This window comes from Thioclava sp. NS-SX20 (genome assembly GCF_057380695.1).
Genome location: NZ_JBXXRY010000003.1, coordinates 170,894 through 401,579, shown reverse-complemented (window position 1 = coordinate 401,579; position 230,686 = coordinate 170,894). Strand labels below are relative to the sequence as shown.

198 protein-coding genes and 1 riboswitch (2 of these 199 cut by a window edge) are annotated in these 230,686 nt (G+C 62.4%); of the genes, 111 read left to right on the top strand and 87 right to left on the bottom strand.

Features of this window, described 5'->3' with window-relative positions; all coding sequences use genetic code 11:
• From AC2ISB_RS17465 to AC2ISB_RS17430, 8 genes are all read right to left on the bottom strand, one after another.
• Positions 1 to 37: the start of an amino acid ABC transporter permease gene (locus tag AC2ISB_RS17465; RefSeq protein WP_330646875.1), read on the bottom strand. Its footprint begins 620 nt before the window's first position; only the first 37 of its 657 coding nucleotides appear in the window; it begins with the start codon at positions 35 to 37; its stop codon lies off the left edge, out of view.
• On the bottom strand, positions 34 to 711 hold the full coding sequence (locus tag AC2ISB_RS17460; RefSeq protein WP_330646876.1) for an amino acid ABC transporter permease: 678 nt from the start codon (positions 709 to 711) through the stop codon (positions 34 to 36). Before AC2ISB_RS17460 ends, AC2ISB_RS17465 begins: the two co-directional genes overlap by 4 nt.
• A 63-nt stretch (positions 712 to 774) precedes the next feature.
• The gene (locus tag AC2ISB_RS17455; RefSeq protein WP_330646877.1) at positions 775 to 1,560 is read right to left on the bottom strand and encodes a transporter substrate-binding domain-containing protein; all 786 of its coding nucleotides are present in this window, start codon (positions 1,558 to 1,560) and stop codon (positions 775 to 777) included.
• A gap of 13 nt (positions 1,561 to 1,573) precedes the next feature.
• Positions 1,574 to 2,275 carry a GntR family transcriptional regulator gene (locus AC2ISB_RS17450; protein ID WP_330646878.1) on the bottom strand — a complete coding sequence of 234 codons (702 nt, stop codon included), beginning with the start codon at positions 2,273 to 2,275 and terminating at the stop codon, positions 1,574 to 1,576.
• A gap of 466 nt (positions 2,276 to 2,741) precedes the next feature.
• Positions 2,742 to 3,752 carry a substrate-binding domain-containing protein gene (locus AC2ISB_RS17445; protein ID WP_486577144.1) on the bottom strand — a complete coding sequence of 337 codons (1,011 nt, stop codon included), beginning with the start codon at positions 3,750 to 3,752 and terminating at the stop codon, positions 2,742 to 2,744.
• 66 nt (positions 3,753 to 3,818) lie between these two features.
• On the bottom strand, positions 3,819 to 4,781 hold the full coding sequence (locus tag AC2ISB_RS17440) for an ABC transporter permease (RefSeq protein ID WP_486577143.1): 963 nt from the start codon (positions 4,779 to 4,781) through the stop codon (positions 3,819 to 3,821).
• A gap of 35 nt (positions 4,782 to 4,816) precedes the next feature.
• On the bottom strand, positions 4,817 to 6,310 hold the full coding sequence (locus tag AC2ISB_RS17435; protein WP_486577142.1) for a sugar ABC transporter ATP-binding protein: 1,494 nt from the start codon (positions 6,308 to 6,310) through the stop codon (positions 4,817 to 4,819).
• 871 nt (positions 6,311 to 7,181) lie between these two features.
• Entirely contained in the window at positions 7,182 to 7,973 is a 792-nt protein-coding gene (locus AC2ISB_RS17430; RefSeq protein ID WP_486577141.1) for a sulfotransferase family protein, read from the bottom strand.
• Positions 7,974 to 8,167: 194 nt separating this feature from the next.
• Between AC2ISB_RS17430 and AC2ISB_RS17425 the strand changes: the two genes are divergently transcribed.
• Complete coding sequence (locus AC2ISB_RS17425) at positions 8,168 to 8,863, top strand: YoaK family protein (protein WP_486577139.1); 696 nt, start codon at positions 8,168 to 8,170, stop codon at positions 8,861 to 8,863.
• A 49-nt stretch (positions 8,864 to 8,912) separates the two neighbouring features.
• Here the strand turns inward: AC2ISB_RS17425 and AC2ISB_RS17420 are convergent, their stop codons facing one another.
• From AC2ISB_RS17420 to AC2ISB_RS17340, 17 genes are all read right to left on the bottom strand, one after another.
• Complete coding sequence (locus AC2ISB_RS17420) at positions 8,913 to 9,419, bottom strand: PRC-barrel domain-containing protein (protein WP_330646884.1); 507 nt, start codon at positions 9,417 to 9,419, stop codon at positions 8,913 to 8,915.
• A gap of 214 nt (positions 9,420 to 9,633) precedes the next feature.
• Entirely contained in the window at positions 9,634 to 11,058 is a 1,425-nt protein-coding gene (locus tag AC2ISB_RS17415) for a gamma-aminobutyraldehyde dehydrogenase (protein WP_330646885.1), read from the bottom strand.
• Positions 11,059 to 11,071: 13 nt separating this feature from the next.
• A complete protein-coding gene (locus tag AC2ISB_RS17410) occupies positions 11,072 to 11,881 on the bottom strand; it encodes an ABC transporter permease (RefSeq protein ID WP_486577138.1) in 810 nt (269 codons plus the stop codon).
• Entirely contained in the window at positions 11,871 to 12,824 is a 954-nt protein-coding gene (locus AC2ISB_RS17405) for an ABC transporter permease (RefSeq protein WP_330646887.1), read from the bottom strand. The genes AC2ISB_RS17410 and AC2ISB_RS17405 overlap by 11 nt, the downstream gene beginning before the upstream one ends.
• A complete protein-coding gene (locus AC2ISB_RS17400; protein WP_486577135.1) occupies positions 12,821 to 13,804 on the bottom strand; it encodes an ABC transporter ATP-binding protein in 984 nt (327 codons plus the stop codon). Before AC2ISB_RS17400 ends, AC2ISB_RS17405 begins: the two co-directional genes overlap by 4 nt.
• A gap of 66 nt (positions 13,805 to 13,870) precedes the next feature.
• Complete coding sequence (locus tag AC2ISB_RS17395; protein WP_486577286.1) at positions 13,871 to 15,034, bottom strand: ABC transporter substrate-binding protein; 1,164 nt, start codon at positions 15,032 to 15,034, stop codon at positions 13,871 to 13,873.
• Positions 15,035 to 15,155: 121 nt separating this feature from the next.
• On the bottom strand, positions 15,156 to 16,058 hold the full coding sequence (locus AC2ISB_RS17390) for a LysR family transcriptional regulator (protein ID WP_330646889.1): 903 nt from the start codon (positions 16,056 to 16,058) through the stop codon (positions 15,156 to 15,158).
• A gap of 136 nt (positions 16,059 to 16,194) precedes the next feature.
• Positions 16,195 to 16,515, bottom strand: a complete 321-nt coding sequence (locus tag AC2ISB_RS17385; RefSeq protein ID WP_330646890.1) for a DMT family transporter — start codon at positions 16,513 to 16,515, stop codon at positions 16,195 to 16,197.
• Between the two features lie 9 nt (positions 16,516 to 16,524).
• Entirely contained in the window at positions 16,525 to 17,592 is a 1,068-nt protein-coding gene (locus AC2ISB_RS17380; protein ID WP_330646891.1) for a heme-dependent oxidative N-demethylase family protein, read from the bottom strand.
• Between the two features lie 9 nt (positions 17,593 to 17,601).
• The gene (locus AC2ISB_RS17375) at positions 17,602 to 18,543 is read right to left on the bottom strand and encodes a PDR/VanB family oxidoreductase (RefSeq protein ID WP_486577134.1); all 942 of its coding nucleotides are present in this window, start codon (positions 18,541 to 18,543) and stop codon (positions 17,602 to 17,604) included.
• The gene (locus tag AC2ISB_RS17370) at positions 18,540 to 19,139 is read right to left on the bottom strand and encodes a dimethylamine monooxygenase subunit DmmA family protein (protein WP_330646894.1); all 600 of its coding nucleotides are present in this window, start codon (positions 19,137 to 19,139) and stop codon (positions 18,540 to 18,542) included. Before AC2ISB_RS17370 ends, AC2ISB_RS17375 begins: the two co-directional genes overlap by 4 nt.
• 75 nt (positions 19,140 to 19,214) lie before the next feature.
• Positions 19,215 to 20,348: an aminomethyl transferase family protein gene (locus AC2ISB_RS17365; protein WP_486577133.1), complete on the bottom strand. Its 1,134-nt coding sequence runs from the start codon at positions 20,346 to 20,348 to the stop codon at positions 19,215 to 19,217.
• 66 nt (positions 20,349 to 20,414) lie between these two features.
• The gene (locus AC2ISB_RS17360; protein WP_330646897.1) at positions 20,415 to 20,591 is read right to left on the bottom strand and encodes a hypothetical protein; all 177 of its coding nucleotides are present in this window, start codon (positions 20,589 to 20,591) and stop codon (positions 20,415 to 20,417) included.
• Between the two features lie 24 nt (positions 20,592 to 20,615).
• The gene (locus AC2ISB_RS17355) at positions 20,616 to 21,995 is read right to left on the bottom strand and encodes an ammonium transporter (protein ID WP_486577132.1); all 1,380 of its coding nucleotides are present in this window, start codon (positions 21,993 to 21,995) and stop codon (positions 20,616 to 20,618) included.
• A gap of 323 nt (positions 21,996 to 22,318) precedes the next feature.
• Entirely contained in the window at positions 22,319 to 23,035 is a 717-nt protein-coding gene (locus AC2ISB_RS17350) for a FadR/GntR family transcriptional regulator (protein ID WP_486577131.1), read from the bottom strand.
• Positions 23,036 to 23,126: 91 nt separating this feature from the next.
• Positions 23,127 to 25,496 carry a trimethylamine N-oxide demethylase gene (locus AC2ISB_RS17345; RefSeq protein ID WP_486577130.1) on the bottom strand — a complete coding sequence of 790 codons (2,370 nt, stop codon included), beginning with the start codon at positions 25,494 to 25,496 and terminating at the stop codon, positions 23,127 to 23,129.
• A gap of 33 nt (positions 25,497 to 25,529) precedes the next feature.
• Positions 25,530 to 26,873: an NAD(P)/FAD-dependent oxidoreductase gene (locus AC2ISB_RS17340; RefSeq protein ID WP_330646902.1), complete on the bottom strand. Its 1,344-nt coding sequence runs from the start codon at positions 26,871 to 26,873 to the stop codon at positions 25,530 to 25,532.
• A gap of 170 nt (positions 26,874 to 27,043) precedes the next feature.
• Here AC2ISB_RS17340 and AC2ISB_RS17335 point away from each other — a divergent pair, with 170 nt between their 5' ends.
• On the top strand, positions 27,044 to 28,354 hold the full coding sequence (locus AC2ISB_RS17335; protein WP_486577129.1) for an ABC transporter substrate-binding protein: 1,311 nt from the start codon (positions 27,044 to 27,046) through the stop codon (positions 28,352 to 28,354).
• A gap of 1 nt (position 28,355) precedes the next feature.
• Here AC2ISB_RS17335 and AC2ISB_RS17330 read toward each other — a convergent pair whose 3' ends face one another.
• The 3 genes from AC2ISB_RS17330 to AC2ISB_RS17320 all read right to left on the bottom strand — a co-directional run bounded on the left by AC2ISB_RS17330 (position 28,356) and on the right by AC2ISB_RS17320 (position 30,424).
• Entirely contained in the window at positions 28,356 to 29,105 is a 750-nt protein-coding gene (locus tag AC2ISB_RS17330; RefSeq protein ID WP_486577128.1) for an HpcH/HpaI aldolase family protein, read from the bottom strand.
• 81 nt (positions 29,106 to 29,186) lie between these two features.
• Complete coding sequence (locus AC2ISB_RS17325; RefSeq protein WP_330646905.1) at positions 29,187 to 29,969, bottom strand: fumarylacetoacetate hydrolase family protein; 783 nt, start codon at positions 29,967 to 29,969, stop codon at positions 29,187 to 29,189.
• An 8-nt stretch (positions 29,970 to 29,977) separates the two neighbouring features.
• Positions 29,978 to 30,424, bottom strand: coding sequence for a hypothetical protein (locus AC2ISB_RS17320; RefSeq protein WP_330646906.1), 447 nt, complete (start codon positions 30,422 to 30,424; stop codon positions 29,978 to 29,980).
• A 530-nt stretch (positions 30,425 to 30,954) separates the two neighbouring features.
• Between AC2ISB_RS17320 and AC2ISB_RS17315 the strand changes: the two genes are divergently transcribed.
• The 6 genes from AC2ISB_RS17315 to AC2ISB_RS17290 all read left to right on the top strand — a co-directional run bounded on the left by AC2ISB_RS17315 (position 30,955) and on the right by AC2ISB_RS17290 (position 36,690).
• The gene (locus AC2ISB_RS17315; protein ID WP_486577127.1) at positions 30,955 to 32,226 is read left to right on the top strand and encodes an ABC transporter substrate-binding protein; all 1,272 of its coding nucleotides are present in this window, start codon (positions 30,955 to 30,957) and stop codon (positions 32,224 to 32,226) included.
• Between the two features lie 40 nt (positions 32,227 to 32,266).
• On the top strand, positions 32,267 to 33,025 hold the full coding sequence (locus AC2ISB_RS17310) for an ABC transporter ATP-binding protein (RefSeq protein WP_406721688.1): 759 nt from the start codon (positions 32,267 to 32,269) through the stop codon (positions 33,023 to 33,025).
• Positions 33,009 to 33,719 (top strand): ABC transporter ATP-binding protein, encoded by a 711-nt coding sequence (locus tag AC2ISB_RS17305; RefSeq protein WP_330646909.1) that lies wholly within the window; start codon positions 33,009 to 33,011, stop codon positions 33,717 to 33,719. The genes AC2ISB_RS17310 and AC2ISB_RS17305 overlap by 17 nt, the downstream gene beginning before the upstream one ends.
• Positions 33,719 to 34,585 (top strand): branched-chain amino acid ABC transporter permease, encoded by an 867-nt coding sequence (locus AC2ISB_RS17300; RefSeq protein WP_330646910.1) that lies wholly within the window; start codon positions 33,719 to 33,721, stop codon positions 34,583 to 34,585. The genes AC2ISB_RS17305 and AC2ISB_RS17300 overlap by 1 nt, the downstream gene beginning before the upstream one ends.
• Before the next feature lie 22 nt (positions 34,586 to 34,607).
• A complete protein-coding gene (locus AC2ISB_RS17295) occupies positions 34,608 to 35,603 on the top strand; it encodes a branched-chain amino acid ABC transporter permease (protein WP_341485853.1) in 996 nt (331 codons plus the stop codon).
• 145 nt (positions 35,604 to 35,748) lie between these two features.
• Positions 35,749 to 36,690: a LysR family transcriptional regulator gene (locus tag AC2ISB_RS17290; RefSeq protein WP_486577125.1), complete on the top strand. Its 942-nt coding sequence runs from the start codon at positions 35,749 to 35,751 to the stop codon at positions 36,688 to 36,690.
• Positions 36,691 to 36,705: 15 nt separating this feature from the next.
• Here the strand turns inward: AC2ISB_RS17290 and AC2ISB_RS17285 are convergent, their stop codons facing one another.
• Positions 36,706 to 37,359, bottom strand: a complete 654-nt coding sequence (locus AC2ISB_RS17285) for a TetR/AcrR family transcriptional regulator (protein WP_330646913.1) — start codon at positions 37,357 to 37,359, stop codon at positions 36,706 to 36,708.
• Between the two features lie 308 nt (positions 37,360 to 37,667).
• Here AC2ISB_RS17285 and mhpA point away from each other — a divergent pair, with 308 nt between their 5' ends.
• The 4 genes from mhpA to AC2ISB_RS17265 all read left to right on the top strand — a co-directional run bounded on the left by mhpA (position 37,668) and on the right by AC2ISB_RS17265 (position 41,930).
• Positions 37,668 to 39,314, top strand: a complete 1,647-nt coding sequence (gene mhpA, locus AC2ISB_RS17280; protein ID WP_486577124.1) for a bifunctional 3-(3-hydroxy-phenyl)propionate/3-hydroxycinnamic acid hydroxylase MhpA — start codon at positions 37,668 to 37,670, stop codon at positions 39,312 to 39,314.
• Between the two features lie 153 nt (positions 39,315 to 39,467).
• Entirely contained in the window at positions 39,468 to 40,523 is a 1,056-nt protein-coding gene (locus AC2ISB_RS17275; RefSeq protein WP_330646915.1) for a maleylacetate reductase, read from the top strand.
• Positions 40,524 to 40,741: 218 nt separating this feature from the next.
• Positions 40,742 to 41,584, top strand: a complete 843-nt coding sequence (locus AC2ISB_RS17270; RefSeq protein ID WP_330646916.1) for a dioxygenase family protein — start codon at positions 40,742 to 40,744, stop codon at positions 41,582 to 41,584.
• Positions 41,585 to 41,597: 13 nt separating this feature from the next.
• Positions 41,598 to 41,930 carry a hypothetical protein gene (locus AC2ISB_RS17265; RefSeq protein WP_330646917.1) on the top strand — a complete coding sequence of 111 codons (333 nt, stop codon included), beginning with the start codon at positions 41,598 to 41,600 and terminating at the stop codon, positions 41,928 to 41,930.
• Between the two features lie 202 nt (positions 41,931 to 42,132).
• On the opposite strand, the gene AC2ISB_RS17260 is transcribed toward AC2ISB_RS17265, so the two are convergent.
• The 4 genes from AC2ISB_RS17260 to AC2ISB_RS17245 all read right to left on the bottom strand — a co-directional run bounded on the left by AC2ISB_RS17260 (position 42,133) and on the right by AC2ISB_RS17245 (position 48,137).
• On the bottom strand, positions 42,133 to 43,662 hold the full coding sequence (locus AC2ISB_RS17260) for an MDR family MFS transporter (protein ID WP_330646918.1): 1,530 nt from the start codon (positions 43,660 to 43,662) through the stop codon (positions 42,133 to 42,135).
• Positions 43,663 to 43,904: 242 nt separating this feature from the next.
• Positions 43,905 to 44,939: an HlyD family secretion protein gene (locus tag AC2ISB_RS17255; protein ID WP_330646919.1), complete on the bottom strand. Its 1,035-nt coding sequence runs from the start codon at positions 44,937 to 44,939 to the stop codon at positions 43,905 to 43,907.
• 40 nt (positions 44,940 to 44,979) lie between these two features.
• Positions 44,980 to 46,608 (bottom strand): MFS transporter, encoded by a 1,629-nt coding sequence (locus tag AC2ISB_RS17250; protein ID WP_486577123.1) that lies wholly within the window; start codon positions 46,606 to 46,608, stop codon positions 44,980 to 44,982.
• Positions 46,605 to 48,137, bottom strand: coding sequence for an efflux transporter outer membrane subunit (locus AC2ISB_RS17245; RefSeq protein WP_339109720.1), 1,533 nt, complete (start codon positions 48,135 to 48,137; stop codon positions 46,605 to 46,607). Before AC2ISB_RS17245 ends, AC2ISB_RS17250 begins: the two co-directional genes overlap by 4 nt.
• Before the next feature lie 157 nt (positions 48,138 to 48,294).
• Here AC2ISB_RS17245 and AC2ISB_RS17240 point away from each other — a divergent pair, with 157 nt between their 5' ends.
• From AC2ISB_RS17240 to AC2ISB_RS17180, 13 genes are all read left to right on the top strand, one after another.
• A complete protein-coding gene (locus tag AC2ISB_RS17240; protein ID WP_339109719.1) occupies positions 48,295 to 48,939 on the top strand; it encodes a TetR/AcrR family transcriptional regulator in 645 nt (214 codons plus the stop codon).
• Positions 48,940 to 49,117: 178 nt separating this feature from the next.
• Positions 49,118 to 49,627, top strand: a complete 510-nt coding sequence (locus tag AC2ISB_RS17235; RefSeq protein WP_486577121.1) for a MarR family winged helix-turn-helix transcriptional regulator — start codon at positions 49,118 to 49,120, stop codon at positions 49,625 to 49,627.
• 110 nt (positions 49,628 to 49,737) lie between these two features.
• Positions 49,738 to 50,157 carry a GlcG/HbpS family heme-binding protein gene (locus tag AC2ISB_RS17230; RefSeq protein WP_330646927.1) on the top strand — a complete coding sequence of 140 codons (420 nt, stop codon included), beginning with the start codon at positions 49,738 to 49,740 and terminating at the stop codon, positions 50,155 to 50,157.
• Between the two features lie 106 nt (positions 50,158 to 50,263).
• Entirely contained in the window at positions 50,264 to 50,989 is a 726-nt protein-coding gene (locus tag AC2ISB_RS17225) for an SDR family oxidoreductase (protein ID WP_486577120.1), read from the top strand.
• Between the two features lie 213 nt (positions 50,990 to 51,202).
• Complete coding sequence (locus AC2ISB_RS17220) at positions 51,203 to 52,825, top strand: ABC transporter ATP-binding protein (protein WP_486577119.1); 1,623 nt, start codon at positions 51,203 to 51,205, stop codon at positions 52,823 to 52,825.
• A 219-nt stretch (positions 52,826 to 53,044) separates the two neighbouring features.
• Positions 53,045 to 53,551 carry a MarR family winged helix-turn-helix transcriptional regulator gene (locus AC2ISB_RS17215; protein ID WP_486577118.1) on the top strand — a complete coding sequence of 169 codons (507 nt, stop codon included), beginning with the start codon at positions 53,045 to 53,047 and terminating at the stop codon, positions 53,549 to 53,551.
• The gene (locus AC2ISB_RS17210) at positions 53,544 to 54,242 is read left to right on the top strand and encodes an SDR family NAD(P)-dependent oxidoreductase (RefSeq protein ID WP_486577117.1); all 699 of its coding nucleotides are present in this window, start codon (positions 53,544 to 53,546) and stop codon (positions 54,240 to 54,242) included. Before AC2ISB_RS17215 ends, AC2ISB_RS17210 begins: the two co-directional genes overlap by 8 nt.
• Entirely contained in the window at positions 54,242 to 55,573 is a 1,332-nt protein-coding gene (locus tag AC2ISB_RS17205) for an NAD(P)/FAD-dependent oxidoreductase (protein WP_486577116.1), read from the top strand. Before AC2ISB_RS17210 ends, AC2ISB_RS17205 begins: the two co-directional genes overlap by 1 nt.
• 140 nt (positions 55,574 to 55,713) lie before the next feature.
• On the top strand, positions 55,714 to 57,372 hold the full coding sequence (locus AC2ISB_RS17200; protein ID WP_486577115.1) for a peptide ABC transporter substrate-binding protein: 1,659 nt from the start codon (positions 55,714 to 55,716) through the stop codon (positions 57,370 to 57,372).
• A gap of 99 nt (positions 57,373 to 57,471) precedes the next feature.
• A complete protein-coding gene (locus tag AC2ISB_RS17195) occupies positions 57,472 to 58,422 on the top strand; it encodes an ABC transporter permease (RefSeq protein WP_330646935.1) in 951 nt (316 codons plus the stop codon).
• Between the two features lie 10 nt (positions 58,423 to 58,432).
• Positions 58,433 to 59,311, top strand: a complete 879-nt coding sequence (locus AC2ISB_RS17190; RefSeq protein ID WP_486577114.1) for an ABC transporter permease — start codon at positions 58,433 to 58,435, stop codon at positions 59,309 to 59,311.
• 7 nt (positions 59,312 to 59,318) lie between these two features.
• Positions 59,319 to 60,632, top strand: coding sequence for an NAD(P)/FAD-dependent oxidoreductase (locus tag AC2ISB_RS17185; protein ID WP_486577113.1), 1,314 nt, complete (start codon positions 59,319 to 59,321; stop codon positions 60,630 to 60,632).
• Between the two features lie 36 nt (positions 60,633 to 60,668).
• The gene (locus AC2ISB_RS17180) at positions 60,669 to 62,021 is read left to right on the top strand and encodes an NAD(P)/FAD-dependent oxidoreductase (protein ID WP_330646937.1); all 1,353 of its coding nucleotides are present in this window, start codon (positions 60,669 to 60,671) and stop codon (positions 62,019 to 62,021) included.
• Between the two features lie 27 nt (positions 62,022 to 62,048).
• Here the strand turns inward: AC2ISB_RS17180 and AC2ISB_RS17175 are convergent, their stop codons facing one another.
• On the bottom strand, positions 62,049 to 63,521 hold the full coding sequence (locus tag AC2ISB_RS17175; protein WP_486577112.1) for an alanine/glycine:cation symporter family protein: 1,473 nt from the start codon (positions 63,519 to 63,521) through the stop codon (positions 62,049 to 62,051).
• 414 nt (positions 63,522 to 63,935) lie between these two features.
• Between AC2ISB_RS17175 and AC2ISB_RS17170 the strand changes: the two genes are divergently transcribed.
• The 3 genes from AC2ISB_RS17170 (at position 63,936) to AC2ISB_RS17160 (ending at position 66,318) form a co-directional block, all read left to right on the top strand.
• Positions 63,936 to 64,247, top strand: coding sequence for a hypothetical protein (locus AC2ISB_RS17170; RefSeq protein ID WP_330646939.1), 312 nt, complete (start codon positions 63,936 to 63,938; stop codon positions 64,245 to 64,247).
• A 197-nt stretch (positions 64,248 to 64,444) separates the two neighbouring features.
• Complete coding sequence (locus AC2ISB_RS17165) at positions 64,445 to 65,296, top strand: hypothetical protein (RefSeq protein ID WP_486577110.1); 852 nt, start codon at positions 64,445 to 64,447, stop codon at positions 65,294 to 65,296.
• A gap of 5 nt (positions 65,297 to 65,301) precedes the next feature.
• Positions 65,302 to 66,318 (top strand): endonuclease/exonuclease/phosphatase family protein, encoded by a 1,017-nt coding sequence (locus AC2ISB_RS17160; protein WP_486577109.1) that lies wholly within the window; start codon positions 65,302 to 65,304, stop codon positions 66,316 to 66,318.
• Here AC2ISB_RS17160 and AC2ISB_RS17155 read toward each other — a convergent pair.
• Positions 66,261 to 67,205 (bottom strand): Rossmann-fold NAD(P)-binding domain-containing protein, encoded by a 945-nt coding sequence (locus AC2ISB_RS17155; RefSeq protein ID WP_486577108.1) that lies wholly within the window; start codon positions 67,203 to 67,205, stop codon positions 66,261 to 66,263. The two genes, AC2ISB_RS17160 and AC2ISB_RS17155, sit on opposite strands and share 58 nt — an antisense overlap.
• 259 nt (positions 67,206 to 67,464) lie before the next feature.
• Here AC2ISB_RS17155 and leuB point away from each other — a divergent pair, with 259 nt between their 5' ends.
• Entirely contained in the window at positions 67,465 to 68,571 is a 1,107-nt protein-coding gene (gene leuB / locus AC2ISB_RS17150) for a 3-isopropylmalate dehydrogenase (RefSeq protein ID WP_330646945.1), read from the top strand.
• A gap of 71 nt (positions 68,572 to 68,642) precedes the next feature.
• Here the strand turns inward: leuB and AC2ISB_RS17145 are convergent, their stop codons facing one another.
• The 5 genes from AC2ISB_RS17145 to AC2ISB_RS17125 are packed head-to-tail and all read right to left on the bottom strand — an operon-like array spanning position 68,643 to position 72,851.
• Entirely contained in the window at positions 68,643 to 69,614 is a 972-nt protein-coding gene (locus AC2ISB_RS17145; RefSeq protein WP_486577107.1) for a 5-oxoprolinase subunit C family protein, read from the bottom strand.
• On the bottom strand, positions 69,604 to 70,479 hold the full coding sequence (locus AC2ISB_RS17140; protein WP_486577106.1) for a 5-oxoprolinase subunit B family protein: 876 nt from the start codon (positions 70,477 to 70,479) through the stop codon (positions 69,604 to 69,606). The genes AC2ISB_RS17145 and AC2ISB_RS17140 overlap by 11 nt, the downstream gene beginning before the upstream one ends.
• Entirely contained in the window at positions 70,476 to 71,861 is a 1,386-nt protein-coding gene (locus tag AC2ISB_RS17135) for an acetyl-CoA carboxylase biotin carboxylase subunit (protein ID WP_486577105.1), read from the bottom strand. Before AC2ISB_RS17135 ends, AC2ISB_RS17140 begins: the two co-directional genes overlap by 4 nt.
• A gap of 4 nt (positions 71,862 to 71,865) precedes the next feature.
• Positions 71,866 to 72,102 carry an acetyl-CoA carboxylase gene (locus AC2ISB_RS17130; protein ID WP_330646949.1) on the bottom strand — a complete coding sequence of 79 codons (237 nt, stop codon included), beginning with the start codon at positions 72,100 to 72,102 and terminating at the stop codon, positions 71,866 to 71,868.
• 32 nt (positions 72,103 to 72,134) lie between these two features.
• On the bottom strand, positions 72,135 to 72,851 hold the full coding sequence (locus AC2ISB_RS17125; RefSeq protein WP_330646950.1) for a LamB/YcsF family protein: 717 nt from the start codon (positions 72,849 to 72,851) through the stop codon (positions 72,135 to 72,137).
• Positions 72,852 to 73,338: 487 nt separating this feature from the next.
• Here AC2ISB_RS17125 and AC2ISB_RS17120 point away from each other — a divergent pair, with 487 nt between their 5' ends.
• The gene (locus tag AC2ISB_RS17120; protein ID WP_330646951.1) at positions 73,339 to 74,232 is read left to right on the top strand and encodes a LysR family transcriptional regulator; all 894 of its coding nucleotides are present in this window, start codon (positions 73,339 to 73,341) and stop codon (positions 74,230 to 74,232) included.
• A 26-nt stretch (positions 74,233 to 74,258) separates the two neighbouring features.
• Here AC2ISB_RS17120 and AC2ISB_RS17115 read toward each other — a convergent pair whose 3' ends face one another.
• Positions 74,259 to 75,260: a GntR family transcriptional regulator gene (locus tag AC2ISB_RS17115; RefSeq protein WP_330646952.1), complete on the bottom strand. Its 1,002-nt coding sequence runs from the start codon at positions 75,258 to 75,260 to the stop codon at positions 74,259 to 74,261.
• A 283-nt stretch (positions 75,261 to 75,543) separates the two neighbouring features.
• Between AC2ISB_RS17115 and AC2ISB_RS17110 the strand changes: the two genes are divergently transcribed.
• The 15 genes from AC2ISB_RS17110 to AC2ISB_RS17040 all read left to right on the top strand — a co-directional run bounded on the left by AC2ISB_RS17110 (position 75,544) and on the right by AC2ISB_RS17040 (position 89,785).
• Positions 75,544 to 76,614: an ABC transporter ATP-binding protein gene (locus AC2ISB_RS17110; protein WP_486577104.1), complete on the top strand. Its 1,071-nt coding sequence runs from the start codon at positions 75,544 to 75,546 to the stop codon at positions 76,612 to 76,614.
• Positions 76,611 to 77,525 carry an ABC transporter permease gene (locus AC2ISB_RS17105; protein ID WP_406737084.1) on the top strand — a complete coding sequence of 305 codons (915 nt, stop codon included), beginning with the start codon at positions 76,611 to 76,613 and terminating at the stop codon, positions 77,523 to 77,525. The genes AC2ISB_RS17110 and AC2ISB_RS17105 overlap by 4 nt, the downstream gene beginning before the upstream one ends.
• A gap of 3 nt (positions 77,526 to 77,528) precedes the next feature.
• The gene (locus AC2ISB_RS17100) at positions 77,529 to 78,368 is read left to right on the top strand and encodes an ABC transporter permease (protein WP_486577103.1); all 840 of its coding nucleotides are present in this window, start codon (positions 77,529 to 77,531) and stop codon (positions 78,366 to 78,368) included.
• Positions 78,365 to 79,099 carry an SDR family NAD(P)-dependent oxidoreductase gene (locus AC2ISB_RS17095; RefSeq protein WP_486577102.1) on the top strand — a complete coding sequence of 245 codons (735 nt, stop codon included), beginning with the start codon at positions 78,365 to 78,367 and terminating at the stop codon, positions 79,097 to 79,099. Before AC2ISB_RS17100 ends, AC2ISB_RS17095 begins: the two co-directional genes overlap by 4 nt.
• Entirely contained in the window at positions 79,096 to 79,854 is a 759-nt protein-coding gene (locus AC2ISB_RS17090) for an SDR family NAD(P)-dependent oxidoreductase (protein ID WP_486577101.1), read from the top strand. Before AC2ISB_RS17095 ends, AC2ISB_RS17090 begins: the two co-directional genes overlap by 4 nt.
• Before the next feature lie 67 nt (positions 79,855 to 79,921).
• Positions 79,922 to 81,139 carry an ABC transporter substrate-binding protein gene (locus tag AC2ISB_RS17085; protein ID WP_486577100.1) on the top strand — a complete coding sequence of 406 codons (1,218 nt, stop codon included), beginning with the start codon at positions 79,922 to 79,924 and terminating at the stop codon, positions 81,137 to 81,139.
• 76 nt (positions 81,140 to 81,215) lie between these two features.
• On the top strand, positions 81,216 to 82,274 hold the full coding sequence (locus AC2ISB_RS17080) for an ABC transporter ATP-binding protein (RefSeq protein WP_330646959.1): 1,059 nt from the start codon (positions 81,216 to 81,218) through the stop codon (positions 82,272 to 82,274).
• A 22-nt stretch (positions 82,275 to 82,296) separates the two neighbouring features.
• Positions 82,297 to 83,175 carry a polysaccharide deacetylase family protein gene (locus tag AC2ISB_RS17075; protein WP_330646960.1) on the top strand — a complete coding sequence of 293 codons (879 nt, stop codon included), beginning with the start codon at positions 82,297 to 82,299 and terminating at the stop codon, positions 83,173 to 83,175.
• Positions 83,176 to 83,238: 63 nt separating this feature from the next.
• Positions 83,239 to 83,562 carry a hypothetical protein gene (locus AC2ISB_RS17070; RefSeq protein ID WP_330646961.1) on the top strand — a complete coding sequence of 108 codons (324 nt, stop codon included), beginning with the start codon at positions 83,239 to 83,241 and terminating at the stop codon, positions 83,560 to 83,562.
• The gene (locus AC2ISB_RS17065) at positions 83,559 to 84,557 is read left to right on the top strand and encodes a CobW family GTP-binding protein (protein WP_486577098.1); all 999 of its coding nucleotides are present in this window, start codon (positions 83,559 to 83,561) and stop codon (positions 84,555 to 84,557) included. Before AC2ISB_RS17070 ends, AC2ISB_RS17065 begins: the two co-directional genes overlap by 4 nt.
• A complete protein-coding gene (locus tag AC2ISB_RS17060) occupies positions 84,554 to 85,753 on the top strand; it encodes an ABC transporter substrate-binding protein (RefSeq protein ID WP_339109702.1) in 1,200 nt (399 codons plus the stop codon). The genes AC2ISB_RS17065 and AC2ISB_RS17060 overlap by 4 nt, the downstream gene beginning before the upstream one ends.
• 29 nt (positions 85,754 to 85,782) lie before the next feature.
• Positions 85,783 to 86,766, top strand: a complete 984-nt coding sequence (locus AC2ISB_RS17055) for an asparaginase (RefSeq protein ID WP_486577097.1) — start codon at positions 85,783 to 85,785, stop codon at positions 86,764 to 86,766.
• 95 nt (positions 86,767 to 86,861) lie between these two features.
• On the top strand, positions 86,862 to 88,277 hold the full coding sequence (locus AC2ISB_RS17050) for a KpsE/RkpR family capsule polysaccharide export protein (protein ID WP_486577096.1): 1,416 nt from the start codon (positions 86,862 to 86,864) through the stop codon (positions 88,275 to 88,277).
• 18 nt (positions 88,278 to 88,295) lie between these two features.
• Positions 88,296 to 88,955: an ABC transporter ATP-binding protein gene (locus AC2ISB_RS17045; protein ID WP_330646967.1), complete on the top strand. Its 660-nt coding sequence runs from the start codon at positions 88,296 to 88,298 to the stop codon at positions 88,953 to 88,955.
• Complete coding sequence (locus AC2ISB_RS17040; RefSeq protein ID WP_330646968.1) at positions 88,952 to 89,785, top strand: ABC transporter permease; 834 nt, start codon at positions 88,952 to 88,954, stop codon at positions 89,783 to 89,785. Before AC2ISB_RS17045 ends, AC2ISB_RS17040 begins: the two co-directional genes overlap by 4 nt.
• A 73-nt stretch (positions 89,786 to 89,858) precedes the next feature.
• Here AC2ISB_RS17040 and AC2ISB_RS17035 read toward each other — a convergent pair whose 3' ends face one another.
• Positions 89,859 to 91,880 carry a polysaccharide biosynthesis tyrosine autokinase gene (locus AC2ISB_RS17035; protein WP_486577095.1) on the bottom strand — a complete coding sequence of 674 codons (2,022 nt, stop codon included), beginning with the start codon at positions 91,878 to 91,880 and terminating at the stop codon, positions 89,859 to 89,861.
• A 206-nt stretch (positions 91,881 to 92,086) separates the two neighbouring features.
• Here AC2ISB_RS17035 and AC2ISB_RS17030 point away from each other — a divergent pair, with 206 nt between their 5' ends.
• The gene (locus AC2ISB_RS17030) at positions 92,087 to 92,830 is read left to right on the top strand and encodes a hypothetical protein (protein WP_486577094.1); all 744 of its coding nucleotides are present in this window, start codon (positions 92,087 to 92,089) and stop codon (positions 92,828 to 92,830) included.
• Between the two features lie 3 nt (positions 92,831 to 92,833).
• Positions 92,834 to 94,186 (top strand): oligosaccharide flippase family protein, encoded by a 1,353-nt coding sequence (locus AC2ISB_RS17025; RefSeq protein WP_486577093.1) that lies wholly within the window; start codon positions 92,834 to 92,836, stop codon positions 94,184 to 94,186.
• Positions 94,187 to 94,207: 21 nt separating this feature from the next.
• On the opposite strand, the gene AC2ISB_RS17020 is transcribed toward AC2ISB_RS17025, so the two are convergent.
• From AC2ISB_RS17020 to AC2ISB_RS16990, 7 genes are all read right to left on the bottom strand, one after another.
• Positions 94,208 to 94,990, bottom strand: coding sequence for a glycosyltransferase family 4 protein (locus AC2ISB_RS17020; protein WP_486577092.1), 783 nt, complete (start codon positions 94,988 to 94,990; stop codon positions 94,208 to 94,210).
• Positions 94,980 to 95,333 carry a hypothetical protein gene (locus AC2ISB_RS17015; protein ID WP_486577091.1) on the bottom strand — a complete coding sequence of 118 codons (354 nt, stop codon included), beginning with the start codon at positions 95,331 to 95,333 and terminating at the stop codon, positions 94,980 to 94,982. The genes AC2ISB_RS17020 and AC2ISB_RS17015 overlap by 11 nt, the downstream gene beginning before the upstream one ends.
• Positions 95,330 to 96,496, bottom strand: a complete 1,167-nt coding sequence (locus AC2ISB_RS17010; RefSeq protein WP_486577090.1) for a glycosyltransferase — start codon at positions 96,494 to 96,496, stop codon at positions 95,330 to 95,332. Before AC2ISB_RS17010 ends, AC2ISB_RS17015 begins: the two co-directional genes overlap by 4 nt.
• Positions 96,493 to 97,773 (bottom strand): O-antigen polymerase, encoded by a 1,281-nt coding sequence (locus AC2ISB_RS17005; protein WP_486577089.1) that lies wholly within the window; start codon positions 97,771 to 97,773, stop codon positions 96,493 to 96,495. The genes AC2ISB_RS17010 and AC2ISB_RS17005 overlap by 4 nt, the downstream gene beginning before the upstream one ends.
• Positions 97,770 to 98,975 carry a GumK N-terminal domain-containing glycosyltransferase gene (locus AC2ISB_RS17000; RefSeq protein WP_341485817.1) on the bottom strand — a complete coding sequence of 402 codons (1,206 nt, stop codon included), beginning with the start codon at positions 98,973 to 98,975 and terminating at the stop codon, positions 97,770 to 97,772. The genes AC2ISB_RS17005 and AC2ISB_RS17000 overlap by 4 nt, the downstream gene beginning before the upstream one ends.
• An 11-nt stretch (positions 98,976 to 98,986) precedes the next feature.
• The gene (locus AC2ISB_RS16995; RefSeq protein WP_486577088.1) at positions 98,987 to 99,664 is read right to left on the bottom strand and encodes a sugar transferase; all 678 of its coding nucleotides are present in this window, start codon (positions 99,662 to 99,664) and stop codon (positions 98,987 to 98,989) included.
• Between the two features lie 293 nt (positions 99,665 to 99,957).
• Positions 99,958 to 101,241 (bottom strand): Nramp family divalent metal transporter, encoded by a 1,284-nt coding sequence (locus tag AC2ISB_RS16990; protein WP_486577087.1) that lies wholly within the window; start codon positions 101,239 to 101,241, stop codon positions 99,958 to 99,960.
• 192 nt (positions 101,242 to 101,433) lie between these two features.
• Here AC2ISB_RS16990 and mntR point away from each other — a divergent pair, with 192 nt between their 5' ends.
• The gene (gene mntR / locus AC2ISB_RS16985) at positions 101,434 to 101,877 is read left to right on the top strand and encodes a manganese-binding transcriptional regulator MntR (RefSeq protein WP_330646978.1); all 444 of its coding nucleotides are present in this window, start codon (positions 101,434 to 101,436) and stop codon (positions 101,875 to 101,877) included.
• On the opposite strand, the gene AC2ISB_RS16980 is transcribed toward mntR, so the two are convergent.
• From AC2ISB_RS16980 to AC2ISB_RS16970, 3 genes are read right to left on the bottom strand one after another with little or no spacing between them, the layout of a single operon-like run.
• Complete coding sequence (locus AC2ISB_RS16980; RefSeq protein WP_486577086.1) at positions 101,874 to 102,839, bottom strand: D-2-hydroxyacid dehydrogenase; 966 nt, start codon at positions 102,837 to 102,839, stop codon at positions 101,874 to 101,876. The genes mntR and AC2ISB_RS16980 overlap by 4 nt on opposite strands.
• Positions 102,836 to 105,442, bottom strand: coding sequence for an AAA family ATPase (locus AC2ISB_RS16975; RefSeq protein WP_486577085.1), 2,607 nt, complete (start codon positions 105,440 to 105,442; stop codon positions 102,836 to 102,838). Before AC2ISB_RS16975 ends, AC2ISB_RS16980 begins: the two co-directional genes overlap by 4 nt.
• Positions 105,439 to 106,560 (bottom strand): metallophosphoesterase family protein, encoded by a 1,122-nt coding sequence (locus AC2ISB_RS16970; protein ID WP_486577084.1) that lies wholly within the window; start codon positions 106,558 to 106,560, stop codon positions 105,439 to 105,441. The genes AC2ISB_RS16975 and AC2ISB_RS16970 overlap by 4 nt, the downstream gene beginning before the upstream one ends.
• A 221-nt stretch (positions 106,561 to 106,781) precedes the next feature.
• On the opposite strand from AC2ISB_RS16970, the gene AC2ISB_RS16965 reads away from it, so the two are divergent.
• The 3 genes from AC2ISB_RS16965 to AC2ISB_RS16955 are packed head-to-tail and all read left to right on the top strand — an operon-like array spanning position 106,782 to position 109,323.
• Positions 106,782 to 107,861 carry a methionine ABC transporter ATP-binding protein gene (locus AC2ISB_RS16965; protein WP_486577082.1) on the top strand — a complete coding sequence of 360 codons (1,080 nt, stop codon included), beginning with the start codon at positions 106,782 to 106,784 and terminating at the stop codon, positions 107,859 to 107,861.
• The gene (locus AC2ISB_RS16960; protein ID WP_330646983.1) at positions 107,851 to 108,525 is read left to right on the top strand and encodes a methionine ABC transporter permease; all 675 of its coding nucleotides are present in this window, start codon (positions 107,851 to 107,853) and stop codon (positions 108,523 to 108,525) included. Before AC2ISB_RS16965 ends, AC2ISB_RS16960 begins: the two co-directional genes overlap by 11 nt.
• 21 nt (positions 108,526 to 108,546) lie before the next feature.
• Entirely contained in the window at positions 108,547 to 109,323 is a 777-nt protein-coding gene (locus tag AC2ISB_RS16955; RefSeq protein ID WP_341485810.1) for a MetQ/NlpA family ABC transporter substrate-binding protein, read from the top strand.
• Positions 109,324 to 109,367: 44 nt separating this feature from the next.
• On the opposite strand, the gene AC2ISB_RS16950 is transcribed toward AC2ISB_RS16955, so the two are convergent.
• Positions 109,368 to 109,541 (bottom strand): hypothetical protein, encoded by a 174-nt coding sequence (locus AC2ISB_RS16950; RefSeq protein WP_486577080.1) that lies wholly within the window; start codon positions 109,539 to 109,541, stop codon positions 109,368 to 109,370.
• A gap of 64 nt (positions 109,542 to 109,605) precedes the next feature.
• Entirely contained in the window at positions 109,606 to 110,436 is an 831-nt protein-coding gene (gene yghU, locus AC2ISB_RS16945) for a glutathione-dependent disulfide-bond oxidoreductase (protein ID WP_330647277.1), read from the bottom strand.
• A gap of 221 nt (positions 110,437 to 110,657) precedes the next feature.
• Here yghU and AC2ISB_RS16940 point away from each other — a divergent pair, with 221 nt between their 5' ends.
• The 3 genes from AC2ISB_RS16940 (at position 110,658) to rimK (ending at position 115,276) form a co-directional block, all read left to right on the top strand.
• The gene (locus tag AC2ISB_RS16940) at positions 110,658 to 111,149 is read left to right on the top strand and encodes a putative pterin-binding protein (protein ID WP_486577079.1); all 492 of its coding nucleotides are present in this window, start codon (positions 110,658 to 110,660) and stop codon (positions 111,147 to 111,149) included.
• A 14-nt stretch (positions 111,150 to 111,163) separates the two neighbouring features.
• Positions 111,164 to 113,731 carry an ATP-binding protein gene (locus tag AC2ISB_RS16935; RefSeq protein WP_330646988.1) on the top strand — a complete coding sequence of 856 codons (2,568 nt, stop codon included), beginning with the start codon at positions 111,164 to 111,166 and terminating at the stop codon, positions 113,729 to 113,731.
• A gap of 171 nt (positions 113,732 to 113,902) precedes the next feature.
• Positions 113,903 to 115,276: a 30S ribosomal protein S6--L-glutamate ligase gene (gene rimK, locus AC2ISB_RS16930; RefSeq protein WP_486577078.1), complete on the top strand. Its 1,374-nt coding sequence runs from the start codon at positions 113,903 to 113,905 to the stop codon at positions 115,274 to 115,276.
• A gap of 24 nt (positions 115,277 to 115,300) precedes the next feature.
• Here rimK and AC2ISB_RS16925 read toward each other — a convergent pair whose 3' ends face one another.
• The 3 genes from AC2ISB_RS16925 to AC2ISB_RS16915 all read right to left on the bottom strand — a co-directional run bounded on the left by AC2ISB_RS16925 (position 115,301) and on the right by AC2ISB_RS16915 (position 119,292).
• Complete coding sequence (locus AC2ISB_RS16925) at positions 115,301 to 115,807, bottom strand: cell wall hydrolase (RefSeq protein WP_406737078.1); 507 nt, start codon at positions 115,805 to 115,807, stop codon at positions 115,301 to 115,303.
• Between the two features lie 82 nt (positions 115,808 to 115,889).
• Positions 115,890 to 117,140 carry a D-amino acid dehydrogenase gene (locus tag AC2ISB_RS16920; RefSeq protein ID WP_486577076.1) on the bottom strand — a complete coding sequence of 417 codons (1,251 nt, stop codon included), beginning with the start codon at positions 117,138 to 117,140 and terminating at the stop codon, positions 115,890 to 115,892.
• 133 nt (positions 117,141 to 117,273) lie between these two features.
• Positions 117,274 to 119,292, bottom strand: coding sequence for an FUSC family protein (locus AC2ISB_RS16915; RefSeq protein ID WP_486577074.1), 2,019 nt, complete (start codon positions 119,290 to 119,292; stop codon positions 117,274 to 117,276).
• Between the two features lie 248 nt (positions 119,293 to 119,540).
• Positions 119,541 to 119,738, top strand: a riboswitch (cobalamin riboswitch).
• 101 nt (positions 119,739 to 119,839) lie between these two features.
• Between AC2ISB_RS16915 and AC2ISB_RS16910 the strand changes: the two genes are divergently transcribed.
• The 10 genes from AC2ISB_RS16910 to AC2ISB_RS16865 all read left to right on the top strand — a co-directional run bounded on the left by AC2ISB_RS16910 (position 119,840) and on the right by AC2ISB_RS16865 (position 131,407).
• Positions 119,840 to 120,868 carry an ABC transporter substrate-binding protein gene (locus AC2ISB_RS16910; RefSeq protein ID WP_486577073.1) on the top strand — a complete coding sequence of 343 codons (1,029 nt, stop codon included), beginning with the start codon at positions 119,840 to 119,842 and terminating at the stop codon, positions 120,866 to 120,868.
• Between the two features lie 20 nt (positions 120,869 to 120,888).
• A complete protein-coding gene (locus AC2ISB_RS16905) occupies positions 120,889 to 121,896 on the top strand; it encodes a FecCD family ABC transporter permease (RefSeq protein WP_406721704.1) in 1,008 nt (335 codons plus the stop codon).
• Positions 121,896 to 122,657 carry an ABC transporter ATP-binding protein gene (locus tag AC2ISB_RS16900; protein WP_486577072.1) on the top strand — a complete coding sequence of 254 codons (762 nt, stop codon included), beginning with the start codon at positions 121,896 to 121,898 and terminating at the stop codon, positions 122,655 to 122,657. Before AC2ISB_RS16905 ends, AC2ISB_RS16900 begins: the two co-directional genes overlap by 1 nt.
• Positions 122,658 to 122,667: 10 nt before the next feature.
• Entirely contained in the window at positions 122,668 to 123,102 is a 435-nt protein-coding gene (locus AC2ISB_RS16895) for a pseudoazurin (protein WP_486577071.1), read from the top strand.
• A gap of 471 nt (positions 123,103 to 123,573) precedes the next feature.
• Complete coding sequence (locus AC2ISB_RS16890) at positions 123,574 to 125,016, top strand: cytochrome ubiquinol oxidase subunit I (RefSeq protein WP_341485802.1); 1,443 nt, start codon at positions 123,574 to 123,576, stop codon at positions 125,014 to 125,016.
• 15 nt (positions 125,017 to 125,031) lie between these two features.
• Positions 125,032 to 126,081: a cytochrome d ubiquinol oxidase subunit II gene (locus AC2ISB_RS16885; protein ID WP_330647000.1), complete on the top strand. Its 1,050-nt coding sequence runs from the start codon at positions 125,032 to 125,034 to the stop codon at positions 126,079 to 126,081.
• Between the two features lie 6 nt (positions 126,082 to 126,087).
• Positions 126,088 to 127,863, top strand: a complete 1,776-nt coding sequence (gene cydD / locus AC2ISB_RS16880; protein WP_486577070.1) for a thiol reductant ABC exporter subunit CydD — start codon at positions 126,088 to 126,090, stop codon at positions 127,861 to 127,863.
• Entirely contained in the window at positions 127,856 to 129,529 is a 1,674-nt protein-coding gene (cydC, locus tag AC2ISB_RS16875; RefSeq protein ID WP_486577069.1) for a thiol reductant ABC exporter subunit CydC, read from the top strand. The genes cydD and cydC overlap by 8 nt, the downstream gene beginning before the upstream one ends.
• A gap of 7 nt (positions 129,530 to 129,536) precedes the next feature.
• Positions 129,537 to 130,874: an ATP-binding protein gene (locus AC2ISB_RS16870; protein ID WP_330647003.1), complete on the top strand. Its 1,338-nt coding sequence runs from the start codon at positions 129,537 to 129,539 to the stop codon at positions 130,872 to 130,874.
• The gene (locus tag AC2ISB_RS16865; protein ID WP_330647005.1) at positions 130,871 to 131,407 is read left to right on the top strand and encodes a response regulator transcription factor; all 537 of its coding nucleotides are present in this window, start codon (positions 130,871 to 130,873) and stop codon (positions 131,405 to 131,407) included. Before AC2ISB_RS16870 ends, AC2ISB_RS16865 begins: the two co-directional genes overlap by 4 nt.
• 6 nt (positions 131,408 to 131,413) lie before the next feature.
• On the opposite strand, the gene AC2ISB_RS16860 is transcribed toward AC2ISB_RS16865, so the two are convergent.
• Together AC2ISB_RS16860 and AC2ISB_RS16855 are read right to left on the bottom strand one after the other, a co-directional pair.
• The gene (locus tag AC2ISB_RS16860) at positions 131,414 to 132,505 is read right to left on the bottom strand and encodes an N-acetylglucosamine-6-phosphate deacetylase (protein ID WP_486577067.1); all 1,092 of its coding nucleotides are present in this window, start codon (positions 132,503 to 132,505) and stop codon (positions 131,414 to 131,416) included.
• A gap of 4 nt (positions 132,506 to 132,509) precedes the next feature.
• On the bottom strand, positions 132,510 to 133,466 hold the full coding sequence (locus AC2ISB_RS16855; RefSeq protein ID WP_330647007.1) for an ROK family protein: 957 nt from the start codon (positions 133,464 to 133,466) through the stop codon (positions 132,510 to 132,512).
• Positions 133,467 to 133,741: 275 nt separating this feature from the next.
• Here AC2ISB_RS16855 and minC point away from each other — a divergent pair, with 275 nt between their 5' ends.
• The 5 genes from minC (at position 133,742) to AC2ISB_RS16830 (ending at position 140,077) form a co-directional block, all read left to right on the top strand.
• Positions 133,742 to 134,581 carry a septum site-determining protein MinC gene (minC, locus tag AC2ISB_RS16850; RefSeq protein WP_330647008.1) on the top strand — a complete coding sequence of 280 codons (840 nt, stop codon included), beginning with the start codon at positions 133,742 to 133,744 and terminating at the stop codon, positions 134,579 to 134,581.
• Positions 134,578 to 135,447, top strand: coding sequence for a septum site-determining protein MinD (gene minD / locus AC2ISB_RS16845; RefSeq protein ID WP_330647009.1), 870 nt, complete (start codon positions 134,578 to 134,580; stop codon positions 135,445 to 135,447). Before minC ends, minD begins: the two co-directional genes overlap by 4 nt.
• On the top strand, positions 135,444 to 135,722 hold the full coding sequence (minE, locus tag AC2ISB_RS16840) for a cell division topological specificity factor MinE (protein WP_330647010.1): 279 nt from the start codon (positions 135,444 to 135,446) through the stop codon (positions 135,720 to 135,722). The genes minD and minE overlap by 4 nt, the downstream gene beginning before the upstream one ends.
• A 163-nt stretch (positions 135,723 to 135,885) precedes the next feature.
• The gene (locus tag AC2ISB_RS16835) at positions 135,886 to 139,194 is read left to right on the top strand and encodes a hybrid sensor histidine kinase/response regulator (RefSeq protein WP_486577066.1); all 3,309 of its coding nucleotides are present in this window, start codon (positions 135,886 to 135,888) and stop codon (positions 139,192 to 139,194) included.
• Positions 139,184 to 140,077 carry a response regulator gene (locus AC2ISB_RS16830; RefSeq protein WP_339109672.1) on the top strand — a complete coding sequence of 298 codons (894 nt, stop codon included), beginning with the start codon at positions 139,184 to 139,186 and terminating at the stop codon, positions 140,075 to 140,077. The genes AC2ISB_RS16835 and AC2ISB_RS16830 overlap by 11 nt, the downstream gene beginning before the upstream one ends.
• A 24-nt stretch (positions 140,078 to 140,101) precedes the next feature.
• Here AC2ISB_RS16830 and urtE read toward each other — a convergent pair whose 3' ends face one another.
• The 5 genes from urtE to urtA all read right to left on the bottom strand — a co-directional run bounded on the left by urtE (position 140,102) and on the right by urtA (position 144,807).
• Positions 140,102 to 140,821 (bottom strand): urea ABC transporter ATP-binding subunit UrtE, encoded by a 720-nt coding sequence (urtE, locus tag AC2ISB_RS16825; protein ID WP_339109671.1) that lies wholly within the window; start codon positions 140,819 to 140,821, stop codon positions 140,102 to 140,104.
• A 4-nt stretch (positions 140,822 to 140,825) separates the two neighbouring features.
• Entirely contained in the window at positions 140,826 to 141,596 is a 771-nt protein-coding gene (urtD, locus tag AC2ISB_RS16820; RefSeq protein ID WP_486577064.1) for an urea ABC transporter ATP-binding protein UrtD, read from the bottom strand.
• Positions 141,593 to 142,654 carry an urea ABC transporter permease subunit UrtC gene (gene urtC, locus AC2ISB_RS16815; protein WP_339109669.1) on the bottom strand — a complete coding sequence of 354 codons (1,062 nt, stop codon included), beginning with the start codon at positions 142,652 to 142,654 and terminating at the stop codon, positions 141,593 to 141,595. Before urtC ends, urtD begins: the two co-directional genes overlap by 4 nt.
• 1 nt (position 142,655) lies before the next feature.
• Positions 142,656 to 143,549 (bottom strand): urea ABC transporter permease subunit UrtB, encoded by an 894-nt coding sequence (gene urtB / locus AC2ISB_RS16810; protein WP_486577062.1) that lies wholly within the window; start codon positions 143,547 to 143,549, stop codon positions 142,656 to 142,658.
• A gap of 61 nt (positions 143,550 to 143,610) precedes the next feature.
• Positions 143,611 to 144,807 carry an urea ABC transporter substrate-binding protein gene (gene urtA / locus AC2ISB_RS16805; protein WP_486577061.1) on the bottom strand — a complete coding sequence of 399 codons (1,197 nt, stop codon included), beginning with the start codon at positions 144,805 to 144,807 and terminating at the stop codon, positions 143,611 to 143,613.
• A 222-nt stretch (positions 144,808 to 145,029) separates the two neighbouring features.
• On the opposite strand from urtA, the gene AC2ISB_RS16800 reads away from it, so the two are divergent.
• Positions 145,030 to 145,614: a hypothetical protein gene (locus tag AC2ISB_RS16800; RefSeq protein ID WP_486577060.1), complete on the top strand. Its 585-nt coding sequence runs from the start codon at positions 145,030 to 145,032 to the stop codon at positions 145,612 to 145,614.
• 6 nt (positions 145,615 to 145,620) lie between these two features.
• On the opposite strand, the gene AC2ISB_RS16795 is transcribed toward AC2ISB_RS16800, so the two are convergent.
• Positions 145,621 to 146,658, bottom strand: coding sequence for a LacI family DNA-binding transcriptional regulator (locus AC2ISB_RS16795; protein ID WP_486577059.1), 1,038 nt, complete (start codon positions 146,656 to 146,658; stop codon positions 145,621 to 145,623).
• Positions 146,659 to 146,869: 211 nt separating this feature from the next.
• Between AC2ISB_RS16795 and iolG the strand changes: the two genes are divergently transcribed.
• The 10 genes from iolG to AC2ISB_RS16745 all read left to right on the top strand — a co-directional run bounded on the left by iolG (position 146,870) and on the right by AC2ISB_RS16745 (position 159,231).
• Entirely contained in the window at positions 146,870 to 147,889 is a 1,020-nt protein-coding gene (gene iolG / locus AC2ISB_RS16790) for an inositol 2-dehydrogenase (protein WP_330647023.1), read from the top strand.
• Positions 147,890 to 148,058: 169 nt separating this feature from the next.
• Positions 148,059 to 148,976 carry a sugar ABC transporter substrate-binding protein gene (locus AC2ISB_RS16785; RefSeq protein ID WP_330647025.1) on the top strand — a complete coding sequence of 306 codons (918 nt, stop codon included), beginning with the start codon at positions 148,059 to 148,061 and terminating at the stop codon, positions 148,974 to 148,976.
• 189 nt (positions 148,977 to 149,165) lie between these two features.
• A complete protein-coding gene (locus AC2ISB_RS16780; protein WP_330647026.1) occupies positions 149,166 to 150,272 on the top strand; it encodes an ABC transporter permease in 1,107 nt (368 codons plus the stop codon).
• Between the two features lie 67 nt (positions 150,273 to 150,339).
• On the top strand, positions 150,340 to 151,098 hold the full coding sequence (locus AC2ISB_RS16775; RefSeq protein ID WP_406721705.1) for an ATP-binding cassette domain-containing protein: 759 nt from the start codon (positions 150,340 to 150,342) through the stop codon (positions 151,096 to 151,098).
• Between the two features lie 64 nt (positions 151,099 to 151,162).
• On the top strand, positions 151,163 to 152,275 hold the full coding sequence (locus AC2ISB_RS16770; RefSeq protein ID WP_341485788.1) for a Gfo/Idh/MocA family protein: 1,113 nt from the start codon (positions 151,163 to 151,165) through the stop codon (positions 152,273 to 152,275).
• Between the two features lie 43 nt (positions 152,276 to 152,318).
• The gene (locus AC2ISB_RS16765; protein WP_486577057.1) at positions 152,319 to 154,244 is read left to right on the top strand and encodes a bifunctional 5-dehydro-2-deoxygluconokinase/5-dehydro-2-deoxyphosphogluconate aldolase; all 1,926 of its coding nucleotides are present in this window, start codon (positions 152,319 to 152,321) and stop codon (positions 154,242 to 154,244) included.
• Between the two features lie 134 nt (positions 154,245 to 154,378).
• Positions 154,379 to 156,241, top strand: a complete 1,863-nt coding sequence (gene iolD / locus AC2ISB_RS16760; RefSeq protein ID WP_330647032.1) for a 3D-(3,5/4)-trihydroxycyclohexane-1,2-dione acylhydrolase (decyclizing) — start codon at positions 154,379 to 154,381, stop codon at positions 156,239 to 156,241.
• Between the two features lie 97 nt (positions 156,242 to 156,338).
• Positions 156,339 to 157,274 carry a myo-inosose-2 dehydratase gene (gene iolE, locus AC2ISB_RS16755; protein WP_486577056.1) on the top strand — a complete coding sequence of 312 codons (936 nt, stop codon included), beginning with the start codon at positions 156,339 to 156,341 and terminating at the stop codon, positions 157,272 to 157,274.
• A gap of 33 nt (positions 157,275 to 157,307) precedes the next feature.
• The gene (locus AC2ISB_RS16750) at positions 157,308 to 158,087 is read left to right on the top strand and encodes a TIM barrel protein (protein ID WP_330647034.1); all 780 of its coding nucleotides are present in this window, start codon (positions 157,308 to 157,310) and stop codon (positions 158,085 to 158,087) included.
• A 175-nt stretch (positions 158,088 to 158,262) separates the two neighbouring features.
• Entirely contained in the window at positions 158,263 to 159,231 is a 969-nt protein-coding gene (locus tag AC2ISB_RS16745; protein ID WP_339109661.1) for a GNAT family N-acetyltransferase, read from the top strand.
• Between the two features lie 151 nt (positions 159,232 to 159,382).
• Here the strand turns inward: AC2ISB_RS16745 and AC2ISB_RS16740 are convergent, their stop codons facing one another.
• Entirely contained in the window at positions 159,383 to 160,282 is a 900-nt protein-coding gene (locus AC2ISB_RS16740; RefSeq protein ID WP_486577053.1) for a homocysteine S-methyltransferase family protein, read from the bottom strand.
• A gap of 22 nt (positions 160,283 to 160,304) precedes the next feature.
• Positions 160,305 to 161,519 carry a M20 metallopeptidase family protein gene (locus AC2ISB_RS16735; protein WP_486577052.1) on the bottom strand — a complete coding sequence of 405 codons (1,215 nt, stop codon included), beginning with the start codon at positions 161,517 to 161,519 and terminating at the stop codon, positions 160,305 to 160,307.
• Positions 161,520 to 161,615: 96 nt separating this feature from the next.
• Between AC2ISB_RS16735 and AC2ISB_RS16730 the strand changes: the two genes are divergently transcribed.
• Entirely contained in the window at positions 161,616 to 162,590 is a 975-nt protein-coding gene (locus tag AC2ISB_RS16730) for an NAD(P)-dependent oxidoreductase (protein WP_486577051.1), read from the top strand.
• A 99-nt stretch (positions 162,591 to 162,689) separates the two neighbouring features.
• Here the strand turns inward: AC2ISB_RS16730 and potE are convergent, their stop codons facing one another.
• The 5 genes from potE to AC2ISB_RS16705 all read right to left on the bottom strand — a co-directional run bounded on the left by potE (position 162,690) and on the right by AC2ISB_RS16705 (position 169,591).
• Positions 162,690 to 164,105 (bottom strand): putrescine-ornithine antiporter, encoded by a 1,416-nt coding sequence (gene potE, locus AC2ISB_RS16725; protein ID WP_330647040.1) that lies wholly within the window; start codon positions 164,103 to 164,105, stop codon positions 162,690 to 162,692.
• An 11-nt stretch (positions 164,106 to 164,116) separates the two neighbouring features.
• Positions 164,117 to 166,276, bottom strand: a complete 2,160-nt coding sequence (gene speC / locus AC2ISB_RS16720; protein WP_486577292.1) for an ornithine decarboxylase — start codon at positions 166,274 to 166,276, stop codon at positions 164,117 to 164,119.
• Between the two features lie 437 nt (positions 166,277 to 166,713).
• Complete coding sequence (locus tag AC2ISB_RS16715; protein WP_330647042.1) at positions 166,714 to 167,646, bottom strand: phosphoadenosine phosphosulfate reductase; 933 nt, start codon at positions 167,644 to 167,646, stop codon at positions 166,714 to 166,716.
• Positions 167,643 to 168,596, bottom strand: coding sequence for a formylglycine-generating enzyme family protein (locus AC2ISB_RS16710; RefSeq protein ID WP_486577285.1), 954 nt, complete (start codon positions 168,594 to 168,596; stop codon positions 167,643 to 167,645). Before AC2ISB_RS16710 ends, AC2ISB_RS16715 begins: the two co-directional genes overlap by 4 nt.
• The gene (locus tag AC2ISB_RS16705) at positions 168,593 to 169,591 is read right to left on the bottom strand and encodes a hypothetical protein (RefSeq protein ID WP_486577284.1); all 999 of its coding nucleotides are present in this window, start codon (positions 169,589 to 169,591) and stop codon (positions 168,593 to 168,595) included. Before AC2ISB_RS16705 ends, AC2ISB_RS16710 begins: the two co-directional genes overlap by 4 nt.
• A gap of 138 nt (positions 169,592 to 169,729) precedes the next feature.
• Here AC2ISB_RS16705 and AC2ISB_RS16700 point away from each other — a divergent pair, with 138 nt between their 5' ends.
• The 12 genes from AC2ISB_RS16700 to AC2ISB_RS16645 all read left to right on the top strand — a co-directional run bounded on the left by AC2ISB_RS16700 (position 169,730) and on the right by AC2ISB_RS16645 (position 187,203).
• A complete protein-coding gene (locus AC2ISB_RS16700; RefSeq protein ID WP_486577282.1) occupies positions 169,730 to 171,964 on the top strand; it encodes a hypothetical protein in 2,235 nt (744 codons plus the stop codon).
• A complete protein-coding gene (locus AC2ISB_RS16695; RefSeq protein ID WP_486577281.1) occupies positions 171,961 to 174,072 on the top strand; it encodes a sulfatase-like hydrolase/transferase in 2,112 nt (703 codons plus the stop codon). Before AC2ISB_RS16700 ends, AC2ISB_RS16695 begins: the two co-directional genes overlap by 4 nt.
• Before the next feature lie 94 nt (positions 174,073 to 174,166).
• Entirely contained in the window at positions 174,167 to 175,414 is a 1,248-nt protein-coding gene (locus AC2ISB_RS16690; RefSeq protein WP_486577280.1) for a hydantoinase/carbamoylase family amidase, read from the top strand.
• A 180-nt stretch (positions 175,415 to 175,594) separates the two neighbouring features.
• The gene (locus AC2ISB_RS16685) at positions 175,595 to 176,596 is read left to right on the top strand and encodes a LysR family transcriptional regulator (protein WP_341485775.1); all 1,002 of its coding nucleotides are present in this window, start codon (positions 175,595 to 175,597) and stop codon (positions 176,594 to 176,596) included.
• Between the two features lie 209 nt (positions 176,597 to 176,805).
• Entirely contained in the window at positions 176,806 to 178,374 is a 1,569-nt protein-coding gene (locus AC2ISB_RS16680) for an ABC transporter substrate-binding protein (protein ID WP_486577279.1), read from the top strand.
• 76 nt (positions 178,375 to 178,450) lie between these two features.
• Positions 178,451 to 179,419: an ABC transporter permease gene (locus AC2ISB_RS16675; RefSeq protein WP_330647053.1), complete on the top strand. Its 969-nt coding sequence runs from the start codon at positions 178,451 to 178,453 to the stop codon at positions 179,417 to 179,419.
• Positions 179,420 to 179,429: 10 nt separating this feature from the next.
• Entirely contained in the window at positions 179,430 to 180,269 is an 840-nt protein-coding gene (locus tag AC2ISB_RS16670) for an ABC transporter permease (RefSeq protein WP_486577278.1), read from the top strand.
• Entirely contained in the window at positions 180,269 to 181,894 is a 1,626-nt protein-coding gene (locus tag AC2ISB_RS16665; protein ID WP_486577277.1) for a dipeptide ABC transporter ATP-binding protein, read from the top strand. Before AC2ISB_RS16670 ends, AC2ISB_RS16665 begins: the two co-directional genes overlap by 1 nt.
• A gap of 41 nt (positions 181,895 to 181,935) precedes the next feature.
• On the top strand, positions 181,936 to 183,318 hold the full coding sequence (locus AC2ISB_RS16660) for an aspartate aminotransferase family protein (RefSeq protein ID WP_486577276.1): 1,383 nt from the start codon (positions 181,936 to 181,938) through the stop codon (positions 183,316 to 183,318).
• Positions 183,319 to 183,321: 3 nt separating this feature from the next.
• Positions 183,322 to 184,743: an amidase gene (locus AC2ISB_RS16655; protein ID WP_341485770.1), complete on the top strand. Its 1,422-nt coding sequence runs from the start codon at positions 183,322 to 183,324 to the stop codon at positions 184,741 to 184,743.
• 49 nt (positions 184,744 to 184,792) lie between these two features.
• Positions 184,793 to 185,857 (top strand): phosphotransferase, encoded by a 1,065-nt coding sequence (locus AC2ISB_RS16650; protein ID WP_486577275.1) that lies wholly within the window; start codon positions 184,793 to 184,795, stop codon positions 185,855 to 185,857.
• Positions 185,854 to 187,203 (top strand): aspartate aminotransferase family protein, encoded by a 1,350-nt coding sequence (locus tag AC2ISB_RS16645; RefSeq protein WP_486577274.1) that lies wholly within the window; start codon positions 185,854 to 185,856, stop codon positions 187,201 to 187,203. Before AC2ISB_RS16650 ends, AC2ISB_RS16645 begins: the two co-directional genes overlap by 4 nt.
• On the opposite strand, the gene AC2ISB_RS16640 is transcribed toward AC2ISB_RS16645, so the two are convergent.
• The 7 genes from AC2ISB_RS16640 to cysD all read right to left on the bottom strand — a co-directional run bounded on the left by AC2ISB_RS16640 (position 187,204) and on the right by cysD (position 195,671).
• Positions 187,204 to 188,043, bottom strand: a complete 840-nt coding sequence (locus AC2ISB_RS16640; protein ID WP_486577273.1) for an ATP-binding cassette domain-containing protein — start codon at positions 188,041 to 188,043, stop codon at positions 187,204 to 187,206.
• Entirely contained in the window at positions 188,040 to 188,876 is an 837-nt protein-coding gene (locus tag AC2ISB_RS16635; protein WP_486577271.1) for an ABC transporter ATP-binding protein, read from the bottom strand. Before AC2ISB_RS16635 ends, AC2ISB_RS16640 begins: the two co-directional genes overlap by 4 nt.
• A gap of 1 nt (position 188,877) precedes the next feature.
• Positions 188,878 to 189,759 (bottom strand): ABC transporter permease subunit, encoded by an 882-nt coding sequence (locus AC2ISB_RS16630; RefSeq protein ID WP_486577291.1) that lies wholly within the window; start codon positions 189,757 to 189,759, stop codon positions 188,878 to 188,880.
• Positions 189,760 to 189,773: 14 nt separating this feature from the next.
• The gene (locus tag AC2ISB_RS16625; RefSeq protein ID WP_486577270.1) at positions 189,774 to 190,781 is read right to left on the bottom strand and encodes an ABC transporter permease subunit; all 1,008 of its coding nucleotides are present in this window, start codon (positions 190,779 to 190,781) and stop codon (positions 189,774 to 189,776) included.
• 64 nt (positions 190,782 to 190,845) lie between these two features.
• Positions 190,846 to 192,447: an ABC transporter substrate-binding protein gene (locus AC2ISB_RS16620; RefSeq protein ID WP_486577269.1), complete on the bottom strand. Its 1,602-nt coding sequence runs from the start codon at positions 192,445 to 192,447 to the stop codon at positions 190,846 to 190,848.
• Positions 192,448 to 192,785: 338 nt separating this feature from the next.
• A complete protein-coding gene (gene cysN / locus AC2ISB_RS16615) occupies positions 192,786 to 194,702 on the bottom strand; it encodes a sulfate adenylyltransferase subunit CysN (RefSeq protein ID WP_330647070.1) in 1,917 nt (638 codons plus the stop codon).
• 63 nt (positions 194,703 to 194,765) lie between these two features.
• A complete protein-coding gene (gene cysD, locus AC2ISB_RS16610; protein WP_330647071.1) occupies positions 194,766 to 195,671 on the bottom strand; it encodes a sulfate adenylyltransferase subunit CysD in 906 nt (301 codons plus the stop codon).
• A gap of 104 nt (positions 195,672 to 195,775) precedes the next feature.
• Between cysD and AC2ISB_RS16605 the strand changes: the two genes are divergently transcribed.
• Entirely contained in the window at positions 195,776 to 196,813 is a 1,038-nt protein-coding gene (locus AC2ISB_RS16605) for a helix-turn-helix transcriptional regulator (protein WP_406721693.1), read from the top strand.
• 3 nt (positions 196,814 to 196,816) lie between these two features.
• Here AC2ISB_RS16605 and AC2ISB_RS16600 read toward each other — a convergent pair whose 3' ends face one another.
• On the bottom strand, positions 196,817 to 197,794 hold the full coding sequence (locus AC2ISB_RS16600) for a glycosyltransferase (RefSeq protein WP_339109636.1): 978 nt from the start codon (positions 197,792 to 197,794) through the stop codon (positions 196,817 to 196,819).
• 256 nt (positions 197,795 to 198,050) lie between these two features.
• Between AC2ISB_RS16600 and AC2ISB_RS16595 the strand changes: the two genes are divergently transcribed.
• From AC2ISB_RS16595 to AC2ISB_RS16580, 4 genes are all read left to right on the top strand, one after another.
• On the top strand, positions 198,051 to 200,738 hold the full coding sequence (locus tag AC2ISB_RS16595) for a DUF4214 domain-containing protein (protein WP_486577268.1): 2,688 nt from the start codon (positions 198,051 to 198,053) through the stop codon (positions 200,736 to 200,738).
• Between the two features lie 134 nt (positions 200,739 to 200,872).
• Positions 200,873 to 201,901 carry a GDP-mannose 4,6-dehydratase gene (gmd, locus tag AC2ISB_RS16590; RefSeq protein WP_330647075.1) on the top strand — a complete coding sequence of 343 codons (1,029 nt, stop codon included), beginning with the start codon at positions 200,873 to 200,875 and terminating at the stop codon, positions 201,899 to 201,901.
• 56 nt (positions 201,902 to 201,957) lie between these two features.
• Complete coding sequence (locus AC2ISB_RS16585) at positions 201,958 to 204,543, top strand: glycosyltransferase (protein WP_486577267.1); 2,586 nt, start codon at positions 201,958 to 201,960, stop codon at positions 204,541 to 204,543.
• Positions 204,540 to 205,496: a sulfotransferase family 2 domain-containing protein gene (locus tag AC2ISB_RS16580; RefSeq protein WP_339109633.1), complete on the top strand. Its 957-nt coding sequence runs from the start codon at positions 204,540 to 204,542 to the stop codon at positions 205,494 to 205,496. The genes AC2ISB_RS16585 and AC2ISB_RS16580 overlap by 4 nt, the downstream gene beginning before the upstream one ends.
• A gap of 241 nt (positions 205,497 to 205,737) precedes the next feature.
• Here AC2ISB_RS16580 and AC2ISB_RS16575 read toward each other — a convergent pair whose 3' ends face one another.
• Positions 205,738 to 207,480, bottom strand: coding sequence for a flavin-containing monooxygenase (locus tag AC2ISB_RS16575; protein WP_330647280.1), 1,743 nt, complete (start codon positions 207,478 to 207,480; stop codon positions 205,738 to 205,740).
• Between the two features lie 158 nt (positions 207,481 to 207,638).
• Positions 207,639 to 208,712, bottom strand: a complete 1,074-nt coding sequence (locus AC2ISB_RS16570; protein WP_330647078.1) for a 2,3-butanediol dehydrogenase — start codon at positions 208,710 to 208,712, stop codon at positions 207,639 to 207,641.
• A 255-nt stretch (positions 208,713 to 208,967) separates the two neighbouring features.
• Here AC2ISB_RS16570 and AC2ISB_RS16565 point away from each other — a divergent pair, with 255 nt between their 5' ends.
• Both AC2ISB_RS16565 and AC2ISB_RS16560 read left to right on the top strand, forming a co-directional pair.
• Positions 208,968 to 210,851 carry a sigma-54-dependent Fis family transcriptional regulator gene (locus AC2ISB_RS16565; protein WP_486577266.1) on the top strand — a complete coding sequence of 628 codons (1,884 nt, stop codon included), beginning with the start codon at positions 208,968 to 208,970 and terminating at the stop codon, positions 210,849 to 210,851.
• Positions 210,852 to 210,917: 66 nt separating this feature from the next.
• Positions 210,918 to 211,778, top strand: a complete 861-nt coding sequence (locus AC2ISB_RS16560; RefSeq protein ID WP_486577265.1) for an asparaginase domain-containing protein — start codon at positions 210,918 to 210,920, stop codon at positions 211,776 to 211,778.
• Between the two features lie 45 nt (positions 211,779 to 211,823).
• Here the strand turns inward: AC2ISB_RS16560 and AC2ISB_RS16555 are convergent, their stop codons facing one another.
• Entirely contained in the window at positions 211,824 to 212,279 is a 456-nt protein-coding gene (locus AC2ISB_RS16555) for a hypothetical protein (RefSeq protein ID WP_330647081.1), read from the bottom strand.
• A 484-nt stretch (positions 212,280 to 212,763) separates the two neighbouring features.
• Positions 212,764 to 213,732: an AraC family transcriptional regulator gene (locus tag AC2ISB_RS16550; protein WP_486577264.1), complete on the bottom strand. Its 969-nt coding sequence runs from the start codon at positions 213,730 to 213,732 to the stop codon at positions 212,764 to 212,766.
• A 153-nt stretch (positions 213,733 to 213,885) separates the two neighbouring features.
• Between AC2ISB_RS16550 and AC2ISB_RS16545 the strand changes: the two genes are divergently transcribed.
• The 8 genes from AC2ISB_RS16545 to AC2ISB_RS16510 all read left to right on the top strand — a co-directional run bounded on the left by AC2ISB_RS16545 (position 213,886) and on the right by AC2ISB_RS16510 (position 223,645).
• Positions 213,886 to 215,991 (top strand): TonB-dependent siderophore receptor, encoded by a 2,106-nt coding sequence (locus tag AC2ISB_RS16545; RefSeq protein ID WP_486577263.1) that lies wholly within the window; start codon positions 213,886 to 213,888, stop codon positions 215,989 to 215,991.
• Positions 215,992 to 216,273: 282 nt separating this feature from the next.
• Positions 216,274 to 216,831 (top strand): dTDP-4-dehydrorhamnose 3,5-epimerase, encoded by a 558-nt coding sequence (gene rfbC / locus AC2ISB_RS16540; protein ID WP_486577262.1) that lies wholly within the window; start codon positions 216,274 to 216,276, stop codon positions 216,829 to 216,831.
• Positions 216,832 to 216,835: 4 nt separating this feature from the next.
• The gene (rfbB, locus tag AC2ISB_RS16535) at positions 216,836 to 217,903 is read left to right on the top strand and encodes a dTDP-glucose 4,6-dehydratase (protein WP_486577261.1); all 1,068 of its coding nucleotides are present in this window, start codon (positions 216,836 to 216,838) and stop codon (positions 217,901 to 217,903) included.
• Positions 217,900 to 218,769: a dTDP-4-dehydrorhamnose reductase gene (rfbD, locus tag AC2ISB_RS16530; protein ID WP_486577260.1), complete on the top strand. Its 870-nt coding sequence runs from the start codon at positions 217,900 to 217,902 to the stop codon at positions 218,767 to 218,769. The genes rfbB and rfbD overlap by 4 nt, the downstream gene beginning before the upstream one ends.
• Complete coding sequence (locus tag AC2ISB_RS16525; RefSeq protein WP_486577259.1) at positions 218,750 to 219,499, top strand: sulfotransferase family 2 domain-containing protein; 750 nt, start codon at positions 218,750 to 218,752, stop codon at positions 219,497 to 219,499. Before rfbD ends, AC2ISB_RS16525 begins: the two co-directional genes overlap by 20 nt.
• Positions 219,500 to 219,519: 20 nt before the next feature.
• Positions 219,520 to 220,395 carry a glucose-1-phosphate thymidylyltransferase RfbA gene (gene rfbA, locus AC2ISB_RS16520; protein ID WP_330647088.1) on the top strand — a complete coding sequence of 292 codons (876 nt, stop codon included), beginning with the start codon at positions 219,520 to 219,522 and terminating at the stop codon, positions 220,393 to 220,395.
• A 217-nt stretch (positions 220,396 to 220,612) separates the two neighbouring features.
• Positions 220,613 to 221,569, top strand: a complete 957-nt coding sequence (locus AC2ISB_RS16515) for a Stf0 family sulfotransferase (protein WP_339109624.1) — start codon at positions 220,613 to 220,615, stop codon at positions 221,567 to 221,569.
• A 114-nt stretch (positions 221,570 to 221,683) separates the two neighbouring features.
• Complete coding sequence (locus AC2ISB_RS16510; RefSeq protein WP_486577258.1) at positions 221,684 to 223,645, top strand: acyltransferase family protein; 1,962 nt, start codon at positions 221,684 to 221,686, stop codon at positions 223,643 to 223,645.
• Between the two features lie 221 nt (positions 223,646 to 223,866).
• Here the strand turns inward: AC2ISB_RS16510 and AC2ISB_RS16505 are convergent, their stop codons facing one another.
• Genes AC2ISB_RS16505 through AC2ISB_RS16495 form a run of 3 tightly spaced genes read right to left on the bottom strand, consistent with a single transcriptional unit; the run spans position 223,867 to position 226,417 of the window.
• Entirely contained in the window at positions 223,867 to 224,634 is a 768-nt protein-coding gene (locus tag AC2ISB_RS16505; RefSeq protein WP_330647091.1) for an SDR family oxidoreductase, read from the bottom strand.
• Positions 224,631 to 225,284, bottom strand: a complete 654-nt coding sequence (locus tag AC2ISB_RS16500; protein WP_486577257.1) for an isochorismatase family protein — start codon at positions 225,282 to 225,284, stop codon at positions 224,631 to 224,633. The genes AC2ISB_RS16505 and AC2ISB_RS16500 overlap by 4 nt, the downstream gene beginning before the upstream one ends.
• A gap of 11 nt (positions 225,285 to 225,295) precedes the next feature.
• The gene (locus AC2ISB_RS16495) at positions 225,296 to 226,417 is read right to left on the bottom strand and encodes an isochorismate synthase (RefSeq protein ID WP_486577256.1); all 1,122 of its coding nucleotides are present in this window, start codon (positions 226,415 to 226,417) and stop codon (positions 225,296 to 225,298) included.
• A 686-nt stretch (positions 226,418 to 227,103) separates the two neighbouring features.
• On the opposite strand from AC2ISB_RS16495, the gene AC2ISB_RS16490 reads away from it, so the two are divergent.
• The 3 genes from AC2ISB_RS16490 to AC2ISB_RS16480 all read left to right on the top strand — a co-directional run.
• Entirely contained in the window at positions 227,104 to 229,401 is a 2,298-nt protein-coding gene (locus AC2ISB_RS16490) for a FepA family TonB-dependent siderophore receptor (RefSeq protein ID WP_486577255.1), read from the top strand.
• Positions 229,402 to 229,467: 66 nt separating this feature from the next.
• Positions 229,468 to 230,010 (top strand): TRAP transporter small permease, encoded by a 543-nt coding sequence (locus AC2ISB_RS16485; protein WP_341485747.1) that lies wholly within the window; start codon positions 229,468 to 229,470, stop codon positions 230,008 to 230,010.
• A protein-coding gene (locus AC2ISB_RS16480; RefSeq protein ID WP_330647096.1) for a TRAP transporter large permease crosses the window boundary here: on the top strand, positions 230,004 to 230,686 show its 5' portion. It continues 613 nt past the right edge of the window; the window shows 683 of its 1,296 coding nt (coding positions 1-683); its start codon is at positions 230,004 to 230,006; the stop codon falls past the right edge of the window. The genes AC2ISB_RS16485 and AC2ISB_RS16480 overlap by 7 nt, the downstream gene beginning before the upstream one ends.

Genomic DNA, 230,686 nt, shown 5'->3' with positions numbered 1-230,686 from the left:
GCTGCCAGAAAATATCCGTGAGGGTGAACTGGATCATCGGGCGGCCCTCCGGCGGGTGGCGAAGATGCGATGGCCGATCTGCATCAGGATCAGGCGTAAGGTTATGGCCAGCGCCAGATAGATGGCGGTGGACACGAAATAGGCCTCGAAGGCACGGAAGCTGCGTGATTGGGCGAAATTCGCGGCATAGGTCAGGTCTTCGACAGCAATCTGGCTGACCACGGAAGAGCCCAGCATCACGATCACCACCTGACTTGCCAGTGCGGGCCAGATCTTCTGCAATGCGGGCACCAGAACGATATGGCGGAAGGTCTGGACAGGGCTCATGGCCAGCGAGGCCCCTGCCTCGAACTGCCCCTTGGCCACGCCATTGATCCCGGCACGGATGATTTCGGCGCTATAGGCACCCAGATTGATCACCATCGCCAGCATTGCGGCCACAACCTCGTTCATCTGTATGCCGATCGCAGGCAGGCCGAAGAAGATGAAAAACAGCTGGATCAGGAAGGGTGTGTTGCGGATCAGTTCGACATAGATGGCAACACAGGCCCCAAGGCCGCGCGGCCCCGAGCTGCGGGCCCATGCGCAAAAGATGCCGAGCGCGATGCCGACCGTGCCGCCCACGGCAATCAGCTGGACGGTCATCCAGACGCCCGACACGAAGACCGGCCAATAGGTGGCCAGCCAGTCGAAGTTGAAGTGATAGGTCATGAGGAGGTCCGTCAGCGGAAGGGGGCCTCCGCGCAAGAGGCGCGCGGAGGGGCGGTCTGTGCGTTACAGATCGGCAGGCAGATCCATGCCCAGCCATTTCTCGCTGATCGCGTTCAGCGAGCCGTCTGTCTTGGCGGCGGCGATGATATCATCGACCTTGGCCAGAAGCGCAGGCTCGTTCTTGTTCAGACCGATATAGCAGGGCGAATTCTTGATGAGGAATTTCATCTCGGGCTTTTTCGGTGGATTGCGCTCCAGAATAGCGGCAGCCACGACATTGCCGGTGGCAATCGCGTCGACCTGTCCCGACAGGAAGGCCGAGATTGTGCCGTTATTGTCCTCGTAGCGCTTGATCGTGGCCTCCGGGGGCGCGATCTTCGACAGCTCGAGATCCTCGATGGCACCACGGGTGACGCCGACGACCTTGCCCGAAAGATCATCGGCAGAGGCAATCGCCAGATCGGCAGGGGCAAAGACACCGTTATAGAACGGGGCATAGGCGGTCGAGAAATCGATCACGGCCTCGCGCTCGGCGTTTTTGCCCATGGAGGAGATCACCAGATCGACCTTGCCGGTCTGGAGATAGGGGATACGGTTGGCCGAGGTGACCGGCACCAACTCCAGTTTGACGCCCAGCTTCTGGGCGATCAGCGCGGCCATATCGATATCATAGCCCGCCGGTTTCATATCCAGCCCGACCGACCCGAAGGGCGGGAAATCCTGCGGCACGGCCACGCGCAGCGTTCCGGCTTTTTCAATATCGGCAAGCCCGTCGGCGCTGGCAAGTTGCGGGGCGGTGGCCAGTGTCAGGCAAGCGGTAACGGCCAGTAGGAGGCGTCTGGTAATCATAACTTTGGGTTCCCTATTGGAGGATGCCGATTGGTTGATTGTTCCCATCGTCTCCGGCATCGAGACGTAGGGTAGAGCGGAGCGCCGCCAGCGGCGTGGGCGCGATGTCGATGGCCAGCCCCTTCTCGACATCTTCAAGATGCTCGAAGGACAGACGGGCGGCGTCTTTCATCCGGCCCGCACAAAGGGCGTCATGGATGGCGACATGGTCATCATGGCTGGCCAGTGCATTTTGCGAGGACTGGTAACGCAGCGAGATCAGGATGGTACGGGCCGTCAGGTCACGCATGATTTCGGTCAGCGCCTCGTTGCCGGATTGCGCGATGATGCGGACATGGAAATCGCCCATCAGATAGGTCAGTTGTGCCTTGTCGCCTGCGGCGATGGCTTGGCGTTCCTCGGCGATATGGGCGCGGATGGGAGCCAGTTGTTCGGGGGTGAAGCTGGGGGCCGTGTCGAGATAGCCATATTCCAGACAGCGCCGCGCCGCAAAGACCTGCGCGGCCTCCTCCGCGTCGGGAATATTGACAAACCACCCCTTGCGCGGGCGGGAGGCGATGATGTGGCGCGCTTCCAGACGTTGCAGAGCTTCACGGATTTTGGTGCGCGAAACGGCAAAAGCTTCGGCCAGCTCGTTTTCGGAGAGGCGGCTTCCGGGGGGCAGGCGCCCCTCGATGATAGCGGTCAGGATTGTGGTTTCTATTCCCGTCGGCACGCTGGTCGATCACCTTGTTGTCCAATCTTGTATACCACAGAGGACGACCGGAACCGGGAGGCAACCGAAAGAGGCCCGTAGCCTGTGGTTTTGCAAGGCGGGGCGGGAGACGCCTAAATTATCATCATTATTGCGCCCCATCTGCCGCCCCTAGGAGCGAAAAGGAAAGGCGCTGAGACGCGGGGGAGGGCCGCAGGGCTGATTGGAAAAGCGGCAGGTACGGAGGGCGAATGCGATGGGGGCGTTCTTCGTTCCGAAACAGGGATGGGCGGGAAGCGCGAAGAATCCGGCCTTATGCGGCCATGCCAGAGGCAGTCTTGGCCGCGCATTCTGGGGCATTAAAAAACGACAGAAGGCGCCCCGTCGCGGGAAGGGGCGAGATGCGGCGCACAGGAGCGCCGCATCTTGAGGGATGCGAAGATGCTCCGCCCGTAGGGGCCGGTGCATCCTTGAGGTGCGAAGGGGGTTACTCTGCCAGCACTGTGTCGACATTCTCGCGGGTGACGGGCAGCCAGGGGACATAGTAGTGCTGGCTGGTGCCGTCTTCCCACGCAAGGCTGCCGCCATTGACATCCCACACCTTCGCCGCGGGGGTGTAGGAGGCGCCTGACAGCTTGCGCAGCGCAAGATCCACCGCACCCTGCGCCTGACCATGCGCGTCTTGCAGGATCGACATTGCCTGATCGCCGTTCTTCACCGCCTGAAGCGCATCATGAATCCCGTCGACCCCGGCGACCGGCAGGCTTTGGGGATCAAGGCCATAGCTGCGGATGGCTTCGATCGCCCCGACCGCCATCTCGTCATTTTCGGCCAGCACCCCTTGGATATCATTGCCATGCGATGTCAGCAGGTTTTCCATAAGGGTGATCGCCTCGGCGCGCGACCAATTCGCGGAATTCTGCCCGATGACCGTCACACCGGGGTTTGCGGCCAGAACATTCTGGATCCCCTGAAGGCGCTGGACCTGTGCCGATTGTCCGATCATGCCTTCCAGTATGACCACTTTCGCCTCGGGGCCTGCCCGCGCGATGATCGCCTTCGCGAGCAGCTCTCCCGCCTCGACATCGTTCGAATTGATGTAGGCATCATAAAGGGACGTATTCGACACGACGGTGTTCGAGCCGAAAACAGGAATACCTGCCGCCTTGGCGCGCTCGATCGGATCATTGCCCGCATCGATATCCACCGGAATGAAGATGATGGCATCGTATTTTTCGGTGATCACGGTATCGAAGAGGTTCGATTGTGTCAGCATGTCCTGCCGCCCGTCGAGGATCGTCAGTTCGGCCTGACCTGCCTTGAAGGCGGGATGCGCCTTGGCCGCATCCGCCCAGAGCACGTTATATTCCGTGTTCAGGCTCTGGACGATGGCGGCAATCCGCAGCGGTTTGGTCTGGGCCATGACCCGCCCCCCCATCGCGCCCATCGCCAGTAGCCCGACGCCTGATGCCAGAAGCTGGCGTTTGTTCATTTTCATGGGATTTTCCTCCTCCCTTGCGGCCGTGGCCGCGCTCCTTGGTAAGATGCAAGATCGGGGCCGCGCTCAGCTATGGCGGGACCGTGACCGGTCGATCATGACAGAGAGAACAATGATCGAGCCCTTGATGATTTGCTGGTAGTAGGACGACACCCCCAGCAGATCGAGGCCGTTGCTGATCACCCCGATCATCAGGACACCGATCAATGTATAGCCAATCCGGCCAACCCCTCCGGTCAGGCTGGTGCCGCCGATGACGACGGCTGCGATGGCGTCCAGCTCGTATCCCAGACCGGCTTGGGGCAGGGCCGCCGTCGTGCGCGCGGTCAGCATGACCCCCGCAAGACCGGCAAGCGCGCCCATGATCACATAGACGGAAAATACGATACGCGCCGGATTGATGCCGCTGGTTCGCGCGCTTTTGGGGTTGCCCCCGACCGCATAGATCCGGCGTCCGTAGACCGTATATCGCAGTACGAAAGCCGCGATGGCAAAGACGATCGCGAAAAGGATGACCGGCACCGGAATGCCGGCAACCACGCCTTGCCCCAGCCAGCGGAACTCTCCGCTGAGATTGGCGACGGGGCGTCCGCCACTATAAAGCAGTGTCGCACCACGCGCGACGCTCAGCATCCCGAGTGTCACCACAAAAGCCGGAACCGCGAAACGGGCGATGAGCACGCCATTGAGTGCACCGCAGGCCATGCCGGTCGCGGTGCCCGCGAGAACCGCGAGGACGGGGTTCATGGGGGCGCTTCCTGTCACCAGGCTGGCGGCCACCGCGCCGCTGAGAGCCAAGATCGCCCCGATCGAGAGGTCGATCCCCGCGGTCAGGATGACGAATGTCATACCGACCGCGAGCACCCCGTTGATCGAGACCTGACGCAAGACATTGAAAAGATTGTTTGGCGAAAGGAAGTTTGGCGAAATGATCGCCAAGGTGACGAGCAGTATGATGAACGAGAGTACGATCCCGTAACGGGTCAGAATGCTGCCCAGACTGACGGTCTGCATTGGACTTTGTGACATCCTCATGATCTTCTCCTCCTAGAGATTAGGTCAGCTCACGAGGCCAGATGGACGAGGGTTTCCTGCGTGGCGTCCTGTGCCCGCACCTCTCCGGCGATCCGGCCCTTGCGAAAAACAACGATCCGGTCGGCATTGGCCAGAATCTCGGGAATTTCGGACGAGATCATCAGGACGCATTTTCCCGCCTTCACGAACGCGTCGAGAAACGCATAGATCTCGCGCTTGGCCCCTTCATCCACGCCTCGGGTGGGTTCGTCGCAGATCAGGATACGCGGGTCTGTTTCAAGACAGCGCGCAAGAACCACCTTTTGCTGGTTGCCGCCGCTCAGGAACTGTACGGGGATTTCAGGCGAGGCGGCTTTGATGGAAAAACGCGCCATATGCGCCTTGACGCTCTGCGTCTCGCGCGCCTCATCCATGACCCCGGCTTTCGCATATGCCTCAAGGTTGGCGACGGTGATGTTATGGGCAACCGACGCTGTCAGGGAAAGACCTGTCTGTTTGCGGTCTTCGGTGACAAGCGAGATCCCTGCCGCGATAGACCGCGCGGGCGCGTTTGCGGCAATGGGTATGCCACCGACACAGACCTCGCCCGTGTCACGCGGTTCGGTCCCATAAAGCGCATTGACAAATTCCGACCGTCCCGAGCCAAGCAGGCCATAGATGCCCACGATCTCGCCCGGATGGACCTGAAGGCTGATGTCTTCGAATTTTCCCGCAGAACTCATGTTTTTGGCATCCAGCAGAGCGGGAGAAGTGTCGAAATCGCGCGGGCTACGACGATGCTCCAGCAGGTCGCGCCCGACGATATGGCGTATCAGCGCCTGCCGGTCGATATCGGCTATAGCACCGCTTTCGACAAAAGCCCCATCACGGAAGACGGTGTAATCATCGGAAATCTCGAAGATTTCTGTCAGCCTGTGGGATACGTAGATAATGCCGACGCCGTCTGTCGTCAGCCCTCTGATCGCGTCGAACAGCATCTGGGTTTCGCGCTCGCCAATGGCCGAGGTCGGCTCGTCCATGATCAGGATCTTGCTGCGGCGGCTGATCGCTTTGGCGATTTCGACAAGTTGGGCCTGTGCGACCGACAGATCACGCAGGCGGGCGGTTGGCGGAATGTCGAACCGGAGACGTGTCATCAGCGCCTCTGCATCCTCGATCATGCGCCGATCATCCACCAAGAGACCCGCGCGGCGCGGCTCGCGACCGAGATAGAGGTTCTCGGCGACGGTCATGTCCTGAAAGGGGCTGAGTTCCTGTGTGATGATGGCAATTCCCGCCTCCAGCGCCTCGGAGGGCGCATGGAAATCCACCGGTTTCCCGTCCACATGGATCTGTCCCGTGTCGCGGCGCAACTGCCCCGTCAGGATGTTGAGAAAGGTTGATTTCCCCGCGCCATTGCCGCCGCATAGCGCGTTTACCGTGCCTGCGCGAAGCTGGATCGCCCCGTTGCGCAGCGCGGTGACATGACCAAAACTCTTCGCGACGTCTTGCGCCGAAAGTAGGGCGGCTTGTGAGCCCACCATTGCAATCTCCTCCTCCATTTGCGCCATCTGCTATGCGGCGCTCTCCTCCGACAGGTCGCCTCCTCCAAGGCGTGACAGGTCTGGTCGATCTCCGTGTCCGATACAGACGCGCATCGAGAGGCGTGACGGGCCTTGATGCGGGATCAGGAGCTTGTGCGTGCTCCTCCATCTGTATATTTGTTGCATTTAGATGCGAATATTCGGTTTTATTGCAGGATCGCGTGTCGAAAAGCGGTTTTCGGGCCACTGCCTACCGGATGCGTCGGGGGTGATTGCCCGTTGAGACATCCGCATATCTCCGGCTTGGTTTCCCGCAGTCTGTCCGGTCATGCGAAAGGCTTGTTGTGTGAGCGGCTGGCTGTCACAGGGTTATGATCGGATGCCAGCGCGCAAGGCCTGCGTGACGTTTCCGGTTTGCTGTGCCGTGGTGTGGTGCGCGCCTGCGGGCCTATAAATCGCGCGTTTTCGTTTGAAATATACGGGCCCCGCCGGTTGTCTGCCGAGGCTGCGATTTTCTGGCGGCAGATCCTCTGTCAACCGGCCCGCATGCCTGCGGTCCGTCATGGCCTTGTCGGCTGCCACGATGCGCGGCGCCGGTATATGACTGCTGGTCCGGGGCGTTTCGTGATCTTCAAGACGTCGCATAATCGCTCTCTCCCTAATAGCGATTCCAACCTCATATTTGTGTTTTTAGGAAACAAATGTGAGGTTGGCAAGCGGTTTGCGATTGGCCAGCCGATATTCTGCACCTGCCGCCAAGGCGGTGCTATCAGCTTTGGTGACAGTGTTGGGCATGCTTTGGGGGGATGCTCTGGCGGTCAGACCCTTGGGGCGCGACCTCACTGAACGGGCGAAGGCGTTCTATGAGGCCCTAGCGGTCATGCATCGGATCGGTGTAACCGCTTTCCAGCCATCCCGAGAGGTCCAGCCCTGTGAGGTCCGCCGTGCGGATGATGTCGCGCCGGAACCGTTTGTTGAGCTTGGTGATTGTCGCGGCATCCTGCATGGGCACATGACGCGCATCCACCGGCACGATGTATTTCTTTTGCGCGGGCAGGGTATCACTGTAAGAGGTGTCGATCCCGAGGAAAGCACAGACGCGCCGCAGCGTGTCTTGCTCATCTGTCCAGAGTTGGTCGGTGGTCAGAAACAGCAGTTGCTCGCGCGGAAAAACCGTCAGCAGCCGCCGGATCTGCGGGGCATAACAGGACCGCTCCACATAAGAGAAAACGCGATGCACACCGCCTTTGGCGAACCTGACGCGGCATCGTCCGATCAGCGATACGGCGCGGCTGAAGGAATAGGTTTCCTGAGCGCGGGCGCGCTCCATTTTCCATGCCGAGAGCGCGCGATAGGTGGGGTGGCGCAAAATGAAAATGAGACGGGCCTCGGGATTATAGCGATGGATGCGCTTGATCGCCTCGGGCCAGTAGAGATAGATCGGCGTGGCTTCCCCGAACAGTTTGGGCTGGCGGAGATCGAAATGGGCATGCAGATCGTCATAGGGCGGGGCCTGCCAGTCGATATCCTCACGGTCGAAAAAATGGATCTCTTTCTGTTTGGAAAAGGCCAGATCGGGGTGCTTGAGCAGCTTCGCCCGCAAAGCTGTCGTGCCGCCCTTCTGGGTGCCGGCTATGAAAAAATCCACTTGTCTGTCTGGCATCGCTCGGCTCTTGTCGGTGTCATCAGGCGCGGAATCTGAATATTCGCAGCCTGCGATATATAACAAGTCGTATCCGGTCGATCCGTCGTATAAAGTTGCAAACCGTGGCGGAAAGTCTCGGGCAGGGGGGCCGCCTGCGCCACAGGAGCTGCCCCAAGGCTTTGCGGATGGTCCATGTTTTGAACGGGGGCGCTATGCTCATTCGTGTGGGTGACGAGAGGACCGATACTCTCAATATTGTACTGGCCGGGTTCCTGTCCTCGATCGCGGGCGGATTGAACGCCGTGGGTTTCCTGATCCTGGGCACCTTCACCGCGAATATGACGGGCAATGTCTCGATGATGGCGGATGATCTGGCCGATGGACGGGTGGGGGTCGGGCTTTCACTTGCGGGGCTTGTGATCGCCTTTATCGCGGGTGCCTGCGCGGCGGCGGTGATGGTCAATCTGGGCGAGCGCCGCCGGATGCGCATGGTCTATGCGCTGGCCATCGGTGTGGAAGGGCTTGTGGTGCTGGTATTGGGGGCGGGCCTACTGTGTGGTGGCGCGGGGTCGGCGGCAGCGCTTGTCGGTTTAAGCGTCGTCATGGGGGGGCAGAACGCGGTCACCACGATGATCTCGCGTTCGAAAGTGCGCACCACCCATGTTTCGGGCATGGCAACCGATATCGGCATCGAACTGGCCGCGCTGATTGGGCCAAAGCCGTTACGCGGCGATGCCCTGCCCAAGCTGCACCTGCATAGTGTGACGCTTGCGGCCTTCGCGTCGGGCGGTATTCTCGGGGCGCTGCTGTTCGATCTTTGCGGGGCGTGGCTCTTTGTGCTGGCGGGAGTGTCCTTGATGGGGATCTCGTTGGCCGAGATCTGCTGGGCACGGAAATATGTGCCATAGACAAAGGGGCCGGAAGACCGGCCCCTGTAGAGTTTGATCGCGGCTCTGATTAGTTCCAGAAGCCTTCGTCAACATCTTTCGCGTCTTTCAGCTGATCCTCGGTCTGCGAGGTCACAACCACATATTTACCGTCATCGATCGGGACCAGATGGGTTGCATCAACCGGAATGACCACATGTTTGTCACCGATATCGAGGAAGCCACCGACTTCTGCCACCACACCGACCATCTTGCCCTCGGGCGACAGGACGATGTCCTCGATCTCGCCGATATCGTCAAAACCGTCGCCATTCCAGTCCGAAGACACGGCGTTCCAGTCCATCGTGTCCCAGGTTTTGCCACTGTCTTTGGCGATGGTGTAAATGTCGCCACCGGTGATGTCGCGCGCACGGATCAGATTGGTCGAATCCGACATATCGAGACCATTCGCCGTGGCTTGGGTGGCCATTTTGGCGGGTGCCGCGGTGTCTGCGGTAGCATTCGCATTGGTGTCTTCTGCATAAGCTGCGCCAGTAGCCAGAGCCAGTGCGACGGCGGTGGTGGTCAGAAATTTCATAATGTTTTCCTCCGTTTGTTCACTGCATGCCCAACGGTTAAGCAATAAATCTGTTCCATGGTTTTTGTAAAAAATCTTATGAATTTTCGAAAAGGCGATCATCGGGGCGGATTTTGCGAGAGCAAGTGCGGCGCCGCGGGGTGGAGGAAAGCAGAAGCCCCCCGCCTGTCTTGCGACGGGCGGGGGGCTGGGCCGGATCGCCGGCGAAACGGGTTTAATGGGCGATCATCACATGGCGCACGGTGGAATAGTCTTCCAGAGCATAGGACGACATATCCTTGCCATAGCCCGACTGTTTCATCCCGCCATGCGGCATCTCGTTGGTCAGCATGAAATGGGTGTTCACCCAAGTGCAGCCATATTGCAGGCGGGAGGCCACCTGCATGCCCTTGGAGATATCTTTCGTCCAGACGGAAGAGGCCAGCCCGTAATCGCTGTCATTGGCCCAGCCGACCGCCTCTTCGGGCGCATCGAAGGGCGTGACCGACACGACAGGGCCGAACACCTCGCGGCGCACGATCTCGTCGGTCTGCAAGGCACCTGCGACGACGGTGGGTTTGTAGTAAAACCCCGGACCCTCGGGAATGTCGCCGCCAGCGGTGATCTCGATATGGTTGGCCTCGCGGGCGCGGGCCACGAAGCTGGCGACACGGTCGCGCTGGCGCAGGGAAATCAGCGGGCCGATCTCGTTGCGGCTGTCATCTTCATGGCCGAAGGGGATCTCCGCGACGGTCTGGGTCAGGTCGGCCACGAAACGGTCATAGATCCCGCGCTGGACATAGATGCGGCAGGCGGCGGTGCAATCCTGACCGGCATTATAGAAGCTGAACGCCCGCAGCCCCGCGACCGTCGCCTCGATATCGGCGTCGTCGAAGACAATCACCGGAGCCTTGCCGCCCAGCTCCAGATGGGTGCGTTTGATGGTCTTGTTGGCGGCTTCCAGAATTTTGCGGCCTGTGGCGATATCGCCTGTAATCGAGATCATCGCCACTTTCGGATGGTTGATCAGCGCCGAGCCAACCGTTTCGCCACGCCCGAGAATGATATTCACCACCCCTTCGGGCAGGATGTCCGCGAAGATCCTGGCCATCGCCAAAGCCGTCAGCGGCGTTTGTTCCGAGGGTTTGAACACCACCGTATTGCCCGCGCCGATCGCAGGGGCGATTTTCCACGCCATCATCATCAGCGGATAGTTCCACGGCGCGATCGAGGCCACGATGCCGATGGGATCGCGGCGGATCATGGAGGTGTGCCCTGCAAGATACTCGCCCGCCACAGGCCCCGTCATGCAGCGCACCGCCCCTGCAAAAAAGCGGAAACAGTCGATGATGGCGGGCAGCTCGTCATTCAGTGCCAGCGGGCCGGGCTTGCCGCAATTCAGGGCCTCCAGACCGGCCAGCGTTTCGGCCTCGGCCTCGATGCGTTCGGCAATTTTCAACAGGTAGCCCGAACGTTCTGCCGGTGTGGTGCGCGACCAGCCCGCAAAGGCGGTTTCGGCGGCGCTGACGGCCTCTTCGACCTGTTGCAGCGAGGCTTCCGGCAGGGTGGTGATCACCTCGCCCGTGCGCGGATTGAGGATCTGCTCTTCGGTTTCGGTGCCAGCCACAAGGCGGGCGCCGATCAGCATCTGCTTATCCATGAAAATCTCCCAGTTATTTCTCGGAACCGGCGGTATGTTCGCCGTCTTTTGTCAGGTAGTAGGCGGCAAGGATGGGAAGCACGGTGACCAGCACCACCACCATCGCCACCACATTGGTCACGGGGCGCTGACGCGGTCTTACAAGCTCTTCCAGCATCCAGATCGGCAAGGTTGTCTGGTTGCCCGCGGTGAAGGTGGTCACGATGACCTCGTCGAAACTCAGCGCGAAGGCCAGCATGCCGCCCGCCAGAAGGGCGGTTGCGATATTGGGCAGGATCACCAACCGGAAGGTTTGCGCCCCGTCTGCGCCCAGATCCATCGCCGCATCGATCAGCGCTCCCGACAGCCGCCGGAAACGGGCGACGGCATTGTTATAAACGATCACGATACAGAAGGTCGCATGCCCCAGCACGATGGTCCATGTGCTGAACGGGATATCCAGCAACGAGAAGGCCGAACGCAGCGAGATCCCCGTGATGATCCCCGGCAGGGCGATGGGCAGGATGACCAGAAGCGAGATCGTCTCGCGCCCGAAGAACCGCGATCTGGCAACGGCCGCGGCGGTCAATGTGCCAAGGATCAGTGCCAGAACCGTCGAGATTGCGGCCACCTTGACCGAAAGCCCCATTGCCTCCCACACATCCGCACGTCCCAAGGTTACGCCGATCCATTTGGTGGTAAAGCCGGGCGGGGGCCACTGGAAGCTCTTTTCCTCCGTCGAGAAGGCGTAGAGGAAGATCAGGGCAATCGGGGCCAGCAGGAAGAAGAGGCCCCCGAATGCGGCCAGTTTCAGGCTGGTTGGCGAACGGATCTCAGAGTGCATCGAAAGCTCCCATTTTGCGCGCGCCCCACAGGTAGATTCCCATGATCACGATCGGCACCACAGTGAACGCCGCCGCGAGCGGGATATTTCCGGCGGTGCCCTGCTGGGTATAGACCGCCTGACCGATGAACAGGCGCGAGTTACCGACGATCTGCGGAACGATGTAATCGCCGAGTGTCAGCGAAAAGGTGAAGATGGATCCTGCGACCACCCCCGGCAAAGCCAGCGGAAACAGGACCAGCCGGAAGCTCTGTCTTGGGGTGGCCCCCAGATCTGCTGCCGCTTCGGTCAGGTCTTGCGAGACACGTTCCAAGGCGGCCTGTACCGGAATGATCATATAGGGTAGCCAGATATAGAGAAAGACAAGGAAGGTGCCCAGATAGCTGACCGAGAGCGAGTTGCCCCCGATGACGGGGATCGCCAGCACAGCCTCGAGAAGCCATGTCAGATGCAGTTTGGCAAAGACCCAGTTCAGGATGCCTTCCTTGGCCAGCACCAGTTTCCACGCATAGACTTTAACCAGATAGCTGGACCAGAGCGGCAGCATGACCCCGATGTAAAACAGCGCCTTCCATTTGCCCTTGGCGTAGCGGGCGGCAAAATAGGCGATGGGAAAGGCCAGAACGGCTGCCGCCAGCGTGACGGCGCCGGCCATGCAGACCGTGCGCAGGATGATGTCAAGATTATAGGGGCGCAGAAGCTCGCCATAGGTCTTCAAAGTGAACTCATGCACGATGACGCCGGAAAACTCGTCGATCGCGAAAAAGCTCTGCAGCAGTAAGGCAAGAAGCGCGCCGATATAGACGATGCCCAGCCAGAGCGTGATGGGCAGCACCATCAGAAAGACGAACATTCTCGGATGGCGGATGATCCAGTCGATCAGCCGTGCCAGAAGGCCGGAGCGCGGGCGGAAGATCGCGGCTTGCGACAGGGGCGCGCTCATCCGTCGCGCTCCATGATATGCACCCGCGCAGGGTCCCACGAGATCGCGGTGGTTTCGCCGATCTGCGGCGCATCCTCGCGGGCGGGAACCAGCGCGGTCAGGCTCTGGCCGTTCAGATCCAGCACCAGTTTGGTGACGCGCCCGTGGAAGAACCGCCCGCGCACCGTGGCCGCACGCCCTGCCGGGTCAAGCACGATATCCTCGGGCCGCAACGACGCCCATTGTCCCGTCGGTCCGCCTCCTGCCAGATCGGCCGGAAGCACGTTGGAAGAGCCGACGAAATCCGCCACGAAACGGGTATTGGGGCGGCGGTAGATCTCTTCCGCGCTGCCGACCTGCTGGATTTTGCCATGAGCAAACACGGCCACCCGATCCGCCATCGAGAGCGCCTCGTCCTGATCATGGGTGACGAATACGAAGGTCAGTCCGAGCGCGCGTTGCAATTTGCGAAGCTCTTCCTGCATCTGCTCGCGCAGCTTCAGGTCCAGCGCGCCCAGCGGCTCGTCCAGCAGGACCACACGGGGTTTGTTGACCAAGGCACGGGCCAATGCCACGCGCTGGCGCTGTCCACCAGACAGCGCGCCCGCGCGGCGCTGGCCATAGCCGCCCAGCTCGACCAGCTCCAGCGCCTCCTCGGCGGCACGGTGACGCTCGGCCTTGCCGATCCCTTTGACGCGCAGCCCGAAGGCCACATTGTCGCGCACATTCATATGCGGGAAGAGCGCGTAATTCTGGAAAACGGTATTGACGTTGCGCAGATAGGGCGGCACGCCCTCGGCGCGTTCGCCGAAAATTGCGATATGGCCTGCGGTGGGTTGCTCGAAACCGGCAATCAGCCGCAGGCAGGTGGTCTTGCCAGAGCCGGACGGCCCCAGCATGGCGAAAAATTCTCCGTCGCGGATCGACAGGTCGACCTCGTCCACGGCCTTGACGGGTCCGAAATGGCGTGACACGCCCCGGAAGGTTACAGCATCTGTCATGTTTGGTCTTTCAGGCAGGGATGCCCGAACCCACAGGGGAAAGGGGTTCGGGCAAATCTGATGTGATCAGCGGCCGCCGATCACACCGATATAGTCAGAGACCCAGCGGTAATAGGGCACGCAATTGCCCTGACTTTCACAGCTGGATACCGGCGTTTGCCAGAACCGGATCCGGTCGAAATCGTCCAGACCATTGGCCGAGCAGCCCTCTGCGGTCTGTTTGCCGGAGCCGTCGGTGCAGGCCGATGGCACCGAAGGGACGGCCCCGAACCATACCGACAGATCGGACTGGAGGTTGGAATTGAGCGAATGCTCCATGAAGGCATAGGCGCAATTTGGATGCTTGGCCTCGGAATGCAGCATCAGCGTATCGGCCCAGCCGGTCGCCCCTTCCTCGGGGATCACCGACGCGACCGGCACCCCGTCGGCTTTCAGCAGGTTGACCATAAACGGCCAGGACGATGATGCGACGACCCCCTCGTTCTTGAAATCGTCGATCTGGATGAAGGCATCATGCCAGTAGCGCGACACGAGTTTGCGCTGGCCACGCAGCAGATCAAGGGCTGCGGCATATTGGTCTTCGTTCAGCTCGTAGGGGCTGATGATGCCCAGTTCGGGCTGGTGGGCCATCAGATATAGCGCGGCATCGGCAATATAGATCGGCCCGTCATAGGCCTGCACCCGCCCTGTATTGGCCTTGCCATCGGGCAAGGTCATGGCCTTGAAGACCACCTCCCAGCTTTTGGGCGCGTCGGGGAAGGTCTCGGTATTATACATCAGGACATTCGGCCCCCACATGAAGGGGGTGCCGTAATGTACGCCCTTGACCGTATGCCACGGCGCGTCTTTCAGGCGGTCATCCACGCGCGACCAGCTGGGAATGAGGTCGGTATTGATCGGCTGCACACGTCCGCCCGCAATCAGCCGCAGCGAGGCATCGCCCGACGCGGTCACCAGATCGAAGCCGCCCTCGTTCATCAGGGCCACCATCTCGTCCGAGGTATTGGCCGTCTTGATCTCGACCTTGCAATTCGTGCTCTGTTCGAATTTGGTCACCCAGTCATAGTCCGGATCTGTCTCGCCGCGCTCGATATAGCCCGGCCATGCGACAATCGAGACGGTCCCTTCGCCCGGTCCGAGCGTGGTCAGCATATCCGCCGCCTGTAGCGGAACGGAGCTTGCGGCAAGCAATGCAAGGCCCGAGACACAGGCGCTTAAAATCGGTTTCATCATGGCTTTTCCTGTTGCAGCGGGAGTCACGGCTCCCTTGCACACAACCCTGTGAAACTCCTTTTGCTTTCACAAATTCAATTATCAGGTTTCAGGTATCGGAAATGCCGATACCGAAGAATTACTTCATGTTTTTATGGGCTTGTGCCGTCAGAATAAATTCTCTTGTGACGCGGCTCAGCGGGGCACCTTTGCGCCAGACAGTTCCAACCTGCACAACTGGTAGGCTTCCGGACACATCGCGCGACACGATGCGGTCCCCCTCAAGCGACCAGCGCCGGTAGACCATTTCGGGCAGCAGCGCGATTCCCGCCCCCGTGGCCACAAGCGAGCGGACCGCCTCGACCGAGCGGGTGCGGAAGGCAACCCGCGGGCGGGCCCCGAAGGCCGAAAGCAGCTTCCGCGTGGCCTCTTCGATCTCGTCGATTTTCAGCATGATCATCGGGGCATCGGTGAGATCCTCGATAGAGACCGAGGGGCGCGTGGTCAGCTCGTGGCCGTTGGGCAGCCATAGCTGATAGGGAGATGTGTCGATGATTTCGGTATGCAGCGCCATCCGGTCGCGCATATTGGAAGCCACCATAACCGCCACATCCAGCTCGCCGCCGACCAGAAGATGTTCGAGATAGTCGCCGCTATCTTCAAGGGCGGTCACCTCGACCTGCGGATTAGCGCGGCGGAAGCGGGCCAGAATATCCGACAGCACATAGCCTGCCACCAGCGAGGTCACACCGATATGCAACGTGCCGGTCAGGGCCTCGCTTTCCTGTGTCAGGGCGTGACGGGCATCGGAGACACCGGCCAGGATGCCGGTGGCATGGCGCAGGAACTGGTGCCCTTTATGGGTGATGTCCAGCCCGCGCGGATGGCGGGTGAACAGCGCCACGCCCAGATCGGTTTCCAGTTCGCGGATGGCTTCGGTCACCGCCGATTGCGAGATCGCCAGCGCCTGCGCCGCCCCCGATACGGTGCCGGTTTCGGCCACAGCAATAAAATACCGCAGTTGTTTGAGTGTGAATGCCATCGCCTGCCGCCTGCGCGCAACGCCTCTGCGCTGCGCTATCTGTCCCGATTTGACGCGCCCGCGCAAGGGCCTGTCTGCCGGTCGGCGCTTCGGGGCCTAAGGGAGGGACCAAGGGCAAGGACCGGACACCCGGCGCCTATTTTCCGTCGCAAAGCTTCAGCAGCACGATGCCAAAGAGGATGCTGGCCACGGCGATCAGCCGTGCGGCTGTGGCCTGTTCGCCCAGAAACGCTATCCCCGCCACCACGGCCCCGGCGGTGCCGATACCCGTCCAGACGGCATAGGCCGTGCCCAGAGGCAGGGATTTCATCGCCACCGCCAGCAAGGCGAAACTTGCGATCATGGTGAGGACGGTGATGATGCTGGGAACAAGCAGGGTGAAACCGTCGGATTTTTTCATATAGAACGCCCAGACGGTTTCAAGGATGCCTGCGCAAAACAGAATGAACCAGGCCATTGGGCTCCTTTACGAAGGGGTTGGAGGGACAGGGAGCGTGTCGGGGAAGATCCCCGCCGAGGTCTCGGCCCCGTCATCGAAGCGCGCCAGATAGTCTACGATCAGATCGCGATTCACGGCAAAGCCTTTATACTCGGCCAGCGCCGGATCGAGATCGCGCAGCACGCGGTGCAGGCGGCGGGCCCATTTGGGCTGGGTGCAGATATCTTCGAGGCTCAGCAGATAGCAACGGATCGGGAATACCAGCGCATTCGAGCGCGGCAGGCGGAGGAAGGATTGCAATTCGACCCGCAGGAACTGTTTGCGCCCGACATTCTCGGCGGTGAGTGTGCGTTTCTCCGGTCCCCAATGCGGATAGTTTTCGGGGCTGGTGTCAAGGCGTGGATTGACGGTCATGGTCCAGTTGAGGCGGCGATAGCTCTGGCCCTGCTGCACCGCCAGCAGGAATTTCAGCGCCTTGGTAAACACCCCCATCTCTCCGGCTTTCGGTACGGGGGCGTGCCATTCGAAGAAGTTCATGCCGATATCGAAATCCAGCGACCAATCGGCCTGACTGGTGATCATACCGGCATCCATCCACAGATTGCCCTCGCGTTCATGCAGCAGCGCGAAATCGCCTTGGGCCTGACGGGTAATATATTCCATCGGGCCATAGGGCAGGGTCGCGGCCTCCAGAAAGGTAAAGCGCTGCTCGATGCCGAGAGGGCGGTTGATCCAGTGCCAGCGGTCTCCGTCACGATTGAGCGTGAACAGCTCGGGATAGTCGCGCGCCTTGGCCTGCATGATGCATTCCAGCAGATCCCAACCGGCCAGCTCCATATGTGGCAGCGACTGGCAGCGCAGCGGGTCCTGCGCCAGAGTGATCTCGCGGTCCCGCATCTCGGAGACGTAATGTTCATCGACATCGAAGGCAAACTCGAAGGGCGTGCCGGTCGGGCCGCCCGGATGCTGTTCGATATTGACCGAATACATGTAGCTGTCTTGGTCGAAGGGGAAGGGAAAACGGCGGATGGCCTGTGGCGAGTTGTAGAAGGTGTAATCGCCACGGAAGGTCTCGTCATTGAAGCGCAAAGTCATGGGATGTCCTTACAGATCGAGGGTGAGGTCTTCGCCGAGAAAGCGCGACATGCAGGGCATGATCTTGGTCTGTGCGGCGCGTTCGTCTTCGCTGAGCCAGTGATCATGGTGCAGGATGCGCCCGTGGCACGCGCGCACCGCCGTTTCGCAGCGACCGCAGGCCCCGCCACGGCAGGACCAGTCAATGGGCACATCCGCCGCTTCGATCGCCTCAAGCAGGCTCTGATGCGGCCCGACGGTCAATGTCCTGCCCGAACGCCCCAGCGTGACCGAGAAAGCAGCCCCCGGTGGCGGGGCAGCAAAGGCTTCGGAATGCAGATGCGACTGCGGCCATCCCAGACGTGCCGCCGTGGTCTCCACTGCCGTGATCAACCCCTCCGGCCCACAGCAGAACACATGGGTTCCGGCGGGTTGCCCGTCCAGTAACGTGGCCAGATCCATGCGGTTGCCCTCGTCCGAGAAATGCAGCGAGATGCGGGAGGATCGGGGCAGCAGGCCCAGTGCTGCGGCCTCCTTGCGCGAGGGGGCGGCATAATGCAGCGCCCAATCCAGATTGAGCCGGTCGAGCTGCCGGATCTGCGCCAGAAACGGCGTGATGCCGATGCCTCCCGCGATCAGCAGGTGGCGTTTGGCGCGCGGATCGATGGCAAAGAGGTTTGCGGGCATCGACACCCGAAGGCGGTCTCCCTCGCGCACTTTCTCGTGCAGGAACCGCGAGCCGCCCCGCCCTTGCGGGTCCAGCCGGACCGCGATCTCGTAGCCCGAAGGGTCATGCGGGTCGGAAATCAGCGAATAGGAGTTGCGCCGCAGCACGTCGCCATCGGGCATCTCGACCACGATATGGGCGCCGCCAGAGAAAAGCGGCAGCGGGGTTGCGGCCTCGAAACGGAAGAGTTTGACCTGCGGCGTCAGGGCCTGCACCCGTGTGACGGTCAGCGGTAGGGCGGTCATGGACGGATCTCCTGCGGGTCCGGCCTCTGGCCGGGGGTTTCGGCATCGACACAGACGCCCTGAAACACGCCCAATCGGCGCGAGAAATGGTCGCGTACGAACAGCGCCAGACCGCAATGGGCGCATATGAACGGGTCGGTCAGCACATCTTCGGTGACCCCTTTGCAATGCACGCATTGCACCGCCCGTGCGATATGGCCGCGATGCTCGGTCTGGATCATCTCGGCGGCGATGCCCGCGCCAAGCGCGCGGGCGCTGACCCTGCCGATCAGCCCTTCGCTGCCCGCAAGGCACAGGCGGGTGGCGATGCTTGCCTGTGCCAGAAGCCGGTCCAGCCTTGGCAGGGCGGCGGCCAGATCGGGCGCCTCGCCATAGCTGCGACAGGGCAGGGCGGCAAGTTTCGGGCCATCGGGGCTGTCTTGCGGTATGAAGAGGATATGCGCCTGTTCGAGACAGCCGGGCATATGCTCGGACAGGGCCAGAAGAGCCGCCCCACCCGCGCCATCCGCCACACAAAGAAGCGGAGCACCGCAGGGCGGCTGCAATGTCCCGTAGGTCGGGCGGGTGGCGATGGAGGGGGTGAATACGGTTGCCATGAAAGACCTTCTTCTGGAAGCATGTCACGTCATGCGGCGCTCACGCGCGCGGGGCGGGTCGCGGTGGGGCGGGCCCTAGCCTTTGGCTGTGCGGCGCAGTTTCTGCGGATCGTGGAAAGGCATCTCGGCGGCCACCGCGCGGATGTCGCCGGTCGGGTTCTGCACGACGAGCGGCGTGCCCGGCACGGCGCAGTCCACCGGCATCCGCGCCATGCCCACCGTATGGTTGTTCAGCGGCGAATGCATCGAAATGGTCACAACCCCCACCTTCTTGCCGTCTTTCAGCAAGGGGGCCCCTTCGACCGCGGGCTGCGTGCCTTCGAGCTTCACGCCATAGATCTTGAACCGTTCCTTGCCCTTCAGGCGGTAATGCTCTTCGGCACCGCGAAAGCCGGTCTTGCCCTTGGAGACGGTGAAGTCCAGCCCCAGCTCCCATAGCGTGTCACCGCAGGGGTCCTCTTCAAACGGATACATTTCCGAATTGTCATAGGGAAAGAACAGCAGCTGGCTTTCGGCGCGCAGCAGATCGAGTGTGGTAAAACGCGTCGGGATGATCCCTATTGCGGCCCCTTCGGCCACGATGGTGTCCCAGATCAGACAGGCATCCTGCCTGCGACAGAAAATCTCGTAGCCGCGTTCGCCGGTATAGCCGGTGCGTGACAGCATGACCGGTTTGCCGAACAGTGTGGTCTGGATATGGCTGAAATAGGCCACATCGCGAAGGCCCGGCACATGTGCCTCCAGATAGTCCACCGCCAAGGGCCCCTGCAGCGAGATGTCGTGCAGATCATCGTCAAACAGCACGGCGGCATTGCGCCCATAGGCCGCCATCGTGAGCGCCTCGAAGCCGAGGCCCGAGCCATGCACCACCATGAACGCATGCGGGCCGGTGCGATAGACCACGCAGTCATCAATGAACTTGCCCTGCTCGTTGAGCATGGTCGCATAGGTGGACCGTCCGGGTTTGAGCGCCTCAATCTCGCGGGTGACGGCACGGTTGATGATATGGGAGGCATGCGGCCCGATGACATGGACCTTCTTGAGCCCCGAAACATCCATCACACCGGCTTTGGTGCGGATGGCCATGTACTCCTCGGTCTGGTCCTTGTCATAGGTCCAGGCGGTGCCCATCCCGCTCCAGTCTTCTAGCTGAGAGCCAAGCGCGCGATGACGGTCGGCCAGCGCGGAAAATCTCCACGATGCGGTCATGTGTTCGTCCTGATGTTAGGGAAGATGTGAGGGAAAGGGTCCGGACACGTAGTCCGGACACCATCATCATTTTTTGTGGGTCACGGCCCTGTAGGCATGGCCCTCATGTCGCCAGCCGCCGATGACCGCGATGACCACAAGGATCAGGCAGACGATCAGCCACAGGCCCTCGACACTGCCATATCCGGCATAGATCGCGCCGGTCACTCCGTCCCAGCTGGTGGCGTTGAAAGGTGCTTCCATAGATGTAACTCCTGAGTGGGCAGATTATTCTGCGGGGCTGACAGAGGGATGGATGGCTTCGGGATAGGCGGAGGCTGGCACTTTGACCAAATCGAGCCCAAGCTCCTCGGCCTCGCGCGGCACACGCAGCTCGCCCATCAGTTTCAGGACCAGCGAGACGACATAGCCCGGCACGAAGCCCATCACCGCCATGACGGCTGCCCCGATCAACTGTCCGGTGAAGGAGATCTGGATGACATCCTCGCCGAAAAGGGCCGGATAGCCCGAGGCCGCGATGCCGACGACAATCACGCCCCAAAGCCCGAGGAAGCCGTGCACCGCAACCGCGCCCACCGCATCGTCAATGCCGCGCCGTTCGATGAACGAGGCCACAAAGGGCATGGCGCAGGCACCGATGAAGCCGATTGCAAAGGCCATAGGCGGATACCACAGGTCGATCCCCGCCGCGCAGGAGATGATCCCGCCAAGCGCCCCCGACATCATCCAGAACGGATCACGGGTAATCATCCATGCCCCGATAATACCGCCCGCAAAGCCCATCAGGACGTTGAACGTCATGCCCGAAAGCGTCATCGGCGTGCCGTAGATGCTGGCCTCGATCGTGCCCGACCAGCTCCAGCTTTCGCCCGGAACGATGACGCAGCCCATCAGGAAGCCCCAGAAACCTGCAATGATCAGCATCAGCCCGACCAGCGTCATCGGCATGGAATGCCCCGCGATATGGTTGGCACTGCCATCGGCATTGAACTTGCCGATCCGCGGCCCGAGATTGATCAGCACGCCCAGCGTGAAGAAGCCGGCAATGGCATGGACGACGCCCGAGGCCCCGAAATCATGATAACCGAACTTGGTCACCAGCCAGCCATCGGCATGCCAGCCCCATGCGGCGGTCAAGATCCAGACAAAGGCGCCCAGAACGATCGACAGGATGATGAACCCCGTCAGTTTGATCCGCTCGATCACGCCGCCCGACAGGATCGAGGCGGTGGTGGCGGCAAACAGCACGAAGGCGCCCCAGAACACGCCCGAGGACCGGTCGCTGAGATTGGGGCCCATATATTCGCTCCACGGCAGCGCGATGCCATTGGCATAGGCAAAGCCCGAAGTGCCCATCGGCCCTTCCGATCCGCTCAGACCGGTGGGGAAGGCCCAATAGATCCACCAGCCGACAAAGTAGAAGAACGGGACGATCATCGCGAAGGCGAGAATGTTCTTGATCCCCGCAGAAAGCGCGTTTTTGGACCGCGAGGCCCCCATTTCATAGGCGAGAAAACCGGCATGGATCAGCACCATGAGCGGGATGGTCAGAAAGTAGAAGGTCTCAGAGAAGGTGCCATTGGTGGCGGCGACACTTTCCTTGAGCTGGGCAAGCTGTTCAGACAGGGAAGCGAGCTCTTGTTCCAAGTGAGTCTCCTTGTTGGATGTCCTGAAGGCGCGATTCTTGTGGTTCAGACCAACTGACTTTATTGGTTCTTTTTGTTCGTCTAGCCTCGGTGAGAAATTGCCCTTATTGCAACATTAATTCCCATCAGGAATAAACAGATCCGGTATTTGGCACATATCTAATCGCTCGCCCCCTGCCTCCTGCCTAGTTTCTTGGCGGTTTGTGCCTTAGCGCCGGAAGGACTGGTCGGGCGGGTCGCAGGGGGATTACAAAGAAAATCCCCGTTCAGCGGCGCTGACGGGGAGAAAAGGCGTAAAATTGGTGCTCTGACGAAGGGACCAGTTCAGCTTTCCTGAAGCAGGAGTTTCTGGTCCTCGACCAGTGAAAGCTTCATGAACTCGGTTGCCTCTTCGATATCGCGGGCGGCGATCGCGTTGAAAAGCCCGTTATAGGCGCGCTGGTAGCTGGCCAGCTTTGCGGGGGTGAGATGGCGTTTATACATCGCCGCGCGGAAGGATTGACGCCGCGCATCCAGCACCAGATTGAAACAGGCGACCAGCAGCGGGTTTCCGGTGCCCAAAGCCAGTTGCCGGTGGAACTCTTCTTCCAGCCGGATGAAGGCGGTGGCATCGGTGTTCATGGCTTCCATCTGCGAGACGATCTCTGAAAGCGCCGTTATCTGTTTGGGGGACATGGACAAAATCGCAAGACGCACGATTTCCGGCTCCAGCACGCCCCGCACGGTCAGCAGATGGAGCGGGCCGGTTTCCTCGGCAACCGGCGAATGGGCCTGTAGCGTGCCAGCCGGATCATAGATCACAAAGGACCCCGATCCCTGCCTGCGCCGGATCATCAAGCGGGTCTCCAGATAATCCAGCGCCTCGCGCACGGTATTGCGCGCAACGCCCAGATCCTGCGCCATCTGCCGTTCCGATGGCAGCCGTTCGTCCTTGGCATATTCGCCGGAGACGATGCGGCTGCTCAGGGTATCGATCACATATTGCACGGTCGATCCCGGAAGCGGATGCAAAGCGGATGGAGGTGGTGCAGAGGCTGGCACGAATTGGTTCCTTGAGGCCCGAAGGGACGTCCTGCCTTTTTCATAGGCGGCGGGCGCCTCAAGGTCCAGCATTAAGCGGATGGGCGGTAGCCTAGCTGCGCGGGCGCTCCTTCTTCGGGTCATAATGCGCCACGGGGCTTATTCTGGCCTGCCTGCGCCGCAGATGCCCGTCAAGCTGGCCCACCTCCAAGAGCGTTCCGCTGGCCGAATGGGCCACATCGACCCGTGCCAGCGCAATCGACATATGGCTGCGCGGGGAACGCATGGCCGAGCACACAACGCCAATCTGCGCCCGCCCCAGACGCAGGCAATCGCCATGCGAGACCGCTTCCTCGCCCTCGATCTCCAGCCCGACAAAGACACGGGCGGGATGCTGCTTGCGCCGGATCAGCGCCTCGCGCCCGACAAAATCGGCGGTTTTCGACTTCAGCGGGACGGTGAAGCCGATCCCTGCCTCGAACGGGTCGGTCTGGTCGTCGAAATCATAGCCTGCAAAGATCAGCCCCGCCTCGATGCGCACCAGATCCAGCCCGGCCAGCCCCATCGGGCGCAGTCCGCAAGGCTGGCCCGCCGCCCATACCGCCTCGAAGACCTGTTTGGCGTCACGCGGGTGGCAGAAGATCTCGTAGCCCAGCTCGCCCGTATAGCCCGTGCGCGAGACCACAAGAGGAACGCCGTCCGGACCGCCAAGGCGGCCCACCGTGAAGCGGAACCATTCCAGCGCGGTGAGGGCCGGCTGATGGGGCGCGGTCCAGAGAACGGTTTTCAGGATCTCGCGTGCGGCAGGCCCCTGCACCGCGATGTTATGCTGCTGGTCGGTGGAGCTGCGGATCATCACGTTCAGCCCCAGCCGCGCCGCCTCTTCCCGCATCCATGTCCCGCCCAGATCGCTGCCGCCGATCCAGCGGAAATTCTGCGGTCCCAGCCGGAACAGGGTGCCATCGTCGATCATGCCGCCATGCGGGTAGCACATTGCCGAATAGACCACCTGACCGCTGCCGAGTTTCGACACATCGCGGGTCAGCACCCAGTTCAGCAGGGCCTCGGCATCCGGCCCCGTGACCTCGAATTTGCGCAGGGCGGAAAGGTCCATGATCACGGCTTTCTCGCGGCAGGCCCAATAGCTTTCAACCGGATCGGTCTGGGTAAAGCTGTCGGGCAGCCAGAAGCCACGATAATCGGTGAAATTGCGGGTCAGGGGGGCAAAACTGGCGTGGAACCCGCTTTCGCGCGTCATGATAGGGTCATCCTCCGGGGTGGGGCGCCAGGCTGCCGCGCGGGAGAAGGTCTCCGCTCCGCTATAGCTGCGCATATGGATATCGGTCAAATCCCAGCCATTGGCGGCAGAGGTGTCATCGGGGCAGGCCGAAGAGACACAGACCAGATCGGTCAATGCCCGGAGCAGCACATAATCTCCCGGACGTGACCACGGCTCGTCCGCCACCAGAACACCATGCTGGTCAATGGCGGTGTTGAAGAAGAAATTGGCCGCCATCCAGCCTGCGCGCCCCGCAATGTCGTAAGGGGCCAGCGCGGCATTGAAATTCTCGGAGCAGTTCACATGCCCCGGATATCCCAGATCGTCATAATATTTCGCCGAGCAGGCCAGTGCGAACGCGTCATGACGGCCACAGGTGTCCTGAATGACCTCCACCAGCGGGGTCATGTCCTGATCGAAGTATTTCCCATGCAGGCCCGGCATCGGATAGGCGAGAGCCTGCAGGCTGCGGGTGGTGGTGACATCCAGCGGCAGGGCCTGTCCGCGGTCAAGCTTGCGCGCGTCGAAGCACTGGAAATCGGTGCATTGGCGGCCATCGACATCAATGATCTGGATGTAATCGCCCTTAGCGATCCGGTAGGCGCGCGCCGTGGCCGAGGCGATGCGCAGATCCTGTAGCGGCTCGGCCAGAGGGTCGGGCAGGGCATGGCGCAGCTGTGCCCCGGGATGCGCGCGGTGCAGCAGAAGCCCGATGGGTGTGGCGGTGTTCTGGGTCTCGAAATCCATGACAGGGGCGGGGGCCGCCAGCAGCAGCCATCCCGCAGAACGGGCGGTGAAACGGGCCTGGTCGCCGGCGGGGCTGCTCTGGCCGAAAAGGCCAATCCCCTGTCCTTGAAGGGCAATATTCCGCCGTTCCAGTCCGCGCCTGAGGCGCTCCATGCCGCTCCCTGCGGCGCGCAGAAGCGCCTGTAGGGGGGCAAGCGGGCTATCGGCCCTTGCGCCGATCAGCCCTGCATCGGGGCGCCCGTCCGGATGGGTGACCAGAAGCAGCGCGGCCTGTCCCCCTTCCAGATTGGTGAGCGTGATCTGGTCCCCCTCGGCCAGCCGGACCAGATAGGCCCCGCGCCCCGGGATCGTGTAATGCTCGGTTCCCCGAGGGCGACCAAGGGCCGCCACGCGCCGCGCATGTGTCGGGAGTGGCGCACCGGGCCGGAACAGGGGCAGGTCGGAAAACAGGGTCATGGCGCAGGTCCTGACAAAAAGAGGGGAGCCGGTTCAGTTCTGCAGATAGGCCTGCATGCTGTCATCCAGCGCGTCTTTCCACGGCGTGTGATGCACAGGGGCCATCGTGCCGGTGATGACAGAGCGGTAGCTGTTATTGCGAAAGCCCATGATGTCTTTCTTCTTATGCGCCTTCCATTCGAAGAATGCCTCGCAGGCCCCGTCCACATCGAAGCTGGGATAGTCGGTTTCGGCGATGAGTTCCTTGATATAGTCGCCCTGATAGGTGATGGCGTATTTCACGTCATCCGACGCCTCTTCCGCAGCCTCGCGCGCGGCCACATCGGCCATCATGCTTTGCGTGTCATCGGGTAGGTCGATGCGCCCCAGAATGACATCACGCACAAACCATGCCTGCGCATCGAACATGTTGAAGGTGAACCACTGGTCCTGCATGCCCAGATAGAACAGCTTCGGATTATGCACATAGGCCACGCCTTTATACAGGTCAGCGGTGGCCAGACGGTTGGCGGTTTTCAGGCGCAGATCATCGGGCAGGAAGGGGAAGACATGCCGGTATCCGGTGCATAGGATGATTGCGTCGATGTCTTTGCTGCTGCCGTCCCTGAAATAGGCGGTCTTGCCTTCGACATGCGCAAGCCCCTGTTTCTCTTCCCAGTTTTCCGGCCAGTCAAAGCCCATCGGGGCCGAGCGATAGCAGCTTGTGATGCTGGCGGCCCCATATTTCCAGCATTGCGATCCGATATCCTCGGCAGAATAGGACGCCCCGACCACCAGCACGTTCTGGCCCGCGAATTCACGTGCGTCACGGAAATCATGGGCGTGCAGGATGCGCCCGTGGAATTTGTCGAACCCCGGATATTCCGGCACATTCGGTGACCAGAAGTGACCGGAGGCCACGATCACATGGTCGAATTCCTCCTGATAGACATGATCCTTGACCATGTCATGAATGGTCAGCGTGAAAAGGCCGCTCTGGGGGTCGAAGGAGACCCAGCGGATAACCGAGGAAAACCGGATCCATTTGCGGACATCGGCCTTGAGCACGCGCCCTTCGATATAGTCGAACAGCACGCCGCGAGGCGGATAGGAGGCAATTTGCTTTCCGAAATGTTCTTCGAAAGAATAGTCCGCGAATTCAAGCCCTTCCTTTGGTCCGTTGGACCAGAGATAGCGATACATCGAGCCATGCACGGGTTCGCCATATTCATCGACGCCGGTGCGCCAGCTATAGTTCCACAGCCCGCCCCAGTTGGATTGCTTTTCAAAGCAGACCACCTCGGGGATGGGCGCCCCTTTTTCGGCGGCGGACTGGAAGGCTCTGAGCTGGGCAAGGCCGGAGGGCCCCGCGCCGATGACAGCAACGCGCTTTGACATATCTCTCCTGTGCTCCTCTGGCTGGTTTGGACCAATTATAAATTTGGTTCATTTTGCAATACCAATGAGCAATCCAATTATTTTACTGGTCAACCTTTTTTCTTTACAGGAATATCGGGCGGAGACATTCGCGCGATGAACTGGCATTTAATTATGCAGAGGCTGAATAAATGAGCGGGGCATCATTTGCACAAAGGCTGACAGTCACCGGCACCTTGCCACGATTGCGGTCAAGAAACGGGTCTGCGGTCCGTATCGGGTTCCTGCTGCCCAGAAGCGGGCCGGAAAAGATCTGGGGACAACCGGGTTTGGACGGGGCCTCGCTATGGAGCGACTGGATCAATGAGCGCGGCGGGCTGATGATCGGCGGGCGGCGGCATCCGGTGGAGATCCTGTCGCATGATACCGCTTCGGGGCCGGAGGCCACGTTGCGCGCCGCGCAAGAGATGGTCGAGACGCATGGGGCCTGTCTGGTGCTGACCCTCGGTGGCAACGAGGTCGGCCCCGCCATCGACTATCTCATGTCACGCCGCATCCTGACCACGACCCTGCTGCCGACCGATCTGTCGCCCGACCGTCCCTATCTGATCGCCCCCGCCGAGGTGCATCCGCTGTTCAATGTCACGGGGGTTGCACATCTGGCAACCGAATATCCGGGCGCGAAAATTGCCTTATGCAGCCAGAATGACCTGATGGGACTGCCGTCTCTGGCCTGCTACCGCGCCGCCTGTGCTGTGGCGGGACTGCCGGTCGTGGAAGAGGTGCTTTATGAGGAAGGCGCTGCGGCAGAAGGCATTGTGGCGCGGATGGTCGCCTCGAAGGCGGATATCCTGTGCTGGTGCTCCTCGACCCCGCCGATGGTCAGGGCGTTGACGCTTGCGGCTTTTGCACAGGGGTTCGGCGGTCAGATCCTGTCCTGCACGGGGGACGGTTACCGGCAGCTTGTTGCGGAAACTTCGGCGGATTTCATGGCCCGCTTTACCTTCCAGTTTCCCGATTTCGATGATCCGGCACTGGCGGATCTGGCCTTTTTCTTCCGGCGCCCGCAGCAGTTTTTCGAGAATTACAATAGCCGCTTCCCCGAAAGCTGGAGCGCGGTCAGCTGGGAATATGCCTCGGTGCTGGATCTGTGGCATCAGGCTGTCGAGCGGGTCGAGACGACATCTCCGGTCTCGGTGCTGGCGGCAATGAAACGCGGGCGGCAGATGCCGCATGCGTTCGGTCCGGCGCGCTGGTGGGGGGATGCGGTCTTCGGGATCGATAACGCGCTTGTCGGCAACTGGCCGGTGGTGCGCCTGCAGGACGGGCATGCACGGATCGTGGCGTTCGCGTCGGTGATCGACTGGCTGGATGCGCATGAGACCGTTCTGGCGGACGAGCTGTCGCGCTTTGGCCAGCTTTGGCACCAGAGGATAGCGGTGCGGCCCCCATTGCAGGATCGGGAGGGCCGAGCGGGAGGGTCGTCCCCTCCCGCCGGATAGGTTAGCTGATCGACAGGCCTTTTTTCATGGCCACCAGATCGATGTCTTTCGCCACGAAAACCGCGCCCGCTTCCAGCGCCTGATCATAGACAGCGGGATCGCTGGTCAGGATGCCCGGCGGTTTGCCCGCGGCGCGGATGCGGCGGATGGCTTCCAGCACCACGCGGGTGACTTCGGGATGCGACGGCTCGCCCGGATAGCCCAGCGAAGCGGCCAGATCGGCGGGACCGACGAAAATCGCATCGACGCCGTCAACGGCGGCCATTGCCTCGATTTCGTCCAACGCCGCCTTGCTTTCCACCTGTACGATCAGGCAGATCTCTTCGCGGGCCTTCTTGTGATAGCCCGGCACGGTGGCAAATCGGGTGGCGCGGGTCATGCCCGACACGCCGCGAATGCCGCTGGGCGGATAGGCGACCGCGTCCACCGCTTCCTGCGCCATTGCCGCGCTCTGGACCATCGGCACAAGGATCGTCTGGGCTCCAAGATCCAGCAACTTCTTGATTTCGGCGGCGTTCAGGCAGCTCGGGCGGACGATCGAGCTGGCTTTATACGGCGCGACGGCCTGCAACTGCGACAGCACGGTTGCGGGGTCGATGGGCGAGTGCTCGGTGTCGAACATCAGCCAGTCGAACCCTAGCACGGCCAGCATTTCGGCCACGATCGGATCGCGCAGGCTGCACCAGCAGCCGCGCTGGACTTCAAAGGCTTGCATCGCGGCTTTGAAGAGGTTTTTGGGCATATCGGTCATGATGGGCTTTCTGTGATAGCTTTCCCCGCCCCGCTTGGTAGGGCGGGGCCAGAGAGACTGCGATTGCAGGCGGGGCGTGTGTTATTCGAAGCTGACGCCGATCGCGCCAAGCGGGCCGTAATCGGCAAAGATCACATCGCCCGAAGCAATATCGACGGGGCGGGTGAACGAGCCGCCCAGAACGATATCGCCTTTCTTCAGGCCATCGCCCAGCGGGGCGAGCTTGTTGACCAGCCATGCAATCCCGGCTGCCGGATGGCCCATGATGGCCGCCGACACGCCGCTTTCCTCGATCACGCCGTTTTTCGAAAGCGTCGCCCCGATCCAGCGCACATCCACATCGAACGGGCGGAAGATGCGCCCGCCAAGCACGATCGCGCCAAAAGCGGCGTTATCGGCGATGGTATCGGCAATCGCGCGCGGCACCTGCGTGCGGTAATCGATGATTTCCAGCGCGGGCGTCACGTATTCGGTGGCGCGCATCACGTCATGCATCTGGCACCCTGCGCCTTGCAGGTCTTCGCCCATAACAAAGGCCAGCTCGGTTTCCAGACGCGGCTTGATGAACGTGCCTGCCGGAATGCGCGCCCCGTCCTTGAAAACCGCATCATCCAGCATCACGCCATAATCGGGCTCGGTCATTTTCGAAGCCATCTGCATGGCACGGCTGGTCAGGCCGATCTTGCGTCCGATGATTTTCGCGCCAGCCGCGATGCGGGCATTGGCCCAGCGGCGCTGGATGTCATAGGCGTCTTCCAGCTCCATCTCCGGCCATGTTTTCGACGGCTGGACACAGACTTCGCGGGTTTGCTCGGCCTTCAGGATGGCGTCGGCAGCAGCCTGCCTTTGTTCGTTATTTAGCATGGTAGTCCTCAGTTGGCGGCGACGGTCGCTGCGGCAAGCGAGAGCGCACCTGCGCCCGTGCCCAGCAAGATCACCGCGGTGGTGAACAGGGTCACATTGGCATCACATTCGCCCAGAACGGGCAGCATGAAGGGCGGCACGCCATTGACGTCATCCACAAGCGCCAGCCCCAGCTTCTTGCGCAGCGCCACAGCGGTCCAGAAGCCGCCATAGGCGCAGGCGGCCAGGCCCGCGGAGAGCCAGATCTGCCAGTTCACGCTGGACGCTGTCCAGATCAGACCCAGCGCGATCAGGGCCATATAGACGTAGCTCATCACCTGCCAGACGCAGTGGAACCGGCCATGCGGCGTCCATGAATCGTTGAACCAATGGGTTTTGTTGGAATCGAAGGCGAGCGGAATCGCCGAATAGCCGAGCGTTGCAAGCGTCAGCAGAATCTTTGCCGTAAGCAGCATGGTGTCCTCCCTAAAACTGCGCAAACCGGTCTTCCTCCTACCGGCTTGTGTATCAATAAATGATACAGTGTATGAATAAGTGAGACAGTTGAAACGAGCTGTCAAGCGATTCATTGGCCCCAGATGCAGGATAAATGATCACTGCTCGGCGAGGCGCAGGCTGAGGTAGTGCAGGCCGGAAGGGCTGCGCCCCGAGACTGTCAATGCGGTCGAAGGGGGCGGGTGGTGCCGTTTTAATCCGAAGGAATGAATAATTATTATCTATTTATTACAATGCCTTGAATTCTAAAAATGATGAAAACTGTTGGTTTTGGCGCGGGTCGGCTGCGAAAATTCATTGACACGAATCCAATGTATCTTAATCATGGTATGGTGTATCGCAGAGCAATACACACATAATTACAGGATCCGGTCTTCTGCAAATGAGGAGTGCAGGCGATAGGAATGATCCGCATTCGGCGCTGGGAGGTTGTCGCCGGATGAACAGGTGCATTCCCGTTGCAAACCGGATCTGTTCAGGGAGGAATTCTATGCTCACCAGACGTCGTCTGTTGAAATCTGCTGTCGCGACCGGTCTTGCCGGTGCGGCGGTGACCGGTTTGCCGATGCCTGCATTGGCCAAGACCCGCGCGCTTAAGATCGGATTTGTGACCCCGACCACCGGCCCGCTGGCAATTTTTGCCGAACCGGACCAGTTCGTGCTGGACCAGTATCGCGCCGCGCTCAAAGACGGGCTGGAGGTCAATGGCACGCGCCATCCGGTCGAATTTATCGTCAAGGACAGCCAGTCCAGTTCGAACCGTGCCTCTTCGGTGGCGCAAGAGCTGATCTTCGAAGACGAGGTCGATCTGATCTGTGCGTCGGCCACCCCCGATACCACAAACCCCGTTGCCGATCAGGCCGAGCTGAACGGCGTTCCCTGCATCACCAATGACACGCCCTGGCAGGCGCATTTCTTCGGGCGTGGGGGCGATCCGAAAGTGGGGTTTGACTACACATTCCACTATTTCTGGGGGCTTGAGGATATTATCGCGGTCTTCATGTCGCATTGGGCGGCTGTGGACAGCAACAAGGTCGTGGGGGCGATGTGGCCCAATGATCCCGATGGCAATAGCTGGTCCAACAGCCAGAACGGCTTCCCCGCCGAGATGTCGAAGGCGGGCTACAAGCTGGTGGATACCGGACGTTACCAGAACGGCTCGGACGATTTCAGCGCCCAGATCCAGGCCTTCAAGAAGGCTGGTGTGGAGGTGGTGACGGGGGTGATGATCCCGCCCGATTTCAACACCTTCTGGACGCAGGCCGCCCAGCAGGGCTTTACCCCGAAAGTGGTCGATGTGGCGAAGGCCAGCGAGTTTCCGCAGGCGATGTCGGCGATGGGGCCGCGCGCCGAGGGGCTTTCGGTCGAGGTCACATGGCACAAGAACTTTCCCTTCCGTTCGGCTTTCAGCGGCCAGAGCTGCGAGGCGCTTGCCGCCGCCTATGAGGCCGCGACCGGCAACCCGTGGACGATGCCGCTTGGCACGAAACATTCGCTTTTCGATGTCGCGACCAATGTGCTGAGCCGCACGCAGGATATCGATGATGCGGATAGCATCGTCGAGGCGATCCGCGCCACCGATCTTGAAACCGTTCTGGGACGGGTCAATTTTCAGGACGGTCCGGTGCCCAATATTTCCAAAACCCCGCTGGTTGGCGGGCAATGGAAACTTGGTTCGGGCACGCCGCAACTGGAAATCGTGACCAATTCCAATGCACCGCAGATCCCGCTGACCGCGCAGATGCTGCCGATCAAGGCCTGATGGTCTGGCGGGTTCACCGGACCCGCCCTCCTACCTATTCATGACATTTCAAGAGGAGGAAGCGGTGCAACCACTTCTCAGCTTGTCGGGCGTCGAAAAGAGTTTCGGCGCTCTGAAGGTCGCTGACGCGATCACATTCGATCTGGCACAGGGCGAAGCGCTCGGGATTATCGGCCCCAATGGTGCCGGAAAATCGACATTGTTCAATCTGATCGGCGGTGCGCTGAAGCCGAGCGCGGGCACGATCCGGTTTGACGGGGCCGATGTGACCGGCATGCGGGCGTCGGAACGCTGCCGTCGCGGGGTCGGGCGGAGTTTCCAGATCCCGCATCCTTTCGTCGGCATGAGCGTTTACGAAAACCTGCTGGTGGCCAGCCAGTTCGGTGGCGCGGGCTTCGATGACCCGCGCAGCGCCTGCAAGGAGATCCTTGAGAAAACGGGGTTGATCCACCGCGCCAACAAACCCGCAGGCAGTCTGACGCTGCTGGAACGCAAGCGTCTCGAGATGGCGCGGGCGCTGGCCACCAATCCGAAGCTGCTGCTTTTGGACGAGATCGCGGGCGGGCTGACCGAAGGCGAGTGCCACGATCTGGTGGCCACCATCAAGCAGATCCATGCCGGAGGTGTCTCGATTATCTGGATCGAGCATATCGTCCATGCGCTTCTGGCGGTGGTGGACCGGCTGGTGGTGATCGATTTCGGCAAGATCGTAGCCGAGGGCGAGCCGCGTGCGGTGATGGCCGATCCGTTGGTGCAGGAAATTTACATGGGGATTTCGGTCGATGACGAAGCTGCTTGAGACAGAGGGGCTGACTGCGCATTACGGCGATTTTCAAGCGCTGTTCGGGGTGGATATGACGGTCGAGCATGGCGAGACCGTGGCCATTATCGGCGCCAACGGGGCCGGAAAATCCACCTTTCTGCGCAGTCTGACGGGGTTGCAATCGACCAAGGGCCAGACCATCCGGCTGGACGGGCAGCCGATTGCGGGGCTTGCGCCGGACAAGATCCATAAGGCGGGTCTGGCGATGGTGCCCGAGGGGCGGCGGCTGTTTCCCTCGCTCTCGGTCGAGGAAAACCTGCTGATCGGTGCGGCGGGCAAGCGGAAGGGGCCTTGGGACCTGAAAGCGGTCTATGAGCTTTTCCCCGATCTGGTCGCCAAGAAAAACAACCCCGGAACGGCGCTTTCGGGCGGACAACAGCAGATGGTGGCGATCGGACGGGCGCTGATTTCCAACCCCAAGCTGCTGCTATGTGACGAGATCAGCCTCGGGCTTGCGCCCAAAATCATCAAGGACATCTATCAGGCCGTCCCGCTGATCCGCGCGCGCGGCACGGCCATTCTGGTGGTCGAGCAGGATGTCGGGCAGGCAATGGCGGTCGCGGACCGGATCTATTGCTTCATGGAAGGGCGGGTTTCGCTTTCGGGCAAATCCTCCGAGTTGACGCGCGCACAGATCGCGCAGGCCTATTTTGGAACGGAGATCGCGTGATGGTTTGGATCAACGCACTTATTCAGGGTGTGATGTTGGGCGGCCTCTATGCCCTTTTCGCGGCGGGGCTGTCGCTGATGTTCGGGGTGATGCGCTTTGTCAATATCGCGCATGGTGATTTCATCGTGGTCGGCGCCTATCTGATTTTTACCTTCGTTATCAGCTGGGGGCTCAGTCCGGTTGTGGGTGTGGCGATGGTGGTGCTTATTCTGGGGCTTGCGGGCTATATCAACCAGCGCATCCTGCTGAACCGCGCCTTGGGCAAGGATATCCTGCCGCCGATCCTGATCACCTTCGGGATGTCGATCATTTTGCAGAACGGGCTGCTGGAACTCTATTCCGCCGATAGTCGCAAATTGCCGACCGGCATGTTCGAGACCGCCTCGCTGCAATTGAGCGACCAGATTGCCGTGGGTGTGCTGCCGCTTCTGATGTTCGTGACCGCTATCGCGGTGATCTGGGCCTTGCAGCTTGTGTTTTACAAAACGAGCCTCGGGCGGATGCTGCGCGCCACCTCCGATGATGCCGAAATCGTGCCGCTGATGGGCGGTAACCGCGGGCATACTTTCGCTTTGGCGACCGCGCTGGCCAGCGTTGTGGTGGGCATCGCGGGGATCTGGTTGGCGATGAAAACCAATTTCGATCCTGCCGCCGGACCGGCGCGGCTTCTTTTCGCCTTCGAGGCGGTGATTATTGGCGGGCTGGGCAATCTGTGGGGCACGCTTCTAGGCGGGATCATCCTTGGCGTGGCACAGACGCTGGGCGCGCAGGTCGATGCGGGGTTCCAGATTTTGGCAGGGCATCTGGTTTTCCTGCTGGTCCTGATTTTCCGCCCGACGGGGTTGATGCCGAAGGTGGCGCATTGAAATGAGCATGAAAGAAATGGATATGAGCCCGCAAAAAAGCGGAATGAACTGGGGCGCGCTGGCCACGGCAGGCCTTGTGCTGGCGGTGCTGGGCACTTTGGCTGCGGCTCCTTTCTGGGCCAGCCGCGCCGATCTTCGGTTCCTGATGGAGGTGCTGAGCTATCTGGCGCTGGCGCAGATGTGGAACCTGCTGGCAGGCTATACCGGCCTTGTGTCGGTGGGGCAGCAGGCCTTTGTCGGGTTGGGGGGCTATGTGTTCTTCGCGCTGGCGATCTTTACCGGCATGCCGCTGCCTCTGGCGCTGGTGCTGGCCGGATGCGTGACGGCGCTGGTGGCGCTGCCGACGGGCTGGATCGCCTTCCGGCTGCAAGGGGCCTATTTCGCCATCGGCACCTGGGTGATTGCCGAGGTGTTCCGGCTGGGGGCCGCGCAGGTCTCGGCGCTTGGCGGCGGGTCTGGGATCTCGCTGCCCGTGCAGGTGGTGAAATCGCTTTCTGCCAGCCGCGACGGGCGCGAGATGGTGATGTATTACTTTGCCTTCGCCATCGGTATCGCTTCCGTGGCGCTGGTCTGGATGCTGCTGCGTTCGCGCTGGGGTCTGGCCCTGACGGCCATCCGCGATAGCGAGATCGCCGCCGAAACCGTTGGTGTGGCCACGCGGCGCGTGAAATTCCTGATCTATCTTCTGACGGCAGGGTTCACCGGTCTGACGGGGGCCTTCATCTTCCTGCAGAAGCTGCGCATTACCCCCGATAGCGCTTTTTCGGTCAATGACTGGACGGCTTTCGTGATCTTTATCGTGGTGATCGGCGGGATCGGCACGATCGAGGGCCCGATCCTCGGGGTGATCGTCTTCTTCGCGCTGCGCAGCCTCGCGGCGGACTGGGGCACATGGTATCTGATCGTCATGGGCGTGATCGCGATTGCGGTGATGATGATCGACAAGCGGGGCATCTATGGGGCGCTCAAGGCCCGTCTGGGGCTGACGATCCTGCCGGTCAGCCGCCGTCTCGACTAGGGGCTGCCCCTCCCATGCCCCTCCATGCCCCTGTCGCGTGTCCCAAACGGCGCGGCAGGGGCATGTTGCAGCGAAGGCGCATTGCACAAAGGTATATTATCCGCCTAAACTCGGATGAAAGAGCGGATAACTGATCGGTTGGGCCATGCGGATTGACAGCGAACATCTGGAAATCCTTGCGATGATCGTCGAACAGGGGGGCTTGACCGAAGGGGCGGAGGCGCTTGGCAAATCCCAGCCTTCGGTCTCGCGGTCTATGGCCATTCTGGAAAAACGGCTGGGGCTTTCCCTGTTTGAACATGGCCGCCGCCCGCTGCGTCCGACCGATTTCGGACAGGAGCTGGCCAAGATCGGACGCCGGATCCATAACCTGTCACTGGAGGCCAGCGCGCTGGTCGAGCGGGTGCAAAGCGGCCGCGCGGGATATCTGCGCATGGGGGGCACACCGCTGTTCATGGACGGGGTGATCACTCCGCTACTGGCGGATCTGCAAGAGCAGGTCAGCGGGCTGCAATTCGAACAGGTCTATGGCTATTACGACAGCCTTGCCAGCAAGCTGCGCAACAAGACCATCGATCTGGCGGTACTGCCGCTGCCACAGGGGCAGGTGCCGATTGACATGGTGTTCACCCCGATCCTGTCAGGGCGCAATGTGATTGCCTGCCGCGCAGGTCATCCGCTGACGCGGCGGCGCTTGGTGGAACTGGGCGATATTGCCACCTATTCCTGGGTGGCCCCGCCGCAGGACAGCCCGCTCTTTCGGGATCTGAAACAGGCGATCGAGGCGACCGGAGCCTCCGAACATGCCAAATTCACCTTTTCCGGCGGGACCTTGGCATCGATCACCAGTTTTCTGGCGCGCACGGATTGTCTGACGATGCTGCCATCCTCGGTGGTGCATATGGTGCGCGAGATGCTGGGGATCACCGTGCTGCCGGTCAAGGTCGCCCATCCGGACCGGCAACTGGGCCTGTTACGCCTGAAAAATGCCGAGGCCCCTGCGGCGTTACAGGTGGTGTCGGACCATATCCGTAGCCATTGCGCTGCGCTGCAATCGCGGCTGGATGCCGAGATCGAGGCCCTCTGAGGCGCGGCGGCGCGCCTATGCGGGAAGCCTGTCGGGGACGGGGGGCAGGTCGCGTAGGGCAAGATCTTGCGCCTCTGCCGGTGGCAGTCCTGTCATACAAAGCAGCCGCATGACGATTTCCGGTTTGGCTGTGGCCGGAAGGTCGCCCTTCAGGATCAGAAGCGCCGCGCCCAGCAGGGCGTGGCTGGTCAGCCGCCAGATCAGGCTGGCATCGCTGATCGTAAAGCGGCCCGCCTCCGTCGCCCGTTCCATATCGCGGATCGCAAAGGGCCCCATCGCCCGATACATCGCATCGGCAATCACCTCGGAGCGGTTGAGCAAGGGATGCCAGCGCGCGTCCTGTGTGGCGACCTCCAGCACCGAGCGCACCCCACAGGCATAGACCAGCGCGGAATCGCTGAAGGTATTGGTGACGGATTCGATGCGCATCGCAAGATCCTGCATCAGGAATTCCAGCACCGCGACGGCCAGATCGTCTTTCGATTTGAAATAGTTATAGACAGTGCCCGCCCCCATATCGGCGGCCTCGGCGATTTCCAGCATGGTGGCGGCGTCCACACCCTTTTCGGACATCACCCGACAGGCCGCGTCAATCAGCGCTTTGCGGGTGCGGCGCTGACGGCGGGCGACACGTCCTTCGGCGGGCGGTTCTGTCGGGGTCGAGGGCATTTGGCACCATTCCAGTCATCTACGAATCACATTCGCTTTCTTAGCGTCCCGCCTCCGAAACCGGAAGCAATCTGCCGCCAAGCCACGCCCGCCTGCGGCAGGTGGTTTTGGCGCTCCTTACAGTGCGCCCGAACCTATGTCCCAGAATATCCTTTTTGAACAGCAGGCTAGGGGCGGCTTTTCATCCAGATAAAATGACGAAAATTCAAACTTGACGATCATTCATTTTTCGATCCTAATCAAGCGCAGGGTTATATTGCGGACTTTGCCGGCACGAGGAGAGCAGGGAAGGTCCGAGGGAGGACATCATGAACAACTCAGCCAAGCCTCAGGGCTTTGATACCGATGTGGCCATTGTTGGCGGCGGGCCTGTCGGCCATCTTCTGGCGATTTTGCTGGGTCAGCGCGGCAAGCGCGTGACGCTGGTCGAACGCTGGACCACCTATTACCCGCTGCCGCGGGCGGTGACCTTCGATCACGAGATCGCCCGCATTCTGGCGACACTCGGCATCAATGCCGAAACCGATCCGGCAATCAATTTCCATGACGAGCTGTATTACTGGCGCAATCGCGATGGCGAGGATCTGCAGATCGTTGACTGGCAGAGCAAATCGGCGTCGGGCTGGCGCGTGCGCTACTGGTTCAACCAGCCCTATCTCGAAGAGCGGCTGATGGAGATCGCCAACCAGCTCGAAACGGTCGAGATCATTCGCGGCTGGGAAGCCGCCGAGATGGTGCAAGATGCCGAAAGCGTTACGCTGACGCTGCGCCGCAACCCCGAAGAAGGCGGTCGTCCCGACGAGACCCGCCAGCTGCGCGCGAAATTCGTGGCAGGCACCGACGGGGCCAACAGCTTTGTCCGCGAGACATTGGGGATCGAAAACGAGGATCGGGGCTATTTCTTCGACTGGCTGATCCTCGATATGATCCCCGATTTCGATTACGTGGCCAGCCGCCCGCACGAGCCCGCCCAGTGGCAGCTCTGCGATCCGGTGCGTCCCACCACGATCGTGCCGGGGGGGCCGGGCCCCGTGGCGGGCGGCCCTGACCGCCGCCGCTGGGAGTATATGGTCCTGCCGGGCGAGGATGCGACCGAGCTGCAAAAGCCCGAGAATGCGTGGAAGCTGCTGGAGCCGTGGGGCATCACCCCCGAGAATTCCCAGCTTGAGCGTGCGGCGGTTTACCGTTTTCAGGCGCGGTGGGCGAAGCTGTGGAACAAGGGGCGCTGCCTGATCGGGGGCGATGCCGCCCACCTGATGCCGCCCTTCGCGGGCGAGGGCATGTGTGCGGGGGTCCGTGATGCCTTGGCGATGGCTTGGCGTCTGAACGGTATCCTTGAAGGCAAATATGGCCTTGAGGCGCTGGACAGCTATACCACCGAGCGCGTCGAACATGCCAAGCATTACATCAATTTCAGTCAGGAACTGGGGCAGATCATCTGTATCGCGGACGAGGCCGAAGCCGCCAAGCGCGACAAGGAGATGATCGCGGATCTGGCCGCGCGCAACCATACGCCCGTGCCCACCGATATCTGCCATCTGGGTCACGGGGCATGGTGTCAGGACAGCGCGCATTCGGGCGAGCTGTCGGTGCAGGGCGTGGTCGAGGCCAATGGCAAGGTCGATCTGTTCGATCAGGCCGTGGGGCAGGGCTGGGTGTTGATCGGCTATGATACCGATCCGATGGCGGTGCTGAGCGCTGCACAGAAAGCGCAGCTGGCCTCGCTGGAAGGCTTCGGGGTGCAGATGTCGGCACAGGCCGGTCAGGCCAATGTGCTGGACCGCGAAGGCACCTATAAGGCGTGGATGGAAGAGATCGATGCGCGCTATGTGCTGATCCGTCCGGATTTCTATGTGGCTCTGACGGCCAATAGCCCCGAAGCCCTGCGCGAGCGGTTCGACAAGGTGATGCAGTCGCTCAATGTGCCTGCGGTCGAAGCCGCGCTTTCGGCCTGAACCGGCGCCCCCCGATGGCGATATCGGGGGGCATCGCACGGGGTCATATCTTTCAGATATGAAATCATTCAATATTAGGATGCTACGCGGCTGGTCTGTTTGTAGTCTCCTACTCTGGGAAGCCCGGTCCGCCGGATCGGGACAGGGGGGAAAATGTCACTGAATTTTATCTGTAGTCTCAATCCCGCGCGGGTGGTGTTTGCCTGTGGCGCGCTGGATCGGGTGGCCGAGGAGCTGCGTGCTTTGGGATGTGCGCGGGCCCTGGTGCTTTCGACGCCGTTCCAAGAGCAGGATGCACAGGCCTTGGCGCAATCGCTGGGCGCACAGGCCGTTGGTGTCTTTGCGGGGGCGGCCATGCATACGCCCGTAGAGGTGACCGATCAGGCCATGCAGGTCTATGCCGAAACCGGCGCGGATTGCGTGATCGCGCTCGGGGGCGGGTCGACCATCGGTCTGGGCAAGGCCATCGCGTGGCGCAATGATTGCCCGCAACTGGTGATCGCGACGACCTATGCGGGGTCGGAAGTGACCCCCGTCCTGGGCCAGACCGAGGAGGGTGTCAAAACCACCCTGCGCGATGCCCGTGTCCTGCCCGAGACGGTGATCTATGATCCCAATCTGACATTGGGACTGCCCGTCGCGATGAGCGTGACTTCGGGACTGAACGCTATGGCCCATGCCATCGAAGGGCTCTATGCGCAAAACAAGAACCCCGTGGCGTCGATGATGGCGGTGGACGGGGTGCGGGCGCTCAAACAGGCTCTGCCCGCCATTGTCCGTCGTCCGGAGGATGCGACCGCGCGCGGCGAGGCGCTTTATGGCGCGTGGCTGTGCGGCACGGTGCTGGGATCTGTCGGGATGGCGCTGCATCACAAGCTTTGTCACACTCTGGGCGGCTCTTTCGGCCTGCCCCATGCCGAGACGCATTCGGTGATGATCCCGCATACCGCAGCCTATAATGCGCAGGCGGCGGCGGAGGATCTCAAGCCGCTTGCCGATATGTTCGGGGGTGATCTGGGCAAGGGTCTTTGGGATTTTGCCAAAGAGTTGGGGGCGCCGATGGCGCTGCGTGATCTGGGGCTGGCCGAGGCCGATCTGGACCGTGCGGCGGATCTGGCCGTGAAAAACCCCTATTGGAACCCGCGCCCCGTCGAGCGGCAGGCGATCCGTGCGCTTTTGCAAGCCGCATGGGAAGGCCACAGGCCCTAAGCGGCCCGCCTTGCGCCCGCCAGTTGCCCGCGCGCGATCCGGCCCCTTTCGGGTCGTGTCGCCTGTGGCGGGACAGGCCTGAGGGACAGGGTCCACAGGCGGGGCTGGCGCATTATTTTCATACGGATTTGTCAAGCCCGCGCCCGGCCCGTACCCGCGCTGCCGCGGGGCGGAAACCGGCTCCGGCTTGGCAGGATTCTGACATAAGGAACGTGACTATGACAAAATTTTTCACCGAGGAGGCGTCCGATCAGACGGTCAATGCACGGATGGGCGACACTGTGCCCGCGCGTCTGAAGACAGTCATGGAAGCTTTGGTCCGGCATATGCACGAGTTCGTCAAAGAGGTCGAACTGACGCAGGAAGAATGGGATATCGGGATCGATTTCCTGACCAAGACCGGACAGATCTGCAGCGGCGAACGTCAGGAATTCATCCTGCTGTCGGATGTGCTGGGGGTGTCGATGCTGGTGGATGCCATCAATAACCGCAGGCCCACAGGGGCGACGGAGAACACCGTGTTCGGCCCGTTCCATGTGGCCAATGCGCCGATCCGCGAGATGGGAACCTGTATCAGCCTCGATGGCAAGGGCGATACCTGCCTTTACGAAGGTCGGGTGATCGACCTGCATGGCACGCCGATCGAGGGGGCCTGTGTCGATGTGTGGTCGGACAATGCCGAAGGCTTCTATGATGTGCAGCAGCCCGATCTCCAGCCGAAATGGAACAATCGCGGGCGGTTCATCACCGGCTCGGACGGGGTATACCGTTTCGTCGGGATCAAGCCGGTCAGCTATCCGATCCCCGATGATGGTCCGGTGGGACAGATGCTCGGGCATCTGGGGCGTCACCCCAACCGTCCGGCGCATATGCATTTCATGGTCACCGCACCGGGGCATAAGACTATTGTGACGCATACATTCGTGGGCGATGACGTCTATTTGGGCGATGATGCCGTTTTCGGTGTGAAACAGACGCTGGTCGCCCCGTTTGAACATATCAATGGCGAGACGATGTGGCGTTCCCCCTTCGACTTTGTCATGGTCGCGCAGGCCGAGTAAGCGGAGAAAAACGATGCCCCTGATGTCGATGCAGATCGCACATGATCTCTGGACCGAATGCGGTTCGACCCTCGAAGCGGCGCTGCCCGAAATCCGGCAGATGCTCTGCCGCGAGCTTTCGGTGCCGATGGAGTTTTGCCATCTGACCCTTGTTCCGGTCTATGGGCTGCCCGATCAGGCGCAGGCCTCGGCGGATCTGCGGGTGCTTGAAAAGCCCGAGCGCAGTCTGGAGCAGGTGCGGGCCGCCGCCCTGAAGCTGCAGGATATGCTCAGCGCCGCCGCGCAGGTACGGGTGGCCGTGCGGGTGACGATGATGGACCCCGCGCGGTATTTCGCTTTGCGCTAAAGCGGACCTGTCCGAAAGACAAAGACAGCGCCGCGTAGCCTTCGGGTTGCGCGGCGTTTCCATGTGCGCGGAGCCAGCAGGCCTGCGGGGATTGCGTCCGTTGAGGGGATATCGCGCCGCTTGTGGCGCCGCCTGACGGAGCCGCAAAAACAGCCTGCGCCGCCCCTTGGGCTCTGGGTCGGAAGATGCCCGGCGTGCCGGGTCAGTCGCGCGGCGGCTCTGCGGGACGGGGCTTGAAGGCCGTGCCGCGCAGGGTCAGGGCCACGACCAGTGCCACGCTCATGACAATGCCGCCCATCTCGAACGCTGCGGTGATTGCCTGCCGGAAAGCCTCGTCAATCTCGGGGCGCAATGTGGCGGGCAGGGTATCGACCGCCTCCATGCCGCCATTGATGATGGCCTGCACGTCGATATCGCCCCCCAGGGCGCGCAGGTTCGAGGACAGTCCCATTGCCATCACCCCCCCCGACACGGCGACCCCCAGCGTGCCGCCCATCGAGCGCAGGAAGGCCATTGTCGATGTCGCGACGCCCATGCTGTCTTTCGGAACCGAGTTCTGCACGATGGCCGTGGCATTGGGCATGGCGATGCCCATCCCCGTTCCCAAAAGCGCCAGAGCCAGCCAGAATGCGGGATAGGCGGCCCCTGTCATCGCCAGAACGGCAAGCATGCCAAGCCCTGCGGCTTCGAAGGCGATGCCTGCAACCATGAAGATTTTGGGGCGTCCGAGATCGGAGGACAGCTTGCCGCCGAAGGTCGAGGTCAGCAGCATCGCGATCACCTGCGGCAGCATCATGGCCCCTGCCTGTGCGGGGTTCAGCCCGAGCACGAGTTGGAAATAGAGCGGCAGGAAGACCATTGCGCTCATCATCGCAAACCCCATGCAGGACATGGTGAGAATGCCCGTTGCAAAGGCGCTGATACGGAACAGGCGCAGGTTGATGATGGGTTCGGCCGCGCGCAGTTCGGTCCAGAAGAACAGCGTCAGAGCCAGCAGGGCGATCCCCCCGAGGATCAGGCTTGTCAGCGATCCCCATGCGAAGAGCGAGCCGCCGAGGCTGAACAGCAGCAGCAGCGCCGAGGCGCCGATAATCAGCAGGCCCGCACCGAGGTAGTCGATCTTGTGGCTACGGCGCGGCGGCGAGGGCGGCAGGGCCGTCCATAGGAGCGCCAGCGCCAGAATGCCCAATGGCAGGTTGATATAGAAGACCCAACGCCATGAAAGCAGCGTGGTCAGCACCCCGCCCAGCAGTGGCCCCGTCAGGCTGGCAAAGGCGAAGGCCCCCGAGAACAGCCCCTGATAGCGCACCCGCTCGCGGGGGCTGACCAGATCGCTGATCACGGTTTGGCTGAGCGTCATCACCCCGCCCGCGCCGATCCCCTGCAGGAAGCGGAAGGCGATCAACTGGCCCATGGATTGCGCTACACCGCAGAGCATCGACATGACCAGAAACACAATCACCGCCCCCAGCAGGAAGACGCGCCGCCCGAACATGTCCGAAAGCTTGCCATAGATCGGCGTCGAGACCGTGTTGGTCAGCATGAAGGCGGTGACGACCCAGCTGAGATGGGCCAGACCGCCCAGATCACTGGCCATGCGCGGCAGGGCGGTGTTGACAATGCTCTGGTCCAGAGCGGCCAGCGCCATTGCCACGATCAGCCCCGAGAAAACGCGGCGCAGATGCGGGGGCAGCCAGCCGGTGGAGATATCATTGGAGGTTTGGGACGTCATGAACTCTTGCAGGCCTTGTAATGCGTGACAGGAAGCTGGCTGGCCGGATTCCGTTAGGGCGGGGGTCCGGAACAGGGCCGGAGGCCGCAACGGTCGGGTGGCTGGGCTGGGTAGGCTCCGGCTTTTAACGCCGGTTCGAACAGCCTGTAAAGTGCATGCGCGGCATTTCTCCTCGCCCGATGGGTGCATGCCTGCACAGCCCATGCAAAAGGCAGGCACCGTGATGCCTGCCTGCTGTCGTCTCAGTGCTTGGCGGTATCGACCCTGGTCACGACCGACATCCCCGCGCGCAACTGGTTGATCGCGCTATTGTCCGGATCGATGCTGACCCGAACGATCAGGCGTTGCACGATTTTGGTGAAATTGCCGGTGGCATTATGGGCGGGCAGGCTGGCATAGCTTGCGCCGCTGGCGGGGGCGATAGAGGCGACATGGCCGGTGAAGGTCGTATCGGGCAGGGCATCGATCTCGATATTGACCGGCTGTCCAAGCGTCATATGGTCAAGCTGGGTCTCGCGGTAATTGGCGTCGATATACAGATCCTGCGGCGGCGGCACGACGAGGCAGGCCACAGTTTGCGGCCCCACAAGCGCGCCCATCCGCAGGCTTTGCACGCCGATCATCCCCTCGATCGGCGAGCGGATCACGGTGCGGTCCAGATCCAGCTTGGCCTTGTCAAGCGCGGCCTGCGCGCTGGCTTTCGCGGCGCTGGCCTCGTTCTGTTTGGCTTGCAGCACCTGACTTTGCATCTTCGCCTGTGTCAACGCGGCCTGCGAGCGTGCCAGTTCGGCCTGTGCTGTCGTCACATGGGTGCGTGCCGTCTCGCGCGCCTGCTGGCTGGCGGAGCCGTCCTGTGCCAGATTGGCATAGCGGCTGGCATCCGAACGGGCCAGCTCCAGATTGGCCTGCGCGGCGGTGGTCTGGGCGCTGGCTTCCTCGATGGCGGCTTTTTGCTGGGCGATCTGCGCGGTCAATGCGGCCAGAGCCGCATCGGAGGTATCAAGCTGGGCCTGTGCAGCGGCCACGGCAAATTTGTAATCGCGGTCATCAAGCTTTGCGATCACCTGATCTTTATGCACGGTTTCATGCTCTTGCACGGCGATTTCGGTGACGCGGCCGCTCACTTCGGGAGAGAGGGCGACGATATCGGCATTGATATAGGCATCATCGGTGACCTGCCAACGCGACTGGCTGGCGGGACGGTTGAGAATAATCCAGCCTGCGCCGAGAGCGCATAGAATGCAGGCGACAATCAGGATGTTTTTAGAGCGGAACATTGCAACGGACCTAGTTGGAAGAGGCGGCTTCTATGCCGGTTCAGGACGTGACGGGGGCGGAGGCCGCCGGAGGGGGCGCATCGCGGCGCGGGGCGATAGGAGCGGGGGGCGGGCCTTTGCTGAGATCTGGGGCCGGAATATGCTTGAGCAGCAATCCGACAGGGGCCAGCAGGAAGGCGAAGCTGCCCAAAACGATCAGCACATCCGCGCTGGACAGGATCAGCGCCTGTTGTGGCACCACGGCGAAAAGATCGCGCGTCGTTTCCTGCATCGGCAAGGTCAGACGACCGATGGAATCCTGCATGTGTTCGGCGTGGAAGGCCTCGCGATATTCGAGGAATTTCTCGATCAGCGCCGAGCCCAGCGTGGTGCCGAAAGCCCGGATGGTGTTCACGGTGCCCGCAATATAGGGCCCCTCCATCGGATGCACCACCGAGGTTGCCAGAAACAGCAGCGAGACGATGAACATCGGCTGCCCCAGACATTGCAGGATCTGCGCCAGAACGAACTGGTCGGCCATCCATGTCGCGGTGATGCGGCTGTTGATCCAGCAGGCGATGCCGATAAAGATCAGCCCCGTACTGAGCACCAGACGCGCATCGATCCATTTCCGATAGAGCAGCAGCGCCACGGCGGGGGCCACCAGCACCTGCGGCACGGCCACGATCAGCGAGAGCGGTGCGACCTGCAGGGCCTTGAACCCGTGCAGCGCGCCCAGAGCGGTTGCCGGAATGAGGCTGGCCGAGAGCATCAGTACCAGCACGCAGAGCAGAAGCGAGAAGCCTAGCCACAGGTTTCGCCGCGCCAGAAGCTGCGGTTTGATAAAAGGCGCGCTATGGCGCCACTCGGTCACAAGATAGGCGAGGATCAACAGCACGCTGGCGCATAGGCTCCAGGTGATGAAGGGGGTTTCGAACCATTCCAGACGGTTGCCTTGGGTCAGGGCGACAACCAGCAGGCCGAGGCCCGGAATGCCCAGGCTCATGCCCAGCCAGTTGCCCTGCCGGAAGCGGGGCCAGATGATCGGGTCATTGGGCAGGCCCCAGTGAACCAGTGCCGCAGCGCAGATCCCCGCAGGGATGATCTGCCAGTAAAGCCATTGCCAGAGCGGCGCCTCGCCCTGCCAGAAGGCGGTAAAGCTGACCGCAATATTGGGGGCGACGGTTGCGGTCATCGAATACAGGGCCAGACCGTGTAACCGGATATTGGCGGGCATGAATTTGAGAGCCGCCATCATCAGCACCGGCACCAGACAGCCCGCGGCCATGCCTTGCACGAAACGCAGGCCGATGAACAGTTGCAGGTTCAGGGTGAAGGGCAGCAGGATGGCGATGAAACAGCAGATCGCCAGCGCGATCTGGTGAAAGCGCCGCAATCCCAATGTGATGGCGAACCATCCGGCAAAGGGCATGACCAGCAGCTCTCCGGCGGTGTAGCTGGTTTCGATCCATGAGGCCGCATCCGATGCCGCGCCGACCTGCGCCGAGATATCGGTCAGGGCCAAGGCCCCCACACGGTTATTGACGCCCGACATCAGGGCTCCCAGCAAGATCCCCGCCAGCGCCGCGGCGGTGCGGCGGGTGAAGGGCGGCGGGCCGCCCGGACCTTTCGGCGGGCCGCCTGCCGGTGCCTGCCCCCCCGGTCCGGCCATTGCCGGTGCGCCGGTCATTTATCCGCTCCCGTTTTGGCCCCGCTTCGGGCGGGCTGCTGGCCCTTTGTCTGGGCCTGCGCGCTGGCAAGCGGCGGGTGTTGGCGGTAATCTCCGCCAATGGCACGGAACAGGTTGACGGCGGCGATACTGGCCGATGCCTGTCCTTCGGTCAGGGCGCGGCGGCTGGTCAGAACATCGCGTTGCGCCACGAGCTGCGGCAGATATTCGGTCAGACCTTCCTCGTAATTGCGTTCGGCGCTATGCAATTCGGCCTGATAATAAGTGACGGACTGGCGCAGATAGGACAGGCGCTGGCGTTCTTTCCGCTCGCTGGTCATCGCATTGGCGATTTCTTCCCATGCGCGGATCAGCGTTTCCTGATAGGCGCTGGCCGCCGCTCTTTCGCGCGAGCGCGAGAGTTCGTAATTGGCCACGATCTTGCCGCCCGAGAAGATCGGCAGGCTGACGGTCGGGCCGATGCCGAAATAGCGCGCGTTCCACGCATCGAAATCGGACAGGTCGAAGGCCTGTTTGCCGGCCCGCGCGCTGATCGAGAAGCTCGGATAGAAATCGGCTTTTGCAGCCTGCCGTTGCGAGATGGCCGCATGCAGATTGGCGTCTGCCGCATGCACATCGGGGCGTTTCAACGCCAGATCGGAGGGCAGCCCGCTGGGCGGGGTGTGGGTCAGCGTCGGGATCCTGCCCCCCTTGCCAAGCAGCGTATCCAGCGCGTGGGGGGGCTGGCCCAACAGCGCCGCGAGGCTGTTCATAAGCTGGGTGGATTTGGCTTCGGCGCGTGGAAGCAGGGCCTGCACATCGGCAAGCTGGGCGCGTGACGAGGCGATATCCTTATCGCTGGAAATCCCGTTATCGACCCGCGCACGGGCGATGCGGACGGCGTGGTTGGCCACATCCAGCGTTTCACGGATCGTCACGACATCCTGCTGGGCGGCGCGCAGCTGGATATAGGTCGAGGCCACCTCTGCCGTGAGCGCAAGCATCGCGCCACGCATCTCGTCTTCTGCGGACAGGGCCTGCATCCGTGCCGATTGCTTGGTGTTACGTGCCCGCCCGAAGAGGTCCGCCTCCCAACTGGTCTGCACGCCCAGATCCCAGACATCGGCTGTCTGCGGGCTGGCCCCTGCGGCGACATCGGCCCCATAGGCACTGAATGCACCGCGCTGCACGGAGCCTTCTGCCGACAGGCTGGGCAGCAGGCTGGCATTGGCGATCTTGACCGACTGGCGGCTCTGCACGATGCGTTCAACCGCCTGCTGCAGGGTCAGGTTGTTTTGGAGCGCGCGCTGTTCAAGCTGGTCCAGTGTCGGGTCCTTGAAGCCCTGCCACCACGGGCTGCCTGTGGTCGCTTCGGCCAGAAAGGCGGCACGGATGGCCAGATCGGGTGTCGGGTCGGTCTTCGAGGGCAGTGCGGCACATCCGGCCAGACCAAGGCTGAGCGCAAGCAGCAAGGAAGGGCGGTAGGGGCCGTAAGTTTTCAACCCCGCAAACAGGGAGGGTCTCCCGGAAGTGGCAAAATCAGCAGGCATGGCGCTCGTTCTCAATGGCAAAGGACATCCCGATATGGCAAGGCGAATCCTGACCATACCGCTCGGTTCGATTTTGAACCGTACCGAGCGGTACTATCTTTCGTTTCCTAAATTGTCGAGTATGCTTGTTCGGGATTTTTTCGACGAGGTCCGCCAAATGGCAGAAATGACGCATGCAGAGCAAAAGCCCGAAATGCCGGAAAAGGCCCGTGTGGTTCTGGCCGCCGCGCGCGAGGTCTTTCTGACGCATGGTTTCGCGGCGGCGACGACCGATATGATCCAGCAACGGGCAGGGGTCTCGAAATCGACGGTCTATTCCTATTTTCCGGGGAAAGAGGCGCTGTTCGAGGCGGTGTTGCAGACCGAATGTTCGGCGCATATGTCTCGGCTCGAGGGGCTGCCGAGCGAACGCGACGATCTGCGCATGTCCCTGCATCGGGTCTCGGTGGCCTATCTCGACCTTATCCTTGCGCCGTCCTCCTTGGCGCTGCATCGTGCAGCAGTGGCAGAAACCGTTCGATTTCCAGAGATTAGCCGGATCTTCTTCCAGTCTGGCCCGCTGACCTTCCAGACCCTGATCGAAGCCCTCCTGACCCGCGCGACCGAACGCGGAGAGCTTGCCCTGAGCGCTGACAAGGTGGCCCGTCTGGCACCGCTTTATGCCGGTATGTTGCGGGGTGATTGGCAGGTGCGGCTGTTGACGCAATCTCCCCCCGAAACGCCCAGCCATGAGGCGCTGGTGGCATGGGTGGATTTCGTTCTTGATACGCTGTTTCGTGGAATTGCGCCGCAGGTGTCCTAGACCTGTGATGCGCCCCACGCTGCGGGGCGCCTTGGTGGGGGTGGGTGCAAATTTGCACAGAGGCGGTGCAAGATTTCCTTATATTCGGGGCGGCGCGGTTTCTTGACACTCACCCGTTCCCGACCAAATAACTGCCTAGGCAGGGAAACTGTCTGTCAGCCGTTTGAAAGGAGCCACCGTGCCGCATCTGACCGATCACGATTACGACCCGCTGGATAATTTCGGGCGCTTGCTGATTGATGCGGCCTCGCTTTTGTCACGGGCAGTCGACAAGCGGGCCAGAAGCCTCGGGATCAGCGGGCCGCAACTTGTTGTCTTGATCCGCATTGGCGGGGGCGCCAATCGCACCGCCGCCGAACTGTGTCGCGGGCTGGATTATGACAGCGGCGCCATGACGCGGATGCTTGATCGTCTGATCAAGCTCGGTCTGGTGCAAAAGGCCTCGGATCCGAAAGACGGGCGGATGATCATCCTGTCGCTCACCGAAAAAGGGGCGGCGCTTTATCCTGCGCTCAAGCCGGTCGCCATTGATGTGATCAACCAGCATGTGCAGGGCTTCGGTTCTGAGGAGGTGCAGCAATTCGGTGCGATGCTCCGGCGTCTCATCGAGAATGCGGACCCGTTGGTGGGGCGGCCCGAAACCGGTGCCGACGCATCTGTAAAAAAGGATAATATCGGAACGACATGATCTCTCTTTTCCGGATTTCTCCGGCCCTCGGGGCCGTTTCCTTGTGTTTTTCTCTGGCTGCGGCAACAGATGCTGCCGCGCAAGGCCAGACTGTTCAGAATGGTGACCACATGACGCAAACCCAAATCGTAACAAGCGCGGATATCTCGGTATCCGCCGCACAGGCACTGGTCCAGAAAGGCGTGGATCAGGCACTCAAGGCACAGAAGAACCTCAGCTTTGCGGTGGTTGATCGTGCCGGATATCTGGTGGCGTTCGCACGTATGGATGGAGCGGCCCTGGTGACCGTCGATGTCGCAATCGGCAAGGCCCATGCGGCGGCGTTTCTCAAGGGGCCGTCGAAAGGCTTCGAGGATATGATCAATTCCGGCAGCCCGTCGATGGCCACCGTGCCGAATGTTCTCCCGCTGCAAGGGGGGATGCCCATCCTTTATAACGGGCAGATTGTCGGTGCGATTGGTGTGAGCGGCTCGTCCGGTGACGATGATCAGGCCACGGCTGCCGCCCTTGCCGGAAGCTTCCAGCCGTAATCCTGCCTCTTTACCGCACGGACACAGTGGCCCGTGCGGGGCGTGTCCAGCCTTTGTCCGGGTCGCAACGGCGACCTGCACGAGGCATTGAAAAAAGGAATATCCAGTGACTTTAGCGCAAAAAACCGTCGTTGTGATCGGCGGTACGTCGGGATTTGGGAAAGCCACCGCCCTTTCGGCGGCAGAGCTTGGGGCAAAGGTGACGATCACCGGACGGGATCGTGCCAAGCTTGATGCGGTCATCGCAGAGATGGGCGCGGCGGGGCATGCGGTATCGGGGGCGGTGCTGGATGCCGCCGATCCGGCCTCGATCAGCAGCTTCTTTGACCAGATCGCGCAGTTCGACCATCTGGTTTCGATGGCGGGCGGCTTTATGGGCGGCGGGTTCCTCTCTGCCGATTATGAAACGATCCATCGCGCGGTTGAAGAGAAGCTCTTTGCCAATCTGCGCATTGCCCGCGCGGCAGCCCCAAAAATCGCGCAAGGTGGCAGCATGACGTTCACGGCGGGGTCCGGCGGACGTCCGCAAGGGGCGTCGGGCGCGATTGTCGGCAATGAATCGATTTCGACGATGGTGCGTGGTCTGGCCGTGGAACTGGCTCCGAAGGCCCGTGTCAATGCGGTGTCGCCGACATGGACCGTCACGCCGCTGTGGCGTGGTATGTCAGAGGCGGAAGTGGCGCAGACCAAGCAACATTTCTCGGATCTCATCCCGTTGGGGCGCACTGCCGAGATCGCAGAGGTGTCCTCGGCCTATCTGTTCCTGATGCAGAATGGTTTCATTACCGGCCAGACCCTTGCGGTCGATGGCGGGGTCGATCTGGTCGGCTAAACTCTCCCTGCCGTCGGGCCGCTGGTCCGGCCCGACGGCGACCTGATGTGATCCGGTTGGGGTGGTCGTTTTTCAGGCGCGAGCCTTGTGATCTGCCTTCATTATTAGCGTTTCCGGTCCGGTTCTGGCGCAGATCCCGTATAGGGCTTGCCGCTCCGGTCGTTCCGGCCCGAAGCTGGGCCTCTATAATAATGACAAACGACTGGACAAACTATGACGGCTCAAACAACGCCCACGGGTGCTGTGCTTTCGGTGCGCGGCCTCTCGGTGGCTTTGCCCAAGGCGCTGGACCGGCGCTTTGCGGTGGAAAATATCAGCTTTGACCTCCTGCAGGGCGAGATCCTGTGCATCATCGGGGAATCCGGCTCGGGGAAATCGGTGACCGCCAGCACGGTGATGGGGCTTTTGCCCGATGTGATGACGGTCAGCGCGGGCGAGATCACCTTTCGCGGCAAGGACCTGCTGAAACAGCCCGAATCCGAGTTTCGCAAGATGCGCGGGCGGGCGGTCTCGATGATCTTTCAGGACCCGCTCTCGGCGCTGAACCCTTTGATGACCATCGGCGACCAGATCCGCGAGGTGCTGGACACCCATCAGATGGGCGATAAGACCAGCCGCGCCCAAAAGGTGGTCGAGATGCTGACCGAGGTGGGTCTGCCCGACCCTGCGCTGATCCAGCATCAATACCCGTTCCGCCTGTCGGGCGGGCAGCGTCAGCGGGTGATGATCGCGATGGCTCTGGCGCTGGACCCCGATATCCTGATCGCGGACGAGCCGACGACCGCGCTGGATGTGACCACTCAGGCGCAGATCCTCGACCTGATCCGCAAGGTGCAGCGGCGCAAGAATATGTCGGTGATGTTCATCACCCATGATTTCGGTGTGGTGGCCGATATTGCCGACCGTGTGATCGTAATGGAAAAGGGCCATCTGGTCGAGCAGGGCGATGCGGGTTCGGTGCTGGAACGCCCGACCCACCCCTATACCAAAAAGCTGATCGCCGCTGTGCCCACGCTGCGCGAAGAAGACCGCCTGCGCGATCAGGCGCCGCCTGTGGTGATGGAGGTGAAGAACCTGCAAAAGACCTATCGCACACGCTCGGGGTTTCTGGGCAAGATGCGCGAGGTCCATGCCGTCAATGACATCAGCTTTACCCTGCGCAAGGGCGAGACGCTGGGGATCGTGGGCGAAAGCGGCTCGGGGAAATCCTCGATGGGCAAGGTGCTGATGAAGCTGATCGGGGCCGATGGCGGGCAGATCAATTTCCGTGGCGAGGACACGCTTGCGCTGAGCGAGGCCGAATTCCGCCCTCTGCGCGCCCGCATCCAGATGATCTTCCAGGACCCCTATGCCTCGCTCAATCCGCGCTTCACCGTGGGGCAGGCGATGTGTGTGGGGCCGGTGGCGCATCGTCTGCTGACCCATGCGGATGCGCGCAAGAAGGCCGAGCGTATCCTGCAGACCGTCGGGCTGGAGGCGCAGGCCTTTGACCGCTACCCGCATGAGTTCTCGGGCGGTCAGCGCCAACGGGTGGGGATTGCGCGCGCGCTGATGTTCGACCCCGACGTGATTGTGGCGGATGAGGCGGTCTCGGCGCTGGATGTGTCTATTCAGGCGCAGGTGCTGGATCTGCTGAACCGGCTGCAACAGGAGAGCAAGCTGGCGATGGTCTTCATCACCCATGACCTGCGCGTGGCCAGCCAGATCTGCGACGATATTCTGGTGATGCACCGCGGGAAAATGGTGGAATACGGCCCGCCCTCGCAGATCTTCCGCAACCCGAGCCATGACTATACCCGCAATCTGGTCTCCGCGATTCCGGGGATGGCGGCCTGAGGGGCGGCGTCTTACGGGCGGCGCCTGCCGTCGCCCGATCCGGCCTGTTTCACAAAATGCATCCGTGACGCGCATCTTTCCCTGTGGAAACCGGTGCAAACGCATCAATTCCGTGCAGTAGTTGTGAAGTGCAACCAATATCGTTGTGTTTCACAACTTTCCTCTTGCCCGAGGCCGCAAATGGCGGAACCCTGAGGGCAGGAACCGGAAAGGAGCGACATGGCGGATTTTGACCCTCCCCCCGAGAATGACGACCCGCCCATGATCATCGGCGGGCACCGGATCGACATTCTGGAAGGGGCGCTCAGCTGGTATATCCGTTCGCTCGATTCCATCGTCTCGCGCGATCTCGACAAGCGGATGGCGCATCTGGAGATCGCCAAGGGCAAAGGCAAGATCACCGCGCTTTTGCTGGTTGACGACTACCCCGCGATCCGCCCGTCCGAGATTGCCGAGGTGCTCATGCGCGACCGTCCGGCCACGGGTCGCATTCTTGACCGCATGGTGGAGCAAGGACTGATCCGGCGCGAGCCCTCGCCCGATGACCAGCGCGCCCAGTCGCTGTTTATCACTGAAAAGGGCCATGCGCTGTCGTTAGAAGTCCGCGAGATCATCCGCACGCAGGAGGCCGAGTTCTTCCATATGATCCCCGCACCCGAGCGTCAGGCGTTCAAACGGATGCTGAAAAGCGCCTATATCAATATGAGGAAGAGCTGGCATGACTGAGCCGCGTTGTGTGATGATTTCAGGGGCCAATCGCGGCATCGGGGCGGCGGTGGCCAAGCGTCTTCATGAGGCGGGCTGGGCCCTGAGCCTTGGCATGCGTCGCCCCGCTTTGCCCGCTTGGGCCGATGCTGCGCGCGTGCAGGTCTGCGCCTATGATGCCACCGATCCCGCCTCTGCCAGCGCTTGGGCCGAGGCGACCACTTCGCGATTTGGCCGGATTGATGCGCTGGTGGCCAATGCGGGCATCGCCAATCCGCAGGATGTGGTGAGCATTTCCGATGACGAGATGAACGCCCTGTTGCAGGTGAATGTGATGGGCCCGCAGCGTCTGGCCAAAGCCGCTTGGGAGGGGCTGAAGGTCTCGGGGCAGGGTCGGGTGATCCTTTTGGGCTCGCTTTCGGGGAAACGGGTGAAATCGGCGCGCTCCGGCCCCTATTCGGTGTCGAAATTCGCGGTGGTGGGGCTGGCGCATGCGCTTCGGCATGCAGGCTTCGATGACGGGATCCGCGCCACCGCCATTTGCCCCGGTTTTGTGGCCACCGATATGGCGCAAAGCCTGACCGACCGGGATACAGCCGCGATGACCCAACCCGAAGACCTTGCGCAGGTCATCGAGATGCTGATCAACCTGCCCAACACGGCGAGCGTCGCCGAATTTCATGTGAATTGCCAGCTCGAGGAGAGCTTCTGATGCCCGGTCCTTTTGTTGTTCCTGTTCATGGGGATGTGGATCTGCCTGAAAAGGTGGATGTGGTGGTGATCGGGGGTGGTATTATCGGCACCTCGACCGCGCTGGAACTGGTCGAACGCGGCCTGAAGGTTGCGCTTTGCGAGAAGGGCGGCATCGGGCACGAACAATCCAGCCGCAACTGGGGCTGGGTGCGGATCACGCGCCGCGACCCGCGCGAAGTTCCGCTGATGGCCGAAGCGCTGCGCATCTGGGACGGGATGGCAGAGCGTACGGGTCGTGATTTGGGGTTCAAACGGTCGGGGATCGCCTTTGCCTGCGCCGATGACAAAGCCTATGCCGAGCACGAGAAATGGCTGGAGAACCTGCGCGATTACCAGATCGACAGCCGGATGATCTCGGCGGATGAATTCGCTCAGCTCAATCCGGGCTGCAAGATGAAGGTGAAGGGTGCGCTTTATACCGCCGCCGATGCCCGCGCCGAGCCGCAGAAGGCCGCCCCCGCCATTGCCGAGGCCGCCCGCGACAAGGGCGCCTATATCCTGACCGAATGCGCCGTGCGCGGGATCGAGACCTCGGGCGGCTATGTCTCGGGGGTGGTGACCGAGCGCGGTCCGATCGCCTGCGAACAGGTGGTGCTGGCCGGTGGCGCCTGGTCAAGCCTGTTTGCCCGCAACAACGGGCTGCGCCTGCCGCAGCTGAAGGTTAAGAACTCGGTCATCCGCACCAAGCCGCTGGAAGGCGGGCCGGAGATGGCGATCTGGTCCGAAGGCTTCTCGATCCGCAAGCGGCAGGATGGCGGCTATACGATTGCCGACGGGTTCCGCAATATCGTGGATATCGTGCCCGATAGCTTCCGCTATATGAAGGACTTCCTGCCCGCGCTTGGTGCCGAATGGAAGGCGCTGATGTTGCGCTTTGGCGGGCGTTTCTATGACGAGGCCCGCATCCCCAACCGCTGGCGGCTGGATGAGGCAAGCCCTTTCGAATATAACCGCGTGCTTGACCCTAAGCCTGCGTTCAATCTGCAAGACAAAGCGCTGGCCAATCTGCGCGAGGCATTCCCTGTCTTCAATGACGCCCAGATCGCACAGCGTTGGGCAGGCGCCATCGATGTGACGCCCGATGCTATTCCGGTGATCTCGCCCATCGACCAGATCCCCGGCTTCCATATCGCCACCGGCTTTTCCGGCCACGGTTTCGGCATCGGGCCTGGCGCGGGCCGTCTGATGGCCGATCTGGTCACCGGCCGCACGCCCGTGGTCGATACAAAGCCTTTCCGTTTCAACCGCTTCAGTGATGGCACAAAGATAGAGATTATCAGCGGTTTCTAACCCGTCAGGGGGCGGCCCATCGCCCTGTGACACCCTAAGCGGGGCCAACCCGCACTCTCGACAGACAGACCTATCCCCGCAAGCCACCCGCTTTGCGGAACAGGATAGATTTGCCTGCAACCAACAACAGGGAATGCACGATGACGCAAGATCACAAGACCACATTCACCCGCCGCCAGAGCCTGATGATGATGGGGGCGGCCGGTTCGCTGGGCCTGATGGGGCCAAGCCTTCTGCGCAAGGATGCGGCGCTGGCGGCCAATGCCTCGCCCGAGGGGCAGCTGGTGCTGGCGTTTTCGCAAGAGCCCACCGTTTTCAACCCTTTGATGCCGCATATCGAGGTGGATGAGGGCGTTTATTACGCCATTTTCGACACGCTGTTCGATTTCGACCCCGAGGGGCAGCTGTTCCCGATCCTTGCCGCTGAAGTGCCCACCGTGGCCAATGGCGGGATCTCGGAAGACGGGCTGAGCTGGAAGGTGAAGTTGAAAGAGGGCGTCACCTGGCATGACGGCACGCCCTTCACCGCCGAAGACGTGAAATTCAGCCTTGAACTGACCGTGAACCCCGATTTCCGGTCCTTCCGCTCGACCGGCTATAAGTTCATGCGCGACATTACCGTTGTCTCGCCCACCGAGATCACTTGGACCATGTCCGAACCCTTCGCGCCGCTCGCAGGCGTTCTGGCCTCGACCTATATGATCCCCAAAGCCGCCTTTGACGGTCAGGCCGATCTGAACAATACGCCCTTCATGAACAGCCCCATCGGCACCGGCCCTTATAAGTGGAAGACCCGTATGGCGGGCGACCATATCGAGCTGGAAGCCAATGCCGATTACCATATGGACGGGCCGCATCTGAAATCGCTGATCATCAAATATGTGCCTGATCTCAACGTGATGTACACCCAGTTCAAATCGGGCGACATTGATGTGGTGGGGCTGCAATATATCTCTCCCGACCATCTGGCCGAGGCCGAGAAACTGCCGGGCAAAGTGGTCAAAGTGGCAGGCACCGCAACTTTCGAGAGCTTCGGGCTGAACATGCAGCGCCCGCAGTTTCAGGATCTGGCGGTGCGTCAGGCGCTTTATGCGGCCATCGACAAAAGCTCGATCATCGATGCGCTTTACTACGGCGTGCCGACCCCTACCGAGACCTATATGCCGCAGCAGAGCTTCTACTATAACCCCGATCTGCCCAAGCATGAGTTTTCCATCGAGGCCGCCAACAAGCTGCTGGATGACGCAGGCTGGGAGAAAGGCGACGATGGCATCCGTGCCAAAGATGGGGTGAAACTGTCCTTCACCAATTCGACCACCGCCGGCAACCATCTGCGCGAGCAGGCACAGCAATTCATCCAGCAGACCTTCAAGGAGATCGGCGTGGATATGCAGATCAAGAACCTGCCGCCAGCCGTGATGTGGGGCGATTACTGGATGAATTCGGAATTCGATACGGTGGTTGTGGGGCTGAACTGTCTGGCGGGCGCCGACCCTGATACGTCGGATTACTTCATGTCCACCATGTCGCCTGCCTTGGGTGGTTCGGGGCAGAACACCTTCGCCTATCAAAGCGAGAAGGTGGACGAGCTGCTGAAAGCCGGCGCGAAGAGCTTTGTGCCCGAGGACCGCAAGAAGATCTATCAGGAACAGCAGGCCGTCATGCGTCATGACCTGCCCTTCCTGCCGATGTTCCAATACGCCGTGGTCAAGGGCTGGAAAGAGGATGTCGCAGGGCCCACGCCCAATGTGAACAACCGCATCGATACATGGAACGTGCGCGACTGGTCGCGCACCTGACCCCCAGCCGGAGGGCGCACCCCTCCGGTACCTGTCCCTCCGCGCGATCCGCGGAGGGGCCTTTTCCCAAGTTCTGAAGCCCCAACCGAAAGGCACGACATGCTGCGCTATATCCTGTCCCGCCTCGGGCAAAGCCTGATCCTTCTTGTCATCGTTTCCTGTATCGGCTTTTGCGTGCTGTCGCTGGCCCCCGGGGGGCCTTTGTCGCAATTCGCCCTTAGCCCCGGCATGACGCAGGAGCAGCTGGCCAAAATCGCCGAGCAGATGGGCCTGAACCGCCCGCTTCCGGTGCAATATATCGACTGGCTCAGCCATCTGTTCGTGGGCGATTGGGGGCAAAGCTACCGCGACGGTCAGCCCGTTCTGGCGGTCATCGGGCGGCATCTTTTCGCCACGCTTTTGCTGATGGGCACGGCGACGGTGATTTCGGTGACGCTGGGCTCGGCCATCGGGATTTTCTCGGCGCTCAAACGTGGGGGCGCGTTTGACTATACGATGACGGTCTTTGCCATGGTCGCGCTGTCGATCCCGACCTTCTGGTTCGGGCTTGTCGCGATCTATGTCTTCTCGCTCAATCTGGGCTGGCTGCCTGCGGGCAATATGTACACCGTGGGCGATGGCTCGGTGCTGGATTACCTGCGCCACCTGATCCTGCCCGCCATGGTGCTGGCGCTGGTCGATGTGGCGATCTGGTCGCGCTACATGCGGACCTCGACGCTGAATGTCATCAAACAGGATTTCGTGCGCACCGCGCGTGCCAAAGGGCTGACCTCGCGCCGCGTGCTTTTCAAACATATCGTGGGCAATTCGCTGGTGCCGATGATCACGCTTGCGGGGCTGCAGCTGCCTATGGTGCTGGGGGGCGCTCTGGTGACCGAGACCGTTTTCACATGGCCCGGCATGGGGCGGCTCTTCCTCGATAGCCTTGGCTATAACGACTATCCGGTGGTGATGGGGCTTCTCATGGCCTCGGCCATTCTGGTTCTGGTGGGCAATCTGGCCGCCGATCTCATTGTTGCGCTGATCGATCCGCGCATCCGTCTGGATTGAGGAGGCTTTGATGACCACCACCACAACCGATCTCGCGCCCCGCGCCAAAGTCTTCCGCTCGCGCGCTTTGCGCCGCTTCGCCTCGCATAAGCTGGCGCTTCTGGGGCTGATCATGGTGCTGGCGCTGACTGTGGCCTGTTTCGTGGGGCCGCATTTCCTGCCCTATGATGAACTCTATATCGACCTGCGCGCGCGTTTTGCGCCCCCCGGCACCGGCGCGCATATCTTCGGCACCGACCCTCTGGGCCGCGATATCGCCGCGCGACTGTTCCATGCGGGGCAGGTGTCCATGGCCATCGGCTTTGCGGTGATGGTGATTGCCACTGCGATCGGGTCGGTCATCGGGGTGCTGTCGGGCTATTACGGCGGCAAGGTCTCGGCGGTGCTGATGCGGATCGTCGATGCGTTTCTGTCCTTTCCGTCGGTTTTCCTGCTGCTGGCGCTGGCGGCCTTTATCCAGCCCGGTCCGGTGATGATCGCGCTGATCATTGCCGCCACCAGCTGGATGGAGGTGGCCCGCATCGTCGAGGCCGAGGTCAAATCGCTGAAAGGTCAGGATTTCGTGCAGGCGGCGCAAATGCTGGGCCTGTCCGAGCGCTGGATCATGTTCCGCGAGCTTCTGCCCAATGCCATCGGCCCGATCATCGTGGCGGCCACCCTGACGGTGGCCCGCGCGATCCTGCTTGAGGCCTATATCTCTTTCCTCGGCTATGGGATCCAGCCGCCGCTGCCCTCTTGGGGCAATATGCTCAACGGTGCGCAGCAATATCTCGATAGCGCGCCGTGGCTGGCCATTGTGCCCGGTGTGGCGATCACCATTGCCGTGGCGGGGTTCAACTTTATCGGAGACGGTCTGCGCGACGCCTTCGACAGCCGCACCGATCTGTGAGGGCATGATGCGCCGGTTTTCCCCCTTCGAGGATACGCTCTGGTATGCAACGGCCGCCCCCGCGCCGCAGACTCGGCCCTTGCAGGGCGATGTGCAGGCGGATGTCTGTATTGTGGGCGCGGGCTATTCCGGCCTGACCACGGCGCTGGAACTTGCCAAGCAGGGCGTCAGCGTCGCCGTGTTAGAGCGCGCTCAGGTGGGGTTTGGCGGCTCGGGGCGGAACGCGGGCCATTGCACGCCGACCTTCACCCATTATTCGCTGCCCGATCTGCGCCGCGTGCTGGGCGAACCTTGGGCCGAGCGGCTGATCCACCGCCAGACCCGCGCCAATGACCGCGTAGGCGCGATGATCCGTGACTATGGGATCGACTGCGAATGGGAGCAGAACGGCTATGTGCAGGGCGCTTTATTCCCCAGCCATATCAATGTGATGGAGAAACGCGCCACTGAATATAACGCGGTGGGTGCCCGCACGCGTATGCTCGACCGCGCCGAGGTTGCGGCCATCACCGGATCGCCGCGTTTCTTGGGCGGGTGGTATCACGAAGAGGCGGGCGGGCTGAATGCGCTTGGCTATGCGCGGGGGCTGGCGCGGGCCGTCATGCGCGAAGGCGGGCAGATCTTCACCGAAAGCCATGTGACGGGCACCTCGCGCGAGGGCGGCCGATGGGCGGTCACCACGCCGCAGGGCAGGGTGCTGGCCGAGAAGGTGATCTATACCACGGGCGCCTATACGGTGGCGGGCTGGCCGAAGCTGGAGCAGACCTTCCGCATCCTGCGGGTGTTTGTGGCGGCGACCCAACCTCTGTCGCCCGAAACGCAGGCCCATCTTCTGCCCAAGCGCACCACCATTCAGGACGGGCGCGGCGATATCTATGTCTATAAATACAATGCGCAAAACCGCATCGTGGCCTCGATGTTCCCGATGATCCGGCGTGGCTATGACCGTGCGTTGACCGCAAAGATCATGACCGACCGTCTGAAGTGGCTGCATCCCGAAATCCGCGAGGACATCCGCTGGGACTTCTTCTGGACCGGCGAGCTGGACATGCAGCGCCAGACCGTGCCCCGCCTGTATCAGCTTGCCCCCGGAGTGGTGGCGATGACTGGCCTGTCGGGGCGGGGCGTGCCGACCGGGTCCATGCTGGGCGGTATTCTGGCGGATTGGGCGATGGAGGCCGATCTGGACCTCCGGCTTGAACCGCTCAGCGCTCAGCCGCGCTATATGGACGTGGCGCCCAAGGCGGCGCTTCTGGGCTATCGGTTGCGCGATAATTTCAAGGCTTTGCGACAGGGCGCGCCCCTGCCGCCCCATGCATAAGACGGGGTGTTTCCGTCTGATTTAAGGAGAAGACCCATGCCAGGACCGAAGCTTGACCCGGTCGAAAGCGATGCCGTCCTGCCGAAGGCGGTGGATGTTGTGATTATCGGTGGTGGAATTGCGGGCACCTGTGCCGCGCTTGAACTGGTGGACCGCGGGCTGAAGGTGGCGATCTGCGAGAAGGGCGAGATCGGGGCCGAACAATCCAGCCGCAACTGGGGCTGGGTCCGGCTGACCCATCGTGACCCGCGCGAGATGCCCTTGATGGTGGAAGCCGTGCGCATGTGGGAGGGGCTCAACGAGAGGGTCGAGGCCGAGACGGGCTATCGCCAGTCGGGGGTGACCTATACCTGTGCCAGCGATGATGTGCTGGAAGAAGAAAAGGAATGGGCTGATCTGCTGCAAAGCTACCAGATCCCCGCGCGCATGATCACCCGTGAGGAGGCGCTGGCTGAATATGAGGGGATGGATCTGCCGATCAAGGGCGCGCTTCATAACCCCAAGGATGGCCGCGCCGAGCCGCAGAAGGCCGCGCCTGCCGTGGCCCGCGCGGTGCAGGCCCGTGGTGGCAGCGTGCACCAGAATACGGCGGTGCGGATGATCGACGTCAAGGATGGCCGCGTGACAGGGGTGATCACCGAACACGGGCGGATCGCCTGTTCGCAGGTGCTGCTGGCGGGGGGTATCTGGTCGCGCTTGATGCTGGACAATATGGGCATCTACCTGCCGCAGCTGCGCACCAAGAACACCGTATTGCGGACCTCCCCCATGGAGGGCGGGCCCGAAGGCACCATCAAGTTCCGCGAATTCGCCATGCGGCGCAGGATGGACGGCGGCTATACCATCGCCTCTTCCGCCAATAGCCGCTACGAGATCACCCCCGATAGCTTCCGCCTGTTCGGTGCCTTCCTTCCGGCGCTGAAGAACGAATGGCGCGGGCTGCGTTTCGGCTTTGGCTCGGCCTTTGTGGACGGGCTGAAGACCAAGCGCAAATGGAGCGCCAATGATGTGACCCCCTTCGAGGAGACCCGCATCATGGACCCCCAGCCCGAGACCGCCTTTATCGATAAGGTCTTTGCACAGGTCTCGGCGCGCTGGCCAAAGATGAAGGGCATGAAGATCGAGCAACGCTGGGCGGGGATTATCGACGTGCTGCCCGATGTGATCCCTGTGATCTCCGGCACCGAAGGGGTGAAGAACGGGGTCAAGGGGCTGTTTGTCTCGACCGGATTTTCGGGGCATGGCTTCGGGCTTGGTCCGGGAGCGGGGCGGCTGGTGGCCGATCTGATGACCGGCCATCCGCCCATCGTGGACCCCACGCCCTTCCGGCTGCACCGTTTCTCGGACGGGTCGAAAATCGCACCGATGAGCGGCATCACCCGCAGATGAAAAAGGGGGCCAAGCGGCCCCCTTTCCTTAGCGATGCACGGTATGATCTGAGGCTTTCCACTCGTCCCAGCCGGGCTGACCTTGCATGAAGGCCTCGATCTCGTGCTGGTTGGCCTCCAGCTTGGGATCATGGCGCAGGTAGTGGCGCGTTTCGCGGGCGATCAGCCCCGACAGGATCAAGAGGCCGATCAGGTTCGGGATGGCCATCAGCCCGTTCATCACATCCGAGAAGTTCCACACCACACCCAGCTGCATGGTGCAGCCGATATAGACGATGACCGAGAACAGCACGCGGAAGGGCATGACAAGGCGGCGACCGAAGAGCCGCTCGATATTGCGTTCGCCGTAATAGGCCCAGCCGAGGATGGTGGAATAGGCAAAAAGCACAAGACCCAAGGTCACGATCCAGTCGCCCCAGCTTCCCGGCAGCCCGTGGGAGAAGGCGCGGGCGGTCATCACGGCCGCCGAGATCTGCTCGCCGGTCACGGGGTCGAGCTGGTTCCAGACGCCGGTGGTGACAATCACCAGACCGGTGCAGCTGACCACGATGATCGTATCGATAAAGGTCTGTGTCATCGAGACAAGCCCTTGCCGGACGGGGTGGCTGGTCTGGGCCGAAGCTGCGGCAATCGCCGCCGAGCCCATGCCGGATTCATTCGAGAAAATGCCGCGTGCCACACCGAATTGCACAGCGATCATGATGGTCGAGCCCAGGAACCCGCCGGTGGCAGCCGAGCCGGTAAAAGCGTCCGAGAAGATCTCGGCCAAAGCCGTCGGAATGGTGCCCGCATTGGCGATCAGAATATACAGCGCGCCCAGCACGTAGAAGACGATCATCGCAGGCACCAGACCCGCCGTCACCCGACCGATGGACTTGATCCCGCCCACCAGAACAACCAGCGTCATCACCGCCAGCACCGCGCCGGAGATCCATGTCGGGATATGGAAGCTCTGGTCGAGGTTCGAGGCGATGGAATTGCCCTGCGTCATATTGCCGATGCCGAAACAGGCGCAGACCGCGAAGATCGAGAATGCGATGGCGAGGAATTTCCCGAACCCGTTCGGAATGCCGCGTTCGAGGTAATATTGCGGGCCACCCGATTTCTCGCCCGCCGCATCGGTGACGCGGAAGCGCACACCGCAGAAGGCTTCGGAATATTTCGAGGCCATCCCCAGCAGGGCCGTCACCCACATCCAGAACAGCGCCCCCGGGCCGCCCACGCTGATGGCGGTGGCAACCCCCACGATGTTACCGGTGCCGACAGTGGCCGCCATTGCGGTGGTCAGCGCCTGAAACTGGCTGATATCCCCTTCGGCCCCATGATCGTGACGGCGCCACAGACCAAGGCGCAGCGCCGCGCCAAGACGGACAAACTGCAACGCGCCCAGTCGGAAGGTGAGAAAAATACCCGTTCCCAGAAGGAGAGGGATAAGAAGGTAGGGGCCCCATACGATGCCCCCGACTGTTCCCAGAAAGGATTCCAGAGTGTCCGTCGTCATCAACTGTCTCTTTATTCAATAAGTCATCCCGAGCAAAACGTCGGGCCTGAAGCCGATTGTCAAGCCGAAGGCGGGGTGGATGTTTGATCGATTGATTAAGAAAAATGCCTGAAATGTAGAGTGTGGGTGAAAATATTTGCATCAGGTGCATGTCGGCTATGTGAAAAAAAGCGTAAAACAGAGCGTTTCGCTGGCCGGAGGCCGCCGTTGATATGCCAAGGGTTTTCGTAAACCGGCGCGCAATTATGCGTTTATGTTCAATATTTAGACCGATCTGGCCGGTTGTTCTCGGATGGCGGCGGTGGACGGGATGTCGTGCCGCGACAAAATCCCTGTTCCCGGTCCGCCATTTCTGCAAAACGGCTCAGGCGATTATTTCATGCGTCTCATTTCTGAGCCTATCGGGGAGGTATATTGAAATTGCAAATCCGGCTGTTGAAAATCTGGGTGGTCCTGAATGCCGTATTGGCGGGGGCCGATTGTATTTTCTGCGTTTATGTTCTTGGCTTGGCATGCGGGTTTGCCAGCGTGTCGGGGCACTGTCAGCATATCGGGGTCGCGTCCCTGTTTGTCGGCTCGCGGGAAGATTTCCTGTTTCTGGGGCTGCCGTTGCTGGTGCTGTGCGGTCTTTTGATCCTGTCGGGCACAACGCTTTACATCCTGTGCCGGAAGGCACCGCAAAAGACGCTCAAGGCAGAGAGGCCCTCTTTGCCATGCGGCAGATGACGTCAAACCGGATAAGGCCTGAGGCGCGTCCGCTGTGGCAGGAAGGCCGATGCTTTGTGAAAATAGGCTGCATTTTCACGGCCGGATTGCCAAACGTGGCGAAGTTGGGCAAAATCATGGCAAGATTAAGGCAGTATCCAGATCCGGTATAAAACCCCGACAGTGTATCGCGGTTGTCCGGACCAGAGGGCAGGGCAGTGGTTTTACGTATCTTCGGCGCCAGTCTTCGGGCGCTATTACTGGCATTCGTGATCTGTGTTCCGGCGCTTCTTCTGCCCGGAGCAGGGGCCGATACGATGCAGGTCGTGGCCTTTGTCGCCTTGTTTCTCGCAGGGCTGACCGTGTTCGAATACAGTTCCGTCTATCCCTGCCTTGTCGAATTCCGCGATGCCGCGCCCTATAACCGCATCCGTTTTCTGGTGTTTTTCGGGCTGGTGATCCTGTTGTCTCTGGCCAGTATCGCCCCTGCGGTGCCCAGCACCTTCAACCGGCTTTTGCTGGCGCTCGGGCATGCTTTCGGCGGTCTGCTGGATTTCCCCTATAGCCCCTTGCGGCTTCTGATGCAGGTTCTGCCCGCTGCGGCGCAATCGCGTTTGGGGGTGTTGCAAAGCCTTGCGGGGCTTGCAAGCATGGTGTGCCTGACGGGCATCGGGGCTTTTCTTGTGGCGATTCATGCGCTGGGATGGCCCAACCGGCAGGAGCGGTTCAATGTCTGGGTCAATCTGCCGACCTTCGATCCGACGATGGGCGGGGATGTGGTAGACAGGTTGCGCCGCGATTCTTGGGTGAATGCGAGTGTCGGTGTGGTTCTTCCCTTTCTGCTGCCGGTGCTGCTGAAGCTGGTCTCTATTGTGTTTGTTTCGGTGATGCCGCGCAGCCCGCATGCTTTGATCTGGCTGGTGATCCTATGGGCATTCCTTCCTACGGCTTTGGTGATGCGTGGCATGGCGATGGGCCGGATCGCGGCGATGATCGCGCAACGCAGGCGTCACGCCCGTGCCGAGGCCGAAGCCGAAGCCGGAGACGACGGTACCTATCAGGCGGCCTGATCTGTGTGGCCCTGTGGCTATGGGGCCTGACACTGGCCGTGGCTGAAGAGGCATCGGGGCTGCGGATTGCGCTTTGGGATCCGCAGCTTGGCCGGAAGGGGCCGGGGCTTCTGTATCGCGATATTCTGGCGCGGAAGGACCCGCAGGTTGCGGCCAGTGTCGCGGAAATGGCCAGCTTGTCTGCGGATGTGCTGCTGCTTCTTGATTTCGATTGGGATGCGCAGGGGCTGGCGGTAGAGGCTTTTCGCAAGAGGCTTGCCGCGCAGGGTCTGGACTATCCCTATGCATTGCATCTCCAGCCCAATAGCGGTCTGCCATCGGGGGCGGATCTGGATGGGAACGGCGTTCTGGGCGAGGCAAGGGATGCGCAGGGATATGGCCGGTTTACGGGGCAGGGCGGGGTGCTGTTGCTTTCACGGTTGGAGATCGGGCCGGTGCAGGATCTGAGTGGCGCGCTCTGGCGGGACATGCCGGACACTCTGATCGCGGGCGCGGGCCTGTCCGAGGCGGCGCAGCGGGTGCAACGCCTGTCCTCCACCGTGCATTGGGATGTGCGCCTGCACGAGGCCGGTCACGCATTGCGGCTTCTGGTCTGGGCGGCCACCCCCCCGATTTTCGACGGGCCCGAAGATCGCAACGGGCGGCGCAATCATGACGAGACGGCGTTCTGGTTGCCCTATCTTGCGGGCTTGCCCGACGATCCGCCCGTGGTGATGCTGGGGCGCGCCAATCTGGACCCCGACCAGTCCGAAGGACGCAAGGATGCCTTGCAGGCGCTTCTTGCCCATCCGAGATTGCAAGATCCCCGTCCCGCATCCACGGATGCCGCGCAGCGGGGAAGCCCCTTTGCCACGAGCGATCTGTCGGGCAGGCTGCTGCGGCTGGATTACATCCTGCCGGATCGGCAGTTGCAGGTCTCTGGGGCCGGAACGCGGTGGCAGGCTCCGGCCCATGTCTCGACGCGTTACAAGATGGTCTGGGTTGACATCGCTTGGCCATGCGATTGCGCACGGGGCGATTGATCGGCGGCGCGACCCTCGGGTTTGACCTTCATGCCGCGCATATAAAGGTGCTCGAAGGCGATCCGGTCCAGTGATTTGGTCTCATAGGTCGGGAACAGCATGCGGAACGGACCCTCGTCAATGACGTGGTCATTTTGGTAGAACGCACGGTTGGCCGCCATCTGACGCCCGCTTGCGCTGAACTGTGGCCGCCACCACGGATAGGATTTCAGGCGGATCTTCTTGTCGATCTGTCTGGAGAGGCTCTCGGCGAGCTGACGGGCGGAAAAGCGCGTGCCGGGGAAGGGAATGTCCAGAAAGCCGCCGCCTTCGTCTGCGGTTTCGGCCAAGGCCACGGCGACCCGCGTCAGATCTTCCAGATCGGCATGGATATGCAGCTTGTCCGCCGGACCCAGCGCCGTGATCTCGTGTTTGGCAAGCTTGGGCAGGACGAGGCTGTTCATCAAGGTGGCCTGTGCGCCCGGCATGACGAAATCGCCCGCCCGTAGCATCAGCATGGCATGATCGGCATCGGCGGCCTCGCGATAGCGCTTTTCGGCTTCGCTGCGGGCTTTGGCACGGCGGCTGACCGGCGCGTGGGGGCAGTCGGGGCCCCACGCCGTGCCGCTGCGGCCATAGATGTGGAAATTCCCCGGGACGATGACCGAAGCCCCCGAGTTGCGGGCTGCGGCAATCACCTTCTTGGTCAGGTCCGGCAGGTCGCGCTCCAGCTCTGCGGTATTGGCGGGATTGGTGGCGTTGATGATCCAGCGGGCGCCGCGCGCCGCAATCGAGACATCCGAGCCGCGATGGTAGCGGTCGACATCCCAGCCTGCGGCACGAAAGGCGCGGGCGGCGGCGGCTCCGAAAAGCCCCCCCATCCCGAGAATCAGGAGTCTGCGAGTCATGCGTTTTTCCGTTCTGCTCTTTATGGTCCTATCATGCAAAATCGGACGCCCCTGCGCGAGCGGCTGATTTTCACGACTGCGAAACCTCGCCTATGACGCTGCGTCACCTTCGATGCTGCCGATTTTTTCTCCCCGCGCACCGTCTTCCGGTGCCGTCCAAGTGCACGTTCGGAACTTGACCCCGAGGCGGGCATTGGCTACGCCCTCGCCCAACCTTGTCTTATTGGCCAGTTGGGCCTGAACATGCGGGAGGTATTTCATGGCAAACCCTTCGATCCTCATTCTGGCGGGCGACGGTATCGGCCCCGAGGTCATGACCGAAGTCAAAAAGGTCATCAACTGGTTCGGCGCAAAGCGCGATGTGGCCTTTGATGTCTCCGAAGATCTGGTGGGCGGCGCGGCCTATGACGTGCATGGCGTGCCGCTGTCGGACGAAACCATGGCCAAGGCGCAAGAGGTCGATGCGGTGCTTCTGGGCGCCGTGGGCGGCCCGAAATACGACGTTCTGGATTTCTCGGTGAAGCCCGAGCGCGGCTTGCTGCGTCTGCGCAAGGAGATGGATCTTTATTCCAACCTGCGCCCCGCACAATGCTTTGACGCGCTGGCCGATTTCTCCTCGCTGAAAAAAGATGTGGTCGCCGGTCTTGATATCATGATCGTGCGCGAGCTGACCTCGGGCATCTATTTCGGCGAGCCGCGCGGCATCATCGTTGAAAATAACGAGCGTGTGGGCATCAACACCCAGCGCTATACCGAGAGCGAAATCGAGCGCGTTGCCCGTTCGGCCTTCGAACTGGCCAAGCGTCGCGGCAACAAGGTCTGCTCGATGGAGAAGGCCAATGTGATGGAGTCGGGCATCCTGTGGCGCGAAGTCGTGCAGCGCGTGCATGACGAGGAATACCCCGAAGTCGAGCTGTCGCATATGTATGCCGATGCGGGCGCGATGCAGCTGTGCCGCGCGCCCAAGCAGTTCGACGTCATCGTGACCGACAACCTGTTTGGCGATCTGCTGTCGGATGCGGCGGCGATGCTGACCGGCTCGCTTGGCATGCTGCCCTCGGCAAGCCTTGGTGCGCCGATGGCCAATGGTCGCCCGAAAGCGATGTATGAGCCCGTGCACGGCTCGGCCCCCGATATCGCGGGTCAGGGCAAGGCCAACCCGATCGCCTGCATCCTGTCGTTCTCGATGGCGCTGCGCTACAGCTTCGATCTGGGCGCGGAAGCCGACCGTCTGGAAGCGGCCGTGGAAAAGGTGCTTGCCGATGGCGTGCGCACCGCAGACCTGTTGGGCCCCGAAGGCGGTGTGCCGGTTTCGACCTCGGAAATGGGCGACAAGATCATCGAAGCGCTCGACGCCTCGCTCTGATCCCTTTCGTTCCTGCACGCCGCGCCCCCGAACAGAGGGCGCGGCGTTTTCATGTCTGGCTTTGGCCCATATCAGGCCAATGCCTTGCGGATCCTGTCCAGTTGCTGGCGCCGGTCATGGCGCGCCTGCAGGGCGGTGGCCATATCGACCGGCACAAACCGGACATGCATATTGGGCTGGAGCTGGCCGATCAGGTCCATATCCGCCGAAATCACCGTGCCCAGCATGAAATACCCGCCGCCCGAAACCGCATCGCGGTGCAAGATGATGGGTTCTGCCCCGCTTGGCACCTGCACCGACCCGTAAGGGTAGCAGGCATCGGTGATATTTGACGGGTCCGATCCTGCGCCAAAAGGCTGGTCCTGTGCGACAAATTCCAAAGGCGTGCCGCCTTGGAACCGGTAGCCCATCCGGTCGGCCTCATTGGCCACGCGCCAGTCCTCCTTGAAGAATTGCGCAAGGCTGGCCTCGGTCAGGCGGTGGTTGTAAAGCCCCGGGAGAATGCGCAGCTCGGCGCGGGCGGCCGGAAGGCGGCGCAGCTCCGGCGGCAGGCTCTTGCCGGTGCCGGCCTTGGCCCCCGTCCCGATCGGTAATTCATCCCCCGGCTGCACGGCCCGCCCCTTGACCCCGCCAAGCGCGCCGATGGCATAGGTCGAGCGCGATCCAAGCGCCATCGGCACATCGATCCCGCCTGCCACGGCGATATAGGCCCGTGCGCCCGCTTGCAGATAGTCGAACGACAGCACCTGACCCGCGCGCACCTCCAGCGCGGTCCATGTGGGCTGGGGCGCACCATCGATCTTGGGCGGCAGCTCCGCGCCGGTGATCGCGATCACGGCATCCTCGGTAAATTCCAGCTCCGGCCCGAAAAAGGCGCATTCCAGACAGGCCGCCCCTTCCTCATTGCCGACTAGAAGATTGCCCGCGCGCAGCGCCATACGGTCCATCGCGCCGCCCATCGGGATGCCCAAGTGGTAATAGCCCGGACGGCCAAGGTCTTGCACCGTCGTGGAAATTCCGGCGGAGATCACATTAATCGGCATGGAGCGCCTCCATCAGCTTGGCATTTGTGCCGTCGATATCGGCGTTGAACTCCTCAAGCGAGAAGCGCACGGGCCGGATGCGGGGGGTGTAGCTGCCCTCTTCGACCTCGCGCAGGATACGGTCATATTCCTCGCGGGTGATGGGTTTCCATTTCACGATGTCGCCGGGGCGGAAGAAGACCATGAACTCCTTCAGATGCGCCACCTTCTGCTCGGGGTCGTAGATCGGCATCGGCGTGATGCCGAACATCTGGTATCCGCCCGCGCCACGCACCGAATAGATGCAGGAGAAACAGCCGCCATAGCCCACAGTCTGCTTTGGCGTATCGGTGCGCGGGCGAAGATATTTGGGCACCTCGATCTGCCGGTCGCGATCCACCATCTGGTAAAGGAACGGCAGCCCCGACACGAACCCCACCATCGACACGAACCAAGGCGCGCCGGAATGCGCCGCGATGAAGGCCGCAACACTGTCATAGCCGTTGATCCGTGCGGCATATTCAAGGTCGGTGGCCTCGGGGTCCTGATGGCGCTCGCGAAAGCGCATCAGGGTCTCATGCGTCCAAGGGTCCTGATAATACACAGGAATTTCAACGATGCGGGTGTCGAGCACGGCAGGGGCCGCCTCGGCCTGTGCCTCCAGCTCCTGCAGCCGCGCCATCAGGTCTTCGGGTGCGATCACATCAGGGTCGAATTTGATCTGGAACGAGGCATTGGCGGGGCAGATCTCGGTGATGCCCTCGATTTCGGCGTCGCGCACCGCATTGGTCATGGAAAGCGAGGTAAAGAACGCCTCGAGCGACATGGACGGGTCGACTTCGACGAAGATATGCTCGTCTCCGCCATAGGAATAACGGCAGCTCATGCGGCTTTATCCTTTTCTTGCGCGATCAGATGGGCGTGGGTCTCTAACCAGGGTTCCAGCCATTTGGTGTGGACGTGATTGGCGCGCAGCTCGGCATCGCCCAGAAGCGCGCTGAACAGCGGCGCGGTGGTGGGCAGGCCGTCAACCTGCAACTCGCCAAGCGCACGGCCAAGGCGGGTCAGCGCCGCCTCGCGGGTGTCCGCCCAGACCACCAGCTTGCCCAGCAGCGAGTCGTAGAAAGGCGGGATCGCATAGCCCTGATAGAGCATGTGATCCATCCGCACGCCAGGCCCGTCGGGCAGGCGCAGCCCGCTGACCACACCGGGGAAGGGCATGAAATTATTGGCGGGATCCTCGGCGTTCAGCCGCACCTCGATGGCATGGCCGCGCCGCTGGATGTCGGACTGGCGCAGCGACAGGGGCGCGCCGCCTGCCACGCGGATCATCTCGGCCAGAAGGTCATGGCCGGTGATCATCTCGGTCACCGGATGCTCGACCTGAATACGGGTATTCATCTCGATGAAGTAGAAGGCCCCCGTCGCATCATCATAGAGATATTCCAGCGTGCCCGCACCACGGTAATTGACCGACTTGGCCAGCGCCACGGCAGACTGACACAGCGCCTCGCGGGTGGTGTCATCGAGCGCGGCCGAAGGGGCCTCTTCCCAGACCTTCTGGCGGCGGCGCTGCAGCGAGCATTCGCGGTCGAAGAAATGCACCACATCCTGCCCGTCGCCCATGATCTGCACCTCGACATGGCGGGCGCGGGCGATCAGCTTCTCGATATAGATACCCCCATCGCCAAAGGCGGCCTTGGCCTCGGCAGAGGCCTGCGGGGCCAGCGTGCGGAACTCTTCCGCCGTCTCCGCCACGCGTATGCCACGCCCGCCTCCACCGGCGGCGGCCTTGATCATGACCGGAAAGCCGATCTGTCCGGCAAGGGCTTCGGCGGCGGCCATATCGGTGATGATCCCTTCCGATCCCGGCACGGTGGGCACGCCTGCGGCCAAAGCGCTCGCGCGGGCGGCAGCCTTGTCGCCCATCATGCGGATCGTGTCACCCGAGGGGCCTACAAAGATGAGCCCTGCGGCCACCACCGCATCAGCGAACTCTGCATTCTCCGACAGAAACCCGTAGCCCGGATGGATCGCATCCGCGCCACTGTCGCGGGCCGCTTTCAGGATCGCGTCGATATCCAGATAGGATTTGGCCGCAGGCGCGGGGCCGATACAGATGGCCTCATCGGCCAGTTTGACCGCCAGCATCTCGGTATCGGCTTCGGAATGGACCTGCACGGTCTTTATTCCCAGATCGCGGGCCGCGCGCTGGATGCGCAGCGCGATTTCACCGCGATTGGCGATCAGAAGTTTTGTGATCCCCATCCCCTTACTCCATTACGCAGACACATTGGCCGGGGGTGACGGGGGTGCCATCCTCGACGGTGAACTCGGCAATCACACCGGCATCGGCGGCCTTGATCTCGATGAAAGTCTTCATCACCTCGACCAAGCCGACGGTCTCGCCAGCCGCAACGCTGTCTCCGGCTTCCTTGAAGGCGGGCTGGTCGGGGGCGGGTTTGCGATAGAAGGTGCCCGGAACGGGAGAGCGGATTTCGGTGGGCATGAGCAGGATCCTTTCGTGCAGGGGTGGGAGCGTCATTGGCCAAGCGCGGCCTTGACCGCTTGAGCGATCTGGACAGCGTTCGGCGTATCGGAATGGATGCAGATGGTTTCGGCGCGCACCGGCAGATGCTTGCCCGAAACGGTGGTCAGAAGGCCCTCGGACACAGCGCGCAGACAGCGTTCGGCAGCCTGTGCGGGGTCAACGGCCTGATGGTCGCGGGTGATGATCAGGCGGCCTTCGTCGTCATATTCGAGATCGGCGAAGAACTCGGCCCAGAAGGTCAGGCCGCGTTCGGTGTAAATGCGTTCATGCAGGGTGCCCGTCAGTCCCATCACCGGCAGGCCGTAGATTTCGGCGGCATCGGCGACGGCATGCGCGATATGCTCCTGCCGTGCTGCCATGCCGTAAAGCGCCCCATGCGGCTTGAGATAGTCGAGCGTCATTCCTTCGGCATCCACAAACCCTTTCAGCGCGCCGATCTGGTAGAGAATGATATCCGCCATTTCCTGACGGTCCATTTTCATTTCGCGCCGTCCGAAGCCGGGCAGGTCGGGCAGCGAGACATGCGCGCCCACGCTGACATTATGGGCCCGTGCCAGCGCGACGGTGCGCCGCATATGGCTAGGGTCCGATCCGTGAAAACCGCAGGCCACATTGGCCTGTCCGATGAGAGGCATGATCGCGGCATCATCGCCAAAGCGATAGAGGCCGAAGCTTTCTCCCATGTCGCAATTGAGGGTGGCGGGCACGTGCCTCTCCTTTTCTGGCGGATCCGGTCGCGGCAGAACGGCATGTCGGGGCGACGGCCATAGCGGATGCTGGCCGGAGCGGGCAACAGGCGGGTCTTGGCCACGCGATAGCTGCATGCCCGCAGCGCATGGCCAAGAGGCACAGCGGCGCATGGGGGCTATGGCAGGCAGAGCGTCGGATCTTCGGGTTATGGTGTCGCTGTTGGGTGGCCTCTCGCGGGCCTTGGTGCCGGATTTTTCCGGCCTTGTCCTCATCAAGACAGGGTTTCGGCGGAATGTAAAATACAGAATATGCTGGCAATGAATTCTGAAAAATGAATAATGCTGCTGGGCGCGGTGGCCTCCGGTTGAAACAGATATATCGCTTTTATCCGGCGTTATCCGGCAAATGCCCCGACAATAAAGGGTTTTCATCTGTGCGGCGTGCAGTCGCTACAGGATCGCCCCAAGGCTGTATCTGTTTTGTGGAATAGAGGTATCTCCTATAATGAACGAACCCACCTTCCGCCAGATTCGCTACTTTGTTGCCGTTGCCCGCGAGGGGCAGGTGTCGCGGGCGGCGAAGGAACTGAATGTCTCGCAATCGGCTGTCACCACGGCCATCCGCCAGCTTGAAGAGATCGTCGGCGCCCCCCTGTTCGATCGGCATGCGGGGGGCATGGGGCTGACCTATGAGGGGACGATCTTTCAAGATCATGCGCGGCGCGTGCTGAGTGCTCTGGACGAGGCGGTGCGCGCCCCCAATCTGCGGCGCAGCGAGGTGGAGGGCGCGCTGCGTCTGGCGATGACCTATACGGTGGCGGGCTATTATGCCTCGCCCTATCTTGAACGGTTCATCCGTGCCTTTCCGAAGGTGACGCTGCAGATGGTCGAGGCCCCGCGCGAGGCGATCGAGGACGGCCTGGTCTCTGGCCGCTATGATCTGGCACTGATGCTGACCTCGAATATCGCTAATCAGGAAGGGCTGCTTTACGAGACGCTGTTGCAATCGCGGCGCAGGCTTTGGGTCGGGGCCGAACATCCCCTGCTGGAGAAGCCCGTTGTGACTTTGGCCGATGTCGCGCAGGAGCCTTATGTCATGCTGACCGTGGACGAGGCCTCGAATACCGCGCAGCGTTACTGGAACCATTTGCGGGCGCGGCCCAGAATTGCGTTCCGGACCTCGTCAACCGAGGCGGTGCGCTCGATGGTCGGGGCAGGGATGGGGGTCACGATCCTGTCGGATATGGTCTATCGACCGTGGTCGCTGGACGGGCGGCGGGTCGATGTGATCACGCTGGCCGATCCGATCCCCACGATGAATGTGGGCTTGGCATGGGCGGCAAATGTGGAACACTCCGCCGCCGTGCAGGCCTTTTGCGAGTTCATGCATAGGGGCTAGGCCGGGGCGTAATCTAGAGAGGGGCCTCAGGCAGGGCTGAGATAGGGGGCCAGATCGGTCGGCGGGTCGATGATCGCGGTGATCTTGAGCTGCGCGATGGTGCGCGCCATCGCATTGCCCAGATGGGTGGTCAGTAGATCCGCCGCCGCCGATACCGGCCCCGTTTGCAGCAGCTCGATAATGGTCGCGATCTCGCGCAGCGTCTGCAGGTCGGGCGGCAGCCCGAGCGAGAACAGCGCAAGCTGCGAGGCATCCAGCGCGCGGCGGTTGAGTTCGGCGAAACGGGCAAGGTCGCGGTTGGGGGTGGCCATGACGGCAGCCTCGAAGAAGCAGCCCTCCAACCGGAACCAGCGGGCCGGCGACAGTCTCTCGACTGGATCAAGGCTGCGGATCTCGTCCAGAAGGTGCTGCAGGCTGGCCTGATCGGCGCGGCCCGATTTGAGCGCGGCCACCTCAAGCACCTGACGCAGTTCGAATTTATCCTTGATGCGTTGGGCGGTGAGCGGTTCGACGATCCAACGGGAGGTCTGGGTTTTCTGGACCAGCCCCCGTTCCTGCAGCCGCCCCAGCACATCCCGCACCACGGTGCGCGAAATATCGTATTCCTGCGCGATCATCGCTTCGATCACGCGGTAACGGCCAAAGATCAGGCTGCGCGACAGCTCGCGCTCGACCTCGGCATAGATGCGGTGCCAAGAGGGCTGCCCCAAGGCGTCGTCCAGCCCCTCCAGATCCAGCTCGACCTGACGCAGATCAACGCGCTGCGGCGTGCCGCACCCGCCCGCCACCACCAGCCCGCGACCGGAAAAGCGGGTCAGCAGCCCCTCGTCCTCTAGGATGGAAAAGGCGCGTTTGACGGTGGCCCGTGACATGCCCAGCCGCTCGGCAAGGGCGCTTTCCTGCAAGACAAAGCCTGCCAGAAGATGCCCTGCCTCGATATTGCTGCGCAACAGAGAGGCGGCGGCCTCGAACATGGTGGCAGGCGTGCCGGAGGTCGCGTCGTTGCGGTCGATGATCGCTGTGCTCATAGGGGGGCTCCGTCTGCGCCGAGAAGGTCTTGCGAGTCAGAATAACGGTTTTTGCACGCAATGTATCAATGATCTTTGCACACAAAGATCTTATTCTGATCATCAACTGAGCAGTTATCTTGCCAAAAACAGCCGGCATGTCTGGTTTTTACGCACTATAATGATGTTATTTTGGCTGGCGATCCTAAAAAAATGATTTTTGAGCACAAAGATCGAAAAAGTCTTGATCGAAAGATAGAATCGATTTTTGTATGCATATATCAAAAATAACAGGGAGACGCCGATGCTCACGCTATCCGGGGTCAGCCGAAAATACGGCGATGTAACTGCATTGGACGGTCTGGACTTCACGGTGCCTGACGACCGCTATGTATCCCTTCTGGGGGCATCCGGCTCGGGCAAGACGACCCTGCTGCGGGTGATTGCGGGCTTTGAGGAACCTGATACTGGCACGGTCAGCTTTGATCGCACCCGTCTGGACGGGGTTCCGCCGCATCTGCGTGATATCGGCTTCGTTTTCCAGAATTTCGCGCTTTTTCCGCATCTGAGCGTGCGCGACAATGTGGCCTTCGGGCTGCGTCATCGTGCCAAGGCGGCGGTGAGCGACCCGAAAGAGGTGATCGAGCGCGCCGAGGCGGCGCTGGATCTGGTCGGGCTCAGGGGCTTTGGCCATCGCGGTGTGGGGGCAATTTCGGGCGGGCAGCGCCAGCGGGTCGCCTTGGCGCGGACGCTGGTGACCGAACCGCGGATCGTGCTTCTCGATGAGCCGCTTGGCGCGCTTGATGCCAATCTGCGCGCGCGGATGTGTGACGAATTGCGCGCCATCCGCGAGCGGCTGAAAGTGTCCTTCCTACATGTCACGGGCTCCGAGGCCGAGGCGCTGACGATGGGCGATACGGTCGCCATTCTGTCGGGCGGCAGGATCGTGCAGGATGCGCCCGCCACCCGTCTTTTTGCCAATCCCGACAATGCCGCCGCCGCCCGCCATCTGAACGCGTGGAACATCCTTGCGGGGCAGGGAACGGGCGCGGGCTTTGCCACCGGTGCCGCCACATTCGCCCTGCCGCCGCATCTGATGCCGCGCGGTGCGGGCAGCCTTGGCGTGCGTTTCGACCAGATCAGCATCGCCCGCCCCGACGCTGTGCCCGAGGGGCATCTCTCCTTCCCTGCGCGCTATCTGACGGGGGAGTTCAACGGCCCCACCGCGCTGGCGTTTTTCCGCACCAATGACGGGCAGCTTGTGCAGGTCGTGGACCATCTGGGCCAGCCACGCCTGCCCGAGATGACCGAAGGCGCGACCTATGCGCTGCATTTCCATCCGGACCAGATCCGTATTTTCGAGGGAGCTGCATAATGGCTGCTGCAACCACCGACCTCCCCGAGGCCACATCCCAAAGCCCCGCCGTCGCCCGTGCCCGCAAAGACCGGAACCGCGCGCTGATGTTGCTGACGCCCGGCGTGATCTGGATGGCACTTTTCATGGTGCTGCCGATGGCGATGGTTATCTATGTCAGCTTCTGGACCCAGACCACCTTCAGCGTGAATTCGACGCTGACCACCGCCAGCTGGGAACGCTTCCTGTCGTCCCCGACCTATCTTTCCGCCATTGGCACCACGATCCGCATCTGGGCGATCGTGCTGGTGGCGACGATTGCCATCGGCTATCCGGTGGCGCTGTTCATCGGGCTTTTCGTCCGTAACAAGACCCTCCAGACCGCGCTTCTGGTCGCCTGTGTGATTCCGTTCTGGACCTCGTTCCTGATCCGCGTGATCGCTTGGCGTCCGATGCTGGGCACGGAAGGCGCGATCAACACGATCTTGATGAATCTCGGGATCATCCACGAGCCGCTGACCTTCCTGCTGTTTTCCGAGTTCTCTGTTTTAGTAGGGATGACCCAGATCTACTGCGTCTTCATGGTGGGGCCGATCACCTTCATGCTTGGCCGCATCGACCCGTCGGTCATCGAGGCCGCACGCGATCTGGGGGCCTCCTTCGGCACCATCTTCCGCCGCATCATCCTGCCTCTGTCGCTGCCCGGTGTTGTGGTGGGCGCGATCTTCGTTTCGGTGATGGTGCTGGGCGAGTTCGCCACCGCCGCCTCGCTTTCCGGGCGCAAGGTGAACCTGCTGGGCAATATTATCGTCTCGCAGGTCGGGTCTCTCAAATGGGCCTTTGCCGCCGTGGCGGGCGTGGTCCTGACCATCATCATCACTGCCGTCATCGCGCTGGCGCTGCGCATCGTCGACCTGCGCAAGGAGATGTAACCCATGCACTCGCGTATCCTCAAACCCGTTCTTGGCGTCTATACGGCGATCTTCCTCCTCTTCCTCTACGGCCCGATGATCGTGCTGGCGATCCTCAGCTTCCAAAGCGCCGATGGCGGGCCGCAATTCCCGATCCGCGACTGGTCGATCTACTGGTACGAGCATCTTCTGGGCATGGTCGAGGGATCGCGCGTCTCGCAGCTTCCTGTGGGCGATAGCCTGATCCGCTCGCTGGTGCTGGCCTTCATGACGACCGTGGTCTCGACCGTGCTGGGCGTGATGAGCGCCGAGGCCTTCCGCACCAAGTTCCGTGGCTCTGGCCCCGTTTTCTACCTCATCATCCTCGGCATGATGGTGCCAGGCGTGCTGGTGGGGCTTGGTATGGCGCTTTTGTCGAACACGCTGGGGATCGGACGCGCATGGTGGGGTACCAGCTTCGTGCTGCATGTGGTCTATACCTATCCCTTTGCCTTCCTTGTTCTGCTGGCGATCTTCAACCGTTTCGACCGCAGCGTCGAGGAAGCCTCGATGGCGCTCGGTGTCAGCCCCGCGCAGACCTTCCGCCGCGTGACCTTCCCGATCATCTTTCCGGGCGTGCTGTCGGCGATGCTGTTCTCCTTCACGCTGTCTTATGACGAATTCGCCCGGACGCTCTTTACCGCAGGGCGCGACCTGACGCTGCCGCTGGCGATCTATGGCACCTTCTCGGTGGAGATCTATCCCAATATCTTCGCCTTCGGGGTGCTGACCACGCTTTTCTCCTTCACGCTGCTGGTGATCTACGGGCTGTTGATGAAGCGCTTCACCGCACGGGCAGGCAAGTTCAAGGGGCAGGAAGCATGAGCCGCGTCGCATTGGTCACGGGCGCGGGTTCGGGGATCGGGGCGGCCATTGCGCTCCGGCTTGCCGCAGACGGGGCGCGGGTGGCGGTCAATGACCTCCATCCTGCCGCGGCCCACGCGACCGTCACCGCGATTGTGGCGTCTGGGGGCGAGGCGATGGCCGTGGCCGCCGATGTGTCGGACGAGGCCTCTGTAGGCGCGATGATGGATCAGGTGCGCGCCTCGCTGGGCGACCCGCAGATATTGGTGAACAATGCGGGCTTCGGCCATCAGGCCCCCTTCGCCGAGATCACGCCCGCCCAGTTCGACCGGATGTTTGCGGTGCATGTGCGCGGCAATTTCCTGTGCACACGGGCCTGCCTGCCCGCGATGCTCGCGGCGGGCGAGGGGGTGGTGGTCAATGTGGCCTCCCAGCTTGGTCAGGTCGGCGGTGTCGAGCTTGTCCATTACGCAGGCGCCAAGGCCGCGATCATCGGCATGACCAAATCGTTGGCGCGCGAGGTCTCAAACCGTGGCGTGCGCGTCAATGCCGTGGCCCCCGGTCCGATCAACACGCCCCTCGTCGAGGCTCTTTCCGAAGACTGGAAAGCCGCCAAGCGGGCAGAGCTGCCTCTGGGCCGGTTTGGCGAGGTGGCCGAGGTGGCCGGAAGCGTGGCCTTCCTCTGTTCCGATGACGCAAAACTCTATGTAGGCCAGACGCTTGGCCCGAATTCCGGAGATGTGATGCTATGACCCAAGACAAACGGGTGGTGATTGTAACGGGCGCAGGGATCGGGATTGGTCGCGCCGCCGCCGAGACCTTTGGCGCCAAGGGCGATCATGTGATTGTCACCGATATTCTGGCCGAGGAGGGCGCGCGCGTCGTCGCGGCGATCACCGATGCGGGCGGCTCGGCGGAGTTCATGGCGCTGGATGTGCGCGACACGCCTGCCTGTGATGCGCTGGTCGCCCGCGTGCTGGAGAGGCATGGCCGGATCGATGTGATCGTGGCCAATGCGGGCATCGCCCATTGTGTGCCGATGGCCGAGATGACCGACGAGAAATGGGACGAGACGTTCGAGATCGACCTCAAAGGGATGCTGCGGGTGATCCGTCCGGCCCTGCCTGCGATGAAGGCGGGGGCCTCGATTATCTGTCTCAGCTCGATCATGGGCACGGCTTATGGCTGGGACGAGCATGTGCATTACTCGGCGGCCAAATCCGGCGTGATCGGGCTGGTGCGCGGCCTTGCGGTGGAATTTGCCGCGCGTGGCATCCGCGTGAACGGCGTGGCGCCCGGCTATATCCGCACCGCGCAGCTTCTGAACCCCGGCCATAGTCTTGGTCCGCAGGCGGCTGAAATCGCCTCCCCCTATATCCCGATGCAGCGTCTGGGCGAGCCTGCCGAGATCGCCTCTGTCATCGGGTTCCTCGCCTCCGCTGATGCCTCCTACCTTACGGGGCAGGTCATCACGGTCGATGGCGGCCTGACACCGGGCCGCTACTGAATACCGCAAAAACACAAAAAGAAGCGGTGCCCTTTTTGCAACCTCATCCTCAACAGGGAATAGACATATGACCATCATCAACAGACGGCATCTCCTGCGTTCGGGCGCGGCACTGGGCGCGGTGGCGCTTGGCTCGGGCATGCATCCTTGGGCACGCTTCGCCCGTGCGCAGAGCCTTTCGTCCGAACAGTTGCGCACCACGGGTCTGTCGACCACGGTGCAGGACCGCATCCTTGACATGTTCAAGGAAGCCAGCGGGGTGGGGTCGGTCTCGGGCACGCCCTCGACCTATCCCGATGCGCAGACCAAGATCCTGTCGGGCTCCAGCGATTATGACTGCTGGGAGATCATCGGCGAGCGCCTTCCGGCGCTGATTGCCACCGATAATGTCGAAACCATTCCGGTCTCCGAAGTGCCCAACTGGGCCTCGATCCGCGATACCTTCACGAAGACCAACCCCAAATGGGATGCCAAGGCGCAGATCTCCGGCCAGATCTGGGCGGATGCGGCGCAGACCCAGCTTTATATGGTGCCAGCGGTCTATAACTACGATTCCATCGGCTATAATCCCGATGTGCTCTCGGCCGAGGAAGCCAATACATGGACCGCGCTGTTTGACGACAAATGGAAGGGCAAGTCGGGCCTCAATGTGGACCCGCTGATTGCCATCGGGCAGGCTATTCTGGCGATGAATTCGCTGGGCCTTCTGGAGGCCAAAAATCCCGGCAACCCGACCAAGGACGAGATCGACGAGGCCGCCAAGTTCCTGATTGCCAAGAAGAAAGCGGGCCAGTTCCGCGCGCTCTGGGGGGATTTCGGCGAGCTGGTGAACCTTATGGCTTCGGGCGAGATGGTGGTCTGTGATGCGTGGCAGCCCGCGGTCATGGCGGTCAAGGCGCAGGGCAAGCCCGCCAAATACGCGACCCCCAAAGAGGGCTATCGTGGCTGGGCCATCGGGCCGTCGATGCTCAAGGGCACGCCCAACCGCGAGGCGGTCATCGCCTATGCCAATTTCTGGCTCTCGGGCAAGCCGGGCATCATGGTGACCGAACAGGGCTATTACTCGCCCGCGACCAATATCAAGGATGCGATGGACCCCGATGAATACGCCTTCTGGTATGAAGGCCAGCCGTGGAAAGGCGCGGCCACCCGCGGCATCAATCCGGGCGATCTGCGCGATGGCGGCTCGCTGGAAGAACGCGCGGCCAATGTCGCTTACTGGCATCAGTGGCCGGATGAATATGACCACCTGATCCAGCGCTGGGACGAGTTCCTGAACGCCTAAAACCGGGGTTTCCCCTGACTGGCCCGGGCGGGATCGCCCGTCCGGGTCTTTTTCCTCAGACTTAACAGGCTGCCCCATGATCTATGACCTCGAGCTGATTTCGGTCGGCAAGACCTATTCCGATGGCACGGTCGCCGTGTCCGATTTCGACCTGAAGGTGGAAAAGGGCGAGTTTGTCGCCTTTCTCGGGCCGTCGGGCTGCGGCAAATCCACGACCCTGCGCATGATCGCCGGTTTCGAGGACATCACCAATGGCGAGGTGATGATGATGAACCGCAATGTCACGCATCTTCCCGCCGAAAAGCGCCCGACCTCGATGATTTTCCAGAACTATGCGCTCTTCCCGCATATGACGGTGCGCCAGAATATCGGCTTCGGGCTGGAGGTGAAGGGGCTGCCCCGCGCGGAACGCGACCGCAAGGTGGAGCGCATCCTCGATATGTTCGACCTCACCGCCGTGGCCGACCGCAAGGCCGACCGCCTGTCGGGCGGACAGCGCCAGCGGATCGCGCTGGCCCGCGGGCTGGTGGTGGAGCCCGAGATTCTGCTGCTGGACGAACCGCTTGGCGCGCTGGATGCCAATCTGCGCCGGATCATCCAGAACGAGCTGAAGCTGTTGCAGCGCGAACTGGGGATCACCTTCATTTTTGTCACCCATGCGCAATCCGAGGCGCTGGGGCTGTCGGACCGTGTGGTGGTGATGTCGAACGGGGTGGTCGAACAGATCTCGGCCCCGAAAGAGCTTTACCGCCGCCCCGCGACGCCGTTTGTTGCCGATTTCATCGGGGCGAATACGCTGATCGAGGGGCGCAGCCTGCCGTCCGAGGGCGGGTTTGCCCGCCTCGACACGCCTCTTGGGGCGCTGGCGGGGGTAGGAGCGCCCGAGGCGACGCTGGCGGTGATCCCCGCCGAGGCCTTCCGCCTGAGCCCGCAAGGCACGGCAGGCGAGATCTGCCTGCCCGCAACGGTGACAGGCCGCCAGATCGTGGGCGCCACCGGCTATTTCCGGATGCAGCTCGCCGACCAGCGCGAGATCCGCATCGAAACCCATGCCGAGCGCGCGCTTGGGCTGGATGCAGGCGCGTCCGTCACGCTCGCACTCGACCCCGCCTCGGTCACGATGATCGCAGGCTAAGATTTTTAAAAGGAGACGAAAAATGGCAAAGGAAATTCTTGTTGGCTTCGGCATCGACGTGGATGCGGTGGCGGGCTGGCTTGGCTCCTATGGCGGCGAGGACAGCCCCGATGATATCTCGCGCGGGCTCTTTGCCGGCGAAGTGGGCGCGCCGCGCTTGCTGGATATGTTCGACAAGTTCGGCATCAAGACCACATGGTTCATCCCCGGCCATTCGGCGGAGACCTTCCCCGAGCAGATGAAGGATGTGGCCGCGCGCGGCCACGAGATCGGCATTCACGGCTATAGCCACGAAAACCCGATCGCCATGACCCCCGAGCAGGAAGAGGCGGTGCTGGATAAATGTATCGGCCTGATCACCGAGATCTCGGGGAAACGGCCCACGGGCTATGTTGCGCCGTGGTGGGAATTCTCGAATGTCACCAATGAACTCCTGCTGAAGAAGGGCATCAAATACGACCACTCCCTGATGCATAACGATTTCACCCCCTATCGGGTGCGGGTGGGCGATAGCTGGACCAAGATCGATTATGCAGGCAAGCCCGAGGACTGGATGAAGCCTCTGGTACGTGGCGAGGAGACCGATCTGATCGAGATTCCCGCCAACTGGTATCTTGATGACTTGCCGCCGATGATGTTCATCAAGAAATCGCCCAATAGCCACGGCTTCGTCAATCCGCGCGATATCGAGGAGATGTGGCGTGACCAGTTCGACTGGGTCTATGCCAATATGGAGTATGCGGTCTTCCCGATCACCATCCACCCCGATGTCTCGGGCCGTCCGCAGGTGCTGATGATGCTCGAACGGCTCTTCAACCATATCAAATCGCATGAGGGCGTGAAATTCGTCACCATGAACGAGATGGCCGATGATTACGCGGCCCGTTTCCCGCGCAAATAACCACTCGCGCAACAGATCCGGGCGGGGCGACCCGCCCGGATCACCTAAGAGAAAGGTTCGGATATGTGCTCGCTTTGCGGCATCTTGGGATGCGATGACCATTGGACGAATGCTGTGGGGCGCGAGGGCGTGTTCACCCGCAATACCGACAGGCAGGCCCGCCGTGCCGAGGGCGCGCGCCGGATTCGCGCGGCCAATGCCGTACTGGCCCATCGCCGCCTGACCCTCGCCGAATGGCAGGGGATCAATTATGTGCTCTCCTCGCCCACCGGAAAGTCGAGCGTGTTCGAGGCGCTCTCGCATCTGTGGCCAGAGGCCGAGGCATTGGCGGGGCGGGCTTTTGACCCGCTGGACGAGGACCTGATTGCCTTCATGGAGGCCAAATGACCCCAGTCATCCTGCTCACGGGCTTTCTTGGCTCGGGGAAAACCACGCTGTTGCAGCGGCTGCTTGAGGACCCCTCGCTGTCGGATGCCGCCGTCCTGATCAACGAATTCGGAGAGGTCGGGCTTGACCACCATCTTCTCGACCGGATCGATGAGAATGTGGTGCTGCTGAAATCGGGCTGCGTGTGCTGCACCGTGCGTGGCGAGGTGGCGGAGGCGCTGCAAAACCTCCATAGTCTGCGCACGCGGGGCGAGATCTCCTTTGGGCGCGTGGTCATCGAGACCACGGGGCTGGCCGATCCCTATCCCGTCTTGCAGACGCTGACCGCCCATCCGGTGCTGCGCAGCCATTTCCGCACGGGCGGGGTGCTGACCACGGTGGATGCGGTCAATGCGGGGTTACAGCTTGACCATCGCGCCGAGGCGATCCGTCAGATTGCCAGCGCCGACCGGATCATCCTGACCAAGACCGATCTGGCCGATGAGGCGCAGGTGGCAAGACTGCGCGAGCGGCTGCATAGGATGAACCCCGCCGCATCGGTCTGGAGCACGCAAGACAGCGTGACGCAGATGCTGGGCGGGCTGGATGCCGACCGCGCGCGTCTGCCCGCACTGTGCGGCGACGCAGGCCCGTGTGCCTCGCACCACCACCATCATCACCACCATCATAATGACTTAGGCGTGACCTCCTTCTCTCTGGTGATCGAAGAGCGTATAGATTGGACCATGTTCGGGATTTGGCTTACGCTTTTATTGCATCGTTATGGTGATCGTATTTTTCGCGTGAAGGGGATCCTGGCTCTGGAAGGAGAGGATCGTCCCGTGGCCATTCATGGCGTTCAGCATCTGGTGCATGCCCCCACCCATATGACGCATTGGCCCGAGGGCCAGCGTCTGTCGCGGCTGGTCTTCATACTGGAAGGGCTGGAGCCCGACCTGATCCGCCGTTCGTTTGCCGCCTTCACCGGCCTTGCCTGCGCGAGGGCCGTGGCTTGACGGACCGGCTGCGTATTCTGACCACCGAAATCCAGCCTTGGCGCAGGTTCAAGGACCGTGCGGAGGCCGATCTCGGGTTCGAGCTTGATTTCATCGAGATGGATTTCGTGAATGCGCAGCGCATCGCCGCCATGTCGCCGCATAGCTATGATGTCTATGACCAGTGTTTCCACAATCTCGATATCGTCTGGCACTGGCGCGCGATCCAGCCGATCGAGATCGACCGCATCACCTATTGGTCCGAGATGGAAAGCCCCGCGCTAGATCCGGTGCCGGGATCGCTTGGCTATGGTGATGTTCCGGCGACGCGGCTTTGGGTGCAGGCGGATGCCTCGCTTTCCGCGCGACCGGGACGGCAGATCTCGATGCTGCCAACCGTCTATAATTACGACAGTTTTGCCATCGATATCGGTGCGACAGGACTGAATGTCGACAGCGATGTCACAAGCTGGGCCGAGCTTCTGGACCCGCGCTGGCATGGGCGGGTGGCGCTGGTGGATGATCCGGGGATCGGTGTTTTCGACCTTGTGCAGGCCTTGATGGCCGCCGACCGGATGAAGGTCGCCGACCCGGGCAATATGACCGTGGCCGAGATCGACGAGATGGCGGCCTTGGGGCTTGATCTTGTGGCCTCGGGGCATCTGGCGCCATTCTGGCGGCGCGCGACCGAGCCGCTGGAGCGGTTCCGCGCGGGCGAGCTGGCGATCTCGTCGCTTTGGTCGCCGACCGTGGTGGCGATGAAAGAGGCGGGGCTGCGGGTGCGTCAGGCCGTGCCGGAGGAAGGCTACCGTGCATGGCATGGGGGCATGTGTCTGGCGCGGCATCTGGAGGGCGCGCGGCTGGATCGTGCCTATGCATGGCTCAACTGGTATCTGTCCGGCATCGCGGGCGCGCAAGTCGCGCGGCAGGGCTATTACATGTCGGTGCCCGGACGGGTGCGCGACACGCTGCCCCCTGCGGAATGGGACTATTGGTATGAGGGGCGCGCCGCCGCGACCGATTTGCCGGGACCCAACGGGCATGTCGCGGTGCGCAAGGGCGATATGCGCTCGGGCGGGTCGGTCAGGGCGCGGTCGAAGAATGTCGCGGTCTGGAACTCGACAATGGACGAGCATAACTACCTCGTGCGCCGCTGGACCGAGATTATCACCGCAGCGGCGCAGGCGCAGGGCCGCGGATCGCGTAAGGCCGGATAGGGCCGCTTCCCCTTCAGGAAAGGATGACTATGGCACGGATACATCTGATTGCCACCGGCGGAACGATTGCGTCGCGCGCCGAAACACAGGGCGGGCCGGTGACGGCGGGGCTTTCGGCGCAAAGCCTGTTGTCGGGGCTGCATGATCCGCTGGACGGGATCGAGGTCAGCGCCGAGAGCTTTCAGGCGAAGGGAAGTTATGCACTTGATCTGGCAACGGTTTTCGCGCTTTGCCAGCGGATCGAGACGGTGCTTTCCGCGCCGGAGATCGACGGGGTTGTGGTGACGCATGGCACCGATACGATGGAGGAAAGCGCCTATCTGGCCTATCTTCTGGTGGGCTCGGACAAGCCTGTGGTGTTTACCGGTGCGCAGCGCCATGCCGGTGTCGCCGATACCGACGGGCCGCGCAATATCGCCGAGGCCATCCGCGCCGCCGCCTGTCCCGCGATGACCGGCATGGGGGCAGCTATCGTCTTCGAAGGCGAGATCCATTCGGCGCGCCATGTCACCAAATTCCATGCCTCGCGGGTCGATACGTTCCGCTCTCCCGGGTTTGGCAAGATCGGGGATGTGGACGCGGGGCAGGTCTACGTGGCCCGTGCCAACGCGACCCCCCGCCGGATCTACAGACCCGAACGGCTTGATCCTGCGGTCGAGCTGGTCCTGCTGGGGCTGGGGAGCCGCCCGAGCTATCTGTCATGGGCGGTCGAGACGGGGGCAACAGGGGTGGTTCTGGCGGCCTTCGGGCGCGGGAATGCTCCCGAAGGATTTGCGCAGGCCGCAGCGCAGGCGCGGGCGCAGGGCTGTCCGGTGGTGGTGGCGACACGCTGCCCCGAAGGCCGGACGCTACCGGTTTACGGCAATGATTCCGGCGGGCGCAGTCTGGAAGACGCCGGGGTGATTTTCGCCGGAGCCCTGCCGCCGGTCAAAGCGCGGCTTCTGCTGGCGGTGCTGCTGGGGCAGGGGGCGGATCTGGTCCGGATCGCGGCGGCCTTCGCGCAGGAGGGGTAGCGCGCCCGAGGCAGGCGGGCGTGGAAAATCGTGACTAGAGATTTCGCGCTGTGCTCGTTAAAGTCGCACCGAGCAATAAGACAGGCGTATCAAACGTGAACGAGACCCCCCGGCCCGGCGCCACGAAAGACCAGATCACGCAGGTTGGTGAAACCCGCCCTGCGGCAAAAGCGTCCGCAGCACCGGAACCGGCTCAAAAGCCAGCCCCCGATCCGGCTCAGGCGAAAGCCGCACCGGTTCCGCCGCAGCCGAAGCCACAGCCGCAGCCGCAGGCAAAATCGCAAGGCAAGCCTCAGGGCAAATCTGCCGAGACGCCTTTGAAAGACAAGATTCTGGTTGCGCCGACGGTGGCGATGGCGGCGCTGAAATCGCGCCACCGGGCAATGGCGCTGAGTTTCCTGTTCATTGTGGTGCTGCCGGTCTTTCTGGCGTCGTTCTACCTTTATACGCGCGCCCATGATCGCTACGTCTCCCATGTCGGGTTTTCCGTGCGATCCGAAAACACGTCCTCCGCAATGGAGATGCTGGGCGGTCTGGCCGAGATTTCGGGGTCTTCTTCCTCGGATACCGATATTCTGTATAATTATATCAAGAGCGAAGAGTTGGTGCGCGCGCTTGATGCCAAACTGGACCTGCGCAAGATGTGGGCCAAGGCGGGGGATCGCTGGTGGCATTGGGGGGACGACCCGTGGTACGCCTATCATCCCGGTGGCACGATCGAGGATCTGACCGATTATTGGGGCCGCATGGTTCAGGTCTATTCCGATAGCGGTACCGGCCTGATCGATGTCGAGGCGCAGGCCTTCACGCCGGAAGATGCCCATAAGCTGACACAGGCGATCTTCGACGAGAGCTCGAAGATGATCAACCGCCTGTCGCAGATCGCGCGGGAAGACAAGATCCGCTATGCGCGCGACGAGCTTGAAACGGCGGTGCAGCGTCTGAAAACGGCCCGCGCGGCGATGACCCAGTTCCGCAATGAAAACCAGATCGTGGACCCGCAATCGCTGATCGAGGGGCAGGTGGGGCTGCTGTCCTCGCTGCAACAGCAGCTTGCGCAGTCGTTGATCGAGCTGGACACCCTGCGCCAGACCACGCGCGACAATGATCCGCGGATCGTGCAGACCGAACGCCGCGTGCAGGTGATCTCTGACCGTATCGCCGCCGAGCGCAAGAAGCTGGGGCTGAGCGGGACCGTCGGCGGCGCGCCTGCCTCCAGCGATATGACCGATGGCGAGGGCTATGCCAATATCGTCGGGCAATATGAAAGCCTTGCGGTCGACCAGCAATTTGCCGAGCAAAGCTACACCGCCGCAATGACCGCCTATGATACCGCCAAAGCCGAGGCGAACCGCCAGAGCCGCTATCTTGCGGCCCATATCCGGCCCTCGATGCCCGAAGCGTCGATGGAGCCCGTGCGCGGCGAGATCGTGGCGCTGCTGGCCATCATCATGACGATGGTCTGGGTTCTGGTGGTTCTGGTTGCCTATGCCCTGAGAGATCGCCGCTAAGCGCGCGGGAGGCATGTCGTGATCGTTTTGAAAAACCTCACCAAAGTGTTCCGCGCGGCAGGTCAGAAAAAGGTCGTCGCCCGCCAGATCAATGCCGTGTTTCCGACCGGTGTATCGGTCGGCCTGCTGGGCCGGAACGGCGCGGGCAAATCCACTTTGTTGCGGATGATCGCGGGGCTGTCCTCGCCGAATTCCGGCGAGGTGCTGACCGACGGGCGGATTTCCTACCCCGTGGGGCTGGCCAGCTCCATGCATCAGGATATGACCGGTGCGCAGAATGCCCTGTTCGTGGCACGGGTCTACGGGGCCGATACCGACGAGATGGTGAATTTTGTCGAGGAATTTGCCGAGCTCGGGCCGCATTTCCATATGCCGGTGCGGACCTATTCTTCGGGGATGCGCGGGCGGCTGAGTTTCGGGATCAATATGGCGCTGGATTTTGACACCTATCTCGTGGACGAGGTGACCGCTGCGGGCGATGCCAGCTTCCGCGACAAGAGTAACGCGATGTTTCTGGATCGGGTGCGCTCCCGTTCGGCCATCTATGTCTCGCATTCGGATGCGCAGATCCGCCGGATCTGCACGGCGGGGGCCGTGTTGGAAAAAGGCACCCTGACCTATTATCCGGATGTCGACGAGGCCATCGCCCATCACAATCGGAATATGAAACAGAAATGACCCAGAACCCGATTGACCAGCTCAGCCCCGAAGAACTTGGCCGCTTGCGCTCTGTCAAAAGCACGCCACCCCTCAGCACGTTCCGCACGATTTTTGCCCTGATCCTGCGCGAGATGAGCGCGACCTATGGCCGCTCGCCCGGTGGTTATCTCTGGGCGATCCTCGAACCGGTTCTGGGGATTGCGGTTTTGGTGGCGATCTTCTCTATCGGCTTCCGCTCGCCGCCTCTGGGGAAGAATTTCGCCCTGTTCTATGCCACGGGTATGATGCCGCTTTGGATGTTTACCACCACCTCCACGAAAGTGTCGCAAGCCATCAACTTCTCGCGGCAGCTGCTCAGCTACCCGCGTGTGACCTTCCTTGATGCGGTGCTGGCGCGTTTCATCCTCAATGTTGCCACGCAGGCGCTGAATTCGACCATCATTCTTTCGGTCATCCTGATGGTTTATGACACCCGCACGACGTTCATCCTGCCGCGCGTTCTGTCTGCCTATCTGATGGCATCCTGTCTGGGGCTCGGGGTGGGGATGCTGCTATGTACGCTGATCTCCCGCCATCCGCTCTGGCAGATGGTCTGGAGTGTGATCACCCGCCCGCTGATGCTGATCTCGGGGGTCATCTTGCTGCACGAGACCTTGCCGCGCCCCTATAGCACATGGCTCAACTGGAACCCGCTGGTCCATGTCACGGGCGAGATGCGCACGGCGTTCTACTATTCCTATCACGCCGAATATCTCAATCCCGGCTATGTCTATCTGGTCGCTCTGATCTGCGGCACATTGGGTCTGTTTTTCCTGCGCCGTTATTACCGCGACATGATGGAGAAATAGGGGCGGCTCCGGCGCAGACCCGCCGGAAGCTTGCCGGTGCCAGTCTGAGGGGGGCCAGTCAGAGGGGCGCCGGTCAGAGGGGGCGCTGGCTGGGACGCCCTGTCTCGGTGCTGTAATAGGCCGTATAGTAGAACTCTTTGGTGCTGCGCGGATCGATACGGTTCAGGATCAGCCCCCCGAGTTTACGCTCCGAGCTGTGCAGCGCGGCCAGGCCGTCGCGCACCTGAACCCGCGTGGTGATATTCCAGTTGACCAGAAACAGCGCCCGGTCGCAGCCCTGCAAGATGATCCGCGTGTCGGGCACGCAAAGCACGGGCGGGGTGTCGATGATGACATAGTCATAGCTGTCGCGCGCCTCGGCCAGAAGCCGCGAAAACGCCTCTGATGCGAAGATATCGGCGGGGTTGCCGTGGGTTTTCGTCCCAAACAGCACATCCATCCCGCTACGCGGATCGGTATGCACCGCCTCCGCCAGCGACAGGCTTCCGGTGAGTGCGCCGATCATGTCCTGCGCGGCTGCAACCCCGAGATACTCCTTGAAGACCCGCCGCCGCAGATCGCCCTCGATCACCAGCACGCGCTTGCCCAGACTGGCCATCTGACGGGCAAGCCCCAGCGAGACCGTGGTCTTGCCCTCCTGCGGATTGGCCGAGGTGATGGCGATCACCTTCTGGCCCAGCAACAACTGTTCAAGCACGATATTCGTACGCAGCCCGCGCAGGGCCTCGGCGGCGGGCGAGTCCGGATAGTCATGCAGGAAATCGATGCTCGAGCGTCCCTTGCCGCCCGGCAGGCGGGGAAGCTGGCCGATCACTTTCTGGCCGGTGAACTCTTCCAGCTCGTGGGCCGAACGGATGGTCTGCCGGAATGTCTGCCGCAACAGCAAGATCATCAACCCCAAGGCCGCCCCCAGCATCGCGCTGAGCGACAGCACCAGAGGTGGTCGCGGCAGATAGGGCGCGCCCGGTTCGACTGCTGCCGAAAGGACGCGGCTATCGGCCATCTGGCGGCCTTCGCGGGCGATCGTATCCTTGAGGCGGGTTAGGAAATGGCCATAGACCAGCAGATCGGTTTCGCTTTGCTGTTCCAGCAACTTCTGGCGGGTGGCCGTTTCCGTCTCGCTGCGCAGACCGGTGTCGATCTCGCCATATTGGCGTTCGAGATTGCGCAGCGTGGCCGCGTCGATCGCCACTTGCGCCTCGCGGGTGGCACGCGCGTCGGGCGCAGCCGTGGCGGGCAGAGCCTGCAGACGGCGCTGGCTTTCGGACAGGGCCAGCCGCGCGGTCGCCAGATCGTCTTCCAGCTTCTGCAGGCGGCGGGTCTGCACCACCGTGCGCGCGGTTTCTGTTGCTGCCGAACCGCTCAGTCGCGACAGTTCGGCATTGGAGGTCTCGATCTGGTGCTGGAGATCGGTCAGCCGCTGCCCCAGCCAACGGATCGCATTATCGCTTTCGTGCCGTTTCAGCGCGATCTGCTGGCTGATATAGTTCTGTGCGAGCCGGTCGGCGATCAGGGCCGATTTCTGCGGGGTCTCGGTGACCGCGCTCAGTTCGAACACGAGGCTCGGTGCAAGATTGCGGATGGTGACATTTTCGCTGAGCACCGAAATTGCCGCCTCGCGCTGTTGGTCGGGCGTCGGGCGTGTGCTGGCCTGTCCGGGGAACAGGGCCCTGAGCCGCGCGCCAAATCCGGGGGCCCGCAGACTGGCGTTGAATTCCGGATCCGCGGTCAGTGCAAGATCATCGACGACCGTGCCCAGCAAGGCTCGACCGCGCAGAATTTCGACTTCGGTGCGGCGGATCGTGTCATCGATCGGTCGGGCGCGGTCGGGCACGCGGTCCGGATCGGTCAGGCTTTCATCTTGCGGCTCCAGCAGGACAGAGGTGGTGGCGCGATAGAGTGGCGTGGCAAATTCCGACAGCCAGAGCTGTCCCAGACCCAGTGCCAGTACCGTCGTGCTGGCAACCAGCCACCGTCCCGACCAGAGTGTTTTCAGCGTCGTGGCAACCTGACCATCGGTCACGGCGATCTGGTCCGGCGCGCCTGACAGGCTCAGATGCGGCTGGCTTGTGCGAAAGCCCGATTGAATGCTCATGATATGCCCCCTCTGACGGCATCTTGCGGCAGCAAAAGAGGACAGGCAGAAAACGTCTGTAAAGTCTGTACCATTTACGAACCGGAAGCGATGCGCGAACGCGGTGAAAGAGATCTATTTTTTCGAGCATTCGCCGATCTCGGTTAATTCGCGTTTAACGCCATTAAGGTAAATCGATTGCATTCGAATTATCTGTGCCGAGTGTCATGTCCCGATCCTTCCTCTATATTCACGTCCCAAAATGCGGTGGTACCAGCTTCGGTGCGGCTTTGCGGCTGGCCTTCTGGCCGTCTCAGGGAACAATCGACATTGATCGCACCAAACGGATCGCGCAGGCGCTAGAGCCGCAGGCGCGCGACACGGCCCTGATCTTGGCGGATTATGCCGTACGGCGGGTCGAGCTGGCCCAGATGCTGGAGCGCAACCTGCGCTGTATTTCGGCCCATGTGCAGTTCAACGCGGATCTGGTGGCGCAGCTTGCGCCAGAGCGGGCCTACGTCAGCCTGCTGCGCGAGCCCGTCGCACGGTTCCTGTCGCATTACGCCTATGTGCAGCGCCGCCATCCCGATCCGGCGCGGGCCGATCTGCTGGAGGCCTTTCTCGAGACCGAGCCTGCACAGCGTTTCGGCTCGCAATATCTGTATTATTTCGCCGGCACCTATCAGCATCACAGTGCCGCTCCTGCCGCAGATGTCGCGCGGGCCTGTCAGGCGCTCGAGGGTTTCGCACTGGTCGGGTTTCTTGACGAGGGGGCCGCGTTCCGTGCCGCATTGCAACGGCTGGCCGGTCGCCCTCTCCTGCCTTTGTCGCGCAACAAGCGCCCCGATCCGGCGCCGCAATGCCCGCCCCATCTGCGGGCGCGGATCGAGGATATCTGCGCGCCCGATCTTGCCATCTACCGCCATATCCGTGCCGCCGCGCAGGGCGGGGTCTATCGCGGCGGGGCCTGAGCCATGTCCAAGGCGCTCTGGTCTGTGGTGCTGCAACTGTCGCGACTGGGCGGCAATGTGATCTTTTTCCTTGCTATGGCGCGGTTGCTGCCGGTTGCGGATCTGGGGGCATTCGCAACGGCGCTTGCGGTGTTCCGGTGGTCGCAGGTGCTGCATAAGGGCGGCATTGCCGATGCGGTGGTGTTGACCGCGCCTGCCGATGCCGCGCGGCTGGCGGCCTTGTTCTGGCTGGCGCAGGCTCTGACGGTCGGCATTGCGGTGCTGGCTTTGGGGCTGATCGGTCTGGCATATCTGGGGGTGGGGGCGTTGCAGGATATGCAGGCCCAGATCGCCACCCTGTTGCTGGTGCCACTGTTTCAGGGGGCGAGTGCGGTGCAGGAGGCGCAGCTACGTCAGGCGCTGCGGCTGCGGGCACTGGCGCTGCGCACTGCCGCCGTGCAGCTTCTTTCGGGGGCGGGCGGGTTTGCGCTTTATGCGATGGGCGGCGGGGTCTGGTCGCTGGTCGGGTTTGCGGTGATCAACGCTGTTGCCTCGGCGCTTCTGTCATGGCGGATGGCGCGGTGGTGGCCCTCTGACGGGCCGCGTCTGGCACAGATGCGTGCCCTTGCTCCCGAGGTGATGGCGATTGCCGGACGCGGGCTTGTGGCGGGGGCGGCCCTGCCCTTGATCCAGTTCCTGCTGGGGCTGGTTTATGGCGGTGCGATTGCGGGCGGGTTCCAGATTGCACAGCGGATCTTCCAGCTTGTGGATGCGCTGACATTGGCGCCGCTGCGCTTTCTGGTGCTGCCCGTGATGATGCGGGCCAAGGACCGGAGCGGGGGTCTGGTTGTGCGGGTTCTGCGGCTGGCGGCCCTTGTGTCGGCACCGGCCTATATGGCGGTGGCAGTTTGGGCGCTGCCGGTGCTGAACGCGCTATTGGGGGCATCTGCGGCAGGGCTCGCCGCGCCAATGGTGCAGGCGCTTGCAGCGCTCGGGCCGGTGGCGACGACTGTTCTCGGGGTCGATCAGGCTTTGGTGGTGCGCAAGGGGGCGGGGCGGGCCTTCCTGCGTGCGGGGCTGGGATTGGGCCTGAGTGCCGGATGTGTTGTCCTGATGGTGCCGGTGTCCGCGCAGGCGATGATCCTTGGCCATGTGCTGGCCTCCTATCTTGCCTTGGGGCTGCTTTTGCCGCGCATGTTGCGGCTGATCGGGCTGGAGGTTCGGGCCTTGCTCTGGGCTGTCGGACTGCCCTATCTGCTCTGTGCGGGGCTGGCGGCCTGTTTGGCCCTGCCTTTCGGGGCGGTCGCATTTGCCGGCGGCTGCGGGGGGGTGGCCTTGTGCTGGTGGCACATGGTGCGGCAGGTCGGGCGGGCCTAGCCCCACCGCGCCTGCCGCGTGTCAGCTCAGGCGTTTGGCCAGCAATTCGGCCAGTTGCTTGGCCGAGCGGTCCCAACTGAAGCGGCGGGCGCGGTCATATCCGGCAATCACCTGCGCGTCACGGGCTTCGGTCGGCAGCGCCAGAAACTGCGCGATGGCGCGGGCGATATCCTCCACGTCCTGTGGCTCGAAATAGATCGGGGCCTGTGCCAGAACCTCGGGCATGGCGGTGCTGTTGGATGACAGGACAGGGGTGCCGAAGCGCATCGCCTCAAGCGGCGGGATCCCGAATCCTTCGCGCAGCGGGGGCCAGAGAAAGGCGCGGGCATTGGCATAGAGCACGGCCAGCGTGTCATCATCGACCCGCCCGAGAAAGCGGACCTGCCCAGAGTGTGCCAGTTCGGGCGGAAGACCGGCCTTGGCAAGCCCCGAGGCTTCGGCCCCCGCAATTACCAGAGGCAGCGGATAGCCCAGTTTCGCCATTGCCTGTGCCAGACGTGCCAGATTTTTATTGGGCGACAGATTGCCCACTGCCAGAAAGAATCCGTTTTTCGACAGCCCCAGAGCGGACATCACAGCGGCACACTCCCGCGGCGGCACCAGATGGTCGGCACCGTTGGGAATGACCCGAAACCGCAGTTCCGGCTGGTCAAGCACCTGCGCCAGCTCCTGTGCGGAAAACTGGCTGACCGTTGCCAGATCACGCGCGCGGCGGGCCAGAACCGGACGCAGGGTCTTGTGAAAACCGCGATAGCGGCGCGAGAAGGCGTCGGGGACGTGCCAGATATTGGCGTCATGGATCACCAGAAGCTGGTCGCGATGCAGCGCCGGACCGGACCCCGTCAGATTGAGCAGATACCCCCCCCCTTGCCGCGCGGGCCAAGGCGGTCTGTTCCCAGATATGGCCACCGCCCGGCCATCGGCAGGGCAGTGGCTCTAACGTGATATGCCGCCATGCGGGGGTAACCTGCAGCCCTGCATCCGCGGGATAATAGGCCGTGACCGGCCCGAGGCGCTGCGCCAGCGAGGGATGCTCCAGCAGCCGGTCGAAGGCTGTCATCAGCATATGGGCATAGCGCTGGACGCCCGATTGGGCCTGGGTCAGGAACCGTGCATTCAGCACCAGACGGCGCGGCGCGGGGGTCACAGCGGGGCCTCCTTAGGGACGCGATGATAGGCATGGCCCGCTTGGCGGGCGCGACGATGGCGCCATGCCTGCTGGCTCAGTCGGGTGCTTTCGCGGCCCAAGCGGTCCAGCTCCCATTTCGACAGATCCGTGTCGCGCGCGCCCTGTGCCAGCTGCGCCAGCCTGGCGCGGCTCTGGAGCAGGGCGTCGATGGTGCCCATCATGCTGGGCAGGTCGTCGGGCGGGCAGATCAGGCCGTTCTCCCCGTCGCGCAGCACCTCGCGCAGCGCAGGCAGGTCGCAGGCCACAACCGGACAACCTCCGGCCAGCGACTGGACGATCACGCGCGGCAGCCCCTCATTGGTGGAACACAGGACCGAAAGATCGGCCCGCGCAATCAGCGCCTCGGGATCGGTCCGGTGACCCAGCATATGCACATGCGCCGCAAGGCCCATATGCCGGATCAGCGTGGCAATCCTGTCCTGCTCGGGGCCTTTTCCGGCAAGATAGACCCGCAGATCGGGATGGCGGGCCAGAAGCGGCGGCAAAGCGCGCAGGAATTCGGCATGGCGTTTGCGGGGCTCGAACGCGGCCAGCATCAGCAGGACCGGCCCCTGTATGGCAAGGTCGGCGGCCGGTAGGGCCGTGCGGAAGCGGCGCAGATCCATGCCCGAATGGACAGTGGCGACCTCTTGTGTGATCCCCGCGCGCAGATAGGCCTGCCCTGTCGCCTCGGAGACGGCGATATAGCTGTCGCTGAACAGCGCCGCCAGATGCTCCAAACCGATAAACAGGGCCCGCTTGACCGGCGAGGGGGTCTCGAAGGACACGATATGCAGCCCGCGCAGCACGGCCATGCGCGGACAGGCCGGAGCAGCCAGCGCGCCCAGAACGCCTGCCTTGCTTTGATGGGTGTGCAGGACATCCGCATCAAGGGCCCGAAACAGGGTGCGCAAGGCCAGAACCGCCCGCAGATCGGCCAGCGGAGCAACGGGGTGGCGCATATCGGGCAGGGTGTGGAAGCTGAGCAGATGGCCGTAATCCTCGGCCCAGCTTGGATCGGGGTCGGGCCCGTGGACGATATGCACCTCATGGCCATGCAGGGCCTGCCAGACGGCTGTGGCAATGGTGTTCTCTTCCGAGCCGGCATGAAGCAAGCGGGTGAGAATATGGATGATTTTCACGGGCTTCTCCTTCTGGCCAGAGGGTAGGTGGGGCGCAGGGCAGGCAGGCTGCGCAGGGGGGCGGAGGCCCCGATAAAGCCGGTCAGGCACAGGATGACGACGAAGTTGATATTGGTGAAATACTGGACATGTGTGGACAGCATGAAACCGGCCGCCATATGGGCGTAAAGCCCTGCGGCGGTCAGGCTGAAATGGCCGCGATGGAAGGTGACAGCGGTTGCGACGGCGAAAAACGCCAGCAAAACCAAGGCGCCCGCAACGCCGAAATCGACATAGGGGGTTGTCAGCATGGACCATTCACCGCCGCCACGCACCTCTTCCACACCTTCAAGGCGGGATGGGATCAGGTTCAGCACGCTGCCTTCGGTCTGGGTCAGGATCAGCAGGAAGCGGAAGCTGAAGAAGCCCAGCGTATGGTCGAAATCGCGCGTGAAGGGCTGTAGGGTGTTGAGCAGATCATTCGAGGCGTAGAAGACCAGCTTCTGCAGCCCCAGTTCGACCGCGCCATGATCCGACAGCGTCGGATTGGTCACGGATTCGCGCAAGATCCAGATCAGCAGGAACAGCCCCGCCCCGAGCACCAGTTGCGGCAGGGCGACGATGCGCTGATGCACCATGCAGATCCCGAAATAGCTGGCCATCAGCAGATGTAGCAACAGGATCCGCTGGGACATGATGATGGGCAGCAGGGTCAGCGCGACGAGGTCGGTCAGAGCCACGCTCAGCAGAAGCCGTCGCGCATGGGGGGACAACGTGCCGAATTTGCGCCCTGCGGCCAGCAGCACACAGGCCATCGCGCCTGTTGCAGGCAAGGCGCCGTAAAGCAGGCGCATACCGCTGAACAGCTTATTTTCCAGCATCTGGTCGCGCAAGGCCAGCGCATTGCTTTGGGCCTGTGCGACCAGCGCGCCCAGCCCGCCCATCTGTGCCGCGCTGACCGCAATCCATGCCAGCGTCACGCCGAGGCAGAAGCAGTTGACCCGAAAGACCCGCCGCGCCATGCGGTCGAGATCGGTATGGGGGCGGGCGTCGAAGCGGTCCGGTGCCCCCAGCAGGGTCAGCCCGCTCAGGGCCACGAAAAATATCAAGGCCACCCCCAGCCAGAGGATACCGGCCCAGCTGATCAGCTCGGGGCCCAGCTCTTCGCGGGCCAGAAAATACAGGGCCAGCCCGTAATGCTCGGGGTTGAGAAAGGGCAGGGCCCCGATGCCGATGGTCAGCGTCCAGGAGAAGGCCAGAAGCGCGATTGGCGATAAGATCCAGAGTTTTCTCGTCATGCGGGACGCCTGCTTTCAACCTGACAATGCACGCCCGGCAGCACCGAGAGCAGACGGTCCGTAAGACGGGACCAATCCTCGATATCGGGATCTCCCGGACCGCGCTCTAGGGTGGCGATACGGTCCAGGGCGTGACGGATGCTGGCCGCATCATTGGCCTCATAGCCCGCACCGCGCAGCGAGATCCCGCTGAAGACGCGATGCGGCCCGAGGATCGGCAGTCCGAAATAGCGGTAAAGCAGCATCCGGTTGCTGTGATGGGCCTGATATTCGATGCCCGGAAGGTCGCGATACAGCGCCAGCCCGATATCGGCATATCGGATATAGGAGACGCTTGTCTCATAGCTAACTTCGCCATGCAGCACCAGATTTGCGGGCAGATCATCCGGCTTGCGGGCGATGCGGCCCAGAATATGGAAGGTCCAGTCGGGGCGGGCTTCGGCCATCAGAGAGGCGCTGGCCAGATCGATCTGGGTGGTTCCGGCGCAAACGGCCTGACAGCCCCTCTGCCCTGTAAAAGGTGAGGCCATCGGTTGTTCCAGAACCGCGCGAGGCACGCCGATCGGGTCGATCCGCGTTTGCGCAAAGTCGTGGAACCGCGCGGCGATCTGCGGGCCTGCCATGCTGATCCGGTCGAAAAGCGGCGCCTTTTCCAGTTCGGCCTGAAGCACCGTTCGGGGCAGCCCCAAGGATTTGCAGTCATCGCTGGCGCGATAGACGAATTTCGCATGAGGTGCATGTTTTTTGGCGATATCGGCGAGCAGGATGGGCGGTCCGCTTTCTATGAGCACCAGATCCGCCTCTGCCAGAAGGGCGGGAAGCCGTTTGGCCCAATACCCCCGAAACAGCGCCATCGCAGGGGCCATAAGCGCGTCCAGCAGCGGCTGGCGCAGGCTGAACGGATGGATCGGCGCATAGCCGAAATACGCATCGAAAGAAGGGGAGAGGCGGCGATAGCCTTCGGGTACGCGCCCGTCGACCTGCATCAGCCGCCGGTCTTTGCGCCATCTGGACAGCCAGCTATACCCGACACTGACCATCGTCACATGGCCGCCGCGCTTTTGCACGTCTTCGCAGAACCACTGCATCGACGCTTTGCGTTTTTGCAGGGGGAGATGGCCGGTAATCAGCACGACCCTCAGCCCGCGGGCATGGATGTGGCGCGCTATCGGGGGGACAGGCTGTGTGGTCTGGGCGTTCATGAGGGTCTCCGCTACTGTCCGGTGCCTCGCAGAACGGTGGCTGCGGTCAGAAGGATCAGGCCGATATCCATAAAAAGGGACGACTTCTGCACATAGGCCGCATCCATTTCGACCCGTAGGGAATAGGGCAGGTCGGAACGGCCAAGGATCTGCCAGAACCCCGTGATCCCCGGACGCAGGCAGAGATAGGCGTCGCGACGGTGGTGATAGAGGGCCAGCTCGTCTTCGGTGACGGGGCGCGGGCCGACAAAGCTCATTTCGCCGCGCAGGACGTTCCATAGTTGCGGCAGCTCATCCAGCGAGGTCTTGCGCAGGAAGCGGCCCAGCCGCGTCACTCTGGGATCATCGCTGAGTTTGCGCGACAGCTGCCATTCGACAGCGGCATCGGCATTGGTCGCCAGATAGAGCGCCAGCCGACGTTCGGCATCGGGCACCATTGTGCGGATCTTCCAGCAACGGAAGACCTTCCCGTTGCGCCCGATGCGGCGATGGCCGTAAAATCCCGGCCCCCCGTCCAGTCGCGCCAGGCCCCAGAGCACGGCAATGACGGGGGCAAGCAGCGGCACGAAGGCCAGAGCCAGCGAGAGATCGAATAGCGGCTTGATCCGCCGGTGGTAGATCCGCCGCGTGGAAATCTGGGCCGCGGCCCTGTTCTGGAGTGATTTGGAAAGGGAAGCCGAATGTAGCATGTGAAGGCCTGAAACCAAGAACTCGTTACCTGCCGGACTACATGCTCCGGCCCGAGCAGATTTTGCCGAAACCTCTAAAGTTAGGGTAAATGCCGTTAAGTTACATCCTGAGCGTGCGTTTTGCGGGAGGCATTATCCTGTAGCGTTTCCCCAAGGGTAAGTATCTGTCTTTTGAGGCGTATCTCTGTGGGTGGAGTGCAACCTTCGGCGGTGGGCGCGGGTTAGGGAAAACTTAATGTACGAATCAAAAAGCACCCCCGAAGGGGTGCCTTGGCTGTTACGGGCGGGAGGGGTTACAGGAAGGGGATCGCGATTCCGAAGAAATCGGCCAGCAATACGAAGTTGAGCACAAGCACCAGAGACGCCCCCAGAATGGACAGCAGGCGCGTTACCATTGAGGTCGCGAATTCGCCCATGATGTCGCGGCGCGAGACAAAGATGACCAAGGCGATCATCGGCACGGGAAGCGAGATCGACAGGACCACCTGCGACCAGATCAGCGCCTGAGTGGGGTTCACCCCCAAGGCCACCACGGCAAAGGCGGGCACCATCGTCACCAGCCTCCGCACCCAGACCGGCACGCGGAAATGCAAAAAGCCCTGCATGATCATCTGTCCGGCCATCGTTCCCACAACCGAGCTGGAGATCCCCGAGCAGATCAGCGAGGTCAGGAACATGGCCGCCGCCGCCGCGCCCAGAAGGGGCGTCAGGGTATGGTAGGCGGTTTCGATTTCGGCCACTTGCGAATGCCCTTCGTGGAAGGCGCTCGCGGCCATCATCACCATCGCCATATTGATCATGCCCGCCACGGCCAGTGCCAGCACCACCTCGATGTTGGAGAACCGCACAAGCCGTCGTTTATGTTTGATATCGGTGACTTGGGTGCGGTTCTGCGTCAGTCCGGAATGCAGGTAGATTGCATGGGGCATCACGGTTGCGCCGATGATCCCCACGGCAATCGCCAAGGCGGCGGTGTCGGGCATATCCGGCGTGACAAGGCCGCGTGCGGTTGCGCTCCAGTCGATCGGGGCAATCAGGACTTCGGCCAGATAGCACAGGCCGATAATGCCAACGAAAGCGCCGATGATCAGCTCCATCGGGCGGTAGCCGCGCCCCTCGAACAGCAAGATCCCGTAGGTAATGATCGCTGTGATAATCATCCCCGCAAAGAGCGGCAGATCGAACAGCAGCGCCAGACCGATGGCCCCGCCCAGAAATTCTGCCAGATCGGTGGCCATTGCCGCGATTTCGGAAACCACCCACATGATCCAGACCACGGGGCGGGGGAAATTGTCGCGCGAGAGTTCGGCAAGGTTCTTGCCTGTCACAATTCCCAGACGCGCCGAAAGCGCCTGAAACAGCATGGCGATCAGATTGGCCAGCAGCACGACCCATAACAGTTTATAGCCATAGCCCGCGCCCGCCTGGATATTGGTCGCGTAATTGCCGGGGTCCATATAGGCGACCGAGGCGATGACCGCCGGTCCGAGAAACATCAGACGGGCTTTCCATCCGATCGTCGGGCTTGCCAAGGCATCTTCGATGCTGGTGCGCGCCTTGTCTGTCAGGGAATTCATCAGGATTGCTTTCACTGGAACGCAGGGTCTCGACCCCGGATATTGCTCTTTGACAGAAATATAGCCAGTGCTAACTTTCTTGCAACCGGAAAACTAACATTCATCCACTGGCCCCACGCGGCCCCCCATGCTATGAGACGGGTCTGACATCCGCACCCGCCAGTCTTGTGGCCCTGTGACCGGAGGTCGGGAATGAAGGAGACGACCGTGCCGCAAGATCAAACGCCCCCCGAAGAGATGGCGGACCGTTTCGCACGGGCGCGCGAGGTGCAGGCCAAGGCGCTTTCGGAAGATTATGTCGAGCTGATCGGGGACCTGATTGCCGAGATGGGCGAGGCCCGCGTGGCCGATATCGCTGCACGGATGGGGGTGGCCCAGCCCACGGCGACCAAGGCGATCTCGCGCCTCAAACGCGAAGGTCTGGCCACGGCACGGCCCTATCGCGGGGTCTTCCTGACCGATGAGGGGGCCGCGCTGGCCGATCGTGTCAGGGCGCGCCACCGTATGGTGGTGGCGCTGCTGGTGGCGGTGGGGGTGCCGCAGGAAGTGGCCGAACTGGATGCCGAAGGGATTGAGCACCATGTGTCGGAAGACACCCTCCGTGCCTTCGAGGCGTTTTTGACCGCGCGCGGTTAAGTCAGCACGTTTATCGGTGCGCCAGCCAGAAATCCTTCGATCACCTGACAGAGCTGCTGCGCCAGTGCCGTTTGTGCCGCGTCGGAGGCCCATGCCACATGCGGGGTCACGATCACGCGCGGATCTTTGGCAAGCTGCATCAGCACATCTTCCGCCGGTGGGGGTTCCTGATCTGCAACATCGATACCCGCCCCTGCAATCTGTCCGGCCTCTAACGCATCGCGCAGCGCGGGCAGGTCGATCAGCCCGCCGCGTCCGGTATTCACGATAACGGGTTTGCGGGCCATCTTCCCGAAAGCCGTTGCCCCCAGCAGGCCGCGGGTGTCCTCTGTGAGCGGACAATGCAGCGAGATCACATCCGCGCGGGCCAGCATTTCGTCAAAGGGCAGGCGCCCGTCTTCTGCCGCCTGTGCCTGTAGCTGTCCGGGGCGGGCGGCAAAACAGACCTGCATCCCGAAGGCTTCGGCCAGCTTGGCCACCTTGCGGCCGATCTGCCCGCGCCCGACAATGCCCATTACCCCTCCTGCGAGATCCCGGATCGGGTGATCGAAAAAGCAGAACTGGCCGCTTTCCTGCCAGCGCCCTGCCTCGACATCGCGGGCATAGGGCAGAAGGTTGCGCCGCAGAGCCAGAAGCAGCGCCATCACATGTTCGGGCACCGTATTCACCGAATAGCCGCGGATATTGCACACGGTCACGCCGCGCGCCTTTGCCGCCGCCAGATCCACCCCGTCAAAACCTGTTGCGGCAATCGCGACCAGCCGCAGCTGCGGGCAGGCCTGCAATATGGCGTCGGTGATCCTGACCTTGTTGGTGATTACCACTTCGGCCCCCTGCAACCGTGCGGCCACCTGATCGGGGCGGGTGCTGTCATATTGTACCCAGTCGATCCGGCCTGCAGGCTGTGGCACGGGGATATGCGGGGCAATGGTGGCGCGGTCCAGAAAGACGATGCGGGTCATGGCAAGCTCCTGTCAGGGGTGGGGGCGGTCAGGCGCAGGCGCTGCCCGCCCAGATCACGGAACGCGCGCTGGCGGCAGGTCAGGACAAGGATCTGCAGATCCCCCGCCTGCCGGTTCAGCGCATCGAACATTTTCTCGATCCGGTCGTCATCGGTATAGACCAGCGCATCGTCCAGAATGATCGGCGCGATACGGCCCGCATCCTGCAAGAGCCGCGCAAAAGCCAGCCGGACCATCAGCGCGATCTGTTCCTGCGTGCCGCCGGAGAGGATCTCGACAGGCTCGGCCTGTCCGTCGCGGATCAGGGCCTCGGGCAGAAGCTTTTCCGAGGTCCATTGCAGGTCGGCTTCGGGCCAGAGCAGGCCCAGCAGCGGGCGAAGCGCCGTGGCAATGGGGGTGAAATACTGCTCGCGCGCGGCATTGCGGGCATGGGTCAGCGCGTCCTCAAGCCGGATCAGAACGGCCACCTCATGGTCGAGCCGTGTCTGGGTGGCTCTGGCCGCCTCCAGCGCCTCCTGCGTGTCGCGCAGGGTTTCCTCGATGGCCTGCCCGTTGGCGGCCCGAATGCGTTCATCCAGCCGCGCCAGCTCTGTCTGCAGGGCGATGGTCTCGCTGCGGGCGGCGTCCATCACCGATTGCGCGCGGCTAAAGGCGGCTTCGGCGGCGGCCAGATCGGGGGCCTTGCGCGCCAGTTCCTCCAGCAATGCACGGCTGGCCTGCAAACGGTCACGCCCGCGCGCCAGGTCGGCGGCCAGATCGTCTTCCTCGCCCAGTTGTGCGATATCGTCACAGGCCATGCGGGCGCGGGTCAGCCGGTCTGTGGCGGCCTCCAGCGCCTGTTTGAGACCACCGGCCTCCAGCCGTGCCTCCAGCGCCCTATCCTGTGCCTGCGCGGCCAATGGTCCCAGCCGCGCGACCTCGGCCTGTGCGGCCTCCAGCGTGGTCTGCGTCTGGGCCGGAGGCGGCAGGTCCGGCATGTCCAGTGGCGCGGGGATCTGCGCATGATCGCGGCGCAGTGCCTCGATGCCCTTGGGGGCCAGAACGGCCAGTTCGGCCTGTGCGTCGCGTGCACGGGCTGCGGCCTCGCGGTGGCGTTGGGCCGAGGCCCGCGCCTGCGCCAGATCGGGCATCGCCACCCGCGCCAGAGCCTGTGCCAGCCGGTCTTCGGCCAGTGCCACGGCCCCGCTGTCATGCCGCGCTCCCGGATCGATATGCAGCACGCCCAGACCCGGCAGGGTGAGTTCGGTCTGGGCCCATAGCGCGGCAGGCACCGGCCCGAGCGCCACCCCGTCCAGCCGCACCTCCTGCGCGCCGCTGGCATGGAAGGCGATCTGCACAGCCCCCGCCTCGCGCAGCCTGCGCTCGGTGGCGACCGCGCGGGCCAGTGTCTCCAGCGTGTCAAGCTGCTCGGGCGTCAGGCACAGGCTGGCCTCGGCGCGCGCTTCCTCATGGTTCTTGCGGGCGGCTTCGGCCTGCGTGATGCGCAGCGCCAGCTCGGCCTTGCGGGCCGCCCCCTGTCGGGCCGCCTCGGCGAGGCTGGCACGACGATGCAGATCGGCCTGCTGCTGTTCGCTCTGGCGCGCGGTTTGCAGGGCCTCTTGCAGGGTTGCGGCATGGGCCAGCGCCGCGCCTTCGGCGGTCTGTGCCGCTGCAAGGCGCGGGGTCACCCCGTCAATGGCCGTTCGGGCGGCCATCAGTTCGGTTTTGGCCCGCTGGACCTGTTTCAGCCGCTCCCCGGCGCGTGACAGGGCCAGTTCGTCTGCCGCCACGACCTGTTCTGCATTGGTCATCTGTTCGGCATGACGCAGCGCCTTGGCGCGGGTCTCGCCCGCATGGGCCAGACGCGCCTGACGGGCCTGCTGTTCTTCGGGATCTTCCAGATCGGCCAGCGATTTCCGGTGCCGCTTGCGGGTTTCCAGATCACGATGCAGCGCGTGGACACGGGCCTGCTGTTCGGTCTCGTCGCGCTCGAGCCCCGCGATCCGGTCGATCACCTCCTGCAGGGGGCCGTTCTTACGGGGCCTGCGATTGGGCGTTACATATTGCTCAAGTTCCGCTTTCACCCGTGCAAGCGCCATATCCATCCGGCGTCCGCCCGTCATCGCCTCGACCTCTTCGGTCACGCTCGACATCAGATCACGCCGCGCCTCCAGCGCCGCCTCGTTTTCGGCCTTCACCGGGCCTTCCAGCTCGGTCATGCCCTGCCGGACCCAGATCAGACCGGCGGGGCCGCCCTCGGAGGTGCCCAGAACCCGCGCGATCCAGTCCTCTGCGGCATCCGATTGCGCGATCACCCGCCCGTTCTGGCGCACCTCGGCCATGGGCTTGGCAAACCAGCGTTTGGCCAGCGTGAACCGGCCCTGTTCCGTCTCGATCTCGGCCTGCACTTCGGGGGCACCGCCAGAATAGGGCCTCAAGGACGAGACGGCCTTGTTCTTGGAGCTGTGGCGCTCGAAGAATAGCGCCCTGAGCGCGTCGAACAGGGTCGATTTGCCGTGCTCGTTGGGTTCTGAAAGGACGTTGAGGCCGTCGCCGATGCCGCACAGCTCGACCGGATCGGTAAAGCGGCGGACATTGTCCAGCCGGATGGCGCGCAGCTTCATGGGGTGTCCTCGCGCATATAGGCATAAAGCCGTGCCAGCGCATCGCCTGCCACCAGACGCGCGGCCTGATCCAGACGCTCGTCCCCGAATTCGGTGCGCAGCGTTTCGGCGGCATGGCGCAAGGCTCCGCCATGATCGATATCATCAAGATCTTCGGCGGCATATTGCACCGACAGGCCTGTATCCTGCAGTCGGAAATACGCGAAATCAGGGGCCTGCGCCTTGGCGGCTTCCTGCAGGGCGAACTGTCCGGGCAGGGTGGTCCAGCCGGTGGCGTTCAGCCGCATCAGGATATCGCGGCGTCCGGTGGCGGGCAGGACCTGCTGGAGTGCCTCGGCACTGTCTTGCAAAGGCGTCAGATCCAGCGCCAGATCCTGCCACAGGAACTGCCCTGTCTCGATCTCCTCGACCTGTGGCAGATCGCCCAAAGTCACGGAAAGGCACAGCCCGCGCCGGTTATGCTTGAAGCGGTCCTGTTCGGGGGTGCCGCTATAATGGGTGCGCGCGCTGACCGCCATCCGCCCGTGCCAGTCGCCAAGCGCCAGATAGTCCAGCCCCGCGCGTATGTCACGGTCGGGCGCGATGGTCCCTCCCCCTTCGGTGAAATCGGTGATCCCGCCATGCGCCAGCCCCACACGCCGCGCGCCTTCGGGCGTGACCATATCGGAGAGCCCTACGGACGGGTCATCGGCCTGCGCCCGCCAGCGGATCGGCGCGGGCAGCAGGAAGACCCCTGCGGTCATCTCTTGCGGGGTGCCTTCGGTCAGCGCGCGCAGATTGGCGGGGGCCTCGCGGGTCAGGCTTTCCCAAAGCGGTTCGGCCTCGCGCAGGTTGTCATGGTTGCCGGGCAAAAGCCACCAGGTGATATCCTGCGCTTCCTGCATTGCCCCCACCGCCTGACGCAGCAGCGCCGCCGAAGGGGTGGGGGTGTCGAAGGTATCGCCGGCCAAAAGCACGTCCCTCGCACCTTGCGCGCGCGCGGCCTGCGCCAGATTAACCAGACTGTTATGGCGGGCTTCCATCAGCCGCCCCCGGAGATTCGTATCCTGTCCCTCGGGCAGATTGGCAAAGCGACGGCCGATATGAAGATCTGATGCGTGGATAAAACGGAATGTCATAGGCTCTGGTGGCAAAGAAGAAAAACGATCTGACTGCGGATGATCTGACAGATCATCGTGATCGAAGACAAGGGGGTCGGCGGATATTGTTCGCATACCGCGTGCAGATATCCCAGTAAAACAGGCGGAAATCGCGGGAATACGCTTGAATATCGGTCAAAGTTTCTATCTATCCCTGCGCATCCTTTACCAACCGTTCAAACCGTATGGACCCGAGTAAGATGAGCATATCAGACGATCTTTCCCCCTCGGGTGCCGCCGCAGGCCAAGGGGCCGCGATCCGTTTCGAGGCGGTCAGCAAATCTTACTCCAAGCCGGGTGGGGGTCGGTTCGATGCGCTGTCGGAGGTGTCTCTGGATGTGACGCCCGGGACGATCACCGGCATCATCGGGCGGTCAGGCGCGGGGAAATCGACGCTTCTGCGGATGGTCAACGGGCTTGAGGTGCCGAGCTCGGGGCGGGTGATGGTTGCGGGCCATGATGTGGGGGCGGCCCGCGGGGGCGCGCTGCGCGCGATCCGTCGCGATGTCGGCATGATCTTCCAGCATTTCAACCTTCTGGCCTCGCGCACGGTGCGCGACAATATCGCGCTGCCTCTCGAGGTGGCGGGGGTGCCCAAGGCCCAGATCAAGCCGCGCGTGGCCGAGTTGATCGAGCGCGTGGGTCTGGGCGTGCAGGCCGACCGCTATCCGGCCGAGCTATCGGGTGGGCAGAAGCAGCGCGTAGGGATCGCGCGGGCGCTGGCCACCAACCCGAAGGTTCTGCTGTCGGATGAGGCGACCTCGGCGCTGGACCCCGAGACCACCCAGACCGTTCTGCAGCTTCTGCGCGATATCAACCGCGATCTGGGGCTGACCGTTCTGCTGATCACCCATGAGATGGCCGTTGTGCGCGATATCGCCAGCCATGTGGCGGTGATCGATGGCGGCAGGATCGTCGAAGCGGGCGAGACCTATGATGTTTTCGTGCGGCCCCAGCATCCCACGACCCGCAGCTTCCTGTCGGGGGTGACCGGCGTGACGCTGCCCGATTTCGTGGCCTCTCGCCTGCAGGAAACGACGGGCAACGAAGAGGTGATCCGCGTGACCTTTGCGGGCCAACATGCGACCGACCCGATGCTGGCGCTTCTGGGGCGCGATCTCGGCGTCTCGGTCAATATCCTTGCCGGCGCGGTCGAGGAAATCAGCGGGCGGCCCTTCGGCAATCTTCTGGTCTCGCTGCCCGCCGCGCGCGGGGCCGAGGCGCGGGCTTACCTAGAGCGCCACAATCTGACGACGGAGGTTCTGGGCTATGTCGGCTAACCTTATCCACCTGCTGATCGAGGCCACCGGCCAGACGCTTTATATGGTGGCGATCTCGGCGCTTCTGGGCACTGTTTTCGGGCTGCCCTTGGGAACCTTCCTTGCCTGCTCGCAAAAGGGCGAACTGCTTTCGGCGCCTTTGGTCAATAAGGTGCTGGGGCTGGTGGTGAATGCCACGCGCTCGGTGCCTTTCATCATTCTGGTGGTGGCGATCATCCCCTTCACCCGTTTCATCGCAGGCACCTCTATTGGCACCACGGCGGCCATCGTGCCGCTAACCATCGCGGCGGTGCCCTTCATCGCGCGGCTGATCGAAAACGCCATCCGCGAGGTCGATGGCGGGCTGATCGAAGCCGCGCGGTCGATGGGTGCCACGCCCATGCAGATCATCCGCAAGGTGCTGATCCCCGAGGCCGCCCCTTCCATCACGCTGGGGCTGACGCTCGCGGTGGTGTCACTGATCGGCTATTCGGCCATGGTGGGCGCGGTCGGCGGCGAGGGTCTGGGCGATCTGGGCATCCGCTATGGCTATCAGCGCTTCATGCCCGAGGTCATGCTGGCGGTGGTCGTCATTCTCATTGTGCTCGTGCAGCTGGTCCAGTCGATTGGCGAATGGATTGCCGCACGGGTGGATAAACGCGCGCCGAAAAGCCGCGGACAATAATCTCAGTTAAGGAGCCTTCTCATGCTGCGTATTCTTACCCTCACCTCTGTGCTGGCGCTTTCGGCGGCGGCTGCCATGGCCGAAGAGATCAAGGTTGGTGTCTCGCCGGGCGAACATGCCGAGATCATGGAAGAGGTCAAAAAGGTCGCCGAGCCGCTGGGCCTTGATATCGATATCGTCGAATTCTCGGATTACGTCGTGCCGAACCAGGCGCTGGCCGATGGCGACATTCAGGCCAACTCCTTCCAGCACAAGCCCTATCTGGATAATCAGATCAAGGATCGCGGCTTTGACCTTGTGCCGGTGGCCGATACGATCACCACGCCGATGGGCATCTATTCCGACAAGATCAAGGATATGAAAGATCTGGCGGATGGCGCGAAAGTCGCCATCCCGAACGATCCGACCAATGGCGGCCGCGCGCTGCTGCTTCTGCAAGATCTCGGGCTGATCAAACTGGCCGATGGAACGGGTCTTGTGCCCTCGACGCTGGATGTGGTGGAAAACCCCAAGAAGCTCTCCTTCCTTGAACTGGACGCCGCCCAGCTGCCGCGCTCGCTGGCCGATACCGATATCGCGATCATCAACACCAATTACGCGATTGCCTCGGGTCTGAACCCGAAGACGGATTCCATTGCGATGGAAAAAGCCGATAGCCCCTATGTGAATATCATCGTGGTGCGTAAGGGCGACGAGGATCAGCCTTGGGTAAAAACGCTGATCAAAGCCTATCATTCGGATGAGGTGAAGAAATTCATCCAAGACAGCTATCACGGTACGGTTCTGACCGCGTGGTAATCAAACAGGCCGGGGGAGACCCCGGTCTTTTTATGTGGCCTTTTTTATGGGGCATCCAGCCCGAACCCGCCCATATCCGAGATATGGTCAAAGCTCCCGCCGGTAAACACGACCGTGAGCGTGCCGGAATAGGATGAGGGAAGCGGCAACAGCCCGCGCCGCAGGAAGACCGTCACGCGATCCCCCTCCATCTTATGCCGAATGCCGAAACCGTCCATCAGCGAAAGAGCTTCGGGCGTCGTGAAAAGACCATGCGGTTTGGGGCCGCATGGTCGGTTTGACTTAGTCCAGATCGGCGGCGCTATGGCGGTTCGGTACGCCGTTCTCGCCCATAGAATTGACACGGCAGCCGCGTTGAACCGCCGGACGGGCGGCCATTTCTGCGGTCCAGCGCGCGAGATGCGTGTAGTCCTGCACCTGTAGGAAGGTCGCGGCGTCGCCATAGCGTTTGCCTTCGACCAACCCGCCATACCACGGGTAGATCGCCATATCCGCGATGGAATAGTCATCCCCCGCAATAAAGGGACGCTCGGCCAGCGTGCGGTCCAGCACATCCAGCTGGCGTTTGACCTCCATAGCGTAACGGTTGATCGGATATTCCAGCTTTTCTGGCGCATAGGCATAGAAATGCCCAAAGCCTCCGCCCAAGAACGGGGCCGAGCCCATCTGCCAGAACAGCCAGTTCATCACCTCGGTGCGGGCGGCGCCCGAAGCAGGCAGGAAGGCGCCGAATTTTTCGGCGAGGTACATCAGGATCGAACCGGATTCGAACACACGCACCGGCTCGGGGGTGCCATGATCGACCATCGCCGGAATTTTCGAATTGGGATTGATTTCAACAAAGCCCGAGCCGAACTGGTCGAGCTTCATGATTTCGATCAGCCATGCATCGTATTCTGCATCGTGACCTGCGGCCAGCAGCTCTTCAAGAAGAATGGTGACCTTCTGGCCGTTCGGGGTGCCCAGAGAGTAAAGCTGCAAAGCATGCTCACCTTTGGGGAGAGCCTTTTCGAATCGCGCCCCTGCCGTAGGTTGATTGATGGCGCCAAACCGTCCGCCGGTTTCTTCGGGGGCGGACCAGATTTTGGGTGGGATATAGTTTGATGTCACGATGCCTGTCCTGCAGCTGCGGTTTTCAACATGGGTCTCAAGCTAGGGGCTGAATTATAAAAGGAAAACCCCGCAGGCGGGGCAGCATAAGCGCAGAGACCACTCACTGGCTGCACAGACCGGAAAGAGGCCGTCATTACCAATGAATTAAGAGTTGCCCTCTATTGATTGTGCATCTCTTGCGCCGATCTGCGGCGCGTCCCGTTTTCAACCGGAGTAGGCCCGTGCGCTACCTGAAGTCTGCCCTTGCCATTCTTGCTCTTGTCATCGCCTCCGCGCTGACCCCGCTTCCCAGCCACGCGGCACAGACCGTTCTGACGGTGCTTGGCGCGCCCGATCACGACGCGCCGGTGCAGATGGATATGGCTGCGCTGAAGGCTCTGCCAGCCGCAAGCTTCACCACAACCACCACATGGACCCAAGGCCCGCAAGCCTTTACGGGGATTTACATGGCGGATTTCCTTGCCGCCTTCCATGTGACGGGCGGATCGGTGAAGCTGACGGCGGTCAATGATTACTCGGTGACCGTGCCGGTGTCCGATTTGCGTCAACATGAGGCTCTTCTGGCCTATGAACGCAACGGGTCGGTCATGTCCGTACGTGACAAAGGGCCACTCTGGCTGGTTTACCCCTTTGATTCCGACGAAGATCTGCGCAACGAGGTCGTCTATTCGCGCAGCATCTGGCAGGTCGTGAAAATCGAGATCCTGCAATAAGGATCTGAACGGCTATGAGTCATCGGTTCATCCGCGATGTGACACGGCGAAACCGCTCGATTGCGGCCTTCGGGCTGCTGATCTTTGTGGCGCTGGCGATTTTCGGGATTACGCGGAACGCGCGGCAGGTCGCGTTGGAAATCGACACGCTCGCCAGTGCCAATTCGGACAGTCCGCAATGGACCCTGTCGCAGATCGAGGTCGAATATGACCGGATGCGTCTGGCACTTCTGTCCGCGCAGCCGGATGACCCTGACTCTGTCGATGAGTTCGGACGACGGTTCGATATCTTCTACAGTCGCATCCAGACGGTGTCGGAAGGGTCGGGATTCCGCGCCATATTACGGAATGAGGGCGGGGCCAAGCCCTTGGCGTCGATCCAGCTTTTTCTGGACCATACCGCCGCCCGTCTTGATGCGCAGCAGCCCTTCACCACGCAGATGAAAGCGCAGATCGAAAGCGAGGCGCGGTCTGCCGAAGGAGATCTGCGGGCCTTGGCGCTGACGGGGCTTGCGATTTTTTCCGAGCAGATCAAGGACCAGCGCGAGCTTGTTTTTGCGGCGCTTGTCAAACTGGCGGTGATGACGCTGGTACTTTTCGCGATTTTGGCGGTCAGTGCCGTGGCCTTGTGGATCTTGTGGCGGTTCGGGCAGCAAAAGGCCGTGTCGCTGCGCGATGCCATGACGAGGATCACCGCGGTGGTGAATGCTTCGGTCGATGCGGTGATTGTGGCCGATGAACAGTCGCGCATTCTCGAGTTCAACGGGGCGGCGGAAAGTATTCTGGGCTGTAGCAAAGGCGAGGCGATTGGGGCAAGTCTGGAGGAATTCGTGGTTTTGCCCGAGGATCTGCAGCCGCGCAGGGGGCTTTTGGAACTTCAGGCCAAACGCGCCAATGGCGATGAGTTTCCGGCAGAACTGTCAATGCGCGAGGCGCAGGTCCATTCGGGGAAGCTCCGCGTGATCTATCTGCGGGATATTTCCCGTAGGGTGGCGGCCAATGCCGAGCTGATTGCCGCGCGGGATCGTGCGCTGGCGGGCGAACGTGAAAAATCGCGCTTTGTTTCGGTGATGAGCCACGAGCTGCGTACCCCTTTGAATGGGTTGCTCGGATCACTCGAGCTGATCCGCGATACCCAGTTGGATGAGCGACAGGCGTCTTTTGTCGAGGCGATGGAGTTTGCGGGGAAATCCCTTCTGCATCATGTGAATGATGTGCTGGATGTCGAGCGGCTGGATGCCGGCAAGCTGGAACTAGCGAAGATCGATTTCGACCCTTATTCCTTGGTTGTTGATGTGGCCACGACCTTGCGACCGGCTGCGACAGGGCGCGGCAATAGCCTTTCGGTCGAGGCGACGAATTCGATTCCGAAGGCGGTGATCGGGGATCCGGCCCGCCTGCGGCAGGTGTTGATGAACATCATCGGGAACGGGATCAAGTTCACCCGCAACGGGGTGGTCCAGATCGAGCTGGAATATGCGATGGCGGGGCAGTCGCTGGAAATTCGCGTTATCGACAGTGGTATCGGCATTTCGCGCGCCGACCAAGAGCGGATTTTCGACGATTTCGTGTCGATCCTGCCGGTGGGCGCGCAGGATATTTCGGGCACGGGGCTTGGCCTCGGCATCGTGCGGCGGCTGTTGAAAGCGATGGGTGGCGAGATCCGCGTGGAGAGCGAGCCGGGGGAGGGCACGGTGTTCTGGTTCTCGCTGCCTGCGCCCTGTGCGATTGTGCGCCACTCTGCTGACCATCAGGCCAAAGACGCCGCCCCGCCGCCGCCGGTGCCGCCGCGCGACATTCTGATTGTGGAGGATAACGCGCTTAACCGCGAGGTTCTTCGCCAGATGCTTTTGCAGGGCCAGCACCGTGTTACAATGGCGATTGACGGGCAAGACGGGGTGGATGCCGCGCGCAAGCAGAAATTCGATCTGATCCTGATGGATCTCAATATGCCGGTGCTGGACGGGATGCAGGCCACCCGTATCATCCGCGCGGGCGAGGGGCCCAATAGCGATACGACCATCGTTGCGGTCACGGCGAATATCTCGCGCGAGGCCGCAGCGGATCTGCAGGCTGCGGGTTGTGACGATGTCGTGTGCAAGCCGATCAATCGTGCGGCGCTGAACCGTTTGTTGCAGGCCCATCATCGCCCTTCTGCACAGGCCGGAACGCCGGGGGACGAGTTTGTCGATCAATCCACGCGTGACGATTTGCTGGAAATGTATGGCCCTGCCGAATTTGCCACCTTGCAGGAGGCGTTCCTGCAGGAAGGGCGCAGACGGATTTCGGCTTTGCAGCAACATCTGATGTATGGTGATCTGGAGGCCTATGCGGGCGTGGCCCATCAGCTGGCGGGATCGGCAGGGATTCTGGGCCTGCAAAAGCTGCACAAGCTTCTGAAGATCCATGAAAATGCAGCGCGCGCCGAAGAGAAAGAGACCCTCTCGCAGCAGATGGAGGATCTGCTGGATCTTTGGGTGCGGGTCGAAGAGCTGATACAGGGGGCGGCGGCACGGACGGCAGGCTGGTCCGGCGCCTCGGAGACGCCGCTTGCGCGCACGGGGTCGAAGCTCTTGCACTAAGGGGGAACGCGCCTGTGAGGCGCAGGATCGTGTGGTGCGGGGCTCTTGCGTTGCGCCTGATTGATCGCTAGAGGCGGCGCGGAAGAGGCTGTTCGAGGATGGCCTCTTTTGTCATACGGGCGTCTTCCTCCCTGTGGCATGTTTTCACAAAATGCGCGAAAGGGTTGGCTGATGGCAAAGACGCCGTTGCAAATGGGGTGGGAAGAATGGCTGTCGCTGCCCGATCTCGGTGTGTCGGCCATTCTCGCCAAGGTGGATACGGGCGCGCGCACCTCTGCCTTGCACGCATCGGAGATTACGCTGAGCGGTCCGGCAGACGCGCCGTTGGTGCAGTTTACCCTGCATCCGGTGCCCGATAATGACGCGATTGCCATCCGCTGCGAGACACCGCTACTGGACCGGCGCGAGGTGACGTCTTCCAATGGCGAGACCGAGCAGCGCTATGTCATCGGCACCACGGTGGCGGTGGATGGCGAAAGCTGGCCGATCGAGATCACGCTGACCGATCGTAGCACAATGGCCAGCCGGATGTTGCTGGGCCGTCAGGCCCTGCGCGATCATGTGACGGTGCTGCCTGCCGTGCGCCGTCTACAACCCGAATTGAACTATGCCGTCTATGAGACGCTGGCCGCCGATGCGCAAAGCCGCCCCAGCCTGCGCATCGCCATCCTGACCCGCGAAGACAATTATACGACCCAGCGTCTGGTGGATGAGGGACGCGCGCGGGGCCATAAGGTCGATGCGATCGACACGACGCGCTGCTATATGGCGATCAACACGCTGGCACCGGAAATCTACTATGACGGGCGCAAGCTGCCCCGCTATGATGTGGTGATCCCGCGGATCGGGGCCACGATTACTCCTTACGGCGCTGCCGTTCTGCGGCAGTTCGAAACCCTGGGCACCTATTGCGTGAACGGGTCTCACGGGATCATGGCCTCGCGCGACAAGCTCTGGGCGCATCAGATACTGGCAAGCGCGGGGATCGGCATGCCCGATACGGCCTTTGCGGCCTCGCCCAAGGACACGACGAATCTGATCGAGCTGGTGGGCGGCGCGCCGCTGATCGTGAAGCTTCTGGCATCGACGCAGGGCAAGGGGGTCGTTCTGGCCGAGACCCGCAAAGCGGCGGAAAGCGTGATTTCGGCGTTTCGCGGCCTGAAGGCGAATTTTCTGGTGCAGCATTTCGTGCGCGAAGCCGCAGGGGAAGACATCCGCTGTCTGGTGATCGGGGGCAAGGTTGTCGCCGCGATGAAGCGCAAGGGGGCCGAGGGGGATTTCCGCTCCAACCTGCATCAGGGCGGCACCGGCGAGGCGGTGAAGATCACCACGCAGGAAAGGCGGATGGCGGTCAAGGCGGCGCGCAGCTTCGGGCTGGGTATCGCGGGGGTTGACCTGTTGCGGGCGAAAGACGGGCCGAAAGTGCTGGAGGTCAATTCCTCGCCGGGATTTCAGGGCATCGAAACCGTCGCCAACAAAAACCTTGCCGAGCTGCTGTATCGGGAAATCGAGGCCCGTAAGGGGCGGGTGGTTGGGCTGGCCTAGGGCCGCCCCCGCCGCTTTAGGGTCTCAATAGCCGGTTATGCCTTCCAAAGGCGGCAGCGGGCTGGCATTCACAACGTTTTCCGGACGGCGTTTTTGATAGAAGGCATTGCCGCCGGTGGTCAGCACATAATCGATATTGTTATAAGAGGCGCGATAGCTGGCGGTATGGAAATATTGCGCGTTCTGGATATAGGGGTGACGCTCTCCGCGCAGCACGGCGCGGGCGGCCTCGCGCAGATAGGGGGCCGAGCGGGTGTCCATCTTGCGCGACATGATCCCGCGGGCAAACTGGTTTTTCTGGCTGACGACACCGCAGACGGTGTTCGGGAAATCCGGTGACTTCACACGGTTCATCACCACGCTGCCCACGGCCACCATGCCATCGCGGCTGGAGCGGTTGGATTCGAAATACATGGCGCGTTCCATGCATTCCTCCGGCGTGGCCCGATGGCCAAGCCCGCATCCGGACAGAAATCCGGCGCAGGTCAGTGTGAAGACCACAAAAAACGGGGAAGCGGCGCGTTGGGGCAAGATGGTTTTCCGTATGAAAGCAGTCCAGAACCTGCCGGATAATTTACGTCGGCCCGCTATCGGGGCGCAAGCGGTGCAACGATTATTTTCGCACCCTGTAGGGGGCTGCGGAAATCGGGCTCGGGGTGCCGCTGACCAGATCGGCCAGCAAAGCCGCCGCGCCTGCGGCCATTGTCCAGCCGAACGTCCCGTGACCGGCATTGACATAAAGCCCCGCAAGGGCGGTCTCTGCGATGAACGGCAGATTGGTCGGTGTGGTGGGGCGCTGACCGGCCCAGAATTGCGCCTCTTCGGCCACATAGCTGTCGGGGAACAGGCTTGCCAGCGACAGGCGCAGGGTTTCCAGATGGCGTCGGGTCAGCTCTTGTCGCCCGCCTGCAATCTCGGCGATGCCCCCCACGCGGATCGTGTTCTCCAGCCGTGTCAGCGCCACTTTATAGGTGTCATCCAGCACGGTGGATTGCGGCCCGTAGGCAGGTATGCGCAGCGGCACCGTCATCGAATAGCCCTTGAGCGCGGCAATCGGCAGGTCCAGCCCCAGCGGGGCCAGCAGGGCTGGTGTTTCGTGACCGGTGCAGAGCACCACCCGTTCGGCGCGCAGCGCCTCGCCCTGTTGGTCCAGCGCTCCTCTCACATGGCCGTTTTCCACCAGAAGGCCGGAAACAGGGGTGTCATAGCGGATCTCGCCGCCCCGTGCGACAAAGGCGGCGGCAAGCTGTCTGGTGAAAAGGCAGCAGTCACCGGTTTCGTCCTGCGGCATGTAAAGCCCGCTGACGGGCGGTGTTGCGGCCCGTTCCAGCCCCGGTTCCCTGGCAAGGCAGCCCGCGCGGTCCAGCACCTCATAGGGGATCTCGCGCTGATCCAGATAGTCGGTATGCAGGCGCAGATCCGTCAGGCTGACGGGATGGCGGAACAGTTGTAAGGTCCCGCCAAAGCGCTGTGCATAGTGCAGTGGCACAGTGTCGCGAAGGCGGGCCATCATCGCCTGACTATAGACCGACAGGGCCATCATGGCCTGAATATTGGCCGTGTAGCATTTTGCGCGGCACTGGCGCAGGCTGGCCAGCATCCAGCGCAGATCACGGCGCGACAGAGGGGGGGATATCGCGAAAGGCGTGTGGGTCTGTAACAGCCGTCTGGGCAGTTTGCGCCAGATTTTGGGGGCGGGCCAGGGCGCGGTATAGCCGGGGGTGATCATCCCCGCATTGGCGTGGGATGTGCCCTCGGCGGCGGTGCTTTGGCGCTCGATCAGGCAGACATCATGGCCTTGCTCTTGCAGCGCCCATGCGCTGGTCGTGCCGATCACACCTGCCCCGATCACCAGAATTTTCATCGTCCTTGCCCCAGATATCCACGGTTTCTCGGGCGTATCTTCGCCTCCGGCGGGCCGATGGCGAGAGAAATCCGGCGTGATCGCCGGATTTGCAGGGAGAGGGTCGGACGTTTGCCTAGCAAAAAGGCGCCGCTCAGGCTTTCAGATAGAGGTCAAGCCGGTTTTGCAGCAACTCAAGCGCCTTGCGCAGGTCCGTGGGCGAGGTCTGCGCGGGCAAAGCGGGCAGGGAGGCATCGCCCGCATGGCGGATGGCATCGGCGAAAGACTGCGCGGTCTGCCGGAGCAGATGCTCTTTCTCGGGATCGGCTTCGGGCGAGATCAGCGCATGGGTGGTCACCGCCCCCGCCAGCACCCGCAATGCCCCCAGAACATCGCCCGCCGCGTTCAACTGGTCGGCACCGCGCCGCCCTTCCATCAGCTTGCGCTGGCGGATGGTCTCGGCATTGGTGCTTTCCAGTCCGGCCTGACGACGCAGCGCATCGACCGGCTCGGGCAGGCTCGTGCTGCCCACGGCGGCGGCGGCATAATCCATATTCGCCTGCACGGCCTGCGCCAGAATATCGCGGAAATGCGGCTCGGCGCGTCCGGGCCAGAGGGTCGCCCCAACGACAAAGGCGATGACCGACCCCAGAATATTGTCCAGCGCCCGCGAGAGGGCAATGCCGTGATTGGGCATGACCAGCTCGGTCACCAGCACGAAGAGCGCGCTGACCCCGATGGTGAAGATTGTATAATTGACCCGTTTGAACGCGATGGTGATTGCGGATGTCGGGATAATGACGGCCAGAAGGGGCAGTTGCCCCGGCGACAGGGCCAACAGGCCAGCGGCAAAAAGCCCCCCCGTAATCGAGCCGAGCACCCGTTCCAGCATGCGCGGCCATGTGGTCGAGAGCGCGGGCTGTAGCACCACAATGGTGGCCATCGTGGCCCAGTAGAAATACTTCATCTCCAGCGCCACACAGACCAGATAGGTCACCACCACTGCCACCGTCAGACGCAGGGCATGGCGCAAGGTCGCATCGGGGATCTGCCGCCAGCTTGGGCGCGGCGTGCCGTCCTGCTGCGGCGCGCTGCCCGACAGGCTCTCGCCGCGCAGATGTTCGGCAAAACGCAGGAAGGCTTCGGCCAGATTGCGCACCACGGCCTGACTGCGCGCACCGGCGCGGTCGGCAGCGCGGGCAAGATCTTCGGCTTCCCAGACCAGCCGCTCGGGATGGGGATGGCGGGTCATGGATTGCATCTGCGCCTCGCTGAGCAGGGCGCCGATACGGGCCAACTGTTCGCGAAGGGGGGCTTCTTCCTCGGGGCTCAACGGATCGCTGAGCATATGGTCAAGGGCAATCATGGACGCAAAGATCCGGTCGGCGCTGCCCAGTTCTGCCATGAACTGGGTATGGCCATTGCCCAGACCAAGGATCGTGCCGCGCGCGCGTTCGATGGCGGCCCGCAGCGCGCGACGGTATTCGGGTTCTGCCGCCCCGAGGATCTCTTCGCGGCCCAGACGTGCGGCCATGGCGCTGTTCATCTCGGCCAGACGGGTGAAGACCGAAGCGATCGCGCGCCGTGCCGGCCCCTGCGAACGCAGTTTCCAGATCCAGAAACTGAACACCAGCGCCCAGATCCCGCCCACGAGGAACGCCCCCGCCAGATGGAGCGAGGCGACCGGATCATTGGGAAACCCGACGGCGACCCCGCCCACCACACAGATGAGCGTGCCCGATTGGGCCCCGCTTGGTCCGAAGATGCCGCCCAATGCCGGCAGGAAGATCAGCGGGATCAGCGTCAGGCTGGCATAAAGCGGGCCAAGCCCCGCGCTGGCCGCACCGAGAAAGGCGGCAAGGGTTCCGGCGGTCACGAAGGCGCCCATTGCGCGGATGCGGGTCCGGTCGCGCCCGCCCGGATCGCAGAGGCAGACCCAGAACGCTGCGAATGCCGCCCAAAGCAGCTTCGGCTCGCCGCTGGCGGCGGCGGTCAGCACCATCACCGCAAAGGCCAGCGAGGCGCGCAACCCTTCGGCGACACCAATGAATTCCGGCACCATGCCGATGGAATATCCCTCGAGCCGCCGCGCCATACGGTAGATCAGCGAACGATGGGCGGCGGGAGACGGCGGCCTGCCATTCTCCGGTCCGGTAAAAAGCGGCGAGGCCATGCGCGGAATGCTCCCTTTAGGCTTTAGGCAGTCTTGCTGCCATTTTAGGCTGCAAGCGCGGGGAATTAAATGGGCAAAACTGTCGCGCAGGGACTGGGAGGGTCGGGCTGGCCTTGGTGCAACAGCTGGCGGTTCGGGGCGGATTGCGCGCAAGCGCCCCTTGCGGGCGGCTCCTTTCGGCATTTGGCGTGCAGAGAGCGGCATTGCGCAGTTGGGGGCTTTGGCCGCTTGACCTCGGGGCGCGGGGATGACAAACACATCGCGTCGGTATCCGAGAGGATATAATAGGGAATCCGCCCCGTGGGACCACGGGAACCGGAACTGCCCCCGCAACTGTAGGCGAAGAGCCGGACCGGAATCCACTGAGGCAGGCATTGACTGCTTTGGGAAGGGCGGTCTGGCGATGAGGCGCCAGTCAGGAGACCTGCCGACATCGGATTTTCAAACCGGACGGGGTGTGTCGGTGGGTTGTCTCCCTTCGCCCTGCGGGGCGGCGGATCCGTCATCCCATATGGTGCTTTCCGGTCCTTCTGAAGGAATTGGGCATATGAGATTGATTTTACCGGCCGGTCTGGCACTGCTTTTGGGCAGCACGCCGCTTTGGGCGCAAACGCCAGCACAGACGGGGGCTACGCAGTATCCGCTGGTGCTGGAAAATTGCGGCAAACGCCTCACGATCGAGGCGGCACCGGAACGCGCGGTGACGATCGGACAGTCGGCGACCGAGATCCTCTATTCGCTGGGGCTGGCAGGAAAGGTCAAGGGCACCTCGGTGTGGTTCAATCCGGTGCTGCCGCAATTTGCCGATGTCAATGCGACGATCCCGCGTCTGGCCGATAACGATCCCAGTTTCGAGAGTGTTCTGGCGCAGAAGCCGGATCTTGTTGCGGTGCAATATGAATGGCATGTCGGGCCGAGCGGTATTGTCGGCACGCGCGAGATGTTCGACGATGTCGGGGTCAACACCTATATCATGCCCGCCGATTGCGACACCAAGGACAATTCGACCGGTGGCGACGGCACGCGGGTCGGGGCCTTTGCCCCCGAGCAGGTCTATAAAGGGATCACCCAGCTTGCCGAGATTTTCAACGTGCAGCCCGCAGGCCGGACATTGGTATCGGCGTTGCAGGCGACAGAGGCCCAAGCCGTGGCGCGCGCGCAGGCGCTGGACCTGCCTGAAGGTCTGTCGGCCGTTTTCTGGTTCTCCTCGGCGGATCTGGAGCTGGACCCCTATGTGGCCGGTCGTCTTGGTGCGCCGGGCTATATGATGGGTAAACTTGGCATCCGTAATGTGATCGAGTCGGACGAGGAATGGCCTACCGTCGGCTGGGAGACCATTGCCAAAGCGGATCCGGATGTGATCGTGATCGCCAAAATGGACCGGCGCCGCTTCCCCGCCGATGATGTCGCGGCCAAGATGGACTTTCTGAAGACCGACCCTGTGGCAAGCCAGATGAAAGCCGTGCGGGAGGGGCATATCGTGGTCATGGATGCCCATGCGATGAGCGCGACCATGCGCAGCATCTACGGGCTCGACAGCCTGTCGCAAGCGCTTTCGGATATGACCTTCGAATGAGCGCCTCCGCCGCGCCTTGGATGGTCTGGGGGGGCATCGCGCTGGTCCTTGCGGGCACTGTGCTGACAGGGGCGGCCATTGGCGAGACCCGCCTACCGCTGGCCACCGTCTATAAGGTTCTGGCCAATCATCTGTGGCAGGCGGGCTATCCGCTGGACCGCATCGATGCCGGTATCATCTGGAGCTACCGTCTGCCCCGCGCCATTGTCGCCGCCAGTTGCGGGGCGGGGCTGGCCTTGACGGGGGTGGTCTTGCAGGCGCTTTTGCGGAACCCTCTGGCCGATCCCTATCTGATGGGGCTTTCGGCAGGGGCTTCGACCGGTGCGGTGCTTGTCAGCGTGGCGGGTATCGGCGCGGGCGCCGTGTCGATGTCTGCGGGGGCATTGGTCGGGGCGCTGGCCGCCTTCGGGGCGGTGGTGGCGCTGGCCCATGCCATTCCGGGCGGCGGGCGCGGCAATCAGGGGGCGGCGGCCATCATTCTGGCGGGGATCGCGGGGAGCCAGATGTTCAACGCGCTCACCGCCTTCATCATTGCCCGCTCTGCCAATGCCGAACAGGCGCGCGGCATCATGTTCTGGCTGATGGGCAATCTGTCGGGCGTGCGCTGGGAGGACGTGGCCCCGGCGGTCTTTGTGACCTGTCTGGGCGTCGGGCTGTGCCTTTGGTACCGGCGTGCACTGGATGCCTTTACCTTCGGTGCCGAGAGCGCGGCCTCGTTGGGGGTGGATATCCGCAGGACACGCGGCTTGCTGATCACGGTCACAGCGGTGATGGTGGGGGTTCTGGTGGCCAAAGTAGGGGCGATCGGCTTTGTCGGTCTGGTGGTTCCGCATGCGATGCGCTTTCTGGTCGGCACCCGCCACCAGCGCCTTGTGCCGGCCTCGGCGCTGGCGGGGGCGGTGTTTCTGGTGGCGGCGGATATTCTGGCCCGCATCATCGTTCCGGGGCAGGTGCTGCCCATCGGTGTGGTGACAGCGCTGGTCGGGGCACCGGCCTTTGCCCTAATCCTGATGCGGGGCGCGCGCTGATGGTCCTGCATCTCGAGAATGTTTGCGCCAAGGCGCATCGCACGCCGCTGCTGCACGCGATCACCCTGCAACTGGAGCCGGGGGAATGTCTGGGTCTGATCGGCCCGAACGGGTCGGGGAAATCCACCCTGATGCGGCTTATGGCGGGCTTGGGCAAACCCGCCTCGGGCGAGATCCGTTTTGGCGGAGTGCCATTGCACAGGATCTCGGCACGGGCGCGGGCGCAGAGGATCGCCTTTGTCGAACAGCAGGCCGAAACCACTGACCGTCTGCGGGTGCGCGAAGCGGTCGAATTGGGACGCATCCCCTTTCTGTCGCCCTTGCGGGGCTGGACCGCGCAGGACGACGCGCATGTGGCCAAGGCCTTGGCGGCGCTGGATATGCAGGGCATGGAGGACCGTCTCTGGCATAGCCTGTCGGGGGGCGAGAGGCAGCGGGTGCATATCGCGCGGGCATTGGCGCAGACCCCCGAGTTACTGCTTCTGGACGAGCCGACAAACCATCTGGATATCCGCCATCAACTGGCTCTTATGGGCTTGGTGCGGGCATTGCCGGTGACGCGGGTGATCGCGCTGCATGATCTCAATCAGGCGTTCGGCTGCGATAGGGTCGCCTTGCTGGAGCACGGTCGACTGCGCGCGATCGGCCCCCCGTCCGAGGTCCTGACGCTGGACCATCTGCGCGGCTGCTTCGGGGTCGAGGCGCAGCATATCCGCGATCCGGACGGCAGGCCCTTGCTGCATTTTATACAGGCATTATGAGGATAGTATATTGAAATATTGTGCAATTATTGGATGTATCGCGGTGGCGGCGCTGCTATTGCCCGATGCCGTGATGGCCGAGACCCATGAGGTCAAGATGCTGAACCGCGGCGCGGGAGGGGCAATGGTCTATGAGCCGGATCATCTGACAATCGCCCTTGGCGACAGCGTGCATTTCGTGCCCACACAAAAGGGCCATAACGCGGCTTCGATCAAGGAAATGCTCCCCGAAGGCGCAACCCCGTTTCTGGGGCCGCTCTCGAAAGAAGAGACCGTGCGCTTTGATGTGGCGGGGCGCTATGGCATCAAATGCACGCCGCACTACGCGATGGGAATGGTCATGGTGATCGATGTCGGGGAAACGGTCGACCCCTTGTCCCAGACCCTGCCCGACACCATTCCGCGCCGCGCCAGAGAGCGTTTCGAGGAGATCCTGTCGCGCTAGTCATGGACGGAAAGCGGGATTGGCCCTGACAGGTTAGCTGGCGTCAAGCGGAGGTGATCCGCTTGGCGCTTTTGTGTACGTATGGGGCCTTTGGTTTCTCTGCCGCGAGAGGGATCAACGCGAAATGGTTAAATTACAGTTAAAACCTGAGATGAGGATTTTGCCATAGTGCATTGAAACATCTTTATTTTACTGAATTCCCGCCGATTTCCTTCAAGGCGCATATCTGTTCATTTCCTGCATGAAGACCGTCGGGCAAGTTGTTATTAACAAAACGTAAACCCCGACATGTGCCGCGCGAAAAGATGTATTCAGCATTGGACAATTTGTCCAATGCCGCGCCTTGCGCTGCGGGTTTAGGAACGGGCGCGTCAGCAAATGCGGCGTTGTTTCCTGATATCGGGCATGAGGGCCTTTTTTCCGGCCTCGGCCAAGGGCTATGGGCGCTGCCACAGCACAAAAGGCGTTGCGATGCAACCAGATCCACTCAGTGTCCTGATCTCGCGGATGGATTTCGCGCTGATCTCTTCCGTACATATCCTGTTTCCGCCGCTTACGATCGGCCTTGCCATCATCCTGTTCAGTTTCGAACTGGCATGGTTCCGTACCAATGATGAACGCTGGTACCGGCTGTGCCGCTTTTTCGAGAAGCTCTTCATTGTCAATTTCGGCGCGGGCGTGGCCACCGGCGTGACGATGGAAATGGCCTTCGGGATCCTTTACGGGCCGTTTTCACAGGCTGCGGGGCCGTTTTTCGGGCAGGTGCTGGGCTATGAGACCATCACGGCGTTCATGTATGAGGCCGGTTTTATCGGTCTGATGATCTTTGGCTGGGGTAAGATCAGCCGCAAGATGCACCTGTTTGCGACATTCAATGTGGCGCTGTCCTCGACGCTGTCGGCGATGTGGATTCTGGTGGCCAATAGCTGGATGCAGACCCCGACCGGGATCGAGTTCAAGGACGGGATGTTCCATGTCACCGACTGGCTGGCCGCGCTGTTCAATCCCAATGTCTTCGCGGCTTTCCCGCATATGCTGCTGGCGGCGGTCGAGCTGTCTTTGTGTTTTGTGGTGGCAGTCTGCGCATGGTTCGTCTTCAAGCGCCGTGAGGTCCAGCTGTTCATCCGTCCACTGCGTTACAGCCTTGTCGCGCTGGCCGTTGTGGCGGCGGGCCAGATCTATCTGGGCGATCTGCTGGGCGAGAATGTGCTCGAGCATAAACCGGCGGCGCTGGCGGCGATGGAGGGCCAGTATGACACCTATGATGCCGATGGGAACGTCAATACCGCGTGGAACGTCATCGGCTGGCCCAACAAGGAGGGCACCGGTCTGGCATGGTCGATCAAGATCCCGCATGCGCTGTCGCTGATTGAAACCAAAACGTGGAATGGCGCGGTCGAGGGGTTGAATACCTTCCCCGAAGACGAGCGCCCGCCGGTGGTGCTGCCGTTCTACAGCTTCCGGATCATGGTCGCGATTGGCGGGGCCATTCTGGCGGTGGCGCTCTGGGGGGGCTGGCTGAGCTACCGTCGTCAGCTCTGTGCCAGCTATGCGCCGCTTCAGCGCCGCTTCCTGATGGTCTGTATCGCGATGGTTTCGCTACCGTATATCGCGGTCATTGCGGGGTGGTGGACGCGCGAGATCGGGCGTCAGCCGTGGATTGTCTACGGGATGATGCGGGTCGAGGATGGCATGTCGAACCTGTCGGTCGGTCTGGCCAGCTTCTGGTTTGCGGGCTTTGCCATTTTCGAATGCGCCGTGATTGCGGGCACGATCTGGTATCTGCTGAAGGTCTGCCGGAACGGGCCCGACCTGACCAGCCCCGTCGCGGGGGACGGAGAGGAAACGCTGGGCGAGCTGGACCTGCCCGAAGGGCCGCATGCGAAACGTCCCGAATATATCCGTCCGGTTTGAGGGGAGAAAAACGAGATGACCCAACTTGATGACATGCAGTATTTCCTTGCCAATGCCTGGTGGCTTGGTCTGGGGGTTGCGATGCTTCTTTATATCGTGCTGGACGGGGCCGATCTGGGGGCAGGGATTTTCGGGCTTGTGGTGGGCGACCATGACGAGCGCGGCGCGATCATGGCGGCGATGGCGGGCACGTGGGATGCCAACGAGACATGGCTGATCGTGGCGGGCGGCATCCTTTTCGGCACCTTCCCCTTTGTCTATGGCTCGGCGTTCCATTATCTGATGGTGCCTCTGGCCTTCGTGCTCTGGGGGGTGATGTCGCGGGCGGTTGCGATCGAATTCCGCCATCTCGCGTCCGAGAAATGGCAGCGCTTCACCGATTGGGTGTTCGGCCTGTCCAGCCTGACCGTCACCTTCTTCGGCGGCATGAGCGTGGGGGCGGTCCTGCAGGGCTTTCCGCTGGTGCATGAGGCCGGAAAGCTGCCCTATTATGCGGGCGGTGCCTTCAATTTCGTCTCGGCTTTCTCGATCTGGACGGGGATTGCCGCCTGTGTCGCGGTCACGCTTTCGGGGGTGCTTTTCGTGCGGGCGCGTTTTGAGAAAACCGAGCGTATCCGGCAGGATGCGGCCCGCTGGACGGCTGTGATCTTCTGGCTGGCAATCGGCTCTGTGCTGGTCACGCTGGTCTGGAGTGCGGTGCTCTTCGACTGGGCGCGCGACGCGTGGTTCGGGCGGCATTTCTGGGCATGGGGGCTGTTCGGGCTGGCCGCGCTGTGGTGCATCGAGCAGGTCCGCCGCGACACGCTGCGCGACCGTGATCTGGCAGCGATCCTGTGGTATAACGCCGCTGTGCTGATCCTTGGTCTGGGCATGCTGGTCACGCTGCATCCCTGGCTTGTTCCGGGGACGTGGACCATCCGCGACGGGGCAAGTCCGCAGGTGTCGCTGATCACCTTCACCATGACAATGGGGGGCTTCCTGCCGGTCATGATCATGTATAACTGGTACCAGATCTGGGTCTTCCGTGCGCGGATTTCCAAGCTGGTCGCCTACGAGCACCACTGAGCGCGCATGTCTGTGCCCGCCCGCCCGCAAGCCCCGCGTCCCCTGCATGGGGACGCCGTCCGGCCCATCGAAGGCTGGCTGCGCCGTCATGGTCTGGCGGGGCGCAGCGTGGCGGCCTTGTCGGTCTGTGCAGCGGTCGGTTCGGGGGCGATGGTGGTGCTGCAGGCCTATGCCACCGCCCGCATGATTGCGGCGGTGGTGGTGGATGGGGTCGCGCTTTCGTCCTTGCAGGGCGATATATCCTTATTCATCATTTCCATAATGTTACGAGCCATTCTTGATGTTTTGCGTGAAGGGCTGGCCTTCGAGGCAGGGGGCAGGATCCGCGCGCATCTGCGGCGGATCATCCTGCAGCGGATCGGGCATGCGAGGCTGCAGGATCTGCCGCCTTCGGGCGAGGTCGCGGGCATCCTGTCCGAGGGGGTTGAAGCGGTTCAGGACTATTTCGCGGCCTTCCTGCCCCAGCGTCTTGTTGCGGCTCTGATCCCTGTGCTGGTGCTGGTCTGCGTGATCCCCTTCGACTGGGTCACCGCGCTGATCCTTGCGGTGACCGCTCCCGTCATTCCTGTCTTCATGATTGTGGTCGGCAAGGGGGCCGAGGCGCTCAACCGTCGCCAATGGCAGCGCCTGATGGTGATGGGGGCGCATCTGTTCGACCGTATCGCGGGGCTGGTGACCCTGCGCCAGCTTGGCGCGGCGCGGCGCGAGGCGGCGCTGGTTGCGGCCATGTCGGAAGGCTATCGCAGCGCCACGATGAAAGTGCTGCGTCTGGCGTTCCTGTCCTCGCTGGTGCTGGAATTCTTTTCGACCATCGCGGTGGCGATGGTGGCGGTCTATGTGGGGTTCCGCCTGTATTACGGCGATCTTACCTTTTTGCCGGGGCTGTTCGCGTTGCTGGTCGCGCCCGAATTCTTCCGCCCGCTGCGCGAGATGGGCCAGCACTATCATGCACGTATGGCGGCCATCGGTGCGGGCGAGGCGATGATGGCGCTGATCGGCCCCGATCAGCCCGCCGCCGCAGGGATCGCCGCGCGCGACTGGCGGATGCTGCGGGTGGAGGCGTTGAGCTTTACCCATGCCGACCGCTCTGCCAGCACCGATGTCGATGGGGACAGCGTGGGGCCGCTCTCCTTCACACTCGAACGCGGGCGGAGCCTTGCGGTGATGGGCGCAAGCGGGGCGGGCAAAACCACCTTGGCGCGGCTGCTTCTGGGGCAAGTATCGCCTTCCAGCGGGCAGATCCTGCTGGACGGGCAGACGATCGCCGCACAGGACTTGCGGGCGGGTATCGGCTGGCTGCCCCAGACGCCGCGCCTGTTTGCGGGCACGCTGGCCGAGAATATCGCGCTTGGCCAGCCCGCCGCGACGCAGGCGCGGATCGAGGCTGCGGCACGGGCCGCGCAGGCGCACGGGTTTATCTCTGCCCTGCCGGAGGGCTATGCCACCCGTCTGGGGGAAGGCGGGGCGGGCCTGTCGGGCGGCCAGATCCGGCGGGTGGCGATGGCGCGGGCCCTGCTTGTCTCGCCCGCGCTTCTGATCCTTGACGAACCGACGGCGGCGCTGGATGCGCAAGGCGCGCAGGCCCTGATGCGCAGCGTTCTGGCGGCCACGCCCGATGCGGCCCGCCTGATCATCACCCATGACCGCGCCTGCGCACAGCTTGCCGATCATCTGATTATGCTGCAGGCGGGCAAGGTGGTCTTTGACGGGCCACCACAGGATCTGCCACAGGATCTGCCTGCGGCCTTCTTCGAGGCGCCGAAGGAGGTGCGTGATGTCTGATCTGTGGCGCCTGTTACATCTGTGCAGACCGTTCCGCTGGCGTATCGCGTTTGGGGTCGCGCTCTCGGTAACGGTGATGCTGTCGAATGTGGCGCTGATGGCCGTGTCGGGATGGTTCATCACCTCGATGGCCCTTGCGGGTCTGGGGCGGTTGACGCTGGAATTTTTCACACCGGCGGCGGCCATCCGTGGCCTTGCGCTGCTGCGGGCGGGGGCGCGCTATCTGGAACGGCTGGTGACCCATGAGGCGACGCTGGCCCTGATCGCCAAGCTGCGCCCGTGGCTTTATACGCGCCTTGTGCCGCTGGCCCCTGCCGGTCTTCGGGGGCTGCGGCATGGGGATCTGCTGGCGCGACTGCGGGGCGATGTGGATGCGCTGGAAAATGTCCACCTGCGCCTTCTGGGGCCGGTGCTTTCGGCGCTGGTTGCGGGCGGGGCGGTGGTGCTCTGGCTCGGGCTGGTCTGGTGGCCGCTGGCGCTTTGGGTGGCGCTGGGGCTTTGCGTGGCGGGCGGGCTTGTGCCGCTGATCCAGCGCGCGTTCCTGCGCCAAAGCGGCGGGCGGATCACGCGCGCCCGTGCCCGTCTACAGGCCGAAAGTGCCGATCTGACCCGCGGCCTGGCCGAATTGCAGGTGTTTGGCGCGGTGGAGCGGCAGGTCCTGCTGGTGCAGGCCTGCGCCGCGCGGATGGTGGCGGCGCAGCGCAGGCAGGCATGGCTGGGCGCGGTCTTCACCGCCTTGGGCAGCCTTGTCGGTCAGGGGATGGTGCTGGGCGCGCTGGTGCTGCTGATCCCGCAGGTCAGCAGCCACACCCTGTCGGGGCCGGAGATGGCGATGCTGGTTCTGGCGGTGATGGCGGCGATGGAAACCGTTGCGGGGCTTCCGGCGGCTGTGGCGCATTGGGACAGCACGATGGCTTCGGCGCGGCGCATTTTCGAATTGGCCGACCAGCCGCCCGAAGTTCTCGAGACGCCCCATCCCAGACCTCCGCGCGCGCCGGAACTGGTGCTGGATCATGTGTCTTTCGCCTATCCCGGCGGGCCGGAGGTGATCCGTGATCTCAGCCTGCGGCTTGTCCCGGGCCAGAGCCTTGCGCTGACGGGGCCAAGCGGGGCGGGCAAGACGACGGTGCTGAATCTGGTGCAGCGGTTCTGGGACCCGTCCGAGGGGGCGATCTCGCTTTCGGGGGTGGATCTGCGGGCGCTGTCCGATGCCGATCTGCGTGGCGGGATTGCGGTGGTGGACCAGCATGTGCATCTGTTTAACGGCACGATTGCCGAAAACCTGCGGCTGGCGCAGCCCGGGGCCAGTGACGAGGCGCTTTGGAACGCGCTTGATCTGGCGGCGCTGCGGGCCGAGGTGGCAGCGATGCCGCAGGGGCTTGCGACCCGTCTGGGCGAGCTGGGGGCGCGGCTTTCGGGGGGGCAGGCGCGGCGGCTTGCCGTGGCACGGGCGGCGCTGCAAGAGGCCCCGCTGCTGCTGCTGGACGAGCCGACCGAAGGGCTGGACCGCGCCACGCAGGCACAGGTGATTGCGGGGCTGCGGCAGTTGGGGGCAGGGCGGATGATGCTGATTGTGACCCATCACCCGCAGGTTCTGGCCCTTGCGCAAAAGAAGATTATGTTAAACCCGACTGCCGCCTGCACTCCCCTGCCTGCCAGCCTCTGAAGGTCCGATGAAGACACCTGTCCTGCCGCCTGCCGCCTCCGGCGACCCCGATGACGCCATTCGGGCGCTGTCCGAAGATACCGGACGCCGCAATCTGGCGCTGCTGATCCGGCTGCGCTGGATCGCCCTTGCGGGGCAGGCGCTGGCGATTGCGGTGACCGTGCTCTATCTGGGCGCGGATCTGCCGGTGCCCGAGATGATGGCGGTGATCGGGCTGTCCTGCGCGATCAATCTCTTTGCGCTCTGGCGCTGTTGCAAGGGTCTGGCCGTTTCCGACTGGATCGTGACCGTCGAGCTGCTGATCGACATCGCGGCGCTGACCGTGCTTTTGTATTTCAGCGGCGGGGCGGCCAATCCTTTCGTGACGCTGTTCATCTTGCAGGTGATGCTGGGATTGCTGCTGGCCCCCATGCCGCAGGTGATTTTCATCCTGTCTGCGGCTGCTGCGGCGCATTTCTGGCTGCTGCGCCACGGTCGTCCGCTGCGACTGCCGGCGATGGGGCCGGAGCAAATGACCCAGATGACCGGCGACGGGTTTTTCGGCCTGCATCTGCTGGGAATGTTTCTCAGCTTCGTGCTGGCGGCGGGGCTTCTGACATGGTTTGTCAGCGGGTTGCGGCGCAATCTGGCGGCGCGGGATGCGCAGATTGCGGTCTTGCGGCAGAAACTGGTGGAAGACGAGCATTTCGTGCGTCTGGGGGTGATGGCCTCCAGCACGGCCCATGATCTGGGCACACCGCTGACCACTCTGGCGGTAACGCTGGATGAATGGCACGAAAGCGGCATTCCCGACAGTCCACGCCGCGAAAAGGTTCTGGCGCGGATGCAGCAGGAGCTGGCACGGTGCCGACATATTGTCAGCGGCATGCTTTTTGCCGCAGGGCTTGACCGGCTGGATCTGGCCGAGGCGCTGCCTGCGGGCGAGTTTCTGGACGAGGTGATCACCGACTGGCGCGAGGACGGGGGCGCGCTGGAGGTGGAGATGCGGCCCGCGCCGGTGCTGGGGGCGGCGCTGATTGCCGATACGATGCTGGAACAGGCGCTGCGCAATATCCTGACCAATGCCCAGCAGGCAGGCGCGCGCCATATGACCCTGTCGGCGCATCGCGAGGCCGGTCATCTGGTGGTGGTGTTTGACGATGACGGTCCGGGATTTCCGCAGGCGGTGCTGGATCATCCGGTGCGGCCTATGGCGGCGGGCAAGGGCGACCCCGGTCGGGGGTTCGGGCTGTATCTGGTTTCCAATGCCGTGCGTCGGCTGGGCGGGGACTGGTCGGTCGAGAACAGGGCGGAAGGTGGTGCGCGGGTGCGACTGAGCCTGCCGTTGAAAGAGGACGAGACATGACAGAAGCGGTGCGTAACTTGCTGATCGTCGAGGATGATTCCGCCCTGGCGGAGACATTGACCGAGGCCATGACACGGCGCGGCTTTGCGGTGTCGCAGGCCGGTTCGACCGAAGAGGCGGCCATCGTGGCGGCGCAATCCCCGCCCGATTTTGCGCTGGTGGATCTGAAGCTTCCGGGGCGGAACGGGCTGGAATGCGTGCGCGAGCTGGCCGCGCTTGATCCGGCGCCGCGGATCGTCGTGCTGACAGGCTTTGCCTCGATTGCCACAGCGGTCGAGGCGATCAAGCTGGGTGCGGGGCATTATCTGGCCAAGCCCGCCACCGCCGCCGAGATCGAGGCCGCTTTCGCGCGTGGCGCGGGCGAGACGGATCTGGCCTTGGGGCAGGCCTCGGGGGGCATTCGGGTGAATGAATGGGAACGCATTCAGGAAGTGCTGCGCGCCACCGATTTCAATATCTCCGAGGCGGCGCGGCAACTGGGGATGCACCGCCGGACACTGGCGCGCAAACTGGCCAAGCGTCAGCTGCGCTAGGCATCGCTACACCGTGACATGCTGCAGCTGGTCATCAAGCAGCAGCAGCTCGGCCACCGGCAGGCCCGCCGCAAGATCGGGACGCGCCAGCCCCAGAGCATCGCGCGGCACCAGTGCCGCCATGCGATAGGCGGTCTCGACGGTCATGCCCATTCGCGTCACCGCATTGCGCAGGCAGTGCACCAGATCGGTATGGGCCCCCGCCAGCGCACCCTCGGCATTGACCAGCGCCCCGTCCTTGAGGCGGATCGTCTGGCCATAAAGCTCGAAATGGTCGGGGCCGCCAATCGTGGCCATCGCATCCGAGACCATGAACATCCGGTCGGGCAGCGGGCGCGCCTGACAGGCGATCTGCGCCATCGTGAAATCCACATGGTGGCCGTCGAGGATGATGCCCGCATAGGCCTCCGAGGCGATGGCGGCCCCCAGCAGATTGGGCGCGCGCGAGGTCATGGCGGGCATGGCGTTGTAGAGATGGGTGAAACAGCGCAGCCCCGCCGCAAGGGCCGCGCGGGTTTGTGCGGCATCGGCCATGCTATGCCCGCCCGAGACCACAACCCCCATTCGCGCCAGCTCCTGGATCACCGGCAGGGGCACACATTCGGGGGCCAGCGTCAGCATCACCGGAATATCCCGCGCGCGCAGCCGCTGCAGATCCGTCATCGTGCGGTCATCGAAGGGGCGGATGAACTGCGCCTGATGGGTGCCGCGCTTGGCGGGGTTGATATGCGGCCCCTCGATATGCAGGCCCACAAACCCCTCCATCCCGAAGGCTTCGATTGCGGCATCGACCGCGCGGGTCAGGCGCTCGGGCTCGCAGGTGATCAGCGTGGGCATGGCCCAGCCCGTGCCCCGCAGGCGCAGCGTGCGGATGATATGGGCGATCCCTTCGGCATCGGGGCGCGAGTTCAGCATCACACCGCCTGCGCCATTGACCTGCAGATCGGTCAGCGCCGGACCGGCAAACCCGACCTCTAGATCGCCGGTTTCTCCCGCCTCTGCAGCCCGAAACCCGACCAGACGGCCCTGCACCACCTCCAGCCGCAGCGGTCCGCAGAACTGTCCCGCGACCCAGCCGCGCTTGGCGATGACGATCATGATGCTATTCCTTTGCCGCTTCCTGCACCGCCAGAATGGCCGCGCCGCGTGCGCCCGAACTATCCCCATGCGCCGCCAGCCGCAAGTCGGGCAGCGCCATCGGGCCAAGCCGCACACGAGTGAAAGCCCGCGCCAGATGGTCGGTGACCTGAGGCAGTTGCGACAGCCCGCCGCCCAGAATGATGCAATCCGGATCAAGGGTCAGATGCAGCGTCAACAGCAGTTCGGCGGCCAGCGCGGCCCAGATCTCCAGCACGCCGGTGGCCGCAGGGTCGCCATTCGCCACCGCCGCCCCCAGATCCTCGGGGGGCAGGGCGTGGCCCAGTTTGTGCTGGCAGATCCGGCGCAGCCCCGGACCGGCAAGATAGGTTTCAAAACATCCCTTCCTGCCGCAGCCACAGGGGCGGATCGGCAGGCCGTGCCGTTCAAGCAGCGGCGCTGGCAGGCCCAGATGTCCGGCCTCGATCCCTGCGATGTTGCGCCGGTAGGGCAGCGCGCCGTCCAGCACATGGCCCGCCCCGATGCCCGTGCCCATGATCAGCCCCAGAACCGAGCGCGCGCCCAGACCGGCCCCGCCATGTGCCTCGGACAGGGCAAAGGCCTGCCCGTCATTGATCAGCGGGATCTTGCGCCCGATCTTGCGGGCGATGGCGGCGGGCAGGTCAAGGCCGGTCACCGGAATATTGGCGGCCATTGCCGCGCCGTTGAACGGGTTGATGATCCCCGGAAGGCCGATGCCGATCGGCAATCTGGACCCGCGTCCAGAAGTCTCCTCTAGCCAGCGGATGGCTTTGGACAGCGCTTGGAGGAACGTCTCGACGGTATCGGTCGGCGTAGGAAAGCGGGTCGCTTCAAGGCTCTGATAGCCTGCGCCGAACAAACGCGCCTCGATCTTGGTGCCCCCCAGATCGATGCCTCCGGCAATCGCGTTCGGATAGGTTTTGGCTGTAGCTGCCGCCATCGACGCGCCTCCTTCTGTCTTGCGCCAGATTAGCGGCAAGAGCTTTTCACCGCCAGTGCCGGAATTTGCTTCACATTCCGCAAGGGCATGCGTTATACGCCCCTCCATCAGCACAGCTTAAGTCATCCGATCCGGCCGGTGGGCGGCAGGAACCCGCGCAATCCGTAGCGTCAAGCTTCACAGCCCCCTGTCCATAGTGGCAAGAGAGGGGCAAACATCAAAATGGGCGATCCTGAGTCGAACCCTGAATCGGGTCTCGGGACGGGACCCATCAAATGAGGAGCAGTTTCGTCGTGGCGAAAGACGATATCCGCAGCCGGGCCGACGCGCCCCCGGCCGTTGTACGGCCCTTCCATTTCCGTGGCCGGTTCCTGACCGCAATCGCGCTGCGTATGGAATCCGACACGCCGGACGAGGCTTTCTATACCGCGCTTGATCAACAGCTCGAGAAGACGCCGCAGCTTCTTGTCGGCTCGCCTATGGTCATCGATTTCGCTGATGTGCCCGGCTTTGCCAAGCCCGAAGCCATTCAAGACCTCGTGGCCCAGATGCGCGCGCGCAATCTGTCGGTTTTCGGGGTGCAGAACGCCAATAAGGCGCAGCGCGAGACTGCCGACCAGCTTGGGCTGATTCCGGTGATCAGCGGACGGGACGGGCCGGTGCACGAGCCGCGCAAGCCGCTGAACCCCAAGGGCCAGAACGGGGCCCACCAGCTTGGCCAGAACAAGGGCCAAACGGTCGAGGCGGAGGCCGAGACAGAGGCCGACCAGCCTGCCGCAGCCCCCGCCCAGACCCTGACCATCCGCAATCCCGTGCGCTCGGGCCAGCAGATTGTGGCCGAACATGGCGACCTGATCGTGCTGGGCTCGGTGGCCTCGGGGGCCGAATTGGTGGCCGCGGGCAATATCCACGTCTATGGCGCGCTGCGCGGGCGCGCGATGGCAGGTGTGTTCGGCGATGAAAGCTGCCGGATCTTCTGCCGTGATCTTGATGCCGAACTTCTGGCCGTGGCGGGCCTTTACCGTACCAGTGAAACCATCGGAGACGACCTGCGCCATCGGGCTGTGCAGGCTTGGCTCGAAGATGACAGACTATGCATGGAGACCTTTGCATGAGCACCCAAACCACAGATAAGGCCAAGGAAGAGCTGAAGGAAAAGCCGCCGCTCGGTCGGGTGATCGTCATCACCTCGGGCAAGGGGGGCGTTGGCAAGACGACCTCTGCCGCAGCGATTTCGGCAGGTCTGGCCAAACGCGGTTTCCGCACCGTTGTCATCGATTTCGATGTGGGTCTGCGCAACCTCGATATGATCATGGGCTGCGAACGCCGTGTGGTCTTTGACTTTATCAACGTCATTCAGGGCGATGCCCGTCTGAAACAGGCGCTGATCAAGGACAAGCGCGTTGAAACGCTGCAGATCCTGCCGACCTCGCAGACGCGCGACAAGGACGCGCTGACCAAAGAGGGCGTGGAAGAGGTGCTGAACGAGCTGAAGAAAGAGTTCGACTATATCATCTGCGACAGCCCCGCAGGGATCGAACGCGGCGCCCAGCTGGCGATGTATTTCGCCGATGAGGCGGTCGTTGTGACCAACCCCGAAGTGTCTTCGGTGCGCGATAGCGACCGCGTTCTGGGCCTGCTGGCGTCAAAAACCCAGCGCGCCGAGAAGGACGGCACCGGCGTGAAGGCGCAGGTTCTGCTGACCCGTCACGATCAGGCCCGTATCGACAAGGGCGAGATGATGACCGTGGAAGACGTGCTGGAAATTCTGGCCGTGCCGCTTCTGGGGATCGTGCCCGAAAGCCCCGCCGTGCTGCGTGCGTCCAATGTGGGCACGCCGGTCACGCTGGACGATCCGTCTTCGGCAGGTCGCGCCTATGAGGATGCGGTTGCGCGTCTGCTGGGCGAGAAAGTCGAGATGAAGGTCGAAGGTGAAAAGAAACCCGGCCTTCTGGGCCGCATCTTCGGGCGGTCGGCATGAGCCTTTTCGGATTTTCTCTCAAACCCCGTCGCAAGCAGACCGCCAATGCCGCCAAAGAGCGCCTGCAGATCCTGCTGGCGCATGAGCGCGGCTCGAACTCCTCGGGCGGGGATTACCTGCCGCAGCTGCAACGCGATATCATCGCGGTGATCCGCAAATATGTCGAAGTGGCTGATGAAGAGGTCGATATCCGCATGGAGCGCGGTGACGATATCGAAAGTCTCGAAATCAACATCGAGATGCCGTCGAAACCCGCCAAGGCGGACAAAGCCTGAGCGCCCACACTTTGCGCCATGATCTGCCGGGGCCATCGGCCCCGGCTTTCTTTTGCCTGATATATAGGCAAAGGCCGTCTTTTCGGGCGTCTATCATGCCGCATGACTTGCGCCTTGGTCTTCCCCCGTCCTAACCGGAGGAAGAGACCGGAAAGGACATGCCTTGCGCCATCAGTTCATCGCGCCCGAGCGTCGTGAGTATAATCAATGGGCGGCGAACGAGACGCTGGAGGATTTCGCGCTGCGCTTTACCGCAAGGCGGGCGCGGTTGCGCCCGTCGCGTGTGGCCCATACGGCCATCGGGGCGCTGGCTTTTCTGGCCTGCGAGGCGATTGGCGGGTCGCTGACACTGGCGCATGGCACCCGCGACACGCTGGCTGCGGTGGTGGGGCTTGTGGTGCTGGCGCTACTGGTGGGCTGGCCGATCACGCGGAACGCGGCGCGTTCGGGGCTGGATATCGACCTGCTGACGCGGGGCGCGGGCTTTGGCTATATCGGCTCGACAGTGACCTCGCTTGTCTATGCGTCTTTCACCTTCGTGCTGTTCGCGATCGAGGCTTCGATCATGTCGGTGGCGCTCAATCTGGCGCTCGGGATGCCCCTATGGCTGGGGCATCTGGTGTCGGCGCTGGTGGTGCTTCCGATTGCGGCCTTCGGCATCCGGCGCATTTCGCGGATACAACGCCTGAGCCAGCCGCTATGGCTGGGGTTGCAACTGGCACCGCTGCTGGTGCTTGCGGTGGCGGGAACGGAAGACACGGTGCCCGATATGGCGTCTTGGCTGGGCTTTGGCGGCGCGGCATCGGGCGTCGATCTGCTGCAGATCGGTGCGGGGCTGTCATTGCTGCTGTCGCTCTTGCCGCAGATTGGCGAACAGGTCGATTATCTGCGCTTCCTCCCCGAGGGCAAAAGCTGGCGCAGGCGTCTGGCACTGGGCATGGCGGGGCCGGGCTGGGTGCTGATTGCCGGTGCCAAGATCATGCTTGGCTCATGGCTGACGGTCATGGCAATCCGGGCAGGCATCGCGCCCGATCTGGCCGCGCAACCCGCCATCGCCTTCGATCTGGCCTTCGGCACGCTGCTGGGCAATCCGGTTCTGGCATTGATCGCGATGGGGGTTCTGGTCTGTGTCGCGCAGGTCAAGATCAATGTGACCAATGCCTATGCCGGTTCGATCGCATGGTCGAACTTCTTTTCGCGGCTGACCCATAACCATCCGGGACGTGTGGTCTGGCTGGTGTTCAACACCGCATTGGCGCTGATGCTGATGGAGCTTGGTGTCTTTGGCGCGCTGGAAAGCATTCTGGATCTTTACGGCATTCTGGCGGTGGGCTGGCTGGGGGCTGTGGCGGGCGATCTGGCGATTGCCAAGCCGCTGGGGCTGTCGCCCAAGCTGATCGAATTCAAACGCGCCCATCTTTATGACATCAACCCCGTGGGCTGTGGTGCGATGGCGCTGTCGGTGCTGGTGTCGGTGCTGTGCCTGACGGGGTGGCTGGGGCCCTTGGCGCAGGCCTTCTGTGTGCCCGCCGGTCTGGTGGTGGCTTTTATCGCCGCGCCGCTTCTGGCTTGGGCGACGCGGGGGCGTTTCTACATCGCGCGGGGGTCGCAGATTGCCCCCGCAGCGGACGGGCTGTGTGGATGCGGGATTTGTGGCAACCGGTTCGACCCCGAGGATATGGCCCAATGTCCGGCCTATGGTGTGGCGATCTGTTCGCTGTGCTGTTCGCTGGAGGGGCGGTGCCGCGATCTGTGCAAACCGCAGGCGCGGCTGTCGCAACAGATCCGCGCGCTGTCCGAATGGGCCCTGCCGGCACGGCTCTCGCCCCGCAGGCGGGCGCGGATCGGGCAGGTTGCGGGGCTGGCGGCCGTGTTTGTTCTGGCGACGGCGGGGCTTCTGGGGGCGGTGCGCCATCAGGTGACGCGCGGGATGGCGGCAGGCTCGGCACAGGCGGTGGGCTCGGCGTTCTGGGTGATTTTCGTGGCGTTGGCGATCCTGTCGGGGCTGATGGCGTGGTTCTTCGTGCTGGCGCATGAGAACCGCCGTCAGGTCGAGGACGAGTTCGAGCGGCAGGCCGAGGCGCTGCGCCGCGAGGTGGGTGCGCGCGAACAGGCCGAGGCGCAGGCCCGTCAGGCGCGCGAGGTGGCCGAGGCCGCCAATTTCGCCAAATCGCGCTTTCTGACCGGTCTCAGCCATGAAATACGCTCACCGCTCAATGCGATCTATGGCTATGCCCAGCTGATGGAGCGCGATCTGTCCGCTGCGCCCTCGGCGGTGGGGGTGATCCGGCGCTCGGCCGAGCATCTGACGGATCTTGTGGACGGGCTTCAGGATATCTCGCGGGTGGAAAGCGGCACGCTGGTGCTGGCGCGTGATCGCGTCGCGCTGCCCGAACTGTTGGACCAGCTGGCCGAGATCTTCCGCTTTCAGGCCGAGGCGAAGGGCTTGGATTTTGTCTATGACCGTCAGGGCTGGCTACCGCGTCAGGTGCTGGTGGACCGCAAGCGGCTGCGGCAGGTGCTGATCAACCTGTTGTCCAATGCGGTGAAATTTACGGACCGTGGTCAGGTAGGGTTACGTCTGCGCTATCGCAACCATCTGCTGGAGGTCGAGATTTTCGACACCGGCATCGGCATTGCCCCCGAAGATCTGAAGCGTATTTTTGATCCGTTCGACCGGGGCAGCCGCGCCGATCTGGTGCCCGGCACCGGGCTGGGGCTGACCATTACCAAGCTGCTGGTCGAGATCATGGGCGGGCATATCCGCGTGGAAAGTGTGGCCGGCGAGGGCACGCGGATGGTGGTGCAACTGCTGATGTTCGAGGCAGGTGGTGACCTTCTGCCAACGGGCGCGCGGCCGGTTCTGGGCTATGAGGGGCCGCGCAAGCGCCTGCTTCTGGTGGATGATGATGCCGATCATCTGGCGCTGTTACGCCGGATACTGGCGCCTTTGGGCTTTCAGGTGGTGGTGGCGCAGAACGGGGCCGAAGCTTTGCGGCTGGCCCCCGCGCTGCGCCCCGATCTGGCGGTGCTGGATATCACCATGCCCGGCATGAGCGGTTGGGAGGTGGCGGCACGGTTGCGCGCGCTGGACCCCGAGATGCGCGTGGTGATGCTGTCGGGCAATGCCCATGACAGTCAGGCCGAAGGGGCGGGGCTTCAGGACGGGTTCCTGTCGAAGCCGGTGGATCTGGATGCGCTGCTGGCGGAGATTGGCGGGCTTTTGCAGATTGACTGGCTATATGATGCGAGACCGGCGGAGCGTCCGGCAAAGCCCGATCTGCCCGCCGATCTGCTGGAGCGGCTGCTTGCGGCGGCGGAAATCGGGCATCGGCGCGGGGTGTTGGATATTCTGGAGGACTGTCCTGAAGGATCGGTTGCGCAGTGGTTGCAGCTTGCGCAGGGGTTCGAACTGCCGCGCCTTGCGCAGCAGGTGCGGATGATGATGGAGGAGGGGCGCGATGACGGATGATATCGTGTTGATCGTGGATGACACGCCGCAGACGCTGGGGCTGTTGACCGATACGCTGGAGCGCGAGGGGATGACGGTGCTGGTGGCGACCTCGGGTCAGGCGGCGCTGGATCTTCTGGGCAAGATCGCACCGCATGTGATCTTGATGGATGCGGTGATGCCGGGGCTGGATGGCTTTGCCACCACGCGGGCCATCAAACAGACGCCGGGGCGTGAGAATATCCCTGTGATCTTCATGACCGGATTGTCAGATACCGAACATGTGGTGGCCGGATTGGCGGCGGGCGGCGTCGATTATGTCACAAAACCGATCAAGCTTGAGGAATTAATCGCCCGTATCCGCGTGCATCTGCTGAATGCGCGTCTGGCCGAAGGGGCGCGGGCGGCGCTGGATGCGACGGGGCGGTCCTTGCTGGCGATGGATGGCGGAGGGCGTATCCTGTGGTCCACGCCGCGCGCCGAAGACCTGCTGGGCGGGCTGTTTCATGGCGGGCAGCTGCTGCTGACCGATGCGCTGGTGGGGCAGCTTCTGTCGCTGACCCGCCAGACGGGCAGCACGGCGGTGGTGCCCTTGGGCGAGGCCGAGATCGGGTTTCACTACCTCAATCCCGTGCGCGAGGGCGAATATCTGTTCCGCGTCACCGAAGACCGTCCGGGCCTGCGCGAAGAGATCCTGCGCGGGCGTTTTCCGCTGACCCAGCGCGAGGCCGAGGTGCTGGTCTGGGTTGCCGCTGGCAAGTCCAATCAGGACATAGCCGACATTTTGGGAAATTCGGTCGCCACGGTGAAAAAGCACCTTTTGCAGATCTATGCCAAATTATCCGTGGAAAATCGGGCCACTGCGGCGGCGATGGCGGTGCAGGTGCTGTCCGAGCAGGGGTGAACTGCTCGGACCGGATGTCACAGATCAGACATTGACCAGATGGGCGACCTCGGCGGCGGTATCCTCTGTGGTGCGCCCCTGACGCACCTGCCGCCCGCGTTGCAGCACGCAGTAGTCATCGGCAAAGGACCATGCGAAATCGAGATATTGCTCGACGATGACAATGGTCACACCCAGCTCGCTGCGCACGCGGCGCAGCGCATCCTCGATCTGCTGGACGACATTGGGCTGGATCCCTTCGGTCGGCTCGTCCAGAAGCAGAAGCTTCGGTTGGCCACAGAGCGCGCGACCGATGGCGAGCTGTTGTTGCTCGCCGCCCGACAGAACACCCGCCTTGCGATGGCGGATCTGGTCGAGCTTGGGGAAGAGGTCGAAGATATGGTCAGGAATGCCCTTGGCAATCAGCCCCTTACCGCGCCCCGCCAAAGCTGAAAGCCCCGACAGCAGGTTTTCCTCGACGCTGAGATGCGGGAAGACATGGCGGCCCTGTGGCACAAAGCCGATCCCTGCGCGGGAGCGCTCATGCGGCTTGGCCTGTGTCACATCCGCCCCGTCCAGCGTGATGCGGCCACGGGTGGCCTTCTGCACGCCCATGATGGTGCGCAGAAGGGTGGTCTTGCCCACGCCATTGCGCCCGATCAGCGCCAGCGCTCCGCCGCGTGCCACATTCAGGTCGATGTCGAACAGCACGGGGCTCTGGCCGTAGCCTGCGCCGACGCGCTCCATTTTCAAGAGGCTGTTCATATGGTTACTCCTTTGCGCGGCCAAGGTAGACGGCGGCGACTTCCGGATCGGCGCGCACATCGGCAACCGAGCCCTGTTTCAGGAACTTGCCCTGATGCATCACGGTGACCTTGGCGCCCAATTCCTCGACGAAGGCCATATCGTGGTCGATCACCAGCACCGCATGTTCGCCCAGAAGCGAGTGGATCAGCTTGGCGGTTTTGGAGGTTTCATTCGGGCCCATCCCCGCGGTGGGTTCGTCCAGCAAGAGCAACTCGGCCCCCGTTGCGACCACCATTCCGATCTCGAGCCATTGCTTCTCGCCATGGGCCAGATCGCGCGCGAAGGTCTCTGCCCTCTCGGTCAAGCCAATCTTGTCAAGCAGCGCCTCGACCTTTTCGGCCTCTTCGCGTTTGGCGCCATGGCCGAAGCCCTTCCACCAGCGGCGGTCGCGACGGGCCGAGACCAGAAGGTTATCGCGCACGGTCAGCGAGGGCAGCACCCCCGGCGTCTGGAATTTGCGGCAGATGCCACGGCGGACAATCTCGAATTCGGGGAGGTTGGTGATATTGGCACCGTTGAAGGTCACCGTACCCGCCGCCGATTGCACCCGCCCGATGATCGTGTCGCAAAGCGTGGATTTGCCCGCGCCATTGGGGCCGATCAGCACCCGCAGCTGGCCGCGTTCCAGCGTCATCGAGAAGTTGTCGATGGCTTTGAACCCGTCGAAATCCACCGTGATACCATCGAGTTTCAGGATATAGGGATCGGGGGTTACGGGGGTATAGGCGTTCATTTCGGCTCCTCCACGAGGTCCGCTTCGGGGATGCGGCGGTTACGGGATTTCTCGATCAGGTCCTCGATCAGACCGGCGATCCCATTGGGCAGGAACATCACGGTCAGGATGAAGACGAGGCCCAACACATAGAGCCAGGCTTCGGGCATGGCCGAGGAGATCACATCCTTGGCGAGGTTGACGACCAATGCCCCCAGCACCGCGCCCCAGAGGCTGTGACGGCCTCCGACGGCGACCCAGACCACCATCTCGATGGAGGGGACAACGCCCACAAAGGCGGGCGACACCACGCCTGCGTGCAGGGTAAAGAGCGCACCGGCGATCGAGGCGAACATGCCCGCGAAGGCGAAGGCCACGACCTTATAGGGGGTGGTGTTATAGCCCAGAAACCGCACGCGGTTCTCGCCATCGCGGGTGGCGCGCAGAAGCGTGCCATAGCGCGATCCGGTCAGCCATTTCGAGAAGGCGAAGACCACGACCAGAAGCGCCAGCGTGACGAAATAGAGGATGCGGTTGGTCTCGGGCGTGCCAAGCGGCAGGCCGAAGATACCGGTGAAGCCCGTCAGCCCGTTATAGCCGCCCGTAGTGTTCTGCTGGCTGGTCAGCAGCGTGGCGAAGGTCAGGGCCACGGCTTGGGTGATCAGCGCGAAATAGACCCCCACGATGCGGCGGCGGAACACAAGCCAAGAGAAGAGTGCGGCGAAAGCGGTGGGGATCACGATGATCGCCGCCAGCGCGAAGACCGGGTTGGCGAAGGGCGCCCACCACCACGGCAGCGCCATCACGCCCGACCATTCCATGAAATCGGGCAGGCTGCCTGACGGCAGCGAGGCCAGCTTCATATACATGGCGATGGAATAGCCACCCAAGCCGAAGAAGACGCCTTGGCCGAGGCTGAGGATGCCTGCCTCGCCCCAGATCAGCACGATGCCGATGGCAAGGATGCCCATGGCCAGAAAGCGGCCCAGCAGGTTGAGGTCGTAAGACGACACGAAAGAGGGCGCGAGAGCGGCCAGTGCCAGCACGGCGATCCAGCCATAGCGGTGTAATGCGGTCATCTTAATCCTCCAGAGCGCGCGAACGGGTGGCCATCACGCCTTGCGGGCGGAATTGCAGGAAGATGATCACGGCCAGCAGCATCAGCACTTGGCTCATCGAGACATCAAGGAAGATCTGGCTGATTGCCGAGACAAGCCCGAGGATGATGGCGGCAATCGTGGTGCCGACCATCGAGCCAAGTCCCCCCATCACCACCACAAGGAAGGCCGGAACGATATAGCTTTGCCCGACGCTTGGCGTGACCGGCCCAAGGAGCGAGAGAACAACGCCCGCAAGCCCCGCGATCCCCGTGCCAAGGCAGAAGACGGCCAGATCGACGCGGCGGACGTTGATGCCCGAGGCTGCGGCCATCATGCGGTCCTGATTGACGGCGCGCACCAGAAGGCCAAGGCGGGTGCGGGCAATCAAGAGCCCCAGCGCCAGCAGGACCAGAACGGCCACGCCCAGAATGAAAAGACGGGTCGAGGGAAAATAGACGCCCCCCAGCATGAAGCCGGTGTTCAACCAGTCGGGCGCGGTCACGCCCACGCCAATCGGCCCGAAGATCGAGCGCGCGGCCTGTTGCAGGATCAGGCTGACGCCCCAAGTGGCCAGCAATGTGTCAAGCGGGCGGGCGGATAGTTTGCGCACCACGGTCAGCTCCATCACGCCGCCCAAGAGGGCCGCGCCAAGGAAAGCCACGGGGATCGCGACGAGAATGGCCAGCGGTCCGGGAACCACGAGATAGGTCAGATAGGCCAGATAGCCGCCCAGCATCAGCATTTCGCCATGCGCCATATTGATCACCCGCATCAGCCCGAAGCTGAGCGCCAGACCGAGGGCGGCAAGAACGAAAAGCGAGGCGACGCTGAAACCGTTGAAGATCTGCCCGACAAGAAGGGTTGCATCTACCATGGGGTGTCTCCTGCATGTTCGAGAAAGAGGCCCCCGACATGTCGCGGGGGCCAGTCGGGGATCAGTTGGTTGCGCTCAGGTCGCAGGATTTGCCGGGGAAGGTGAGAGCGTCATAGGGTTCGGGGGCGATCTCGCCTTCGGATTTCCAGACGATGTCGAATTTGCCCTTGTCGTCGAGCTTGCCGACATAGGCGGTCTGGGTCAGCGACTGGTTGGGCGCGAAGGCCACATCGCCCATCGGCGTTGCCACATCCAGATCAACGGCGGCTTTGCGCACGGCATCGGCATCGAAGCTGCCTGCTTTTTCCACAGCGGCTTTCCATGCGTAGACGTCCAGATAGCCGTGCAGCATCGGGTCGGTAACCGCGGCATCGGCGCCGAATTTCGCGCGGTAGGCATCGACGAATTTCTCGTTCGCCTCACCCGGGAGGGTCTCGAAATAGTTCCATGCGGCATAGGAGCCTGCCACCAGTTTGGTGCCCATGGCTTGCGCTTCCTGTTCGGCAATCGAGAAGCTCATGACCGGCGTGTCTTCCAGCGTGATGCCCGAAGCGGCCAGCTGTTTGAAGAAGGAGACGTTGGAATCGCCATTAAGCGTGTTGAAGATGATATCGGGCTTGGCCGCGCGGATCTTGGCGATCACGGCCGAGAAATCGGTGCCACCCAGCGGCACATATTCCTCGCCCGCCATAGTCAGCCCGTCTTCGGCGATATGTTTTTTCACGATCAGGTTGGCCGTCCGCGGGAACACGTAATCCGAGCCGACAAGGAAGATGCTCTTGTCGCCTTGGGCTTTGGCCCATTCATAGGCGGGCAGGATCTGCTGGTTGGGCTGGGCGCCGGAATACATGATATTGGCCGAGCATTCATTGCCCTCGAACTGGACCGGATACCATAGCAGGTTGTCGGTGCGCTCGAAGACCGGCAGCATGGCCTTGCGCGAGGCCGAGGTCCAGCCGCCGAAGACGGTGGCGACCTTGTCGTTTTCAATCAGCTTGGTGGCTTTTTGCGCGAAGATCGCGGGGTCGGAAGCGCCATCCTCGACGATCGCCTTGATCTGATGCCCCATCACGCCGCCTGCGGCATTGATCTCGTCAATCGCCATGACTTCGGCGTTTTTCACGGTGACTTCCGAAATCGCCATCGTGCCGGAAAGCGATTGCAGCACACCCACATTCACGCTGTCTTCGGCCAGAGCGCCCTGCGCCGAAGCAGCGCCGAAAGCCAGTGCGGCCAGTGTCAGATTGGTCTTTTTCATGAATCGTCCCCGTTGTTGTTGGCGTCGCGCTTTATGGTTGCGCGGCATGGGGAGAGCATGCGGGCCTTTGCGGGTGCCGCATATGCACCGAAGGGAGTATGGCAAAAGGCGGCGGATGCGGCCTATCACGCGCTCTGCATGGCAGCCTTGCCCGAAACGCAAGCGGAAAACCCGATGCGGCGCGCTACTCTTTTCGGGGGAGGGCGTGTGAAAGGGTAAAAAGTGCTGGCGGAATATCTTCTTGCAAAGGTCGATGGTCTGGTGCGCAAGACATTGCGTGCGGGGCCTATGCGTGATGCGCGGCGCAAGCCCGCGCGGCCTCACCGCGAGCGTGGTGAGCTGCCGCGACGCGGGCGTCTGGCCGATGTATCGGATCCGCTGGAACGCGCCTGTGTCGCGGTTATTCTGGGGCTACCGGCAGAAGAGCGGCGGGTGCTGGAACTGACCTATGGTCTGACCGGCCATTTGCCCTGTCCGCCCCATCGGGCCGCCGATATTCTGGGCTGGGGGTTGGCGCAGACCATGACCATCGGCGAAGCCGCGCTGCTGCGGTTGCGCAATTCCGCGCGGGGACGGGCGGCCTTTGCGCCCTTGCTGGCGGCCCTGCATCTGCGCCTTCTGGAGGCAGCGCAGAGGATCTACGATCTGCGGATGGCGCAGGCCCCGCGGGCCGAACGCGACCATGTGCTCTACCATTTCTGGTGTGATCTGACGCCGGTCGAACGCCTGTGTCTGCGCGGCTTCGGCGAGGGCGAAGTGGCCGAGATGCGGCGGGCCCTTGAATACCGTGCGGCGGGGCGGATCTAGGCCGGGTCAGGCCGTCTCGCGGATGATCAGCTGGCCCAGAAACGTCTTGCTGCTGAGCGGGCTACGCGAGTCCAGCACCTCGACCAGATAGGCGGCCATCTCGCCCAGCGGCTGCTGATAGGTCGTCAGGCGGTAATTCGGGCTGGCAGCTTGCGGAACGTCGTCAAAGCCGATCACCGCGATGTCTTCGGGCACGCGCAATTTCAGATCGTGGCGGATCGCGTCGATCGTACCCAAAGCCAGCGCGTCATTCTCGCAGACGATGACATCGGGCAGATCCTGCGGGGCGCGTCCCGTCAGGCTCTGGCGGATCAGCCGTTCGGCCTTTTGCGAATCATAGGCATCCACCCATTGCGTTTCCGGCTGGCTGCCATAGGTGTCGGCCCAGTATTCCATGAAGGTCTCCTTGCGCAGAAGATGCGCCGAGAAAGTGCGCGGTCCGGCAAGGTAGAACGGCTTTCGGAAGCCCTTCTGGGTGATGTATCGTGCGATCTTCAGGGTCGCGGCCCTATCATCGACGGCAATCGAGATGACATTTTCGTTCTGCGAGGTCCGCGCGAAGACAATCAGTTTGGGCTGGCGTCCGCCCTGCTGCACAGCATTCAGGATGTCGTCATGGAACTGGATGCCGATCAGGATGGTGGCATCGACGCGACGCTGGCTGGCATGGCGCAGTGCGGGGGCGGTGTCATCGGTATCGAGCGTATTGACCAGCAGGATATCCCAGCCCCCACGGCGCAGGGCGCGGGTCAGATGTTCCAGCATCACCAGCTTGTGCGGATTGGCGAAATCGTCGATCAGGAGTGCCACCAGATTGGACCGCGCCGAGGACGAGCGCGCCGAGGCCAGCGCGGCGGCCCGCAGGTCGGGGATATAATCCAGCGCGGCTGCGGCCTGTAGGACCTTCTCGCGCGCCTTCTCGGAAATCGAGGCATCCTTGCGGAAGGCACGATTGACCGTCCAGCGCGACACACCGGCGGCGCGGGCGACGTCATCTGCGGTGACGTAGCTCTCTGCAGGCTGCGGGGCGGGGTCTTTTTTCATCGGTGGTCCGTCCTGTCTTCCGTAAGGGCACGGCAAAGATTTGTCGTCTGCCTACACCCAAACTGCGGGCAATCCAAAATGTATCTGACAAATAATAGGCTAGCCCATCTATTTTGCACTCGCGAGCAAATTTATCTTGCACGCGCGTGCAACGGCGGTATTAATGAGTCGTGTCGCGGCCTTGAGGAGGGCTGCACACAGGGAGGATCATATGCTGAAAGTTGGGTTGCTCGGCGCTGGCCGTATCGGGCAGGTGCATGCGGTAAACATTGCGGGGAACGCGCGTTCCAGCTTGGTGGCGGTGTCGGATGTGCATCGCCCCGGTGCCGAGGCGCTGGCCGCGAAATTCGGGGCGCAGGCGCGCTCCACCGAAGAGATCCTGAGTGATCCGTCGATTGATGCGGTGCTTGTGGCGACCTCGACCGATACCCATTCGGATCTGATCGAGGCGGCGACAGCGGCGGGAAAAGCCGTTTTATGTGAAAAGCCCGTGGATCTGTCGCTGGCCCGTGCGCGGGCCTGTCTCGGGGCGGCACGTCTGAGCGGGCGGCCCGTGATGATCGGCTTCAACCGCCGGTTCGATCCCAATTTCGCGGCGCTCAAGGCCGCCGCACAGCGCGGCGAGATCGGTAAATCCGAGCTGCTGTCGGTGACTTCGTTCGACCCTGCGCCGCCGCCGGTATCCTATATCAAAGTGTCGGGCGGGCTGTTCCGCGACATGATGATCCATGATTTCGATATGGCCAATTTCCTGATGGGCGAGGTGCCTGTGACGGTGCGAGCGGTCGGAAGCTCTATCGTTGATCCCGAGATCGGCGCGGCAGGGGATGTAGACACTGCGGTGGTGACACTGACCTATGCCGACGGGCGGATCGCGGTCATCAAGAATTCGCGCCGCGCGGTGTATGGCTATGACCAGCGTGTCGAGCTTCTGGGCTCTGACGGGCTGCTACAGGCGCAGAATATGCTGGAAAATACGGTTGTGAAGTCGACCACGGCAGGCGTCGTGAGTGCCAAGCCCACCTATTTCTTCCTTGAACGCTATATGCCCGCCTATGCGGCGGAATGGGAGGCATTCGTGTCGGCGGTGCTGGAGAATGCACCGATGCCCAGCACGCTTGAGGACGGAATTGCCGCCTTGGCGATGGCCGAAGCCGCGACCGAGTCCGCCAGAACCGGTCAGGCGGTCACGCTGGATTTGCAAGAGGATTTCTACCGGAAGGCCGTCTGAGGCCCCGCCGTTAGAAAAGTGGCTCCGTGCGGGCCTGCACCGGAAGAGGAGCCGGTTCGGGGAACGGCCGCACGGGGAGAGGCGGGGTTAATCTGCCCTCCGGCTTTGCCAGCATATGCGGGTGGCGGCGAGGCACGCCCTGCCCAAGACCTTTTTGGGAGGAGAAAGCATGAAGACCCTTTTTGCTACGGTCGCTCTGAGCGCCATGATGGCCGGTGCCGCGATGGCACAGGAGATCATCGTTGTCAGCCACGGTCAGGCCAATGACCCGTTCTGGTCGGTTGTGAAGAATGGCGCGGTCGAGGCGGCCAAGGATACCGGCGTCACTGTCGATTTCCGTTCGCCGGAAACCTTCGATATGGTGCAGATGAGCCAGTTGATCGATGCCGCTGTCAATCAGGAGCCGGACGGGCTTGTGGTCAGCATTCCCGATGCGGATGCGCTTGGTCCGTCGATCAAACGCGCGGTCGATGCGGGGATCCCCGTCATCTCGATGAATTCGGGGGGCGATGTGTCCAAGCAGCTTGGCGCGCTTTTGCATGTCGGCCAGTCCGAATTCGACGCGGGCAAGGCGGCAGGCGAGAAGCTGTCGGAAATGGGCGGCACCAAGGGCATCTGCGTCAATCAGGAAGTGGGCAATGTCTCGCTTGATCAGCGCTGCGCTGGTTTTGCCGAAGGGTTCGGTCATCCGGTTGCGGTGATCCCGACCATGACCGATCCGGCAGAGGTGCAGGCAAAGGTGCGTGCGGCGCTGGAATCCGATCCGGATGTGAACACGGTTCTCAGTCTTTCGGCACCGCTTGTGGGGGAACCTGCCGTGAAGGCGGTAAAGGCCCTTGGGCGCGATGATGTGCTGGTGGCGACCTTCGATATGTCGTCGTCCTTCCTGCAATCGGTGGCCGATGGCGATGCCGCTTTCGCGATCGACCAGCAGCAGTTCCTGCAGGGCTATCTGCCGGTCTCCTTCCTTGCGCTGCATGCCAAATACGGGCTGATGCCTGCAGGGGACGTGCCCTCGGGGCCGAACCTGATCACCAAAGACAAGGCCGCGCAGGTCATCGACCTTGCGGCCAAGGGAATCCGCTAAGTTTCGGAACCGGATGTCCGGCCCCGTGCCGGGCATCCGGCGCGACACGCCCCGAACACCCGCCGGTTTCAGGGCCGCGCGTCACATACAGAGCCTTCGTGGCTCTGCCATGACCACCACGCCATAGGGCAGGCTACAGCATGATTGTGGCCGCTATCTCCAAAACTGACTGCATGATGGGAGGGATTCATGCCAACGGACGCCACCATTGCGGCGGACGAACGGATCAAATCCGAGTCGTTTGCCACCAAACTCATGAAACGACCGGAACTGGGCGCGATCGGGGGGCTGATCCTCGTGACGCTGTTCTTCCTGCTGACCGCCGATGGGACGATGTTCACATTGTCCGGTATCATGAACTTCCTCACGCCCTCGGCCCAGCTCGGGATTTTGGGGATTGCCGCAGCCATGCTGATGATCGGCGGCGAATTCGACCTGTCCATCGGGTCGATGGTCGGCTTTGCGGGCATGATCTTCGGGGTTTTCACCGTCAATCTGGGGTTGCCGCTGATCTTCTCGATCCCGCTGACCATGATATTTGCCGCAGCGATCGGGGCGGCGAATGGGGCCATCGTGATGCGCACGGGGCTGCCGTCCTTTATCGTGACGCTGGCGGGGCTGTTCATCCTGCGCGGTCTGGCGCTGGTGGGGCTGAAGCTGTTTACCGGCGGCTCGACCCAGCTGCGCGGTGTGCGTGAGGCGGTCGAGGGGGATGTCCTGACCCCGGTCTTTTCGGGCGATGCCTTTCAGGGCCTGTTTGCCTGGGCTGCCAAAGCGGGCCTGATCGACAGTTTCAAATCCGGCGCACCGAAAGTGCCGGGCGTTCCGGTCGAGGTGCTGTGGTTTATCGGGCTGGCGCTGGTGGCAACCTATATCCTGCTGCGCACGCCTGTCGGGAACTGGATCTTTGCCACGGGCGGCGACAGCAACGCCGCGAAGAATTCCGGCGTTCCGGTGCGCAAGGTCAAGATCTCGCTTTTCATGCTGACGGCTGTGGCGGCAAGCCTTGTGGCCATCATTACCGTGATCGATGCCGGCTCGACCGATGCCCGTCGCGGGTTCCAGAAAGAATTCGAGGCGATCATTGCTGCCGTGATCGGGGGCTGTCTGCTGACGGGGGGCTATGGCTCGGCGATCGGGGCCTTCTTCGGAGCGATCATCTTCGGCATGGTGACGATCGGCCTGACCTATACCAATTTCGATCAGGACTGGTTCCAGGTGTTCCTTGGCGCAATGCTGCTGATTGCTGTGGTCTTCAACAATGTGATCCGCAAACGTGTGACGGGGGAGCGTTGAGATGACCCTTCAGGATAGCAAGTTCCATCATGGCTCCGTGGCCGAGGCGCAGGCCCCGATCATCGAGATGAAAGACATCACCAAGCATTTCGGCAATGTCATCGCACTGAACGGGGTGACCTTCAATGTGCGCCCCGGAGAATGTCACTGCCTTCTGGGCGATAACGGTGCGGGGAAATCGACCTTTATCAAGACCATGTCGGGCGTGCACAAGCCCACATCCGGCACGATCACCTTTGACAACAAGCCCCTGTCCTTCAACAGCCCGCGTGACGCGATGGAGGCGGGGATCGCCACGGTGTTTCAGGATCTGGCGATGATCCCGCTGATGTCGGTCACCCGCAATTTCTTCATGGGGCGCGAGCCGACCAAGGGGCGGGGGCTTCTCAAGCGGCTCGATATCGAGAGCGCCAACCAGATCACGATGGAAGAGATGCGCAAGATGGGCATCAATCTGCGCGCCCCCGATCAGGCGGTGGGCACGCTTTCGGGCGGCGAGCGGCAGACGGTGGCGATTGCCCGCGCGGTCTATTTCGGGGCGAAGGTGCTGATCCTTGACGAGCCGACCTCGGCGCTGGGGGTGCGCCAGACCTCCAACGTGCTGGCCACGATCGACCGTGTGCGGGCGCAGGGTGTGGGGGTGGTCTTCATCTCGCATAATGTGCGCCATGCCATGGCGGTGGGGGATCGTTTTACCGTGCTCAATCGTGGCCAGACACTGGGCACGGCGGAGCGTGGCAAGATCAGCTCTGCCGAGTTGCAGGACCTGATGGCGGGCGGGCAGGAACTGGCCAGCCTCGAAGGGTCGCTTGGCGGCACCATCTAGGCCACGGTCTTCGGGCAGCTTTGCCCGGAGGCATCCGAAAATCCAGCGCAGAACGGAGACCGTCATGACGGCGATGCTGCCCGAAACCCCGTTGGGGGTGGCCCTGATCGGCACGGGGTTCATGGGGAAATGTCACGCGATGGCGTGGAACAATGTGGCCACCGTGTTTGGCGGTGCGCGCCCGCGGCTGGAAGTGCTGTGTGATGCGGTCCCCGACAGGGCGCGCGCCTTGGCCCCGCAATTCGGCTTTGCCCGCAGCAGCGAGGCGTGGCAGAGCGTGATGGAGGATCCGTTGGTGGATGTGGTGTCGATCACCGTCCCGAACGGCCTGCATCTGCCGCTGGCCTGTGCCGCGCTTGAGGCGGGCAAGCATGTCTGGCTGGAAAAGCCGATGGCGCTGACGCTGAACGAGGCCGCGCAAATGGCCGCATCTGCCGCCTCCCGCCCCGATCTGGTGACGATGCTGGGCTATAACTATCTGCGTTCTCCGGCGTTTCAGGCGATGCGTGCGCTGGTCGAGGACGGCGCGCTGGGGCAGCTTTACAGCTTCCGAGGCGTCTATGACGAGGATTACGCGGCAGATCCCGATCTGCCCTGGTCCTGGCGGCATACGCTGCAAGACGGGGGGCTGGGCGCGTTGGGCGATCTTGGCTGCCATCTGGTCAGCCAGATGATCGCACTGATGGGGCCGGTTGCGGGGCTCTGCGCGCAGACCCATATCGCGATCCCCGCACGCCCCTCGGCCACGGGCATGACGCCGGTGGAAAACGAGGATAGCGCAATGGCGATGTTGCGCTTTGCATCGGGGGCACAGGGCTCGTTTGCCACCTCGCGCGTGGCGCGGGGGCGCAAATGCCATCTGGCATGGGAGATCCACGGCAGCCTTGGCAGCCTGCGGTTCGATCAGGAACATATGAACGAATTCTGGCTGCACAGGCGTGGTGAGGCGGGGTTTACCCGCCACCTGACAGGGCCGGATCAGCCCGATTTCGGCGCATTCTGCCCCGCAGCGGGTCACAATTTCGGCTTTAACGAACAGAAAGTGGTCGAGGCGCGCGACCTGTTACAGGCCATTGCGGGCGGCCCTGCATGCGGGCCGGATTTTGCCCGTGGCCACGAGATCGAGACGGTGATCCATGCAATGGCGCGCTCGGGCGGGCAATGGATTGAACTCTAAAGACGTGATCCGCCGGAGGAGGCCGGATCGCAGGGAGGGACTTATGAAGACGTTGGATGTAATCACGATCGGTCGCGCGGGCGTTGATCTTTATGGCTCTCAGATCGGGGGCCGTCTGGAAGATATGGGGTCTTTCGAGAAATATATCGGGGGCAGCCCGACCAATATCGCTTGCGGCACGGCGCGTCTGGGGCTGCGCTCGGGGCTGATCACGCGGGTGGGCGACGAGCATATGGGCCGCTTCATCCGAGAGGAGCTTATGCGTCACGGGGTGAATGTCGAGGGGGTGAGCACCGATCCCGAGCGTCTGACGGCGCTGGTCATCCTCGGCATCCGTGACGAGGAACAGTTCCCGCTGATCTTCTACCGCGAGAATTGCGCCGATATGGCCCTGTGCGAGGCGGATATCGAGGAGGGGCTGATTGCCCGGACGCGCTCGGTTCTGGCCACGGGCACCCATCTGTCGAACCCCAAAACGGAAGCGGCGACCCTGAAGGCGCTGAAGCTGGCGCGGCAGTATGGTGCAAAGACGGCACTCGATATCGATTACCGTCCGAACCTCTGGGGGGTGGCAGGTCATGGCGAGGGCGAAAGCCGCTTTGTGGAATCTCCCGCTGTTACCGCCAAGCTACAGAAGACCCTGCATTATTTCGACCTGATCGTGGGCACGGAAGAAGAGTTCCACATCGCGGGCGGCACGACCGACACCATCGCGGCGCTCAAGGCTGTGCGGGCGGTGTCGAACGCCACGTTGATCTGCAAACGCGGGGCGGCGGGTGCTGCGGCCTTTGAAGGCGCGATCCCCGACAGCCTTGACGGGGGCCAGACCGGCCCCGGCTTCCCGATCGAGGTGTTCAATGTGCTGGGCGCGGGCGACGGGTTCTTCTCGGGGCTTCTCAAGGGCTGGCTGGAGGGCGAAACCTGGCCCAAGGCGCTGGAATATGCCAATGCCTGCGGGGCCTTTGCTGTCTCGCGCCACGGCTGCACGCCGGCCTATCCCTCGCTAGAAGAACTCGACTTCTTCCTGAGCCGCGGCGTCACACAGCCCGATCTGCGCAATGACCGCGATCTCGAGCAGATCCATTGGGCCACCAACCGCCATCGCAGTCATGGCGGTGATTTCTCGGAGATGCGGGTCTTCGCCTTCGACCACCGTATGCAGCTTGAAGAGATGGAGGGCTATACGCTGAAGAAGGGGGGCGCTTTCAAAGAGCTGTGCCTCGAGGCCGCGCTGAAGGTCCAGCAAGGCCGCTCGGGCTACGGGATCCTGTGCGACAACCGTATCGGTCGCCATGCGCTGCATGCGGCCTCGGGCACGGGCCTGTGGATTGGGCGTCCCTGCGAATGGCCCGGCTCGCGCCCGCTGGAGCTTGAACCCGAGCTTGGCCCCGATTGTGGCGGGCTGAAGGAATGGGCGCGCGAGAATGTGGTGAAAGTGCTGTGTTTCTGCCACCCCGAGGATGATGCCGACATCTGGGCCAGACAACTGGATCGGGTCCGTAAACTCTATGCGGCCGCGCGGCGGAACAACCTCGAATTCCTGCTCGAGATCATCCCGTCGAAAGTGGCCGCGACCGATGACGACACCACGGCCCATCTGATCCGGCGCTTCTATGCCGAAGGGATCTATCCCGATTGGTGGAAGCTGGAGCCTTTGGCATCGCAGGCCGGATGGGCCAAGGCCTGTGATGCCATCGAGGCATATGACCGCCATACCCGTGGCATTGTCGTGCTGGGGCTGGATGCGCCCGAAGCCGAACTGGCGGCAAGCTTCGAGATCGCCGCAGGCTTTCCGCTGGTCAAGGGCTTTGCCGTGGGCCGCACGATCTTCGGCTCGGTGGCGCGTGACTGGTTGGCGGGACGGATGGGGGATGACGAGGCCGTGGCCGAAATGGCCACCCGCTATGCCCGTCTCGCAGATATCTGGGACAAGGCGCGGGCGGCAGCGACCGCTGTTGCCGCCCAATAGCCACAGCACCGGCGCGCCCCAGCGGGGGCGAAGCCGCCGATGCGCGCGCGCCGCGGGGTCAATCCCTGCGGCGCGCGCGACCCCCACCCGAAGACGGGGCCCCTTGAACGGGGGCACAGCAAAGGAAGATGACTATGGGCACGATCCGCATGACCGCCGCACAGGCGATGGTAAAATGGCTCAGCGTGCAGCTGACGCCCGAGGGCGAGCGGTATATCGAGGGGATCTGGGCGATCTTCGGCCACGGCAATGTCGCGGGCTTGGGGCAGGCGCTCGAGGAGATCGGTGCAGATTTCCCGACATGGCGCGGCCAGAATGAACAGACGATGGCCCATACGGCGCTGGCCTATAGCAAGGGACTGGCCCGCCGCCGCGCGATGGCGGTGACCTCCTCCATCGGGCCGGGGGCCACCAATCTCGTCACGGCGGCAGCACTTGCGCATGTGAACCGCCTGCCGATCCTGCTGATCCCCGGTGACGTCTTCGCCAATCGCCGCCCCGATCCGGTGCTGCAACAGGTCGAAGCCTTCGAGGATGGCACGCTCTCGGCCAATGACTGCCTGCGCCCCGTTTCGCGCTATTACGACCGGATCACGCGGCCCGAACATCTGCTTACAGCGCTCCCCCGCGCGCTGGCCACAATGACCGATCCGGCCTCCTGTGGCCCCGTCACGCTGGCCTTCTGTCAGGATGTGCAATCGGAACCCTATGAGTACCCGGCCGAATTCTTCACCCCCAGAACCTGGCATATCCGCCGCCCCGCGCCCGATGCGCGCGAGCTGGAAAACGCCATTGCGATGATCCGCGCGGCCCGAAGCCCTGTCATCGTCGCAGGCGGCGGGGTGATCTATTCCCGGGCCGAGGCCATGCTGGCCGAGTTTGCCACCCGCCACAATATCCCCGTCGTCGAGACGCAGGCGGGCAAGTCGGCGCTCTCGCAATTTCACCCGATGAATTTTGGCGCCTCCGGTGTCGATGGCTCGGCGGCCGCCAATGCCGCCTCGCGCCGCGCTGATCTGGTGATCGGGATCGGCACGCGGCTGCAGGATTTCACCACCGGTTCGCGCACGCTCTTTGCCAATCCCGGGGCAAGGCGTCTGTCGATCAATGTCGCGGCTTATGATGCGGTGAAACATGGGGCCGAGCCCCTGATGGCCGATGCCAAAGTGGCGCTCGCGGCGCTTACGGCAGGGCTTGGGGAGTATCGCGCCGGGGAGGCCGACCAGAGCGCGCGCGAGGATTGGCTGCGCGCTGTGACGCATCATTGCCGCGACCGCAGCGACGAGCGGGCGACAGGCGAACGCCCTCTTGATGCAGAAGTCATCGGTGCGGTCCAGCGCGCCGCCCCCGAAAGCATCGTGATGTGCGCCGCCGGCACCATGCCCGGCGCGCTCAAGCTGCTCTGGCAGCCAATGCAGGGCGGCTATCACATGGAATATGGCTATAGCTGCATGGGCTACGAGATCGCAGGCGGCATGGGGCTCAAACTTGCCAATCCTGACCGCGAGGTGATCTGCTTTGTGGGCGACGGCTCCTATATGATGGCCAATTCGGAACTGGCCACAGCGGTGATGCGGCGTATCCCCTTCACCGTGGTGCTGACCGATAATGCGGGCTATGGCTGTATCAACCGCCTGCAGACGCTGGGCTGCGGCGGCAATCCGTTCAACAATATGTATGTCGATTGCACCATCGAGGCCCAGCCGCGGATCGACTATGCGGCCCATGCGGCATCCATGGGCGCATATGCGGTGAAGGCGAAAGATATCAAGGACCTGGAGGCGCAGCTGGTACTGGCCCGCACCCGCGATCTCCCGACCGTGATCGTAATCGAGACCACGGCAAAAGACTTCCCCGGCACGGGGATCGCCACGAGCGCCGGCGAGGCCGGGCAGTTCTGGGATGTCGCCATTCCCGCCACGGGCCACGCCCCCAACCGTGCCGCCGCCTATCAGCGTTACATCGACAACATCACCCGACAGCAGACCGTCAACTGACAGGCGCGCCGGAGGGCCCCCGCAGGGGGGCTCCGACGCCGCGTGCAGGGGGCTCGATGCCCCCAATCGCGGCCCGCAACCGTAAAAGGAGAGTTCCATGATCAAATTCGGCACCAACCCCATCGCATGGGCCAATGATGACGACCAGTCCATCGGTGCGGATATTCCCACCGCCCGCATCCTCGAAGAGGCGGGCCGTCTGATCGGCTTCGACGGGATCGAGAACGGCCACCGCTGGCCGCAGGACGACCCCGAAGCCCTGCGCAGTCTGCTGGCGCAATACGGGCTCGTTTTCATCTCGGGCTGGTATTCCACCGAACTCCTGACCCGCTCGGTGGAAGAGGAAATCGCAGCCGTTCAGGGGCATCTGGCCAAACTCAAACACAATGGCTGCAAGGTCTGCATCGTGTGCGAATGCTCCAATACCGTCCACGGACAGCCCCTGACACCCGTCAATGACCGCCCCGTGCTGAACGCCGTCGAAATGGCCGGGTTCGGGGCCAAGATGGAAGCCTTTGCAGCCTATCTGGCGGGCGAGGGCGTGACGCTGGCCTACCATCACCATATGGGCTCCGTTGTGGAAAGCCCCGCAGATATCGATGCTTTCATGGCCGCCACCGGTCCCGCAACCCATCTGCTGTTCGATGCGGGCCATTGCGCCTTCGGCGGTGGCGATCCGGCACTGGTGCTGGCCCGCCATATCAAGCGCGTCGCGCATTTCCATGCCAAGAATATCCGCCCCGAGATCACGGCCAAGGTGCGTGCTGAAAACCTCTCCTTCCTGCAAGGCGTGCGGGCGGGGGCGTTCACCGTGCCCGGCGATCAGGAGGGCGCGGTCGATTTCGCGCCGCTTCTGCGGATCCTCCGGCAGAACGGCTATGACGGCTGGATCGTGATCGAGGCAGAGCAAGACCCCCATGAACGCAATCCGCTCCTGTATCAGACCCTCGGGTTGCATACGCTCAAACGGATCGCGAAAGAGGTCAGTTTCGATCTTGTCCCGTCCCCGCACCCCGAGACCGTCGGGGCCTGAGCCTGCGATTTCATGCCTGTTGGAGACCCTAGGATGACACAGCCTTTCCAGCTTGCCGCCTGCGCCGAGATGCTCTGGCGCGACAAACCCATCGAATGGCGCGCCGCGCGCCTGACCGAGCAAGGTCTCGGCGTGGGGCTTTGGAACTGGCCCGATCACGATCTGGCCAAGCTCGAAGCGGTGGGGGCCGATTATACGATCATGAACGGCTATCTCGAAGGACGGCTGGCCGATGCGGAGGGGGCGGATCTGCTCCTCGCCTCGGCCCGCGAGACGATCAAGGTGGGCAAGCGGCTTGGCGTGCGTCGGCTCAATCTGCACGGCACCGGTCTGGGCGAGGGCGGTTTGCCGATCTGGCGGCACGAGACGGTCACGGGGCCGATGTGGCTGAAAGCTCGCGACACGCTCGAGCGGATCTGCGATCTGGCCGCCGAGGAGGGCGTGGTCTTTACCTTGGAAAATCTCAACCAAATGGACCATCCGGGCTGTCCTTTCGGGGCGACGGGGGATGTTCTGGCGCTTGTCTCTTCGATTGACCGCCCCGAGCTGCGGATGAATCTCGACCTCTATCATACGCAGATCGGGGAGGGGGATCTGCTGCGCTGGTGCGAGAAATCCCTGCCTTGGATCGGCGAGCTGCAGGTGGCCGACACGCCCGGTCGTTGCGAGCCGGGCACTGGCGAGATCAATTATCCGGTCATCGCCCGTGGCTTGCAGGCGATGGGCTATCATGGGCCTGTCGGGCTGGAGGCATGGGCGCAGGGCGATAGCGATGCAGCCGTCGCGGCCTTCGTCGCGGCCTTCACCCTCTAGGGCACGGCCCCACCGCCTTTACACGCCCTGCTGTCCGGCCCTGTCCCGTCGGGGGCAGGGCATCGCGACAAAAAGCATCACTCCAGCAGAATCTATCAACTGGCGCGCAGATACGGTATAAACGGCTTTGTTTTGTCGTTTAGACTGGTCGCGACCTATTGATGAGGAAGGGTGCATGAGCCGCAATACCACGATTGGTCCGTGTTCCGAAACGATGCCTCAGGCGGCAAGAACGCGGTATATTGATTTCATGGCGCATCAACATGTGGCCGACGAGAATTCCATTCAGATCGATAGCTATAAAGCCGATATCATCACGCTGACCCCCGCGCACCGGCAGGCGCTGCACGAACTGACGGTCTCGGTGTTCTGGCCCCATCGCGCGCGGGATCTGGATGTGTTTCTGGCGCTCGGGCGGGGCTATCTGGCGATAGACGGAATCGGGCGCCCCTTGGGGTCGGCGATGTATTTTCCGGTGGGCGAGGATTACGCCATGTTCGGGATGATGATCACCACACCGCGTCTGCAAAGCTACGGGGCAGGCGCGCGCCTCTTGCGGCGGATCATGCGCGATTGTGAAGGCCGCGACCTGCGGCTGTCTGCCACTCGTGCAGCCTACCGTCTTTATGAATATGCCGGTTTCGTGCCAGTGGGCACGATCTGGCAGCATCAGGGTATCGTGCGGCCCATGCGGCCGCCCACCGCTGTGCCGGGGCTGGAGGTGCGCCCGCTGGAGCCTGCCGATCTGGCGCAGATCCACGCGCTTGACAGCCATGCCTACGGGGCCGATCGTCATGCGATGCTGGAGATGTTCGTGAGGCTTTCCGACGGGATGGTGGCCCTGCGAGAGGGTCGGGTGGTGGGCTATGCGCTCAAACGCGACTTCGGAAAGGGCGTGGTGATCGGGCCGCTTGTGGCCGAGAATGACCGCATCGCCATGCAGCTGGCAACTCCGTTCCTACAGGCGCTGGAGGGCCAGTTCGCCCGTCTGGATACGCCGGTTGAAAGCGAGCAATTCGCGGCCTTTCTGGCATCGGCGGGTCTCGGGGTCTTCGATACCGTCACCGAAATGCGCAATGGCGTGATGCGGCGCCCGCAGGACGGGCTACAGATCTACGGGCTTTCGGCGCATTCTCTGGGATGATCGGGGCTCTGGGATGAGCCGGGCTTTGGGATGATCCGCCCTGATAGCCCCCCCGCGGGGCGTCCGGCAGGCCACCGGCGCCATCGTAACAGAAAACGCCCCGCGAGGGAAAACCTGCGGGGCGCCAGTCGCGATGTGCGTCAGAGCCCGCTCAGGCTTTCTGCGCCAGATGCGCGGCAATCGCTGCGATATGCTCGGAGCCGATCCCGCAGCATCCGCCCACCATCGTGGCCCCTGCCGCGATCCACTGATCGACCCATTGCAGATAGCCCGCCGGCGTCAGATCTTTGCGGACCTGCGAGAGCACTTCATTGGCGGCCCCGTCATCATCTTGCGATTCAAAGGCATTGGCATAGATGCCGATCGGCAGTTGTGCGTCGCCAAAGGCGGCACGGGCGGCCTTGATGGCGGGTTCCATGACTTCGGGCATGGAGCAGTTGAACAGCAGCGCCTCGGCCCCCAGTTCCTGCGCCAGACGGGCAGCCTCCGCGACGCTCTCACCGCTGCGCAGGGCCGGAGGCTGGTCCAGCGCCCCTTCGCTGTCATGCAGGGTGAAGGACAGCCAGATCGGCTTGCCGCTGGATTTGGCGGCGGCGACGGCACAGCGGGCCTCGGCAAGGCTGCTGAGCGTTTCGGCCACCCACAGATCGACCTTGTCCTGCATCGCGCCGACCAGCATGTCGAGGATCGGGCGGGCGATGGCCGCGTCGAAAGCTTCGGGCATATAGGAGCCGCAGGGTGGCGGCAGGCTGCCTGCCACGCGCGCGCCCGGGAATTTGTCGGCGGCGGCGCGGGCCAGACGGGCGGCATCGGTTGCCAGAGCGGCCCCATTGCGGGCAAAGCGCTCTTCGCCCAGATGGAAAGGCACGACGGCATAGCTATTGGTGGTGATAACCTGCGCACCGGCTTTCAGGAAGGCCTCATGCGCGACCTGCACGATCTCGGGGGTTTCGATCAGCGCGACCGCCGACCATTCGGGTTGGCGCAGCTCGGCCCCCCAATGTTGCAATTCGCGGCTCATGCCGCCGTCGAGGAGAGTGATGGTGGTCATTGAAAGGGTCCTCCAATCGCGCTTATCGCGCAGGGCTTAGGAAATCGGCGGCCAACCGGCTGAGGGCTCTTGCCGAAAGCGTGATGGCGCTTTCATCGGGTTGGTAATCCGAATTGTGCAGGCGGTCATCCCGACCGGGCTGGCCCGAGCCGACATGGAATTGCAGCGCGGGCAGACGTTCGGAGAAATAGGAAAAATCCTCGGCTCCGAAATCGGTGCCCGTCTGCGTATGGGGAGCGGTGCCGAAATGCGCGCTCAGGCTGGTCAGCGCACGGTCGACCAGCGTTTTGTCATTTTGCAACGCAGGCGCACCGCGCAGATAGGTGACCTCGGCCCGGACCCCGAGCGCACGGGCGGTATCGGTGCAGATCTGGCGGAAGCGTTCCTCGGCCATGTCGCGGGTCTGTGCCGAGCGGCAACGGATCGTGCCTTTGAAGCTACAGCTATCGGGGATGATATTTTCGGTGAACCCGCCCGCGATCTGGCCGATGGTCAGCACCATCGGGTCGGCGGGGTCCATCCGGCGCGACACGATGGTCTGCAACTGTGTGATGATATGCGCGCAGGCCACGATCGGGTCCAGCGCAAGATGTGGCCGCGCGGCATGGCCCGAAGACCCGAGAACCGTCACGCAGAATTCATCGCTCGAGGCGGTGCTGGCGCCGTGGATCAGGCGCAGCTCTCCTGCGGGGAGTTCCGGCTGGTTGTGGAAGGCGATGGCCATATCGGCGCCCTCCGCAGCCCCGTCTGCGATCATCGCGGCGGCACCGCTTTCAACGGTTTCCTCGGCAGGCTGGAACACCAGTCGCACCCGTCCGGCAAGCTCTTGTGTCAGATCTCTGAGCACATAGGCCGCCCCCAGCAGGGCCGATGTATGGATATCATGCCCGCAGGCATGCATCGCGCCCTGTATCTGCGAGGCGAAGGGCAGATCCGTGCGCTCCTCGATGGGCAGGGCATCCATATCGGCGCGCAGGATCAGGCAGGGGCCGGGCAGGGCCCCCGTGATTTCGGCAATCACGCCGGTGCGTCCGATACCGTTGGTGACCTCAAGCCCCATCTGCCGCAATTCATGCGCGACCAGATCCGCCGTCCGCTGCGTTTCAAAGCCGATTTCCGGATGGGCGTGGATGTCGCGGCGCAGCGCGACCAGATGCGGGGCGATCTCGGCCACCTTGTCATCGATCCGGCGCGTCAGATCGTTGATGCCCGTCTCGCTTGGGGGGAAGTGGGTCATGCTACACTCGCAGAGGCGTTGGGAGTTTCTCCTTGGCATCAATTATACGATTGTGCAACAAAAAGCCGAAACAGTCCGCACAGAAGGAACATGACAATGCCCGAGACGGTCATTCAAGGCGTCTATCTGAGCCAGACTCTGGACCTTGAGGCGCTGTATGGCGCGGCCTTGCATGCGCAAGGTGCCGATGTCGTGCTCTGTCGCCCCGAGGAGGTGACCGATCCGTCCGCGATCCGCTTCGCGATCTGCTGGCTGCCCGAAGACACGGCCTTTGCGCCCTATCCGAACCTGCATTTGGCGATGTCGATCGGGGCGGGGGTGGATGCGCTTCTGGCGCATCCGGGGCTTGAGGGGCAAGGCCCGCGCCCGCCCGTGCAGATCGCGCGGGTGCGCGACCCGCATCAGGCCGATCTCATGGCCGGTTTCGCGGCCCATGAGGTGCTGCATCACGAACGGTCCTTTGGTGCGCTGGCCGCGCAGGCGCAGGCGCGGTGTTGGGCCCCGCTGCCCTTGCGGGCACCTGCGGCGTCTGTGGTGGCGGTGCTGGGGCATGGCACGATGGGGCGGGCCGTGGCGCGCGCGATGCGGGCCTTGGGGTTCAGGGTGCGGGTGGCCTGCCGGTCCTTGCCCGAGACCGCGGCCCGCATCGAAGGGGTGGAATACTGTTTTGGCCCCGAGGCCATGCGGGAGGCCGCACAGGAGGCGCGCTATCTGGTCAATGTGCTGCCCTTGACCCCCGCCACCGAGAATGTGCTGCAGGGCGCGCTTTTCGCCTGTCTGGCGCAGGGGGCCTATCTGGTGCAGATCGGTCGGGGCGAACATCTGGTCGAGGCCGATTTGCTGGCCGCCTTGGAGTCGGGGCAGCTGGCGGGGGCGACGCTGGATGTGTTCCGCACCGAACCGCTGCCGCAAGATCATCCGTTCTGGACAAATCCGCTGCTGCGGATCACGCCGCATGTGGCCAGTGACTCTTTGCCAGACGTCGTGGCCGCGCAGGTCGTGCAGACCGCAAGAGAGCTGCGGGACGGGGCGGCACTGACCTATCTGGTCGATCGCCTGCGCGGCTACTAAGCCCGCTTCGCCAACCATCCTTTGTCAAGCGCCATAGGAAACGGGCCCCGAAGGGCCCGTTGCAAGAGGTCTGTGCAAGCAGATCCGGTACGCGTCGGATTAGCGGCTTTCTTCCAGCACGGCTTTCTGCGCACTGGCGGCCACGGCGGTATAGGTGCCGTTGGCATCGGGGGTTGCGGCTGTCTCGCCCGTGCCCGGCTGACGCACGGGACGGTGATTGAGCCGCGCGGCCACAAGGCTGAACAGCACCCATCCCGCAAAGGTCACCAGACCGCCATACATCATTGCCTGCGTGCCCGTGGCATAAAGCGCATAAAGGCTGTAGAGGGCGGCGATGATGGCCACGATATTGGTGGTCCGCGCCGCAGAATCCGGCACTTTCTCGGCATGCTGCAACGAGCTGAGTGCCGACATCGACAGGATATAGGGGATCAGGTTGGTCATCACCGCCAGATTGACCAGCAAGGAGAACTGTGTGTTCAGCGTGGGGCTGATGGTCATCAGCGACAGTGCCGTTTGCGCCAGCGTGATCACGCAGATCCCGACGATCGGCGCGCCGGATTGGGTGACTTTGGCGAAGAAGGGCAGGAAATAGCCCGTAACAGCCGAAGACCGCGCCACCTCGGCAATGGTGAACTGCCAGCCCAGCAGCGAACCGAAGCACGAGATCACCATCAGGCCGATCACGATCTTGCCCACGGTCGGGTCCATGATCTGGGCGAAAACCAGGCCGAAAGGCGCATTCGAGGCCGCAAGCTGGTCAATCGGCACGATCCCCGCGATCACGCTGGTCGAGGCAATATACAGCAACGCCGTGATGCCGGTCGCGATCAGCACGGCAAGGGGGATATTGCGTTTGGGGTTTTCCACCGCATCGCCGTTGGCGCTGGCCGATTCCAGCCCCAGAAACGCCCAGAGCGTGACCGAGATCGAGGCGCTCAACGCCTGGAAGGTCGGCATGTCATGGGGGTTCCATGCCGCGACATAGCGGCTGGGGTCAAACCAGAACCAGCCCAGAAGGGCGATACCTGCCACCGGCAGGATCACGCCCCAGACGGTAAAGGTGCCCAGCTTCCCCGTGATCTTCGGGCCGCCGAAATTGAGCACCGAAGCCAGCCACAGGCAACCGATGGTCAGCAATCCCGTCATCAGCGGTGAAAGTTCCACCCCAAGGAACGAGGCCCCATAGCCCACCGTCGTGACCGCAATCGCCACATTGGCGATAACCAGCGACACGAAATAGGTATAGTTGGTCATGAAGTTGCCGGACCGGCCATGTGCATATTCGGCATAGCCGCCCATCCCGCCTTGGTGGTTGGAATAGGTGCCCGCCCGTGCGAACGCATAGGCAAGAAGCATGGCACCGATGGCGGTGACAATCCATGACAGGACCGAGATATTGCCCACCTGCGCAAGGTTCGCAGGCAGCAAGATGATGCCGGAGCCCATCATGTTCACCACCGTGATCGTGGTTAACGAGACAAGGCCCATCCGGTTTTCTTGTTTATGTGCCATTACGGGGTTCCTTAATTTTTAAGCACGTAACCATAGGCGCGGATGTATCCGTCGGCCTCGGTTTTCAGGTGGACGCCCTGCAATTCGGGCGCGAAACCGGGCAATTTGTTGATGCCTTCCTCAAGGGTCAGGAAGTAATCGCGCGTCAGGTCGGTCCAGGCTTCGCCGGGGACGACACACAGGATGCCCGGCGGATAGGGCAGCGCCCCTTCGGCACAGATGCGGCCCGAAATCTCGCTCAGCGGCACCAGATCCACATTGCCGCGCTGGAAGTCCCAGTTTGCCTCATGGGCAGGGCGGCGCACCGGCGGGAAATTCGGCTCGCGGAACATGTCCTTCTGCATCTGCTTGACGTTCTTGGCCTTGTAGAAATCATGCATTTCCTGACAGAGCTGCCGGATCGTGTAGCCGCGATAGCGGGCCGCATGCTCGGTATAGATCCCGGGCAGAACACGCGCCAAGGGCTGGTCCTGTTGTACGGCCTCTTCAAAGCGGATCAGCGTGGCCACCAGATTCTGCATCTTGGTGATCAGCTCGGCAGGCGTCATCAGGAACAGGATCGAGTTGAGATCGGCCTTCTCGTTGATGATATGGTTGTCGCGCAGGAAATTCGCCAGAATATTCGCGGGAATACCGAAATCCTCGTAATCGAAGCTTTCGACCTTCAGCCCCGGTGTGGTCAGCAGAAGCTTGTTCGGGTCAACGAAATACTGCCCCTTCTTGTAGCCCTCGAACCCATGCCAGTCGTCTTCGGGATCGAAGGCGAAATAGGCGCGGTCGTTCATGATTTCTTCGGTCGGGGCATCTTCCCACAGCCGCCCATAAACCTTCTTGGGGACGAAAGGACGGATCATCGAACATTGGCGCAGGATCATCTTGCGCGCCTCGATGCCGACCCGCAGCGCATTGGCCCAAAGCCGTTTGCCGCCGCCATCGGCATGCATCTTCGCGTTCACCTCCAGCGCCGCGAACATCGGATAGAACGGGCTGGTCGAATAATGCATCATGTAGGAATTGTTGAAGCGGTCGCCATTGATATAGCGCGGCTCCGAGGCGATATGCGCGTCCTTTTTGTGGATCTGCGAGGCCTGCGAGAACCCGGCCTGCTGTTTATGCACGCTCTGGGTGACGATGATGCCGGGATCCTCGGGTTTGAGATCGAGAAGCAGCGGCGAGCAATCCGACATGATCGGAATGAACTGCTCGTAGCCGACCCAGGCGCTGTCAAACAGGATATAGTCGCACAGCTTTCCGATACGGTCGATGACCTGACGCGCGTTGTAGATGGTGCCGTCATAGGTGCCAAGCTGGATCACGGCCAGCCGGATCGGGCGCTCGGCCTTGGCCCGCTCGGGGTCGATCCGTGCGATCCGCTCGCGGATATAGCTTTCCTCGAAGCAGTGCTCGTCGATCCCGCCGATCAGCCCGTAGGCATTGCGCGCGGTTTCCAGATAGATCGGCGTCGCCTGCGACAGGAAGAGCGCGCCGTGATGGACCGACTTGTGGTTGTTGCGGTCAAACAGCACCAGATCCCCGGGGGTCAGGATGGCGTTCAATGCGATCTTGTTCGAGGTCGAAGTGCCGTTGAGCACCAGATAGGTGTAATCCGAATTGAACACACGGGCGGCGTGCATTTCGGCCTGTTTGGGCAGCCCTTCATGGATCAGCAGATCGCCCATCTTCACATCGGCATTGCACAGGTCCGTGCGGAACAGGTTCTCGCCATAGAATTCATAGAAGCGGCGGCCTGCGGGGTGGCGCTGGAAAAACTGTCCGCCCTGATGGCCGGGGCAGTCGAACTGGGCATAGCCTTCCCGCTCGTATTGGGTGAGTTCGCGGAAGAAGTGCGGCAGAACATCATGGTCGAATTTGGCTGCCGCCACTTCGACCATACGTCCGAAATACTCGACATTGTTTTCTTCGCGCGCCAGAACGCCGGTCAGCCCTTTCAGGCCGGGCGTGGTATTTGGGTCTTCGTCCGAGACGGCAAAAACCGGAATATTGAAGCCCAGTGCCTGCACATGGTCGAGAAGACCGGCATCAATATCCGCTTCGGAAAGAACCACCGCCGATACATCGGTAAAATTGGTGCTTTTTACGGAAACTGTTGCACGGTCTGTGCGAAGATACTCTTCGATCTCGGGGCTGAACGCAATCTTTCCAACAGGAATGGACACGGATCTTTCCTCCTAATTCAACACTGAAATAATTGTGCTCACAATGAGCTACATTCCTTCCATGACATGGGTCAATTTATTGATAAATAACGGATACGTGATTTATGTCGCCAAAATCCCTTTTGCGGTCCATTTCGGGTTCCCTGTAGTTTTGCCCGGTTCTGCCCATAAAATAAGCAGAAAACCCGCGTCGCGCCGGTGGATTGATCAGTAAATCAAAAGAGTTAGCGGATATATGTCGATACTATTTCCTGATTGTATTTATCAGGAAATAGGGCTTTGGAACGTCCATCCGGTGGGCCGTTTGGGCGCTTTTGGGGGGCGACCTGCGTCAGAGTGTCGCGGGTGATGCAGCGCGGTCCGCTGGCCGACAAGGGGCGCCAGTCGGGCTCGGCGATCGGGCGCGGCAGGTCGGAATTGTGGAACAGGCGTCAGAGGCCGGGCGGATGTCCGGTCCGGCCAAGCGCCTTTGCCGCGGCAAGGAAATGGTTGAGAAAGACCGGCCGTTTGACGGGCAGGCTGTCGCGCAGCACGGCCTGCGTATACCCGTAGACCAGCCCTTGCCGGCGGCTTTGCAGCAGACGGGTCAACAGTGCCTTCTGGTACAGCGGCAACCGGCGGCGGGCGCGCAGATGGTGATAGACCTGCGCCTCGGTCAGGTCTTCGGCCACAAGGCCGCACACGATCGGTTTCAACACCGACATCTTGGTCAGCATGGTGGCCATATTATGGCCCAGATGGCGGCAGCGGATGGGGTGGATATTGGGGCCACGGAACAGCGCCGCATGCACGGCATCCTCACGCTCGAACGGGTCATGGAACAGCCAGACCGCTTTGGCGCAGGCCACCTGATCGGGTGCATAGCCGTAACGCCCGCTGAAATCCCGCCGCCACGCGCCCCTGAAGCGCGGCTCCCAGCCGCCGGTGATGTCGCGATCCAGCGTGGCCTGTGGCGAGAGCGCGATGACGATGGACCCCGGCACGGCAGAGGAAAAGGCGCAGGCGGCATAGCCTGCCATGGATGTGCCGTAAAACACCACCTTGCGGAATTTTGCGAAAAACCCGCTGTCGCGCAGCTCGTCGAAAAAGTCCAGCACCGCTTGCGCGCGATACCATGTCCAGCCATGCGCGCCGATCCCCAAGGCCGACCAGCCCTGCGCGGTAATGAACTTGACGCCCCAAGGCATACGGTCCTCGGGATGCTGGCGGGCATCATCGAGATTGTCGAAGGTCACCACCAATATGTCCCCACCTTCGACGAAAAGCGCCTTATGTTCGGCATCGAGCTGGCGGAAAAACCCCTGATCGGCACCGATGTTATTCATGGCGGACGCCCATGCGTCTTTGGCCTGTGGGGATGTCATGATGTGGTCTCCGGATCGGCGGCAACGCGAAAACTGATATGGCCTGTGGAACTGTCGGGGGTGGTTCGGGTGCGCGAATGGGTGAAATACCGCTCGCAATAGGAGGGGTGGCACAGATGCGAGCCGCCCCGTATGACACGCTCCTCGCCGCTGGCTGGCCCCTTCGGATCAAGCAGCGGTGGCATCTGCGCATGGGGCAACGGGCCGAACCAGTCGGCGCACCAGTCCCACGCATTGCCCGTCATATCATAAAGCCCGAAACCATTGGGAGGATATTGCCCGACAGGGGCCAGACCGGCAAAGCCGTCCTCGGCCCTGTCTTCGGTGGGAAAGTGACCTTGCCAGACATTATGCCCGTGCCGTCCTTCGCGCAGCGCGTCCTCTCCCCAAGGATAGGCCTTGCGGGCCAGACCACCGCGCGCGGCGCATTCCCATTCGGTCTCGAAGGGCAGGCGCAGGCCGGTGAACTGGCAAAAAGCCTGCGCGTCCTCCCATGCCACATGCACCACCGGATGATCGGGACGGTCGCGCCAGTCCGAACCGGGCCCCTGTGGTGCCGCCCAGAACGCGCCCGGCACCGCGCGCCACCACGGAGCCTCTGCGGGGCCCTTGAACGGCGCGCCCTGTTCGGTGGCATACAGATGGAAGACAAAGGACCAGCCCTCGCGCTCGGCCACTGTGACATAGCCACTCTCCGCGATGAAACGGGCGAAGTGCCGGTTGGTGACCTGCCGTGCGGCAAGGCGGAATGGCGACACCCGCACCTGTCGGGCAGGGCCGGAGAGGTCGGCGGCATATCGCGGGCTATTGGTGCCCATCTCGAACAGCCCGCCCGCAATCTCGCAGAGATCTTGCATCAGACTGGCGCGGAACGCGGCGGAGGCGTGCGGGGCCAGCGTGGCGGCGCGATGGCCGGTATGGCGGGTCAGTCCCGAACAGCAGCCGCTCATTTCGGGGCCTGTTCTATCCGGGCCCGTTCTATCCGGGGCTGTTCTATCCGGCGCTGTGCCAGAGCCGCGCGCTTGCGCGGCGGCAGGGCCTCCAGCGCGGCCTGTCGCGCCTTGACGAAAACGGGGCCTTTCTTCTCGCGCATGACCGCATCCGACCATGCCACGACCTTCGCGTGTTTTCCGGCCTTCTGCAGGCTTTGCAGCACAAGCTTCTTGTAGGTCAAAGAGCTGTGCCGCGCGCGCAAAAGCCGCGCGATCCCGAGGCGGTCGGCATGTCCTTCGATGCAGGCCGAGACGATGGGCTTCAAAATTCCCATATCGCGCCAGACCGACAGCATCCCATGCCCCATAAAGGGGCATTTGACCTTTTCGACCTGCGGCCCGCGGAAAAGCGCGACATGGGCCGCATCGGCGGCGATGCGGCTGTCATAGAACATCCAGACCTTTTCTGCCGCACCGATCATATCCGGCGCAAAACCGTAGGGGCCCGAAAAATCATTGTGCCAAGCGGGACGGAAGCGCCGCTCCCAGGAGGCTTCACTGCGTGACAGGGTCGATTGCGGATTGATGGCCAGCACGGTTGCGCCGGGCGCTGCGGCGGAAAAGGCACAGGCCGCATAGCCGCCCATCGAGGTGCCGTAAAAGACCACCCGCCGGAACAGGGCAAAGAACCCGTCCTTTTTGAGCCGTTCGAAAAACGCCCAGACTGCGGGGTCGCGATACCATGTCGCGCCATGTGCCATCAGCCCCAAAGACGACCATCCCTGCGCCGAGATGAAATCCACCGCCCAAGGCAGGCGGTCCGTCTTCTGGCGCGTATCGTCGAGATTGTCGAACACGACGACCAGCGTATCGGCTTTCGGGCCGGTGGCGGGAATATAGATCGCCTTATGCAGGGGGCCTATATCCTCGAAAAAGCCGCTCTGCTCGGCCTGCGCCAATAGCGTTTGCCGCCATGCCTCGGCGCGGGCGGCTTTGTCGTTCTTGGCATCCATCGGGCTCTGTCCGCTGCTAGAAAGTCGCAATCACAGTATAAGCGTCAAGTTTTAACTTGGTAAATCTTGGAACCGAAGAAAAACTGTCGCTAGAATGCGCAAAACCGCTATTCATGACCGTTTCTTATAGAGCATCCAATGTCTGATACTGATTCCGAAGACCTCGCCGAGGATCATGCGCGCCTGCCCGAAAAACAGGCACCCGAAGAGATCCTGCCGGCATGGTATCGCGAAATCTATCCGGCGGGCGGTTGCGACGGTTTTTACGAGAAAATCGGAGATCATGCGCTGATCCATGTGGATCGTGGCCCCGAAACGCTGGTGGTGACTTTCGATAACCTGTCGGATGCGGGCTATAAGGGCTATGACATCCGCGCATGGGCCGAGAATTTCCTGCGTGACAGCGGTGTCAGCCATCTGGGCGTTGTGGCACAGGGGCCGACATGGTTTCGGGATGCGGCGCTGATTGCGCGGATGGAGGCTTTGGCCGCGCGAGGGTTCTTCCGCCGCTTCGAGCGCGTGGTCATGGCGGGCACCTCTATGGGCGGCTTTGGCGCGCTGGCCTTTGCCGATCTGGCACCGGGCTGTGATGTGCTGGCCTTCAGCCCGCAGACCACTCTGGCGGCTGGTCTTGTACCGTGGGAAACCCGCTTTGCCCCTGGTCGTGCGCAGGATTGGACGCTGCCGCGGTCGGATGCGGCGCGGACCCTTGCGGGCGTCAACCGCATCTGGCTGGTCTATGATCCGTTCCTCGCGCCCGACCGCCAGCAGGCGCTACGCCTGCCGCAAGACAGGGTGATCGCGCTGAAAGCCTTCGGGCAGGGGCATAAGACCGCGCTGGTCCTGCGCCGGATGGAGCAGTTGAAAGCGGTGATGGGCGCGGCGATTGACGGCACATTGACGCCTGCGCTGTTCTACCGGCTGACGCGGGGGCGCAAGGATCTGTATCTGTATCGCAAGGTGATGGAAGGGCATTTGTCCGATCGTGGCCATGCCGCCCGTATCCCCGCCTTCCAGCGCGCCTTCCGCCTTCGGGCGCAAAGGACGCGCCCTGCCGGTTCCGTTCCGGAAACATCCGCGCCCGAGGCGCAAAAGGAAATTGTTATGCCCGATGCTTCCCGCCCACTCCAGAATGGGCCCGCCCGCAACCCCCGCACCTTGGGCAATGTCTGGCAGCTGATCGATGACGGGCAGAGCCTGCGCTACCTGTCCGACCAATATCGCGGGCAGGTGATGGGGTTCGAGGAGCGTCACGGGGGGACCTTGGCGCAGACGCCTGATGTGGCTTTGGGTATGGCCTGCGTGGGGGGCTCGGCGGGGGTGCCGCGCCCCTTGCCCGAGCGTTTCGACTACCATATCCGCGATGAGGCCCTGTCGCAGGATAGTGCGCCCTATGGCGCCACGGCGCAGGGCGTGGCCAGCCTGTCCTCGGCCCGCGCGCGCCATCATGCGCTGCGGAATGTGATTGCTCTGTCGCAGCCGCAGGCGGGGATCACGGCGGCGGAATCCCTGCCCGAAGCGGCGATCTACCAGAGGCTGTTCCAGCGTATCGCACAGGCGAAAGAGGCTCTGGCCCCTTGGGGGAAGTCGCTGTTTATCGACCGGATCTCGCTGGATCTTCTGGCGGGCGCGCCCGAGATGCTGGAGCTGGAGGCTCAGTCCCATTACAGCGAGGTGATCCAATGGCTTAGGCCGCAGGTGGCAAGGGCTGCGGGGCAGTCCAGCCTGCCGCATGTGAGCCTATGCCAGAAGGCTGGCAGCCGTACCGATGGCACCTCCGAGGTGATCCTGGCCGAGGGGCGGCTGGAGATTTACGAACCCGCCTTGGGGATCATTCTGGCCAGCCCCAGCTATATGCTGCGCCTGATGCCCGAGACGGTGGCGACGATCCTGCCCGAAGACCGGCTCTGGCTGGATGAACTTGAGGCCTGCGCTATCGAGACCGTGCAGAATGGTGGCAAATGGCACTGCCCCAGCCTGCGGCAGGTGCTGGTGGATGGCCCGCGTATCTTTGCCGAATTTGCCACCCTCGGGCCGCTGGAATTTGACGAAACCCAGCCGCATCATGGCTTTACGCTCTCGGGCTGTGACAATGACGCGCAGATCACCGCGATCGGGCTTGGGCCGCATCGCGCGGGCGGGCAGTTTGTGGTGCTTGACTGTGACCGAGCGCCGACAGGCCCCGCGCTGCATCTGGACTATGCCTTCGGCCAAAGCCTGCCGCCCGCTGGCGATGACCGCCCCGCCAATCGCGGCGCGCTGCGTGAGGTCTGGTCGCGCCCGAGCCTGCTGCAAGAGGGCCGCCAACTGCACCGCTATGCGCTGTCCTCGCGGCTGCCGGTGATGCCCAGCAATCTGCAGGTGACCCCATGAGCCGCCCCAATATCCTCTTCATCAGCCTTGATGACGCCTTCGCCTATTGGCGCTTTCGCGATGTCTTCGGTGTCAGGCTGCAGACCCCAAATCTGGACCGGATCTGCGCCCAAGGCACGGCCTTCCATCAGGCCTATTGTCAGGTGCCGGTCTGCGGGCCGTCGCGGGCCAGTTTCCTCTCGGGGCTTGCCCCGCATCAGACCGGTATCTTCGACAATTACAGCGAGATCTTCGAACTTCTGCGCCCCGACCAGATGTGGTCCTATCGGCTGAAGGCGGCGGGCTATTATTGCGCAACCGCCGGCAAGCTGCATCACGGCTATATCCCGCGCCCGCCCGAAATCCACGAGGCGCTTTATTCGCATGAGGCCCATCCCTGTCTCTTTGGTCCGCGCTCCTCGGCACCCTCCAAGGATTACGGCGGCGGCGGGCGCGGCATCGGCACCACCGACCCGCGCGATGACAGCCGCTATTATGACCATTTCTCCTCGCAGGATGCGGTGGAGTTTCTAACCAGCTACCAAGGCCCCGCGCCCTTCTACCGCGAGGCCGGTTTCCATAATCCGCATCCGCCCTTCAAAACGCCCGCGCGCTTTAAGGAGATGTATGACGAAGACGCTTTCACCATGCCCGAAGGCTGGGACGCGCCCGATGATGGTTTTGCCAACCGCTCTTTCCCGCCCAATATGGACCTGCGCAAGGACCGTTTCTGGCGCAAGACGGTGCGCAATTACTTCTCGGCCTATAGCCATGCGGATTACCACATCGGGCGGGTCTGGGATGCGCTTCAGGCGTCTGGACATGCGGGCAATACCATCACCATTATCGGGGCCGATCACGGCTATCACATGGGCGACAAGGGGCGTTTCCGCAAATATACGCTGTGGGAAGAGGCCGCAGGCGTGCCGCTGATCATCCATGACCCACGGCATGCGCCGCAAGTGGTGGACGACCCTGTGGCGATGCTGGATGTGGGGCCGACGGTGCTGGATTACGCGGGGCTTGCGCCGATGCGCGGCGCGGCGGGGCGGTCTTTGCGCCCGCAGGTCGAGGGCGCGCAGGTCGAGGGCCGTGCCGTGCCCAGCTTCTGGTTTGGCTCGGCGGCGATTAGGCAGGGCGATCACCGCTATATCGCCTATCAGGACGGCAGCGACAGGCTGTATGACCTGCGGACGGACCCGTGGCAGATGACGGATCTGGCCGATGATCCGGCGCGTGTGCGCCTGCGCGAGACGCTGGAAGACACCTGCCGCGATTACGGGCTGAGTATGGGGGCAAGCGACGCGCCTGCGCTTTACACCTCCATCCCCGAGGGCGGCAAACCGCCCGCCACGCCGCCCACGAACGGGGTGATTTCCTTCGAGGCGCCGGACCCCGCGACCCCCGCCCATCCGGGATGGCGGCGTTATTTCATCCGCCCGCGCGAGGATATGGAGCTTACTCTACCCGAGGCCTATCGCGAGCTATATTACGCGGGCGATATCGGGGATGGGGCCGCGACCCTGACGGTGAATTGTAACGACCTTGGCTGCCATCTGGATTTTGTCGGCGGGCATAAGCGCTTTCATCTGGTGGTGCGCGGCGGGCGCGGCGACGACCGGATCGAGACCGCCCATGAAACCCTGCATCTGACGCTTCTGGCGGGGCGCAACAGGGTCGAGGCAGGCTTCAACGACACCGAGATCCACGGCGGCTCGGGCCATGATGTGATCGACTGCCAGCGCGGCGGGAATGTTATTTATGGCGGCTCGGGCAGCCTTGAGGTCACCTGTGGCTCGGGCCATGACGTCATCCATACGGCGGCGGTGGCCACGCAGATCACGGGCGGCACAGGCCGTGCCGAGATCCACCTGAACGCGGGCCGCACCCATATCACCCTGCCCGAAGGCCAGCTCCCCGAGCAGACGGTTTTCCATGTCAAACGGACTGGATTGCCGCAGCGCATCACGGGCTATGCGGGCGGGCGGATCGACCTGTCGGACTGGGCGGGGGGATACCGGCTGCAGGCAGAGGGGCCGGATGTGCGGCTAAGCTCTGCCACCGAAAGCCTGCTGTTTGACGCCACCACGGTGGAGCTGGTGCAGGCAGGGATCGACCGCACCCCATAGGCCCGCGTGATAGGCCCCATCGCGCGTCTTGATTGGCGCGCGCGTGCGTCCCGTGCTTCCCTTGTGGCAGCAGAACAGGATCGGGAGCGCGAGGATGGAACCACGACACGGGCAGGGCCTTATCGATCAGGAGCGGCTGTGGTCCGATCTGATGACGCTGGGGGCGATTGGCGGCACGCCTGCGGGCGGGTCGATGCGCGGGGCGCTGAGTTCTGCTGACCGCGAGGGGCGGGCGCTGTTTTCCCATTGGGCGATTGAGGCGGGGCTGAGCCTGCGGGCCGACCGGATCGGCAATCTCTTCGCGCGGCGCGAGGGGCGCGATCCGCAGGCGGCCCCTGTGATGATCGGCAGTCATCTGGATACCCAACTGCCGGGTGGGCGCTTTGACGGGGTGTTGGGGGTGCTGGCAGGGCTTGCGGTCTGCCGCGCGCTGGATCGGGCCGGCATTGTCACCCGCCGTCCCATCGAGGTGGTGGATTGGACCAATGAGGAAGGCGCGCGTTTCCAGCCCGGGGTGATGGGGTCGGCCGTTTATACCGGTGCGCTGGATCTGGACGAGGCGCTGGCGCGTCAGGACCCGCAGGGGATCAGCGTCGCGCAGGCCCTCCACCAGACGGGCACGGCAGGCACGGCACCTGTACCGGGCCGTATACCGCACAGCTATCTGGAACTGCATATTGAACAGGGGCCCGAGCTTGACACGCGGGGCAAGACCATCGGTATGGTCACGACCTCTTCGGCCATGTGCTCGGGCTATGCCACGATCCGTGGCGCCAATGGCCATACGCAGACGCTGGCCATGTCCAGACGGCGGAACGCCTTGGCGGGGGCGGCCCGTCTGGTGCTGGCCATCGAAGAGATCGGGGCGGGGCTTGAGCCTGCGGGGATGGTCAGTGCCTCGGTGCTGGAGAACTGGCCCAATAACCGCGTCAATATTCCCCATCTCAGCACGCTGTCATGGGCGGTCGTGGGCTTTGATCCGGCCCTGCGAAAGGCCGCCGTGGCCCGTATCGAGGCCGCCGCCGCCGACATCGCGCGCGAGACGGGGCTGGAGATCGAGATCGACCATCGCCATTACCGCGAGCCCTGCCACTTTGACGATGCCCTGATCGCGCGGGGGATGGCGCGGGCGGCGGCGCGTGGATTACCGGCCATGACCCTGCCCACGCTGACCGCGCATGATGCGCTCAGCTTTACCGCGCTCTGCCCGACCGCGTTGATCTTCGTGCCCTGCAAGGACGGCGTCTCGCATAGCGAGGCCGAATGGTGCCGCCCCGAAGATGCGGCCAGAGGGGCCGAGATCTTGCTCGATCTTGCCTGCGAGGCGGCAGACGCCCCTTAAGCCCGTCGCAAGGCATTCCGAGGCGCCCGCTGCCTTTTCCTTGGGCAAAGCCGTCTTTATGGCGGGCTTGCCTTCGGGTTGTGGGCGGTGTTCTCTTGACCGCAGGCACGGGCTGGGGCGCCTTTGATCTGTCTGGAAACCCTCCTCGGGGCGCGGGGAGGGTGCATAAAGGGGAACGGCATGAAGGATATCGGCTTTTCGCATCTGGACTGGAACCTGCTGCGCAGCTTCGTGACCATCGCGCAATCCTGCTCGATCACCGATGCGGCGCAGCGGTTGTGCCTGACGCAACCGGCGGTGTCGGGCTGCCTTAAGCGGCTGGAAGAACAGGTGGGCTACCGGCTGATCGAACGCTCTTCGACCATGTTCGAACTGACCGAGGCCGGACGGCGGCTTCTGCACGAAGCGATCGATATTACGGCTGCGGTCTCGCGCCTGCCCGCCTCGCTGGGCGAGGCCGAGAAAGTGCTGACCGGCGAGGCCACGATCGTGCTGGCCTCGCATGTGGAAAGCCCCGAATTCGATGCCGCCCTTGCCTGTTTCCACCAGCGTCATCCGCAAGTCGGGCTGACCCTCAAGGTCGAAGCCTCGCGCGAGGGCTTGGCGATGGTGGCGGCCAAACGCGCCGATATGGCGGTCTGTGTGGTGGGCGATAGCAATCTGCAACTGGAGTATACGCTGCTCTTCCAAGAGCATTTCGGGCTTTACTGCGGCCCGAGCCATCCGCTGTTCGGGCGCGAGGATCTGTCGGTCAGCGACCTGAACGGCTTTGCCTCGGTGGGGTATCTGGCCGAAAGCAGCAACCGTGCGCTGCATGAGCTGACCGCTTTGCGCCAGCGCTGCGGGCTGAAGCCCGATCTGGTGGGCCGCTCGCATAATCTCGAAGAGATCAAGCGGATGATCATTGCCGGTTTCGGCATCGGTCCTTTGCCCGTGCATGTGGTCGAACGCGATTGTGCGGCCGGCAGGCTCTGGCGTCTGCCCCCCTTCGAGGGCACCCCGCAGGCGGGCGTCTATGTCGTGACCCAGCCCGCCGCATTGCGCACCCGCATTGCCGACGAGCTGCATCGTGTGTTTAGCGAACAGGTCGCCGCGCACCCGCCCGAAAGCCGCATTTACGGCGGCGCTGACCCCGCGCCGGAGCAGGGACGGGGCGCGCGCCCGCGCCCTCTGGCTGTATAGCGCAGACTGATAGGGTGGATCGGGCAATATAATTCGACAACGCCTGCCCCCCGTCGCAAGCTTTGTTTCGGGATGTGACCAGCGCTTTCCAAGGGCGATCCGGAAATATTCCTTCGGGTGTGCAGGCTGTCTTCGCCACAGCCGCCCCCCGATATGACCCGATGATAAAGGCCGGATCACACGGCCGATCCAACAGGAAGGTCCAAACCATGATGTCTACAACTTCGCTCCGTCAGGGGGCGTTGGCGCTTTCGCTTTGTCTGGGCGCAACGACCGCATTCGCCCAAGAGAGCCCCGTCGAGGGCGGGCGCCTCGATCTTGTCGTCCAGCCCGAACCGCCGAGCCTGATGATCGGCATCACCACCAATGGCCCCAGCCTGCTGGTGGCGGGGGCGATCTACGAGGGCCTGCTGAAATATGACAGCAACCTCGAACCGATGCCCTCGCTGGCCGAAAGCTGGGAGGTCTCGGACGATGCGATGACCTATACCTTCCATCTGCGGCAGGGCGTAAAATTCTCCGATGGCGAACCCTTCAGCGCCAAGGATGTGATGTTCACCTTCACCAAATTCCTGACCGAGACCAACCCGAAGTGGCGCGAGGTGATGCGCCATGTCGAGACGCTGGAATCGCCCGATGACAATACGGTCGTCTTCAAGCTGAAAGCCCCCTATGGGCCGTTCATCCGTTCGTTCAGCTATACCGTCTCCCCGATCATTCCGGCCCATCTTTACGAGGGCACGGATTTCGCGAAAAATCCAAATAACGACAAACCCGTCGGCACCGGTCCCTTCGAGCTGAAGGAATGGAAGAAGGGCGCCTATATCGATCTGGTGAAAAATCCCGATTACTGGGCCGAGGGCAAGCCGCATCTGGACGAAGTCGTCTATCACGTCGTCCCCGATGCCGCCTCCCGCGCCACCGCCTTTGAAACCCGCACCGTCTCGGTTCTGCCCGGCGGCTCGGTCGAAAACTTCGACATCCCGCGTCTGGCCAAGGAAGAGGGCGTCTGCGTCACCGAGAAGGGTTGGGAATATAACAGCCCGCTGTCCTTCCTGTGGCTGAACAACCGTACCGCCCCGATGGATAATGTGAAGTTCCGTCAGGCGGTGATGTATGCGCTGAACCGCCCGCTGATGCAGAAGGTCGTCTGGAACGGCTACGGCAAGGTGGCGACCGGTCCGATCACCTCGACCATCCCCTTCTATGATGATGTCGCGCCACAATATGATTACGACCCGAAGAAGGCCAAAGAGCTTCTGAAGGACGTCGGCTATGACGGCGCGCCGCTGCGCCTGCTGCCGCTGCCCTATGGCGAGACATGGCAACGCTGGGCCGAGGTGGTGAAACAGAACCTTGCCGCTGTGGGCATTCCGGTCGAGATCGAATCCACCGATGTGGCGGGCTGGAACCAGAAGACCGCGCAATGGGATTATGACATCGCCTTCACCTATCTCTACGAGAATGGCGATCCGGCCCTTGGTGTGGCGCGGAACTATATCTCCAGCCAGATCGTGAAGGGCAATCCCTTCGCCAATGTCGAGGGCTATTCCAACCCCGAGATCGACAAGATGTTCGACGAGGCGGCTGTGGCCGCAACCGATGCCGAACGTCAGGCGCTCTACACCAAGATCCAGACCCAGCTGCAGGAAGATGTTCCGGTGGCATGGCTGCAGGAACTCAGCTTCCCCGCGCTTTACGACTGCAAGGTGCATGATCTGATCAGCACCGCAAACGGGATCGGTAACTCGCTGGGCGAGGCCTGGATCGAGAAGTAATCCCTATGTCCCGCCGCGATTTGTCCGGGCGCGATGCGCGTGCCCGGACCTTCCCCGACCAAAACGAGCCCCCCTCATGCTACGTTTCCTGATCGGGCGCGTGGTGAAGATCGTGATTATCCTCTTCGCCATTACCGTCCTGAATTTCTGTCTGATCCATATGGCCCCCGGCGATCCCGCGCTGGTGATGGCGGGCGAGGCCGGTGACGCCGACCCGCAGTTCATCGAAGACCTGCGCCGCCAGTTCGGGCTGGACCAGCCGTTCTATATCCAGCTCTGGACCTATCTGTCGCATTTCGCGCAGGGCGATCTGGGCTATTCCTACCGCCAGCAGGCCCCTGTTCTGTCGCTGATCCTGGAGCGCCTTCCGGCCACGCTGATCCTGTCGATCTCGGCCTTTGTGATCTCGCTGGGTTTGGGCGTTGTGGCGGGTGTCGTCGCGGCTGCGCGTCAGGGCCGCTGGTCTGATAGCGTGATCTCGACCGTCGCGCTTCTGTTCTATGCCACGCCTTTGTTCTGGATGGCGCTGATGGCGGTACTGCTGTTTTCCGTGACCTTCGGCTGGTTTCCGGCCTTTGGCTATGAAACCGCCGCCTCCAGCTATACCGGCCTTGCCCGCGCTTGGGATATCGCCCAGCATCTGGTGCTGCCTGCGGTGACACTGGGGCTGTTCTTCATGGCCACCTATGTGCGCATCACCCGCGCCTCCATGCTGGAAGTCAACCGGCTGGACTTTGTGAAAACTGCCCGCGCCAAGGGACTGAAGCCCAGCGTGATCCAGCGCCGCCATGTGCTGCGCAATGCGATCCTGCCGGTGGTGACGCTGGCCGGTCTGCATGCGGGCCAGTTGGTCGGTGGTGCCGTTCTGATCGAGACGGTCTTTGCATGGCCCGGCATCGGACGGCTGATGTTCGAGGCGCTGCAAAGCCGCGATTACAACCTGCTTCTGGGGGTCTTCACCGTCTCGGCGGCGCTGGTCTTGCTGTTCAACCTGTTCACCGACCTGCTGTACCGCGTGGTCGATCCCCGTATCCGTCTGGCCTAAGGAGAGAAAGATGAAAGAGTTCTGGAAAGCCTATGCCGCCAATCGCGGTGCGGTCGTCGGGCTGATCATTCTGGCCGTGGTGCTGCTTGGGTCGATCACCGCGCCCTTCTTCTTCCCCGCCTCGCCTTGGGATATGGTGAATATGCCCTTCGTGGCGCCTTTTCAGGACGAGATGACGCCCCTTGGCACCGACACCCTGGGCCGTGATATCGCCGCAGGGCTGGCACATGGGGCCTATGTCTCGCTGCTGGTGGGGGTCATCTCGACCGTCGTCAGCCTCGCCATCGGTATTCCGATCGGGGCGCTTGCGGGCTATTTCGGCGGCTGGGTGGATGATGTCCTGTCGCGCATCACCGAGTTCTTTCAGGTGATCCCCTCCTTTGCCTTTGCCGTGGTGCTGGTGGCGATCTTCGAGCCCTCGCTCTGGTCGATCATCACCGCCATCGCCCTTGTCAGCTGGCCGCCTGTGGCGCGTCTTCTGCGCGGCGAGGTCATGGCCCTGCGCCACCGCGAATTCATCGAGGCCGCGCAGCTTTCGGGCCAGTCGGGTCTGACGATCATCCGCCGCCAGATCCTGCCCAATACGATCTCGCCGGTGATCGTGCTGGCCTCGATGATGGTGGCTACCGCCATCCTGACCGAATCCGCGTTGGATTTCATGGGCTTGGGCGATCCGAACGTCATGAGCTGGGGCTATATCATCGGCGCGGGCCGCACGGTTCTGGCGCAGGCATGGTGGGTCAGCTTCTTCCCCGGCGTGGCGATCTTGCTGACGGTTCTGGCCTTCAACCTGATCGGCGAGGGGCTCAATGACGCCCTGAACCCGCGTCTTGCGAAAAGGAGAGCGTGATGCTGGATGCTACCCTATCCACCCCTGCCGTCCGTATCGAGGGGCTGAAGATCGCACTTCCCGAAGGGGCCGACCGCCTTTATGCGGTGGACCGCGTGAGTTTCGACCTCTGGCCCGGCAAGATCCTTTGCGTGGTGGGCGAAAGCGGCTCGGGCAAGTCGATGTCGGCCAATGCGCTGATGGGGCTCTTGCCCGAGGGGCTGATGGTCAATGATGGCCGGATCCGGCTGGGCGAGGAAGATCTGGTGGGGCTGTCAGATGCCCAGATGCGTGCCCTGCGCGGCAAGCGCGTAGCGATGATTTTCCAAGAACCCATGTCGGCGCTGAACCCGCTGATGCGGATCGAGGATCAGATCGCCGAGGTCTTCGAGGCCCATGGTCTCTTACGCCCCGCCGAACGCCGCGCCCGAGCGTTGGACCTGCTGACCGAGGTCGGTCTGCCCGACCCCAAACGCGCAGCACGTGCCTATCCGCACCAGCTGTCGGGCGGGCAGCGCCAGCGGGTGGTGATCGCCATGGCGCTTGCCTTGGAACCCGAGGTTCTGGTGGCCGATGAGCCCACCACCGCGCTGGATGTGACCACTCAGGCGCAGATCCTCGAACTTATCCGCAACCTCCAGCAAAGCCGCAATATGGCGGTGATGTTCATCACCCATGACTTTGGGGTGGTGGCCGAGATTGCCGATTATGTGACAGTGATGAAACTGGGCCGCGTGGTCGAGGAAGGCCCCGCCGCGAAGGTCCTGCATCACCCCGATCACCCCTATACCATCGGGCTGATCGACGCGATCCCGAAGCTGCGTGCAGGCCGTGCAGCCGCACCCGAACGCCCGCCGCTGATGCAGGTGGAAGGCGCTTGCAAGACCTATCGCACAGGCGGCGGCATGTTCCGCAAGGCCCGCGTGGTCGAGGCGGTGAAGGATATCTCCGTGACCATCGGGCGCGGTGAAACCCTTGGGATTGTTGGTGAAAGCGGGTCTGGGAAATCCTCTTTCGGGCGCTGTCTGGTCAAACTTCAGGATCTGGATGCGGGGCGGATGCTGCTGGACGGGCAGGATATGACCCATGCCACAGGCCCCGCGTTGCAAGATCTGCGCGCCCGTGTGCAGATGATCTTTCAGGACCCGTTCTCCTCGCTCAACCCGCGTATCCGCGTGGGTCAGGCGATTGCCGATGGCCCCATCGCCCATGGCACGCCGCCCAAACAGGCGATGGCCGAGGCCGAGGCGCTTCTGGCCCGTGTCGGTCTTCCCGGATCGGCGAAACGCTTTCCGCATGAGTTCTCGGGCGGGCAGCGTCAGCGGATCGGGATCGCCCGCGCGCTTGCGCTGAAACCCGAGATTATCGTGGCCGATGAGGCGGTCTCGGCGCTGGATGTGTCCATTCAGGCGCAGGTGCTGGAACTGCTGGAAGAACTCAAACGCGAGCTTGGCCTCAGCCTTGTGTTCATCACCCATGACCTGCGCGTCGCCGCCCAGATCTGTGATAGGGTGATGGTCATGCAAAAGGGCGCTTGCGTCGAAATCGGGCCGGGGGCGCAGGTGTTTGACGCACCGAAACACCCCTACACCCGCTCTCTGATCGAAGCCATTCCCGGCAAGGACTGGGATCTGGCCTTCAGCTGAAATCATATGGCGCCAAGGCGCTGAAACCAAGGACGACGAAGATGTCTCAATCGAAAACCATTGCGCCCAATTCCATCGAAGCGCGCGACATTGCCTATCAGTTCCACCCTTCGGTCGATCTGCGCCGCTATGAGGAAGAGGGCGGCCTGATCATCGACCGCGGCGAGGGCATCTATGTCTTCGACCAAGCGGGCAAGCGCTATATCGAGGGGCTTGCGGGTCTGTGGTCGGTGGCCGTGGGCTTCAATGAAAAGCGTCTGGCCGATGTGGCCTATGTGCAGATGCAGAAGCTGCCCTATTACCACAGCTTCAACTATAAGGCGCATGGCCCTTCGGTCGATCTGGCCGAGAAGCTGGTGCAGATCTCGCCCGAGCATCTGACCCGCGTGCATTTCACCTCCTCGGGGTCCGAGGCCAATGATCTGGTCGTGAAGATGATCTGGTATCGCTCGAACGCGCTGGGTCTGCCCGAGAAGAAAAAGATCATCGGGCGCGTGAAGGGCTATCACGGCGTGACGATCGCGGCGGGTTCGGTCACCGGTATTCCGGCAAACCACGGCAGTTTTGATTTGCCGCTTGACCGGATGATCCATACGCTGACGCCCGATTACCCGCGCGACCATCTGGAAGGCGAAACCGAAGAGCAATTCTCCACCCGTATGGCCGAGGCGCTGGAAGAGCTGATCCTGCGCGAAGGCCCCGAGACTATCGCCGCCATGTTCGGCGAGCCGGTGATGGGCGCAGGCGGTGTCATCGTGCCGCCCAAGGGCTATTGGGAGGCCATTCAGGCCGTTTTGCGCAAATATGACATCCTTCTGGTGGCCGATGAGGTCATCTGTGGCTTTGGCCGGACGGGCAAGATGTTTGCCTGTGAGGTCTATGGCATCACGCCCGATGTGATGGTGGTCTCGAAGCAGATTTCCTCGTCCTATATGCCGCTGTCGGCCATTATGATGAGCGATGATTTCTACAACCCTATCGCCGATGAAAGCCACCGTCTGGGGGTGTTTGCGCATGGCTATACCGCCTCGGGCCACCCTGTGGCCACCGCTGTGGGGCTTGAGAATATCAAGATCATCGAAGAGCGTGATCTGGTGGGCAATGCCGCCCGTCTGGAAGCCCAGTTCCTCTCGGGGCTGAGGGGGCTGGAAAGCCATCCGATGGCGCTGTGGTCGCGGGGCGTCGGGCTGATCGGTGCGCTGGAGATCAAGGGCACCGATAAGGTTGGCCAGATGGGTCAACTGGCGCAGGCCTGCCTGCTGGAAGAGGGTCTGATCGTGCGTGCGATTGGCGATGCGATCTGCCTCTGCCCGCCGCTGGTTATCACCGCCGAGCAGGTGGACGAGATGATCGCCGCCATCGGTCGCGCGCTGGATGCGCTGGCCGAAACCGATCTGGCACGCAGCGTTCTTGAGGAGGCTTAAGCAATGGATGTGATCGACAAAACCGATCTGGGCGAGATGAGCGCCACCGAACTGACCCGCGCTTATGCGGCCAAAGAGGCCTCGCCCGTCGAGGCGGTGCAGGCCTCGCTTGACCGCATCGCGAAATTCGATGGTGCGGTCAATGCTTTCGTCTATGTGGTGGCCGAAGAGGCGCTGGCCGAGGCGCGCGCCTCCGAGGCTCGCTGGGCCAAGGGCGCGCCGCTTTCGCCCATCGACGGGGTGCCTGCCACCATCAAGGAACTCACCCGCGTGAAGGGCATCCCCTTCCGCAAGGGCTCGGTTCTGGGCGAGAAAGAGCCGTCGCCCACCGATCTGGAAATCGTCACCAAGCTGCGTCAGGCCGGCACGCCGATTTTGGGCACCACCGCCTCGCCGGAATTTGGCTGGAAGGGTCTGACCCATGGGCCGGAGGGCGGCAACACGCTCAACCCGTGGAATACCGCGCGCGCCTCGGGCGGGTCCTCGGGCGGGGCGGCTGTGGCGGCGGCGCTGAATATGGGGGTGCTGCATGAAGGCTCGGACGGGGCGGGCTCGATCCGGATTCCGTCGTCCTTCTGCGGGGTCTTCGGGATCAAGCCGACCTTCGGCTGGGTGCCCTCGACCGCCCCCACGGGGCTGTTTGAACTGGCCCACCGTGGTCCGCTGACCCGTACGGTCGAAGATAGCGGGCTGTTCCTCAATGCGGTGGCGGGGCCTTCGGTGAATGCGCTTTATGGCCGCTCGCCCAAGGAGGTGCCCGATTTCGCGGCCGCCAGCCGCCGCTCGATCAAGGGCATGCGCATCGCCTATGCCCGCACGCTGGATGGTGCGCCCGTGGCCCCTGCGGTGGCCGAGGCCGTGGACCGTGCCGCCAAGGCAATGGCCGATCTGGGCGCGATTGTCGAAGAGGCCGATCCCGGCTTTGCAAGCCCGCAGCAGGCGCTTCTGGATCTGTGGTATGCAGCCCAAGCTTGGGCGGTCGAGCAGGTCAACCCGACGCCTGAGCAGATTGCCAAGATGGACCCCGGTTTCGTGTCGATCACCGAGCAGGGGCGGCTTCTGAGCGCGCGCGACTTTATCGCCGCCGATCAGATCCGCGCCCAGCTGAAGGTGACCATGGCCAAGTTCCATGAACGCTATGACGCGCTGATGCTGCCCACCATGCCGCTGACCGCCTTTGAGGCAGGCGTCGATGTGCCGCCCGGCTCGGGTATGACCGAATGGACGGATTGGTCGCCCTTTACCTATCCGTTCAATATGACCGAACAGCCTGCCGTTTCGGTGAACTGCGGCTTTGATGCCGATGGCCTGCCGATCGGTCTGCAATTCGTCGGCCGCTGGTTCGAAGACGAAGTGGTTCTGGCGCTGGCGGCGGCCTATCAGGCGGCTCATCCGACGCCGTTTGTGGATGCTCCGCGCAGCTGATAGCCTCTGGCCTGTCCCGAAACGGGGCGGGCCACAGCCGGAGAGTGATATGACAGACCTGAAGGACGCGCTTGCCTTTGCAGGGCAGGGCGGTTTGGCCACCCGTTTCACCCGTATCGGCCCCGAAGAGGCCGCAGCGCTCTGCCAGAAGACCTATGGTATTTCGGGGGGCATGAAGCGGCTTGAGACCGAAAAGGACGACACCTATCTGATCAGCGCGCCGGACGCCCGCTATATCCTGAAGATCGCCAATCCCGATGAAACGCAAGCCGAGCTGGACTTTCAGAATGCGGTACTTGACCATCTGGCCGTGCATTTCACCCGCCCCGCGCCGCGGCTGATCCGTGCGACCTCGGGCGAGGGGATGCTACGCGAGCCTGCCTCGGGGCGGTTCTACCGGCTGCTCAGTTTCGTCGAAGGCACGCCTTTGGATATGATGGACCTTGCGCCCGAGACCCTTCCCGAGATCGGGCGGGTGTTGGGCGAATTGCGGCTGGCGCTTTCGGGGTTTACCCATCCTGCGCAAAACCGCGAGCTGGTCTGGGATGTGCAGCATGTGATGCGCCTGCGGCCCTTGCTGGCCGAGGTCAGCCTGCCCCCCGAGCATCACGCGCTTGCGGGCGAAGCCTTCGCGCGGTTGGCCGAGGTGGCGCATCGCATCCCCGCGCTCGCGCGTCAGGTGGTGCACAATGACTTCTACGCCTCGAATATCGTGGCCGATCCCGAAACGGGCCGCCTGACGGGGGTCATCGATTTCGGCGATGTGGTGGAATCGGCGGTGGCGATTGATCTGGCGGTGGCGCTGATGGGGCAGATCCTGACCGATTTCACCCCTGATCAGGATATTTTCGCCCCCGCCTATCCGGTGCTTGCGGGCTATCTGGAGGTTGCGCCCATCGCCAAAACAGACCTCGCTATGGTGCCCCATATGGTCATGGCGCGGGTTCTGGTACGGGCGGTGATGACCCAATACCGCGCGGCCCTCATGCCCGAGAACGCCCCCTATATCCTACGCAAGGCTGCGCCCAGCTGGGCGCAGCTTCAATGGTTTCTGGCGCGCCCGACCGCTGAGGTCGAGGATATCCTGCGTGCCCCTCTCCGGAGTTTCTCATGAATACAGATACCCTCGACAAACCCGTCATCGGTATGGTCAACGGGTTCGATCCCTCGAAGGCGGGCGACCTTGACCCCGCGCTGGCAGACCGTATCGACCGCCGCAGCCGCCTGCTGGGCCCTGCCTACCGGCTGTTTTACCAAGAGCCCCTGACGGTTGACCGCGGCGAGGGCGCCTATCTTTATGCCCTTGATGGCCGCGATTATCTGGACGCCTATAACAATGTGGTTTCGCTGGGCCATGCTCACCCCCGCGTGGTCGAGGCGGTTTCGGCGCAGATGGGCAAGCTTTGTACCCATACCCGCTATGTGCAGGACGGCATCCTTGATCTGGCCGAGGAAATGCTGCCGACATTCGGCGGGCAGATCGCCGCCAATGGCCATATGATGTTCACCTGCACGGGGTCAGAGGCCAATGATCTGGCCACTCGTATCGCCATGCATAAGACCGGCAAGCGCGGGGTGATCATCACCTCCGAGGCCTATCACGGCACCTCGCATCTGACGGCGGGCTATTCGCCCTCGCTGGGCGCGAAATCGCCCTTGGGCACATGGGTGCGCCGCGTCTCCGCCCCCGATAGCTACCGCCGCGATGTGGCCACTTTGGGCGCGCAAATGGCCGCCGAGGTCAAAGCCCAGATCGAGGATCTGGAGCGCCATGGCGATGGCATCGCCTGTTTCATCGCCGATAGCCTGTTTTCCTCCGATGGTATCTATTCCGACCCGAAGGGCCTTCTGGCGCCCGTGGCCGAAGTCGTGCGCGCCCATGGCGGCATCATGATCGCCGATGAGGTGCAATCGGGCTTTGGCCGCTCGGGCGAGGCGATGTGGGGCTATCAGCGTCTGGGCATCGACCCCGAGATCGTCACCATGGGCAAGCCGATGGGCAATGGCTTTCCGGTGGCAGGGATCGCGGTCCGCCATGATGTGGTCGCGCCCTTCGGGCAGGACCTGCGCTATTTCAACACCTTCGGCGGCAATACGGTGGCAATCGCCGCAGCCCGCGCCGTCTTCGACACGATCCGCGAGGATAATCTGCTGGCCAATGCCGTGTGTATGGGCGATGCCATCCGCGAGGGCCTGCGCAGCCTGAAGGACGAACGTATCGGCGATGTGCGAGGGGTGGGCATGTATGTAGCTTGCGAGTTCGTGACCGACCACGCCACCAAGACCCATGATGCCGCGACAGCCACCGCCTGCGTCAATCTGATGCGCAAGAAAGGCGTTCTGATTTCCTCAACGGGGCCGGGGGCGAATATCCTGAAAATCCGCCCGCCGCTGATCTTTGATGCCTCCCATGTGGACCGGCTCCTCAGCACGGTTGAAGCCGCGCTGAAGGAGATCTGATCAAAGAACGGGCGCGCGGGCCTTCCTGCGCGCCACCCTTGCGCGAATAGCCGCCAAATCAGTCACCGGAGTCGCCGCGAAAAGCTGGCGGGTATAGGGGTGCTGCGGATCGGCAAAAATCGCCTCGCGCGAGGCCTGTTCCACCGCCTCACCCTTATTCATCACCATGACCTCATCGGCGATATAGCGCACAACCGACAGATCATGGCTGATGAAGACATAGGTCAGGCCAAGCTCCTCCTGCAGGTCCGATAGCAGGTTCAAAACCTGCGCCTGCACCGATAGATCCAGTGCCGAAACCGCCTCATCGAGCACCAGAAGCTCGGGGTTGAGCATAAGCGCCCGCGCAATCGCGATCCGCTGGCGCTGCCCGCCCGAGAACATATGCGGATAGCGGTTGAAATGCGCGGCCTGCAGCCCGACCTTCTCCAGCATTGCCTCGGCCTTCTTGCGTCGCTCGGGACCAGATTGCCGAGTGTTCAGCAACAAAGGCTCGGTCAGGCAATCGCCCACCTTCTGACGCGGGTTCAACGACCCATAGGGATTCTGGAACACCATCTGCACCATCGAGCGCAACTTGTGGTCAGGCTTGCGCTTCGAGATATCGACAGGCTGACCGCCAATCTCGAGGCTGCCCCCCGATTGCGCATCGATCAAAGCGATGATCCGCGCGAGCGTCGATTTGCCCGAGCCACTCTCGCCCACGATGGCCAGCGTCTTGCCCTTCTCAACGGCGAAATCAACACCTTTCACGGCGCGCACGGTCTTCGCGCGGCCAAGAAGACCGCCCGACACATGGTAATCCTGCGTCAGGCCGCGCCCTTGAATGACTGTGCTCATGCACCTTCCTCCGTATAATAGTCCGACACCGTGGGCAGGCGGTCGCCCGTGGCAAGCTCCGGCAGTGCTGATAAAAGCGCGCGGGTATAGGGATGCTGCGGCGCCTCAAAAAGCGTCAGCACATCAGCCTCCTCCATCTTACGCCCCTTATATTGCACCATCACGCGGTCGGCGGTTTCGGCGACCACACCCATGTCATGGGTAATCAGGATCAACCCCATCCCATGCACCTCCTGCAGGTCCATCAACAGATCAAGGATCTGCTTCTGGATCGTCACATCCAGCGCCGTAGTCGGCTCATCGGCAATCAGCAGTTTCGGGCCGGTGGCGATGGCCATAGCGATCATAACCCGCTGGCATTGACCGCCCGACATCTGATGCGGATAGGCGTCGATCTTGGTGGCGGGCTCGGGGATGCCCACCTGTTCGAACAGCCGGATCGCCTGCGCCCGTGCCTCGCGTTTGCCCAGACCCTTATTGAGACGCAGCACCTCCTCGATCTGGAAGCCCACCGTGAAGGCAGGGTTGAGCGAGGCGATGGGTTCCTGAAAGATCATCGTGATCTCGCGCCCGATCAGCTTGCGGCGTTCGGCCTTTGACAGATGCAAAAGGTCGCGCCCGTCATAGCTCATCTCGTCTGCGGTGACGGTGGCGGTGTCGGGCAAAAGCCCCATCACCGCCAGCATCGAGACCGATTTGCCCGAGCCAGACTCGCCCACAATGGCCAGCACCTCGCCTGCATCCACATGGGTGTCGATCCCATCCACCGCCTTGAAGGGGCCGGAAGAGGTGGCGAAGCTGACCGTCAGGTTCTTAATGGATAGAAGGGCCATGTCAGCTCCGTTTCAGTTTCGGGTCAAGAGCGTCGCGTAGCCCATCGCCCATCAGGTTGATCGCCAGAACCGAGATCAGGATCGCAAGGCCCGGAAAGGTCACAACCCACCATGCCCGCAGGATGAACTCGCGCGCCTCGGCCAGCATGGTGCCCCATTCGGGCGAGGGCGGCTGTGCGCCCATGCCCAGAAACCCCAAGGCGGCGGCATCTAGCACGGCCGAAGAAAACGACAGCGTCGCCTGCACGATCAGCGGTGCCAGACAGTTCGGCAGGATGGTCTTCAGCATCAGCCGCAGAGGCCCTGCGCCCGCCATACGGGCGGCCACGACATAATCCCGCGATTTCTCGCCCATGACAGCGGCGCGGGTCAGGCGCGCGAAATGCGGCTGGTAGACGATGGCGATGGCGATCATCGCATTGGTCAGCCCCGGCCCCAAGATTGCCACCAGCACCAGAGCCAGAAGAAGCGAGGGGAAGGCAAGGATAATATCCATCACCCGCATGATCACGGTATCGACCCAGCCGCCAAAGAAACCGGCCAGAAGCCCAAGAATGATCCCGCCCGACAACGCCACCAGCACCACCACCACGCCGATAAACAGCGAATAGCGCGAGCCATAGATCAACCGAGACAGCATATCGCGACCAACCGCATCGGTGCCCAGAAGGAATTCGGGGCGCCCGCCCTCGGCCCATGAGGGCGGCACCAGAAGCGCATCGCGATATTGCGTCGCTGCCTCATGCGGCGCCAGAAGCGGCGCGAAAACCGCCACCAGCACCATCAGCGCGAAGACGCAAAGCCCAACCACGGCGCCCTTGTTGCGCCGGAAATCATGCCAGAAATCCGCGATCATTTTCCGGCGGATCTGGCCGTCGGTCATTTGGAGAGTTGTGCTCATTTGTGGCGGATCCTCGGATTGATGAGGCCATAGGTCAGATCGACGATCAGGTTCACCACCATCACAACGCCCGCGATCAGCAGAAGACCCGATTGCACGACCGGATAATCACGGCGCGAGATGGAATCGATCATCCATTTACCGACTCCCGGCCAGCTGAAGATGGTCTCGGTCAGGATGGCGCCGGCCATCAACAACCCGATCTGCAAGCCGATCGTGGTCACCACCGGCACCATCGCATTGCGCAGCGCATGGACCATGACGACGCGACGCACCGTCATGCCCTTGGCGCGGGCGGTGCGGACATAATCCTCGCCCATCACCTCCAGCATGGCGGAACGGGTCTGCCGCGCGATCACCGCCAGCGGAATAGTGCCCAGCACCACCGAGGGCAGGATCAAGTGGGAGAGCGCCGAACGGAACGCCCCTTCCTGCCCCGACAGAAGGCTGTCGATCAGCATGAAGCCCGTGGGCGTGTCAAAGAAGAACATCAGCGACATCCGCCCCGAGACCGGCGTCCAGCCCAAGGTCCCCGAGAAGAAGATGATCAGCAAAAGTCCCCACCAGAAGATCGGCATGGAAAAGCCGACAAGGGCGGTGGTCATCGAGATCTGGTCGAACCAGCTGCCACGCTTGACGGCCGCCAACACCCCCACCGGCACGCCGATCAGCGTGGCGAGGAGGATCGCGCAAAGCGATAGTTCCACGGTTGCGGGAAAGAGCTGCAGGAATTCATCCAGCACCGGCTTTTTCGTCACGATCGAATTGCCGAAATCACCATGCAGAAGCCGCCAGAGGAAGTCGAGATATTGCGCCCAGACAGGGCGGTCAAAGCCCAGTTGCGCGGCCAGTTGGGCATGGCGTTCGGGGGTGATGCCCCTTTCGCCCGCAAGCAACGTCACCGGATCACCCGGCAGCACGCGGACAAAGCCGAAGGCCACAATCGTGATGCCGATCAGCGTCGGCACCAGATAGAGAAGTTTGTTCAGGAAGAAGCGGATCATGTCATCGCCTTGCAATGGGGCACGCGGAAACTGCCCGCGCGCCCGATATGGATGGACGCGAGGCTTATTTCAGATCGACGGTTTCGAAGGTGAAATCCCCCAGAGGGCTCATCACGAAGCCTTCGACATTTTTCCGCATCGGCACATATTGGGTGGAATGCGCGAGCGTGTCCCACGGCGCTTGATCCTTGAAGATCACCTGCGCCTGTTCATAGAGCTTGGTGCGCTCGGCCTGATCGGTGGTGGCTTTGGCCTTGGTGATCAGATCCGAAAAATCCTTGTTGCACCATTGCGCACGGTTCGAGCCCCCATCGCCCGTAGCCGCACAGCTCAAGAGCACGCCCATGAAGTTGTCGGGGTCGCCATTGTCACCCGTCCAGCCCATGATCACCGCACCCTTACGCGCCGGATCGGTGGAGCGTTTCAGATATTCGCCCCATTCATAGGAGACGATCGACGCCTTCACGCCCACCTTTTCCAGATCGGCCTGCATCAGTTCGGCGGTGCGCCGCGCATTGGGCATATAGGGGCGCTGGACGGGCATCGCCCAGATTTCCATATCCAGATCCTTCACCCCCGCATCTGCCAGCATCTGCTTGGCTTTCTCGGGATCATAGGGATCGTCCTGAATGCTGTCATTATAGGACCACATGGTCGGCGGGATCGGATTTGTCGCCACTTCGCCCGCGCCTTGGAAGACCGCATCGATGATCGCCTGCTTGTTGATCGCCATATTCAGGGCGCGGCGGACCTCGGGCTTGTCAAAAGGCGCGACCGTGGTGTTATAGGCCAGATAGGCCACATTGAGGCCCGGCTGGCTATCGAGCTTGAGATTGCTATCGGCTTTGATCGCCTCCAGATCGGCGGGCGAGGGATAGGGCATCAGCTGGCATTCATTGGCCTGCAGGCGCTGCAGCCGGACCGAGGCCTCGGGGGTAATCGCAAAGACCAGATCATCGATCTTGGGCGCGGTCCCCCAGTAGTCGGGGTTTTTCTTGTAACGGATGACGGCATCCTGCTGATAGGCCACGAACTGGAACGGGCCGGTGCCCACGGGCACCTGATTGAACTGCGCCTGCTTGCCGTCTTTGGCCAGCGTATCGGCATATTCCTTCGACACGATCGACATGAAGGGCATTGCGAGATTGGCGAGGAAGGGCGCTTCGGGACGGGTCAGGGTGATCTTGACCGTCAGATCATCGACCTTCTCGATCGAGGAAATCAGATCGGCCATCTCCATCGCCGAGTAATATTCATAGGTGATGCCGGGCAGATAGTCATGCCACGGGTTTTCCGCATTGCCCTGACGGTCGAAGCTGAAGATCACGTCATCGGCATTCATGGTGCGGGTGGGCGCATAGCCCTGAACCGATTGCCACTTCACATCGGGGCGCAGGTGGAACGTGTAAGTCAGGCCGTCATCGGACACATCCCAAGACGTCGCCAGACCCGGCTCGATTTCGGTCGTGCCCTTCTTGAACTCCACCAGACGGTTGAAGACCGGATGCGCCGAGGCATCGAAGGTCGTGCCAGCGGTATAGGGCGCGGGATCGAAGCCTTCGGGCGAGGCTTCCGAGCAATAGACAAAAGTTTTCGCGAATGCCGGTGCCGAAAGCCCGAGCATGAGTGCAGAAGCAGCCAAAAGGCTACGCGTCATCTTCGACATGATTTCCCCTCTCTGTCACATCGGAGGGCCTCGGTTGTGAAGGCCATCCGGTCTTCCGGAATTTTGACTATCCGGTAAAACATGAAAGAAGGTATCGGCAAAATTCGATATGACAAGCCATTCCAAGCATTCATCGTCACGTAAAAGAGAACAAAAACTTATATTGCGGGATATTTCGGCGGAATGGTGAAAACTTGCTGATCGCTCGGGATATCTGAAATTTTCACACGGCTCTCGCGCGGCTGTGACCAGAATATCGGGGCGGAAAAGGCGATTTTGCATGCAAAACGCCCCGCCGATCAAGGCGGGGCGCAGAGAACCGGCATGAAAACCGTTTGTTACGGAATCAGGCGCGCGATGATCAGATCGGCGGCCTCTTCCGGCGTCATCTCGGTGGTGTCGATGCGCAGCTCGGCATTGTCAGGCGCCTCATAGGGGCTGTCGATACCGGTGAAGTTCTTCAACTGACCCGAACGGGCCTTCTTGTAGAGACCCTTCACATCGCGCTCTTCGGCCACTTCCAGCGGCGTATCCACGAAGACCTCGACAAACTCGCCCGGCTGCATCATGGAGCGCACCATGTCGCGCTCCGAACGGAAGGGCGAGATGAAGGCGGTGATCACGATCAGACCGGCATCGGTCATCAGCTTGGCGACCTCGCCCACGCGGCGGATATTCTCGATCCGGTCGGCCTCGGTGAAGCCCAGATCCTTGTTCAGCCCGTGACGCACGTTATCGCCATCCAGAAGGAAGGTGTGGCGGTTCATCCGCGCCAGCTTCTTCTCGACGATATTGGCGATGGTCGATTTGCCCGAACCCGAAAGGCCGGTCAGCCACAGCACGGCGGGCTTCTGGTTCTTCATCGCCGCATGGCTCTCGCGCGAGATATCGGTGGCCTGCCAATGCACATTGGTCGAGCGGCGCAGCGCGAAATGCAGCATACCGGCGGCGACCGTCTGATTGGTCATCTTGTCGATAAGGATGAAGCCACCAAGGTCGTGGTTTTCCTCATAGGGCGCAAAGGGGATCTCGCGGTCGGTGGTGATATTGGCCACGCCGATGGCGTTCAGATCCAGCGTCTTGGTCGCCAGATGTTCCTGCGTGTTGACGTTCACCTCGTATTTCGGCGCCTGAACGGTGGCCGAAACGGTCTGGGTGCCGATCTTCAGCCAGTAGGCGCGACCGGGGATCATCTCTTCCTCGTCCATCCAGATGATGGTGGATTCGAACTGGTCGGCCACTTCCAGCGGGCTTTGCGCCGCCACAATGACCTGCCCGCGCGAACAGTCGATCTCGTCTTCCAGCGTCAGGGTAACCGCTTCACCGGCAATCGCCTCGTCGCGGTCGCCCTCGAAGGTGACGATTTTCGCAACCTTGGAGGTCTTGCCCGAAGGCAGCACGCGGATTTCATCGCCCGGGCTGACACGACCCGAGGCAATCAACCCCGCGAAGCCGCGGAAGTCGAGGTTCGGACGGTTCACCCATTGCACCGGCATACGGAACGGCGCATCGACAGGCTCATGCGACGAGGTGATCTCGACGGTTTCCAGATGCGGCAGCAGCGGCGTGCCGGTGAACCACGGCATATTGTCCGACGATGTGGTGATATTGTCGCCCTTATAGCCCGAAATCGGCATCGGCACGAAATCTTCCAGCCCGATGGTTTTGCCGAATTCGGTGTAATCGGCGACGATCTTGTCGAAGGTTTCCTGACTATAGCCCACAAGGTCCATCTTGTTGACCGCCAGCACCACATTCTTGATGCCCAGCAGTTTCACCAGATAGGAGTGACGTTTGGTCTGGGTCAGCACGCCCTTGCGCGCGTCGATCAGGATTACGGCCAGATCGGCGGTCGAGGCGCCGGTGACCATATTGCGGGTATATTGCTCGTGGCCGGGGGTATCGGCGACGATGAACTTGCGCTTTTCGGTGGCGAAGAAGCGGTAGGCCACATCGATGGTGATGCCCTGCTCGCGCTCGGCGGCAAGACCGTCAACCAGAAGCGCGAAGTCGATCTCTTGGCCCTGGGTGCCGACACGTTTGGAATCGGCTTCCAGCGTCGCCAGCTGGTCTTCGAAGATCATCTTGCTATCATAGAGCAGACGCCCGATCAGCGTCGATTTCCCGTCATCGACCGAGCCGCAGGTGATGAAGCGCAGCATGGTCTTATGCTGGTGGACCTGCAGATACTGGTCGATATCTTCCGCGATCAGCGCGTCGGTCTTATAGATCGGGTCATTGGTTTGGGTGGTCATGTGCGTGCACCTGAATTCTTATATCCGGAGAGAGGCGGGCCTTCCGGCCCGAGCCAAAAGCGATCAGAAGTAGCCTTCCTGCTTCTTCTTCTCCATCGAGGCGGCCTGATCATGGTCGATCGCACGGCCCTGACGTTCCGAGGTGGTGGTCAGCAGCGTTTCCTGAATGACCTCCGGCAGCGTGGTGGCCTGGCTCTCGACCGCGCCGGTCAGCGGGTAGCAGCCCAGCGTGCGGAAACGGACCGAGCGCATCACCGGCTCTTCGCCCTCTTTCAGGCGGAAGCGGTCGTCATCCACCATCAGGATCATGCCATCGCGTTCCACCGTCGGGCGCGGAGCTGCGAAATACAGCGGCACGATCTCGATGCCCTCAAGGTGGATATATTGCCAGATGTCCAGCTCGGTCCAGTTCGAGATCGGGAAGACCCGCATCGATTCGCCCTTGTTCTTGCGGGCGTTATACAGGCGCCACAGCTCGGGGCGCTGGTTCTTCGGGTCCCAGCGGTGCTGGGCGGTGCGGAAGGAGAACACACGCTCTTTGGCGCGGGATTTCTCCTCGTCGCGGCGCGCGCCACCGAAGGCCGCGTCAAAGCCGTATTTGTCCAGCGCCTGTTTCAGACCTTCGGTCTTCCACATATCGGTATGCAGCGAGCCGTGGTCGAAGGGGTTGATGCCTTTGGCTTTGGCTTCGGGGTTCTGATAGACCAGAAGCTCCATCCCCGCATCTTTTGCCGCCTTGTCGCGCAGCTCGTACATCGCGCGGAATTTCCACGTGGTGTCCACATGCAGCAGCGGGAAGGGCGGCGGCGCAGGGTAGAAGGCCTTCTTCGCCAGATGCAGCATGACCGCCGAGTCCTTGCCGACGGAGTAAAGCATTACGGGGTTTTCCGCCTCGGCCACGACTTCACGCAGGATATGGATGCTCTCGGCTTCCAGCCGCTGAAGATGGGTAAGAGATGTCTTGGTCATGATGGTCTCTGGTCAAACTTCGTGTTGACACCAGAGGTAAGCCTGTCACTTTGGTCGCGAACCTCCCATATGGGGGGTATTTGGTTTTTTCTGGAAACGCTGCCGTGATCTATAGCGAAGAGACTGTTCTCAAATCACTCTTTGCCGCCGCCTCGGGGGTGACAGAGTTGCCCGTGGCCGAAACGGGCACGTCCCCCGCGCGTGATCTGTGGCCGGATTTCCTGCAATCTCTGGCGCAAATGAGCGGCGGCGACGGGGCGGGGCTTGTCCAGCTGCGCGGCACAGCGGTGGGGCAAAGCTGGGCATGGGGCCATGCCGTGCCGCAGTTCGAGCGCGACACCTATGAACGCCTGCGCAGCCAGCGGGTCTATAGCCAGACCGACCTGCCAGCCTATCAGGCAGGCGAGATGGCGCTGAGGGTTCTGCGCTGGCGGGTGGATGCCACCAGCCATGCCGTGATCTGGGTCGCCCGCCACGGAACCGATTTCCGTGCCCGCGACGGGGTCGGGCTGACACGTCTGGCCCCGTATCTCGGTCCGGCGCTGATCTCGTGGCAGGCGCTTCAGGCCGAACGGCTGCGCGCCCGCAAGGAACGGCAGATCGGGCAGGATCTGGGCGGTTTCTGGCTGCGGTTTTCGGGGGCGGGGCGGGTTCTGGCCCAGTCCGAGGGTCTGGCGCAAAGGCTGGAGGGCACCGCTTTGCACATCACCGAACAGGGCTGGCCGGAATTTGCCACCCCCGATCTGGCGCGGCAGTTCCGTGCGACCTTGGGTCAGATCGCCCCGATATCGGGCGAGGTGGTCAGGATGGCGGGGATGCTGGATCTGTCGCTTGCGCGGCCATTGCAACTGGTGCTGCGGGCCGATCCGTCGGCCGTGTCGGTGCTGGGGCTGCTGCGGCAACCCCGCGCGGCCAGCGAGCTTGGCGAAAATCATGTGATGCAGTTCTACGGACTGGCCCGAAACGAGGCGCGGCTGGCGATCTGCCTGTGCGACGGGCTATCGCTCAACGCTGCGGGCGAGGCGCTTGGCTGGTCACGCGAGACGGCGCGCAGCTATTCCAAACAGCTTTACGCCCGCCTCGGGGTCAGCGGCCAGACGGGCGTCTTGCGGCTGATGCTGGGCGGGGCGATATGGTTCTAGCGGTCACAGCCGTCCGGTGCGGGCCATGACCTGCAACACACGGTCCCCCTGCAGGGTCTGGCGGTGGATATTCAGTTCGCGCAGCGCACGGGCATAGGCCCCGCCACCTGTTCTGCGCGCCGCGACAAAGCGGGTCAGCAGCGCGTCATTCTCGGGGGTCAGGGCCAGACGGTTGGCCCAGAGTGCGGCCAAGTTGGCATCAAGCCACTCTGCATAATGGCGCTTGGCCACCGTGCCCAGCCGCTTGAGCCGCCCCCGCACCGGCCCGTGATGCCCAAGCTGGTTCGACCCGTGCTGACGGTAATAGAGGGTCGGCTTGGGATCATTGAAGATCTCGGCTCCCGCGCCGGAGAGCATGATATAGATCCACCAGTCATGATAGGAGACCCGCGCCGCAATCGCCGCCTGCGCCGATTGTGCCAGAATGGCGGCGGCGGGCGGCGACAGCATCAGCGTATTGCCGCCCAGAATATTCTGCACCAGCGCGTTACGGAAAGATGGCCCCCGCCGGTGCAGATGCGACAGGCCCAGCTTGTTCAGGCGGGTATCGGTCAGAATGGTGCGGCTGGCATAGACCAGCGGATCATGACCAAGATCGCCTGTGCGTTTCATCCAGCGCAAGGCACGGGCCAGCTTGACCTTGGACCAGACGTCATCCTGATCGGACAAGGCCAGAACCGCCTCCGGAGCCTCTTTGGCCGCCCGTGCCGCCAGTGTCAGAAAGGCGGGGGCGACGCCGGCTTTGGGGCCATCAAAGAGGCGCACCTGTTGGGGATGACGCTTACGGAAGGCTTCCAGAATCTCGCGTGTGGCATCGGTCGAGCCGTCGTCACTGGCATCAAGCGACCAGTTCCGGTGGGTCTGGCGCTCGAAGCTTGCAAGCTGCTCGGGCAGATAGGCGGCCCCGTTACGACACGCCATGATGATCCGCACATGCGGCGTCTGGGCAAAGGTCAGAAGAGAAGTCAGCGGTCCGGTCATGGGGCCATCTTTGCGCCTTGGCACGGCGCTTGTCCAGCGCACATCCGGGGCCGGACCCAAAGCCAGAGCGCGGGCCACTGGCAGCCGCAAGCCCCGTCCCGACATACCGCATTTGACGAAAATCCAAGCGAAAAGCCTTGTTTCGTTCTCATTTTGATCCGGCTTCGGGCAGGCTTTGTTTGCATGTTTGGCAATGTGGGGAACAAACGGGGTCGGGCGCTTGGTCATGGCCTCGTGCTGGGTCGGGATAAAGGTGATGGGGTATCTGACGCATCTGGGCATGGTGACTTCTGGCACCAGCCGTTACATGACGCAAATCGACGATCTGATGCTGTCGCTGGATGGCAGCCTGTTATATCAGGCCTCCGGCGAGGGAGGGGGCATCGTTGTGCGCGATGCCGAAACGGGGGCCAAACTGCTGGATCTGGCCGCCTATCCCAGCGGGTCCGGCCTGTCCGGATCTGTCGAAATCGCGCTTTGCGACCTGAACGGAAAGGCCGCGTTGCTGGTCTCGGGGCCTTACAGCAGCGGCGTCACAGGCTATTGGGTGGCCAATAATGGCACGCTCAATCAGGCGTTCACGCTTGATTACGGGAGCCTTGACGCCCTCGACCAACTGGAAGTCGTCACACAGGGCGGCCAGAACTTTCTGGTGGGCGCAGGGCGCGCGCAGGGCGGGTTCTCGGTGTGGTCTGTCGGCGCGGATAACGGGCTCACCCTGACGGCACGGGCCGATATCGCAGCGGGCAACCTGACGGCGTTGGAAACCGTCACAATCGACGGGGCAAGCTATATTCTGGCGCTCTCGGGCCAGCCCCCCTCGCTGAATTGCTATGGCCTGTCCGATACGGGCAAGGTGACCGCCAAGGGCGATCTTGACCTGAATGACGGGCTGGCCGTCTCTGATCCGGTGGCTCTGGCACAGGTTACACTGGGCGATCAGGTCTTTGTGCTGGTCGGCGCGCAGGGATCGGGCTCTGTCTCCGTCGCGGCTCTGGGAGCGGATGGACGGCTGACCATCACCGATCAGGTCAATGACGATCTCACGACGCGCTTCGGGCAACTCACCGTTCTGGAGGCGATCAATCACAACGGGCGCGCCTATGTGGTGGCCGGTGGCGGTGATGACGGCATAAGTCTGATGACCCTGCTGCCGGACGGGCGTCTGGTCCATCTTGAAACGCTGGCCGATACCACAGGTATGGCGCTGGAGGCCCCTTCGGCCTTGGAACTGGCCGTGGTGGACGGCGAATTGCGACTGTATGCGGCAGGGCGTGGCGAGGCCGAAAGCGGTGTCGCGGCGCTCTCGCTCTATCGGGTCGAGGTCGATCCCGGTCTAACCTTGCTGGCCGAGGATGCAGGATCTGCCCTGACGGGCGGCGGCGCGGATGATGTGCTGATGGGCGGCGACGGCAAGGACACGCTCAGGGGCGGGGCGGGCGATGACATTCTGACCGATGGCGCGGGGGCCGACCGGCTGTGGGGCGGCGCGGGGGCGGATATATTCGTCTTCACCAAAGACGGCGCGACCGACCGGATCGAGGATTTCGAGGTGGGGGTTGACCGGATCGACCTGTCCCAGATCGGGCGGTTCTATACTGTCGATGCGCTGACGATAAAATCCATCACGGGCGGGGCGCAGATCACCATCGGGGGCGAAACGCTTACGGTGATGTCGTCAGATGGCAGAAGCCTGAGCGCCGCCGATTTCGACATTTCCGATTTGCGCGATATCTGGCATGTCGATGTCAGCAGTCTCACGGTCGGGCCGCAGCATCTGGTCGGCACGGCCCAGAATGACTGGATCGAGGGGGATAGCGGTGCGGATACGCTGACCGGCGGGCGCGGGGCCGACACCTTGCTGGGAGGAGAGGGCAATGACCTTCTGCTGGGCGAGATCGAAGAGGGCAAATTCGATACGGCCTCCGCGCAGGTTGTCCGGCTGTTTCAGGCCACTCTGGACCGCGCCCCCAATGCCGAAGGCCATCTGGATTGGACCGCGCAAATCCTGTCCGGAGAGAAAACGCTGACTGAAGTGGCGCAGGGCTTTGTCGATTCTGCCGAGTTTCAGGACACTTACGGCGAGCTGAATGACACGCAATTCGTCACCCAGCTGTATCAGAACGTGCTGGGGCGCGCCCCCGATGCCGCCGGTCTGAAAAGCTGGACGACCTATCTGGCGCAGGACGGCACGACCCGCGCCGATGTGGTGGTGGGCTTTTCCGAAAGCACCGAATTCAGCCGCGCCATGCAATCCGAGGTTCTGGACATGTCGCGCGCGGGTTATCAGTCGGACTGGGTGGATGATGTGTTCCGCCTCTATCAAGCGACGCTGGGACGGGCGCCCGACCTCGGGGGGATCACCGCATGGACCACCGCCCTGTCGCAGGGCACGCCCTTTGAGGATGTCGTCTCCGGCTTCGTCAATTCGACCGAATTCCAGCAAAGCTATGGCCAACTGGACAACGAAGCCTTCGTCACGCTGCTTTACGAGAACGTTCTGGGGCGGGCACCCGGTTCGGCGGGGCTGGCCGACTGGTGCGCGCGGATGGAAGATCAGGGCTGGAGCCGCGCCGATGTGGTGGAAGGGTTCTCGCAAAGCGGCGAATTTACGCGACAGATGGCGGACCCGCTGAAAAACTGGATGGTCGATCAGGGCGAGTGGAACCAGCTTGAGGGCGGAGCGGGAGACAATATCCTGTTTGGCGGGATGATGGCGGACCGCTTCGTGTTTTCCGCCGACACACCGGGCACGCATCTGGTGGTGGATTATCAGCCTTGGGATTGCATGTCTTTTGAAGGCTTTGGCTATCAGAGCATCGAGGATATCCGCGCCCAGTTCTCGCAAGAGGGGGATGATGCGATTTTCATCGATCAGGATGTCGAGGTGGTCTTGCGCAACACATTGATCAGCGAAATCGATTATGACAGCTGCCAGTTCTGATCGTCCCTCGGCCAGAAAAGACAACCTGAAAGAGAAAAACCGTTCCCAAGTAAGCTTTTGTTAACTATCCTTACCCTAGCGTTCAGTATGTTGCACTTTCGGGTTGATCCTTGAGATTTCTCAATGAGGGACAAATGACCAAGACTGCATTTATCACCGGCGTGACCGGACAGGACGGAGCCTATCTTGCCCGCCTCCTTCTGCAAAAAGGCTATGAAGTTCATGGGGGTGTGCGGCGGATTTCACAGCCGGACATGGCACGGCTTGATGCGCTGGGAATTACAGATCAGGTCCATTTCCATGATTTCGACCTGAGTGATTCCAACAATATCTTCCGCACCATCCGCGATGTGCCGATGGATGAATTCTACAACCTTGCCGCGCAAAGTTTTGTCGGGGCCTCGTGGGATCTTCCCGTTTACACCGCCGAGATCGACGGCATGGCCGTGGTGCGCATTCTCGATGCCTTGCGCAGCCTGCGCCCCGAATGCCGTTTCTATCAGGCATCGACCTCGGAAATGTTCGGTGAGGTCCGGGCCGTTCCGCAACTGGAAAGCACACCCTTCTATCCCCGCTCGCCTTATGGCGTGTCGAAGGTCTTCGCCCATTACATGACGGTCAATTACCGCGAGAGTTTCGGCATGCATGCCTCCTCGGGGATCTTGTTCAATCACGAGAGCCCGCTGCGTGGCAAGGAATTCGTCACCCGTAAAATCTCGATGGGTCTGGCGGCTTTGGCGCATGGGGCCAATGCGCCGGTGGAACTTGGCAATATGGCGGCCAAGCGCGATTGGGGATTTGCGGGGGATTATGTCGAAGGCATGTGGCGGATGCTGCAGCGCGAAAATGCTGGCGATTTCGTTCTGGCCACCGGTACCAGCACCACCATCCGCGATTTCTTCACCTATGTCGGGGAAGCGCTGGATATGGAGGTGATCTGGGAAGGAGAGGGGCCACAGGAAGCCGCTTACGACCGTCTCAGCGGGCGCCGCCTCATGCAGGTCAATCCCAAATTCTACCGCCCCGCCGAAGTGGATCTGTTGCTCGGGGATCCCTCGAAAGCCTGTAACGAACTGGGCTGGAAGGCCAAAACAGATGTGCGCAGCCTCGCTATGATGATGGCGAAAGCCGATTACGATGCGCAGGCAAGGCAGCTTCGCTAGGGCAGGCGCGCTCGGTGGCAGGCCTCTAGGAAAGCGTCGTCAAAGGGAGGGAACCCATGCGGAATGCGGTGCGTGGCCTGCGCAAGGCAGGCGGTGTCTGGTCTTACGGGCGCAAGGCATTGTCTTACGGCAAAACGCTGAAGCTGCGCCGCGAAATACGTCGCAAACAGGCCCCTTATCGTGGCCATGTCGAGGGTGTCTTCGATCAGGATGGCACGCTGCGCGGGTGGATTTATGACACCCGCCAGCCGCAGCAGTCGGACCTGCGCGTTGGCCTTTATACGGAGGATCTGCTGCTGGATGTGGTGGCGGTCGAGCATCCGCGCGATGATGTCAAAGCACATTACGGCTGCACGGTTCAGTGCGGGTTTGCCTTTGCGCTCTCTGCCTCGTTGATGGACCAGATCAGACAGGCCGGCGGCGAGGTGGTGATCCGGACACATGGCACGACCGAGCGCGAGATCGGTCGGCTGCACCTTACCCCCAAACCTGAAACCGCCCCCGCCACCCCCGAGATGACGACACTGATCCGCCGCTTCCTGACCGAGGATCTGGCCGGTCTCGCAGGGGGTCTGGATGGGGAGACGCCCCCCCAGACAGCGACCCCGTCGCCCGCCCCTATGCTGCTTCCGCATCAGGCGCTTTTTGCGACAGATCCCGTTATTCCCCCTGACCAATGTGCCCCGAGCGGCCTGCCCGGCTATCTGGAATTCACCCGCCATCGCAATCGCGTCGATCAGGAATTCCCCGTCACGCCGGAGAACACAGAGCGTGACCGCTTTCTGTATTTCTACCTCACCACCTATAATGCGACCCGAAAACAGCGCATTCCCCTGAGCGCGGAGGATATCGCCTATCTCAACGAGCCGCTTGTCATGGGAGGCGCGCGCCATAGCCTGACCCGCGCCATGTGGTGGCGGTTGTGCGGGCGGCGAGATCTGCTGGCCGATCTGGACCTGAACGACCGCGCCTCTTATGTGCGGATGGTCTTCTGGTGGCTCTGGCAGGATGCGGCCCATCTGAAACTGGAAGATTGCCTTGTGCCGCAGAAGATGGCCGATCTGATGCGCCATATCCAACCCTCGCGCCTCTGCGATGACTGGCCCCTGACCACCTTCAGCGAACGGTTTTTCAATGCGACGGTCACGCTGCATTTTCTGGCCCCCGGACGCTGTGCCGAAAGCCGCAAGCAGCTATATCTGATCCTGATGGTGATGGCCCTCAAACGGCCGGATATTCTGCGCTACATCCCGCGCGAGCTGTTCATGCGGCTGCTGACCCCCGTTGACGGGCAGGGCCGTTCCGAACTGGAACTGTTTCTGGCGCAGCTTCTGGAGCGCGACAGTTGCACCTTCCCGCTTGCCAGCTTTGCCCATAGCGTGCGCCTCAAGGGGTTCGACCTCGACAGCCTGTCCTTCCTGACCTGTTGCGACGCGGGCCACCGGCTGGAAGCCGCAGCCCTGCCCGTGCCGCAAGGGGCGCTGGCCGATATCCAGCTGATCGGCCCCCTGGCCAAGGCTTCGGGCTTGGGGCAGGCCGCGCGCCTGTCGGCAGACATTCTCTCGCGCACCGGAAAACACCTGCGCTGTGTCGATTTCGACATGGACAACCCCGCTCCCGAGGGGTTCAGCTCGGAGGCGCGCATGGACGCCTATGGTCCAGCCAGAGTCAATCTGATCCATCTCAATGCTGAATCCGTGCCGCTGGCCTTTGCCTATCAGCCCGATGTCTTCTCTGGCGCCTATAATATCGGCTATTTCTACTGGGAGCTCGACCGCCCCGCCGCCTGCCACTATCTGGCCCTGGAGATGCTGGATGAAATCTGGCTTTCGTCCGATTACGGCGTGCGGATTTACCGCCCCGAATTCGACGGCCCCGTCTGCAATGTCGGCATGTGTTTCGAACCGAATGACGATATCGACCGGCAGGAGGCACGGAAATTCGTCGAAAAACGCTTCCGTCTGTCGGCGCGGCATTTCATCTGCCTGGTGGCCTTCGACAGTTTTTCGTTCGTGCAGCGCAAGAACCCGCTTAACGCGCTGCGCAGCTTCCAGAAGGCCTTCGCAGGGGTGCCCGATGCGCGTTTGATCGTCAAAACCCAGAACCGGCAGTCGGTTTTCGATCCGGTGCAGATCCGGATCTGGGACGAGATGGAAGCCATGATGACCCGCGATCCGCGTATCCTGCTGATGAACGAGACGCTGACCTACAGGGATCTGCTGCATCTCAAGAAGGGCTCGGATTGCTACCTTTCGCTGCATCGCTCCGAAGGATGGGGCTTCGGGATGATCGAGGCGATGAGCCTTGGTGTGCCGGTGGTCTGTTCGGCCTATTCCGGCAATCTGGAATTTTGCGATGCGCAAACGGCATGGCTTGTGCCCTGCACCGAGATCGGTCTGGAAAAGGGCGATTACATCTTTACGCCGAAGGGGGCGGTCTGGGCCGAACCCGATGTGGAGGCGGCGGCCCGACAGTTGCGCCGCGTCTATGACGATCCGGTGGCACGGGCAGCCAAAACGGCCCATGCGCTGGATCATATCCGCCGGAATTTCTCGGCAGAAGCCATCGCTACACGCTACAATGCGCGGCTTGAGGAGATACTGGCAGAGCTTGATCACGCCCCGAAAGAGGCTGCGGAATGACCCTGACCACCCAAAAGACAGCCCCCTCCGTGCCGCCCGAACTTCTGCGTGATGCGTTCCAGCTTTTCCTGCAGCGCGACCCGAACCCGCAAGCCCGGAACCAGTTTGCGGATTTCGGCGCCCTGATCGGTGCGCTCTTCGGTTCGAAAGAATTTCTGGCCTCGGCACAAGCGCAAAAGACCAATCTGCCTTGGCCGGAGCGGCAATATTTCATCGCGCGCGATCTTGGCATCCTTTACTGCCCCATCGGCAAGAATGCCTGTAGTTTCTTCAAGCGGGCGATGGTCACACTGGCGCAGCATCCCGCGCGGGCGGTGCTGGACCGGTCGATCCACCAACTGACCGATCATATCTGCACGGGCCTGCAGCTTTCGGATTATAGCGAGACAGAGATTGATGCGATCTGGCGCGACCCCGACCTTTACAGTTTCGCGATCCTGCGCGATCCGCTGCGCCGCCTGTTATCGGCCTATATCGAGAAATTCGTGGTGAACCGCCTTGATGCGGCCAATCTGCGCTATCATACCGGACCGGTCATCGAAGCTGTCCAGAAAGCACAGGGGCTGGAGACCCCCGATTACCATCGCGGCATCCGGTTTCGGGATTTCGTCAACCATATCCTGTCCCAACCGCCCGAGCAGCTGGACCCGCATTGGCGGCCTCAGCATCTGTATCTGGGCGCACATCGCTGGAGCGCGCTTTACGACTTCGACCATCTCGACCGCGCCGTGCAGGATCTGGAGCAGATGTCGGGGATCGAGCTCAAACGCCCGCCGGTGAACCGCTCCGGCAGCGGCGTCGGGCAAGCGCATTTCGGGGCAGACCAGCTTTTGCCCGAAGTGCTGGATAAACTGCCGATGATCGAGGCGGAATCGTTCTTTCCAGACGAGATCCGCGCAAAGATCCGCCAGTATTATGCCCAAGATGTGGCCTTGATGGCGCAGACACGGTAACGGCGCGCGGCACGCACGGGATCGGGCGGGATCGGGCGGAACACCCCGCTGAAACAGCTCCAGAGAGCACGCGCTTTCGGACTGTCGGGGAGTGCGATGCAAGGATCGCGGCATTTTATGCACTTAGCATAAGGATCGGGGCGGCGGCTGATTGCGCAATCCCGGGATGCGCCGGCCTGTCATCCCCTGCGCTCCGGCCCCGCATATGCCATGCGGGGCCAGAGCTTTGTCGCGGTGCAGGTCAGCTAAGATGATGCGGCGGCTCAAGCCCGTAAACCGGTGTCTCGATCCCCGCGTGACGTGCCTTGAGCTGCAGGGCCAGATAGCGCGAATAATGGCGCGACTGGTGCAGATTGCCGCCGTGGAACCACAACCCTTCCTGCATCGTGGGCTTCCACATATTGCGCTGTTCGCCTTCCCACGGGCCGGGATCTTTGGTGGTATCGGACCCCAAGCCCCAGCATTTGCCAACCTTGTCCGCCACTTCTTGCGAAATCAGGTCCGCCGCCCAGCCATTCATCGAGCCATAGCCCGTGGCATAGATCACCAGATCGGCGGGCAGCTCGGTGCCATCTTCCAGCACCACCGCATCTTCGGTCAGGTGGCTGACACCCTTGCCCGATTGCAGCTTGATCGAGCCGTCAATCACCAGATCGCAGGCCCCCACATCGATATAATAGCCCGACCCCCGACGCAGATATTTCATGAATAGACCGGATTCATCATCCCCGAAATCCAGCATGAACCCCGCCTTTTCAAGGTCGCGATAGAAATCGGCATCGCGTTTCTTGATCTCGGCATATTGCGGCACATGCCATTCATGCATGATCTTGTAGGGCAGCGATGCAAAGATCATATCCGCCTTATCGGTGGTGATGCCATTGGCCACCGCCTCTTCGGAATAGAGCGCGCCCAGACAGACCTCGCGCAGGCTGTCGGATTTGACGATATGGGTCGAGGACCGCTGCACCATCGTCACATCCGCGCCGTTTTCCCAAAGGGCGGCACAGATATCATGGGCCGAGTTATTCGCCCCGATCACCACCACCTTCTTGCCGCGATAGGCATCAGGCCCGGGGTGCTGGCTGGAATGCTGCTGTTCCCCCTTGAAGACATCCTGCCCCTTGAAGCTCGGAATATTGGGCTTGCCCGACATGCCCGTGGCCATCACAAGCTGCTTGGGATGCAGCGTGATCTCTTCCCCCGCGCGGTCCAGCACCACCGTCCATTCGCCTTTGGCCGCGTCATAGGTCGCGGATTTGGCACGGGTGGAGGACCAGTAATTCAGCTCCATCACACGGGTATACATCTCGAGCCAGTCCCCGATCTTGTCCTTGGGGGCAAAAACCGGCCAGTTGTCGGGGAAGGGAATATAGGGCAGGTGGTCATACCAGACCGGATCATGCAGGCAGAGCGATTTATACCGCTTGCGCCACTGGTCGCCCGGACGCTCATGCGCATCGACCACGATGGTCGGCACGTCCAGCTGGCGCAGCCGCGCCCCCAAAGCGATGCCGCCCTGACCGCCACCGATGATCAGCACATAGGGCTGGGTCTCGACACCAAGGGTCGATGCCTCGTGCTCGCGCTTTTCCTTCCACGTCAGGCGGTTCGGGTCATGGCCATGCTCTGCCCCCATAGGTCTGCGCAGCTTGCGGGGCTCTTCATGACCTTTCAGTTCGTGCAGCGTGGTCAGAAGGGTCCAGATTTTCCCCTCTTTCATACGGATATAGCCCACGCCGCGCCCCAGAGAGGTCTCCAGTTGCAACCACCCCTCGGTCACGCCATCGGCCTCGCTCACCGCTTCGGCGGGATCAAGATGGATGGAATGCGTGCGGATCACCGGCAGCTGGACTGCGGCCATATCGGCAATGGCCGGACGGCCTTCCAGCGTTTTCAGGTTCCATGTAAAGGCGGCAAGATCGCGCCAGTATCCCGTTTCCAGAAACAGGTTGGCCACAGCCTGCGCATCACAGGCGATCATTGCGCGTTCAAGATCATTCACGAGCGCCTGCAAAGCGCCGTGTTGGGTCGTATCGAGCATGGGTTCTCCTCCCTTGGCTCCGGTGAAGCCGCGGCGGATCCTGCGGGCGGAGCCTCCTCAAACCCCGTGCCCCCGCAAAAAACCGCCGCCGCAGTGAATTAGGCCTCCAGATCGATCAGGATCTTGAGGTGGTTGCCAGCCGGATCAAGCAGCGCGTCAAAGCCTTCCTTGACGGCATCATCGAGCTTGATTTTCTTGGTGACGACTTTTTTCGAAGGAATAGCGCCAGAGGCAATCAGGTCCATCACCCGCGGCCAGCTATGCGCCGGATAGCACCAAGACCCCTTCAGGGTCACATCTTTGAACGTTACATCAAAGAAGTTCAATTTGCCCACGCCCGGATGCACACCTGTGGCGACAATCGTCCCCTGCTTCCGGACCGCATCGAGACAGGATTGAAGGGCATGTTCATTGCCAACGCATTCGATGGCAATGTCACATCCCAAATTGTCTTGTGTATGCGCCTGCACAACCTCGGTCAGATTGTCTTTCGCCGGATTAACCGTGATCACCTCCGGCAGAACCTCTTTCGCGAGCTTCAATCGCGTCTCGTTCATGTCAGAAACAAAGAGTTTTGTCGCGCCGAAGGCCTTGGCGGTCAGCAGAGCCAAGATACCGATCGGCCCTGCGCCGGTGATCAGCACGCTATCGCCGGCCCGAACTCCCGCGCGGTCGCAGGCATAAACGGTGACAGCCGTCGGTTCGACCAGAGCGGCTTCCTCGTCGCTTAGTGCATCCGGAATTTTGTAGACGTTATAATCGTTCAGAATGGAGGCTTCAGCCATCCCCCCCCATTGCCAGCTAAGCCCGACAAGACCCAGCACAGGCGACAGGTTCAGCCAGCCGCGTTCACCGAAATATTCTCCTGTGCGGGGGCCAATGAGCGGCTGAATTGCAACCCGATCCCCGACTTTGACATTTGTCACTCCCTCGCCAACGGCTGTGACGGTTCCGCCGAATTCATGACCGAGAATCTGCGGCCCATGCGCCCCCGTATAAGGATGAGGTTCTTTGGGAATGAAAATCGGCCCATGCGCGTATTCGTGCAAATCGGTCCCGCAAATCCCAACGAAGCGATTCTTCACCGCCACTTGGCCCGGACCGGGTTTGGCAACATCTTCGATATCTTCGACACGCAGATCTTTTGCCGCGTGGAAACGTAGCGCTTTCATTGACGCTTCTCCTTCTCACTTACGGCTCTCATGATGCGCGCTTGTCTGCGACAAAATAGCCCGACTTATCTTGAGTAAGGTTTTCAATGGCTTGCTAATTTGACCTGTTGCACTCCCTGCCGCACCTGTTGCATCTGGTTGCAACAGCCATGCTGCGATGCCGCATGAATGCTGCACCATGCAGACGACCCCGTTTCCAGCCAAGCCATTGTCGATTAGGCTTTCTTGGCCGCGAGGGCCTTGGAAGGGGACGGCATGCACAGGGTAAGCGAACATATCCGCGAAATCGAGGCTGTCTCGAACGGGGGGGCCGTCGGGCGCGATCCTGCCGTGGCCGCAAGCTGGCGGCGCTGCCTGCAAGAGCACAAACTCGATCCGGCCCGCCGCTCCGAAGCCTATATCGTTCCCAGCCGCATTCTGCGCCAGCATCGGGAACGTTCGGGCGATCTGATCTCTATCGCGCGCTCGGGGATCGAACAGCTTTATAAACTGGTGGCCGAACAGGATTATGTGCTGCTTCTGGCCGATGCGGCCGGTGTCACGGTGGAGTTTCTGGGGCAGGACCAGCGCAAGGCCGATCTGCAGCATTCGGGCCTTTATCTGGGCGCGGAATGGTCTGAGGCGCGGGCGGGCACCTGTGCCTTGGGGGCCTGTATCGAGGGCGGCGAGCCGATCATCGTCCATCAGAGCGACCATTTCGACAGCACCCATAGCGGGCTGAGTTGCACAGCCGCCCCGATCCACGACCTGTCGGGACGGCTGAGCGCGGTGCTCGACATCTCGCTTCTGTCCTCGCCGCGCCCGCGGGCCAGCCAGTATCTGGCGCTCAACCTTGTCAAACAAACCGCGCGCCGGATTGAAATGGCCAATATCATGGCCGAGAGCCGCCGCGACTGGGTGTTACGCCTTGGCACCAGCGCCGAATTTCTGGACACCGATCCCGAAGCGGCGATCCGGCTGGATGCGTCGGGGCGGGTGACCGGCATGACGCATGGCGCGGCACGGGTGATGGCGGCGGCTCTGGGCTGCGACTGGCGGCGCCCCGATCTGCTCTTGGGGCGCCCGATTTCCGACAGTTTCAATCTGGATCTGAACGGGATCGAGGCGCTGACCCGCCATAGTCCGGCCCGTGAACGCAATGTGGAGACCCGTAACGGGTACAGGCTTTTTGCCCATGCGATCGAACCCCGACGCGAGCCTGTGCGGCGGGTGACGGCCTATCGCGGCACGAGCCTGCCTGCGGTGCCGCAGGGGTTGCGGGATCTGGCGCAGAATGATCCGGCGATGGCGCGCGTGATCACGCAGGCCGCCGGTCTGGTCAACGGGCAGGGGGCGGTTTTGCTGACCGGCCCGATGGGCAGTGGCAAACGCCATCTCGCCCGTGCCATCCACGAGGCGGGCATCGGCGGCCCCTTTGTCACCCTGCGCTGTGGCGAGTTTCTGGCCGAGGAAGAGGCCACAATTTTCGGGCGCGAAACCCGTGGCCTGACAGAGCCCGGCATGATCGACGAGGCGCAAGGGGGCGCGCTGTTTCTGGACAAGCTCGAAGAGCTGCCCCCTCGCGCACAGGCACGGCTTCTGGCACTGATCTCGGAAGGGGCATGGCGTCCGATCGGGGCGGTGCGGGCGCAAAAAGCCAATATGCGGATCTTCGCCTCGCTTGGCATGCCGGCACAACAGGCCGTGGCCGAGGGGTGCCTGCGCCGCGACCTGTATTTCGCGCTGCGCGGCACGGTGCTGGACCTGCCCGCCCTGCGCGACCGGCAGGATCTGGTCTGGCTGGCCGAAACCGCACTTTCCGAGGCATTCACCCAGCCAGTAACACTCGGCGCAGAGGCTGCCAGCTGGATCACGCAGCAAGAATGGGCGGGCAACCTGCTGGAATTGCGTGATTTCGCCCGTCACAGCGCTGACCGTCTGGTGGAAAACGGTGCTTTGCCCCGACAAGGGCTGCAGCTGGCCGATCTGGCCCGTGACTATGTTCAGGACGCAGCCTCGAAAGAGCACGGCCACGCGGCGCTCCTCAACCATATCCTGCAACAGACCGGCGGCAATATCTCCGAAACCGCGCGACGGCTGGGGGTAAACCGCTCGACAATCCACCGGCAGATGCAGCGTTACGGGATCAAACGCCGCTAAAGCATGTTGTCAAATGCCGCTTTGCCTGCCAGATGCGGGGGCAAGAAATTCCAAGCGGAGAGCGTCATGCAGATATTGCGTCTCATCGATACTGGCGGCACCATCGGCATGGTGCCTTCCGAACAGGGGCTTGTGCCCGGTGCGGGTGTCGTTGAACAGCATCTGCGGGCGGCGCTGCCACAGGGCACCGCACTGGATGTCGTGACCTTCGACCCGCTGATCGACAGTGCCAATATCCGCCCCGCGGACTGGAACCGGCTGGCCGATCTGATTGCCGAACATGACGGACCCGTGCTGATCACACATGGCACCGATACGCTGGGCTTTAGCGCCGCAGCCCTGTCGCAGGTGATCGCCCCCGAACGCGCGGTGGTCCTGTGCGCCGCCATGCAGCCGCTGGGCCAGAATGCCGATGCCGAAGAAAGCCTCGCGCAGGCGCTGGAGTATCTGCTTTCGGGACAGGCGGGTGTGCGGGTGGCCGTGAATGGCCAGATCCTTGAGGCCGAAGGGGTGACAAAGACCGACAGTCACGCCCGCGCAGCCTTTGTGTCAGTGCCGCAGGCCCCGTCAGCCCCTCGCGCCACCGGCGCGCGGTTCGGCACAGGGCCGCAGATCGGCGTGCTCACCCTGACGCCGGGACTGTCGGGACAGGCACTGGCGGCACTGCTGGGCTGTTTCGACGGGGTCGTCTTGCGCATCTACGGGGCAGGGACCTTTCCCGAGGATCCGGCACTTGTGACCGCTGTGGCCGAGGCCGTCGCACGCGGCCTTCCGGTGCGCGTCGTCAGCCAATGCGTGCAGGGCGGGCTGGCACCGGGGCTTTACGCGGCAGGTGCCAGCTTCTGGCAAAGCGGTGTCACCAATGGCGGCACCGAAACGGTCGAACTGGCCTTTGTGCGGCTTTTGCTCGCGGCCTCTGCGGCCTGAACCTGACGGCCTGAACTTAACGACCGAACGGGCGGTTTTGCAGCGTTACGCCTCGTCGAAGAACAGGCGCGGCGTCATGCCTTTATCGCAATGCACGACATGGGTGAGATCTTCGAAATCATCTACCGCCGCCCGCAGGACAAAGGTCATCCCGTCCACAAAATCGCTGGCTTGCGGATCGAGTATGATCACGATATCCACGCCGACCGGACGGAATTTGAACGTGACCGATTGCGGCTCCGTCCGCGCGCGCGAGCGCAGACAGAGAATATGCCGGATATCGTCATACAGCCCGTAAAGGCAATCCCGCTCGTCCTGCGTCTCGAACAGGGTGCCCGCCGGAAATGTCGCACATAGCGACCCCGAGGCAATCAGCCGCTCCAGAAGCACGTTCATCAGTTTCTTGTCCTTGAGCTTAGCGCTCAGGAAACGATGTTCGATCGCCTCGAAATTCTCGATGATCTGCGATGAAACGCGGTCGATATGTGTCCGTAAAGCCATGTGATCCTCCTCCGGTTCTGGCATGGATTGGGGTTGGTGCCTCCTGCCGCCCATGATGCGGCGATAGGCGGATCGGGACCGACCCGACCGCGCGCATAGGGGCAATATCCGCTGTCGTATAAAGGAATACGGATGCCCGACCTGATCTTGCCGACCGGATCTTGCCGACCGGTTCGGGGCAGGCCCTTTGCCGAGACACAGCCAAACGGCGGATAAAATCGGGACGACGTTTTGAACGAGAAAACATTACGGGACATCGAATGAAGCTGCACAGGACACCCAGCTTTGCTCAATGGAATGAAGGTGATCTTAAAATGACCATTCTGCCGGAAAAATTTTACAAAACGAGCAGGATCACGTCACAGATGGCGCGCAGTGGCAGGTCCAAGCGACAAGAGCCAGAGGCGCCTGACAGAACAGGGTGCGAGGTCTCCGAGCCTGCATAAAGCTCCGCCAGAAAAATCTCCGGCCCGCTCGTCCTGTGTCAGTCCTGCGCCAGGTCTGCGTCGGGGGCAGGGGCGGGGACCAAACCGGCTGCGCCTTTGCGATACTCCGACGGGGGCATGCCCATTGCCAGCCGGAAGGCCGTTGCGAAAGCTTCCGGCGTTTCGTAGCCCGCCTGCCGTGCCGCGCTGGCCACCGAAGCCCCCGCATGCAGGGCATGGCCCGCCCGTTCCAGCCGGATCTGGCGCAACCGCCCATGCACCGACATGCCGCGCAGGCGCCGGAACAACCGGCGCATGGAGGACACGCTCATGCCCGCGCTTTCGGCCAGAGCCTCGGACGAAGGCAGCCCCCCCGCGATCAAGGCCTGCGCCTCGATCCGGCTCAGCCGTTCCTGATCCGTCCGGCTGATCTCCGGCTCCGCTCCCATCAGCCCCACCAGCATCGTCTGCAACATGGACAGGGCGAGCGCTTCCGCTTCGATCTGGCAGAAGGGCGTCTGCCGATGGCGTTGCAGCAGGGCTTCGGCCCGTAACACGTCGGGCATGGTCGCCGTCCAGCTTGCCCGCAGATGGGCTTGGCCCTGAAGGATCGATTGCATCGTCACCCCGCGCGCCTCCAGCCAATTCCACGGGACCAGCACCGACACTTTGCGCACATGGTTGCCTGCCGTGATATTGCGGCGGAAGGCCGTCGGCTGACCAAGCGCGCTCAGATGCAGTTGCGCAGGCTGGCCCGGCATCGGCCCGAAACGCTCGCTGCGCGGTCCGAGCCTGCCCTCGACCTGCCCCTCCAGAATGAGATGCAGCAACAGATTGGCCGGACGGGTCAGGAAGGTGACGAAATCTTTCGCGCTGACCGTATCCTGTAGCTGCACGTTGAGGCCCGAGGGCAGCGCAATCCGCCGACGTCCGCCGCGCAGCACGATGTCGGAGACGGGCAGGCTTGCGCCGAAATCCGTCACATCCCCCCGTAGCCCCGTGGCGATGTCATTCAGGCTGATATCCATCTGGACCTCCAAGGTCTGATCCTTTGCGGGAACGCCAGCCGATTGGCGCTTTGACGAAGATATATGGCCGTATGACGCAGGCCGGATACTGGCCAGATACCAGATCCGGCTCTAATGGTCGATAAAAATACTCGGTTATTAAGGGATAGTGCCATGTCACCTGCTGGACGTACCACGTTGAAACTGTGCCTGCTGGCCTCCACCGCCCTTGCCGCACCGGCATTCGCGCAAGATGCGGTCGCACTGGACGAGATCGTTGTCGAAGGGTCGAGCTACGAGACCGAAGGCTCCGATAGCTATGCGACCGATCTGATCTCGGTGGGGGAGAAGGCGGCGATGAGCCCGCGCGAGGTGCCGCAATCGACCTCGGTCGTGACCCATAAGCAGATCGAGGATGGCGGCTACACGGCGCTGGAAGAGGCGCTGTCGGATGTGGCGGGCATCATGATCCTCAATAATGATGTCGGGCGGTCGTCGATCTATTCGCGCGGCTACGAATTCGACTATCTCTATTTCGACGGCCTCCCCGCGCCGGTCAGCTCGATCTACGGCACCCAGCCGGATCTGTCGATTGTCGATCACGTCGAGGTCCTCAAAGGACCGTCGGGCCTGTTCATCAGCACCGGCGAACCGGCAGGCTCGATCAATATGCGTCTCAAACAGGCCACCGCCACCGAGTTTACCGGCTATGCCACGACTTCGGCCGATAGCAACGGGCAAGTCCGCGCGGAAGTCGATATGTCCTCGGCACTCAACAAGGACGGCACGCTGCGCGGGCGCTTTGTGGCCGCCTATGGCGATGGCGATACGTTTATCGACGGTGGCTCGAACGGGGTGCAGTCCTATTACGGCACCGTCGCGTGGGATGTGGACCCGAATACCAAACTGACTTTCTCGCTCAGCCATATGGAGCGCGATATCGCGCCGTTCAACGGTCTGCCCACCTATGCGGATGGCTCGCTGATCTGGACGGATGTCGAGGCGGGCGTGATGCCCGACTGGAACGATTTCGACAACGAAACCACCGATGCCGTGGTGGCGGGCGAGCATTTCCTCGATAATGGCGGGCGCATCAAATTCTCGATGCGCAAATCGTGGCAGGATGCCAATTTCCTCTACGGCTATGCCGGATCGACCGCCGATGCCGATAACAACATCTCTTCGATCGCCTATCTGGGCCGCGATTTCAGTCAGGACAGCCTCGCGCTGGACATCCATGCGGATCTGCCCTTCCAGCTGGGCCAGATGGAAGGCAACGCGATTGTCGGGGCCGATTGGCAGAAGGTCACAAGCACCACCTACACCGCCCGCGGATCGATCTCGGGCAGCTGGAACCTAAACGATTTCGATGGCGCGTCGGTGGCCAAGCCGAGCTATAGCTATTCGACCCGCGCGGACTCGGAGACCACCTCCACGGGGCTCTATTCGCAGCTACGGCTCAAGCCGATGGACAAGCTGACCGTGATCGGTGGCGCGCGCCTGAGCTGGTATGACGGCACGGTCGACACCACGACGCTGTCCAGCGGCGCGGTCTCGACGGCCGATTATAACGTCGATGCCCATGTGACACCGTTTGCCGGTGCCACCTACGAGCTGACGCCCGATGCCTCGCTCTATGCCAGCTATTCCGAGATCTTCATTCCGCAATCGTCGCGGGACACGGATGGCGATCTGCTTGATCCCGTCGAGGGGCGCCAATACGAGCTGGGCGTCAAGGCGCGGCTTGCCTATGGTCTGGATGTCACGGCGGCCTATTTCAACCTGCGCGAGGCGAACCGTCCTGTCGCGATCACCGGCACCGATTACTACAAAGCCGAGGAAGAGGTCGAATCCAAAGGCGTCGAGCTGACGGTGTCGGGCGAGTTGCGCGAAAATCTGCACCTCTCGGCAGGCTATACCTATACCGAGACCGAATATCTCAACGGCAGCTCGAAGGGCGAGGATTTCTCGACCTATACGCCCAAGCACATGTTCAAGCTTCAGGCCATGTATGACTTCAAGGACGGCGTGATGGCCGATTGGAGCCTCGGGGGCCGCCTGACCATGATGAGCGGTTTCTCCTCCAAGGGGATCGAGGCACCGGGTTACGGGGTGGTCGATCTGATGGCGGTCAAAACCTTCAATGATGACCTGACTTTGCGCATGGGCGTCGATAACCTCTTTGACAAAGAATATTATTCGCGCGTGGGCAGCACCACGGTGTTTAACTTCCGCGGCGAACCGCGCACCTTCAACGTCTCGCTGACCAAGACCTTCTGATCCGCATCCGGCCCGATCCGGCTGCAAACCCCCGCCGATTGGCGGGGGTTATCTTTTGCGCAAAATTCAATCATGACGTGCATGGATATTTTCCTCGACAGGCCAACCCCCCGCACTAATTCCGTTTTTCGGGCCGGACCTTCGGGCATTTTGACGTGACGGATAAGCAGAAAAATGCTGTCAACTGGCGAGAAAATCGGTTTTTACCGCCGGATGGCCTTGTCTTGGGCCGTTGGAAAGCCGAAGCTGGCGCAAAATAAAGAACATGTGGGCTAAGGGTCTATGATTGAACACACCTCCCTTCCGGGCGTTATCCTCATTACGCCCCCGCGTTTTGGTGACCATCGCGGTTTTTTCTCTGAAAGCTGGAACAAGAAGAAGCTTGAAGCCGAAGGGGTGAACCTGCCGGAATTCGTGCAGGACAACCACTCGCTCTCGCGCGAGAAGGGTACGGTGCGCGGGCTGCACTTCCAGTCGCCGCCGCATGCGCAGGGCAAACTGGTGCGCTGTGGCCGCGGGTCGATCTTTGATGTGGCGGTGGATGTGCGCAAGGGCAGCCCGACCTATGGTCAATGGGTGGGCTATGAGCTGTCCTTCGAGAACGGCAAGCAGCTATGGATTCCGGCGGGCTTCCTGCATGGGTTCATGACGCTGACGGATGATGCCGAGATCTGCTATAAATGCACCGACCATTACGCCCCCGAATGCGATGGCGCGGTGAAATGGGACAGCTGTGGCATCGACTGGCCGATTGCCGATATTACCCCGATCATTTCCGAAAAAGACGAGAAGGCGCAGCCGCTTTCCGCATTCGACACCCCTTTCACCTTCGAGGCCTGATCCTATGAAACTTCTTGTCACCGGCGGGGCCGGATTTATCGGTTCGGCTGTTGTGCGTCTGGCGATGGCGCGGGGCCACTCGGTGGTGAATGTCGATGCGCTGACCTATGCGGCCTGCCTCGAGAATGTGGCCGAGTGGGCCGATCATCCGAATTACGCCTTCGAGAAGGCCGATATCCGTGATCGCGCCGCACTGGATGCGGTTTTCGCCAAGCATAAGCCCGATGCGGTGATGCATCTGGCCGCCGAATCCCATGTGGACCGGTCGATCGACGGGCCGGGCGATTTCATCGAGACCAATATTACCGGCACCTATAATATGCTGGAGGCTGCGCGCAGCTATTGGGTCTCGCAGGGCAAGCCCGAGGCCTTCCGCTTCCATCATATCTCGACTGATGAGGTCTTCGGCTCGCTGCCCAATGATCCGTCGGTCAAGTTCACCGAAGACACGCCCTATGATCCGCGCTCGCCCTATTCGGCGTCCAAAGCGTCTTCGGACCATCTGGTGCGCGCATGGCACGAGACCTATGGCCTGCCGGTGGTGCTGACCAACTGCTCCAATAACTACGGGCCCTTCCACTTCCCCGAGAAGCTGATCCCCGTCGTGATCCTGAACGCTCTGGCCGGTAAGGACCTGCCGATCTACGGTAAGGGCGACAATATCCGCGACTGGCTCTATGTCGAGGACCATGCCGATGCGCTGCTGCTGGTGGTGGAAAAAGGCGAGCTGGGCCGCAGCTATAATATCGGCGGCGAGAACGAGCGCACCAATCTGGAACTGGTCAAGACGCTCTGCGCGATCCTTGACCAGAAGCGCCCGAAGGCCAGCGGGTCTTACGCTGATCAGATCACCTTTGTGACCGACCGCCCGGGCCATGATGCGCGTTATGCGATTGATCCGACCCGCATCCGCAACGAGCTGGGCTGGCGTCCGTCGGTGACGGTCGAGGAAGGGCTTGAACGCACCGTGGACTGGTATCTGGCCAATGAGGCCTGGTGGAAACCGCTGCAAGCGCGGGCGGGCGTGGGTGTCCGTCTGGGCACGGGCGAGGCAAAAAAGGAAACGGCATGAGCATCCTCGTTTTCGGTTCCACCGGCCAAGTCGCGACCGAGCTGAAATCGCTTTTGCCCGAGGCGCAGTTTCTGTCGCGTGCCGAGGCGGATCTGTCGACCCCCGAAGCCTGCGCCGCAACCATCATGGCGGCCAAGCCCGAGGCCGTGATCAATGCGGCCGCCTATACGGCGGTGGATAAAGCTGAAAGCGAAGAGGATCTGGCCGAGGCGATCAATGGCGCCGCGCCCGCTGCTATGGCGCAGGCCTGTGCCGATCTTGGCATTCCCTTTGTCCATATCTCGACGGATTATGTCTTTGACGGGCAGGGCGAGACGCCGTTCAAACCCACGGATATGACCGCACCTCTGGGGGCCTATGGCCGGACCAAGCTGAAGGGCGAACAGGGGATCGCGCTGGCGGGCGGGGCCTATGCCGTGCTGCGCACCTCTTGGGTGTTTTCCGCGCATGGCAATAACTTCGTGAAGACGATGCTGCGCCTGTCGGAAACCCGTGACAAGCTGACCGTGGTGGCCGACCAGATCGGCGGCCCGACCTCGGCGCGGGCGATTGCCAAGGCCTGTGTCCGCATCGCAAGCCAGCTTGCCGAAGACCCGTCGAAAGCGGGGATCTACCATTTCTCGGGCGCGCCCGATACAAGCTGGGCCGGTTTCGCGCGCGAGATCTTCGCGCAGGCAGGGCGCGCGACCGCGGTCGAGGATATCCCCACGACGGCCTTCCCGACGCCTGCCAAACGCCCCGCCAATAGCCGGATGGATTGCGCCACGACGTTTGACGCTTTCGGGATTTCCCGCCCCGACTGGAAGGCCGATCTGGCGGAGGTTCTGCACGCGCTGAGAGGGGTTGATGCCGCTTCTGCAAACTGACAGCACTTCTGTCTTTTTCGCGCATGTCCCCAAGACCGGCGGCACGTCGGTCGAGGACTATCTGCAGCAGCATTATGGCCCGCTCTCGCTTTACGATCCCGACTGGTTGGGGCGTAAGGCGGCGGGTCTCCCCCGCAAGTTTCCCTGCTCGGAGCAGCATCTGGTCTGGGCCGATGCCCGCACCCTGTTCGACACCAAGCCCGATCTTGTTTTCGGTCTGGTACGTGACCCTTTGCAACGGGCGATATCGGAATACCGGTTTCAGGCGCGCAGCTTCCCCCATATGAAGCGCCTGACACAGCGCGGCTTTTCGGTCTGGCTGGCGGTGATGGAGGCCGCCTACCGGCGCGACCCCTATGTGATGGACAACCATCTGCGCCCCCAGTCGGATTTCCTGCCGCATGAAGCCACAGTGTTCCGCCTTGAAGAGGGTATGGAGCCTGTTGTGGACTGGTTGCAAACCCATCTTGGCGGGGTCGCAGGGCAGGTGCCCCATGCGCAGAAATCGGCAGAATGCCCGATCCTGCAGGACCGGATCGCACCGAGCAAGGCGGATATGGCCCGCATCACGCGGCTCTATCACAAAGACTATGTGCGCTTTGGCTATCAACATCCGATCGGCGGGTTCGAATTTGCAACGCTTTACCGCCCCGCGCCCGTAAAACACACGCTTTATGCAATGGTGAAAGGCCGCAAAGTCACCCGCGCCTATCGCCGGAAATATATCTAGATTTCTAAAGGACAGTTCTCATGACAAAACAGCGCAAAGGTATTATCCTCGCCGGCGGTTCGGGCACGCGGCTCTATCCGCTGACGATGGCTGTCTCGAAGCAGCTGATGCCGATCTATGACAAGCCGATGATCTATTATCCGCTGACCGTGCTGATGCTGACCGGCATCCGCGAGATCGCGATCATCACCACTCCGGCGGATCAGGAGCAGTTCAAGCGGCTTCTGGGCGATGGCAGCCAATGGGGCATCAGCCTGACCTATATCACCCAGCCCTCGCCCGACGGTCTGGCGCAGGCCTATATTCTGGCCGAGGATTTCCTTGACGGTGCGCCTTCGGCGATGGTTCTGGGCGATAACATCTTCTTCGGCCACGGGCTGCCGCAGCTTCTGGAAGCCGCTGACGCGCAGGGTGTGGGCGGGACGGTCTTCGGCTATCGCGTGGCCGATCCCGAACGCTATGGCGTGGTCAAATTCGATACGGCAGGCAAAGTCGAGGAAATCATCGAAAAGCCCGAGGTGCCGCCGTCGAACTATGCAGTTACCGGCCTCTATTTCCTTGATGGCGATGCCCCCAAGCGCGCCCGCGAGGTCAAGCCTTCGCCGCGGGGCGAGTTGGAGATCGTGACGCTGCTGGAAAGCTATCTCAAGGATGGCACGCTGACCGTGAAACAGATGGGCCGTGGCTATGCATGGCTTGATACCGGCACCCATGCCTCGCTTCTGGACGCCGGCAATTTTGTGCGCACGCTCTCGACCCGTCAGGGGGTGCAATCGGGCTGCCCCGAAGAGATCGCCTATGAAAAGGGCTGGATCGACGATGCGAAAATGGCCGAACATGCCGAGACATTCAAAAAGACGGCTTATGGCAAGTATCTGGCAAGCCTGCTGAAATAAGCAGAACGGACGTTCAGTACAGAGATGCGGAAGGGCATTCGGGCGCGCAGGCACCGGATGCCCTTTCTTCTGGCACCTGCGGCCCTATAACGGATAGACAGGCCCGCCAAGCCACAGAATGGCGACCGGTTTCCTGTTGTTTTTGGGGCAAAAAACTGCAAGGTGCATAGTCAAGTTCAGGCATCCGGCAGGATGTCTTCCGTATTGCGAGGTTTATATGTCATTGGGATCTTTCGGTACGTCGTTTCTCCGGCATATTGCCCAGCGGTTCTATCTGTCCAAAGCCCGTGCCGGACGCCCCGGAGAGCGGCTGTTTTCCGAGCTTATGGCAAAGTCGCTGGCCTCGGAACTGGCGCTGCGCGAGGATCTGTTCGACAATGTCACGGTAGATGCGGAAAAGCGTGCGAAATTCCTGCGCGCACCGCTGCCAGAGCGACGCTATATGCTGTTTTTCACCGCGCGTTCGGGAAGCTCGCGTCTGGGCGAGATGCTGGAACGTGCCCGCGTTCTGGGCCAGCCGAACGAGGCGTTCAATTTCCGCTTTGTGCCCAATATCGCCCAAGCCTATCAGGCCGACACGCTGGAAACCTATGTCGATATGCTGCTGCGCAGGCGCAATACGCGCGGCACCTATGGCGTCGAGATCACCTATGCGCATATGATGAACCTCTTCGGATCGATGGACCGGCTGATCGAGATGATGGCCCCCACCTCGTATATCTGGCTGATCCGCGAGAACCTTCTGGCGCAGGCGTTGTCGCTGTCGAAGCTGATCCAGACCAAGGTCGCCCATTCCACCGCAGCCGACCAGACCAGCCAGATGGCCGCAGATGCCGCCTTCCAGTATAAACCGCTAGAAATTTTGCATGCGATGGCGCGCTATTGCGTCGAGGAAGACCGGCTCGAGGCCGATATGGCCCGTTTCGGGATCAAGCCGCTATGCCTGAGCTACGAGCAGACCGTCGGTCAGCCCGACACCGTGATCCTCAGGACGATCGCCGATCATATCGGGGTCGGGGCTGTGGATCTGCAGCCCGCGCCCACATCCCATCACAAACTTCTGGGGTGCCGTAGTGCGGAATATGCCGAGCGTTTCGCGCAGGAATATCCCGATTTTCTGGCCCGCATGACAGACTATCGTGCGGCGCGTATCGAACGGCTGCACAAGTTCTGACTGGCCTGGCCACATAGGCCGCGCCCGTTTCGGGGTTTCACGCAATCTTAAAAGGATATCGGTTAACTCTGACCGCAAGGGCCGCTATGGCCCGTTTTGTGTGACGAGTAACCTATGCTTGAAAACCGGTTTCGCGCCGATATCCAAGGCCTGCGGGGTCTTGCCGTTGCGGCGGTGGTGCTGTTTCACGCCTGGCCGAAGGCTTTGCCGGGCGGCTTCGTGGGCGTCGATATCTTCTTCGCGATTTCGGGGTTTCTGATTGGCGGCCATCTACAACGCGACAGCCTCACGGGGCAGGTCTCTTTGCTGACCTTCTACCACAAGCGCGCCAGACGCCTTTTGCCTGCTCTTCTGGTGATGCTTGCCGCCACTCTGGGGCTGGGGGGCATTCTGCTCAGTCCCGATAACTATCAAGAGCTTGCCCGCACCGCTTTGTCTTCGGCGCTCTTTGCCTCGAATATCGATTTCTATCTGTTCAGCGGCTATTTCGACCAGCAGGCGGAACTGCGACCGCTGCTGCATACATGGTCGCTTTCGGTCGAGGAACAGTTCTATCTGCTATTTCCCTTCCTGCTGTTCATGGTGATCAAATGGCGCCCCTCTGCATTGGTGCCGTTGACCCTGCTGGGGATTATGGGCGGGGTAATCCTGTCCGAATGGGGCTTGCGGCATTCTCCGACGGGGGCCTATTTCCTGTTGCCGTTCCGTGGCTTCGAATTCCTGATCGGGGCTCTGGCCGCCTATCTGCCAGCCCCCCGAAAAGACCGGCCCATTCTGCGTCCGCTGGCGCTGGCCACGCTGGGGCTATGCATGGTCTGGCTGACACCCGATATGCCTTTTCCCGGCCTGCGGGCGGGCGTGCCCAGCTTTGCTACAGCGGTCCTGTTATGGGTGGGGCGCTTTCCTTTGCCCCGACAGACCGGCGGGATGCTGGCCGGCGGGATGCTGGGGGCCGGTTTTCTGGGCCGGATCTCCTATTCACTCTATCTCTGGCACTGGCCGTTGATGGCGTTTCTGCGCAGTCTTGCCGGAGAGGTGCCCGATGCGCTGATGGCGCTTTGCGTGGGGGTCTCGGTCATACTGGCATGGCTGAGTTGGCGTTATATCGAGCAGCCCTTCGCCCGCCTGCCCACCGGCCACAGCCCCATCCTGCGCTGGAGCGCGGCGGGGCTTGCCCTGATCATGCTGCCCGCTTGGGGGATCTGGCACGGGCAGGGGATACCGCAGCGCTTTGCGCCGCAGGTGCTGGCCTTATATGATGCGGCACAGGATATCAGCCCGTGGCGGGAAAGCTGCCATCAGGATGACCGCGACAGAAAGCCCTATGCCCGGACCTGCCGCCTGGGCGGCAGCGGCGCGCCACCTCTTGTGGTCTGGGGAGACAGCCACGGGGCCGAACTCGCCGCAGCCTTGGCCCGGAACCAGCCCCTGCGGCAGATCACGGCCTCTGCCTGCCCGCCGGTTCTGGGCCCCGTTCTGCCCAGACGTCCCCAATGCGCCCGCGCAAACCAGCGGATGCTGACGGCGATCAGCGGCGATCCGGCCGTCGAGACCGTGCTGCTGGCGATGAACCGCGAGGCCTATCCCGAACTTCCGGCACAGGTTCTGCAAGACGGCCTGCGCGAAACGGTGACGCGGCTCCGGCAAGCGGGCAAACGGGTTATCCTGCTGGGCCAGATCCCCAACCCGCATCGCGATCCGGCACAAAGCGCCGGAAATGCGCTCCGCTTCGGCAGGCTTGCCGCCACGGCCATTCCAGATCCCGAAGCCCATAGCGCCCGTTTGCGCGCATGGGCGGAGATCGAGCAGCAGCTTGTCACGGCGGACCGGATCATACGGATCGACCCGCGCAAGAGGCTGTGTGCCGGTGGCGAATGTCCTTTTGTGATGGGGGGAGAGGTGCTCTATTTCAACGACACCCATCCAAGCATGGCGGGGGCGCGACGGCTGGCAGAACAGATTCGCGCGGAAGCGGCCGACATCTTGCCCCAACCGCGCATCCCCACTCCGCCGCGCATGTCCCATAGGGTGAATTCGGCTGATAGGGTCGCAATTCGTGGTGAATTTAACTTTTGACGCATGCTTCGTTAAGCAGCCATGCGTCAGGCACAAATCAGCACTGCAGAGAAAGCGCTTTCTGCATCGCAGCATATAGGCTAAATTTAATTCAACGCGGCCAAGGTTGCACAGAATTTCGAAGGCTCTCTCCTCCTCCCTGAGCCTTGGAAACAGGCGGCGATCTCCTCCTCCTCCCTGAGATCGCCGCCGCTCCTCCCCTCCGTTGATTCAAATCTGCCTCAGGCCTTCAGGGTCGCGCCGCCATCGACATAAAGATCGGCCATTGTCACATGCCCCGCTTGATCGGACAGCAGGAACATCGCGGCGGCGGCAATATCTTCCGGCACAGCCAGCTTGCCCAAGGGGATGCCGGTTTTATGCAGCGCAAGATTTCCGGCAATCACCCGTTCCGCGCCGTCCGGCCCCGCCCACATGCCGGTCTGCATCGGCGTAAGCGTCGACCCCGGTGCCACGATGTTGCAACGCACACCGGCGGGCGCAAGCTCTAGCCCGAGGCAACGCACGAACATATGCAATCCCGCCTTGCTGGCAGGGTAGCTGCCCATATTGAGCCGTGGAATATCGGCGGAATTCGAGCCGATCACAACAAGGCTCCCGCCGCCATTGTCCACCATATGCCGCCCCAATGCCGTGGTCACATGGAACGCCCCGTCCAGATTGACCTCGATCACCCGCCGCCACTGCGCGGCGCTGGTGCTCAAAAGCGGGCCCTCGGCCAGAATACCTGCGGCATGCACCCCGAAGCGGATCGGGCCAAGATCGCGGATCGTCGCCTGCACCCGCGCCTCGACCGCCTGCGCATCGCAGACATCCAGCCCGTGCCATGTCACACCCGTCATCTGCGGCGCGCGTGCGATCACATCGGGATGGTCGGTCGCCACGACCTGCGTGCCAGCCTCCGACAAAGCCCGCACCAAGGCCAGACCGATACCGCCTGCCGCGCCGGTGACCAGAGCCACCGCCCCCTCGAACCCTGTCAGTTTCATGCCTGCCCCTCCAGCGTCGCGACCATATCCTGCGCCAGAACCGGCACGCCCGAGCAATCGGCCACCCAGTCCAGCGCGCGGCGATGCCAGTCCTCGGAGAAATCGGCCAGAGCATCGGCCACAAAGAACGGTTCGATATCGCGCTGGAAGGCCTCGGTTGCCGTCGCCAGACAGCCGATATGCGCGTAGATCCCGGTGATCAGCAACTGGTCACGACCGCGCGCACGCATCAGCGACGCAAGGTTGGATCTCTGGAAGGCGCTATAGCGGTGCTTGACCAGAGTGATATCGCCCTCTTGCGGGGCCAGCGGGGCGATGATCTCTTCATGTTCGGGCTGTGCCTTCATACCCGGCCCCCAGAGATCGGCCTGCAAGCCACGGTCGGGGCGGAACTGGTTGCCCTTCTGGGCGGTGTAGAAGACCGGCACGCCCGCGCGCCGCGCCGCCTGCGCAAGGCGGCCAATCGCCTCGACCGCCTGCGACAGCGCCGAGGTCGGGCGCGTCAATGCCCCCTCGCCATAGGCGGCGCAGAAATAGGCCTGCATATCATGGATCAGCAAGGCCGCCCGCGCAGGGTCAAGCGTGAAGGGCGCACGGGTCTGCGGCAAGCTGCGGGGAAGCGGGTAATCGGGAATTCCCGGAAGGCTCATAAGGTCAATCCTTAATGCGTGAGGTCAATGCCAAGCGCATCGCTCATCGCGATGAATTTGGCCTGTGTTTCAGCGATTTCGGCGGCGGCGGTACTGTCGGGTACGATCCCCGCACCCGCATGCAGACGCGCCATGCACCCCTCGATCATCGCGCAGCGCAAGGTGACATACCATGTGCCGTCGCGCTCGTTCTCAAGCCAGCCCACCGTCCCTGCGTAGAAGCCGCGCGGCTCGGGTTCCAGTCTGGAGATCAGATCCAGCGCGGGACGCAGCGGCGTGCCTGCCACTGCAGGGGTCGGGTGCAGCTTGCCCAGAAGGGCAAGACAGGGCAGGTCGGCATCGCGCAGCACACCGCTGATCCGTGTGCCAAGATGCCACATGCTGGCCGTCTTTTGCAACGCAGGGGTCTGGGGCGTGGTCAGGTTGTGGCAATAGGGGGCAAGAATATCGTGAATATATTCGACCACATAGCGGTGCTCGGCCAGATCCTTGGTCGAGACCAGTAGAGCCTCGGCACGGCCGCGGTCTTCGACCGGATCGGCGCTGCGGGGCGCTGAGCCTGCCAGCGGATGCGACATGACCGCCGCCCCTTTCTTATCCAGCAGCAATTCAGGAGTGGCCCCGACCAGCCAGCGCATATCGCCTTGCGCATCGGCGGTTTTGCCAGAGCGGATCTGCGGCACGGGCAGGGCATAGCTGGTCACATGCGGGTCCTGCCCGAGACGGCGCGCGACCGCCATCGGGTCCACAGGCGCGGCGGTACGATAATCAAGCGCGCGGGCCAGAACCACCTTTTGCAACGGTGTCTCATAGGAGCGAAGCTGTTCCACCGCATGCTCGACGGCAGCCCCGTAAACCTCGGGCGCGGGGGAAAACTGCCAGGCGCCAGACTGTGCCTGCGGCGGGGAAAGAACTTCTGCGGTGACGGCAGGCGGCCGTTCTGCCGGTGCCAGCGCATAAAGCCATCCGGGATCGGTCGGGGTGAAAGGAAAGACGCCCGCACAGCGCCCTTTGGACTGCGGCACCCCGTTTTTTGCAAATGCCGCAATCGTACCTTGCCACGCGGTATCGATCTGCCCCGTCACATCGCCCAGCACCAGCGGCACCCCCTGTGCAAGAAGCGCATCGTTCATATCAATTCGTTGATGTTCCAAGGCCATATCCATCCGGTTGAAGCTGCAAGGATGCAGCGGGGGGTGAACGGGTGCCTGACGGGAGGTTGGGTGCCGTTTCGCCCCAGATAACCCGACAAAAATTATCAGTCAATATTCGCGCGAGGTCGGGAGCACGACAACCGCGCGCGAGGAAAACCGGATAACCTCATGTTTTCGTGGTATTATAAGACGAATTTTCAGCGGAAAACCCGCGACGGCCCCGCCCTGACCTGGCGAGAACCGGCCACAGATCGCCCGTTTGGGGCCATCCGGCAGCAGACACGCGCCCTTCAAAAGATTGTGCGTATTTTCGTGATACCCTGTGAGCTGACGCACTTGAAATAATCTGTGATAAATCGTTACTGCGCCATGAGAGCCAAGATGGGGGTAACGAATCCCCACCCCAGCCACCGCGATTTTCCAGCCTGTTCCACCAGACCCGCCTGTCGGGAAGGAACCGGCCTGCTATCATGGAGGCAAAGGGGAGCATTCCATACCCCCCTGAAAAGCAAGCTGATTATGCGCATTTCGTCATGCATAGGATGCTGTTTTACGCCTTCCCAGCCACATGCCTTCTCTTTTGCAGCAACCGGTGCAGAGGAGGAGCCATTCCTCACAGGCCAGCCCTTCGCCAGCCGAATTGCAAACTCAGAAGGGCTTTCCGAATGACACTTCACGCACGCCTCGCCTGTGGCGCGGCCATGTCTCTCATCCTGACAAGCGGGGCGCTCCCCGCTTTGGCGCAATCAACGGATACCAGCGAGGTACTCCAGCTCGACGAAATCATCGTGACCGCTGAAGAGCAGATCAAACAGGCGTTGGGTTCATCCACCATCACCGCCGAGGATCTGGAAAAGCAGCCCGTGGTCAATGACGTAGCGGAAATCATCCGCAAGATGCCGGGCGTCAATATGTCGGGCACGTCCTCGACGGGACAGCGCGGCAACCAGCGCCAGATCGACATCCGTGGCATGGGTCCGGAAAACGTGCTGATCCTCATCGACGGCAAGCCGGTGCTGTCGCGGACCTCGGTCAAAATGGGCCGCTCGGGCGAGCGGGACACGCGCGGTGACACCAACTGGGTTCCGGCAGAGATGATCGAACGGATCGAAGTCATTCGCGGACCGGCAGCGGCGCGCTATGGCTCGGGGGCTGCGGGCGGTGTGGTGAACATCATCACCAAGCAGCCCGACCATGATCTGGTCCAGCTCGGCTTCAAATATGACATGCCCGAAAGCAGCCTCGAGGGTGCGACCCAGCGCTATAACATGCTCTGGGCCAAGCGGATCTCGGATACGCTGTCATTCCGTTTCTCCGGCAATTACAACAAATCCGAAGGCGATGATGCGAGCATCAATGCCAGCGTCGGCACCTGCGAGACCGACTCGACCACCGGCGAGGAAACCTGCAGCTATGATGCGGGGATGGAAGGGGTGGTCAACAAGGATGCCACGCTGCGTCTGAGCTGGGCACCGACCGATACCGATAAATTCGACTTCGATCTGGGCTATTCGCACCAGAGCAACGAATATGCCGGTGATACCCAATTGGGCGGGCGGGTGACCTCGACCGGTGACAGCACGGTGGACGCGCTGGCCGATGAGGGGGCCGAAACCAATACAATGGAGCGCAGCACCTTCGGTGTGACCCATCACGGGGATTACAACTGGGGTCGCACCATGAACTACCTCCAGTACGAGCACACCAAGAACCGTCGCCTGAGCGAGGGCACGGCAGGCAGCAGCGAAGGCACGATCAACGCAACCGATACATGGGATACCGCCATTCTGGATGCGGTCGCGGCCAAGAGCGAAGCCTATATCGACCATTACGTTCTGGGCCGCCCGTCCGCCATCACGCTGGGGGCGGAGATGCGCTGGGAACGGCTGGACCTGAGCGATTACAGCTCCTTCTCGAGCCTCACCACCGAGGACGGCGCGATCGATACCGCCAATGCCGATCCGGTGACCGAGCAGACGACACTGGGCCTCTATCTGGAAGACAATATCCAGTGGAACGAAGCCCTGACCCTGACCCCCGGTCTGCGGGTGGATTATGCCGATACGTTCGGGATCAATATCTCGGGCGGGCTGAACGCATCCTATGCGCTGTCCTCCGAATGGACCCTGAAAGGTGGCGTGGCGCGGGCGTTCAAATCCCCGACGCTCTACCAGTTGTCGGATAGCTATGTCTATTCCACCAGCGGCAACGGCTGCCCCTATCCCTATTACCGGAACGGCCCGTGCTATGTGATCGGCAATTCGGATCTGGACCCGGAACATTCGATCAATACCGAGATCGGCGTCGCCTATAGCGGGGCCAACCAGATCAACGGCACGCTGACCTATTTCCACAACTTCTACAAAGACAAGATTCAGGCGGGCACGGATCAGGTGGGCACCGTCAGCATCTATCGTAATGGTGCGTGGACGGATGCACGCCTGTATCAATGGACCAATATTCCCGATGCGGAAGTCTCCGGCCTTGAAGGCAGCTTCGCGGCACCGCTGGCGCAGAACCTGTCGCTGTCGGTCAACGGCACCTATATGATCTCGTCGAAGCAGAAGCTGCATATCGACGGTGGCACCACCACCAGCGGCACCAGCTATGATGCCATCGATATCGAGGTGCCGCTGTCGCTGGTGCCGAAATACACGATCAACGCATCGCTGAACTGGGCTGTGACCGACCGCTTTACCGTGACCCCCTCGCTGACCCATTACGGCAAAACGAAAGCCACCAGCTATTCGGGCGTGACGGGCTACGAGGCCAGCGATACGACCGATCTGGGTTCCTATACCATCGTCAATCTCGGGCTGAGCTACGAATTCGAGAACGGCGCGAATGTGTCGGGCGGCGTGACCAACGTCTTCGACAAGTCGATCCTGCGTTCGGGCGACGGGGCCAACACCTATAACGAGGCAGGCCGCGCCTTCTATGTGGGCCTGACAAAAACCTTCTGATCCGGACAGGCGGAAGGCGGGCTGTGTCTGCCTTCCGCATCCCGTCCCCCAACCACGACCAAACCAATGATCTTGCTGAAACTACGCGATACGCTGCTGCGGTTCGATCCGCTTCTGGCAAAGGCCGAAATGGCTCTGAGTGCGGCCTGCCTTGCAGCTGTGGTGCTGATGATGGGCGCGGGAACAGTGGCCCGAAGCCTTGGCCATCCCTTCGTTTTCAGCGATGATCTGGCCATCAGCCTGATGGTCTGGGGGGCGCTTTTCTCGATCTCGGCCAATCTGGCGCAGGGCGGGCATATGCGGGTCGACCTTCTGCTGCCGCATCTGCCGCATTTCCTGATACGCCTGATCGATGCGGTCTGCGCGGTGATGCTGGCGGGTTTCGTGCTGACGCTGTGGCTCTGGCTTGATCCGCTTGGCCTGATCGGGGCAGGCGGGGCCATGCAACTGGCCATGACGACCGGAAATTACACCTATACCGAACCGGTGATGACACTGGGCATCCTGAAAATCTGGATCTGGCTGCCGCTGGTTCCGGCCAGTCTGGGCGCGCTTTACCACGCGCTGATCCGTCTGGTGGCCCCCGTACAAAGAGCGGCCCCATGCTGAGCCTTGCCATTTTCATCGTTCTGTTGCTGCTGGGGCTTCCGGTGGCTTTTGCCATGATTGCGGGGGCCGTGGCGCAAATCCTGCTGGCGGGCAATGGGGTGTTGCTGCTCAGCCTGCCGCAGCAATTCTTTCAGGGCATGGAAAACTATGGCCTGCTGGCCCTGCCGGTCTTCATCTTTCTGGGGGAGTTGCTGAATGCCAGCGGAGCGGCGGCGCGCCTTTATGCGCTGGCCTCGCTATTGACACGCGGGCTGCGTGGCGGGTTGGCACAGGCCAGCCTGATTGCCAATGCGCTTCTGGCGGCGGTGTTGGGCTCTACGGCGGCGCAGATCACGCTGATGTCGCGCCTAGCGGTCCCGCAAATGGAACGGGCAGGCTATCCCCGCGATGTGGCCACGGGCCTGACGGCAGCAGGGGCGCTGCTGGCCCCGATCATCCCGCCCTCCATGCTGCTGATCGTTTACGGCGTGATCGCGCAGGTCCCCGTGGGCGACCTGTTTCTGGCAGGGATCGCGCCCGGAGTTCTGCTGGCGGCGGTCTTTGCGCTTGTGATCGACCGCATGGCGCGGCGCGGCGCGTTTCCGACGCCTCCGGTTGCCGCAGCCCCTGCGCCCTCGGCGGCTAGGGCGGGGTTTCGCGAGGCCCTGCTGGAGGCCTTACCCGCCATCGTGATTCC

Coding starts and splice junctions, on each gene's coding strand:
- AC2ISB_RS17460 (WP_330646876.1), bottom strand. CDS start 711: ATGACCTATCACTTCAACTTCGACTGGCTGGCCACCTATTGGCCGGTC.
- AC2ISB_RS17455 (WP_330646877.1), bottom strand. CDS start 1,560: ATGATTACCAGACGCCTCCTACTGGCCGTTACCGCTTGCCTGACACTG.
- AC2ISB_RS17445 (WP_486577144.1), bottom strand. CDS start 3,752: ATGAAAATGAACAAACGCCAGCTTCTGGCATCAGGCGTCGGGCTACTG.
- AC2ISB_RS17440 (WP_486577143.1), bottom strand. CDS start 4,781: ATGTCACAAAGTCCAATGCAGACCGTCAGTCTGGGCAGCATTCTGACC.
- AC2ISB_RS17435 (WP_486577142.1), bottom strand. CDS start 6,310: ATGGTGGGCTCACAAGCCGCCCTACTTTCGGCGCAAGACGTCGCGAAG.
- AC2ISB_RS17430 (WP_486577141.1), bottom strand. CDS start 7,973: ATGCCAGACAGACAAGTGGATTTTTTCATAGCCGGCACCCAGAAGGGC.
- AC2ISB_RS17425 (WP_486577139.1), top strand. CDS start 8,168: ATGCTCATTCGTGTGGGTGACGAGAGGACCGATACTCTCAATATTGTA.
- AC2ISB_RS17420 (WP_330646884.1), bottom strand. CDS start 9,419: ATGAAATTTCTGACCACCACCGCCGTCGCACTGGCTCTGGCTACTGGC.
- AC2ISB_RS17415 (WP_330646885.1), bottom strand. CDS start 11,058: ATGGATAAGCAGATGCTGATCGGCGCCCGCCTTGTGGCTGGCACCGAA.
- AC2ISB_RS17410 (WP_486577138.1), bottom strand. CDS start 11,881: ATGCACTCTGAGATCCGTTCGCCAACCAGCCTGAAACTGGCCGCATTC.
- AC2ISB_RS17405 (WP_330646887.1), bottom strand. CDS start 12,824: ATGAGCGCGCCCCTGTCGCAAGCCGCGATCTTCCGCCCGCGCTCCGGC.
- AC2ISB_RS17400 (WP_486577135.1), bottom strand. CDS start 13,804: ATGACAGATGCTGTAACCTTCCGGGGCGTGTCACGCCATTTCGGACCC.
- AC2ISB_RS17395 (WP_486577286.1), bottom strand. CDS start 15,034: ATGAAACCGATTTTAAGCGCCTGTGTCTCGGGCCTTGCATTGCTTGCC.
- AC2ISB_RS17390 (WP_330646889.1), bottom strand. CDS start 16,058: ATGGCATTCACACTCAAACAACTGCGGTATTTTATTGCTGTGGCCGAA.
- AC2ISB_RS17385 (WP_330646890.1), bottom strand. CDS start 16,515: ATGGCCTGGTTCATTCTGTTTTGCGCAGGCATCCTTGAAACCGTCTGG.
- AC2ISB_RS17380 (WP_330646891.1), bottom strand. CDS start 17,592: ATGACTTTGCGCTTCAATGACGAGACCTTCCGTGGCGATTACACCTTC.
- AC2ISB_RS17375 (WP_486577134.1), bottom strand. CDS start 18,543: ATGACCGCCCTACCGCTGACCGTCACACGGGTGCAGGCCCTGACGCCG.
- AC2ISB_RS17370 (WP_330646894.1), bottom strand. CDS start 19,139: ATGGCAACCGTATTCACCCCCTCCATCGCCACCCGCCCGACCTACGGG.
- AC2ISB_RS17365 (WP_486577133.1), bottom strand. CDS start 20,348: ATGACCGCATCGTGGAGATTTTCCGCGCTGGCCGACCGTCATCGCGCG.
- AC2ISB_RS17360 (WP_330646897.1), bottom strand. CDS start 20,591: ATGGAAGCACCTTTCAACGCCACCAGCTGGGACGGAGTGACCGGCGCG.
- AC2ISB_RS17345 (WP_486577130.1), bottom strand. CDS start 25,496: ATGACCCTGTTTTCCGACCTGCCCCTGTTCCGGCCCGGTGCGCCACTC.
- AC2ISB_RS17340 (WP_330646902.1), bottom strand. CDS start 26,873: ATGTCAAAGCGCGTTGCTGTCATCGGCGCGGGGCCCTCCGGCCTTGCC.
- AC2ISB_RS17335 (WP_486577129.1), top strand. CDS start 27,044: ATGAGCGGGGCATCATTTGCACAAAGGCTGACAGTCACCGGCACCTTG.
- AC2ISB_RS17330 (WP_486577128.1), bottom strand. CDS start 29,105: ATGACCGATATGCCCAAAAACCTCTTCAAAGCCGCGATGCAAGCCTTT.
- AC2ISB_RS17325 (WP_330646905.1), bottom strand. CDS start 29,969: ATGCTAAATAACGAACAAAGGCAGGCTGCTGCCGACGCCATCCTGAAG.
- AC2ISB_RS17320 (WP_330646906.1), bottom strand. CDS start 30,424: ATGCTGCTTACGGCAAAGATTCTGCTGACGCTTGCAACGCTCGGCTAT.
- AC2ISB_RS17315 (WP_486577127.1), top strand. CDS start 30,955: ATGCTCACCAGACGTCGTCTGTTGAAATCTGCTGTCGCGACCGGTCTT.
- AC2ISB_RS17310 (WP_406721688.1), top strand. CDS start 32,267: ATGACATTTCAAGAGGAGGAAGCGGTGCAACCACTTCTCAGCTTGTCG.
- AC2ISB_RS17305 (WP_330646909.1), top strand. CDS start 33,009: ATGACGAAGCTGCTTGAGACAGAGGGGCTGACTGCGCATTACGGCGAT.
- AC2ISB_RS17300 (WP_330646910.1), top strand. CDS start 33,719: ATGGTTTGGATCAACGCACTTATTCAGGGTGTGATGTTGGGCGGCCTC.
- AC2ISB_RS17295 (WP_341485853.1), top strand. CDS start 34,608: ATGAGCCCGCAAAAAAGCGGAATGAACTGGGGCGCGCTGGCCACGGCA.
- AC2ISB_RS17290 (WP_486577125.1), top strand. CDS start 35,749: ATGCGGATTGACAGCGAACATCTGGAAATCCTTGCGATGATCGTCGAA.
- AC2ISB_RS17285 (WP_330646913.1), bottom strand. CDS start 37,359: ATGCCCTCGACCCCGACAGAACCGCCCGCCGAAGGACGTGTCGCCCGC.
- mhpA (WP_486577124.1), top strand. CDS start 37,668: ATGAACAACTCAGCCAAGCCTCAGGGCTTTGATACCGATGTGGCCATT.
- AC2ISB_RS17275 (WP_330646915.1), top strand. CDS start 39,468: ATGTCACTGAATTTTATCTGTAGTCTCAATCCCGCGCGGGTGGTGTTT.
- AC2ISB_RS17270 (WP_330646916.1), top strand. CDS start 40,742: ATGACAAAATTTTTCACCGAGGAGGCGTCCGATCAGACGGTCAATGCA.
- AC2ISB_RS17265 (WP_330646917.1), top strand. CDS start 41,598: ATGCCCCTGATGTCGATGCAGATCGCACATGATCTCTGGACCGAATGC.
- AC2ISB_RS17260 (WP_330646918.1), bottom strand. CDS start 43,662: ATGACGTCCCAAACCTCCAATGATATCTCCACCGGCTGGCTGCCCCCG.
- AC2ISB_RS17255 (WP_330646919.1), bottom strand. CDS start 44,939: ATGTTCCGCTCTAAAAACATCCTGATTGTCGCCTGCATTCTATGCGCT.
- AC2ISB_RS17250 (WP_486577123.1), bottom strand. CDS start 46,608: ATGACCGGCGCACCGGCAATGGCCGGACCGGGGGGGCAGGCACCGGCA.
- AC2ISB_RS17245 (WP_339109720.1), bottom strand. CDS start 48,137: ATGCCTGCTGATTTTGCCACTTCCGGGAGACCCTCCCTGTTTGCGGGG.
- AC2ISB_RS17240 (WP_339109719.1), top strand. CDS start 48,295: ATGGCAGAAATGACGCATGCAGAGCAAAAGCCCGAAATGCCGGAAAAG.
- AC2ISB_RS17230 (WP_330646927.1), top strand. CDS start 49,738: ATGACGCAAACCCAAATCGTAACAAGCGCGGATATCTCGGTATCCGCC.
- AC2ISB_RS17220 (WP_486577119.1), top strand. CDS start 51,203: ATGACGGCTCAAACAACGCCCACGGGTGCTGTGCTTTCGGTGCGCGGC.
- AC2ISB_RS17215 (WP_486577118.1), top strand. CDS start 53,045: ATGGCGGATTTTGACCCTCCCCCCGAGAATGACGACCCGCCCATGATC.
- AC2ISB_RS17210 (WP_486577117.1), top strand. CDS start 53,544: ATGACTGAGCCGCGTTGTGTGATGATTTCAGGGGCCAATCGCGGCATC.
- AC2ISB_RS17205 (WP_486577116.1), top strand. CDS start 54,242: ATGCCCGGTCCTTTTGTTGTTCCTGTTCATGGGGATGTGGATCTGCCT.
- AC2ISB_RS17200 (WP_486577115.1), top strand. CDS start 55,714: ATGACGCAAGATCACAAGACCACATTCACCCGCCGCCAGAGCCTGATG.
- AC2ISB_RS17195 (WP_330646935.1), top strand. CDS start 57,472: ATGCTGCGCTATATCCTGTCCCGCCTCGGGCAAAGCCTGATCCTTCTT.
- AC2ISB_RS17190 (WP_486577114.1), top strand. CDS start 58,433: ATGACCACCACCACAACCGATCTCGCGCCCCGCGCCAAAGTCTTCCGC.
- AC2ISB_RS17185 (WP_486577113.1), top strand. CDS start 59,319: ATGCGCCGGTTTTCCCCCTTCGAGGATACGCTCTGGTATGCAACGGCC.
- AC2ISB_RS17180 (WP_330646937.1), top strand. CDS start 60,669: ATGCCAGGACCGAAGCTTGACCCGGTCGAAAGCGATGCCGTCCTGCCG.
- AC2ISB_RS17175 (WP_486577112.1), bottom strand. CDS start 63,521: ATGACGACGGACACTCTGGAATCCTTTCTGGGAACAGTCGGGGGCATC.
- AC2ISB_RS17155 (WP_486577108.1), bottom strand. CDS start 67,205: ATGACTCGCAGACTCCTGATTCTCGGGATGGGGGGGCTTTTCGGAGCC.
- leuB (WP_330646945.1), top strand. CDS start 67,465: ATGGCAAACCCTTCGATCCTCATTCTGGCGGGCGACGGTATCGGCCCC.
- AC2ISB_RS17145 (WP_486577107.1), bottom strand. CDS start 69,614: ATGCCGATTAATGTGATCTCCGCCGGAATTTCCACGACGGTGCAAGAC.
- AC2ISB_RS17140 (WP_486577106.1), bottom strand. CDS start 70,479: ATGAGCTGCCGTTATTCCTATGGCGGAGACGAGCATATCTTCGTCGAA.
- AC2ISB_RS17135 (WP_486577105.1), bottom strand. CDS start 71,861: ATGGGGATCACAAAACTTCTGATCGCCAATCGCGGTGAAATCGCGCTG.
- AC2ISB_RS17130 (WP_330646949.1), bottom strand. CDS start 72,102: ATGCCCACCGAAATCCGCTCTCCCGTTCCGGGCACCTTCTATCGCAAA.
- AC2ISB_RS17120 (WP_330646951.1), top strand. CDS start 73,339: ATGAACGAACCCACCTTCCGCCAGATTCGCTACTTTGTTGCCGTTGCC.
- AC2ISB_RS17115 (WP_330646952.1), bottom strand. CDS start 75,260: ATGAGCACAGCGATCATCGACCGCAACGACGCGACCTCCGGCACGCCT.
- AC2ISB_RS17110 (WP_486577104.1), top strand. CDS start 75,544: ATGCTCACGCTATCCGGGGTCAGCCGAAAATACGGCGATGTAACTGCA.
- AC2ISB_RS17100 (WP_486577103.1), top strand. CDS start 77,529: ATGCACTCGCGTATCCTCAAACCCGTTCTTGGCGTCTATACGGCGATC.
- AC2ISB_RS17095 (WP_486577102.1), top strand. CDS start 78,365: ATGAGCCGCGTCGCATTGGTCACGGGCGCGGGTTCGGGGATCGGGGCG.
- AC2ISB_RS17090 (WP_486577101.1), top strand. CDS start 79,096: ATGACCCAAGACAAACGGGTGGTGATTGTAACGGGCGCAGGGATCGGG.
- AC2ISB_RS17085 (WP_486577100.1), top strand. CDS start 79,922: ATGACCATCATCAACAGACGGCATCTCCTGCGTTCGGGCGCGGCACTG.
- AC2ISB_RS17080 (WP_330646959.1), top strand. CDS start 81,216: ATGATCTATGACCTCGAGCTGATTTCGGTCGGCAAGACCTATTCCGAT.
- AC2ISB_RS17075 (WP_330646960.1), top strand. CDS start 82,297: ATGGCAAAGGAAATTCTTGTTGGCTTCGGCATCGACGTGGATGCGGTG.
- AC2ISB_RS17070 (WP_330646961.1), top strand. CDS start 83,239: ATGTGCTCGCTTTGCGGCATCTTGGGATGCGATGACCATTGGACGAAT.
- AC2ISB_RS17065 (WP_486577098.1), top strand. CDS start 83,559: ATGACCCCAGTCATCCTGCTCACGGGCTTTCTTGGCTCGGGGAAAACC.
- AC2ISB_RS17055 (WP_486577097.1), top strand. CDS start 85,783: ATGGCACGGATACATCTGATTGCCACCGGCGGAACGATTGCGTCGCGC.
- AC2ISB_RS17040 (WP_330646968.1), top strand. CDS start 88,952: ATGACCCAGAACCCGATTGACCAGCTCAGCCCCGAAGAACTTGGCCGC.
- AC2ISB_RS17035 (WP_486577095.1), bottom strand. CDS start 91,880: ATGAGCATTCAATCGGGCTTTCGCACAAGCCAGCCGCATCTGAGCCTG.
- AC2ISB_RS17030 (WP_486577094.1), top strand. CDS start 92,087: ATGTCCCGATCCTTCCTCTATATTCACGTCCCAAAATGCGGTGGTACC.
- AC2ISB_RS17025 (WP_486577093.1), top strand. CDS start 92,834: ATGTCCAAGGCGCTCTGGTCTGTGGTGCTGCAACTGTCGCGACTGGGC.
- AC2ISB_RS17005 (WP_486577089.1), bottom strand. CDS start 97,773: ATGACGAGAAAACTCTGGATCTTATCGCCAATCGCGCTTCTGGCCTTC.
- AC2ISB_RS17000 (WP_341485817.1), bottom strand. CDS start 98,975: ATGAACGCCCAGACCACACAGCCTGTCCCCCCGATAGCGCGCCACATC.
- AC2ISB_RS16995 (WP_486577088.1), bottom strand. CDS start 99,664: ATGCTACATTCGGCTTCCCTTTCCAAATCACTCCAGAACAGGGCCGCG.
- AC2ISB_RS16990 (WP_486577087.1), bottom strand. CDS start 101,241: ATGAATTCCCTGACAGACAAGGCGCGCACCAGCATCGAAGATGCCTTG.
- mntR (WP_330646978.1), top strand. CDS start 101,434: ATGAAGGAGACGACCGTGCCGCAAGATCAAACGCCCCCCGAAGAGATG.
- AC2ISB_RS16980 (WP_486577086.1), bottom strand. CDS start 102,839: ATGACCCGCATCGTCTTTCTGGACCGCGCCACCATTGCCCCGCATATC.
- AC2ISB_RS16975 (WP_486577085.1), bottom strand. CDS start 105,442: ATGAAGCTGCGCGCCATCCGGCTGGACAATGTCCGCCGCTTTACCGAT.
- AC2ISB_RS16970 (WP_486577084.1), bottom strand. CDS start 106,560: ATGACATTCCGTTTTATCCACGCATCAGATCTTCATATCGGCCGTCGC.
- AC2ISB_RS16965 (WP_486577082.1), top strand. CDS start 106,782: ATGAGCATATCAGACGATCTTTCCCCCTCGGGTGCCGCCGCAGGCCAA.
- AC2ISB_RS16960 (WP_330646983.1), top strand. CDS start 107,851: ATGTCGGCTAACCTTATCCACCTGCTGATCGAGGCCACCGGCCAGACG.
- AC2ISB_RS16955 (WP_341485810.1), top strand. CDS start 108,547: ATGCTGCGTATTCTTACCCTCACCTCTGTGCTGGCGCTTTCGGCGGCG.
- AC2ISB_RS16950 (WP_486577080.1), bottom strand. CDS start 109,541: ATGGACGGTTTCGGCATTCGGCATAAGATGGAGGGGGATCGCGTGACG.
- AC2ISB_RS16935 (WP_330646988.1), top strand. CDS start 111,164: ATGAGTCATCGGTTCATCCGCGATGTGACACGGCGAAACCGCTCGATT.
- rimK (WP_486577078.1), top strand. CDS start 113,903: ATGGCAAAGACGCCGTTGCAAATGGGGTGGGAAGAATGGCTGTCGCTG.
- AC2ISB_RS16920 (WP_486577076.1), bottom strand. CDS start 117,140: ATGAAAATTCTGGTGATCGGGGCAGGTGTGATCGGCACGACCAGCGCA.
- AC2ISB_RS16915 (WP_486577074.1), bottom strand. CDS start 119,292: ATGGCCTCGCCGCTTTTTACCGGACCGGAGAATGGCAGGCCGCCGTCT.
- AC2ISB_RS16910 (WP_486577073.1), top strand. CDS start 119,840: ATGAGATTGATTTTACCGGCCGGTCTGGCACTGCTTTTGGGCAGCACG.
- AC2ISB_RS16905 (WP_406721704.1), top strand. CDS start 120,889: ATGGTCTGGGGGGGCATCGCGCTGGTCCTTGCGGGCACTGTGCTGACA.
- AC2ISB_RS16900 (WP_486577072.1), top strand. CDS start 121,896: ATGGTCCTGCATCTCGAGAATGTTTGCGCCAAGGCGCATCGCACGCCG.
- AC2ISB_RS16890 (WP_341485802.1), top strand. CDS start 123,574: ATGCAACCAGATCCACTCAGTGTCCTGATCTCGCGGATGGATTTCGCG.
- AC2ISB_RS16885 (WP_330647000.1), top strand. CDS start 125,032: ATGACCCAACTTGATGACATGCAGTATTTCCTTGCCAATGCCTGGTGG.
- cydD (WP_486577070.1), top strand. CDS start 126,088: ATGTCTGTGCCCGCCCGCCCGCAAGCCCCGCGTCCCCTGCATGGGGAC.
- cydC (WP_486577069.1), top strand. CDS start 127,856: ATGTCTGATCTGTGGCGCCTGTTACATCTGTGCAGACCGTTCCGCTGG.
- AC2ISB_RS16870 (WP_330647003.1), top strand. CDS start 129,537: ATGAAGACACCTGTCCTGCCGCCTGCCGCCTCCGGCGACCCCGATGAC.
- AC2ISB_RS16865 (WP_330647005.1), top strand. CDS start 130,871: ATGACAGAAGCGGTGCGTAACTTGCTGATCGTCGAGGATGATTCCGCC.
- AC2ISB_RS16860 (WP_486577067.1), bottom strand. CDS start 132,505: ATGATCGTCATCGCCAAGCGCGGCTGGGTCGCGGGACAGTTCTGCGGA.
- AC2ISB_RS16855 (WP_330647007.1), bottom strand. CDS start 133,466: ATGGCGGCAGCTACAGCCAAAACCTATCCGAACGCGATTGCCGGAGGC.
- minC (WP_330647008.1), top strand. CDS start 133,742: ATGAGGAGCAGTTTCGTCGTGGCGAAAGACGATATCCGCAGCCGGGCC.
- minD (WP_330647009.1), top strand. CDS start 134,578: ATGAGCACCCAAACCACAGATAAGGCCAAGGAAGAGCTGAAGGAAAAG.
- minE (WP_330647010.1), top strand. CDS start 135,444: ATGAGCCTTTTCGGATTTTCTCTCAAACCCCGTCGCAAGCAGACCGCC.
- AC2ISB_RS16830 (WP_339109672.1), top strand. CDS start 139,184: ATGACGGATGATATCGTGTTGATCGTGGATGACACGCCGCAGACGCTG.
- urtE (WP_339109671.1), bottom strand. CDS start 140,821: ATGAACAGCCTCTTGAAAATGGAGCGCGTCGGCGCAGGCTACGGCCAG.
- urtD (WP_486577064.1), bottom strand. CDS start 141,596: ATGAACGCCTATACCCCCGTAACCCCCGATCCCTATATCCTGAAACTC.
- urtC (WP_339109669.1), bottom strand. CDS start 142,654: ATGACCGCATTACACCGCTATGGCTGGATCGCCGTGCTGGCACTGGCC.
- urtB (WP_486577062.1), bottom strand. CDS start 143,549: ATGGTAGATGCAACCCTTCTTGTCGGGCAGATCTTCAACGGTTTCAGC.
- urtA (WP_486577061.1), bottom strand. CDS start 144,807: ATGAAAAAGACCAATCTGACACTGGCCGCACTGGCTTTCGGCGCTGCT.
- AC2ISB_RS16795 (WP_486577059.1), bottom strand. CDS start 146,658: ATGAAAAAAGACCCCGCCCCGCAGCCTGCAGAGAGCTACGTCACCGCA.
- iolG (WP_330647023.1), top strand. CDS start 146,870: ATGCTGAAAGTTGGGTTGCTCGGCGCTGGCCGTATCGGGCAGGTGCAT.
- AC2ISB_RS16785 (WP_330647025.1), top strand. CDS start 148,059: ATGAAGACCCTTTTTGCTACGGTCGCTCTGAGCGCCATGATGGCCGGT.
- AC2ISB_RS16780 (WP_330647026.1), top strand. CDS start 149,166: ATGCCAACGGACGCCACCATTGCGGCGGACGAACGGATCAAATCCGAG.
- AC2ISB_RS16775 (WP_406721705.1), top strand. CDS start 150,340: ATGAAAGACATCACCAAGCATTTCGGCAATGTCATCGCACTGAACGGG.
- AC2ISB_RS16770 (WP_341485788.1), top strand. CDS start 151,163: ATGACGGCGATGCTGCCCGAAACCCCGTTGGGGGTGGCCCTGATCGGC.
- AC2ISB_RS16765 (WP_486577057.1), top strand. CDS start 152,319: ATGAAGACGTTGGATGTAATCACGATCGGTCGCGCGGGCGTTGATCTT.
- iolD (WP_330647032.1), top strand. CDS start 154,379: ATGGGCACGATCCGCATGACCGCCGCACAGGCGATGGTAAAATGGCTC.
- iolE (WP_486577056.1), top strand. CDS start 156,339: ATGATCAAATTCGGCACCAACCCCATCGCATGGGCCAATGATGACGAC.
- AC2ISB_RS16750 (WP_330647034.1), top strand. CDS start 157,308: ATGACACAGCCTTTCCAGCTTGCCGCCTGCGCCGAGATGCTCTGGCGC.
- AC2ISB_RS16745 (WP_339109661.1), top strand. CDS start 158,263: ATGAGCCGCAATACCACGATTGGTCCGTGTTCCGAAACGATGCCTCAG.
- AC2ISB_RS16740 (WP_486577053.1), bottom strand. CDS start 160,282: ATGACCACCATCACTCTCCTCGACGGCGGCATGAGCCGCGAATTGCAA.
- AC2ISB_RS16735 (WP_486577052.1), bottom strand. CDS start 161,519: ATGACCCACTTCCCCCCAAGCGAGACGGGCATCAACGATCTGACGCGC.
- AC2ISB_RS16730 (WP_486577051.1), top strand. CDS start 161,616: ATGCCCGAGACGGTCATTCAAGGCGTCTATCTGAGCCAGACTCTGGAC.
- potE (WP_330647040.1), bottom strand. CDS start 164,105: ATGGCACATAAACAAGAAAACCGGATGGGCCTTGTCTCGTTAACCACG.
- AC2ISB_RS16715 (WP_330647042.1), bottom strand. CDS start 167,646: ATGACATCCCCACAGGCCAAAGACGCATGGGCGTCCGCCATGAATAAC.
- AC2ISB_RS16710 (WP_486577285.1), bottom strand. CDS start 168,596: ATGAGCGGCTGCTGTTCGGGACTGACCCGCCATACCGGCCATCGCGCC.
- AC2ISB_RS16705 (WP_486577284.1), bottom strand. CDS start 169,591: ATGGATGCCAAGAACGACAAAGCCGCCCGCGCCGAGGCATGGCGGCAA.
- AC2ISB_RS16700 (WP_486577282.1), top strand. CDS start 169,730: ATGTCTGATACTGATTCCGAAGACCTCGCCGAGGATCATGCGCGCCTG.
- AC2ISB_RS16695 (WP_486577281.1), top strand. CDS start 171,961: ATGAGCCGCCCCAATATCCTCTTCATCAGCCTTGATGACGCCTTCGCC.
- AC2ISB_RS16690 (WP_486577280.1), top strand. CDS start 174,167: ATGGAACCACGACACGGGCAGGGCCTTATCGATCAGGAGCGGCTGTGG.
- AC2ISB_RS16685 (WP_341485775.1), top strand. CDS start 175,595: ATGAAGGATATCGGCTTTTCGCATCTGGACTGGAACCTGCTGCGCAGC.
- AC2ISB_RS16680 (WP_486577279.1), top strand. CDS start 176,806: ATGATGTCTACAACTTCGCTCCGTCAGGGGGCGTTGGCGCTTTCGCTT.
- AC2ISB_RS16675 (WP_330647053.1), top strand. CDS start 178,451: ATGCTACGTTTCCTGATCGGGCGCGTGGTGAAGATCGTGATTATCCTC.
- AC2ISB_RS16670 (WP_486577278.1), top strand. CDS start 179,430: ATGAAAGAGTTCTGGAAAGCCTATGCCGCCAATCGCGGTGCGGTCGTC.
- AC2ISB_RS16665 (WP_486577277.1), top strand. CDS start 180,269: ATGCTGGATGCTACCCTATCCACCCCTGCCGTCCGTATCGAGGGGCTG.
- AC2ISB_RS16660 (WP_486577276.1), top strand. CDS start 181,936: ATGTCTCAATCGAAAACCATTGCGCCCAATTCCATCGAAGCGCGCGAC.
- AC2ISB_RS16655 (WP_341485770.1), top strand. CDS start 183,322: ATGGATGTGATCGACAAAACCGATCTGGGCGAGATGAGCGCCACCGAA.
- AC2ISB_RS16650 (WP_486577275.1), top strand. CDS start 184,793: ATGACAGACCTGAAGGACGCGCTTGCCTTTGCAGGGCAGGGCGGTTTG.
- AC2ISB_RS16645 (WP_486577274.1), top strand. CDS start 185,854: ATGAATACAGATACCCTCGACAAACCCGTCATCGGTATGGTCAACGGG.
- AC2ISB_RS16640 (WP_486577273.1), bottom strand. CDS start 188,043: ATGAGCACAGTCATTCAAGGGCGCGGCCTGACGCAGGATTACCATGTG.
- AC2ISB_RS16635 (WP_486577271.1), bottom strand. CDS start 188,876: ATGGCCCTTCTATCCATTAAGAACCTGACGGTCAGCTTCGCCACCTCT.
- AC2ISB_RS16630 (WP_486577291.1), bottom strand. CDS start 189,759: ATGACCGACGGCCAGATCCGCCGGAAAATGATCGCGGATTTCTGGCAT.
- AC2ISB_RS16625 (WP_486577270.1), bottom strand. CDS start 190,781: ATGATCCGCTTCTTCCTGAACAAACTTCTCTATCTGGTGCCGACGCTG.
- AC2ISB_RS16620 (WP_486577269.1), bottom strand. CDS start 192,447: ATGTCGAAGATGACGCGTAGCCTTTTGGCTGCTTCTGCACTCATGCTC.
- cysN (WP_330647070.1), bottom strand. CDS start 194,702: ATGACCACCCAAACCAATGACCCGATCTATAAGACCGACGCGCTGATC.
- cysD (WP_330647071.1), bottom strand. CDS start 195,671: ATGACCAAGACATCTCTTACCCATCTTCAGCGGCTGGAAGCCGAGAGC.
- AC2ISB_RS16600 (WP_339109636.1), bottom strand. CDS start 197,794: ATGACCGGACCGCTGACTTCTCTTCTGACCTTTGCCCAGACGCCGCAT.
- AC2ISB_RS16595 (WP_486577268.1), top strand. CDS start 198,051: ATGGGGTATCTGACGCATCTGGGCATGGTGACTTCTGGCACCAGCCGT.
- gmd (WP_330647075.1), top strand. CDS start 200,873: ATGACCAAGACTGCATTTATCACCGGCGTGACCGGACAGGACGGAGCC.
- AC2ISB_RS16585 (WP_486577267.1), top strand. CDS start 201,958: ATGCGGAATGCGGTGCGTGGCCTGCGCAAGGCAGGCGGTGTCTGGTCT.
- AC2ISB_RS16580 (WP_339109633.1), top strand. CDS start 204,540: ATGACCCTGACCACCCAAAAGACAGCCCCCTCCGTGCCGCCCGAACTT.
- AC2ISB_RS16575 (WP_330647280.1), bottom strand. CDS start 207,480: ATGATCGCCTGTGATGCGCAGGCTGTGGCCAACCTGTTTCTGGAAACG.
- AC2ISB_RS16570 (WP_330647078.1), bottom strand. CDS start 208,712: ATGAAAGCGCTACGTTTCCACGCGGCAAAAGATCTGCGTGTCGAAGAT.
- AC2ISB_RS16565 (WP_486577266.1), top strand. CDS start 208,968: ATGCACAGGGTAAGCGAACATATCCGCGAAATCGAGGCTGTCTCGAAC.
- AC2ISB_RS16560 (WP_486577265.1), top strand. CDS start 210,918: ATGCAGATATTGCGTCTCATCGATACTGGCGGCACCATCGGCATGGTG.
- AC2ISB_RS16555 (WP_330647081.1), bottom strand. CDS start 212,279: ATGGCTTTACGGACACATATCGACCGCGTTTCATCGCAGATCATCGAG.
- AC2ISB_RS16550 (WP_486577264.1), bottom strand. CDS start 213,732: ATGGATATCAGCCTGAATGACATCGCCACGGGGCTACGGGGGGATGTG.
- AC2ISB_RS16545 (WP_486577263.1), top strand. CDS start 213,886: ATGTCACCTGCTGGACGTACCACGTTGAAACTGTGCCTGCTGGCCTCC.
- rfbC (WP_486577262.1), top strand. CDS start 216,274: ATGATTGAACACACCTCCCTTCCGGGCGTTATCCTCATTACGCCCCCG.
- rfbB (WP_486577261.1), top strand. CDS start 216,836: ATGAAACTTCTTGTCACCGGCGGGGCCGGATTTATCGGTTCGGCTGTT.
- rfbD (WP_486577260.1), top strand. CDS start 217,900: ATGAGCATCCTCGTTTTCGGTTCCACCGGCCAAGTCGCGACCGAGCTG.
- AC2ISB_RS16525 (WP_486577259.1), top strand. CDS start 218,750: ATGCCGCTTCTGCAAACTGACAGCACTTCTGTCTTTTTCGCGCATGTC.
- rfbA (WP_330647088.1), top strand. CDS start 219,520: ATGACAAAACAGCGCAAAGGTATTATCCTCGCCGGCGGTTCGGGCACG.
- AC2ISB_RS16515 (WP_339109624.1), top strand. CDS start 220,613: ATGTCATTGGGATCTTTCGGTACGTCGTTTCTCCGGCATATTGCCCAG.
- AC2ISB_RS16510 (WP_486577258.1), top strand. CDS start 221,684: ATGCTTGAAAACCGGTTTCGCGCCGATATCCAAGGCCTGCGGGGTCTT.
- AC2ISB_RS16505 (WP_330647091.1), bottom strand. CDS start 224,634: ATGAAACTGACAGGGTTCGAGGGGGCGGTGGCTCTGGTCACCGGCGCG.
- AC2ISB_RS16500 (WP_486577257.1), bottom strand. CDS start 225,284: ATGAGCCTTCCGGGAATTCCCGATTACCCGCTTCCCCGCAGCTTGCCG.
- AC2ISB_RS16495 (WP_486577256.1), bottom strand. CDS start 226,417: ATGAACGATGCGCTTCTTGCACAGGGGGTGCCGCTGGTGCTGGGCGAT.
- AC2ISB_RS16490 (WP_486577255.1), top strand. CDS start 227,104: ATGACACTTCACGCACGCCTCGCCTGTGGCGCGGCCATGTCTCTCATC.
- AC2ISB_RS16485 (WP_341485747.1), top strand. CDS start 229,468: ATGATCTTGCTGAAACTACGCGATACGCTGCTGCGGTTCGATCCGCTT.